Below are 228,488 nucleotides of genomic sequence, written 5' to 3'. Positions count from 1 at the left end.
CCGATATTAACTATCTTAATTTTTTTGAAGTCCGCGTTTTCCTTTTGCATCAGTGCCTTAAGTACAGCTTCCTCTGAGGGGAGCCCCCAGCCGCCGTAGGTTTTTCCTTCGAAATCCTTGGCTGTTTTGATATTGCGCTCCGGGACGGAAGCAAATCCGGAAGTGTTGTGCTGAATAATTGCAGCCAGGGATACAAGCGGCAGGTCGCTCGCCTGGGCGGTAGTGACCTGTTCTTGCTGACTGACCCCAAAGGCAACTTTACCGGTAGCTACCAGCTGTTCGACAGTGCCTTGGCTGGAGGGCGGCACAATCTGGACATCGAGCCCTTGGTCTTTAAAGAATCCTTTATCCTTCGCAACATAAAGCCCGGTGTGGTTGGTATTGGGTGACCAGTCAAGCATGATGGTGACCGGGGTCAGGCTTTGGTTTGAGGGGGCAGGGCCGGTGCTCCCGCACCCTGTCAGCAACAGGACGAACACCACTAAGGCAGTTAATAGCTTTTTCATATTAATTTTACTCCTTTTACTTAAGTAGTTTTTTGTTTAAGTAATTTTTTGTTTATTTTTAACTAAGTAGTCTCAGTTCACTGTGCTGGGTGGTTTTGTTCACTTCTTATCTGAGGTCAGCCAGGGGAGAGCTAACCATGAAAGGGCTGAAATCAAGAGGAAATAAACAAAACTTAACACGGTAATTGTTAAGATGGCGGCAAATACTCTGTCCGTGAGAAAAGAATGGGATGAGTTAGTAAGGTACACTCCGAGGCCGGAACTGGCTCCAAGCCATTCCCCGATTACTGCTCCCATGACGCTGTAAGTTGCGGCTATTTTCAGCCCGGCAAAGAGGGAAGGCAGGGCGTGAGGCCAACGCACCAAGCGCAGTATTTGCCAGCGGCTGGCACCCATTGAGCGGAGGAGTCTTGTGAAGTCCGGGTCACTCGTTTCCAGCCCTTCAAGGAGGCTGATGGTAACGGGAAAATAGCACACGAGAATTACGGTAATTATTTTAGGCAGGAGGCCATAGCCAAGCCAGAGAATCAAGAGGGGGGCGACCGCAATCAGCGGGATGGTCTGGGAAATAATCAGAAAAGGATAAAAGAGACGTTTAACCAGCGGGAAAATCCCCATGATTAAGCCGGTGGCTATTCCGGCCAACACCGCTAGGGCAAAACCGGCGGTGGTTTCCATCACCGTAGTTAAGGCATGCTGCCAGAGCAGTTCTCTTGTTTGCCACAGAGCTTGGCCCACCTGGCTGGGGGCAGGTAACAGCCATAAGGGAACTTTGAGGCCTTTTACGGCCATTTCCCAGACTACGAGGACAATAATGAGCAGAATTAAGGCGGGAATGCTTTGGCGGAGCTTGGGCACAGAAAGTCCTTGGTCACGGTATTTGTCCACCTGTTTACTGCCCCCGGTATTTGTCGATTTTTTCCGCGATGGTGGAGCCGGAAGGAACGTAATCCATCTTAATATTGGTAAGGACGCGGGAAGCCCCGGCTTTTATGCATGCTTCCTGAGCCTGGCGGATTATCTGCCACAGGGTCTCCGGTTCTCCTTCCATGGCGGTTTCCAGGGGGCCTACTTCGTAGTTGACACCGCTCCTTGCTACAACGTCAATGGCAGCATCCACCACCTCATAAATACGGGCTTCTTCAACAAAGGGAATAACTTGAAACGACATTGTGATTCTTGGCATATTTTAGTCTCCTTAATTTCAATTTCTTGAGCCTGAATTCATTAAGAAGAAATTTTAACGGTTCAGCATTTAAAAACTAAAAACCGCACTGTAATGCGGCGCGTTACACCTCCCTACGCTGGCATTACCCAGATCAGGTTTAAGGTCGGACGAATAGGTCGTCCCTCTCAGCCGGCTGTTCCAGCTCCCTTGAGTCTCACTCTTTAATTCTAGCCCTATCCTAGCATACCAAAGAGCTAAATGCAACAGCAATATCCCAGAAGATTCGGACAGCTGGCGGAGTTTTTCGACATCGACTGCTTTGGATAATGTCCAGTACTTGGGTTATACTTCTGGACAAAGGGCTTTAGATTGCTTACTATTAAGCAGAAGGGTAATCACCGGAAAAGAGTTTCGAGGAGAATCAAAATGGATTTTGCAGGAAAAGACAAAGCTACATATGTCCGGGATATGTTTAATACGATTGCCGGACGCTACGATTTAATGAACACTCTGATGAGTTTGGGTATGGACAGGCGCTGGCGTCAGGTTGCCGTGCGTTTTTCCGGAGCCAAGCCGGGGGATAAAATGCTTGATGTGTGCTGTGGCACCGGCCAACTTTCTTATGAATTAGCGAAGACTGTAGGCCCGAAGGGGCAGGTTACAGGCGTTGATTTCTCGGAAAAGATGCTGGCTGAGGCCAGGGTGCTTGTCAAAGATAAACCCTTGGCTCAAAACATAAAATTGCTCCAGGGGGATGCTATGGATTTGCCGTTTGCGGACAACAGCTTCGATGGAGCTACTGTCGGCTGGGGGCTAAGAAATTTGCCTGACTTAAAGAAAGGAATTCAGGAAATGACCAGAGTCGTGAAGCCTAGCTCATGGGTAGTTTCCCTAGATATGGCGAAACCATCCACACCGGTTTTCAAAGAGATGTATTGGCTTTACTTTGAAAAACTTGTGCCTGCGATGGGCAAACTTTGGGCAGGCAAGAGAAGCGCCTACAGCTATCTCCACGATTCAGCCCGCACCTTTCCTGCCCAGGAGAGACTGGCGCGTATATTTAAAGAGTGCGGCCTGACTGAGACGGGCTACCGTAATCTGGCCGGAGGAGTAGTGGCTGTGGTTTACGGGAGAAAACCGGCGGCCAAGCAGGGCAACTAACGGGAGTGCCGGGCGAAGCCGGGGTAAAAAGTTGAGGGACAAATTGCGACATAAGTTCAGCAATAAGTTTAGTATAAGTTCAGGTAAAAGTTCCGGTTAAGGGCTGTGAGTGTGAAGGGGAAAGACATGGGAAAGTAGGTGCGAGATTGCTACAAGCTGAAGCAGCTTTTGTGGCCCTGAGAGAAGATGAACATTTAGGACCGGTGGTGCGTAAGTGGGGAATCTGCCCGCTTATGCCTCATCCAGAGTATTTTCGGGAGCTATGCGAAAGCGTCCTGGCTCAGCAGATTTCCGGCAAAGTAGCCCGCGCTCTGGCTGAACGCCTGCTTGCCCAACTAAACGGGAGGCTTACGCCTGAGGCCTTGGCGAGTTTGAGTACGGAAGAGTTGCGTGCGCTTGGCATCTCGGGACGCAAAGGAGAAACCTTGCTGGAACTTGCGCGCAGTTCCTTAACAGGGGACATTCCCCTTGCTGAACTTGGCGGGCTCGATGATGAGGAGATCAGGGGCATTCTAACTAAAGTCAAAGGAATAGGGGATTGGACAGTTATGATGTTTCTTATTTTTTCCCTTAACCGCCCACGGGTGATTCCGGCCTCGGACTTTGGCATCCGCAAAGCTGTTCAGCGAGTGTACGATTTGTCAGAAATGCCAACGGTGGAGGCGGTTAAAGAGTATTTTGAGGGTTGGGCACCACACGAGACGGTAGCAGCCTGGTACCTATGGCGGAGTCTGGAAAATGACGGGAGGGCGTAAAGAACTATCACCCTGTTAGATGCTTTGTGAAGAATTTTATCAGCTTGATAAAGAGTAAATCGAAGTTATAGGGGCTGTCCCGAAACGTGTTGGGGGACAGCCTTGCTTTATGGGCTAAATATTAGATTGACAAGGAGCGAAGAACTAAAGCAATACCCTACGAACCGCCATTGATTAAATCCATGTTAAATAAGCTTATTCGGTAATTGAGTATTTACTTTTATAAGACTATACTTTGTTCGTTATTGCGCGAGTGCTGTTGAGGTTTGTATATCTTACTTAGATTAAGGCACAAACTAATAAGAAAAACTTCTTACAGATAGGTCATTGATTAGGAGGATAAGGCAAGATGGCTACGTCGAACACGATTTTCTGGCTCAAACTTCGCACCTGGATCTTTGGACACCCCCTTTCGACTCAGAATGCCGAGCACGCTAAGGTGGGAGTTATGGGTGGAGTGCCAATTTTCGGGTCCGATATTATTTCTTCCGAGGGGTATGCTCCAGATGCGATGCTTTATGTGTTGCTAGCTGCCGGGGCGCTTGGCTACAGTTATATCATGAAAGCCTCTTCGTTAATAGTGGTGCTTTTAGTGAGCATCCTACTTGTCTACCGCAAGGCGATCCAGAAATACCCGCAAGGCGGAGGCTCCTATACTATTGCTAAAGCCTATTTGGGAGAAACCTTTGGCTTAATCGCGGGAGCCAGTTTAACTCTCGATTATGTTCTGACTGTATCAGTGAGTGTGAGTTCGGCGATTGAAAACCTAACAGGGGTATTTCCCTGGTTGGTACCCACCGGACATAAGGTACTGGCGGATTGCCTGGTGATACTTTTTGTGGCCTGGATAAATTTGCGCGGGCTCAGAGAATCAGCCCGCTTGTTTGCTTTGCCTGTTTACCTTTACATCTTCACTTTAGGTTTGCTCGTGGTCACAGGGGTGACTGAGATAGTTCTTCACGGTGTAACACCGGTCGGAACGGCTCAACTGACAGCAGGTACTACCGGTGGAATGACATGGTTTTTGTTTGCCCGGGCTGTGGCAGGTGGAACGACCGCCCTCACTGGCTTTGAGGCGGTAAGCAATGGTGTGTCAGCTTTTAAGGCTCCGGCGCAGACAAGAGCCATCCGTACTCTGATTGTGTTAGCGGTAGTAGTCGGTGTAGGTTTAGTGGGACTTACTTATTTAGCCGGGTCCTATCATTTGGTGCCCTCAGAAGACAACACAATTTTGAATCAACTGGGTTTGATTGTGTTTGGTCGGACGATTCCTTATTATTTACTGATGGGAACAGTGGCAGCAATCTTAGTCATCGCTGCCAATACTCCTTTTGCCGGTTTACCGATATTGCTCAGTTTGATGGCCCGCGATGGCTATGTGCCACGTTATTTCAAAAACATGGGAGACCGCTTGGTGTATAATACTGGAATCTGGTTCCTGTTAACAGTTTCTGTGGTACTTATCCTAGTATTTCATGGGGATACTCATACGATGCTTCCTTTATACGCGATCGGAGTATTGCTGTCGTTCGCGTTGACCGGGATCGGGCTGGCCCTTCATACTTGGAAGGAGAAAGAAAAAAGGTGGGTATCCGATTTTAGTATCTTTAGCTTTGGCGGAGCCGTATCGTTTTTGGTCTTCCTCGTCTTTATTATGACGAAGTTCAGGGAAGGGGCCTGGATTGTTCTGGTTGCCCTGCCCTTGCTGGTCCTGGTTTTTCGCACGATTGGCTCGGTTTACCGCAGCGAACTTCAGGACTTAGCGGTTACGCCTGAGGCTTTGGCAGATTACCGCCTGAACCAGGCTAAACTTAAACGGCGGCGGGCTCATATTGATCTGGCGGAATATAAAAACAAAATTGTTGTGCCGGTCTATGACCTTAATCTGATCGTGCTCAAAACGCTTAAATACGCTCATTCGTTAACTCCTCAGGTTACAGCCGTCCATATCGCTTCAGATCCGGAACGTACAAAAAAGCTACTCAGGCACTGGTCGGAACACCAAATTGAAATTCCCCTGGAAATCGTAGATTCCCCTTATCGCGCCACGGTTCACGACTTTTTTAGTTACCTTGACAAGCTTGAAAAGCAAGGACAACACTTTGACACGATTACGGTTGCCATTCCGGAATATGTTCCGTCAAAGATGTGGCACAATATCTTGCACAACCAAACAGGGCAGTTAATCAAGTTAATGCTGTTATTCCGCAAAAATATTCTTGTTACGAGCGTTCCTTATCACCACCCGCCTGAACGGGAGGCTTATCGCACGGCTCCCCATTCGGCTTAGGATATTGGGGGAGCCAACTCGAAAGCGCGACAATTTTTCAAGCTTTTGGGTTCGGTCCCTCTTAATATCGCCCTGTGAAAGGATCCAGCATTGGGTCTGAAGTTTGTTGGTTTGCCTAGCGGGCCGCGTGGTCAGGATAGTGAGGAGGCGGGGTTTCAGCGCGTTCGAAAGTTGAATGCATAGCTTTGAGGGCTTTGTCAACCGTTTCATCCGGGTAGGTGACACAAAAGCGCACATAATTCTTGCCTTCTTCTCCGAAGCCGCTGCCGGGAGCTACCACCACATTTGCTTCTTCCAATAAGAAGTGGGTAAACTCATCTCCATCCATATTCCCAGGTGCCGGAACCCAGAGATAGACTGTGGCTTTTGGCGCTCTAAGCCTCCAACCCCAAGAATTAAAGAAATCCACCAAGCGTTTAAGGCGTTCTGCATAAGCTTTATTGTCCATAACAAAGAAATTGGGCTTTAAGCTTAGACGCATAGCCTCAGCGCCTGCATACTGGATCGGATTAAAAATTCCGGCGTTGACATGGGTTTCAATAATTTTCAGTCCCTGGAGAATCTCCGCATTACCTACTGCCAGTCCCAGCCGCCAGCCCGCCATATGATACGCTTTGGAGAAGGTGAAGAATTCTAGGGAGCGTTCTTTGCTCCCAGGGACCGACAATAAGCTGGGAGCGACATCATGCTCGAACTTAGTCATGGCATATGCATGGTCATTGACCAGGATTAAATCAAACGAGCGTGCAAAGTCCAAGGTTTCTTCCCAAAATTCAGTTGAGACAGTGACAGCTGTCGGGTTATTCGGATAGTTAAGAAACATTAATTTAGCTTTGCGCGCAATGTCCGTGGGTACTTCTCGGAAATCAGGCAAAAAATCCGGGGCCTTAAGCGGCATGGAATATGGCTTGCCGCCCGCTAGTATTACCCCAGTGCGGTAGCTGGGAAAGGCGGGATCAGGAACTAAAGCTAGGTCGCCGGGATCAAGCCAGGCTTGGCAGAAATGCACAATTCCCTCTTTTGAGCCTTGGAGAGGAAGAATTTCATGGTCCGGGTCGAGTTTGACCCCGTATTGGGTCTCATACCAAGCGGCGGTTTGCTCACGCAGGAGTTTAAGCCCGTCAAAATCAGGGTAGTGATGGTTTAAGGGTTCAACGGCCTGCTCACGCAGTATTTCTACGACGTTAGGGTGGGTCGGCCTGTCCGGGTCTGACTTAGAGAGCACGATCAGATCCTGCCCTTGCGCGCTTTTCTCATGAATGAGCTGATCGAGCTGGGCAAATAGATAGGGGGGAAGATGTTTTAATTTTTCTGAGTGTTTCACGTTGCATCCCTCCGATTTGTTGTTAGTTTGTGCATAGGCAGGGATGCTATAAGTGGGATATTTTGGGCGCATTATTTTTGCTTATTAGATCAAACTATGCATGACGATATGTCGTTAAGGAGGAATTCAGATGAAGGTACGGGATATCATGACTTCCCAAGTTAAGTGCGCTAGTCCCAACTCATCCTTGTTGGAGTTGGCTAAAATGATGAAAGAGGAGGATGTTGGTTCTGTGCCCGTATGTGAGCAGCAGCACTTGATGGGAATAGTAACAGACCGGGATATTGTGATACGGGCAGTGGCCTTAGGGCAAGATGTTAATTCGATGAAAGCTTCAGAAGCGATGAGTACGAATGTTACAACGATCGGCCCGGATGCCGATATTCACGAAGCAGCTGATCTGATGTCAAATAAGCAGATTCGCCGCCTCCCGGTCGTAGAGCAGGGGAAAATTATCGGGATCTTAGCTTTGGGAGATTTGGCGGTTGAGCAGATCCATATTGACGAGGCAGGAGAAGCTTTAAGCGACATTTCCCAGGGAGTGCAGCACTAACAGAAAAGCGATGTTGGCAAAGCGGGAAATTAATCTGACCAACGACATTGGCAGCAGCTATTAATACGGAAAGAGCGTTTAGCGTAAATAACGTTGGACGCTTTTTCTTTTTTAGATTATTTTATGCATTCGCGATAAGAATAGATCATGAGATACATCATGAGATACACGTGAGATACGCGATTATTATGTGGTATAATTGATTGTGAGAGGTTCAAGATGAGGAGTGATTATATGGCTGTTCAAATAGGGCAAAAAGGCCGTGCCGAGACAGTGGTCGCGGAACATAATACGGCTAAGGCATTGGGGAGCGGTTTGGTTGAAGTCTTTGCCACCCCGGCCATGGTTGCGCTGATGGAAGAGGCTGCTGTGCAGGCACTTGATCTAGTGCCTGGGGAGTCTAGCGTGGGAACCGCACTTGAGATTAAGCATTTGGCAGCTACTCCCCTTGGCTTAAAGGTCTGGGCTACGGCTGAGTTAATAGAAATCGACCGCCGCCGCCTTGTCTTTAGCGTGGAGGCTTTCGATGAACAGGAAAAGATCGGAGAAGGAAGGCATGAACGCTTTATTATTGATAGCTCCAAGTTCCTGGATAAAGTGAATGCTAAAGGAAAGGAACAAGGGATCTGATGCAGCCGGAGAGCTTTTTCGTAGTCGCGGGGAAAGAAACCTGGGAACAGGTGATCGACAAATCACGCTTTATCGGGATCATAACTCCGGTCACCAATTCCGCAGAAATTGAAGATGCTTTTCAAGCTATTCGTGAGCACTATCCTAATGCCCGCCACTATGTCTATGCTTATCGCCTGAAAGAAGGACAGACAGAGAGAGCTTCAGATGACGGGGAACCCCAAGGAACAGGAGGGAGACCCATCCTCGATGTGCTCCAGCATAAGCACGTCTGGAATGTGTTAGTGGTCGTGGTACGGTATTTTGGCGGAATCCTGCTGGGCACGGGCGGGTTAACCAGAGCGTACAGTTCGACTGCGCGCGAGGTTCTGGAACAGGCGTCACTTAAACTGCTGCAGCCGCACGTTGTTTTTATCCTTCATATTCCCTATTCCTGGTACGATCAGGTCAAATATCATTTTAGTCAGCGCGGGTGGGAGGCAGGCAAGGAAAACTTTACAGAATTCGTTGAAGTTGAGACCTATATTCCGCTGGCCGAAGCTGAAACCTTCGGGAGTTGGCTTACTGAGTATACAGCTGGACAAGCTGCCTGTGAGAAAGGCGCGACAATCTGGCGTCCCGGGAATTAGCAAACACCGCCGAAGCAAGCGGTGTTTTACACATATAAAGAAGGGGATGAGGCCACACTATTAGGGCTTAAGGTGGTGGTCGTCCTGTTCACACTGGCCCATTGGGTGTTTCTGGGATTTATTCTGGTGATAATTGCGACGTTGATCGCACGCAAACAGCCTATATTACCCGGGGCTTTAGGGATTTTGGCTGTCGGTTTGGCGGAACGGTTCAGCTTTCCCGGGGCTCTCGAGATCATGTTCCGGGCGCTCATGCTTTCAATGCAGAATCTCTTAACCATAATTCTCTTAATCGGAATGGTTGTAGCACTCACAAAACTGTTACAGGATACCGGAGCTGATGTTATTATTACCCAGCCTCTGCAAACTCTGCGCAACCCGGTGCTGACTTACTGGGTTTTAGGGGTTGTGATGTGGGGTATGACTTTGTTCTTATGGCCTACTCCCGCCGTAACCCTTCTGGGAGCGGTGCTCGTTCCGACTTTGAGTCGGTCTGGCCTTAATCCGATGGCCATTGCGATGAGCCTGGCTATTTTCGGAGAGGGGCTTGGCCTTTCGGGAGACTTCGTGATTCAAGGAGCTCCTTCTTTATTAAGCAAGGCCACCGGTTTACCGTTAGCAAGTGTGTTAGATGCTCTCTGGCCCGTGGTTTTGGCAAGCGGTTTAGCAGCGGCAGCGGTTGGAGACTGGCAGCAACGCCGTTTAAGCAAACACACGGGCGCAATGACAGCAATTCTGCCACATACTCAGGCAGGCAACCAAGGTAAGAGCAAATTAGCTAGTAAGACAAAAATTGAGAACACAGGGGCTCATCCAAAAAATACGAACCCTGCGGCCCGTATGATCGGATTTCTTGTTCTGTGCGGCTATGCGGTGGCGATTGCAATTTTAATCTTAGGGAAGATAAAAGGGGATGGAGCAAGCGCCATAATCGGGGGAGTTACGCTTATTATCTTAATAACCGGAACCTTGTTAAAAGACAGGGGAAACGCCTTTTCCACTTTTGTAGAGTATGTGCGCCACGGTCTGCGCTTTTCCATCAGTACTTTTACCCCAATAATTATTATGGCGGGATTTTTCTTTATGGGAACGGCGACAGGTACGTTAGCTGTATTCGACCGCCATGAGCCGGGCTTTTTCAGTGATTTCGCCACTTCCCTGGCGCACGTTTTTCCTTTGAACAAATGGATAGCCGGATTGTTTGTGATGTTAACCGCAATGCTAGGTTCTATGGATGGTTCAGGGTTTTCCGGTTTGCCTCTTACCGGAGGCATAGCAGTTGCCCTTAGTGAAGCTGCCGGTTTGCCCCTCGCTCCCTTGGCTGTCTTAGGACAGATCGCTTCAATATGGACCGGCGCAGTGCTCATTCCTTGGGGTTTTGCGGCTGTGACTGCGGCCGTGGCCGGGGTCGAAGCCCAGACTCTGGTTAAGTATAATTTGCCTTCATATCTTACCGCTTTGGCGGTGGCTTACCTCTGGACTATGATGCGGCTATAAGTCACTCAAGTACACTTTGATTGCGACCGGTGTTTTTGGCGCGGTAGAGGGCATTGTCTGCACGGGCGATTAGGGAAGTAACAGTGTCTTCGAGACGCCATAAGGTTGCTCCGATGCTTACGGTAATTGAAACTTCTTCTTCCGTGTCAGGGTTTACTATTCTGGTAAATTGAATGAGATTACGTACTTTTTCACTCACCGTTGTAATCGTTTCATCCGTAGCCTCCGGGACCAGGAGCACAAATTCTTCTCCGCCGTAACGGGCCAGGATATCTTCTTCACGTAAATGAGTTGCCAACACTTTCACTACCGTTTTAAGGACGATATCCCCAAACTGGTGTCCATAGCGGTCATTGAAACTCTTAAAATTATCTACATCAAGGATGAGCAAGCCAAGAGAAGAATGGGGCTGACGCCGTTGGCACAGAGAAATATGCTCGCGCAGCCTTCTCTGGAAATATCTATAATTGTATACTTCCGTCAGACCATCGGTAATAGAATCTCTTTGCACGAGTGCGTAGAGGAGGGCATTGTGCAACGCGGAAGCCGCATAACCTGCAAGTGTTTCTAAAAACTCCATTTGGGACTGGGTAATTTCAGGCTGCCTGATGGAATGGATGTTGATACAGCCGATTTTACGCTGGGCGCTTAGCAAAGGAAGGCAGCAAACTAAACCCCACGGGCCTTCGTCATGCTGTGGGTAATAAACAGTTTTCTCCTCACCCATGATTTTCCGTATAGATGAAAAATCGTAGTTAGGGGGAAATTTGGGATAAGGGGTGGAAGAATCGAATAAGCCAATAACTTCAATGGATTTGCCCAGATCTACGCATAGACATACCGAGGCCTTCTCAACCGCAACTAGGGCTGAGATGGCGCTAATAATGTTGCTTGCGATTACCCGTGTATCAAGAGACGCATTTAAGGCTCTCGCTATTTCAAGAAGGACATGCGTATAAAGATGAACTTCTTCCAAACGGGTTTCAAGAGAACGGATTTCTTCTTGCAATTGCTCGACAATCCTGTCGGATGGCGAATTTCTGTCCGGCATACCAGGCCTCCTTACAAGAAATCCCACTACTGCCTGATGCTATTTATTATTCTCTGTTAAATTTGATATTCCTCTACCTAATTATATTTTTCATTTTTTTGTCTGATAAATATTTCTTCAAATTATACGGCTTTTCTTGTCGCAGGGAGGATATTTACGCAAATAGAAGGAGAAAGCTTGAGATCTGTCGAATAAATCGCATAGAGAGAAAGTAAGGGGGGAGACCTCATTTTAGCCTATGAAGTTGCTGCGGCTGCAGGCAGCCTCCCATTTATAGTGCTCTTGAGCAGGATAGCCCATTGGTTCGGACTTAGGAAAAAGGACGGTCTGTTCATTGGCCTTGTCTTAACTGCAGAGGTTTTGCTTCTCCCTTTTGCACTTCGCTATAACCAGGTATTCTGGTGGGTTGGATTTACAGCCTTAACGGTAATTTTGCCTCCGCTCTGGCTTACTAAGAAGATAGGGACGTCAGAGTCACCAGAGAAAACAGAGTCACCAGAGAAAACAGAGTCACCGGAGAAGACGGGGATGACAGACAGTAATAATAAGGAAGTTTCAGGGATAGCGTCCCAAGAGCTTACGGAAACTGTAGAGGAACAGGAACTTACAAGAGCTTCGGAAACACCAGAGACTCAGGTGTCTATAGAGATCTGGGAAACTACGGAGACCTCGGAAACTGCGGATCTATCGGATGTCCCGCCGCTACAAACGGAGCTTTCACAAGTCGTAGCGCATTTGGATAAAGCTGAGCCGGAGGCTTCGCAAATTGCAGTACAAATGGTGTCCGAAAATCTTCCAGGTGATGGACAGGAGAAAATCCTGAGACAAGAGGTTGTCGAGCCTGAAATAACCTTGGAAGACCTCATTAATTGGGGGTTTGCGGCTAAGAATGCTGGACGCTATCAGTCTGCAGCCGAATGGTTCTCACGTGCTCTGAGCCTGCGCCCAGCTCCGGATTTGGCCTTTTACTTAATCATGGACGCTTGCACTCTGTGGCTGGCGGTTAACAAAAGAGCTTATGCCCAAGAGTTGCTTACGTATTATTGGCAGGAGTATGCCCATCGTTTTGCGCCTGAGCAAAGAACCCAAATGACAGCGTGGCTGAGCAAGGAGAACCTTCTCAGCTAATGAGTATGGATCAACCTTAAACCTAAAATTTTTTAATTAGAGGAGGAAATTCACAGATGAAACCGACCCGGGAGATTATTGGCTTGAGGATTATTAGTGTAGCCGAGGGCACACAAGTAGGGCAGATTAAGGATTATGTTCTAAATCCGCAAGCTGGAACTGTCGACTTTTTTGTTACGGATCAAACTTCAGATTATTTCGGGGCTAAAGTAATTGCTTTTAGCGATGTCGTCGGTCTGGGGGAATTTGCCTTAACCATTCCTGATCCGAAAGTGATCCAAGATGTTGCTCACAATCAGAATGTCCAAGAACTACTGCGCCAGGATGTACGAGTAATTGCGACTAAAGTTCTGACCAAGAAAGGGCAGCTTATTGGGGAAGTGGAAGAGTTCCTGGTTAATGAAGAAACCGCCAAGATTGAGGAATGTATCTTTGTTGACACCGAGGGTAACCGCCATCAGGTTGACTCCGACCAAATCGTAACCTTCGGCAAGGAACTTTTAATTGTGGAAGGAGAACCTGCTTCTGCAAGCGTGTTACCAACTGAAGCAGCCCAAGTGCCTGCGCCAGCCCAGGAAGACAACTACTCCTCTGACGGGGATGACAGTGGTTTTAACTTGTTCGAACAGCGCCAACTTCAGTATTTCATCGGTAAGAGCGTAGATAAAGATATTACTCTGGATAATGGAGAGGTATTGCCTGCAGGCCAGCCTATGACCGAAGATACTATCCGTAAAATCACCGCGCGTACGACTTTGATGGAAATCACCTCCCACTTAAGTAAGAACTAATAATCTGTTGTGAGTTATGAAAAAAGGACATCTGTTAATAGGCCTGCTGGTGCTGCAAGTTCTGGTCACCGTTCTGGTTGGAAGTTCAATTGCTTACGGATTGGAACATGATAAGGCACCCACTGGTTTCCGTGTGTGGGGAAAGGATTTGTCTGGAGCAACTGAAAGCCAGGCTTGGGCTGAGATTGAGGCAGTGATTCCGACCGAAGTCTTATATGATGGCAGTAAGTTTCCCCTTGAGACCACCCGCTCGCGCCAATCTCTAACGAACTGGCTGCATGAACAGTATGTGCCAGCATCAGGACTGGCGGCTCCTTTCCGTTTTCTGGCCGGAAGGCTGAGCTTAGAGCCGCCGGAGATTTTGCTCAAGGACGAAATCATGCCACAACTGGAAAGCCTAAAGACCAAGATAAACCGAGAGCCCCGTGCGGCTTCGATCGTTTACCAGGGGAGCAAGCTGGTAATAAAAGAAGGGCAAACAGGCCTTGAGCTGAACCTTAAGGAATCCTGGAGCCGCTTACTGGATAGTAATAGCGGGTCAGTTACTTTGGCAGTAACAGAAATCCCAGTACATCCTGATAACGCTGAAGTAGATAAGATCCAAAATATCCTCGGAGATTATACGACTTACTTTAATATGAATGACAAAGGACGCACCAACAATGTGCGTTTAGCTGCGGCAGCCTTGGACGGGCGGCTGATTGCACCGGGCGAAGTGTTTTCCTTCAACGGGACTGTGGGGGAGAGGACAGTAGCCTCCGGGTACCTGCCTGCCTATATATTTTCCGCTAATGAAGTTATCAGAGCAGACGGCGGTGGGGTATGCCAGGATTCCACCACACTTTACCAAGCTGCCAGACAAGCTAACCTGGCTATTGAAGAAAGGCACTCACATAGTTTGCCGGTATATTATGTCCCGAAGGGAAATGACGCTACGGTTGCGTATGGGACATTAGATTTTCGTTTTCGCAATGATACATCAGGTTATTTGCTTCTAAGCTCCCGTACTGGTGCCGACTGGCTGAGAATTAGAATTTTTGGTGCCGCAGACGCAAAGCATTTGGCACTCGAGCGTCCGGATGGATACCCAATCCAGCCTAAGGATTGGGTGAATGATCCGAAGTGACAAGAAATACTTCTTGCGGTTCAAAACGAACTTTAGATTATTTATACGGCTCTCTGCCACTCAATAAGGCAGAGAGCTTTTCCATCAGGAACGAGACAAATTGTTAATGCCATATTATGGTGTATAAACTATAACTCCTTGAACAGCAACTTGTTTCTGAAAATTAAATGAAGCGAACTTTAACGAACTTGTGAAGGAGTGATAATAATGGATGGACGCCCTCGTCGTCATCGAAGACATTATTGGCATCATTATCCATGGTGGGCTTTCCCTCCGTATCCGTGGCGCAGGCGCCGCTGGTGGTAAGCTCAAAGCATAAGCTGCAATCGGCAACCAAGATGATCCTATTCCGCGCTAACTAGCGCGGTTTTTTATTGCCTCATGGCCGCTAATTGATTTCCGTGCCGCCTCACTCGATTACACTTATGGAGAATCCTATGTCTAGGAGTAATATCCTGTTAATAAGAATGAAGTAAAACTTGCTGGAGGGGTTAGGTGAAAAAGTGTCTATCTTGACCCTGATTCTTAGCCTTTACATCCTTGTCTTTATGCCAATGACTTTAATACTAACTCCCTAAAACCGATTACGGAGGCTAACCTTAACGGCTATGTCAACGAATGAACGGCATCTTATGGCGACACATATACAGCATTTCGGGAAAAGAATACTGGTTGAAAAAAGCGGATAACCCCCAGGTAGTCAGGATGTCCTTTTTCACAGACGCAACATCCTTTGCGGAAGAACAGTTGCAAGAGATGCATAAAATCCTCGGGTCTATACGTTGGAACTAGACGATGAATAACCTCGTGGTTTTTCAATGTTGGATCCGGAAATAGAGTGCCATCTACTGACGTGTCCATTTAAAGTTCCTCAATTTTTGCTTCATATTGTGCCTTGATGGCATCTTGGACTTTTCGTTCATCTGAGAAAGCTCCGTTAAGGCCCCGAATAGCCTGATCTCTCCAACGAATCAGTTGGGTCGAGGATACCCCATTCTCTGAGGAAAGCTGAGCAAGTGTTTTTTCTTCTTTGAGAATTTCCAGTACAACCTGGGTCTTAAACTCGTCTGTAAACTTTCTTCGAACACCCAATTTGTTGTTTAATCCTCCTCATTTTTTTGTCTAAATTCTTGGGTCCATTATATTTTATGTGTCTAGGAACATCATAAATCTCTAATAAGTTATGTGACGTTGCTCTTTTTAGGTAATTAGTTATTTGAAATATTTGACTTATACCTGCGTTACAGTTATACTTAACAAGCTCGTTAGTATTTGTGGATTTACGAAAACCTTCTCTATTGCCTAAAGCTCTAGGAAGCTATGAATACTTCCCATGTAGCGGGTAATATATTTTGGAGGTTTTTTTATGTTTGAAGACAAAGTTTTATCCTGTAAGGACTGCGGTCGCGAGTTTACCTTCTCCGCTTCCGAACAAGAATTCTACGAGGAAAAGGGATTCACCAATGAACCTGGTCGGTGCCCGGAATGCCGTTCTGCCAGAAAGGCCCAAGTTAGATCCAACAGTGGATACTCTCGTCCACAACGGGAAATGTTTCCTGCAATCTGTGCTACTTGTGGGAAAGAAACCACAGTACCTTTCCAACCCAGCGGTGACAAGCCAGTATATTGCCGTGACTGTTACCAACCACGTACACGAAGCAATTGGTAAACATTTAAAAGAGGCCTTTCTAGGATTTAACACCTGGGAAGGCTTTTTTTTGCCCAAATTTAATTTGAGACATGATATCATCTTTTTGCTGCATTTAAGGCTCCTGGAGAAATATTTCAACAAACCAGCCCCCCAAGTATACCCTTTATCGCTGTTAGGTCGTTATTTAGATCAACGTTGTTGGTATCAACCCAAACACTAAAAGCCAAGTTCTGATCCTTAATAGGAATAAGAGAGTAGATTTCAATCCAAGTCTTTTGGTCTGGAGACGCTGCCGGCATAGACCGTTCCAATAAAGAAAGATTTCCCTTTCCAAGCCCCGAGACAATGTCCTCTGATCTAACAATTGAACTATGGTTTGGAATACCAGATGGCTCGCCATAGTAGCCAACGATTTCAATTAGCCCTACTGATTTTCCTCTTTTTAAGATATGCCCCTTGTTTTCTCCTGAAAGAGGTATTTCCCAGCCGTCTGGCAATTCGCCAGTCAATTTATAATCGCCTACTTTGATGGCTGTTCCAGATGGCACAACGGTAACGCTGGGTTTGTCAACCGCAGAAATGGAAGTGATGGGGGTACCGCAACCCCATAACATCTCTAACACCAGGAGACTACCCACTGCTGCCAAGATCCTTCTCATACCCCCTCGTCCTCTCCATTACCATTAATAACTTAGATGCCGCATAACGTCTTTTTCCCGAAAATGTGTCGTAAAAGTCCCTGTTTACGGGGGGGGATTTACGACACTCTGTCGCTAATCCTTTCCTTTACCTGCCAAGTTAAAATGCTTGATATATCAGTTTAGCCGCCACCAAAAATGACATTGTCACAAAAATGGGCCTTACTAGGGTGGCACCTCGTTTGATCGCCAGCTTTGAGCCAAAATAGGAACCGAGTATCATGAATAGTCCCATGGGGATTCCATAGAGGTAGAGGATCTTCCCATTCCAGGCAAAGAGGAGCAAGGAAGCAAAATTGCTCATGAAGTTTAAGACTTTGGCATTGGCCGAGGCGGTTAAAAAATCAAAGCCTAAGAAAGTGGCAAAGGCGAAGATGAGAAACGAACCTGTGCCAGGGCCGAAGAAACCGTCGTAAAACCCAATCGCGAATGCGAACGAACAGGCCATTACTAGATTGAGGGGGTTTAACCCCTGAAAGCGGTTTTCTATCCCAAATTCCTTATGAATGACGGTATAAATTCCTACGAGTAAAATTAACACCGGCACGGCCATGGACAAGAAAGAGGAGCTTATACGCAGAACTGCGAGCACGCCTAGACTTGCTCCAGCCAGTGTAAAAGGTATCTGCCATTTGAGAATAGGCCAGGATGTTTTGCCAGAGCGGGCAAAAGTAATGGCGCTGCTCATCGAGGCTGCGGTCGCGGCAAATTTGTTCGTGCCTAATGCGAGGTGAGGAGGGATTCCTACCACTAAAAGGGCTGGCAGGCTGATAAGCCCGCCTCCGCCCGCGATAGCATCGACTGCTGCTGCGATAAATCCAAGAATACAGATCGTAATTAATGTAAATAGCATCTATTTTCTTCCTCTGTTACTAGTTTATTAGATATTATCCGCGTAGTGTGCAGGGAGGGGAGTATGTCGGAATTTTGGAGGATGGAGGACAGTATATTCTGACTCCTTTTCAGTATACCTCCTAATCAATAATCTGTCATTATCACGTATCACGCATATCACGCATCAGACCGGCATCGTTCTCCGACAGGCACTTGCGCGTTATTCCTGAAAAGAGAACAACAACAATTACTGAAAACAGGACTGTGAAAGATGGCGAAAATAGTGTAGGATAATCTTAGACGGTTTATTAATGACAAAAGGCTTACTATTAGAATGGAAGCCTAACCGCAGGGATTTCCGTTAAGCCCGTACCAGGCATGCAGAAAATCTGATTTCGGAAATAGTTGGCAGAACGAGGAAGGAGCAAAGCCTAAGTGCGGCAGGTAGGAGTAAATTCACTTAAGATTGGGGACGTCTTGGGCAAGACGATTTACTCCAGCAAAGGCCGGGTGCTGCTCGGCAAAGGAGTAAAGTTAACCCCGCTCTTTATCAGTAAGCTCAAAGATATGGGCATTTCGATCGTCTATATTGAAGATGACAGCTATGATGATGTAGTTATTGAAGATGTTATTGGGGAAGAAGAACGGCGCGAGGCGATGGATGTCATTGAAAAGAGCACCCAAGCGATCCGCCTAGGCAAAGATCCTAATGGTTTCGAACTTAAACGAGTGGTTAATAAAATTGTGGAAAAGATATTGTTTCAGCATGATATCCTCGTGAGCATGATGGATATGCGTAGCCGAGATAACGCTGGTTTTGCGCATTCTGTTAATGTCTGCGTTTTGGCCACCGTTCTGGGCAAGGCCATGCTCTTCGACTACGAAAAGCTAGAGACTCTGGCCATCGGGGGTTTGATGCACGATACAGGGATGGTGCATTTTGACCAACACTTGCTAAAGAACCCTGAAAACTGGAGCGCAGATGATATTGAACGGTTCAAAACCCATACCACTTTAGGTTTTGAGGATTTGCGCAAGAAAAAAGAATTCAGCCTAATTGTGGCCCATATAGCGTTTCAGCATCACGAGGCCATGAACGGAACCGGCTATCCCCGGGGGCTTAAAGAAGGGGAGATACATCCCATGGCCCAAATAGTGGGTTTAGTGGACCTCTATGACCGTTTGACCGCTGACAATTCCGGCTTAAAGCGGGTGATGCCGCACGAAGCCTGTGAGATACTGATGGGTGCAGCAGAGAAAATATTTCCACTTGAATTTGTGCGGGTCTTTCTCAAGAACGTGGCTGCATATCCTACCGGCATAACTGTCAGACTAAATACAGGAGAAATCGGCGTGGTTGTAGACCAGAACTTGAGCATGCCCGCCCGGCCTGTGGTCAGGGTGTTTGGGGATGAAGAACTCGGCACTAGCAAAGGTAAAGAGTATGACATGATAAAAGAGCGAACAATATTTATCACGGAGGTTCTAAGTTAGTGGTATTAACAGAAGGAACTACGCAAAACCATGGATGAGATAGATAAGCAGCGTCTCGGTGCTCATGTTTATGAGATACTGCAAGCGCGTTTTCCCGAGGCTCAGTGCGAGCTTCTGTACGAAAATCCCTTTGAGTTATTGATAGCAACAATCCTTTCAGCCCAGTGTACGGACGACCGGGTAAACATGGTTACCCGGTCGCTCTTTGCAGAGCTTAAAACTCCGGAAGATTATCTTTCATTGGGTCAAGTGGGTTTGGAAGAGAGGATCAAATCGCTGGGGCTTTTCCACAATAAAGCGAAAAATATTTTAGCCATGTGCCGGGTGTTGCTTGACGAATACGAAGGAGAGATCCCGGCAGATCTGGAGGAACTGCAAAAGCTCCCTGGGGTTGGGCGCAAAACGGCGAATGTAGTGGGGAGCAATGCCTTCGGGATACCCGCTTTGGCAGTAGACACCCATGTTTTTAGAGTTGCCAGGAGGCTGGGGCTGGCTCAAGGAAGCACACCGGAAAAGGTTGAAGAAGAATTGAAGCAAGTGTTTGCGCGCGCGCACTGGAGCAAAGCTCACCACCTGCTGATTTTTCACGGGCGAAGGATTTGCGCTGCGCGCAAGCCCCAATGCCGTTTGTGCCCGCTCGCTAGTGAATGCCATGAACACAAGGAGTCGCACTCGAGACTGGAACAAAACACTAAAACCTAGCTCTTATTCCCGGATAAGTGGTAAAATGGCGGAGGGTGAATCAAATGCTGCGCATAGGACATAATCCGAATACCAATATGCTCCCGATGTTCCATTTACTTGATTGGGACAATCCTTTGCTGGAAAGGGTCACGGACGAACCATCTGGGCACAATCGCTTATTGGAGTTAGGTGAAATTGACTTGGCTCCTATCAGCAGTTTCTCCTATGGTGAGCACTGGCAGGAATATGCAGTTTTGCCGAATCTGTCAGTTTCGAACAAGGGGAGAGTGGGGTCAATCTTGCTTTTTGCCAAGGCTCCGCTCGAGGATTTAGCTGGCAGAACGGTTGCCCTCACCGATCTCTCGGCCACTTCAGTCCATCTTGCCAAAATCCTGCTGCACCACTTCTATGAAGTTTTTCCCACCTACCTAACTTTGCCTTCTAATCTGGAGGAAATGTTTAAGCAGGCTGATGCCGCCCTTTTGATCGGTGACCCGGCGATTAAAGCCGAGCGTTCTCGGCCTGGTTGTTACATTTATGATTTGGGTGAGGAATGGCTGCGTTTTACCGGGCATGCGATGACCTTTGCTGTCTGGGCTTTTCCGCAAACATTAATCCGGGAAAAGGCTGGAGAAGTGAGGGCTGTGCACGAACTGCTTTTGACTGCGAAAACGCAAGCGCAGGGCAACTGGGAAGAGATATATGAGGCCTGTGTGGACATGCTGGGTGCTGAGAAGTCATTTTGGCAGGACTATTTTTCCCGCTTTTCTTATGATCTGGGCCCGGATTCAGTCACAGGACTGGAGCAATATTTCGACTTTTGCTATGAGCTTGGTTTTTTGCCAACTCGTCCCAGACTCAATTTCTGGAGCTGACGAGTATGAGGTATTGGGTCTATTTAGCGCGCTGCGGTGATTGCTCTCTCTATGCGGGAGCGACTACAGATCTTGAGCGCCGCCTGCACCAGCATAATAGTTCCCAGGGTGCGAAATACACGGCCAGTCGTTTGCCGGTCAGATTGGCCCAGGCTTGGGAAATCCAGACGTGGAGTGACGCTTTACGCCTTGAAATAGTCCTTAAAAAATGCAGCAAGAAAATGAAAGAAGAACTTCTGCTTGAACCGCAGCGAATCCGTGCGCTAGCTCATAAACATAATCTGGATTTTGGCATAAGTATTTATGTCCGCGAGGAAAGGAGGGAACACGATGCCGATAGTGCAAATTGAGCTATTTGAGGGACGTACTCTTGACCAGAAAAGAGCCTTGGTCGAAAAGGTGACACAAGCTATAGTAGAAACGATTAATACTCCAGCTGAGAATGTGACAATCATTCTGCGCGACATGTCACGCGATAACTTGGCTAAAGCCGGAAAATTAGCCTGTGATAGGTAGAGGCACCAAGCAAAGAGCCCTCCCGTGGTAGAAGAAATTATCTACTAGGGAGGGCTTTCTTTTGGGAAAAAGAAGTAACTAAGACAGTTGATCTTCAAGCTAAGAATTATAGATTCCGCCGCCTAAGAACTCACGCAAAATCGAATTAAACGGGACTTTGGCGGTATCCAGAGGATTAAAGAACGAGAGTAGGCGCAAGAGGTAGGAAGCGGCCTCATAATTAGGGCTTTCCTTGGGAACTGACTGTAACAGCGGTTCGGTATATGGGCGCAGAGCGTTTAATTCATAGAGAAGACTGGAATTAAACATGACATCTGCTTCTTCCTGGTAAGGAAAGATATTGGTATTTTCCCCGCGTCTAACGCTCCACCACTGGCCTAGGGTCTTGTCCGGGCTGATCCCGCGGTATTTTACATCTCTGGTCATTCGGCGAATCAGGCGCACTTCTGTGGTGGGGATCCGGTTATACGAGTCAATGTTAAGCTGAAAGAGAGCGCTGATATAGACCTTGAACAGCTGATCACGCTCAAGCGAAGGAAGCAAACGCGGATTTAGTCCATGGATTCCTTCTATAACCAGAATCTCGTTGGCATCGAGGTGCATGATCTTGCCCTGCGGGCGGCGACGGCCGCTGACAAAGTCATAAATCGGGGTTTCAACCACACCTCCTTTAATCAGGGTCTGGATATGAGAGTCGAGCAAAGGGAGATCTAAGGCTTCGAGTGCTTCAAAGTCATATTGGCCGGAGGAATCGCGCGGAGTTTCCTCGCGCGCGATGAAATAATCATCGAGGGAGAGCGCCACCGGGCGGAGACCGTTTACCCTGAGCTGAGTCGAGAGGCGCTGGGCAAAGGTTGTTTTGCCCGAAGATGAGGGGCCGGATATCAGAATAACCCGCACATGGCGGCGTTGTTCCAGGATTCTATCAGCGATCAAGGAGATTTTCTTTTCGTGCAAGGCTTCGGCCAAACTGATAAGTTCCTCAGAACGGTTGGCAGAGATACTAGCGTTAATATCCCGTACTTGGGAAAGGCGCAAGTTCTCTACCCAGCGCTGAGACTGGGAGAAAGTTGCGGACAGTTTTGCGGGCGGCACATAAATCGGGCAAGAATCAGGCCTGTCATAGTCCGCGTAGAGGAGGATAAATCCGGGTGGGTAGTGGATCAACCGGCAATGCTCAAGCAATCCTGAACGTTCCAGCGCTGGAAAGAGGGATTTGATTTCGAAACCGTCCATGTCACAGGAGAAGTACCCGTCTGAGCCGGGTTTGCAGAGGATCGGGCGGTCTGCCTTAATCCACTCCCCCAGTTTTTGTTCAATCATTCTTACTTCGCGCACAGACAGCAGGGATCCTTGCAGTTCGCAGTAAACCCCATCTAAAATGGAATGCGCAACTTTAAGGCGTTCGTCCGGGAATAAGTCCCGCACAGCAAGGACTAAGCCAAGTATCAGGCTTTGCCGATATTGGCGCAGGGTGTTGTCAATCAAGGGTATCACCTTCCAACTATTTTGTATTTTAGCTTCTGTTAAGTTGCGATTTAGAGGAATTGTCTCTTTAGGCATTTTCAAGAATATTCAACAAGGAAGGAAAGTTTTCCTGCAAACCCCAAGTTGTTAAATGTTGATCGAACCAGAGATACCTGCTGCGGGGGCAGGAATTTGTCAAAGGTTGACGAATACAATAAATCTGTTTATGTTTAAGAAGAGGATTATACGATCAAAACCATTTGCATTTTGGGAGGGAACAATTTGTACGAAAGCACACGGGGAAACCTTTATCAGCAAACAGCGTCCCAGGCTATTGCCTGGGGGATGGTCCCAGGAGGAGGGCTGTTCGTTCCCGAGGTTCTGCCCAAGCTGGATTGGACAGAATTGCGCGGACTTAGTTATCGGCAACTGGCCGAGAGGATAATGTCAATTTTTCTACCGGAGATGCCGCCTGAGGTAATCTCTAACGCTACCCAAGTTTATAGCGGTGACGTTTTTGAGGGAGAAAACCCGGCCCCACTGGTAAATGTCGGGGACTTCGGGGTCTTGGAGCTTTGGCACGGTCCCACGGCGGCTTTCAAAGACATGGCCTTGCAGGTTCTTCCGTATTTATTAGGGGCGAGCGTACAGTCTGTTAAAAAAGGTGCGGAGGTATTGATTTTAACTGCCACTTCCGGAGATACAGGCAAAGCTGCTCTCGAAGGGTTTAAGAATGTAGACCGGACCAGCATCATGGTGTTTTATCCAGATGGGGGAGTCAGCGCGGTTCAGGAAAGGCAAATGACTACCACTGATGGAACGAACACTTATGTGGTTGCGGTAGATGGGAATTTTGACCAATGTCAGAGCGCGGTTAAGGAAATCTTTGCTTCTGAGAAGCTCCGGACTAAGCTTGCCCACAAAAATATGATTTTTTCTTCAGCTAACTCGATTAATTGGGGGCGGCTCTTACCGCAGATTGTTTATTATGTATGGGCATATTTGCAGGCGGTTGAACAGGGAAAGATCGCGCCCGCAGCCCTGCTTAATGTCGTAGTACCCACCGGGAATTTCGGGAATATCCTGGCAGGGTATTACGCCAAAAAGATGGGAATCCCTTTGGGGCAGCTTATTTGCGCCTCCAACAAAAACAAAGTCTTGACCGATTTTTTTAAGAATGGAGTTTACGACAGCAAGAGGGATTTCCATCTTACAATATCCCCATCCATGGACATTCTCATTTCCAGCAACTTTGAACGTTTTCTGTATGAAATGAGCGCGAGGAATCCGGAGAAGATAACGGAATGGTACCGCAGTCTTACTGAAAAAGGGTCGTTCAGCGTAGACCCGGATACCTTGAACAAGAGCCGTCAAGAAATATGGGCAGGCTGGGCTGATGAAAAAGACGTTTTGGCTGCTATAGCCCGCGCATACAGGGAGCACGCTTACGTTTTTGATCCCCATACTGCGGTCGCGGTTAAAGTTTACGAAGATTACGTGCAGGCCAGCGGAGATGAGACTTACACAGTGATTGTCTCCACCGCCAGCCCGTTCAAATTCGCATCTAGTGTCCTTAACGGGATTGTGGGAGAGAAAGGCTCGTACGATGAATGGGAAGCGCTCGAAAGGCTGCAGCAAGAAACAGGCTGGACAATTCCACGTGGTCTGCAAGGCTTAAATGAAAAGCCCGAGCAACCCGTACAGAAATGCCAGCCTCAAGGGATAGAAGATATCCTTCTAAAAACTTTCAATTTATCCGATGGCTAAAATGAGGTTAACTAAGAGGTGTTTTAGCCATGGGGTAAGAACCTAAGACTTTAAGCAACAGTTTTTTATCTTTGAGGATTTGGAGAACTTCCTGCAAGGGTGGGAAGGAAACATGTCCTTCGACATCGATGAAGAAAATGTATTCTCCGAGTTTTTGCTTGGAGGGGCGGGACTCAATTCGGGTCAAATTGAGGCCGTGCTCAGCAAACTCCTGCAGCACCCGAAAAAGTGCGCCAGGAGAGTTTTCCGTTGTTATAATTAAAGATGTTTTATCATTGCCTGAGCGGGGAGGGAGATCTTGGCCTACTAAGACAAAACGGGTAGCATTGGCTGAAACGTCCTGAATTCCTCTGGCCTGGCAGTGAAGGTTATAAAGGTCTGCGGCTCGTCGCGGGCCGATAGCAGCCCAGTTTTTTTGCGCTTGCGCAACTTCACGCGCGGCTTCAGCCGTGCTGGCACGGGGTATCTGTTCGGCATGGGGCAGGTGAGAGGTAAGAAATTCCCGGCATTGCCCGAGAGCCTGCTCATGTGAATAGACGCGGCTTATTTCATCCCAGGGCAAGGGCTGGGAAGTCAGCAGGCATTGCGAGACAGGATGGACAAATTCTCCTACGATTAATAAGTTATCTGCCTGTTTGAGAGTGTCCATGGTCGCTCCTACTTGTCCTTCCAAGGAATTCTCCAGCGGGGCAAACGAGAAAGTTGTTTCCACGCGGGCACAGGCCAGCAAAACCTCTCTGATCGAATTATAGGGGCGAAGTTCCCAAGTCGTGGGATGTGCCTGATCCCTGATTTCGAGAAAATCGAGTAATGCTTCTTCGGAAAAACTTCCTTGAGGCCCGAGATAACCGATGCTTGGCATGGACGTAATACTCCTTTCGGGCAAATGTTATTCGTATGAACATGAAGTTGTACGAGCTTAGCGCGTGTTTGACTTAACGCCCGTAGGCCATGGAGTCCAGCCTGCGGGCTTTGTCCTGCAGCTGGGTTTTGATGGCGTGGTCAAAGATCAGAGCATAGATCTCGCGCACCAGGTCTGCAGGGCATTGCAGTTCGGCTGCTATCCGGCCTAAGCGCTGAATTATTTCCTGTTCACGGTTGTGGTCACGAATGCGGTCAGGGCTTTTTTCACGGGCAACCAGTTTTACCACGTGCATCCGCTCTGCCAGGAGTTCAATAATCCCGCTGTCGATCGAGTCTATCTTCGAGCGCAAGGAATCTAAGCCGGAGCCGGAGCCGGTGCCGGTGCCGGTGCCTACCATGGTTCTGCCAACAGAAGCTGCGACTGTGACTAAATCGGCAGCCAATTGTTGCAGCTCTGTTGGTGTCAAGGACTGGGCACCATCGCTTTTAGCTTCTTCCGGATGGGGATGCATCTCGATCAGGAGGCCATCCGCCCCGACCGCGACTGCAGCTTTAGACAAGGCAGAAACGTAGTCCCTGTGCCCGGCCGCGTGGCTGGGGTCAACTATTACCGGGAGATGGGACATCTTCCTTATCACGGCAATGGCACTAAGATCAAGGGTGTTGCGGGTACTGGTTTCGAAAGTGCGAATCCCACGTTCGCACAAAATTACGTTGGGGTTTTTCTCGGCCAGGATATATTCTGCGGCTGAGAGCCACTCTTCAATCGTAGCCGACAGCCCTCTTTTTAAGATAACCGGTTTTCCTGATTGTCCGGCGAGTTTAAGGAGCTGAAAGTTCTGCATATTGCGGGCACCGATCTGTATGATATCGACATGGTCCAGCACTTCCTCCAGGCTAGCGGGATCTATTACTTCAGTAACTGTCAACAAGTCATGTTCTTTAGCGGCAGCGGTTAAATGGATGAGGCCTTCTCGGCCCAGACCCTGGAAGGCATAGGGGGAAGTACGGGGTTTATAAACTCCACCTCGGAGGACAGTGCCCCCGGCCTGTTTCACGGCTGCGGCGGCTTGGTGCATCTGAGGTTCGGACTCAACGGCGCACGGGCCGGCCATCAGGATAATATCCCGTCCCCCAATATTTGTGTCACTAACGGCAATCTCAGTTCTTTCAGGTTTGTACCCGGCTAATGGTAGATTTTGCATGTGAAGTAACCTCCTTTTATTTTAGCTCAATTAAAAAAGTCCACGGCATTAACATCCCTTTAATGGGACGAAAGCCGTGGACTTCCGCGGTACCACCCAACTTGGCCTCAAATGAGGCCCGCTCGTAAAAAGGTGCGGGAATCTCAGGTCCTGGTAAGCTTGGCGGCGTCGTTCGGCGCTATCTGCTGCGACTTGCCGAACTAGGCTTGGCACTAAGATTAGGCTGAGCGCAAATAAAAAACTTCTCATCCCTGCAGGGACGAGAAGTTACTCGCGTTACCACCCAACTTGGCATAAATGCCCCTTAACCAGGTACGGGACCGAAATCCGATACCCTCTTCCTTCTAACGGGGAAGGGCCGTCCTAGCCTACTTTTGTGTTCAGCCGGAAGCTCCGGAGGGAACTTCAGCGGTTACATCCATAGAAGAGCTTTCAGTCGATGACTCTTCCTCCCTGAAAAGCTGCAAGCCACTTACTTTTCTCCATCATAGCTTTTGAAGATTTAATTATAATGTATTATATTGTATGCAAGACGAAGTGTCAATGTTTTGACAGCCAATCCGAAATATTTTTTGGAAAATATTTTCTGATAGAGTGAATTAAGATTTGAGCAAACTCAATTAGAACTAAACGATAACCACAACTAAACGATAGAACTGCTTGCAAAGGGAAAAAAAATCTAGTAAAATATTTATCGGAAGGTAGGGGAACCTTCCTGGGAGATAGGTGGACGAGGTGGCTGAAACAGGCAGTGGAACGTACGCTGCCTGTTTCACTTTCTTGGCTGTTCAGAAACGGTTGGAGCAATCCAGCCGCCGTTTTTGCTTAATCACCACTCAGGTTCAGTTTCCGACAGCTTAATAAGACATAATGTCTATTCGACTGAAATTTCTTAACAGTCTGATTTCCCTTTTGTACAATATACATAAGATCTCGAATTTATATCAGGCAGAGAAAGTGGAGGGGTTAAGATATGGGGGAAGAAAGATTAGAAGGTTTGTTGGAAGAAAACAGGGTCTTTAAGCCGGGCGCGGAGTTTAAGGCTCAAGCCGTAGTGCGGGAGGAGAAAGTGTATGAGGAAGCGGAAGGTGACCGGCTCGGGTTCTGGGCCCAAGCAGCTGAGCGTTTAAGTTGGTTTCAGCCTTGGGAGCAAGTCCTGGAGTGGGAGCCGCCGTTTGCCCAGTGGTATGTCGGCGGGAAGCTCAATGCCTCTTACAACTGTATCGACCGCCATCTGGCAGGCTGGCGCCGCAACAAAGCAGCCATCATTTTCGAAGGAGAACGCGGAGATAGCAGGGTTCTAACTTACCAGGACCTCTACCGGGAAGTAAATAAATTCTCCAATGTCCTTAAATCTTTGGGAGTGCACAAAGGGGACAGGGTCACCATTTACCTGCCCATGATCCCGGAAGCAGCAATTGCCATGCTGGCCTGTGCCCGCATCGGGGCACCCCACAGCGTAGTCTTCGGCGGCTTTAGTGCGGAAGCTTTAAGAGACCGTATTAACGATGCCAAAGCCAAAGTGCTCATCACCTCAGACGGAAGTTTCCGGCGCGGGAGTGTTGTCCCACTGAAAGAGAATGCCGACACTGCTCTGACAGAAGCAGATTCAATTGAACATGTGGTAGTGGTACAGAGGACCGGAAGTGAAGTGCACATGCAAGAGGGACGTGACCTCTGGTATCATGAGGAAATGCACAAGGCTGCAGTTGAATGTCCGCCGGAAGAGATGGATGCGGAAGACATGCTATTTATCCTCTATACCAGCGGGACAACCGGGAAGCCGAAAGGGGTAGTGCACACTACCGGGGGTTACATGGTAGGAGTTAGCACAACCCATGAGTGGATTTTTGACTTAAAAGAAGAGGATGTGTACTGGTGTACGGCAGACGTCGGCTGGATTACCGGGCACAGCTATATCGTATACGGCCCACTGGCAAATGGGGCCACAGTGGTAATGTATGAAGGGACTCCGGATTATCCGGCCAAAGACCGCTTCTGGGAGATCGTCGAGAAATACCGGGTAACTATCCTTTACACTGCACCCACTGCTATCCGCACCTTCATGAAATGGGGCCCGTCCTATCCTGAGAGCCGGGATCTTTCCAGCTTAAGAGTCTTGGGGTCGGTAGGGGAACCGATCAACCCGGAAGCCTGGATGTGGTATTATAAATACATCGGACAGGAGCGCTGCCCGATCGTGGACACTTGGTGGCAGACAGAAACAGGGATGATTATGATGACTCCCCTGCCCGGGCTTACGGATCTTAAACCGGGCTCGTGCACGGTTCCGTTCCCGGGTGTCAAAGTAGAAGTGGTTGATCATGACGGACGTCCCGTGCCGAAAGGAAGCGGTGGCTATTTGGTAGTGCGCGAGCCGTGGCCGGCGATGCTGAGAACGGTTTACGGGGATAACGACCGCTATGTTAAGACGTATTGGAGCAACTGGCCGGGTATCTACTTTACCGGGGACGGGGCCAAATGGGATCAAGACGGGTATTTCTGGGTGCTGGGTCGGGTAGATGATGTAATCAATGTCTCCGGGCACCGCATCGGAACGGCTGAAGTAGAGAGCGCTCTGGTTGACCACCCGGCAGTAGCGGAAGCAGCCTGTATCGGCAAGAATCATGAAGTTAAGGGCCAGGCTGTGGCAGCCTTTGTCACGCTCAAGGAAGGAGTGGAGGTGAGAGACGGCTTAGTGGATGAACTGAAAGCCCATGTAGCGAAGAAGATCGGCGCGCTGGCACGGCCTGATGACATTTTCTTTACGGCCGAGCTGCCTAAGACGAGAAGCGGCAAGATCATGCGCAGGCTATTGCGGGATATCGCCGAAGGCAGGGCGTTGGGAGATACCACGACTTTGGCTGATGTTTCTGTAGTTCAGACTTTAAGAGATAAATAGTGGGATCAACCACATAATGTTAAAGAGTGACACTGGAAGCAAGCGGTTGCGGAAATTCCCGATAAGACTTGATTTTCAGCTGATAGCCGTCAGCTTAAGTTAATTCACCTGCTTATGCTTGAGGGTTTCTTGGTTCCATTATAAAATAAAAATGTTACGATCATCCAATCATTTCCTCGTGAAGAATCATGGCCTAAGGGGGTCTAGGCGGTGGCTCCTTCTGACCAAGCCGTGCAGTCCATTGAGCGCGCGTTGTTAATACTTGAAACACTGGGCCACTACCCCCGGGGTATCGGAGTGACGGAACTAGGGCACAGCGTGGGTTTACACAAAAGCACTGTGCACCGGCTCCTCAATAGCCTGGGGGTATATGGATATGTTGAACAGGACAAAGATACAGAACGTTACCGTTTGGGAATGAAAATATTATCCCTGGGATTAGAAATGCTTACTAATCTCGATTTTCGGACGGAAGCGCTCCCTTACATGAAGGAGTTAGTAGAAATATCGAGGGAAACTGTGCAGCTGGCAGTTCTCGACTATGGCCAGGTGGTTGTGGTAGAGAGAGACCATTCTCCTGAGACTATAACAGTTAACCTCGGTTTAAGAGCAGACGCCCACTGTACGGCTGAAGGCAAGGTGATCCTGGCCTATTTGCCACAGCAGGAAAGCATGGGCATCCTGAGTAAGCGCCCGATGCGCCGCTATACCCAGCATACCTTTACTGAAGTCAGTGAATTGCTGGCACATTTGGATAAAGTGCGAACTCAAGGATACGCAGTTAATGCGGAAGAATCAGCAGAGGGTTTAAGAGCGGTGGCTGCTCCAGTCTTTGATCATACTGGAAAGGTGATCGCGGCCATAAGTATCACAGGGCCTACTTCCCGCCTAAGCCTTGAACGGATTGCTCGGTTGGTGACTGTGCTTCAGGAAGCCTGTCGTTCCGTCTCAGCCCGTTTAGGTTACAGAACGAATAAAAGCACAGGCTATCGTTGAGTCTGGCAATGATTTTACATCGGGGAGGAGGATTAGGGTGAAGGGGTCTGACGATTGCGGGCAAAAGGATTATCTCGCTGAGTACGAGCAAATCTGCCGTGATTTCCGCTGGTCAGAGGTTGCAGAAGAATTGCATCTGGGTCAGAAGTATAACATCGCTGTCGAAGCGGTGGATCATAGGGCGATAGGCCGCCGTAAGCAAAAAGCGGCATTCAGATTTTACAATGGGAAAACTGAAATAACGGTTTCTTATGAGGAATTAAAAAATTTAACCAATAAATTTGCTAATTTACTGCAAGGACTAAAAGTTCGGACTGGGGAACGGGTGGCTGTTTTTCTGCCCCCGGTACCGGAGTTTTACGTTGCTTTTTTGGGAGCGGTTAAAGCCGGAGCAGTCGCAGTTCCATTGTCAACAGCTCTCATGTCCGATGCCTTGACAGAAGTCCTGGAAGACAGTGAGACATCAGTCGTGATCACTTCCGGAATCCTTAATCACCGCATCAAGAGAGATAAGCTACCTTCCTTGCGCCATGTGATCCTAGTGGACCGAGGATCTCAGGCTGACGCTGGTTCGCAAGCAGAGATTTCCTTCACAGAAACTATAGATTATGACGAAGGTATGGCGGCGGCATCTTCAGCTTATGCAGCCCAGGAGTATGACCCGGAAGACCCGATGATGCTTCTTTATACCTCAGGCTCAACCGGTAAACCAAAAGGTGTAATCCATGTTCACAGTGGAATTTTACATTTCTATCAGACTGGGAAATTAGTGCTGGACCTACAGCCTCAGGATATTTACTGGTGTACTTCTGATCCGGGGTGGGTGCCTGGGATTTCCTACGGGATTTGGGCACCTCTCTTGAATGGGATAACAAGTGTCATTTATGCAGGGGAATTTAATGCGGATAAATGGTATGAGGTTTTAGCCAAGCTGCGGGTTAATATCTGGTATACAACCCCTACCGCCCTCAGGCATCTGATGAACTTTGGCCCGGACAATCCGGCCAAGCGTTATTCCCTAAAATCTTTACGCCACATTCTGACGGTAGGAGAGCCGTTGAATCCCATGGTAATTCGCTGGAGTGCTCAGGCTTTTGGGCTTACAGTACATGATACGTGGTGGATGACGGAGACGGGGGGGCAGATTATCTGTAATTTTCGCTGTCTTCCGCTTAAACCAGGCTCCATGGGGCGAACAATTCCGGGGATCGAAGCAACAGTGATTGATGAGCAAGGGCGGGAGCTCCAGCCTTTGGAAGTGGGGCAGTTGGCGCTGAAAGCCGGGTGGCCGGGCATGATGCGCGGGATCTGGAAAGATGAAGAAAAATACCGGGAGTACTTTCGCTGGGGGACATGGTATGTAACCGGAGATTTAGCCTATCGCGATGCTGAAGGGTATTTCTGGTTCCAAGGGAGAGTTGACGATGTCATTAAGAAAGGGAGTGAACGAATTGGTCCCTTCGAGGTGGAGAACAAGCTTGCCGAACATCCGGCGGTAATGGAGGCCGGAGTGATTGGCAAGCCTGATCCGCTGTGGGGTGAGATAATTAAGGCCTTTGTTGTCTTGCACCCTGGTTTCGCCTGGTCAAAAAACCTGGAAGCAGAACTGCAAGAATTCATTCAAGAACGGCTGGGACCGCACTTGGTTCCGTGGGAGATAGAAGCGCGGGGTGGTTTGCCACGAACCCGCAGTGGCAAGATTATGCGGCGGGCGCTGAAAGCGTTGGAATTAGGCTTGCCATCGGCTAATCTCGGCGAGGAGGAATAGAATATTGTGCTTAAGGTTTAAGCCCGCATCTTTCCGTCAACGGACAGATACGGGCTTTTTATACTTCAGGAAACATATATCCGTGCCAATTTTGGCACGGGCAGCGGAATGAAGTAGTGAAAGGCGCGACGCAGAGGGAACCGATCGCGCCTTTCTTTTGTCCTATCCACAGGCTTGTGAAAAAATGCTGTTCAACCTAAAAATTATGCAATTCGTCTGATAAGTCTTAACATTCAGGCAGATGTCTTATAATATAAAAACAGGGTTTCATAATATGAAACTACGAGGGGGGTTAGATATGGGGGAAGAAAGATTAGAAGGTTTGTTGAAAGAAAACAGGGTCTTTAAGCCGGGCGCGGAGTTTAAGGCTCAAGCCGTAGTGCGGGAGGAGAAAGTGTATGAGGAAGCGGAAGGTGACCGGCTCGGGTTCTGGGCCCAAGCAGCTGAGCGTTTAAGTTGGTTTCAGCCTTGGGAGCAAGTCCTGGAGTGGGAGCCGCCGTTTGCCCAGTGGTATGTCGGCGGGAAGCTCAATGCCTCTTACAACTGTATCGACCGCCATCTGGCAGGCTGGCGCCGCAACAAAGCAGCCATCATTTTCGAAGGAGAACGCGGAGATAGCAGGGTTCTAACTTACCAGGACCTCTACCGGGAAGTAAATAAATTCTCCAATGTCCTTAAATCTTTGGGAGTGCACAAAGGGGACAGGGTCACCATTTACCTGCCCATGATCCCGGAAGCAGCAATTGCCATGCTGGCCTGTGCCCGCATCGGGGCACCCCACAGCGTAGTCTTCGGCGGCTTTAGTGCGGAAGCTTTAAGAGACCGTATTAACGATGCCAAAGCCAAAGTGCTCATCACCTCAGACGGAAGTTTCCGGCGCGGGAGTGTTGTCCCACTGAAAGAGAATGCCGACACTGCTCTGACAGAAGCAGATTCAATTGAACATGTGGTAGTGGTACAGAGGACCGGAAGTGAAGTGCACATGCAAGAGGGACGTGACCTCTGGTATCATGAGGAAATGCACAAGGCTGCAGTTGAATGTCCGCCGGAAGAGATGGATGCGGAAGACATGCTATTTATCCTCTATACCAGCGGGACAACCGGGAAGCCGAAAGGGGTAGTGCACACTACCGGGGGTTACATGGTAGGAGTTAGCACAACCCATGAGTGGATTTTTGACTTAAAAGAAGAGGATGTGTACTGGTGTACGGCAGACGTCGGCTGGATTACCGGGCACAGCTATATCGTATACGGCCCACTGGCAAATGGGGCCACAGTGGTAATGTATGAAGGGACTCCGGATTATCCGGCCAAAGACCGCTTCTGGGAGATCGTCGAGAAATACCGGGTAACTATCCTTTACACTGCACCCACTGCTATCCGCACCTTCATGAAATGGGGCCCGTCCTATCCTGAGAGCCGGGATCTTTCCAGCTTAAGAGTCTTGGGGTCGGTAGGGGAACCGATCAACCCGGAAGCCTGGATGTGGTATTATAAATACATCGGACAGGAGCGCTGCCCGATCGTGGACACTTGGTGGCAGACAGAAACAGGGATGATTATGATGACTCCCCTGCCCGGGCTTACGGATCTTAAACCGGGCTCGTGCACGGTTCCGTTCCCGGGTGTCAAAGTAGAAGTGGTTGATCATGACGGACGTCCCGTGCCGAAAGGAAGCGGTGGCTATTTGGTAGTGCGCGAGCCGTGGCCGGCGATGCTGAGAACGGTTTACGGGGATAACGACCGCTATGTTAAGACGTATTGGAGCAACTGGCCGGGTATCTACTTTACCGGGGACGGGGCCAAATGGGATCAAGACGGGTATTTCTGGGTGCTGGGTCGGGTAGATGATGTAATCAATGTCTCCGGGCACCGCATCGGAACGGCTGAAGTAGAGAGCGCTCTGGTTGACCACCCGGCAGTAGCGGAAGCAGCCTGTATCGGCAAGAATCATGAAGTTAAGGGCCAGGCTGTGGCAGCCTTTGTCACGCTCAAGGAAGGAGTGGAGGTGAGAGACGGCTTAGTGGATGAACTGAAAGCCCATGTAGCGAAGAAGATCGGCGCGCTGGCACGGCCTGATGACATTTTCTTTACGGCCGAGCTGCCTAAGACGAGAAGCGGCAAGATCATGCGCAGGCTATTGCGGGATATCGCCGAAGGCAGGGCTTTGGGGGACACTACGACTTTGGCTGATGCCTCTGTAGTAAATGCCTTGAAGGCGCAGTATCAGGATTAGCAATTAAAGAGTAGAGATTTAACGCCGGTTGAGGCGAAAGCTTGTGGCGTGAACAGGTAACCGAGGAGGTAGGATTATGAAGTGGGAACATATTGCGGAAAGTCAGGAGTTTAAGCATCTAATCTCAATTAAGGGCAAATTTACGATCATTGCTCTGGTATTTTCCTTCGTTTATTATTTCGCTTTGCCATTAAGTGTAGGTTATCTGCCCGGAATCATGAATAAGAAAGTCGCAGGTGCGATAAACATTGCTTACTGGTTCGCGCTCTCTCAATTTTTTGTGGCCTGGATAATTGCAGGGATATACGCGCGGGTGGCTAATCGTCATTTTGACCCCATAGCAGACAAGATCCGCAAAGAGAATGTAGAGGGGGTTGAGGTATGAACTGGCTGGCAATCGGGATGTTTGTGGTATTTGTCGGAATCACTCTGGTAATTACCTACTGGGCGTCTCATCACACCAAAACTACAACGGATTTTTATGCCGCAGGGCGCAGTATTAGCGGAGTACAAAACGGTTTTGCCATCGCCGGGGATTATATGAGCGCCGCTTCTTTTTTGGGAATCGCCGGTTTAATCGCCCTTAACGGCTATGACGGATTTATGTACTCTGTTGGCTGGCTGGTGGCCTATATCGTAGTTTTGATCCTGGTGGCCGAGCCCATGCGCAACAGCGGCAAATTCACGATGGCGGACGTCCTGGCCTACCGCCTGCGGCCGAAGCCGGTGCGCAGCGCCGCTGCTCTCAGTACTTTGGTCATCAGTACGTTCTATATGCTGGCCCAAATGGTGGGTGCCGGCACTTTGATCAAGATGCTCCTGGGAATTCCGTATGAAGCCTCAGTAATTTTTATCGGGATTATGATGATCCTTTATGTCACCTTCGGCGGGATGCTGGGCACAACCTGGGTCCAAATCATCAAAGCCGGGCTGTTGATGTTCGCGGCCACGATGATGAGTCTCTGGGTTCTCTCAAAATTTAATTTTAATTTGGTAACCTTCTTCAACGGGCTGTCGGGTAAATATGGGCAAAAGTTTCTCGAACCCGGGCTTTTATACAAAAACCCGATCGAGTTGGTCTCGTTAGGTATGGCTCTGGTGCTCGGTACGGCAGGGATGCCGCACATTCTGATGCGCTTTTTCACAGTCCCGACGGCGAAAGCGGCCCGTACCTCTGTGCTGTGGGCCATGGGTTTAATCGGAACCTTTTATATCATGACAACGTTTTTGGGTTTTGGGGCAGCGTATTTTGTCGGCAGTGACGCCATCAAGGCTATTGACAAAGGCGGCAATATGGCGGCACCGCTCTTGGCCCAGATGCTCGGAGGAGGCCCGAATACTTTCGGTGGAGAGTTTTTGTTGGCATTTGTAAGCGCGGCAGCCTTTGCCACGATTCTGGCAGTGGTGGCAGGCTTGACCCTGGCTGCTTCCAGCGCTTTTGCCCATGACTTCTACGTCAATGTGTTGCGGGGCGGGAAAGCGGATGAGATGACCCAGGTGAAAGTGGCGAAGCGAACAGGTGTGGTAGTGGGGATCATTGCAATCGTGCTCGGCATCTTGGCCAAGGGGCAAAATGTTGCGTATCTGGTGGCTTTGGCTTTTGCAGTCGCATCCAGCGCCAATATTCCGGTCATTGTTATGGCAATCTTTTGGAAGAGGTTTAATACAACCGGGGCCGTGGCGGGAATCTTGACCGGGTTAGTCGCTTCTGTCGGCTTAATGATGATTGGTCCGAGCGTCATGGGCAAAGCGGCTATCTTTCCCTTGTCTAACCCCGGGATTGTAAGCATTCCAATCGGATTTATCGCTGCGTTCTTAGGTACTGTGCTCGCGCCGCAAAGGATCGAAAGCAACATCAAATATGAAGAACTTTATGTCAGGGCTAATACCGGACTGGGCGCAGAATAAATTATATTAATTGTGCACTAACTTGCATCATGCCCCACTGGCCTTTCAGTGGGGCTATTTTATTTGCTTGCTTGTCACAGAGAAAGGAATGCTGCATAATAGTTCTAACCTATTAGCAGCGGGGGGATAGGAGTGTGTTTGATTATCGCCGGATTCAAGCTATTGCCAATAGCGCTAACTGCGATTCCCAAGAGTCATACGCCGGGCATCGCGCCCAAACTATGAAAAGCATCAAACAAGGAATAAAGGCGTTGGGGCGACAACCTCAAAAGTTGATTGTTTTTGGTGTGGGCAATGCCAATGATCTGGAAATGGAAGAACTGTCTACGCTTGCTCCTGAAGTTTGGTTCGCTGACATAGACGGGGAAACTCTGAATAACACCGTTGAGCGCTATAGGCTTGCGGATAAGGTGCGTATCTGGGTGGGGGATGCCGGGGGAGGAGTAGAGGAGATAAACCGCTTGCGCACGGCTGCCCACGCCTCTCCTCAATCTCTGGAGGGTCTGCTTACAGAATTAGAATTAAATTTACAATTTAATTCTAAGAATAACCTTTTCCCTGAGAAGTTTGACCTTGTGGTCAGCCAATGCCTGCTTTCTCAGATTCAGTGGGCGGTATCCCAAACAGTCTGGGATTGGGCTCAAATTACTTTTGCAGCAGGGCAACGGCTGCTTAAGGATGGTGTACAATCTCCGCCTTTCCTGCAACTGGCTAGGGTTCTTGAGCTGATTACTTTCAATCACGTCAAGTGGCTGGCAGGGATTCTCCGGCGTGGGGGCATGTTAATACTCAATACTGACATAACCTGGCAAGGAATACCGCTCTACGGCACTGATGCATCGAGGATCTGGCAGTATCTCGCAGAAAGACACAATCTTAAAGGGCTGTTGCTAACAATGCATGAGGAAAAGCTCTGGCAATGGGAGTTGGACGAGCGGACCGCAGCTACTGTGAGTTCTACATTGTTTATGAAATCCTTACACTCTCCCTAGATCTCTATGCCGTTTATCTGGACTATCAGAGGATGATAAACGGATGACAAGGAGTTGGATAGCGTGGCAATAGAAATCGAACGTAAATTTCTGGTTAGGGAGAAATTACTCCCTCCCCTTGAGCATGGACAAAGGATTGTCCAGGGATATCTATGCAAACAGCCTCAAATCCGTTTTCGCTTACTGGAAAATAAAATCGTGCTTACACTCAAAAAAGTGCAGCCGGACGGAAGCCGTTTCGAGCTTGAAACGGAGACGGAGACGGCCTCGCCCGAAGAAAGCTCAGCCTTGCTGGACTTGGCTATTTACCCGGTAGTGGAAAAGGTACGATATCGGGTTCTTTCTCAGGATTTAGTTTGGGAATTGGACATTTATGCCCGAGATAACGCAGGTTTAATTACCGTGGATGTAGAACTTCCAGCCTTGGATTATCCGTTGGTCTTTCCGGAATGGGTGGCAAAAGACTTGGAGATTACACATGACCCGCGTTATTTTAACACTAACTTGGGCAAACACCCATACTCTAAGTGGGGAACTGCATCTAAAAGCTAAGATAGCTGCTAACTGAGGAATGACTACTGCTAGACTGGTTGGTCTAGAATACTTGCAAGGGTAAAATTGGTAAAATACCTTGTGCCCGTGTATAATAATTAAGCGAAGAAGCTAGGAGGGATGCGCGTGGAGCAGCATAAGTTAAAAGCAAGGACGGACATATCTGACCAATACAAGTGGAATCTTGAAGACATATTACCCAATGATCAGGCTTGGGACCAAGAGTTTGCCCGAGCGGAAAAGATGATGGAGGAAGCTGAGAATTTTCAAGGGCGCTTAGGGGAATCTCCTGCTTCTTTGGTTGCCTGTTTTGTCTGGATGGATAAGCTCGGCCTCAGTATCGAAGAAATTTATACCTATGCGCGCATGCGCAGAGATGAAGACAATCGGCAGGCCCGTTATCAGGAAATGACGGACAAGGCAGGCGCTTTGTCAGTACGTGCCGGAAGCGCGACCTCATTTGTGGTGCCGGAGCTTTTGGCTTTGCCGGAAGAGCGCTGGCATGAGCTGACCGGTGCCCCGGAACTAAAGCTTTATGCCCATGTCCTCGACAATATCTGGCGTAAGCGCCAGCATGTATTAAGTCAGGCAGAGGAGAAACTGCTAGCAGAAGCCGGGCAGATTGCAGAGGCTCCGGGTACGATTTTTGGCATGGCCAATAATGCTGACTTGAAATTCCCGACGATTCGCGCTGAACAGGGGCAGGAAGTGGAACTTACCAAGGGCAATTTTATCCAGTTTATGGAGAGCCAAGAACGGCGCGTGCGCCAGGATGCTTTTCAGACGTTATATCATACTTATGACAAGCAGAGAAACACCTGGGCAGCTACACTCAATGCCAACGTCAAGGCAGATGTTTTCTATGCCAAGGCCCGCCGCTATCATTCTGCTTTGGAATCTTCTTTGGATGATGACCGGGTGCCGGTTAGGGTATATGATTCTTTGATCGAAACCGTGCATGAATTCCTACCGGTGATGTACCGTTATGTTGACTTGCGCAAGAAAGCCTTAGCCCTTGATGAACTACATATGTACGATGTCTATGTGCCGATAGTGCCTGAAGTAAATATGGTCATTCCGTATGCTAAAGCGAAAGAGATGGTGTTAGCAGGGCTTAAACCTCTCGGAGCTGAATATCTGGAAGTGCTGGAAAAAGGGATGGAGTCAAGCTGGATTGATGTTTATGAGAATGAAGGGAAAACGAGCGGGGCTTATTCCTGGGGCACTTACCGTTCCCACCCGTATGTTCTGCTTAATCATCAGGACACCCTGGATTCAATGTTCACCCTCGCCCATGAGATGGGACACTCATTGCACACATATTTTTCAAATAAAAACCAGACTCACCTTTATGCCGGATATAAGATTTTTGTGGCTGAAGTAGCTTCCACCCTCAATGAAGCTTTGGTGATGGAGCATTTGCTTAAGACCAGTGAGGATAAGAAGCTTACAGCTTACTTGGTCAATCATTATCTGGAGCAGTTCAGGGGTACAGTCTTCCGTCAGACGATGTTTGCCGAATTTGAGAGAAAGATTCACGCTGTCGTTGAAGAAGGCGGGGCCTTGACTGCAGACTCTCTGTCTGAGATCTATCGTGAGTTGAACAGCAAATATTACGGGCCTGAAATGGCAAGTGATCCGGAAATTGCCCTCGAATGGGCGCGGATTCCGCATTTTTACAATGCCTTTTATGTCTATAAGTACGCTACCGGCTTTGCGGCAGCTACAGCCTTGGCGCGCGCCATCTTGGATGATGGGGAATCTGCGGCCACGAGGTATATTGAATTTCTCTCAGCCGGAGGGTCTGATTACCCGATCGAGCTTCTGCGCAAGGCCGGAGTGGACATGGAGACGCCAAAACCTGTGCGGGAAGCTCTCGAGGTATTTGCCGGACTGGTGGAACGGCTAGAGATACTCTTGAATTAATGTTTAACGAGTTCCTGAAAACGGGGGTCACTTTTTACGGGTGCAAAGTCATGTTCCTCGCGGGCAACCTCTTTGACGCCCGGGTTTAGAGTAATGGCCGGTTTAAGGTATTCTATCACTTTTTCGACAGTGCCCTGGCGACCGTAAATGCTGGCAATGCCGTAATAACTCCAGGTATCTTTCTCATCAAGTTCGAGCGCGTGAGTGTATGCTGAGATAGAATCCTGCCAACGCCCGGCAAGCTCGTTCGCCAAGCCAAGGTTAAAATACCCATACACAAAGGAAGGATTTATTTCCAGGGCTTGCTTAATTAAGGCAAGCCCTTTGTCATAATTCCCTTGAAAAGCGAAGCTTGCACCTTTTAATGTCATGGCCGGGTAGCAAGCGGGATCGAGTTCCAAGGCCTGATCGAACTTGGAGATAGCTTTGGCATATTGACGCTGGTCATAAAGATTATGCCCTTCTTCATAAATAGCCAGTGCTTCAGGCTTGAGCTCAGGTGCTTGTTTGTAGTCGCTCTTTGGCAAGTTTTTTGGGGGATTTGGATCTTGTGTGTCAGGACTGGATATTTCTATGGCTGTGCTTTCAGATTTGTTTTCCGGAAGCGCAGGATTCTCCACTGACTTAGAAGTCTGAAAGATCGTTTGCCAGATCATCTGGTCTGTGAGAAACTCGACCGGAGCTTTGTCATCCGTAAAGATGATACCGGCAGCCGGTTGAACCGCTGTAAGTTCCTGAGTGTAATGAAGAGCAAAGGGCTGAAGAGCCAGAGGAAGGTTGGCCGGGATTTCAGCGGCAGAGAGCGGGCGTTCAGTGGCAAGGAGCACGTAGTTGTAGGAATTGGGAACAGGCAGGATATAAGTATAAGCAAAGACTGAGCTCAAGGTCTGTTCAAAGGACTGGAGCAAGGGTGAGGATGGGGAAACCGCATTGACATTCAAAGCGAGAATTCCCCCTGGTTCTAAATGAGTGCGGGCTTGCTGATAAAACTCCTGGGTAGCGAGGTGAAAAGGAATATAAATTTGCTGGGAGTAAGCATCCACGATGATTAGATCTGCCTTGTCTTTGTTGGAAGTGAGGAAAGTGCGGGCATCTGAGTTCACGATTACTCCTTCGTTTCCTATAAGTCCGAAATACTTTGTTCCGAGCGGAATAATTTCCGGATCTATTTCCACCCCGGTAAGGGTAAGCTCAGCAAAAGACGGTCGCACCCAGCGGTCAAAAAGGCCGAGCATGGTACCTCCGGCCGAGCCGAGAATCCAGACATCAGGTTTGGCGGCGGGGCGCAAATAGGGCAGCATGAGATAGTAATTATAGTAATCCTGGGGTGGGAGCGCGTGATTGGGCCGGTAGACAGACTGATAGCCCCCACCCTCGTTATAGACCAGGGCAATACTTCCGTCTTTCTGCTCAACGACCTGAGCGTATTGATAGGGAGTTTCTTTTTCCCACAGTACTTTGCCATTGGCCTTGACAGTATGGGGTGAGAACACAAGTAATAGCAGTGGGATCAAGGCTAACACTGCCGCCCACCAGCGCCGAAGCCCGACAGCGGAAATCGCAAGCAGCACAAAGGCTGACCATAGAATCGTAGCTCTGGTGCCGATATTTGGGATGAGAATCAGGGACGGAATAAAAGTGCCGAGAAGGCTGCCCAGGGTAGAGAAAGCGTACAAGCGCCCGGTTGTTTCCCCGGTTTGTCCGGTGGATCGAACGGAGAGACACAGGACAAAGGGGCTTACCATTGCCAACAGGAAAACCGGAGGGGCAAAAACGAATAAGGTTCCTACGAAAACCAAGAGGGAAATCCGCACCGGAGTGCCTAGGATACCGGCAGTTAAGAACTGAAATACCCATTGGGCAGCGAGTGGAATGATGCTCAGAATTAAGCCTGCTCCTAAAGAGATGCCGAAAAGAACGTTCGGACGGGGAAAACGGTCGGCAATACGACCGCCCGCAACATATCCGGCAGACATGGCTAGCAAGATAATCCCGATAATATTGGCCCAGACGATGAGAGAGGTGCCGAAGTAAGGGGCGATTAGGCGGGAAGCGGACATTTCGACGCTCATCACGGTTGCTCCGGTCAGGAATACGTATAGGTACATGAATTTTGATACCAAAAATAGTCCTCCTTTAGAGATATCTCTAAAAAATTTTAGAATAATTTGCTAGATAATTGGTTCAGCTATATTTATTTGCTATTGGATAACAAAGTTCCTGCCAATGGGAACGAACACTTTTTAGACAACCCGTGTGTAATAATATTCGGGCAAAGCGTAAATACCATGTAAAAGGAAGCTCAAATTATTCTTGTCAGTAACTTACGGATCAGGATATAGACCATAAAAGGATCTAAATAAAATTGAATTTATTAAGGTTAAGAGGTTAACCTTGACAAAAACGAAAGTACGGGCGTAAGATGGTTTTGGTAACCCCTGGGGGGTAAAGATAAAGTAGATTTGGTTAAGGCAATTTACGGAGAAAGAAGGGAGGCACCTCAATGAGTGACTCATGTAGCACTTGTTCGGCGTCAGGAACTTGTACTTCGGAGAGCTGTTCCACTGAGCCCCAGCTTACAGAAGCTCAGAAAGCCAGTGATGTCAAGAAATTAATTGCCGTTATGAGCGGGAAAGGAGGAGTGGGAAAATCCTCTGTAACCGGCATGCTGGCTGCCAGCCTCAAGAAGCAGGGTTATAAAGTTGGGATTCTTGATGCGGACATTACAGGCCCCAGCGTTCCAAAAATTTTTGGGATTACAGAAAAGGCAATGGTAAACCAAGTCGGGGTGACTCCGCCTCAAAGCAAGGGCGGAATTAAAGTCATGTCTTTGAACTTGATGCTGGAAAACGAAGATGATCCCGTGATTTGGCGCGGCTCGATCATCACTCAGCTTGTTCAACAGTTTTGGACTGATGTTGTCTGGGGGGAACTAGATTATTTGCTGGTCGACATGCCGCCGGGAACCGGAGACGTACCTATTACTGTTTTTCAATCATTGCCCGTAAGCGGAATAGTCGTAGTCAGCAGTCCCCAGCAGCTTGCAGGCATGATCGTGCGCAAGGCGATTAATATGGCCAAAAAATATGATGCCCGCATCTATGGTTTAATCGAAAATATGGCTTATGTGGACTGTCCGGACTGTCATACACGCCTGGAGATTTTCGGCAAGCCTCAGGGAGAAGAACAAGCGCAAAAGAGTGAGATTCCATTCTTAGGGCAGCTGCCGCTCGACCCGACCCTCGCTTCACTATCAGATGCCGGACGGATAGAAGAATATCATTCTGAAGGATTTACCAAGATAGCTGCGCGGCTGGCGGATGAAATATCCAAGTAAAATTCTCTCACACTTAGAGACCCTGCATAGGGTCTTTTTTTTGGTTAATCAGTAAGTATAACTTTCCGGGCGCATAAGTGCAACTAAGGTTTCCGCCTGCGCCTTAAGGCTTGGCGCAAGCCAAGTTTTCTTTATATATCAAAAAGATAAGTTAGTGGTGCGATTGACCATTGACTTAAACAAATAGATTTATTATAATGTCATAAAAACAGATGGGAATAGTATGAATTAAAAAGTGGGGGTTCAACCCCTTATATTTTGACACTTATATCATACTAATCACATCGGAATAATGTATTATAAAACATAGAGTGAGTGCCAGCATACGAGGAGTTGGGATACTGTGAGTTTAAGTATTGTGTTCATGGGACTTTTAGTCGGCTTTTTAGTCGGACTGACGGGTGTTGGGGGAGCTGCGCTGTTGACTCCTGTGTTGCTGCTTATTGGTATTCCCCCCACTATCGCCGTAGGAAGCGACCTCGTCTATAACTCCGTTACTAAAATGTTCGGTGTAATTCAGCACTGGCGCCAAAAAACAATCAACTTTGAATTAGTCAAGTATTTTTCGTATGGAAGTCTTCCCAGTGGCATACTCGCCTTTACCATTATCCATAATTTTGATTCCCTTAAACGCGAGGATTTTATCAGACATGCCCTTGGAATTGTTTTAATTCTAGTATCCATAAGCATTATTATCCGGATATTTCTTGATAAAAAACTAAGACCTAATTCCTTGCAATTAAAAACGATTAAAGAAAAACGGGTGCTTACCATCTGCCTTGGCTCATTATTCGGATTTATCGTTGGATTAACCTCAATAGGCTCTGGTTCTTTGTTTGCTCTGGCTATGCTTTATTTTTACCAAGTCTCCGCTGCCGAAATCGTTGGAACAGATATAGCTCACGCCTTTTTATTAGTTACTGTACTTGGATTGCTTAATATAAATTCTGGAAGCGTTAATTATCCGTTAGTAATTAATCTTTTAATTGGTTCAATTCCAGGAGTATTGCTAGGAAGTAATCTCTCGGCCAGAGTACCGGCCAAACCTTTAAAGGCTGTTATGGCACTTGTTATTTTTGTAAGCGGACTTAAACTTCTATAGCTTGAATATGCGTTATCTTTGGAGAATGGACTAGGATAAGTCTAATGGCTCCTAATAATAAAAAAACAAGTTAGAAATTAAGAGAGGCTGGTAGATCAAACGTGAAAATCAGAATCAATGGGAATGAGGTTGTATTGGAAAAGGCTGTTTCGTTAAAAGAATTGTTAGTAATGCAAAATGTACGGATGCCGGAATATGTGACGGTTCAACTCAATGACGAGTTTGTTTCCACGAGCAGCTTTGAAAATACACTCATTAATGACGGTGATGAAATTGAGTTTTTATATTTCATGGGAGGGGGGCAAGCAAATAAATGAAATTCAGTAACGAACAAATGGAAAGATATTCGAGACATATTATCTTAAAAGAGGTTGGAGTCAAAGGGCAAATTAAACTTCTGGAATCAAAGGTTTTAATCATTGGTACAGGCGGGCTTGGGGCACCGGCAGCCATGTATCTGGCAGCGGCGGGTATCGGCACACTCGGGCTTGTTGATGCGGATGTCGTAGACTTGTCTAATTTGCAACGCCAAATTATCCACTCGACCAAAAAAGTGGGAAAACCGAAAGTCATTTCAGGCAAAGAAACGATCAACGACATGAACCCTGATGTCAATGTGGTGACTTATCAGGAATGGGTGAGTTCAGCCAATATAACCGATATCATTAAGGATCAGGACTATGATTTTATTATTGACGGCACAGATAATTTTCCGGCCAAATTTCTAATTAACGATGCCTGTGTGCTTTTGCACAAGCCCTTTTCCCATGCCGGAATCATTAAATTTTCCGGACAAACAATGACCTATGTTCCCGGTCAAGGTCCCTGTTACCGGTGCGTATTCTTAAATCCCCCGCCGCCCAACGCTGTTCCCACCTGTAAAGAGGCCGGTGTTTTAGGGGTTATGGGGGGCATCATTGGGACGATTCAAGCGACAGAGGCCATTAAATACCTGCTCGGAATCGGAGATCTTTTAATCGGAAGGCTTTTGGTCTTTGACGCTTTGGATATGGAATTTAGGACTGTTACACTTGCATCCCGGACGAATTGTGTGGTATGTGGTGAAAATCCTACGCTCAAGGATTTAATAGACTATGAACAACGTGCGTGTGAATTATAAGGACAGAAACAGGTGTGAAGATGATCATTCTTAGTGATGAACATTACCAGGAGATTTTAACTCATTCTTTCAATGCCCTGCCGCTGGAAGCCTGCGGTTTACTGGGTGGGTTTATCGAAGCGGACGTTAAAATTGTGAAAAAGGTATATGGATTGACCAATGTTGATCAGAGCCCGGAACACTTCACGATGGATCCCCGCGAGCAGTTTAACGTGGTAAAGGATGCACGAAAAAACGGGTTGGTCGTGTTAGGCAACTTTCACAGCCACCCGGCTACTCCGGCACGGCCTTCTGCAGAAGATGTACGTTTAGCCTTTGATCCAGAAGCGAGTTATCTTATTTTATCGTTGCTTAATCAAGATACTCCAGTTTTAAAAAGTTATAGAATCAGAGAGGCAGAAGTGGTTGAAGAGGTAATGACAATTCACTCGCAAACTGAAAGTTCTTTGGAGAGAGGTATTACAGAATAATATATTGGACGAAAAGTAGGTGTTAGTGATGGCGAAGGTCGATTATAAAGCATTAAAAGCCGGTGGCTTCATGAGGCAGGTACAGAAGGACTGCTTTTCCATGCGGCTAAGGTCTGTTGGGGGTCAAATCGGGGCGGAACAGTTAAAAAAGATCTATGAGATTGCCCAAGTCTATGGTCAGGGATACGTCCATCTTACTTCAAGGCAAGGAGTAGAGATCCCATTTATCAAACTTAAGGATGTGGAAACCGTTAAAGATGAACTGGCCAAGGCTGGATTAGAGCCAGGGGCTTGCGGACCACGGGTAAGAACGGTGACGGCCTGCCAGGGCAGTGCAATCTGCCCAAGCGGCTTGATTGATACGACAGCATTAGCTCAGGAACTTGACGCCAGATATTTTGCCAAGGAACTGCCGCATAAATTTAAACTCGCCGTAACCGGGTGCCGAAACAATTGTTTGAAAGCAGAAGAAAACGACCTTGGCATCAAGGGGGGCATCCAGCCTGTCTGGAACGAGTCCAGATGCAGTTTTTGCGGCTTATGTGAAGCGGTTTGCCCAGAGAAAGCGATTAAAGTGGCGAAAGAGGATAAAGGGGAAAAGGCGGATGGGAATTTGTTCTTTGAGCAGGAGAAGTGTATTTACTGCGGTAAATGCGTCAAATCGTGCCCGGTAGGGGCTTGGCAAGGGGACGCCGGTTTTCTGATTTATTTTGGGGGAACATTCGGCAATCAGATTGCCGTTGGCAAGCAAGTCTTACCGATCATTTTTTCCAAAGAGAAGCTTTATCGCGTTATCGATGCCACTATGGCCTTTTTCGCCAAGTATGCCAAGCCGGGAGAACGTTTCCGGATCACTTTAGAGAGAGTTGGATGGGAGTTGCTGCAGAAAGAATTACTGAAGACGGTAGTACTGGATAAATTGAACTAAACTTTAGATAGAGTTAAGATTCTACAAGAGCAGGAGGTATTGCCATGCATAAGCGGGATGGCTTTGTTGATATCACCGATGTTGTTTGTCCCATAACGTTTGTCAAGGCTAAGGTAGCCATGGAGGAACTGAAGTCCGGGGAGATTTTAGAAGTAAAAATGAATGACGGGGAACCGATTCAAAATGTGCCGAGAAGCTTTAAAGATGAAGGTCATAAGGTGATTCAAGTGACAAAGAATGAGGATGGAACCTATTCCGTCTTTATTGAAAAGGATGGATTATAATGCGGTTTAACACCCAGCTCCTTCACGGTGCATCCAGTTCTGATGCAAGTACCGGAGCGACAACGGTTCCGATTTATCAATCCTCGGCCTTTACGCACAAAACTGCAGAGGAACTGGAGAGCATTTTCAAGGGCAGTGAATTTGGCTATCTTTACACACGCTTAAATAATCCAACGGTTGAAGCTTTCGAGAAAAGGGTTACCCACCTGGAACAAGGCCTTGGTGCGGTAGCTTGTGCTTCCGGGATGGCCGCCATCACGCTGGCCGTCATGAACATTCTCCAAAGCGGTGAGGAAATTGTTTCCGGAAGCGGAATATTTGGAGGGACATTTTCCTTATTTACTCAGTTGGAGCAGTTCGGGATCAAAACAAGATACGCCCAAGACAACAATGTGCAAAGTTATGCCAACCTGATCAACAATCAGACCCGGGCAATTTATGTTGAAACGATCGGCAATCCCAGACTTGATGTTCCGGATATCGGACAACTCGCCGAATTGGCGCATCAGAAAGGCATTCCGCTCATCGTGGATAATACTGTAACCACACCTTGTCTGGTGCAGCCCCTTACCCTGGGAGCTGATATTGTTATCCATTCAACGTCCAAATACATTAACGGAAGCGGGAATTCAATCGGGGGAATCATCATTGACAGCGGAAAATTTAGCTGGGATTTTGCTAAATTCCCGGTTTTAAAGGAATACAGGAAGTTTGGTCCGTTTGTCTACCTGGCGAAGCTCCGTAAAGGTCTGTTCAAAGATTTTGGAGCCTGTTTGTCCCCGTTTAATGCCTATCTTAACTTGATTGGTCTGGAGACACTAGGGCTGAGGATGGAAAGGGCGTGTTATAATGCCGGTCAACTTGCCGGATATATACAAAACCATGTTAATGTCGGAACTGTAAATTATCCCGGCTTGGCTGACCATCCTGATCATACCAAAGCGAAACAGCAGTTCGCAGGCAGGTACGGAGGAATACTTACTATCCGGATGGGGAGCAAAGAAAATGCTTTCAAACTGATCAATAACCTAAAGTATGCTGCGAATCTGGCAAATATCGGTGATACCCGGACATTGGTCATCCACCCGGCTTCCACCATCAATGCGATGAATTCCGTTGTGGAAAAAGAATCCATGGGTGTCTATGAAGATCTAATCCGTATCAGCGTAGGTATCGAAGATAGTGAGGATCTCATTGAAGATTTTGCTCTGGCTTTAAGCAAAATCTAAAGGGCGACTAAAACCCATTAATTTGATTGGAAAACACAGATTGGAGAGGCTAGGGAAAGTGGGGACATAGGATGGCACTGGAAAATTTTAAGACTGACCAAGTGGATCATAATCATATCTTCTGGCATGAAGGACGGATCTCCAGGCAGGTTAGGGAGCGTATCTTGGGCCAACAAGGTGTCGTGATCTGGTTTACCGGTCTTTCCGGCTCCGGCAAGTCAACTCTGGCGAACGCTGTGGCCGAAAACCTGAATGCGCAGGGCAGGCTCACTTATACCCTGGACGGGGACAACTTGCGGCATGGATTAAACAAAGATCTGGGTTTTAGTGTCGCCGATCGCCAGGAGAATATCCGCAGAACCGGGGAAGTTGCCAGGTTATTGGTAGATGCAGGCTTGATTGTGCTCGCTGCGTTTATCTCCCCTCTGCGTGAAGACCGGGCACAGTTGCGGCAACTGCTGGGAAAGGACTATATTGAAGTTTTTGTTGACTGTGACTTAGCTGTTTGTGAAGCCAGGGATCCTAAAAATTTGTATCGAAAGGCACGGGCTGGAGAAATAAAGGAATTTACGGGGATCAGTTCACCCTATGAAAAGCCGGAAAATCCTGAACTGGTGGTGCATACGGATCAAGAATCTTTAGCGGAATGTGCAAACAGGGTTCTTAATTACCTTGCGCATAATTTGAACAGGGGTAATGCATGATGGTACTGAAGCCGTGTAAAATGACACTTAAACCCGAAGTTCTGGAAACAGATATTCTTATCATCGGCGGGGGTACAGCCGGTTGCTTTAGCGCCATCACCCTTGCGGAAAATTCAAAGGCCAAGGTGCTAATTGCGGAAAAAGCGTATATCAAGCGAAGCGGTTGCTTGGCGGCAGGTGTCAACGCCTTGAATGCTTATATTAATCCGGGAGAAAGTCCGGAATCTTACGTGGACTATGTCAGGAAAGATGCCGAAGGGATTGTCAGGGAAGATCTGGTTTACAGCCTGGCTCAGAAATTGAATCAAGTGACGAACAAGTTAGAAGAGTTTGGGCTCCCAATCCTGAAAGATGATCAGGGTAACTATGTTCCGCGTGGTAAAAGAAGCATTAAAATTAACGGGGAAAATATTAAGCCGCTTTTAGCTCAAGAAGTTCAAAAAAAGAAAAATGTTCAGATTCTAAATCGGGTCAATATTATTGATTACATTGTCCGGGATCAGAGAATTAGGGGAGCCTACGGATTCTCGCTGGAAAAAAACCTTTTCTATGTTATCTATGCCAAGGCTGTTATTTGTACCACCGGGGGAGCAGCCGGACTGTATAAACCGAATAACCCCGGTTTTTCCAGGCATAAAATGTGGTACTCTCCCTTTAACACAGGAGCAGGTTATGCCATGGGCATACGGGCCGGTGCGGAAATGACGAGCTTGGAAATGCGCTTTATTGCACTCCGATGTAAAGATACGATTGCGCCTACCGGCACAATTGCTCAGGGGGTCAAAGCCCGGCAAATCAATAGTCTGGGGCAGGAATATGTAATACAATCTGGTGTTAAAGATGAAGCGAAAGAGCGTGTTGAAGCAAGTACTCCCCTGCGTCTTTATGCCACTGAAATTGAGAACCGAGAGGGAAGGGGGCCCTGTTACCTGCAGACAAAAGGGATCACCGTGGAACAAGAACAAGAACTTTATAAAGCTTATTTGAATATGGCGCCGGCCCAAACTCTGAAATGGGTAGAACAGGGCAGCGGACCAAGAAGTCAGAATGTCGAAATTGAAGGAACGGAACCATATATTGTAGGCGGCCATTCGGCGAGCGGGTATTGGCTTGACGGGCGGCGCATGACGACACTCCAGGGACTTTTTGCGGCGGGTGATGTAGCGGGAGGAAGTCCTAAGAAATATGTGACAGGATGCTTGGCTGAAGGGGAAATCGCTGCTGAGGCTGCACTTTATTATATTGGGACTGATAATAGGACGGTAACGCTTGAACCCAAACAAATACAGGATAAATTGGCTGCGGTCAATCAATTTTTCTGTAATGAACAGGGTCAATTTACCCTTGAAGAAGTCGAAGAAGCGATGCAAAAAGTAATGGATGAATATGCAGGCGGGATATCCGCGGGTTATACAGTAAACCAGGCCAAATTAAAGATTGCGGCTCAGCGGATTGAGGAACTGTTGAAAATCAGTAAAACCTTAAGGGCTGAAAACTTACACGATCTTTTAACAATCCATGAAATCATTAATCGGCTTTATGTGTGTAAAGTCCTGATTGCTCATTTAGAGGCAAGAAAGGAAACCCGCTGGTTATGCTACCACCAAAATGCGGACTTTCCCGCTAAGGATGACTTTCATTGGAGAAAGTACGTTAATTCGCGTTATGAAAACGGAGAAGTGAAGATTCTGGTTCGAGAAATAGTTAAGCGAGATGAGATATATGAGCATTCGCATTGACAAGGATATTTGCGTGAATTGTGGCCGGTGCGCTTTAGTATGTCCCGGAGGTCTGATTGCTCAAAATATGGAGAAAAAAGCTTTTATTAAGTATCCGAAGGACTGCTGGGGCTGTGCCGCTTGTCTCAAAGAGTGTAAAGCCGGAGCGATCAAGTATTTTCTGGGAGCGGATATTGGGGGGAAGGGTGCCTATTTGTACACCAAGGATGAGCAGGATGTTCTCCACTGGTTTATCGTCAATAACGGCATCCAGCACAGAATGACCATCAATAAGCGAGAGTCTAACAAATACTGACACTTGACATGTATCCTCTTGGGACAGGAGTCAGGAGTCAGCATGAGAGAACGGTTTATACCCATAGGGCATAACAATTCTAGCAAAATCATAGATTTCGAGAATTCTTTATCATCTCAAAGTATCCTGAATTCTGACTACTGAATTCTGAATACCTGAATAGCAACTTAAATCATTATGATGGAGGAATATTCGATGGATCACTTAGATCGCTTGGAAGCTTATAGCATTTATATCTTGCGCGAAGCCTACAAAAAGCTCGGCAAGCTGGGAATGTTATGGTCGATTGGTAAAGATTCAACCGTCTTATTATGGTTAACCAAAAAGGCCTTCTTCGGCTATTGCCCGTTCCCCTTAATCCATGTGGACACAACCTATAAAATTCCGCAAATGATCACTTACCGGGATGAGTTTGTTAAGAAATATGGATTTGAGCTTATTGTTCATAAAAATGAGGATGCTTTACTAGAAGGGATGGGGCCGGAAAAAGGGCGCTTAGTCTGCTGTAAAGCGCTCAAAACCGAAGGCTTACACCAGGTTGTCCAAAAACATGAATTTGATGGCTTAATTCTGGGCATCCGGCGGGATGAAGAAGGTTCCCGCTCGAAAGAGAGAGTATTCAGCGAAAGAAACAAGGATTCAGAATGGGACTATACTCATCAACCCCCTGAACTTTGGGATCAGTTTAAGACGGATGTGGCCAAGGGAAACCATGTGCGCGTCCATCCGCTTCTTCACTGGAACGAGATCGATATCTGGGCCTATATCCAGCGGGAAAACATTCCGATCATTGATTTGTATTTTGCCAAGGAAGGCAAAAGATATCGCAGTCTGGGCTGTGCGCCCTGTACCGGGCAAATTCATTCCCAGGCAGCCACCGTTCAAGAAATCATTGCCGAATTGAAAGCTACTAATGTCAGCGAACGGGCGGGCAGAGCTCAGGATCAGGAAGATGCTTACGCGATGCAGAAACTGCGCAAAGAAGGATATATGTAATTCGGCTCAGGAGTCAGTAGCCAGGAGTCAGGAGTCAGGAGTCAGTAGCCAGGAGTCAGGAGTCAGGAGTCAGAATAATTTTGGACACAAATCAACATCGTTTTGGGGGTAAACAGGATGGACAAGGAACGGCAAACTTTAAGAATTGTGGTCGTAGGTCATGTCGATCATGGGAAATCGACATTAATCGGAAGACTCTTATATGACACAAAATCCTTGCCGGAAGGGGCGGTCGCGCGGGTCAAAAGGATTGCCAAGGAAAAGGGGAAACTTTTCGAATATGCCTACCTTTTAGATGCTTTGGAAGAAGAACAAAAACAAGGGATTACGATTGACACAACCCAGATCCAGTTTTTTACCGCAAAAAGGGATTACATCATCATTGATGCGCCGGGGCATAAAGAGTTTCTCAAAAATATGATCTCCGGGGCAGCCAGTGCCGAGGCAGCTCTTTTGATTATTGATGCCAACGAAGGAATCCGGGAACAATCGAAGCGGCATGGCTATATCCTTTCCTTACTGGGTATTCAAAAGGTTTATGTCATTGTCAACAAAATGGACTTAATTCAGTACTCAGAAATTGAATTTAAGAAGATTCAAGATGAGATGAATCAATTCTTAAGCAATCTGCATGTTCACCCCTTAAAATACATTCCGGTCTCAGCGTTCTATGGGGAAAATTTAACGCACTTTTCCGGGAAGATGCCGTGGTACCAAGGGAAAACGGTTCTGGAAGCCCTGGATCTATTGGAGAAAGAGGAGGGGTCTGAGAACAAGCCTCTAAGGCTCCCAATCCAGGATGTCTATAAATTTGATCAGAGAAGGATAATAGCAGGCAGGATTGAAACCGGAAGTTTGAAGGTGGGCGATGAAATCCATATTTCCCCCGGAAACAAAACCACAAAAGTCAAAAGTATCGAATACTGGGCACCGGGTGGTCAGAAAGAAGTTGTAAGCGCAGGCATGTCCATCGGGATAACGGTAGAGGACGAGTTTTTTAATGACAGGGGAGAGGTTATATCCCATGTCTTTAATGGCCCGCAAACCGGAGATATATTTCAAGCGAACATCTTCTGGCTTGGAAAAAAGGCCTTAGAAAAAAAGAGAACCTACAAATTGAAGCTTAACACGCACGAGGTGGAATGTGAGATTAAGGAAGTCCAGCGGGTTATTGACGCCTCAACCCTGGAAACTATTGAGAACGCCCAAGAAGTTAAGCCGAATGATGTGGCGGAAATTACCATTCGCACAAAACATCCTGTTTCCTTTGACAGATTTAAAGATAATCAAAATACAGGGAGATTTGTGCTTGTTGACGGTTTTGAAGTCAGCGGGGGCGGGATCATCACAAACAGTGCAGAAAATTCAACTCTGGCTACAAGGCTCGGGGTATCAGGGGTATCAGGAGTATCAGAAGAAAGCATAGAAAAACTGGCATCCTTGAGAGAACTGCTCAAAGTATTGGGTTCCGTGGTTGTAGCCTATTCAGGGGGAGTTGACAGTGCCTTTTTGCTGAAGGTTGCTACAGATGTTTTAGGGGATAATTGTATAGGAGTCTCTGCCTCGTCCGAAACGTATCCGGAGTCCGAGTTAAAAGCAGCCATAGAGGTGGCTAAAGAGATTGGGGCCAACCACCTGTTGATTCATACCACAGAATTAGCCAATGAGCAATTCGCCTGCAATCCAGTGGACCGCTGTTATTACTGCAAGTCTGAGCTGTTTGCCAAGCTGAACAGGATGGCTGAGGAAAAAGGTTTCAATTATGTTTTAGACGGTGCCAATGCGGACGATGTCCAGGATTATCGCCCTGGAATGCGGGCGGGTAAGGAAATGGGTATACGTAGTCCCTTGCAGGAAGTCTGTTTACACAAGAACGAAATCAGGGAATTGTCCCACTATCTTAATCTCCGCACTTGGGATAAGCCCTCTTTTGCTTGCCTCTCTTCACGCTTCCCTTATGGTCATAGAATTACAGCCGAAAAATTATATCAAGTTGAGAAGGCAGAAAACTTTTTAAGGGAACTGGGGTTAAAAGATTTAAGAGTAAGGCATCATGACCACATCGCCCGGATCGAAGTACCAAGAAAAGATTTCCCATTAATGACCGGGAACATTTTGGACTTAATTGTTGAACAATTAGAGGGCTTAGGGTTTGTCTACGTAACACTCGATCTGAAGGGACTTCGCAGTGGGAGTATGAATGAAGCGCTTAGCCAGTTGAACTGAATCTGAGGGAAGAAGGCCCAAGTTCTTTCGCTTGGGCCTTGACAAACAAATCTAGGGCTTTTAGAATATAAGTATTCCGATGTAAATACTATGAAATGGAGGGTTTTCTGAAGGATTTTTAGTCCGTTCTCAAAGAGAGAATCTTATTTTTTACCTTAGAAATGAGAATGAATATCAAATACTTAGTGTAAGGAGGTGGTTTTAGTGCTTAGTAAGAGAATTAAGTTGTTCTTTGTTGGCATGGTTGTGGTGCTCCTCATGACTGCTATGGCTCCTGTGGCCTTAGCCGGTCAATCCTATGCGCAAGTAGTAGAAGATGTTGACAATTACTTACAACAAGCCCATTCTGCTTATCGGCAAGGGAATGTGGCAGAGGCTAAAAGCTTAGTTGACGAGGCTTATTTTGGTCCTTATGAAAGCGGGCAGATGGAAAAAGCAGTTCGGCTCAATATATCTGCGAAGCGTAATGCTGAAGTGGAGAGCGCATTCCGTAAAATTAAACAAGAGATGACTAAAGGAACTTCTTCTTCGGAAATCAAACAGGCGATGGATAAGCTGGTAGCAGGCTTGAGAGAAGATGCCAAAAATTTAGATGGAAATAGTTCCGGTGCCGGAGTGTTCATTTCCTCCTTTTTAATTATTCTTAGGGAAGGCTTCGAAGCTATCCTGATTATTGGGGCAATTATTGCTTATTTGGTGAAATCCGGATACAAATCAAAAGTTAAAGTAATTTATCAGAGTACTTTGGTAGCTATCTTGGCAAGTTTAATTACAGCTTGGATTTTGCAGGCAGTCCTTAGTATTAGAGGCTCCAGCCGTGAGGTTTTGGAAGGTGTAACCATGTTGATCGCGGTAGCCGTCCTGTTCTCCGTCAGCTACTGGCTGATAAGCAAGTCTGAAGCCAAACGCTGGCAAAACTACATTGAAGGAAAGGTGCAAGGATCTCTCAGCAGAGGGAATAGAATGGCCTTATGGTTTGCCGTCTTTCTGGCGGTATACAGGGAAGGTGCAGAAACGGTATTGTTTTATCAAGCCATGATGACAGGGACGACTGATTTAACAATGATTATTGCAGGTATACTCGCTGGTACAGCAGCCCTTGTTGTCATCTTCCTGATTATCCGTTACGGCAGTATCAAACTTCCGATGAAACCCTTCTTCTTAGGAACGAGTATCCTACTTTACTACTTAGCCTTTGTCTTTGTCGGTCAGGGAGTGGCAGAATTGCAAGCAGCAGGCCTGATCAGTGCTACTCAGGTTAATATTCCTACCATTGCTTGGTTGGGGATATTACCCACCTGGGAAACTTTGAGTCCCCAGTTGTTACTTTTACTAGCGGCGGTGTTTAGCTTCGTTCACCATAATATTAAAGGGAAAGGAAATGACAAGAGAACGCTCCAGAGCTCACATTGTATTTTACTAAAAAATTTTAAGATCAAATGAGAATGAAAACCAAAACCAAATAAAAGCCAAAGAAAGATGAGGGATTAAACATGAAGAGAAGTAAAGTATTTATGCTTAGCGCTGTATTAATGATCGGTGTATTTGCTTTAGCAGGTTGTGGAACCAGTGGGAGTGGAAGCGAGAACAAGACAACTGATAAAACTACTCAGAGTAATGCAGCTCAAAGTGAGAACGCTGACAAGCAAGCGGACAAAGGAAAAGCAGGCGACGCCACTTTCCGGGAATATCCTATTGGGGATGAACAACAAGCTGAAGGGCTTAATATTGCCGCAGTTTACCTGAAGCCTGTCGAAATGGAACCGGTCCAAAAAGCCGGACTTAAGCCGACAGAATCTGATATTCACCTGGAAGCAGATATCTCAGCCTTAGAAAATAATCCGTTAGGATTTGGCGTTGGGGAATTTGTACCTTACTTAACTGTGAAGTATGAATTAAAAAATAAAGATAACGGAAAAACATTATCCGGAAGTTTTATGCCTATGAACGCAGGCGATGGTAGCCATTACGGAGCCAACGTTAAAATGCCGGGGGCCGGTAACTATATCCTCAAGTTCATGATCGAATCTCCTGAAAAACAAGACTTCTTAATTCATACAGATAAAGAAAGCGGCGTACCAGGTAGGTTCTGGACGAAACCGATTGAAACAACTTGGGAATTCTCCTTTGTACCTCGTAAATGGTAGAACTTCTACGCCCGGTCGCGGACAGCGGCCGGGCTCCGGTTCTTAGATGCAGACAAGTTTTTAAGGCAAAGGGGTGAGGTCATGCTCTCGATTTTGGATTATACGCTAAAAAGCAGTTTCGAAGGAGTACTCTTAATTGCTGTTCTTTTTCTCTATTTAACAATACTTAAGCTGCCGGATAAATTAAACTGGCTTAAGTCAGGTGTAATCTTAGCTCTGGGCTGGGCTGTTATTTTGGTTTATGGAATAGATTTTTGGGGGGATCGTGAGTTATTTGAATTTATCTGGCTGGCCGCAACTTTGCCGGCAGTCAGTATGCTGGCTATAACCGGGTATTTAAGCCGACAAATCAAATTACTTCAGAAAGTTATAGGGCCTTTGGTCTTGCTAAATGCAGTTTTACTCATCACGGTGAGTGGCATTGAATTTGTTGCTTTCCCGAGTAAAATTTTTGTGCAGGCGCGCAGTTTCCTTAGTACTGAATTAATCCTTAAAGTCATAGGGGCCTTTGCCGGCATGTTGCTTGCTGCTATCTTCGGCTGGAGCTATATCAAGGCTACTCAGAAGATAAGCAAAAAGTCCGTGGTCTTGACTGCTCTGGTTGTTATGTTAATCATACTTTCGCGTCATTTTATTACTTTGCTGCAGTTAGGTATGACCTTAGGCTATATACCGGTAACTCCAGTCTTAGTCTCGATCGTTGCACCGGTTATTAATATCTATTACCCGCTCTTTTTCTACTCCTTAGTGCTGGTTGTAGCTCTGCAGATGGTACTGGCTCGTATGGGAGCAAAAATGCCGGATTTAGGTGGGCTTGCTAATCCTGCTCTCAAGCGCAAAACGTTAGCCGGTTACCGTAATCATGTCCGTTGGCTGGCCATTACCGGGGTGTTTATTCTGACTACGGGAGCTTTGCTGGGTGTCGGATATGTCCAGGGCAATCAGAAAATCAAATTATCTCCAGCCGTTCCGGTGCAAGCTGTTAACGGAGTTATCAGGGTTCCGGTAAGCCAAGTCAATGATAATAAACTGCACCGCTTTAGCTATCAAACTAAAGATAATATACCCATGCGCTTTATTGTTATTGACAAAGGGAACGGTTTGTTCGGAGTGGGTTTGGATGCCTGCGATATATGCGGACAAGTCGGTTACTACCAGCGCGGAGATGAGGTAGTCTGTATGAATTGTGATGTGGTTATTAATAAAGTCACAATTGGTTTTCCCGGTGGGTGCAATCCCATTCCTTTTCCCAATAAGGCTGAAAACGGTAACATCTCGATTAATACACTGGATTTAGAACAGAAACAGAATGTTTTTGCGGAATAGGTGGTGTCAAGATGTTTTGGCGAATGCTGAAAAAATCCTTTGCCAAGGGTCTCAAAAGCAAGCTGCTGGCCATTGTGACGATCGCCTTTGGGGCAACGCTAGCCAGTTCAATGCTCAATATTTCCTTGGATATTGGGGATAAAGTAAATAGAGAACTTAAAACTTATGGCGCCAATATTATTGTAGAGCCCAGAGTCGACACCATACCCGTAAACATTGGCGGTGTGGAGTATAATCCTCTGCAAAACCGTTCCTATATTGAGGAAGAGGATGCAAGTAAAATCAAGACAATTTTTTGGGCCAATAATATTTTGGCGTTTGCACCCTACCTGGAACAGACGGCTGAGGTAAACGGGAAAAAGGTAACAATGGTTGGCACCTGGTTCAATAAGGAGATCACTACTCCTGCCGGGGAAAAAGTCATTACAGGTACAACCAGCCTGAAATCTTGGTGGCGGATTAATGGGGAATGGGCAAGTGACGATTCTGCCCGGGAGGCAATGGTTGGGGTAAAATTAGCAGAACAGCTTGGGCTTAAACCTGGGGATGAACTGCGCCTTCAGGTAGAGAACTTGACCGGACTTAAGGAAGAAACCCTTAAAGTCAAAGGAATTTTTGACAGTGGCAGTGGCGATGATGACAAGCTCTTTGTGCCTTTGGCTTTTGTCCAAATCCAGCAAGGCTTGCAGGGGAAAGTGGGAAAAGTTGAAGTCAGTGCTTTGACTACGCCGGAAAATGAATTGGCGCGTAAGGCTGAACAAGATCTTAAATCTTTAACCAGTGAAGAATATGAACGCTGGTATTGTACAGCTTACGTTGGCGCCATTACTTACCAGATCGAAGAAATCCTGCCTGGGGTAAGGGCTAAAGCCATCAGGCAGGTAGCAGACTCTGAGGGCCTGATTTTGAGTAAGATCCAATTGCTGATGGTACTCTTGACCGTCGCGGCCCTAGTAAGCGCAGCTTTAGGAATTTCTAGCTTGATGACTACCAAGGTGCTGGAACGAAGCAGGGAAATCGGTTTGCTTAAGGCCTTAGGTGCAGAGAATTGGCAGGTACTCGTACTTTTTCTCAGCGAGACCATGATTAATGCCCTCATTGGAGGCTCAGCGGGCTATCTGTTAGGGCTAGGGTTTGCACAGATTATTGGCCAAGCGGTGTTTAGCTCCGAATTAGCGGTTAAAATGATGGTTTTGCCGATCGTGTTAACCATTTCCCTTGGGGTTGCTCTTGTTGGCAGTTTATCAGCGATCAGGATGTTAGTTAATCTACGTCCAGCCGAAATTTTGCGTGGGAGGTAAGGGGGGAGCTAAATGAGCAAGCGCACAATGTATTGGAGAATGATAAGTGCTGCTTTGAAAAACAGAAAGTCGCGGGTTGGAATCGCCCTCTTGGCCCTGGTGCTTGGCGCAGGAGTAATCTCAGGGTTGCTTAGCGTTTATTATGATATAACCTTGAAGATGAGCAAGGAATTACGCAGTTATGGTGCCAATCTTGTCCTCCTTCCTGCTGAGCAGAAAGAAGGAAGCACTTTTGAACTTGCTAAAGTAGCTCGAGTTTTGGAACAAGTACCGCAGGAAAAAAGGATTGGGTATGCTCCCTATTTGTATGGGATCGTTACAACCGGAAATGAAAGACTGGTAGCAGTAGGGACGGAGTTCGCTGATGTGCAAACGGTTAGTCCGTATTGGCGGGTTAACGGTGCTTGGCCCAGTCAGGCTGATCACGTTTTGCTTGGCACTGCGCTCGCAGAAAAACTGAGCGTCAAAACGGGAGAGAAACTTATCATCAGCGCAGAAGATACAGGTGTTCAAGGCAGCTTTGTTGTAACCGGTACTGTCTCAACCGGAAGTACGGAAGATTATCAAATGTTTTTAGAACTTGATCAAGCTCAGCAGCTTTTTGCGCAAAAGGGTCAGATTCATGCTGCCTATTTAAGCATCATGGGAAATGGGGATGAATTAAACTCGCTTGCCGGTTGGATTGAGCAGCTTGAGCCGAGTATCAAAGCTAATCCTATCCAACAGATCGCCCGTTCGGAAGGGGTCATCCTGGAAAAAATCCGCGTTTTGGTTTATTTGGTCGTAATCATAATTTTGGCGTCTACCTTACTCTGTGTTTCGATTATCATGATGGCCATGGTTGTCGAACGGAGACGGGAAATTGGGTTGCGCAAAGCTCTGGGGGCTCCGGATCGGACCATCGCGGGTGAATTTCTGGGTGAAGGAACAATACTTGGCTTTCTCGGTGGAGCTTTAGGCTCTGTTGTTGGCTGGGGTATTGCTCAAATCATCGGCTTCAGTGTATTTAATTCTTATATTTCCACAAGACCACTGGTGTCGGTTTTAATTATATTTTTATCAATCCTTGTTGCTTGGGCTGCGGTTTTGTTGCCTGTGCGGACGGCAGTCAATATTGAACCGGCTCTGGTGTTAAAGGGTGAATAGAAAGGGGAAGCAGCATGAATATCCTGGAGATGAGGAATGTAACGAAAACCTATGGTACTGTCCATGCTTTGAAAGATTTTACGTTGGATGTGGCTCCTGGTGAGTGGGTTTCCATTATGGGACCCTCCGGTTCAGGTAAAAGTACATTGCTAAACATTATAGGATGTATGGACAAACCTACTGAAGGAAAAGTGCTGATTGACGGGGTTGAAGTGACCAGCCGCTCTAATAAAGAATTAACTGAGGTTCGCCGGGAAAAAATCGGGCTTGTCTTTCAGCAGTTTCACTTGATTCCGCACCTGACGGCCTTAGAAAATGTAATGGTAGCCCAATATTATCACAGCCTCCCTGATGAAAAAGAAGCTTTGGCAGCCCTCAAAAGAGTGGGTTTAGCTTATCGCGCCCAACATTTGCCCAGCCAACTCTCCGGTGGTGAACAACAACGGGTTTGTATTGCCCGGGCTTTGATTAATTACCCGGCGCTTATTCTGGCTGATGAACCCACAGGGAATTTGGATGAGGATAATGAGAAAATTGTCATTGAACTCTTTCGTGAACTTCACCGGGAAGGACATACTATTGTAATGGTCACCCACGACCCGGAAGTCGGGGAACTGGCGCAGCGCCAGGTGAGACTAGAGCACGGGAGAATTGCACACCTGTCATAAAGTTGGCAAATACTAGCTAGCTGCAGTGAACTGTTGGCGAACACCGGAAATACTACAAGGAGGGAAGCAATATGAAGCGAATATTGTTGATTATGGTATTACTCTTGCTTGCTCTTTTATTGGTAAACGGGTGTTCCAGAAACGAAGCACCACAACCAACGCAAACACCGTCTGGTTCTTCTAGCAATGCATTAACCGGAAAAAATACTGCCCAGAGCGATAAGAGCTTAAGAGAATTTACCAGGGAAGAACTAGCAGAATATAATGGCACAAATGGGAAACCGGCTTATATCACTGTACAGGGAGTGGTCTATGACGTTACCAACACTAAGCTCTGGAAATTGGGAACACATATTCCCATGGGTCAACAGCTTGTGGCAGGTCAGGATCTAACGAGCCTGATGGATAAGGCTCCACCGAATCACCAGACACCGGAGTTCTGGGCTAATGTCCCTAAGGTGGGTAATTTAAAGAGTACACAGTAAACTATACAAGCTTTCTAGATTCATGTATCATTAAATACAATTAAATACTAGGGATGAGTGATTCTTTCCTGAGGCGCTGTTTATCGGTCTAATTGAATTGGCCCACATAATTACCTCAAAGCTAGGGCTAAACAGTGGAATTTGGGGATGGAGCAGCAAGCTGAACGCGGTTGTTTTCGATAAGACCGGAACCCTGACCAAAGGGGAACCCTCTGTGACTGACGTGTAATAAGAAATTCATATTATCCCCCGCCGGAAAAATGTTCATGATGATGCTTTATAGTACTGAGAATAGCTTCCAGGAAACCTATGTTATGTAATATTTGAACACCTGCCACAGGGTGTTCTGTTACTTTGTTAAACTCTGACGCGGTCAGTAAAAGTCGACAGCAAGGAATATAAATCAGTTACCGGTATGGGAATGCAGCATATCTGACGCCTGCGGGCAGGGTAATGGTTGCCAGCAGTTTTTGCGAACCGTGTTATTCCCGTAGATTCCATATTGAGGGCGATGTTTTGGTTTGTAATACATGTGGCAATGACATCTAACTATGTGCCTAAATGAGGAGGATTTTTATGCAAGGGCGACGCCTCCGGACCATCGTAAGTGCAGTGGGCGTGACTGCAGTCGTCGTGGTGTACGTTTGGTTTGCTGTTCGGTATGCGTCCGGAATCAACACAGACATCCACCCGACTCTTTGGCTGGCTTTCATCGCTGGGCTGCTTTCTTTTGTTTCCCCGTGTTGTCTGCCACTGTATCCATCGTATATTTCCTATATTTCCGGAATGACTTTTTCGGGGAACGAAAAACATGTCTTGGCTCACCGGTTAAAGGCGTTGACCCACACGCTTTTCTTCGTGATCGGGTTTTCGATTGTCTTTTTAGCGCTTGGGTTATCTGCGACCGTGCTCGGGCAGGTCTTTATCACCCATCGAACTTTGATACGAATTATCGGAGGCGGAATTATCATTCTCATGGGATTGTCCCTGAGCGGATTGCCAACCCCCAAATGGCTGATGATGGAGAAGAAGTGGGAATACCGCCAAACGAGAGTGGGCTATGGCGGTTCCGTTTTGGTTGGTATTAGCTTTGCTGCCGGGTGGACGCCGTGTATAGGGCCCATACTGGCGTCAGTTTTGGTCATGAGTGCCAACCAACCCTCCGCAGGGTTGGCTTTGATTCTGGCCTACATTGCCGGATTTTCTATTCCTTTCTTTGTTTTGGCATTCACGCTGAGTTCAGTGCGGAAATTAGTTCCCTACGGTGCATTGCTTTCCAAAATCGGCGGTTATTTGATGATTGGGTTAGGAATATTGTTGATAACTAATCTGATGACCAGAATCACCGTTGAGTTAATTCGTTTGTACGGAGGGTTTACAGGCTTTTAAGAATACAATTTTCATAAGAAATTCACACTTTCTTCATATAGAAGTCCAATCTTAGTAGTATACTGGCTTTCAAAATCGCAACCTGAATCTCGAAGTTATCTAGATCAAGTCTTAGCCTATCTACAAATTTTAACAACGTCGTGAAAGAGGAGAATATATGTCCAATATGTCCAAACGAATAGTTATGATCGTCCTTGGGATTGTTTTCGTAGTGCTTTTTGCCACGATAGAGCTAAAGAGTAATCTTCCACCATCAGTAAACCAAGCACCAGGACCACAGATAGGATTTAAGGCTCCAGATTTTACGCTAAAAGATCTAAATGGCAATACTGTCAACTTAAGCGACTTTCGAGGCAAACCCGTTTACCTTAATTTTTGGGCTAGCTGGTGTCCGCCGTGTAAAGCGGAAATTCCAGAGATTCAGAAATTCTACCAGCAAAATAAAGATAAAGTTGCAGTCTTGGCGGTGAATATAACTTTTAATGACAAGCTCTCAGACGTAGTTAATATATTGAAAGACAACAATGCCAATTTTCCGGTACTATTAGACACCAACGGTAATTCTTCTGTAGCAGATGCTTACCAGGTGTACGGAATACCGGCGAGCTTTTTTATCGACAAGAACGGAATAATTAGGGAAACGCATGTGGGTGGTATGACATTGAATACGCTCCAAGAAGCATTAAAAAAGGCACTGTAATTTTAATTAACTTGGACTCTTTTCTATAAAGGAGCATTAGATGACTTTATTTAGTCAATGGTACGCTTTCCTAGGACAAGTAAATAATTTTTTGAGTCCTTATTTGTCAGGTCTGTCGTTGCAGCTCCACATTCCGGTGTTATCGGCTCTGCTTTTGGGGTTGCTTGGTTCCACCGCTCCTTGTCAACTATCAACAAACTTTAGTGCTTTGGGTTTATTTACCCAAAAAATTAGCAAAAAGAAGGAGTGTTTATCAGCAGCCTTTTCATTTACCCTAGGAAAAGTAGTTGTGTACACGTTAATAGGTTCACTGACGATCTTGTTGGGAATTAAGCTTAACCAGGAAGCAATTCCTATCGTACAAGTAGTCAGAAAGGCCCTTGGTCCTTTGATGTTAATCGTTGGTCTATATTTGCTTGGATTGTTTAAGACAAAATTATCGCTGTTTACTTCATTAGAACGAAACCTGATAAGACATATACCTAACATCAAAAATATACGGGAGTTCTTCTTAGGTGTAGTTTATTCTTTGGCCTTTTGCCCAACTCTCTTTTGGCTGTTTTTCGGTATTGTTATCCCGTTGGGGGTTTCAACTCAGGGGGGAATTATTTTACCTGGACTGTTCGCTATCGGAACAGTCATACCGTTATTAGTTATTACCTTTTTACTTGCCTATGGTATAGGAACAACAAAATTGTTTACAAGGAATGTACCAAGGATAAATGCAATTCTTCAGAAGGTAGGGGGTGTTATTTTTATTCTAGCAGGTATTAACGATTTTATTGCCTACTGGCTAATTTAGGGAAAAACCTTTTATTTTTCACAAGAAATTCATAACTTCTTCATAATCTTGTAGTATTATTTTTAATGTATAGAGGCTCAACTAAATATCTTTGGATGAGTGATTCTTTTCCGAGGGAAAGAATTGAAAAGGGAAGTCAGTTGAAGCTGACGCGGTGCCCGCCACTGTAAGAGGAAGTTAACTCGCATTATGTCACTGGGATATATCCGGGAAGACGTGAGTTGACGATGAACTTGAGCCAGGAGACCTGCTTATTCCAACATTTCTACAACCTACGGGATGTTAGGGAGGTGTTTTTATTGTGTGCCGTTTTTGTGCAAAACTGCGGCTGGATAATTATCCCTAATTTATAGATTAGGGATTTATTTTTGCCCGTCATTCAGAAAACACTAACAATCAGTTTTGGCCCCTTATTTTTGATTTATTGATCAGTAAATCCCTGAGTAAAGAGTATTGTTCTCTTGGGTCGGTTCCCAATGAGTTAGAAGAACCGTATTTAATTGACTCATTTATTATTTTTGGAGGTAATTGATGATGAATTATGCCAATAAAAATGTGGTTTCACACAAAAAGTTTAATCTTAATTTATCGTTACCGGTACAATTATTGTCTGTTTTAGCTCTGACGGGTTTAGTCCTCTTTACCTTATTATTTAGCACTTACCCGCCCTTACATGATTCAGTGCATGCCCTCCGGCATGCACTAATGATTATTCCTTGTCATTAATTTAAGTATACAATTAGAAAGAGGTGTTAAATCAGTGAATACTCGAATCGCGGTTTATATACGGCCATTATTATTGGCTTTTCTAGTGCTATTTCTTTTTACTCCTTCCCCAACGCATGCTGCTGAGGAAAACGACCTGCAGATTCAACTGCAATCTACTCCGGAGTTTAATGTAATCAAGCCTAATTTTGATTCCCAGTTTTCCATCGTAGTGAAAGATAATAAGGGGCAACCTGTGAAGGATGTAGAACTGGCCTTCACCCTGGAAAGCCCCGCTGCAAAGTTCTTTCCTTCTACTGATGTTCCAAGAGTGGAGGGTCTGACTCTGATGAAGAGCAAGGTTTTTGTTCCCGATGGGAAACTGGACTTTGGATATGTCTTCCCAATCAGAGGAGAATATGCTCTAACGGTTAAAGCTACACCAACCGGAAACCCCAATCATGCGGTAGAAAAAACCCTGCACTTTACGATTAACGAAAACCCAACTAAAGTAAGGAATGTTTCGATTTTTATTTCAGTGCTGTTGCTTTTGGGATTTGCAACGGGATATATATTAACCTCGCGTAGAGTGGCTGGGGAGGTAGTAGAAGTATGAAACTTAAGACTTTTTTAATGATTGGACTCGTAATAGCTTTAAGTATGACAACCGCACCTCTCCTGGCCATGACCATGAATCATCAATCGGCAGATTTCAACCCTATCGTGAAATCTGCGGAAAACGGCCAGGTTAAATTAACTGTTAATGTAAACCCTGGAATGTCGACGGTAGGACACCTGACTAAATTTACCGGACAAATAGTAGATAAAGCCACCGGTCAGCCGGTAACCAATGTTCTAGTAAAAATCAATGCCCATCACATGGAAGAAGATAAAAACGTACTGCATACCGAGTTTGTATCGACTGACGGTGGTTTTGGCTTTGATAACATGTTTGCTGACGGTGCTGAACACCTCCTGACCTTTATGATTGAGCCGACGGCTACTTCTTCGATTAAGTTTACACCTGTAGGAACAGAGTTCCCGGTAGAAGTGATGGGAGTTCAGCCCCCTACCGGTGTTAAAGTTAAGACTATGATCTTTTTGATGGTTGTCATTGCCTTCGGAATGGTTGCAGGAGTTATTACTCCAAAATCCCTCAAGTCTCGTCAATCTAAGAGACTTATAACCGCACCCGATTCGAATACTTAGGATAGGTTAGGTTAAAGATGAATCGTCTACTTTTCTTTTTACTGGATAAAATGCTACTGATCTTGGCTAGTAGAGCACATAGCGGGCAATTGGCTTTGGGGTTGCAGATTTTTGAAAAATACTTTAGCGAGCAACCGGACAGGTTATACGAAGTTTGCCAGGACTACACTGGTAGGAAGCAGTGGTTCTTTCGATTTATTGCTGGAAAATATTTGAGCCGGTTTTACCTTGAAGAACCTGCTAAGGTGATTACGCTTTTGGAAGAACTGGCTGTTGATCCGGTATGGCAGGTGAGAGAAGGAGCTGCCTGGGGTATTGCTGCCCTTTGGGATCTGACGGATAACAGTGTTTTAGACTACTATTCCAGGTGGCTTGGGGATGAACGGGAATATTTGCGAGCTACGGCAGCTCTGTCTTTGGTACCGGTTATTAGGAAAGGAGATTCTACTTTGCTTCCGTTGCTAATACCGTTATTAGACCGACTGGTAGTTGATGAAAGTAAAGCAGTACGTAGACTCATCGGATCGCAGATTATCGGGAAGGTCCTGGCTGAAATTTTTCCGGAAACAGCATATGAATGTCTTAAGCGGTGGGTGCCCCTGCCTAACGCTGTTACTCAGTGGCAGATAGCCCGGGCAGTGTCCGGGCCTCTTGCCGATAGGTTTCCCGGAGAAGTTATGGAAATTTTACTTAGAATACAGTACCAGGACCAACCATTGAGCCGCCAAGCACTGTTTTCTGCGTTAAAACGCTTGTCACATTCAACTAACCCGGAACTAGTCCTGGCGGCTCAAAAATATGCAGAAGAAATAAGGGCCACCACAGCTGAAAATCAGGCTTCTCTTTAGAAGTAAGGAGCATGCAAATGAAGGGCTTTGACTCTACAGCGGAAATTCCGGTTCCCGAGTGTCTGGTAGACCAGGTTATTGGTCAGGAAGAGGCTGTACAAATAATTAAACTTGCTGCCAAGCAAAAACGGTCCGTTCTGCTTTTGGGTGAACCCGGGACCGGCAAAAGCTTACTGGCCTCAGCTATGGCAGAACTATTACCACCTGAAGAATTGAAAGATGTTATCTGTTTACCTAACCGGGAACAGCGGACACAACCCTTAATTCAAATCGTTAACTCAGGAGCGAGTGAAAAGCTGTTGCAAGAGGCTAAGGAGAAGTTCAAGCGACAAGGCTTTTCCTTAAATTTTTTGTTAATCTTTGCAGTAGTTGCTATCTCGTTTGTCAGTTTTTTCTATACTCTTACACGCAACAATTTTTATTACCTTTTAGGTGGACTGTTTCTGGTATTACTCATTTACGGGTTGAAAAAAAGGTATTTAGCCCAGGGTCAAGCACCGAAATTCAAGATACTAATAAACAATTCCGGTAAGAAACATGCTCCGGTTATTGATGCTACCGGTTTCCATGCCGGTGCGTTGTTAGGGGACGTACGGCACGATCCCTTCCAGTCCGGAGGAGTGGAGACCCCTCCCTACCAGCTCATAGAGGCAGGTGCTATCCACCAGGCCCATAAAGGGATATTGTTTATCGATGAAGTTTCCACCCTTAGTATGGAATCCCAACAGAGCTTGTTGACGGCTTTTCAGGAGAAAAAACTGGCCATCACCGGCAGAAGTCTTGGTTCCAGCGGTACCATGGTTCGCAGTGAACCTGTGCCCTGCGATTTCTTACTGGTGTTGGCCGGAAACTTGGAAGACATGGATAAAATGCACCCGGCTCTGCGTTCCCGGATCAGAGGGTATGGTTATGAAATCTATATGAAAGAAGAGATTGAAGACAATGAGCTAAACCGCTATAAATTAGCCCAGTTCATAGCCCAGGAAGTCAACAAAGACGGTAAAATCCCTCATTTCTCCTATGGGGCATACCTAGAACTATTGGTTGAAGCCGGTTTGATGTGCTCGGTCAAAGGGAAGTTAACAACCAAATTCCGGGAATTGGGCGGTTTAATCCGAGCAGCAGGGGACCTCGCCCGGCAAGATAAAGTCAACCTTGTAGAAGGCATTCATGTACAAAACGCCAGGGAACTCGTTTTACCTTTGGAAAAACAACTGGCCCGGAGTCGTGCCCGATCTTTACAAAGCTCTGTCTTTCTTACAGACGGCAGAAGAATCGGCCAAGTCAACGGGGTTGTTTGCGTGGATGGAATTGAACCGGTTATCCAGCCGGTTTGGGCGGTACTATCGGAACGCCCGTTAAGGAAAGAAGATGCTGCCGGGAATCATTCTATCACTGGTGATATCTCTTTATTGGGATTTTCCGCCCCCGCTAACCTCAAAAATGTCTTACACGCTGTTTTAGGCAGAACCCTGACAGGGAAAGAGCTGTACCTTGAAATTGACAGGCACTACCGGAACTTTAGTTGGGAAGAATGTCCTTTAGCGGCAGTGCTGGCCGCCAAGTCGGCCCTGCAGCAAAAAGCAGTAAATCAAGGGACTGCTGTACTAGGGGGTGTGAATATTAAAGGAGAGGTATTACCCACCTCTCTTCTGCAGTATAAGCTAGCAATGTTAGCAACAGCAGGAATCAAACAAGTACTTATCCCTCAGGTAAATGAAGGAGATTTGCCTGGACAAACAACTATGAGAATTTGTCTGGTGGCTACGGTGGAAGAAGCTTGGACCTTGTTGTAAACCGGCTCAGCTTCTAATGGTTGTTATGAGATGAGATATGGCCGAATGGTTGAAAATCTCTTGCCCGGCGGCTAAAAAAATAGAGCCAAAATTATTAGAGTGACGCCCAGGGCTGGTCGCATCAAGCGTATGAATTTATTGGGATGTAAGAAGCGCTGTACCGAAAAAGAAGGAAAAAAATATCTTATGTCGAACATAAAAATACAAAATATATTAAAACAATACAATACCATGGAGGTCTTAACCTTAAGGTTAACTCCATGGTTTTTTGTTTTTGGAAAAAATTAGAGGAAGGTGAACGTAATGGATCATATATCTAGAAAAACAAGTATTACAAATCGCCCGAAATGGCTTCGTTATGGATTGTTAGTGGCCGTGATACATCTTTTGGGACTGATCTTTTTGCTTCCGAAAGTTCGGGAATATCCACAATTGCTGGGATTTGGTTTTCTGAGTTATGCACTGGGCTTACGCCATGCTTTTGATGTTGACCACATTGCTGCTATTGACAACACGGTACGTAAACTGGTACAACAGAAAAGCGATCCGACAGGGATAGGATTTTTCTTCTCTTTGGGCCATTCTTCGGTGGTTTTTATCATGGCCATCATTACGGCCATTTCCATGCATTGGGCTGAGCAAAACATTCCACAATTACAAACTTTCGGCAGTATGATTGGGACCGCTGTTTCAGGAGGTTTTCTGCTCCTCATAGGGCTATTTAATCTTTACATTTGGTTCGATATTTACCGGTTCTTCTCCAAGCTGCGTAAAGGGGAGTACGATGAAGAGAACCTTGAGCAAGTCCTTTTAAACCGGGGCTTCATATCTCGTTTCTTTAGACCGCTTTATAGGTTTATTAACAAGAGTTGGCATGTTTACCCGCTTGGCTTTCTCTTTGGTTTAGGTTTTGATACCGCATCCGAGGTAGCCCTGTTAGGGATTTCTGCGAATGCGGCCACTCAAACAGTTCCTTTCACCGGAATCATAGCACTGCCGGTTCTATTTGCTGCCGGTATGAGCTTAATGGACACCGCGGATGGGATTTTTATGACGACTGCCTACCATTGGGCCTTTTCCACTCCATTACGCAAGATTTATTACAATTTATCGGTTACCGGCCTTTCCGTAATTGCAGCGTTGTTTATCGGTCTAATCGAATTGGCCCAGATAATTACGCCAAGGCTTGGACTAAACAGCGGAATTTGGGGATGGATACAAAACCTGGACTTCGAAGGGATCGGCTATCTGTTGGTGAGCCTTTTTATCTTAACATGGGTTATTTCTTACGGACTCTGGAAGGTTTTACATCTGGAGAAGGCCTGAGGGCAACTGAAAAAATCCTTAAAAATAAACCGCACCGAAATTACTAGCGAAATCAGCCCTGGAACGGAAGGATTTCTTGTATTTGGGGAAGAAATAATACGGGAAGTTTTAGATATGACTTTTGTGGATAAAAAGGAGGTGGCCCGACGTTAGTCGGGAAATAAATGGAATCAACTATTCGTGATCTTAACTTAGCCCCTAGGGGACAGCTAAAGATTGACTGGGCTGGGGCTCACATGCCCGTGCTCAATCATTTGCGCCAAGAGTTCGAACGTGATCTCGCTTTTGCCGGGAAGAAAATTGTTATTTGCCTGCACCTTGAAGCCAAGACCGCATATTTGGCCAAAGTTATTCAGGCCGGAGGAGCGGAAGTCACGGTTGTAGCCAGCAATCCCCTGTCAACTCAAGATGATGTGGTGGCTGCCTTGGTTAAAGGAGGAATACGGGCGCATGCCTGGTACGGTGCCACTGCCGAAGAATACCGTCGGCATTTGAACCTGGCGCTCGATTTTGGACCGGACTATTTAATTGACGATGGCGGGGACCTTGTATCAACCATCCATAAAGAAAGAAGGGAACTGCTGAGTAAAGTTAAAGGCGGAGCGGAAGAAACAACCACTGGCATTTTACGCCTCAAGGCTATGGATCAGAGCGGGGAATTGGGCTTTCCGATGGTAGCGGTCAATGATGCGGAAAGCAAATACCTTTTTGACAATCGCTACGGTACCGGCCAGTCTGTCTGGGACGGAATCATGCGCACGACTAATTTGGTTGTAGCTGGGAAAACAGTTGTGGTAGCAGGATATGGCTGGTGTGGTAAAGGGGTGGCCTTGAGGGCCAAGGGTCTGGGAGCCCGGGTAATTGTATGTGAGGTTAATCCGATGCGGGCGAATGAGGCCTGGATGGACGGCTTCGAAGTGATGCCGATGATTGAAGCTGCCAAACAGGGTGATTTCTTTATCACTGTGACCGGTAACAAAGATGTAATCAGAGGCGGTCATTTTCAAGTCATGAAAGCAGGGGCAATCCTCTGTAATGCCGGGCATTTTGACGTGGAAGTCAACAGGGTAGAATTGGAGGAGGTTGCTGAATTTCAGCGCTTAGTGAGGCCCAACATTGTTGAATATAGGCTTCCGGGCGGGAAAGAAGTTTATCTGCTCGCCGAAGGCCGGTTAGTCAATTTAGCCGCCGGTGATGGACACCCAGTAGAAGTGATGGACATGACATTTGCGTTGCAGGCAATGGCCTTGCACTATTTAGTTAAGAATGAAGATAAACTGGAAAACCGGGTTTACGGTGTACCAAAGGAAATAGATTACAGGGTTGCAAACCTAAGGCTAGAGTCTCTTAATTTAGCAATAGACAGTCTGACAGAAGAGCAGCAAGAATATTTAGCAGCATGGGAGTAGATGTTTAGGTAGTAGTATTTGTTGTAAGGGAGGCACACTGTGAAAGAAGGGCGGGCAATTTATACCCAAACTGTTATGCTGCCGGAAAGGGAACTTTTACTCCAAGGCCCGGTACCTTCCGAGTTGTTGCGGTCGCTGGAACTGGACCCGGGTTTGAGGGCTTTTCGCCCGCCGCTGAGGCAGAAAGAAGCTTTAATTGGTATTAGTGAACTGGACTCCGGGCGCATAATCGCAGCCTATCGTGACCACACTATCTATGGCTATGTGACCTTTCATCCTGCGGACACTTTTGAACGCTGGGCTCACGGCCCGGAGCAAGTCCTGGAACTGGGAGCGATCGAGATCGCGCCCGCAGTGAGGCGTTATGGAGTAGCACGCCACTTGCTGGAAGTAGCCTTCGCCGATCCTGTAATGGAAAACTTCTTGGTTGTTGCCACGGAATATTACTGGCATTGGGATTTAGAAGGGTCTGGTCTGCAGGTGTGGGAATACCGGGAAGTGATGCGTAAGATCATGGCGCATGTGGGCATGGTGGTCAAAGATACGGATGAAGAGGAAATCTCCTCGCACCCCGCTAATATGTTGATGGTTCGCTACGGCAGCCTTGTGCCTAGGGAAGCTGTACTTGAATTTGAAAAAATGCTCTTTCGTAAGCCGGATTCCAACCGGGGCTAAATTAAGGATACGAATCCCTTTTTCCGGACAGAATACTTATAATAGTTGTCTGGAAGGGATGAATAGTATGCGCTGGCTTTGGAGATTTATTCTTTTAGTATTAGTACTTGCTTTGTGGCAGGGAATGGAAAATAATCCTGAGGGGCAGGCTGTTTCGGGCTACATGACCCAAAAAGTCAAGGTAGAAGTTAGGTATTGGCAAAGACAAATCCAGGATTTGCCTGCCAACCTTGAAGCAGAAATCAGGCGCTTGCTCGGCGAGTTTAAGCCCAGCGGGGATGGGGAAGTTGTTTGATAGCTTTTTCACAAAGAAACTTACCATTTGACAACTGTAAGCTAGAGGAAGTATTATAAAAAAAGGCCTAGGGTAACGGGGCTCTGCAGGGTGGGGATATATTGGGCAGCCTGCGAAAATATGCTCGATTGGGCCTTTGGATTATGGGAATAGAAGGAGTGGCGATTCAGGATGGTCGGAATTACCGAAATTGCGGCGGAAAAAGTAAAGGAAGTTTTGGCGAATCAGAATAAAGAGAACGCCTACTTACGCCTTTATGTTGCAGGTTTTGGCTGAGGCGGTCCGAGCTTCGGCATGACTCTGGATGAGTCTAAGAATGATGATGATGTCATCGATGAAGGACATGGAATCAGGATTGTAACCGATAAAAAACTTTCTTCTTACCTTGAAGGTGCAATGGTAGACTATGTCGAGTCCCGTTATGGCGGCGGTTTTGAAATTCGCACCGCCAATTCCGGCGATGGCTGTGGCGACGGTTGCAGTTGCTAATTCGTGCGATGAAATGGAGCCCTGAGGGCTCCATTTTTTGTGCTTTGCTAATATATTTCCCCAGATTAATTATACAGGAAAGTGGCATTTTAAAATATGGATATTGTACAGGGGAAACTAATGTGCTAGGCTAATAGCCATGATACAAAAGAGGGAGGAACAAATTTCATGAGTAATGATAAGTCGAACCGCGGGATCGTTACCGTCCTGGGCAAGGATCAAATCGGGATTATCGCTTGGGTGTCAGGGAAACTGTCTGAAAACAAGGTTAATATCCTGGATATCAGTCAGACGATTTTGCAGGGTTTTTTTACAATGATAATGGTCATCGATCTAAGCACTTCCAGCCTGGAAATGGGCGAATTAGCCGCGACCTTCAAGAGTGAGGGGCAACAGCGGGGGCTTCAGGTTAATGTTCAGCATGAAGACGTCTTTACATACATGCACAGGGTATAAGGGAAGGGGTTAGTTATGACGATTACGTTCGAACCGGAAGAGATCCTGCAAACAATCGAAATGGTAAGAAATGAGAACCTGGATATCCGTACGATTACGATGGGAATCAGTCTCTTGGACTGCGTAGACCAAGACCTGAAACAAATGGAACAGAAAATTTATGATAAAATAACACAATCAGCACAACATTTGGTTACAGTAGGGGACAAGCTTGCTGCCCGCTATGGCATTCCTATTATCAATAAAAGAATTTCCGTTTCTCCCATAGCCATTGTTGCGGCCCATCTGGACCCGGAAGGCATGGTAAGAGTCGCTAAAACCCTGGATAGGGCTGCGCGCGAAGTGGGAGTTAATTTCCTGGGAGGGTTCTCCGCCCTGGTGCAAAAAGGACTGACAACAGGGGACAGGGCACTTATGCAGGCAATTCCGCAGGCACTGGCCGAGACTGAAACCGTGTGTTCTTCCGTTAATGTCGGTTCAACCAAAGCTGGAATCAACATGGATGCTGTAGCTGAGATGGGAGAAATTATTCTCGAGAGCGCTCGCCTTACCGCCGCACAGGACGGAATCGCGGCGGCAAAGTTAGTTGTTTTCTGCAATGCGCCTGAAGACAATCCTTTTATGGCAGGGGCTTTTCATGGGGTCGGGGAACCAGAACGTGTAATTAATGTAGGGGTGAGCGGTCCGGGAGTTGTGGCTCATGTCGTCAAGAGCAACCCTGACGCTAATTTCGGAGAATTAGCAAACCTGATCAAAAGAACAGCTTTCAAAATCACCCGCATGGGAGAGTTAATGGGGAGAGCAGCATCGGCAGAATTAGGAGTGCCCTTTGGGATTGTGGATCTGTCCTTGGCTCCGACCCCGGCAGTAGGGGACAGTGTGGCGGAAATCCTTGAGTTTATGGGGCTTGAGCGGGCTGGAACCCATGGGACAACAGCAGCGCTGGCTCTCTTAAATGATGCCGTAAAAAAAGGAGGAGCCATGGCATCTTCTCATGTAGGGGGATTAAGCGGAGCGTTCATTCCTGTTTCCGAGGATGCCGGAATGGTCAGGGCTGTGGAAGCCGGTGCCTTGACTTTAGACAAGCTTGAAGCCATGACTTGTGTCTGCTCGGTAGGGCTCGACATGATTGCCATCCCTGGGGATGTGAGTCCGGAAACAATCTCCGCCATTATCGCAGATGAAGCGGCTATCGGTATGATAAATAAAAAAACAACCGCCGTCAGGGTCATACCGGCCATTGGCAAGAAAGCAGGGGACAGAGTGGAATTTGGCGGCTTGCTCGGTGGGGCACCGGTTATTAAGGTGCACCCCTTTTCCTCAAGCCAGTTTGTGCGTCGCGGTGGGCGCATTCCTGCGCCTATAACCAGCTTGTCTAATTAATAAAATTCCTAAGGTAATTAGTGCCAACTCAGTCTACTTTTACGGGTTGTTTACTTAGTGATTATAGATGGCAGCGATTTTGGGCGATTAAAGCGTTTTTTGGTCAAAATCAACTTAAAAACAATATTTTATAATTGGCTGGATTCTATTTTGGGGTTAAGCTTAATAATGAATATAACATAAGGTTTTTGCAAAAAACAGTTTGTAGTGTAAAATATGTTTATGTTATTTATCTTCCTTGGGATTATGGAGCGCTATTCTAGTGCACTCTATGACATCTGAAGGCGGGCCTAAGAATCCGCTAAGGGCATACCGATGAAGTTCCTGGTGGTGGCTTTCGACGCCCAGTTGAGGGTTGCTGCTGGGAGTTAAGAATAAGGGGGATCCACAATGGCATGTGGGCGCTACCCTTATTCGTGGAGGCCTAAGTGCGTGGCTTGTAAAAGTTACGGCTTAGGGTATGAACCTGCATTAGGAAGGAACTTAGTGCAGTGTAGCCTGCTTTGAGTGGGGAAGTTGGGAAGGCAAAAGGGATTGAAAAGTGTTGGCCGACACAATTCAATCTGCCGGAAATTCTTGCCTGCAAAAGAGGCTAAGGTGTCAAAAAAGTGTTAAGGAAACTTCTAGAGTGTAAAGCAACAGGGACTGAAGTGCGGACTGAGTGGCGATCAAGTTCTGAGCGTGGCGACACCTCGGGCTGAGGGAAAGGGGAAACCGCCCCGCGGGAAACTGCGGGGAACTCAGTGGGAAAACCTACTTGACCTAAGCCGCAATATTGACTTGTTGTATCCTATCATCCCAGGAGCAACACCTCTCATTTAGGAGAGGTGTTTTAATTTTTTATGGATTTTTTATGTTATTTGACATATTATGTTGCATATACTGCTTTTACTATACCTTTTTCTCAAATTTTACCTTGTTAAGCAAGCAGGATTTTTGTGCTTTGTCTCGAATTCTTATTAGGACAAGAAAAAGCTGAATCCGGATTTATCCGGAGCGGGGGATATTTCCTTGGGGTGAAGCGCGTGTGAGCGCGCCGGGTCTTACACCTTCCTGCCCGAACCCGTCAACTAACCTCGTAAGCTCAGAAGGGTGGACAATTTAGTGTATTCTGGACGAATCTGGCTGGGGAGCGTTGCTCTTTCAGGCGTGCTTCTGTTTGGCAGCATGCCGGGATTAGGCGCTGTTCCTACAGCAGCAGCCCAGCTTGGGCCGGCTTTAAGCTCAACCCCAACTATGATCGGGACACAGGCTCCGGTTGTGAGCAAGCAATTGGAGTTTACAGCCAAGAACGTGGCAACCATAGCGTATAGCAAAGCGGCAGTTAAACTGGAGTCGACTCAGGTACCCATCCCTACCCAAGCTTCAACTCCAACGAAGGCACCCACAGAAGTGAAAAAGGCTGTACCGCAAAGGCCTGTCCAGGTTGCCAAAGCTGAACCTGCCAAACAGGTATCGCGCGGAGGGGGTGCCAATACTTTCGATATTGTCACCACAGCCTTGAGCCTTAAGGGAGTACCGTATGTTTTCGGTGGCACCAGCAGAAGCGGCTTCGATTGCTCCGGATTTACGCAATATGTATACAAGGCGTCTGGGATTTCCATTCCTCGTACTTCTTATACACAGTTTAACAGCGGAAGTTCCGTGAGCAAGCAGGATCTGCAGCCAGGCGATTTGGTGTTCTTCACGACATATTCCAAAGGAGCTTCTCATGTGGGGATATATATTGGGAATGGCACGTTCGTGCATGCTTCTGACAGCGGGGTGCGCACCACGAGCTTAAATGAAAGCTACTATAAAAGCCGTTATCTTGGCGCACGCAGGGTTAAATAATGTGAACCGCACAAAAAAAGGGCGATTTTATCGCCCTTTTTTTGTGCGCCGCAATGCATAATGCTTGCCGCAATGTATGTTTATACACGTAAGTGTGTTTGTAAACGTGAAGTCGGAGAACCCTGCTTACGCTTCGCTGAGCCGTCTTTTGTCCTTATCTTTGTCCTTATCTTTGTCCTTATCTTTGTCCTTATCCTTGTCCTTATCCTGACGCAGCCTGGAAGAATGGGAACCTGCACTGTCGGGCGTAGTACCCGCATCTTCCAGCAAGTGGCTGGACCCAACGAAACGCGCTCCTTGTTCAATCTTTAATTGCTTGGTATAAATATCGCCGTAGAGGCGGGCGCTTGCAGCCAGTTCCAAATTCTCGAAAGCTTTGACATCTCCGCGTACTTCTCCGGCTATGCTGACAGCCTTACCTTCGAGATTGGCCTTAACTTTGGCCCCGGAGCCTATCGTCAGTTCTCCCCCGGCTTTTATCCCTCCTTCTACTTGCCCGTCAATACGGGCATCTCCTTTGATTGTGAGAGTTCCTGTGATTTCACAGCCCTGGGCGATAAATGTTATGTCAGTACTAAGGCGGGAGGAGTTCTTGTTAAACAATACTGATCACTTCTCCTTTGCAAAATCTGTAAAATTAAGGGGATCCGTATTCTCGCCGTTGATAATTACCCCGTAGTGTAGATGTGCGCCGGTACTGCGCCCGGAATTTCCGCTTAGGGCAACCACATCCCCTTTGTTAACCTTTTGCCCATTTTCGACTAAGAGACGGGAATTATGACCGTAAAATGTGACAATCCCATTGCCATGGTCAATATTAACCCTACGTCCGTAGACGTTGTCCCACCCGGCAAAAACCACTGTGCCGCTGGCAGTGGCCCGAACTTCTGTTCCATAATTGCAGGCAATATCAATCCCGCTGTGAAACTCTTTTGTCCATCTGCCAAACGGATTTTTCCTGTATCCGAAAGGAGACGCGATTTCTCCGTCAAGCGGAAGCATGGTGGGAGTGTGGTCGAGCTGGTTCTGCTGTGCCAGTGCCACTGAGTGATACTGCTGGAAACGTTCGAGTTGAGCTTGAACGATATCTGCGTTAAGGTCGATGGAGCGGGAAGGGACATAACTTTGCGCAGCCATGCCAGGAGTGCGCTGTGCACTAAGCTTGGCGGGCTGAATTTTGAGAAGGGAAGATATTTCTTGTTCCAGCGTGTCAATATGGTCGAGGTTTTGCGTGATTTGTACATTTTGTTCAGTCAGGTGCCCTATTTCTTGATCCTTGGCCTTCAACTCCTCATGTAGGCGGTCAATTTGCGCGAACTCCTGGGCGTGCGCTTTTATGTAGTAGCTTTGATAAAGGTCATGAGCAACAAGAGTACTTAGGAGCAAGGCAAGCCCCAGGCTTGTCCCTATGAGCAAGCGTTTGCCGCGCACAGAAAAACGGAACTGGCGCGCAGGCGCATGCCCGTCCGGAATAATCAATACTGTAAACTTACGCACTAATCTTTCTCCTCCATGTGTACGTTATTATCTTTGTGGCAGCCACGGCACCGGGGTATAGTGGGAGCATTCCCCCCCCGGAGCAATGGCGGGGTCAGGCTTAAGGTTTTGAATATAGCTGTCTGATGAGCTGCAGTTGCCGGTACGCTTGAAGTAACATTGACGGCAGATCTCGACGCGGTAGTTAAGAATCATTACGTTCACTCCTGTGAAAATGATCGAACACAGCCTGGGCCGCGTTTAAGGGCAGTCCTGCGCCATGTAGCTCTGCCATTGAGGCTGCCCGAATGTTGTCCAAAGACTGAAAGGAACGCAGGAGAAGCTGGCGGCGGCGGGTACCTATGCCTGGAATTCCGTCTAATTGCGATAACACCATGTTTTTGGCACGCTGCTGCCGGTGGAAAGTTACGGAAAAACGGTGGACTTCTTCCTGAATCCTGGCCAGAAGGTGAAAAGCACTTTCATCTAAAGTAAGCAGCCGCCCTTGGGCGTCAAGGAGCCCGGCTGTGCGGTGGCGGTCATCCTTGACCATACCTGCGACCGGAATATCCAGCTTAAGCGTGGAGAGTGCTTCTCTGGCCGCACTTATTTGTCCTTTCCCTCCGTCCACCAAAATCAAGTTCGGCAAGGGCATGCCCTCAGAGGCCAGGCGAGCATACCTGCGCCCTATAGTCTGGTTCATGGCCGCTGTGTCATCACGTTGTGCCATCTCCTGGATTTTGAACTTACGATAGCCTGAGCGACACGGCTGACCGTGCAGGAACTGAACCATGCCGGCGACTGGGTGTGTGCCGGCGGTATTGGATATGTCGAAAGCCTCAATTACGGCAGGGGCAGATATGTTAAGGCTCTGGCCCAGAGCCCCAAGTGCCTGTTCTGCTTTTTTGTGTGCGAGTCCTGCCAGGGCTTTTTCTTCTTCTAAGGCAGTTTGCGCATTTTTAATTGTCAATTGCACCAGCTCACGTTTTTTCCCTTTGCGTGGCACCGTAACCGGGAACAACTCTTGCAGCAGAGAATTTGTAAGCTCCGGGATCAGGATCTCTTTAGGCCAGACGGTATTCTCTGTGTAAAATTGGGCCAGGAACGAGATGAAAGCTTCTTCAGCCTCTTCATAATAAGGGAAAATAAAACTGTCCCGGGCCAATAATTTTCCCTGGCGCAGATAGAAGATCTGGATGCACATCTGGTCTTCGAGCACGGCATACCCCACGACATCGCGGTCGACGAAGTCTGTTAAGGTGATATTTTGTTTTTCCCCGAGACGCTTTAAATCTTCAATGAGGTCGCGGTATTCCATGGCCCGCTCAAATTGCAGTTCGTCAGAGGCTTTAAGCATTTTGGCTTCAAGCCAGCGGATAACCCTCTCCTGTCCGCCCCGTAGAAAAGAATTGACATCTTTCAGGATCTCCTCGTACTTGGGCGCAGAGACTTCCTGGACACAGGGTCCCAGGCACTGTCCCAGATGGTAATATAGACAGGGTCGCGCCGGAAGCTGGCGGCATTTGCGTAAGGGGAACAGGCGGTTTAAGAGCCGAGCAGCCTCCCTGGCTGAACCGGCGCTAGGATAGGGACCGAAATATTTCCCCTTTTTGTGGTCTATCTTTCTGGTTACGAGCATGCGCGGATGTTTTTCATTAGTGATCATTATATAAGGATAAGTCTTGTCATCGCGCAAGAGGATATTATATTTTGGATTGTGTTTTTTGATTAAGTTGCATTCTAATATGAGGGCTTCTGCTTCAGACTCAGTGATTATATATTCAAAATCTGTAATCAGGCTTACAAGCTTCTGAGTCTTGCCATCGTGGGACCCGGTAAAATAAGAACGGACCCGGTTTTTTAACACCTTGGCTTTCCCAACATAGATGATGTGGCCGTCCGTATTTTTCATTAGGTAAACACCCGGTTTTTCCGGTAACAAGCTGAGTTTTTGACGCAGTATCTCCATATTGTGCACACCCCGCTTGTTCTTTATTCTAGTTGGTTTGGGCCGGGGATGCAAGTTTAGAAACATAACGCGTATAATCTTCTGACAGGGTTTTGTATTTTAGGGTTTGGGGGGGAGAATTATGCCAAACTCCTGGGGGCGTCCGCCCCGCACGGAAATCTGGCAGGATCTGCAGGCGTTGGCTCTGTGGGTGGTAATCATTGCCGTGGCCGGTTACCTGCTGTTTCCGAATTTCTTTAAGGATGTTTATAGCAAAGTGAGTGAACCCACACAAGAGACGAGCAGTCTGGGGGAAGTAACCCTGCCGAGTACTTCCCCTACCGGTGACACCCTTGATTCCCAGCTCTGGAATCTGCCGAGCTTCCCAAGTGTCAGCAACTCGCTGTATGATGGCAAAAGCGAAATTTCAAGCGGGTACTGGGTAATATTTGTCGCGGACGGGGAGTTCCAGCAACTGGCGGTCAACAGTGAATCCTACGCTTTCTTGCTGCGTTTGATTGAAAGTGACAGTAAAGCGACCGTCAAGAATACGGTAATTCTCGCAGCCAATGGACAAATCCGCAAGTACATTGTCAGTGACGAAGTGTATGTGGTTATCACCAATATGAATGTCATCGACAGCCGTGCCCGGGGAGCCTAAATGCAATGGGTTAACGGAACAGTAGTTTGGCACCGGCGGCGAACAGCCCGATCCCGAGGAGCTGCCACAGGCTCCAGTGCAGCCTTTGCACACCGAACCAGCCAAAATGGTCAATCAGGACTGCAGTGCCCACTTGTCCGATAATAATGGCAGTGGTGGCATTGCAGACTCCGATTTTAGGAATGCTGAGGGCTACGAGCCCGACAATGATCACGCTCAAGACCCCGCCCAGGTATAAGTACCAGGGAATACCCTGCCAGAATGAGCCAAAAACGGGGGAGCGCCGCGTGAAGACTGCAGCCAAGGCCACCACGGTCCCGATAATATGAACAATTAAAGTCGCTATCAACAAATTCGTCTTTTGGCTCAAGGCTGAATTAATAGTGCCTTGAATAGCCATAGTGACGCCTGAAATAGCAGCGATTATAAAGGGCAAACTTAGAAATTTTGTCATGTTCAAACCTCCTGCTTATATTTATGACTTTTTCAAAGATTTTACATGGACAAGTTCCCCAACTCAGCTAAGATGTATCAGTATTCCTTTAGCAATTGAAGGGGAAAATTAAACTGTAAGACAAAAAGTTTGAAAGAGGTGGCGTCATGGAAATCGATTACAGCCTAGTTCAACGTGCCCAGATGCTGCTAAGCCTTGACCATTCGCTTACACAGGTAAGGGATATTCTAATGAGGGAAGGATATCCAGATGACCAAGTGAATGAGTTGATCGATGCCACCGAAGAAGTATTAAACTACCTTGTGCCTCCAGAGTATGACGAAAATAAAATCGGGATTGATATTATCCACCCGGGAGAAAAGATTCAGGGAAGAAAGCCTTCAGTTGATATCCTGCTCGATAAAAGAACCGGGAAAATGGATCTCATGACGCCGGAGTTACAAGAAACCTGGCGGGTAGCCAACGAGATTCGCAAAGCCGTAAAAGGCCAACGCCAGTACATGCCAAAATACTTCCACTGAAAAATAATGGGAAAAGGGCTTAACTTAAGAAGTTTTTTAAGTCCTTTCTTTTTTTATGTGCTCCTGGGAGACGCTTCTTTATTCTTTTCTGTACGAACTAAATTTATGTTATAATTAAAAACTGATAATGTTTTGCTGGCAAAAAGAAAGAAGGTAGATCCGGTGATTTCCAAAGGCCTTGAAGAAATTTATGATAAAGTTGCAAGCAAGGAGCGCTTGAGCAGGGAAGACGGGCTTAAGCTTCTGCAAACCGACAATATTTTAGGGTTGGGATATCTGGCCAATGAGCAGCGGCAGCGGGTGGCAGGAGATGAAGTGTATTATAACAATAACGCACATATAAATTACAGCAATGTCTGCAAAGTGCGGTGCGGTTTTTGTGCATTTGGCAAAGATAAGGGGGACAAGGGTTCCTACACCATGAGTGTCCCGGAAGTTGTGGAGAAAGCTAAGCATTTCGGGGCTTTGGGAGCGACCGAAATTCATATTGTCGGGGGAATTCACCCGGACCTGCCTTTCAGTTATTATTTGGATTTGGTAGAAAAAGTGAAAGAAGCAATTCCGGCAGTCAGCATTAAAGCTTTCACCGCCGCCGAGTATGATTACTTCGCCGAAAGCGAAGGAGTCCCAATAGCTAAGATTCTTGATGAGTTTAAGCAAGCAGGCCTTAGTTTTATTCCCGGAGGAGGCGCGGAAAATTTCAGCCCACGTGTGCGTGCCCAAATCTGCCCCGGAAAATTAAGCGGTGAGCGTTGGCTCGAAATTCACCGTACGGCGCACAAACTAGGAATTCCGTCCAATGCTAATATGCTCTATGGGATTATCGAGAGTGATGTAGAGCTTATTGACCACTTGGTGCAGCTGAGACAACTCCAGGATGAAACCGGCGGGTTTTACGCCCTTATTCCCACAGCCTTTCATCCCCGCCATACTCAATTTGAACATATTACCCAGGCCAGTGCCTTACGCACACTTAAAGTCATTGCTACCGCCCGCCTGCTCTTGGATAATTTCCGCTATATCAAGGCTTATTGGGTTTCGTCAGGGCTGGCAACGGCGCAAATGGCACTTACTTTTGGCGCTAATGATTTAGACGGAGTGGTACGGGAAGAGAAGATTTACCATACGGCCGGAGCTACGAGTCCGCAAATGCAGACTGAGGATGAATTAAAACGCTTAATCCGCGAAGCAGGATTAATTCCGGTGGAACGAGACACCTATTATAATGTAATCAGACGCTACGTTTAAAAGGGATGAAGAAGATGAGTTTACTCTTGGCCCAAAAGTTAAAAGCTTTTGCCAAGAAATCCTTTCCTGCGCTCGAACACGCCCCTTTTCGCTGGTTCTGGGGAGGACAGGTCATTTCATTAATCGGCACTTGGACGCAAAATGTAGGCCAGGCTTGGCTTGTCCTGCAATTGACTGATTCCGCTTTTTTGCTGGGGTTGGTCAGCGCTCTTCAGTTTCTCCCGATGCTGCTCTTTTCCCTTCATGCCGGGGTCTGGATTGACCGTTTGCCAAAACGGAGGATCTTGATCCTGACCCAGGTTACCTTGATGATTTTAGCCTTTTTGTTGTCGATTTTGGTCGGGAGCGGCAAGCTAGAGTTCTGGATGCTGGCTCTAATCGCATTTGTGCTCGGGATTGCAAATACTGTTGATGTGCCTGCCCGTCAGTCTTTTGTGATTGAATTAGTGGGGAAGGAACATTTAACGAACGCGATTGCGCTTAACTCGGCGATTTTTAACGGAGCGCGCCTCGCAGGCCCGGCTATCGCCGGGATTATAATGGCCCTGTGGGGAGCTACTTTGTGTTTTGTTATTAATGGAATTAGTTTTATTGGAGTAATCCTGATTTTGGCCTTTTTACCTGCGATTCCGCAAGGGCGGTCAAAGCCAAAGCCTGCGCGCCAGCCTGTGTGGCCTGAAATTAAGGAAGGATTGCTCTATATCAGGAAAACGCCGCCGATTTTTTTTAGTATCCTGATGATAGGGGTCTTAAGCCCTTTGGCCATGAACTTTAATGTGCTCGTGCCGGTGCTGGCGAAAATGGAACTACATCGGGATGTTCTGGGCTACGGCCTGCTCATGAGTGCCATGGGTCTGGGTGCAATGTTGGGCGCTCTTACCGTAGCCACGCTCAGCAAATACGGCCCGAGCGCTCCTTTGCTCTTAGGTGGAGCAGGGGGCCTAGGAGTTTTTTCAATCCTACTGGGGTTGCAAATTAACTTCTGGGCAGCTGCGTTCATGCTGGCGTTGATGGGGTGGTGTATGATCATCTTTGCCGCCTCAGCTAATTCCCTGATTCAGATGACGGTCGCCAACAGGCTGCGGGGACGGGTGATGAGCGTATATTCACTCGTTTTCGGGGGCATGACTCCAATTGGCAGTTTTTTTTCCGGTAGCATGGCTCATTTTTGGGGTGCGAAGAAAACTTTTATGTTCAGCGGGCTGCTTGTACTCGTGTTTCTTGTGCTAATTTTGCCGCGCCAGCGTCAGTTGCAGGTAAGGGCGCGCTAAGGGGAGAAATGTCGTGCGCATTGGGGTACTGTCTGATACTCACATTATGAACGGAAGGGGATTGCCGTCATCAGTATGGGAAACGCTGGCGGAGGTTGATCTTATTCTTCATGCCGGAGATCTGACGTCCGCTGAATTTTTAGCGGATTTGATGACCCTGGCTCCGGTGCGGGCGGTGAAAGGAAACTGTGACGGCTGGGATATCCAGCTTCCTGAGCGGGACATTGTGGTGTGCGACGGAGTAAGGATTGGCCTGATTCACGGTCACGGCGGTGCGCGCGGGAGCACTCCGGAGCGGGCTTATAAGGCTTTTGCCCATGAAAGTGTCCAGGGGATTGTGTTTGGCCACAGCCATTCTCCGTATTTAGCCAGAGAAAATGGGATTCTGCTCTTCAATCCCGGCTCCCCCACGCTTAAGCGCCGGGAACCGCAGTATTCATTCGGCCTGCTCGAGATTGTCAGGGGAGAGATTGAGGCCCGGCATTATTATTTTTGATGGTGGGGAATGGTATGAAATACCGAAAAAATAAAGTAAAACGCGAACACGGGATAATTGAGGATGCTTTGCTCTGGCTGGAGGAACTGGGACGGCACCCGGAGGTCACAGACATCATCCCGGGAGTGATCGAAGTAAGCCGTTCGCCCGAGCGCGGGATGGTTTACAAATACGAGACCCACACCGGGTGTAAGCTTTTGCTCAAGAGCAATGGGTCAGTGCAGGAGGCATTTGTAGTTACGAAGAACCCTGCCGCGGTTAGGGAATGGGTAGAGAGCAACTTTCCTCCCGGACCTAAAGATCCTCGCCCAGATGCCGGGACAAGGGCAAGAAAAACATCAGAGTCTAAACTAGGCACTGAGGGCGAATCGGCTGCTGTCAGTGCCAAAGGTTTTACTACAGATAAGAAAATTGCCAAAGCTTCTAAAGAGTCAGGAGGAAAGAGTCGGAGTCAAAAAAAATTAGGCTCGCATAACTCAAGCTGGAATTTGGATGATAAACATAACTTGCCTGTGACCGATTACGGCCTAACTCTAGGGGATTTGGATTCTCCTAATCTGGGGGAAATGCTCAAGCCCACTACTCGGCAAAAGCTGCGGGCTTTGCAAAAAAATCTCTCATCGAAGAAAAAAATTTAGTACATAAAGTGGAGTAGACGAGTAAAACTAACATTAAAGTCTGATGCGAGGAGAACTACTATGGAAAGCTCGTTTGAAACACTCAATCAAATTCTCATGGGAGAGCATATTGCGATCGAACAGTACCAGGCTTATATCGACGGTCTGCCTGCAAGCCCATTACGTACCCACTTGGTTGCAATCTTGACTGACCATAAGAAACACGCTTCCCGCCTGGCCTATTTTATTCAGACTAACGGCGGACATGTCCGAGAAGGAACGGGACTTAGCGGGACCTTGGCCCGTTGGAAAACTAAACTGCAGCATATGCGGGAGAATGAACCGCTCACCATGCTGGAGACTCTCTATTCCGGAGAGGACCAGGGGTTGGCCAAAGCCGAAGAATTGTCAGGCCATAATCTAAGTGCTTCTGAACAAGAAATTATGGCAGGGATCTTCGAAGATGAGCGCAGTCATCTTAAACAGCTTGAGAGGCTTAAAGAAGATTTGCTGCAGTAAAGTCCCGTCAATCTGGTCTAAGCATTATCTGCTTGCAAATAAGACTAGGATGTAAAAAGCAGCTGTTCAGCCGCTTTTTACATCCTAGTGCTTTTCTAAATCTAGTGCTTTATGCATCCTTTTCCTGTATCTTTTTGGCTAAGCGCCGCCGAGCCAAAATCTCAGCCACTTTGCCACTGTCTCCCAGGACTACTCCGCCGAGCCGCCAATCCCGGAAAGTTTGCCAAAACTGTTGTTCTGAGATGCGTCTGGTGTATCGTTCAGATTCTTCATCATATGGCCAAAAAACGTCTACCCACATAGTGCCTTTGTTGGTAAGAACTAAAACGAAATGTACTAATTCCGGATTAGGAGATTCGACATCACGCATTAGGATGTGTGACCGACCGCTTGGAAAATCTGTCCGCATGTAAACTAGCTTCATCACTATCCCCCTTTTGCGCCCAACCTTGAGGAAGTCTTTTCATTATTTCTAGTATAGCATGAAATGAGGGAAAAAACGAATTGAACTTTTGCTTTGAAAATACGCGGTTGGGCTTATGTAATTATTTTACTGGCAGGAAAGCCTGAAAAAGATATCTTCGCACCATAAATTATGCAATGCGTCAGGTGAGAGTTCCAAGTATGCGCTGTTTATCCCTGGCACATAATAGAAAAGATAAATTATGGATCGTACTATCAAAGCAACCTTTGATAAGCGCGTGCTAATTTTCGGGTAACGCTCCGCCGGTCATCCGGGGCAGCAACCTTAAAAAGAGTGGAGTTCAGGCGATGTACGGGCATAATACCCATTAGGGCGTTAGTCATGAATACTTCCTCAGCCTGAAGGAGTTCTTCGAGGGTAAACTCTCCCTCATGGAGCGCAAGCCCAAGCGTAGAAACTAGGCGCAGGACAATCTCCCTACGGGTTCCGGGAAGGCAGCCGCACTTCAGGTCAGGGGTAAAGAGTTCGCCATTCCTTATAAAGAAAAGATTGCTCATGGTGCCTTCGCTTAAGTAACTTTTACTGTTAAGCCAAAGCCCTTCGTCACATCCCAGGCGGAGGGCTTCTTTTTTGCCCAAATAATTCTCTGAGTAGTTAACTGTTTTGGTTTTAGTTAAAGGAGAATACTCATTTTTGCGCCATGGCAGCAGCTGGAGAGATATTCCGCTCAGGTACTGGTCTGAGGTATAAGGGAGCGCGCGCGTGCCTGTAAACAGGCGTGGCTGTTCCCCGTGCTCGGGCGAGCCCCCACTCAGGGTTAAACGCAGGGCGTAAGGTACGGGTGAATTCCCCTGTTTGCACACAGAGTCGGATATCGCCCCAGCTACTGTTTCATACGGAGGAAGGTCAAGGCTTAGGATTTTGGCTCCGTTTTCAAGCCTTTGCCAGTGTAAATCTAAAAAAGATGGGCCTTTGGGGGTAATGAGCATGGTTTCAAACAGGCCATGCCCGAACAAGAAAAGGCGGTCGGTGGACGCGAGTGTGATTTCAGGCATGAGGCAGAACTCCTTTCAGGACTTTGAAGAGTGCCTGCGCTTTGCTCAGAGTCTCTTCATATTCCAGTTCCGGGATAGAATCGGCGACGATTCCCCCGCCCGCATGCAGGTATGCCTGTCCGTCTTTGAGGATAATGGTGCGGATAACAATGTTCAAATCCCAGGCTCCGTCAAAACCAAGGTACCCGATGCTTCCTGTGTAAATTCCGCGTTTAAATGGCTCAAGCTCATCGATAATTTCCATGGCCCGGATTTTGGGCGCACCTGTAATAGACCCACCAGGGAAAATTGCGTGTAAAATCTCCTTCGGCGTTAGTTCGCTTTGAAGCTGGCCGGTAACAGTGGAAACGAGATGCCAGACAGTCGGATATTTTTCGAGTCGAATTAGGTCGGGTACCCGGACCGTCCCAAAACGGGAAATGCGGCCAAGGTCGTTGCGCTCCAGGTCAATGATCATGGTAAGTTCAGCCCGATCTTTCTGACTGTGCCACAGTTCTTCCGCCAGTGCACGGTCTTCACGGTCTGAACCTCCTCGCGGCCGTGTTCCTTTAATCGGGCGGGTTTCGATTATCCCATCGGGTTCAATTTTAATGAAGCGCTCAGGAGAGCTGGACAGAATCTGAAAGTCGGGGTAGGGAAGAAAGGCTGCAAACGGAGCTGGGTTATAATCATGAAGATCGCGGTAAAGCTGCCAGGGATCACCCGCAAAAGGCAGGGAAAAGCGCTGGGTCAGATTCGCCTGGTAAATGTCCCCCGCATAGATGTACTCGATCACGTGCTTAAGGTCTGACAAGTATTGTTTTTTCTTGACACTTAAGGCAATGGGCCGTGGATGTACCTTCACCTGCTCTGGCTCGGGGGACATTTCTTGTTTGTTAGAACCTTGCTGTTCAATGAATCTTAGAGGCACAGCGGATTTTTCTTGTATAATGGACATATTTTTTGCGAGAGGAAGAAAAGGAAGAAGAATTTCTTTTAGTTTACTTATGCGCTGATACGCCAGGAACTCTGAACATTCCCCTTCCTCAGTTAGGCCGCAAGCGGCAAGGTGGTAGAGCTTATCAAAGTGATCATAGATCAGGATGCCGTCATACCACCCGAAACGCCAGAGCGGCAGGGCAAGGTCGTCCTGTGCCCGCTGCGGAAGTTCTTCCAGCTCATCTTTTAGATCATAGCTGAAATATCCTACAGCCCCTCCGGCGAACGGGAATAACGGTGGGGAAGGAGCGCGAAACTTAGCTGTGAGCGAGTTCAAGATATCTAGGCTCTGGTTTGTGGTGGCGGGGAATATCTCTTCCTGTCCGCGTACGAGCCACTTGATTTCCGTGCGGTCAGGGTAAGCACTGGCGATCACGAACGGATCAGCACCGAGAAAGGAGTAACGCCCCAGCTCGCCGTAGTCTTCCCCGCTGTCGAGAAAGAATGGATAGGGAGTGGAATGCAGGGCGTGAAAAAGCTCGCGGGGAGGAAGGGCAAGAGACAACGCTTCAAGCTTCCACGGGGAAGGAGCTTGGGCCTGCAGCCAAGCGCGGGCGTTCGTCAGCGCGTTCTGGAGCAGCTTGTGTCCGGCTGCAGTCAGAATAGCTTCGGGATGGAACTGCACACCCTCAAGCGGCAAAGTGCGATGACGAATGCCCATGATTTCGCCCTCGTCTGTTTCGGCAGTGATCTCCAGGGCGGCGGGAAAGCTGGAACGTTCAAGTACCAAAGAATGATAACGGGTTACCGTAAGCGGATGGGGTAGATCCTGGAATACCCCCTGGCCATCATGTTTAACCGCGGCTATCTTGCCATGAACAGGGAGGCGGGCCCGCACGACTTGGGCACCGAAAACCTGGCCAATGGCCTGGTGCCCTAAGCATACGCCCAAAATCGGGATGTGCCCGCCGAAAATACGGATTACTTCTAAAGAAAGTAAAGCCTCATTCGGAGTGCAGGGTCCGGGGGATATCACAATCAACTCCGGGTTAAGGGCTGTGATGTAAGCAATGCTACATTCATCGCGGCGCTTGACAACCACATCTTCTCCCAGTTCCCCGAAATACTGGTAGAGGTTAAAGGTAAAAGAGTCGAAGTTGTCGAGAATAAAGACCATTTAGCTGCTCCTTTGTTGCAGGATCTATTCTTTATCAGGCTGTGCTTTGGCAAGCATGTCCAAGAGGTCATTCAAAGCTGAACTGAGGTTGGTATTGGGGATGCCTTGCACAATCAAAGTATCGTTAATCGTTACCAGGCCGAGCCTGGGGCCATCAACTTCGATTTCAAGGGATTTGACGTCCATCTTAACTTCTTGGTCGTCGATCATTAAGAACATTTGTTTGCTTTCCGGAAAATCAGCCCTGAGTACGGTACTATCCTCAGCTTTGGCGGTGGGTGTTGAAGTGGAAAGATCAGCCAGGACAAATGAGGACTCGAGCAAAAGTTTTTGCATCACAGCCATATTGGAATTCCAAGTGAGCTTAAGCGGGTAAACCTGACTCGTACCTGCGGCCGAGTTAAATACGATAGTATATGAATTGTCTTTCGTCAAATATGGTTTAGCAGCACATCCGGTCAGTAGCAGGAAAGACAAAAACAATGTTAATCCCCATAAAACCCATCTGGGCCGGAACAGCAATTTCCGAGGCAAAGAGCAGACCTTCTTTCCCATTGTTTATTAACCCAATCCATATTACTATTCGCTCTCTTCTGCAAAAATCCTGCCCTCGTTGATTCTCCGAGGCAAAATGTGTACAATGACTGCAGGAGAGGGGAGAAGTTTTTGCGCGAGCCTATAGTGGTCTTAGATGTTGAAACAACAGGATTAGACTTTGACCGGGATGAAATCATCGAATTTGCGGCTTGGCGGATTGAAGAGGGAGAGCCTGTAAGCTCTCTTAATTTCCTCGTGCGTCCGCGGCAGGAAGTTCCACCTAAAATACTTAAACTTACAGGGATCACGGCGGCAGAACTTGCCCTGGCTTCCCCTCTGACAGAACATCGGGCTGAGATCCTGGATTTTCTTCAGGGTGTAGTGATTGCCGGACATAATATAGCTTTTGACTTGGCTTTTTTAGAAAGAGCATGCGGACACAATGCGGCAGTGGGAGTATGGGATACCCTGGAACTGGCGCGCATATTTTTTCCCTCCATGCCCAATCACCGCTTAAGCACCTTGGTAGAGAAGCTTTGTTTGAACCGGTCGGCGCAGGAGCGCTGGCACCGGGCCGGTATGGATGCCTGGGCTACCTGGAAACTGTTGCAAGCATGCTGGAATCATGGAGTGCAGCTGGATCAGAGCTTTTATGACCAGGCCGCACCGCTCTTAAGCGGGTGGGAAGGACGCAGTTTTGTGCAGGCTTTGCACAAACACATTGCCCGTACCTTTCCCGACCGTCCGATACGTACCGGCCTGATTTTGGCTGAGTCCCATGCCTGGCCTGATAACAAGCCTAAATCAAGAGTTTCTGCGGACAGAGAATGGGTGATAAACTGTTTTACGCCCGGAGGAATTCTCGAACAAAGCTTGGCCGGATATGAAAGCAGAAGCGGCCAGGTTAAGATGGCCGAGGCCGTGACATCTGCCCTTTCTGCTCCCAGCCATGCCGTGATCGAGGCTGGAACGGGAACAGGAAAATCTTTGGCTTATCTTATTCCCTCCTTGTGGTGGGCAAAGAAGACTGGGAAAAAAGTAGTTGTAGCTACTCACACTATCCCCTTGCAGGAACAACTGTATACAAAAGATTTGCCCCTGTTGGAGCAAGCGCTCCCTTTTTCCTTTCACACCTCCCTCCTTAAGGGCAGGGGAAATTACCTCTGTCTCAAAAAGTGGACAGAGCACCTGGGAGCTGCACCTGAATTCCTCCCTGAAGAAAGGCTGGCGTCTTTAAGTATACTGACCTGGCTGCGGCAAACTGGGAGCGGGGATGTGCAGGAGCTGGCCCGGTTCCGGGGCATTGACAAAATCTGGCCTCGTATCTGCGCTGATACGGAAGGGTGTTATCCAAAGAAATGCCGCTATGCGGGAGTGTGCTTTTTACTGCGCGCCCGTAAGCAAGCTGAAGAAGCGGATGTTATCGTAGTCAACCATTCCTTGCTCTTTTCAGACATGCGGGCAGATTATAAGGTGATACCGGAATATAGGTATCTGGTAGTGGATGAGGCGCATCATTTTCACGAAGTAGCGCTGGAACAGCTGGCTGCAAGGATAAGCCTCGAACAGATTAAACTTATAATGGAAAAGATTTTCCGGCAAGGCGGAGGGGGCTTTTTAGCGCAATTAAAGAACCGCTTGCACAAGCTGGAAGAAATCCTCCCGGAGTTTGACTGGATTCGATTTGGCACGGAAACAGCGGAAATCCCGGATCTCTGCCAAGGAGTGCTCGTACAGGCGCAGGAATTGTTCGAATTTTTGGGGGGGATTGTAGGGAAAGAACAGACCTTGCGTTTGACAGCTTGGCATCGCAGCGAGGGCTGGTGGGGAATATTTGCTGTACAAGCGGAAAACCTGCGTCAGAGGCTGCAGGCAGTAGACGCGAAACTGAAGGTAATATCATCCTTAATTGCTAGGCAAGATGAGGATTTGCTGGAAGAGAATCTTTATGAATTAAGTATGTATTCTTCACACCTAGAAGAGTTTATAGAGGTTTTGTCTCTGATTTTTGAGGAAGAGTCTCCGGAAAGAGTAAATTGGTTGGAAAGTTTCCCAACCCTTAGCTTAAAGTCATCCCCTGTCGAAGTTGCCGGGATTCTTGCTGAAAGAATATTTGCCCGCCTGGAAGCGTCTGTCCTGACTTCTGCTACGATCAGTATAGCGGGTGCTTTTCACCATTTCTTGCGCGAAGTCGGCTTGCCTTTAACAACAAATGCGCTGAAAGTAGAGTCCCCCTTTGATTATGAGCGGCAAATGAGGTTTTTTGTTGTTAATGATCTGCTACAGGAGGCGGCACAGGCAGCCAATTTTATTGCGGGGGTGGCCGAGCTTATGAGAGGAAGAACCATGGTGCTCTTTACTTCCCACAGTTTTTTGCGGGAAACGCACGGGTTCTTGGTTGAATGTCTGCGGCACACCGGTTTGGAAGTGCTAGGACAGGGAATTGACGGCGGGCGCAAATCAGTTTTAGAACAATTTTTGTCGAATCCGCAAAGTGTGCTCCTGGGAGCAAGCAGTTTTTGGGAAGGAATTGATATTCCGGGAGAATCTCTTTCCTGTGTAATTATAGTTAAGCTGCCATTTTGGCCGCCGACGTTGCCGCTGATACAGGCCCGGTCCGAACTCCTGAATTCTCGCGGGCTCAATCCTTTTCGGGATTTTCTCTTGCCTGAGGCAGTCATCCGGTTTAAACAGGGGTTTGGGCGGCTGATCCGTTCTAAAGGTGACCGGGGGATTGTTATCCTGCTCGATTCCCGGGTAATTCAGAAAAGTTATGGCGCGGTTTTCCTGTCCTCTCTGCCACTGCGCAAGCACGTGCGCGCGGAGAGAAGGCAAGTCTTGGCCGGGGTTGAGTCCTGGCTCAGCAATTCCCTGGAAAATGCAGTGCTTTTCTAAATACGTTAAAGATGGTAAACTAGATACAATTAGTATGAGGGGGTCTGTGCCAGGTGAAATTTCCTATTGCTCGTGACAGCTGGCCTTATGTAACGGTTTTAGCTGTTTTGTCCGGAATCACGTACTTGATTTGGCCATGGCTCGCATTAGTTCCTGCTGTTTTATTTTTATTTGTAATTTATTTTTTTCGGAATCCGGAGCGCCGGATTCCGACGGATGAGACAGTTTTGGTGTCCCCTGCCGATGGTGTGGTGATGGACATTGAAAGGGTGCTTGAAGACCGTTTTCTCCAGGGTGAAAGCATTAGGATCCGAATTTTTCTGAGCTTATTTAATGTTCATATTAACCGCGTCCCAATGTCCGGAACCGTAGTCTACCGGGATTACCGCCCTGGGCAGATGCTGCCAGCTTTTAAGAGCCATGCTTCCGAAGTCAATGAAAAAAACTTTGTTGGAATTGAAAACTCACAGTTGCGGATTTTGGTCACCCAGGTAACAGGGTTTGTAGCCCGCCGCATTGTTTGCTGGGTTAAGACTGGAGATCAAGTGGAGCGGGGAGAGCGCTTCGGCCTTATAAAATTTGGTTCATGTACAGAACTTTTCCTGCCGCCGCATGTGGAAGTGGCAGTAAAGCCCGGAGAAAAAGTGGTTGGGGGAGTAACAGTGATGGGGTTGGTGAAAGAAAATGTACGAGAAACCAATTAATGCCCAAATGATCCCGAACATTTTTACTCTGGCGAATTTGGTTTTTGGCTTTTTATCATTAGTGTGGACTTTAGATGGAAAGTTCAAGCTTGCAGCCGGTATGGTGCTCTTGGCAGTGCTCATGGACAGCCTGGACGGCAAAGTCGCGCGTAAGCTTGCCGTCAGTTCGGATTTTGGTAAAGAACTTGACTCTTTGAGTGATTTGGTCTCTTTTGGGGTTGCTCCAGCTATCCTGACTTATCGCTTGTTCTTGCAGGACTTGGGTGGGTGGGGTCTGGTCATAGCGGTTTCGTTTGCAGTTTGCGGCGCGATCAGGCTGGCCCGCTTCAATGTCTTACATATTACCACTCATTTTCTAGGAGTGCCGATTACTTTTGCCGGGGGCTTCACAGCGTTGTTAATCTTATTTCATAGTACAGTGCCTTGGATTGTTTATCCTGTTAGTATGGTGATTCTTTCCGGTCTGATGGTTTCTTCTATTCATGTGCCTAAGCTGGGGAAGTAAGTTAAGAAGTAAGTTAAGAAGTAAGTTAATGGGCTAAAATACTCTAATTTTACGTAGATTGCCCTGGAAAAAGTCCCAAAGCGTTCATAAAACGCACTACAAGGGGACTTTTTTCTTTATGTAAAGCGCTATGCAAGGTTTGAGATCAGCAAAAGAGTAACCCCTGCGTGTCTCGTGGCATATAGTAAGGCACAAACATGTGCATGGGGGGAAGGAAATGGATAACCAACAAGTTAACTGGGCTAATGTTGGAGTTCGTATGGTTCAGGGCTTGACTACGACCATTGATGCTATCCGCCAGTTAGACGTGCAGGAAGCATCCCTAGTGATGAGGTTGCTCGGTAAGACTTGTACCAAAATGATGCAAGACGGAGTTGGACACCAATTCGGAATTGCTATGATTGAGACGAGCGGCCAATTAGCCATGAAGGAGAAATTAGTTCTCGAAGATGTCTTGCGCATAATTACTTCGATCATTGGTCGGCTTTACCTGACTGCCAGTACTGAGGAAGAGCGTCGTCTCGTGGCCCAGCTTGAAGAAGCAGTTAACAATTACCATTTAACTTAACGGACATTCGTAAAGGGGTCAGCATAAAATAGCTGTGTAAGGACTTAAAGGGGGTGCTTGAGATGAAGATCTATTACGTTCGCTTACCAGAATTTATACTTAATGTTTTAAGAAAAGTTTTTGGATAGTGTCATTAATTTGGGGTTTCCCTCCTACAATTAAGTAAGGACAAGTGTCAGAAGACATGAAAATCAGGAGGGAAATCATGCGCCACAGCCGTTATGTTTGGGTCATAGGATTAATTCTCATTGCGTTTTTAGAGATGATGGCTTGGGAAAGCCCTCAGGTCGTCTGGACTACCTTAGCTGACCCAGGGTACAATGATTCAGCCCGTACCACAGTACAGCATTTCTGGAACCTAATGGATGCGCGGCAGCTCGACCTGGCCCAGAATTTGTTCGCGGAAAACTCAGACCAAGCTTTGACTGAGTTCCGGAACTGGCAGGAACATCTAACCACAGATCCTTTTTTGTCAGTCCAGAGATTGGAGTTTGTCTCGACGGACGATCCTCAAAAAATTGTAACCCGTGTTTACTGGAACTCTCTAAATCCGGTAACCTTCCACTTCGCTTTGCAGAAAACGAATGAGAGCTGGCGAATTATCCAGATGCACAGAACTGACGGACTCTCCTTGGTTGGGGGGAACAATTATGGAGAGTTTCTTAGGACTTAGCCTTGACCCGTTGCCAGGAAAGGATGAATCAACGGCTAACCGCTTGCCGTTGCGCTTGTATGCGGGTTTGTTCTATCTGTTGGTAGGAACATGCTTCTATTTTTATTTTAGGTAGAGTTCGTTAAGCCGCTTGCAACTTGTGAAGCGGCTTTTATTTATTCTTTATTTTTGGCAAGTTAACTCCTTTTGCATCCTGTGGCGTGATGAAGTTTTTGGGAATATATTTGCGCTAAAAGGTAAAAACTGTTGGCGAGATGTGCGCAAAATCACACTAGTGGGCGTTTTTATATGATAGACTTGGTGTCAGAGAAAGGAGGAATTTATCATGGCGCAGGAACATTTAGAGCAAGAATGCGAACATTGTGGAACCAGCAGTGAACTTACCCCCGTTATTACTTATATATTTCAGGGAGAAGAGAAACACGTGTGCACCCATTGTTTGCCAATGCTCATTCACGGTTAACAACGGCTTAGGATAATTACAATAAAGTTCAATAGTTAAGGAATTTGTATGCGGATAGGTGATGACATGAGTTTCACACTTGATATGAAACTTAAGGATATTATGGCAACAAACCCTAAGACAGTAGATGCTATGCAAGAAATGGGCTTACACTGTTTGGGCTGCCCTTTTTCAGTTAATGAGACTTTGGCCAATGCTGCTCAGATGCACGGACTTGATGCCAATGACCTTTTAGCAAAAGTTAATTCAGTCGAGCAAGGGGAAATGTCTCCGGAGGCAGCCGCTAATGCTCAGCCACCAGGTGCGATTCTCCAAATGGATAAAAAGACTTATGCCATAGCTCCTCACATTCCTGCAGGGGTAGCAACTCCGGAAATTCTGCGGAAAATTGCTGATGTCGCGGAAAAATATAAAGCTGCGGCAATAAAGGTTACTACCGCGCAGCGGATAGCGATCGTAGGGCTCGACCCGGCAGACGTCCCCAAGGCCTGGGAGGACTTGGGCATGGATCCCGGACACGCAGTCGGGTTGTGTGTACGCAGTATTAAGGTATGTCCGGGCAGTACTTTCTGTAAGCGCGGCTTGCAGGAAACCCTGGAACTCGGGCTGCAACTTGACAAAAACTACCACGGGATGTCCCTTCCTTCCAAATTCAAGATCGCGGTGGCCGGCTGCCCGAACAAGTGCACAGATGCTGCGACCGTCGATTTGGGCCTGATGGGCACAAGCAAAGGGTATCACCTTTATGTCGGAGGAAATGGCGGAGTCAAGCCCCGAATTGCCGAGCTCCTTATCGAAAACTTGCAGCGGGAGCAAATATTGTCGGCAGTCGAAGCTGTAATCCACTATTATAAGGAAAAGGCCAAACCCCAGGAGCGGCTTGGCCGCCTCTTGGACCGGATTGGCAAAGAGGAGCTACATTCAGTGGTAGCACAGGTTATAGCATAACAGTGATTAAGCAGGAAAACAGGGAAAGCGGATGGCACTCCATCCGCTTTTCACTAAGTAGATTACCGGCTAATGAAGGGACTTGTTCACCGGATACTAATTATCACTGACGTGAATTGCACTTACCGGACAACTTTCAGCAGCTTCATTGGCTGATTCTTCAACTTCTGAGGGCACAGGGTTGACATAAGCTGCCGCTAAGCCATCATCGTCCATTTGAAATACCTCGGGACAAATTGACGGGCAGGCCCCACAGCCTATGCAGGTATTCTTATCAACTGCAGCAATCATTATAGAACCTCCTTTTAGTTAGCTGATTAGTATTTTTTCCCGTTCAGGCTGGGATATACACTTAGATAGGAGTGTGGTTTTGCCAGACATGTGCATACGGCTGGCGAAAATGACGACCTCGCTAACCTCAATAAGATTTACAACTGGGCTGTTCTAAACGAGGACCATAATTTATCTATCAGGTGGGAAGAAAGATGGAACAAAACTATGACCAGCGCCAACTCGAAAATTACCTCAATAAGTGTGTCGCCAGCAATGAACCTGCCAGTTTGCTAATTGCGGGTAATCCTCCCACGCTGGCAGAGGGTATAATTGCGACAATTAACAGAGATAGCCAAAGCATGACCTTAAATTCAGGGTTGGAATTAAAATGGGAAAGTATCTTGGGTTTTCCCGAGGAAGGATTATGAAGGCAGCAGTTGTGGCGGCAGGTCATGCGGTCAGGAAGTTTGATAATTATTAACGGTAAGAGCTCTCCCTATTTCGAACTAAGCGAAGAGGAAAGGTTAAAAATCATGCAGGGTTACTTCAATAATTGTTTAATCGCGATTGCAGGCTATGTTTTGCTAAAGCCTGATTCTCCTCTCCCGAATTCGCCTTCTTTCGGATTAAAAGAAACTAGCTTGTGAAAAAAAGCGGAATTTGCGCACTAAATATTTACCAGTATTATCCATGAAGCCTATTGATTGGCGTAAACTACCGAATGGACTGTTATTTTTCGTTACCTAATTTTTTACGATTTCGACATAGAGGCTAACGTATAATATGATCATCGGTCGGAATGAGAAAAAAATAGCTTAAATAAAGTTTCGCCGTCCGGTAAAAACACTTAAGGCGGGATGATGGCAGAATGGGAAAGAAAATCAAAATCGTTGTCGCGGATGACAACCGGAGTTTATGCCAAATGCTTCAGGATTACCTGCAAAGTCAGGATGATCTGCAAGTAATTGGGCTGGCCTACAACGGGGTTGAGGCTTGGGATTTAATTCAGACACACGATCCGGATTTAGTAATAATTGATTTGGTAATGCCCAGCTTAGACGGCTTAGGAGTATTAGAAAGGATCGGATCCCGTACAACCTCACCAAGGCCAAAAGTAATTATGCTAACTGCTTTTGGGCAAGAGTCATTAACTCATCAGGCTATGTTGCTAGGTGTGGATTATTTTATCCTTAAACCATTCGACTTAGAGATTTTGAGTAAGAGAATCAGGGCACTCACGCAAGAAAACGCAATGCCTGTAGGTACTTTTACATCTTCTCCAGCTCCGGTTACTACGGTAGGGAACACAGTCAACTTAGGGGCGGAAGTAACTTCCATGATGCATCAGATTGGAATTCCGGCACATGTCAAAGGGTATCAATACATACGTGATGCAATCCTGATGGTGGTTGAAGATGTTTCCCTCCTGGGTGCAGTTACCAAAGAACTCTACCCCGCAATTGCCAAAAAATATGACACTGCCCCCAGCCGGGTAGAGCGGGGAATCAGGCATGCGATTGAACTTGCTTGGGAAAGAGGCCATACGGAAACATTAAAACGAATTTTTGGGTATTCGATGAATATTGAACGACAAAAACCGACCAATTCTGAGTTTGTGGCTTTGCTTGCAGATAAGCTGCGGGTAATGAGCAAAGTAAGCTAACTCACTTTTAGCGGATAGTTCCCTCCGATGAAAGAAACCTAGGCTTGAGCACGATCCTGCTGCTCATGAATTTCCTGATAATTATGATGGCTCCTCATCCCTAACCCGGAGGGGGGCTGTTTTTTTAGCACTCCGTGCTAGATAAAAGACCGTGCATTAGAGCGCGCGGTTAATTTTCGGCGTCTTTGTCCTGGCAGGGAATACGGAAACAGTTTAAAATAAGAAGATATCGTTGTTCGCCTCTGTCGTACGAGGGAACATAGTAGTATGATTCTAAAATGGATTAAATATTGGATATGAGGAGTGGATAATACGGTGCTCGCAGAAAATATTCGGGATAGGCAAGGGAAAGGAAAATTTATTGTACTGGAAGGGGTTGACGGTTCGGGTTTAAGTACGCAGGCCGACCGCCTCCATGCTTGGCTCGAACAGGAAACCGGCAGCAAAGTGCTGCTTACCAAAGAACCCAGTGCAGGACCGGTCGGAGTTCTGATCCGTCAGGCCTTATGCGGTCGAGTACAAGGTCTGAGAGCTGAAACTCTGGCTCTCCTGTTTGCTGCTGACCGGGTAGACCACCTCACTCACAGTATAATTCCGGCGTTAGAGGAAGGGCATCACGTAATTTGTGATCGTTATCTTCTTTCTTCTTTAGCCTATCAGGGACGGAGTCTCCCCCTTGAATGGCTTCAGCAAATTAACGCTGAAGCGATCGTGCCTGATCTAACCATTTTTATCAGGGTTGATCCTGAAATTACATTAAAGCGCATTGCGGACAAGCGGTTTCAGGTGGATTTATTTGAACGCGAGAGTATTCTGCAAGAAGTATTAAAGAATTATGGCTATCTTGTTCAGGAACTACAGGGGAAGGGGCAGAATATTCTTCAAATCGATGGCAATAGGTCACTGGAAATAGTTACCTCAGAGGTCTTGTCAAAAGTTCAACTAAACTTCAGATGGAGGTAAACTCCACCTGAAGCAAGTTTCCTTTATGATAGACAAGTGATATTTTCCTGATTATCCCCATCTATACCAGGAATGACATTAATGTGCTTTAGCCTGCCCAATATTGAACATATGTCCGAACATTTTTGGATATAGTAAACCTAAGGAGTATGTCTTATATATACCGCAACCGAATTTCCGACAATTTTCTTGTTCGGAAATGTGGAAGAAGTGCTCTTAGGGGGAAGGAGGTGCAGGGTTAGTACTTAATTCCGATTTGGCTTAATTGATTTAAATGGGAGGGGAATCATTAAATGTTGGGAAAAAACAAAAAACTAGTGTGGTCAATTCTGGTTGTAGTTTTATCACTGACAGTGATCCTTTCAGGCTGTGGTCAGCAGGCTCCACAGGGAACTCAAGGTACTGCTGGAGGTGGAGAATTCCGTTTTGGCATGGTCGCCGGTCCTTCATCGTTAGACCCTGCTTTCTTGGAAGAGAACAATGGGATAGAGATTGGCAAAGAGTTGTATGACGGGCTGGTGGCATACAATTTTGAGAGTTCCAAAGTTGAAGGCGCACTGGCCGAGAAATGGAATATTTCGACTGATAACCTGAAGTACACTTTCACTCTGCGCAAAGGAATCAAATTCCATGATGGCTCAGAGATAAAAGCTGATGATGTCCTGGCGAGTTGGAACCGCCTGGCAGCCAAAGACACTAAGGCTACCGTTTCGTTCCCACTCGAGCCTGTGTTAGGATATGAAGAAATGCAGGACGGGTCTGCGAAAGAACTTAAAGGTTTGAAGAAAATTGATGACTATACGGTGGAAGTTACGCTGAAGAAACCCCATGCTCCTTTCCTCCTGTCCCTCACGCACCCGGCTGCTTCTATTTATAAAGTTGCGGCAGCCTCTGCAGCCGGTGAAAATTTTGGGACTCCGTCTACCAAGCCCGAGCAATTGATCGGCGCCGGTCCTTTTAAGTTTGTGGAATGGAAAGCCGATCAAAATGTAACGCTTGCCAAGTTTAACGATTACTACGGTAACAAGGCGAATGTAGACAAAGTTACATACCGCATATTCAAAGATGAATCAACTGCACTGAACGAGTTCCGGGCCGGTAATCTCGAATTTGTCGATTCTCTCCCCCCGGGTCAGCGTCAGGCCTTGATTAAAGAATTCCCGGATCAAACTCCGCGGGTTGTCACTTTGACTACTCAATACGTTGGGTTTAATGTTGATAAGCCTCCGTTCAAAGACAATGTGAACTTGCGCAAAGCTATTTCCTATGCGATTGATCGTAAGGCGATCATTGACACTGTACTTGAAGGGATTTCCTCCGAAGCAGCCGGTCCGCTGCCCAAGAGCATGCCTGGCTTCAACAAAGATTTGAAATATCCGACTTATGACGTTGCCAAAGCCAAGGAATACTTGAAAGCTGCCGGATATCCGGACGGCAAAGGGCTGGCACCGATCGAGCTTAAGTATAATTTCAATCAATTGAATAAGACGACCATGGAAGCGGTGCAAGGTCAGCTCAAGCAGATCGGCATTGAAACTAAACTCATCAACCTAGAATGGGCTGCCTATATTAAAGACCTCCAATCCGGGAACAGCCAGATGTTCCGCTTGGCCTGGGGCGCTGACTATCCGGATCCGGACAACTTCCTTTATGCCTTGTACACCAAGGCTCAGGCAGGGCTTAATAATGACACCTTCTACAGCAACCCGGATGTTGAAAAATTGTTAGCTCAAGGGCGCGTAGAGACTGACCAAGTCAAGAGAAATGCAATTTACCAGCAAGCAGAACAAAAGATCGTTGATGACGCTCCGGCAGCCTGGCTTTTCAACACGACGTATATGCATTTGTTCAGCAAGAATGTTAAAGACCTCTATATCGACCCTCTTGACCAGAAGAACATGAGCCGGGTGAAATTAGTTAAATAATTAAGGAATGTATAGCTTACAACCTAAAGAGTTTAAGCAGCCCTGCGGGGCTGCCTAAACTCTTTTTAGCATGTTTATAGAATAATTTATTACGCCTCATAAACTGGACTAAGGTATTGAACATATCATTACTTCATTGCATCAAGCTAACAAAAAAATTTTATCACCTAAGTTAGCAGGTATTATATTCCTATGTTAGCAATAATTACGGATGCGTTAGTTTCTGTTTCCAAGTATAATTCTAAGAGGGACAACTTTAGAAAAGGAGGGGAATTTGTGACTAGGTACATTATTCGCCGCTTAATCCAACTCATACCTGTGCTTATTGGCATTTCAATTATTACGTTTCTAATGATGAGCCTTGTGCCCGGCGATCCTGTAACACTTATGCTTGGCCAGCATATTACACCGCAAGCTGCAGAAAATATACGCCAGGAATTAGGACTGGATCAGTCGCTGGTTATACGTTATCTCCATTATCTCGGCAATATTGTTCAAGGTGATTTTGGGAGGTCATATATTCAACATCAGGAAGTAGCACAGATGCTTAGAGACAAGATTCCGGTAACCTTCCAATTGACCTTGGTCGCGATAGTTATCGCGGTCATCTTTGGGGTATTGATCGGGATCTTGTCCTCAGTCAAACAGTACAGTTTTTGGGATACCTTTGCCACCTTTTTCGCAATGACTGGAGTTTCCATCCCGACCTTTTGGTTGGGGATGATGCTGCAACTGATTTTTGGTGTGGTTTTGCATATTTTGCCTGTAAGTGGCATCGGGGGCGGCGGATTCCAGTTGCAATACTATATTTTGCCCGGATTTGCGCTCGGGTTTTCTTCGATGGCCATGTATGTGCGCCTGACCCGCTCAAGTATGCTGGAAGTTATCCGCCAGGATTATATCCGAACCGCGCGCGCCAAGGGACTGTCAGGGCGAGTTGTTATTTTCAAACATGCCATGCGCAATGCGCTTATTCCGGTGGCTACTCAGGCGGGGATTGATTTTGCCGGGTTAATGGGGGGCGCGATTTTGACCGAAACCATCTTCTCTTTGCCGGGGATAGGGTCGATGCTCTATTTCTCCATCTCGCGCCGGGATTATCCGGTTGTGCAGGGTGTTACCCTGTTTATGGCTTTGGTTTTCGTTATTATTAATCTTTTGGTTGATATCTCGTACGCAGTGTTAGATCCGCGTATTCGTTACGACTGAGATAGGGGGGATAAGGGTGGCAATTACAGAAAATGAATTATACGTTACTTCTTCCCCAATGCGCGATATCTGGTTGCGCTTAAAACGCAATAAACTTGCTTTATTGGGGTTGTTTCTGGTCGTACTGTTATGTTCAATCGCAATCTTTGCCGGGGTAATTTCCCCGTATGATCCTACCGGCCAAGCCATGAAAGAATCTTTGCGCGCTCCCAGTGCGGGACACTTAATGGGTACGGATGTCCTAGGTCGGGACATCCTGAGCAGGGTTTTCCATGGTGCTAGAGCCTCCTTAATCGTGGGGGTGGTGGCGACCGGGATTTCCCTGGTGATCGGAGTGTTTGTCGGAGCGGTTACTGGTTATTATGGCGGCTGGGTTGATTCTTTGATCATGCGCATTACTGATATTTTCTTTGCTTTTCCGTTCTTTCTCTTGGCGATTGCGATTATGACGTTTTTAGGTCCAAGCTTTATTAACGTCTTCATCGCGCTCGGCTTAATTGGATGGACTAACTTCGCCCGTTTGGTCAGAGGGCAGGTATTAGCGGTCAAAGCCAGTGAGTATGTTGAGGCAGCGCGAGCTGTAGGAGCGAGCAATTCCCGTATCATCTGGAAACACGTTCTGCCTAATACTCTCGCTCCGATTATCGTGTATGCAACGATGAATATTGGGAATGCCATTTTATCGGAAGCAGGCCTGAGCTTTCTTGGCATTGGCGTGCAGCCGCCTAATCCCAGTTGGGGGCTCATGCTTTCCGAAGGAACAACTTATATCTGGAATGCTCCGTGGATGGTTATTTGGCCCGGGGTTGCAATCTTTTTGACCGTGCTCGGATTTAATCTTCTGGGTGACGGTCTGCGCGATGCCTTAGATCCGCGCTTGAAAGAATAGGGGGAAGAGAGATGAGTAATAATTTGCTTCAAGTTAAGGATCTCCGGACCCACTTTTACACGGAAGCAGGCGTGGTTAAGGCTGTAGACGGGGTTAACTTGGAAATTAACAGAGGGGAAACCTTAGGTGTTGTCGGAGAATCCGGTTCAGGGAAAAGTATTACTGCCATGTCGATTATGCGCTTAATTCCTATTCCGCCAGGGAAAATAGTGAGTGGGGAAATTCTGTTTGACGGCAAAGACTTGACCCGACGAACTGAGGGCGAAATGCGGAAAATTAGGGGCAATGATATTGCCATGATATTCCAGGATCCTATGACTTCGCTCAACCCTGTATTAACCGTGGGAGAGCAGATAATGGAGTCCATTATCCTGCACGAAAAAGTCGGACGAGCTGAGGCCAAGAAAAAAGCAGTTCATATGCTAAAAAAGGTGGGGATTCCGGAAGCGGAAAGCAGGGTCAACAACTACCCGCATCAGTTTAGCGGCGGGATGCGCCAGCGGGCTATGATCGCCATGGCTCTGTCTTGCAACCCGAAACTCCTGATCGCGGATGAGCCTACCACTGCACTTGACGTTACGATTCAGGCTCAGATACTGGAACTTATGAATAACTTAAAAAAAGATTTTGGCACCGCGATTATGATGATTACGCATGACTTGGGAGTGGTGGCTGAACTCTGTCAAAAAGTTTTGGTTATGTACGCTGGGAATACGGTGGAGTACACCGATGCCAAAACGTTGTTTGCCGAGCCCAAACACCCTTATACCTGGGGACTTTTAGGGTCATTGCCTAAATTAACGGACACAGAGAAGAAACGCCTTGAACCGATTCAAGGCCAGCCCCCGGATTTGAGGAATTTGCCGCAAGGGTGCAATTTCGCTCCCCGTTGCCGCCATCAACAGGAAAGGTGCCTTAAGGAAAAACCGGTGCTTAGGGAAATCGAGTCTGGCCACCAAGTGAGCTGTTTCCTTTATGATGACCAAGAGGGAGGTGTAGATCATGGGCACACAGGCGGAAGTTCTGCTCAAGGTTGAGAATTTGCGCAAATACTTTCCTATTCGCAAAGGGATCCTTGTCCAGCGCAAGGTCGGAGACGTCAAGGCGGTAGACGGAGTTTCTTTTGAAGTAAAGCAAGGAGAAACCTTGGGCTTAGTCGGAGAGAGCGGCTGCGGCAAGTCTACTACCGGACGCACTTTGCTCAGGCTGATGGAACCGACCGATGGTAAGATCTTTTTTGCAGGCAAAGAAATAAACAATTTACCGCCGTCTCAGATGCGTTCCATGCGCAGCCAGATGCAAATGATTTTCCAGGATCCCTACGCCTCATTGAACCCGCGCATGACGGTCGGGGATATCATCGGGGAGCCGCTCTTAATTCACGGTCTTACAGACAATGTAAAACGTGAACTAAAAGTGCGCAAACTACTTGACGTTGTAGGGCTAAGTCCATATCATGGAGCCCGTTATCCGCATGAATTCTCAGGTGGTCAGCGCCAGCGCATCGGAATTGCCCGGGCGCTCTCAGTTAACCCCAAACTTATCGTGTGTGATGAGCCTGTATCGGCTTTGGACGTCTCGATCCAAGCTCAGGTTGTTAACTTGCTTGAGGATCTGCAAGAAGAGTTTGGGCTGACATATTTGTTTATTGCCCATGATCTGTCCGTGGTCAAGCACATCAGTGACAGAGTGGCAGTTATGTATCTCGGTAAAATTGTGGAACTGGCAAACTATGACGAACTATATAAAAGCCCGCTCCATCCGTATACGATTGCTCTGTTGTCGGCAATTCCGGTTCCAGACCCAAGTGCCCACAAGGAGAGAATAATTCTTAAAGGGGATGTGCCCAGCCCGGTTAATCCTCCCTCCGGCTGCCGTTTCCATACGCGCTGCTCCCGCGCTCAGGAAGTGTGTAAGCAAGCTGATCCGGAGTTCCGGGATGCAGGGAACGGGCATCAGGTAGCTTGTCATTTTGCAGAGTAAAATTAAATGGGATTTGCGATACTCGCAAATCCCTACAAAACAACAAAAATGCTGCAAGTTTCTTGCAACATTTACACCGCTATATAATTGTGGTGCGCCCGGCAGGATTTGAACCTGCGACCTCCGGCCTCGGAAACCGTCACTCTATCCACTGAGCTACGAGCGCCTGTTTAGTAATAAAAAACTGCTATGTTAGTTTACTAAAATAGGTTTGGTTTGTCAAGAAACAAAATTTGTCTCACACACTTCTCTGCGTTATAATCAGAGGAAGAATTACCCGTATTTAACTTTGAATGAGGGATATTAGTGGGCTCGAAACAGATTTTGAAAAAGATTCCCTGGCATTTGCTGCAACATGTGCTCGGTGTCCTTATCGGAGCGGTTACAGTTGCTTTTAGCATCAATTCCTTGATCATTCCCAATCACATAGCCGACGGCGGAGTTACCGGGATTGCCATTATTTTACATTACATATTTACCTGGCCTGTTAGCTTGACCGTTTTTCTCTTGAATGTACCGCTTTTTCTTTTAGGTTTGAAGATGGTTGGACGCGAGTTTTTGCTATTAAGTGTGTTAGGAGTAGTTGCTGTTTCGGTGACCCTGGGATTTACGTCCCAAGTTCCTCCCCTTACCAGTGATTCCTTGCTGGCTGCTATTTTCGGAGGGGTCTTGACCGGTATCGGTATGGGTTTAATCTTTAGGGCGCGCGGATCTTTGGGAGGGACTGATATCCTTGCAGTATACTTAAGCCGGACGACCCCGTTCAGTGTTGGGCAAATTCTCCTTGGAATTGATGCTGTAATTTTTTTAGGGGCTGCGGTGATTTTCCGACCGGAAATGGCGATGTATGCTATGATCTATATGTTTATCGCCACTCAGGTGATCGATCTGGTGCAGGCGGGGATGAATCATTCAAAATCTGTGCTGGTGGTAACAGAGGCACCGCACAAGATTGCCCAGGACATCATGGCTAAGCTGGAACGGGGTGTCACTTTTTTTAACGCTGTCGGGGCTTATTCCGGAGATGCCAAACAGATTGTCTACTGCGTAATTAGACGGACTGAGTTGTCCCAGATCAAAGAGATTATTCATACTCATGATCCACAAGCCTTTGTCGCTATTTCTGAGGTTCCGGAAGTGGTGGGAGAAGGCTTCTCTTCGTGGCGGGGGCACTGACATCGTACATAAAGGCGAAGTATTAAGGTTCAGCTGAGGAATAGTAAAGATGAGAGGGGAATTGGTGTGAGCGCAGCGCGCCTGAGCAAAAACCGGGAAAATGGAAAGCAAAAAAAGCGGAGCAAGCCGAAAATCAAGCCCCGCTTTTATTTAATACTGGCAATAATTCTCATAGGGATTCTGACATCCCCTTTATTATGGCACCTGAGCAAGATAACGCGGGCCCAGTCTGATTTTGACTTTGATTCAGTGGCAACGGAGATTGCCTGGGTAGATCAGCATGCTCCAATTTTGAACAGGTGGGCTTCTTTTAGGGATGCTAAGTTGTGGTTAAGGCTTAATCAGGGTCCCCGGGAAGGGCTTAAACAAGAACTGGCACTTTATCAGGATGACCGTCATCGCTTATGGCTGTTCCAATTTCTTCTGCAAGAAGGAAACAATAAGGAAGCAGAAGGAGTGATGGCTGAGTTCTCCTCAGAAACAACAAAGGCTTTGGCGCAAGGCCTGATGGCATTGGCCATCAGGGATTTCCGTAATGCTCAGGGTCGGCTGCAACCACTCACAGGCTTAAGTGAGAAAGAGGAAACAAGAAGGCATTTAGCTCTGGCACAGGCACATCTGTCTTTACATGAGCCGGAGCAGGCAAAACTTGAGCTGAGGGCAGCCCTGAAGGCAGAACCTCAGAATCCTGCCGCCAGGATGTTGGAGTTTAACCTGTCTCTGGCTCAGGGGGAATGGACAAGAGCCCTTGAACTGAGTGCTGAACTTGATCATGATCTCAGCCCGACCCCTATTTATTTAGTGCAGAAAGGCCTTTTGCAATTGCGTCAGGGTACCCTGGATCAAGATATAATAACTAATTTAGGCTCTTTGCCCCAGGGAAAAAGCTATGCCAATTATCTTGAAGGAATTAAGAGGTTAAACCAGGGCAGGCTGAGCGAAGGGAAGACTTCGCTGGAACTGGCCTTAGCTCTGGGATTGCCTGGACAATTGCGTGCCGATGCCGAGAGCGCGCTCAAACAAACTAACGACCGCCTACGAGCTGAGGACACTCTGAAAGCGCTAGTTAGTGGCAACGGTATCTAGCACATGCCTGTAACGTACCTTAAGCGAGGAGCAATGCTATCTAGGGAATGTTACTTTCAGGCGGCCAGGTGCTGCTGGCTTGCTGCAGAAGTTCCCCAACCGGAACTAAAGAATACCCTCTGGCTTTCAGATTCTGGAGTACCCGTGGCAGAGCCTGGACAGTATCCGGTGCAGAATCGGAAGCATGGAAGAGAATAATGTCCCCGGCTTTAGCACCTCGGCCCGGACGTAAACCGTTTAAGACGTTATTGACTACGGCATCGGAACCTGGACGTTTCCAGTCAAGGGAATCAACACTCCACTGTATCACTTTGTACCCGAGCTTGTTCGAGACTTGGATCAGTTTGTTATCATAAGCCCCGTTAGGGGCACGCAGCAGGCCTACGCTTTTTCCGGAGAGTTTCTCCAAGACTGCTTGAGCTGAAGTGATTTCCTTTTCAATTTCAGACGGTCCTAAGGTGTTTAAGTCAATGTGACGGTTGCCATGTGATCCGATTTCGTGTCCGTCCGCGACCATGCGTTTAACCAAGTCTTCGTGTTTGCCCGCCCAGGGACTGGAAAGGAAAAAGGTAGCTTTAACTCCTTCGTGCTTAAGAATGTCCAGGATCGGTTCAGCAGTCTCCTCACCCCAGCTTATATCAAAACTTAGCCCGATGATGTTGGAGTTGACATTAGCTGAATAAATGGGCTTGAGTTTGGACGAGAAGACTGAGACAACGTTTTCCCGGTAGGCTAAGAGGACGAAAATCAGTATCCCCCATAAAATCAGGTTGCGCCACGAGGGACTCTTGAAGACGATAAAGCGCATAAAGACCCCTCCTCGCCTAAAACATATTAGGAATGTGGGAGAGTTATGCAAAAAATAAAAGCGTCTGGCACAGACGCTTTGTTTAACTTTTTTCGACCTTTTATGTTTTGCCTTACCAACGGTGAAAGTGTGAACCTAAAATAAATCGGTAAAGGTCGAATCTAAATAGGACTTTAAGGAAAAAGTGCAGGACAAGGAAGGCCATAATGACAAAGACTACCACTTTAATTATGGCAAACAGGACTAAAAATAACCAGGAAAAGATCCGACTCAAAATTAAGGCTGACAGGTAAAGTCCGAGCAAGAGCAGTACTACCTTTAGTGCGACTAGCCAATAGTTTGAAGATGAAGATGGCCGGTAAGTATTCATGATCCAACACCTCCTCATACTCAGCTTAACATAATTCGACTTTTCTGTCTAGGTTCCAAGCCTTATAGGTAAATTGCTCGTCTCGTGCCAAAAAAACGCGCCGTGCATATTATGAATACGACACGGAGGGGATAGTATGAACGAGCAAGTTTTGTCTATCTGGCGGAGTTTAATGGAACATGGAACCCGTTGTCTGGGTAAGGAATCCTATGTTGAAGCAGAAAGATATTTTTTACAGAGCGCTTCTTTAGCTGAAGAGCTGCATGTCCCGGAGATTCGGGCTTTTAACCTGCGCTTACTCGGAACAGTGAGGGTTAGGCTGGGAAAACTCGATTTGGCAGAATCGGGTTTTCACGAGGCTTTAGAAATCTGTGAGCAAGTGCAAAATTATAAGGGAATGTCCGAGGCTAAGGCGGGTTTAGCCAGTGTAGCCGTATTACGGGGAGCTTTGGAAGAAGCTAAAGATTGGTATGAGAGTTCTATTTCCGTTTATCCCACTTCATCCCCTCCATTGCGTTTAGGCATGCTGTATTTTGACCTCGGTCAGGTTTATGCAGCTGTTGAAAATTGGAATAAAGCTTATGAGGCTTATGACCAGGCAAGGGATCTGTGCCATCAGAATCAGTATCCCAAAGGAGAAGGGGAATTAAATGTCTTACTGGGGGAAGTATGCTACCGGCGAGGGGAAATGAAACTTGCCCAGTCATTTCTGCGGGAGGCTTGTTGTTTGTTCTTTAACATTAATGAGAATGAGGCTTTGGCTAATGCCTTTCAATACTTGGCATTTTTACATTATGATATGGGCGAAATGGAGCAGGCCCGTGGCTGTCAGCAACGGGCAGTAGTCTTTTGGCTGAGGCTTGGAATTGAGGAAGACATAAGTGAAAGCTGCCATTTTTTAAGCAAAATAGAGCAAAGTCTGGGTTATCAAGAAGAGTCGGAATACCACCTGGACGTCTCAATTAAGTTTTATAAAAAGGAAGATGTTGGGCTGGCTCTCCGTTTTCAAAGTTTAGCCGGATTGGCAGTTCTAAAAATGGATTTTACCCAGGCTGAAGCAATATTTTTGGACGCCCTGCGCATATTTGAATCTTTCGGGGATGATCTTAAGAGCGGGGAAATTTTTGAAGGCCTTGCTTACTTAGCGGAAATCCAGGGCAAAGAAAATGAAGCTTTAGAGTACCGCCGCCAGGCTTTAGCCAAACAGGAGGAAGCCTCCTCTCCAAATCTGGCGGCAATCTTAAGGCTGGGGGAATTTTATGAAAAACGGCGTAACTATTATGATGCCCTGAACTTCTATTGGCAGGCCTTAAAATCAGCTCATGAAGACGGAGCAGAAGAAGAAAAAATTGAACAGATGATCCAGCGAGTATCACGGAGGATTAGAAAGAAAAAGACTAATTGGTATTAAATTTAAACTTAAATTCTGCACAAAATATTCCGAAAATGGGTTTGAATTTTATAATCTTTCGGGTAAAATGAGGATAATCGAACAAGGACAGGATGGGGGAGAACAAGTTGGGACAGGTGAAAGACAAGACCTTGCGCAAAGTTGAGGATTTTTTTGCCCGCGAGACTACTATGCGCGGCAGCCCGGAGATTCAGGTAACGTTAGAGGATTTGCGGCGGGATACTAAGCTCTCCCTGGTGACAATATACAAGGCTTTAGATAACCTTATGGAAAAGGGAACTCTCACAATTGTGGATCAAGGGAGCCGGAGATCCCCCAAGATTTATCGTTATTTCACAGGACTTAGTGTTGAACCAAAGGTTCCGGAATCTTCAGATTTGGTCGGCTTAGCTAAAGCGCTCGAAGATATTGTCCACGAACTTGCAGTGAAGGAAAAAGTAATCGAAGCTTTGCGCGCAAAACTGGCAGTGTTCGAGGCCCAAGAAAGCCAGGTTTTATACCGTCTCCGTGTCTCAGATGATGTGGAAGTGATTGTACGTAAGAAAGCGCAATGATTGAGAAGGAAAGGCTGTGCACATAGTGGATGATCTCTTGCTGGAGTGTCTCGAAGATGTCTATCATTCTCTCGAAAGTGCTTTGCGCAAATTAGGGAACGTCCGCTCAATTCATGTAGCAGAAATGGAAAGGTTAGCAGAGGAACTCAGGAGTCAACGCCGGATTTTCGAGGAGATATCCGGCCCAGCCCGTTTAATCGTGGAGCACTTATTGGAATGTCAGCATAAAAATGCCTTGGTTTCCTTAGAGGCAGAGCAGATAAGCCAACCTTTTGCTACGGTAGGAAAAGTCAGTGTTTCTCCTTTTGGGATGATCAAGCTTAATCTGAGTGACTTGGAGCTGGTCTGGAGGGATGGGAATTATACTTATTATCTGTATCCCGATAAGACAGAATTAAGAACGCGCGATGAAAAATCAGGGATAAAATTGTTTTTCTCTTTGCCTTTTAGCAAACAATTATTTGAAGGATTTACGGAATTGCATGCAGCTAAGAATGTAGCTTATATTCACCCCCAACTGGAAAAATGGATGGACAAGAACTAGAGGACGGTGCAGCATGGCGAATTTAAACCAGGGCCTAATTCAAGTTTATACCGGTAACAGTAAAGGTAAGACCACCGCGGCTTTGGGACTGGCAGTAAGAGCGGCCGGGCATGGTTTTGGAGTATACATCATTCAGTTTATGAAAGGGCGCACAGATTACGGGGAATTAAGCGCAATTCAAAAGTTAGCTCCGGAGTGCCAGCTCGAACATTTTGGGCGTCAAGGCTGGGTTCGTAAAGGAAACCCGGCGGCGGAAGATATCGAAGAGGCAGGGCGGGCCTTGTCCAGGGCACGGGAAGTGATGTTGTCCGGAGATTTCGATATTGTGATTTGCGACGAGATTCTTAACGCTGTTTGGTTTGAATTGGTGCCGGAAGAAGATGTGCTCCAGCTTCTTGAAGCTAAGCCTCCTCAAGTTGAAATCGTTCTGACCGGACGTAACGCAACGGATAGAGTTAAGGCTAAGGCGGATTACGTCACGGAAATGGTGCAAATCAAGCATCCGTATGAGCAAGGGATTGATGCTCGCAAAGGGATAGAGTATTAAATACTATTTTGTTTCTAAAAGATCTTGCATTTATTCAATTCTGTGCTATAATTTATTAGTAAGGTTACGCGGACAAAGATGTCCATACTTCCTGTAGAGGGAAGTTATGGGCATTTTTTTATTTTCTAAGCAAAGGAAGGAGAATAAAAAATGGCTCTTACTAAAGATGATGTTCTAAGAGAGGCCCAGGAAAAAGGAGTAAAATTCATTCGACTTCAGTTTACCGATATTTTAGGGGTACTTAAAAACGTAGCGATTACGATCGATCAGCTGGAAAAGGCGCTTGACGGGGAACTGATGTTTGACGGTTCCTCGATTGAAGGATTTGTGCGCATTGAGGAATCTGACATGTATCTGCGTCCTGATCCCAACACTTTCGTGGTATTTCCGTGGCGACCTAAAGAGGGTGCGGTTGCCCGTCTCATTTGCGATGTTTATAAACCTGACGGCACTCCTTTTGAGGGAGATCCCCGTTATATTTTAAAACAGGTGCTGGCCGAAGCGACAGAGATGGGATATACCTTAAATGTCGGTCCGGAGTTGGAGTTTTTCCTTTTCCATACTGATGCTGAAGGCAGGCCAACCACAATTACGCATGACAAAGCCGGTTATTTTGATTTAACCCCGGTTGATTTAGGGGAAAACGCCCGCCGGGATATGGTGTTAGCTTTAGAATCACTTGGCTATGAAATAGAAGCCTCCCACCATGAAGTAGCCCCAGGACAACACGAGATCGATTTCAAGTATTCTGATGCCTTGGATAGTGCTGATAAAATTGCATCCTTCCGCTTTGTAATACGGACAATTGCCCAGCACCATGGCCTCCATGCCACTTTTATGCCAAAACCTATTTACGGCATCAATGGTTCTGGCATGCATACCAACCAGTCTTTGTTCAAAGACGGCAAGAACGCTTTCTATGCTCCGGATGGTCCGATGCAGCTTTCTCCTGAGGCTTATCATTACATTGCAGGGCTCCTGCAGCACGCCCGGTCTTTTGCGGCGATCACAAATCCGACGGTAAACTCGTACAAGCGTTTGGTTCCGGGATACGAAGCTCCTTGTTATATTGCCTGGTCCGGCCGCAACCGCAGTCCGTTGATCCGGATTCCGGCCAAACGCGGATCTTCAACGAGGATTGAACTGCGCAGCCCTGATCCTTCCTGCAACCCGTATCTTGCACTGGCCGTGCAGCTTAAAGCAGGTTTGGACGGTATTAAGAACAAACTCACTCCTCCTCCGGCAGTCGACCTTAATATTTTCGCCATGACAAACGAAGAAAGGAAATCTTACGGGGTCGATGCCCTGCCTGGAAGTCTGGATGAGGCTCTTGTTGAACTGGGCAGAGATGAGGTCATTAAAGGAGCTTTAGGAGACCATATTTATCATCGTTTTGTCGAAGCCAAAACGAAAGAATGTGATGGCTACCGCCTCGCCGTGCATCAGTGGGAACTTGATAATTATCTCGAGCGCTATTAAGAAGTAATGGATATTGGTATGAAAGGGCCCGCCTAGTCGGGCCTTTTTCAGTTCACGGTAAGTTTCCATTATTCTTTTTAGGCACGAAGATTGCGAATTTTACGGATTTTTCCTCTGGATTTTCTAATGAGTATATGTTAAGATCTAAATAGTTAGCGTAAGAAATCACTTTCACATAGAGGAGGATTAACAAATGTTGGCCGTAAGAAAGGACTCAGATTTTCCGTTTCGCCGCAATCGACTTTTTGAAGTAGGGGACCGGGTTATCACCAATAACTGCCGCTTGGGTACAATCATCCGCGTTGAAAGGGATGAATGGGGCGAGTATTTTGTTATAAGTCTGGACATTTTGCCCGGAGAATTTGCCTACGATGCTGCAGATTTGGAGAAAGCATAGGGTTCTAGCGATTGATTCTACCTGATTTGAACTCGTAATTCGGGAGTAGATTTCCCTTTGCAAATGGACACCCTGGAATGTTAATTCCTAGAGGTGTTTCTTTTTTTGTTTTAAGGTTGGATGTGGACAGAATATGTGATGTCTCATCTCCTAGGAGAGGGCATATACTTAATTATACCCTATACCCTAGACCTGACAAAAAAGAGAGGAAGGAGGGCTATCATGGAAGTTATCCAGTGGCTTAAAGACTATCGTGAAAGTGAGGCTGGCCTTGCCTGGCACGGTACGTTTGCGGATTACTTGCCGATGGTCCTGAAGAATCCCCGCCTGGCCATGCACGCTCATGCGCGCATTTATGAAATGATACTTGATGCCGGAGTGGCAACACGAGGAGGGACGAAAAAGTATCAGTTCTTCAGCCAGGAACTTTTTGGCTTGGATAAAACTCTGGAACGTCTGGTGGAGGAGTATTTTCACTCCGCTGCCAAGCGCCTCGATGTGCGCAAGAGAATCCTGCTCTTGATGGGCCCGGTGAGTGGAGGGAAATCTACCATTGTCAGTATGCTTAAACGGGGATTGGAACAATTCGCCAAAACTGATGATGGGGCAGTCTACGCTATTGACGGATGCCCCATGCATGAAGACCCACTGCATTTGTTGCCAACGGCCTTACGGGAGCGATTCGACCAGGAGTACGGTATTAAGATCGAGGGCAATCTTTGCCCAGTATGCCGTTTGCGCTTGGCCGAGGAGTTTCAAGGTGAAGCAGAACTCGTTCCTGTTAAACGAATAGTGTTCTCAGAGGAAAACCGGATCGGAATTGGAACATTTACTCCATCTGATCCCAAATCTCAAGATATAGCAGATCTGACAGGAAGTATCGACTTTTCTACAATTACAGAGTACGGCTCAGAATCTGACCCGCGGGCTTACCGCTTTGACGGGGAATTAAACAAAGCCAACCGCGGTTTAATGGAATTCCAGGAGATGCTCAAATGTGATGAAAAATTTCTATGGAATCTCTTAAGCCTGTCGCAAGAAGGCAATTTTAAAGCAGGGCGCTTTGCCTTGATTTCAGCTGACGAACTCGTAGTGGCCCACACGAATGAAAGTGAATACAGGGCATTTATAGCGAACAAGAAAAATGAAGCTCTCCAGTCCCGTATTATCGTACTTCCTATTCCGTATAATCTCAAGGTGAGTGAGGAAGTTAAGATTTACGATAAGTTGATCAAACAGAGTGATATGCAAAAAGTCCACCTCGCACCACACTCCCTTTGGACAGCAGCTGTCTTTAGCATCCTTTCGCGCTTAAAAGTATCCAAGAAGCAAGGGATGGATCTTGTTAAGAAAATGCGTCTGTATGATGGGGAAGATGTTGAAGGGTTTAATCAAAAAGATGTTAAAGATTTGATGGTTGAGGGCGAGGAGCAGGGAGAAGGTATGAACGGCGTTGACCCCCGTTATGTCATCAACCGGATTTCCACAGCTTTAATCAGGGATGAGCAGTCCTGTATTAATGCCTTGGATATTCTGCGTGCTATTAAGGACGGATTGTCACAGCATACTTCAATTACTAAGGAAGAAAGGGAAAACTTTATTAATCTCATCGCTCAGGCCCGGCGTGAATATGATGAAGTTGCCAAGAAAGAAGTTCAGAAAGCTTTCGTCTATGCCTATGAGGAATCAGCCAAATCCCTCTTAAATAATTACCTTGATAACATCGAGGCCTATTGCAATTCGAACAAATTGGTTGATCCGTTAACGGGCGAAGAGCTTGACCCGGATGAGCTGTTAATGCGCAGTATTGAGGAACAGATAGGAGTCTCCGAAAATGCGAAGAAGGCTTTCCGGGAAGAAATCTTAATCAGAATATCCATGTTTGCCCGCAAGGGGAAAGCATTTCAATATTCTTCCCACGACCGCCTTAAGGAAGCAATCGAAAAGAAACTGTTCGCTGATCTCAAGGATATTGTAAAGATAACGACTTCTATAAGTCATCCCGACAAAGAACAGTTGCGGCGCATTAATGATGTAACTGACCGGCTTATCCAACAGCATGGATATTGTCCGGTATGTGCCAATGAAATTGTCAAGTATGTCGGATCTCTCCTCAATCGTTAAGCTGGAGGGAAACCTATGAGTGATGATGTGATTGTCAACCGTGAAGATTGGAGCCTTCACCGCAAAGGGTATCTTGACCAGAACAGGCACCGGCAGAAAGTGGACGAGGCGATTAAGCAGCAACTGGGGGACCTGATTGCTGATGAAAGTATCATCTTAAGTGACGGCAAAAAATCCATGAGGATTCCCATGCGTTCTCTGGAGGAATATAGGTTCCGCTTTGATTACAATAAGAAAAACCACACCGGCCAGGGCGGTAAAAAAATGGCTCCGGGTGATGTAATCGGGCGAGAAGCGGCTAAAGGGAAAGGGCAGGGCAGTGGTGCCGGGGAGGAACCGGGCGCTGATGTGTATGAAGTTGATGTGACGTATGAGGACTTAGCGGCAGTATTATTTGAGGAACTGAGGCTGCCCAACCTCGATGACAAAAAACGCCCGTTAATTTCCCATGATAAGCCTGAGTTTAACGATGTGCGCAAAAAAGGGCTCATGGCTAACATCGACAAGAAACGGACCCTGATCGAAAGCATTAAGAGAAAAGCCAGGGCTCAGGATGAAGACAATGATCTGCACATTACTCCGGAGGACCTGCGCTTTAAGACTTGGGAGACCAGACCCAATTTTGAGACCAATGCCGTCATCTTTGCTATGATGGATACCTCGGGTTCCATGGGCCAATTTGAGAAATATATAGCGCGCACCTACTTTTTCTGGATGGTAAGGTTTTTGCGCACCAAATATGAAAATGTCGAAATGCGCTTCCTAGCCCACCACACTGAGGCCAAGGAAGTCACAGAAGAAGAGTTCTTTACCCGGGGAGAAAGCGGAGGCACCCGCTGCTCATCCGTGTATCAGCTTGCGCTTGAGATTATCGAAAAGGACTATCCGCCTCAGCATTACAACATTTATCCAGTGCATTTCACAGATGGGGACAATATCGGTTCAGACAGTGCCAGGGCCTTAGCTTTAATGTCACATTTAGTTGAAATGAGCCAAGTTGTGGGGTATGGGGAGATTTTACGCACGCATTATTCCAGCACCCTCATGTCCACTCTGAAACGGATTACAGATCCTAAACTGCGCTTAGTGACAATTCGGGACCGCAGTGAGGTATACGCGGCGCTGAAGGCGGTTTTTTCCTGAGGGGGAAATTATGGACTATGAAATTAAAGAGTTAAACAAAATAGCCGGTGAAATCGAAACCGTAGCCAGAAACCTGGGGCTGGATTTCTATCCCGTGCATCTTGAGGTCTGTCCAGCTGAAGCAATTTACACGTTCGGGGCGTATGGCATGCCGGTGCGCTTTACGCATTGGAGTTTCGGCAAGGCGTTTTACCGCTTAAAAACCCAGTACGATTTGAACTTGAGCCGGATTTACGAACTTGTGATCAATTCAGACCCTTCCTATGCCTTTTTGCTGGAAGGTAATGACTTGACGCAAAACAAGCTTGTAATCGGGCACGTGTACGCCCATGTGGACTTTTTCAAAAACAACAGGTATTTCTCCCGCACTCCCAGAGATATGATCGAGCGTATGGCCGCCCACTCGCAGCAGATTCGGGAATATGAGCTCAAGTTCGGACTCGAAAAGATAGAGCAAACCCTTGATGCGGTCTTGGCAATTCAGGAGCATGTAGACCCACGCGACCATATAGGCGGGACGCGCTCCGAGAGAAAGCGAAAGAAGGGAGTTCAAGCGAAGAAAATAAGGGTGTCTGCCCCTTACGAAGATTTGCTAGACCTGGACTTGCCCCAGGAGATGGAACACAAACCGGAGAAACCTGAACATGAGGACGTGCTGCTTTATCTTATTCGCTACGCCCCCGGGCTGGAAGAATGGCAAAGAGATATTATCAGCATGGTGCGTGAGGAGTTTCTCTATTTCTATCCTCAGATCGAGACTAAAATTATTAATGAAGGGTGGGCGACTTTCTGGCACAGCCGCATCATGCGCGAATTAGATTTGGCGGAAGGTGAAGTCATAGATTTTGCGCTTATGCACAGTCAAGTCGTACAGCCCTCGCGCGGCGGGCTTAATCCATATTATTTGGGAGTTAAGATATGGGAGTCATTAGGGGAAAGATTTGATACTTCCTACCTGTTCGAACTACGGGAGTCGGAAAACGATGTCTCGTTTATCCGCAACCATCTAACCCGTGATCTGGTGGAAAAGCTCAACCTTTTTAACTTCCGCAAAGTAGGGGCACAATGGCAAGTAACAGATACCAACTGGGAAAAAGTCCGGGATAATCTCGTGCAAAGCCTTGTACACGGAGGGAACCCGACAATTGTTGCAGTTGAAAGAGATTACGAGGAGAAAGGGGAGCTTTTGCTCAGGCATCGGCATGAAGGTTTAGACCTCGATATCGTTTATCTCGAGAAAACATTGAGTTTAGTGCAATACCTCTGGGGGAAATCTGCGCACCTTGAAACGATTCTGGACGGAAAAAAAGTTATTTTTGATTGCCAGCACGGGTCTGTGAGCAGAAGGTACCCAGCTAAGGATGGGGAATAAACCTCACAGGCAGCGATTAGAGGGGCGAGTAATCGCCCCTGCTTATTTGTTCCAGCCTGTTTTCTTTGACTGTATGCTTTATTTCCACATTGCTAAGATTAGGTTTGGCAACACAATCCTGGTATGGTAAAATCACTATGATAATCGTACACAAAGAGGAGGTTCATTTTGGAAGGAATTATTGCCCAGTTGGGCCAGTTTGTGGTTAACCTTATCTCTTCCTTCGGATATTTTGGGGTCTTTATAGCGATGGCTATCGAGAGCGCCGCCATTCCCCTCCCCAGTGAAATTATCCTTCCGTTCACTGGTTATATGGTTTTTCACGGGGATTTTCAGTTAGGGCCTGCAACTGTTGCTGCTACTTTGGGCAACCTATTTGGCGGGATGATAGCTTATTATGTCGGGGTGTGGGGCGGCAGGCCCTTTGTGCAGAAATATGGTCGCTATTTCTTTATTAATCAAAAAGAACTGGCCATGACTGAGCGTTTGTTTGCCAAGCATGGGGAGATCACAGTTTTTATCGGGCGCTTATTGCCCGTGGTGCGAACTTTCATTTCCCTGCCCGCCGGGATTGCCAAAATGAATCCCTGGAAAATGGCTTTTTACACGGTGCTCGGTGCTTTGCCTTGGTGTCTGTTTTTAATTGTCGTGGGACAAAAGATGGGTGAGAACTGGAATTCTCTTAAGCCTTTGTTCCACAGGTTTGATCTCCTGATTGGAGTGGTAATAGTGGCCGGGATACTGTTATTGATCTGGAAACACCGCAGGCGCTAGCCCTTACCCTTTAAGAGTTGATTACTTAAGATTGGATGCGGAAGGCAGGCAGGGGCATGCACACACTCGAAATTTATGTAACCCATATAGTGGAGAATTACGGCTATTACGGACTGTTTTTCCTGCTATCTCTGGGTATGATCGGGATTCCAGTTCCGGATGAGTTTCTGATGACTTTCAGCGGGTTTCAGACTTCCCTGGGGCATATGCACTATGGCAAGACTATTGTGATAGCCGCTTGCGGCAGTTTTCTGGGAATGAATCTAAGTTACTGGATAGGGCGTAAGCTGGGCATACCGTTCTTACATAAAGTGGCCCCTTTTCTCCATTTAAATGAAAAAAGGATCGCCCGTGCTGAACATTGGTTTCAGCGTTTTGGCGACCGTCTTATAGTAATCGGTTACTTTTTCCCCGGCTTTCGGCACTTTACGGCGTATTTTTCCGGGATGAGCGAATTAGCTTATCATCGCTATGCAATCTTAGCAGGTCTGGGGGCACTCCTATGGTCTGTCACTTTTATCACCCTCGGTCGCATGCTGGGCGAGCACTGGCGGCAAATCACCTTTATCCTGCACCGCTATTTGACCAAGGGCGGTATTATTATGGCGTTAGTGGTGGCAGTGATTTATGTATATAGTGTCAAGCGGGGCAAAGCGAGCATAGAGTAAGGCTCAAAGAGAAAATGGACGCCTTTTTAAGTACGGTGCCGTTGGCACTGAGGGCAAAGGCCGAAAATCCGTAACCAATGTTCCTGAATCTGGTAGCCGCTCTGGGATTCAAGCTTAGCCAGGGCAGTGGAGACAGGGCAGTTCGAGAGTTCCTCTGTCTTGCCGCAATGTGAGCACACCAATTGATGTGCATGAGAGTCTTGTTCCCGGTAGAGGCGGAACCTTTCTCCTCCGCTCCCAAATTCCTCTCTTGCTAATAAGTCTAAAGAAGATAAGAGATCCAGAACTCGGTATATAGAAGTAATCCCAATGTGAATATCCTGTTGTTCGAGGATGTGGTGAATATCATAAGCTCCGAGGTAGGTAATATTCGTACATAAAACGTTTACTACGGATTTGCGGGCTGTTGTAAGCCGATACCCGCTTTTTTGTATACCTTGGGTTACTTCTTCATAAGTCATGCTGAAGCTCCTTCGATTGTCTTTATGCTGCAAGTTAGCAGTGAATCCTTTGGCAATTGCAACTTGCATATTTTAATCCTTTGTGGCTCCTTATAGCCCCAGACTGCGTTTTAGTCCCCGCCGCCCGGGGGCGAGCAGAAAGCTGAGCAGGAAGATTGAGGCTGCAGTTAGGGCGATGCTGGCACCGGAGGCGATGTTGAGGTAGTATGACAGATATAGGCCGACTACCGAACTGGTGAGCCCAAAAATTACGGCCAGCACTAGGAGGTATTTAAGGGAATTTGTCCATTGATAGCCTGACGCTGCCGGGATCACGAGGAGAGCGGTGACCAGAATAACTCCGACGGTCTGTGCCGCGATCACAACCGTGATCGCGATCATAATGAGCATCGCGAAGTGAAGTTTGGAGCGGGGAAGACCAGTGACTTCCGCCATTTCCGTATCAAAGGCATAAAAGATAAATTCTTTATAAAAAAGTGCTAAGACTAGAAGAATCAAGACCGTAGCTCCGATGATGATAGCCAGGTCAAAACGGGTTATCGCAAGCACAGATCCGAAAAGATAATCAGTCAGATTGGTGGTATAGACCTTCATCGTACTGATGATTGCGATGCCCAAGGCCATTGAGGTTGAGAATAAAATGCCGATGGCAGTGTCTAAAGTTACTTTGGCTTTCTCATGGAGAAGTCCGATAAAGAGGGCCAGGGATATGGCATAAATGTTACCGCTGATATAGAGATCCCAGTGGAATAAATACCCCAGGGCCAGACCAGCCAGTGACCCGTGGGCCAGGCCTTCTCCGATAAAGGACAAACGGCGTAGAATCACAAAAGTTCCTATTACCGCCGTCAGAATACCTATGAAAATTGTGCCTATTAAAGCTCTCTGCATAAACGAAAACTGGAGTGGGTCAAGTAGATAATGCAAGGCTGCTCCCCCTTAATTTTAACTCAAAGAGAATGTTAATGCGCAGAGGAAAGGTGCACAGGCCAAGGCAGCCCTGAGAATGTCTGGGAGAGAATCTGCGGAATCAGGACTTTCTCAGGCGGTCCGAAGGCAATCACACGGCGGTTAAGGCAGAGAACCTGATCGAAATGATGAAATTCCAGGGCTAAAAGATCATGGGTCGTGGTGACGGTGGTAACCCCACCGCCGTGAAGCTCGTCGAGGAGTTCATAGATACTCTGCTGGGTCGGGATATCCAGACCGGACGCAGGTTCGTCCAAGAGGAGAAGTTTCGATTCCTGAGCTAACGCTCTGGCGATAAAAACCCGCTGCTGCTGGCCGCCAGACAAGTGTCCGATCGGCCGGTCAGCCAGATGGAGCATATTAACCCTTCTTAAACTGTCTTCGACAATGAGCCGGTCTTCTTTCTTGGGAAAACGCAGGTAGCCTATGTGGGCAGTGCGCCCGAGCATCACAACTTCATAGACGGAAATAGGGAAGTTCTTATCTATCGACTTAATTTGCGGCACATATCCCACTTGATGACGGCGGCGCCAAGTCCGTGTAGGAGGATGGCCCTGGACCTGTATTGTACCTGTATTAGGCCGGTTTAGTCCCACAATGCTCTTTAAGAGGGAAGTTTTGCCTGACCCATTAGGTCCGATTATGGCAATACAAGCTCCGGTTGGTATCCCTAAATTTATATTTTCGAGCACGGACAGAGTTCCGTAAGCGAGGGAAAAATCCTGAAATTCAATCGCGTATGACACTAACGCAAAACCTCCACCATCTTGCTGGTATTTTTCTTCATCATCCCGATATAAGAATTCGTCTCCGGGGTATTGCCCAGAGTATCGTCATAGAGATCTTGGGCAAATTTGATTCCGGTGTCATGAGCTAATTGCTGCACGAGTTTGGGGTTAAAACCAGCCTCGCTAAAAACAGCCCGCACTTGTTGTTCTTTAATAAAAGTAAGCATTTTCGCTAAATCCTGAGCGGAAGGTTCCGCTGTACCGCTGTGGAGCAGCGGTTCGACTAAGGTTAAGTCATAGCGCTTGGCAAAGTAAGCCCAGGCATCGTGAAATACGACAATCTTTCGATGTTCCGGAGGAATAGACGAGATCTGAGATTTGATCCAGGCATCGAGATCTTTTAGTTCCTGCAGGTAATGGGCAGAATTTTGCTCAAAATACTGTGTGTCAGCGGGAAAGGCTGCACTTAAGGCGGACTGAATTTTTTCGACGTAAGCTATGGTGTTGTTTACGTCCAGCCACAGATGAGGATTACCAACGCTGTTTTGTTCGCGGCCTAAGATGGTTAGCCCGTCTGAGAGCACAATGGTTGTAAGTTCTTTGTTGCCCGCATTTGAGATGAGTTTTTCCAGATAGAGTTCCTCGCCTACACCGTTGGCGAAAAAGAGTTTAGACTCTGCCAGGTGGCGTACATCTTCAGGTCTGGGTTCATATTCATGTGGATCACTTCCGGCGGGGACTAAGTTCACAACTTCAACTTTGTCCCCGGCCACTTGGCGGATAATGTCCGCCAGCGGTGAGATGCTGGTGGTGACAACGGGCTGGGTGGATAAGGCAGGGGAAGCTCCACACCCGGAAATTATCAAACTAAAAACTATAAGCAAAATACTAAGGGGAAACAGGGGTTTGTGCACTTGTGATATACCTCCTTGGGTGAACAAAGCTTGGATAAAATTCTTATTGATATATTATTTCAATAAGCTGAGTTTATTACTTTTTCGAATATAAGTCAAATGCTGTCAGAGGTGGACTATGCTAGATTTAATGCGTTTGTTTGTTCAGGTAGTGGAAGAACAAAGTTTTACTACGGTTGCCCGTAAGCTCGGAGTAAGCCAGCCGGCAATCTCAAATCAAATGCGGGTCTTGGAGGACAAAGTTGGCTCGAAGCTTGTGGTGCGACGGGGTAAAGGGCTTATGTTGACTCCCCAGGGAGAGTGTGTGTTTGTGCATGCTAAGCGTTTGCTCGAAGAATGGGACGATCTGCGCCGGGAACTGGATGCGCTCGCGGGAGAGATTAGCGGCCGTGTCCATATTGGAGCTTCCCACATTCCGGGAGAATACTTACTTCCCTTGAAACTTGCCCACTTTCAAAAGGAATTTCCGAAGGTTTGTTTTAAGATCACAGTAAGTGACAGCCTTGAAATATCTGAGAAACTGATGCTCCAGGAATTGGATTTTGCAATCGTGGGTTCGGTTTATGACACGGACAAGCTGAGCTCTGAGTTTTGGCTGCGGGATGAATTAAAGCTGGTGCTGTCCTCCGGTCATCCATTGGCTGGCATGGAGACAGTTCGCATCGAGAACCTGAAGTCTTATCCAATGATTATCCGGGAGCATGGTTCAGGGCACCGTAGGGCTTTGGAAACAGCTTTGGAAAATCAGGGAATGCGTTTGGATGATCTGCTTGTCAGTCTGGAAGCGGGGAGTACGGAAGCCGTTAAAAATGCAATCCGCTCAGGATTCGGGTATTCCTTTCTCTCACAATTCGCGCTCGAACCGTATGGAAAAGAAGGATTAAAGGTATCTGAAGTCGAAGAGCTAACTATTGAACGAGGTTTTTACCTGCTCACACTGCGCCACAAGAAATTGACCAGTGCTGCAGCTGCTTGTTATCGTTATTTGCGCCAATTGGCGGATTAGAGCATTTTGGGGTGGAGGAGAAGGAAATGTATATTTCCTGTAGCTCGCGGGAAGAGATTTGGGAAATTCCGCAGTCAGGTGCAGCAAAAATTGCCGGCTATTGGAACCCGGAAGAAACACTCGTATGCAAACCTTCTTTTGTTAAATGGCAGAACGGAAAAGTCTCTGCTTTGGGGTTGTGGGACGATAATTTTCGGGAAGAAGAGTTTTTCCCCTGGCATGATTATTATTTAGTGCCGGGTTGGCTGGATGCCCATGTGCATTTAGCTCTCGATGGTATTGACTTTCAACGGTGTTTTGATCGTTGGCCTGAACAAACGGAAATGGACCAGATCATTAAACAGTTTCTGAAACATTACCTGGAATTAGGAGTTGTCGGGATCAGGGACGGGGGAGATCTTCCGGGTTATGCCTGGAGGGCCAAGGAGAAGATAAACACCTCAGAATGGCTTGGGCCGGAAATACTGTCTGTGCGTGAGGCCGTTTATCGGAGTGGGCATTATGGCCGTTTTCTCGGCCAGGGTGTTAACAACTTAAAAGAGTGGGAAGAAACTAAAGACGTTTTTTTCGAGAAAGGTCTTGACCAACTCAAAGTTATTGTTACAGGACTCATAAGTTTCCATCGTTATGGAGTCGTTGGCCCAGTTCAATGGTCTGTCACAGAACTGCGACAACTCGTACGGGATGCTCACGAGCGCGGATTTAAGGTGATGGGTCATGTTAGCGGCACAGACGGGATTTCCGTAGCCATTCAAGCGGGATTGGACTCAATTGAACACGGGTATTATGTGACTAAAGAACAACTGCAGGAAATTTCCGACAGGGGGATTGCCTGGGTTCCTACTGTGGCTCCTGTCGGGAACCTCTTGACCAGGTCCACGCGCCGCTACACCTTGGAGGAGAAAGAAATTCTGCGCCGTATTTTAAGGGGACATCTTGAGAGCATTTATGAGGCTTATACTCGTAAAGTAAGTCTGGGTATTGGTACAGATGCCGGCGCTTATCATGTTCCTCACGGTGACGGTGTTTTAGATGAAATGACGTGGTTTGCTGAAGCAGGGGTACCTACTCTGGATGTGCGCAAGATCGCCACTTTGGGCAATGCGAAAATATTGGAATGGGAGGGTTTCGGGCGCTTGGAACCGGGAGTATTGATGAATAGGTTGCAACTTAGCGACCAACTCTTTCGCACCAAGACTTTGGACTAAAACGCTAACCGTAACGATCAGGACAAAACAGTCCTGGTCTTTTTTATCTAAAATTCAGATTTACAAACGAAGATTAGAATTGATTGAAAGTTTCTAAAATGTTATTGACGAGTTTTGCAGGCTCATGTTAAAATGCATTAGCCATATGGTGAAGCCTATAGTCCACATTGTGAACTTTCTAGTTTTTATCCCCTCACATCAGCACCATTGGGTATTTAGGTTTATTTAGGAGGTGTCCCATGTCTACAATACCTGAAAAGCCGGCTGAGAAACAGAGTGGAGTTCAATCGTTGCGCCGTGCTCTTGGAATTTTGGATGTCTTTACCTTCGATAAATCCCAGCTAAGCATGGCTGAGATTTGTGCATCAGTCAATCTGCCGCGCCCGACTGTTGCCCGCTTGCTTACGACATTAATCGACGAAGGGTATGTCGTGCGCAATTTCCGTAAATACAGTCTGGGAGTGAAATTGTGCCGTCTGGGCGCGATAGCTCAGCGCTCGCGCGAGCTTAAAGAAGTGGCGTTGCCTGTGCTTAGGGAAATGCGAGACTGTTATGGAGAAACCGTATACATAGATGTGGTTGAAGGTTTAGAGAGACATTGTATTATGTCAATTGAGGGCAATCAAGCAATTCGGATAATTGTTCCGGTTGGGCAGCGTTCTCCGCTTCATGCCGGCGCTGATGGCCGGGTGCTTTTAGCTTATCAGCCAGAAAAAGTTATAGAAGAGTTAATTAAACAAAAATATTTCACAGCCATTACTGATCATACCATTACCGATTTGAAGCTATTGAAGAATGAATTACAAAGGATTCGTGACCAGGGATTTGCTGTTAGTTATGGTGAATGGGTTCAAGGAAGTGTGGCTATATCTGCTCCCATTGTAGATGAGACCGGAGATGTCGTTGCCGGGGTATCTATGTCTGTGCCTGATTATCGAACGCATGAACAGGTGATCGATACATATATCAAGGCTGTACGCGATGCTGCAGTACAGATTTCCAAGGGATTAGGCTTTATGGATTGCCTCTAAGGCTCATATACTGTAAACCAGGTGGGAGGTGAGTAAGAGAGCGAGGGAGGATGGGCCTAACAGGGATCTTAGCAAATTTAGCAAAAGAGGCGATAATATGTCAGATAACCTTTCAGCATTAGAATCTGCATTAAAACAGTTAAAAGAGGCTGGACAAGCAGCAGGAATTGACGATGATGTTCTGACAATGCTTCAGGAACCTCAAAGAGTGTTCATTACTACATTTCCGGTGCGGATGGACAACGGTAAGGTTCGCTTTTTTAAAGGATTCAGAGTACAGCATAGCCATGCGCTTGGGCAAACAGGAGGCGGAACCCGTTTTCATCCGCAGGAAACTTTAGATGATGTTAAAGCATTAGCCTTGTGGATGAGTGTAAAAAATGCCTTGAACGGTATTCCGGCGGGCGGGGGTAAGGGTGGAGTTATCTGTGATCCTTCTGAACTTTCGTGTACTGAAAAAGAACGCGTCTGCCGCGCTTACGTGCGCGCTGTCGCACCCATGCTTGGTACGCGCACGGACTATCCAGGTGCAGATGTGGGTACGGATTCCGAGATGATGAGCTGGATGCTTGATGAATGGGAACAAATTCACGGTTTGAATCATGAGCCGACAGCTATCAGCGGAAAAACGGTGGTCTTAGGTGGTTCGCAGGGAAGACCACAGGCAACCGGTCTGGGCGTGTGCTTGTCTGTGAGGGAAGCGTTAAGGCTTCAAGACCGCTCTCTCGAAGGTGTTAAGGTAGCTGTTCAAGGTTACGGCAAAGTTGGATCATGGGCTGCCCGCCTCCTGCAGGATGAAGGGGCTGTTCTGGTAGCGGCAGGAGATTTTTACGGAAGTATTTATAATCCACAGGGTATTGATGCTTATAAACTGGATGAGTTTGTCCAATCTACAGGAAGTGTCTTGAGCTATCCTCAAACGCAAAAACTCGATTCCTCTACAGATGTTTTGTTTGTAGAATGCGATGTGCTGATACCTGCCGCAATTCAAAGTACGATTACCGCAGATAATCACCATAAAATTCAAGCCAAACTAATCGTCGAGGGAGCAAATGGGCCAGTAACGCCGGCAGCTGAAACAGAACTTTTAAAGCAGGGAGTGATCATCATTCCTGATATTTTAGCTAATGGTGGTGGCACCTCGATAGCATATTTGGAACGCGTACAGGGGGTTCAGAATTATTACTGGACAGAAGATGAAGTTGTAGCTCGCTATGAACAACTGTTTGTCCGCAAGTTTAAAGAGGTCTATGAGACTGCCCAACAGGAAGGCCTTTCCTTGCGCATGGCTGCCTGGGCCAAAGCTCTGAGAACTCTCGCGGAGGCGATAAAAGCACGGGGCTGGGTATAAGTCCCGGGTAAAGGAGGGGTAAAGTGGATCGAGTGCAAAAAGCCTTAAAACCGATTATTTAGGTATTAGCCGTTATACTCTCTCTGTTTGTAATGTATACGGCTATCACAGTTCCCTTGGTCGCAATGCGTCAGCGGGCGGTTGTACTGATGTTTAGTTTGTTCCTTATTTTTCTTATTTACCCATGGCGCAAGAAAAGTAACGGTATAAGCTGGTTGAATCTGATTTGGGCTGGTTTGGGGTTAGCTGTAACCTTTTATGTAATAAGGTGACCCTGAAAATGTTGTTTATAACATATTAAAAACAATTGTTGAGAAAAAAGCTGAAATTGCGAAAGTCCATGAAAAAGGTAACAGTATTGTCTTGGAAAAAGCCTTAGACAGTATCTCGATTCCTTTGCATCCCGGGGCTAAAAAATATTATAAAGAAAAAGGCGTAATTTAATAAGTTAAAGAGAAAAATAATCGTTTTAATGAAGAAGGCGCTACGGGGCCTTTTTCATTAAAGTCGACTGTAAAAGGAGGCAATAGAATGCCGGGAAAACCTAGTGTCAAGATTTCCATCGATAAAAAAAGCTGTAAACGCTGCGGCATCTGTCAGGGCCTGTGCCCGCAAGCAGTGTATAGCCTAGCCAAAGACGGCTCCCCTGAGGTCACGAACCCGGAGCGCTGCACTTACTGCCGCCTGTGCGATTTACGGTGCCCGGATTTTGCCATCACACTGGAGGTGTTAGCGTGAACAGACCGGTCGGAGTACAATTCATGCAGGGCAACGAAGCCTGTGTTTACGCAGCGCTTGATGCCGGGGCCAAGTTTTACGGCGGCTATCCCATCACCCCATCATCCGAGATCGCGGAACTGTCAGCCAAGTTCCTGCCGCAGGTGGACGGAGTTTACCTCCAGATGGAAGACGAAATCGGCAGCATCGCCGCCATCATCGGTGCTTCCGCTGCCGGCCAGAAATCCTATACCGCCACCAGCGGTCCCGGATTTTCCCTCATGCAGGAGAACCTTGGTATGGCTGTGTATGCCGAAGTCCCGCTCGTCTTAATCAACGTCATGCGCAACGGCCCCAGCACCGGACTGGCCACCCGTCCGGCCCAGGGGGATGTCATGCAGGCCCGCTGGGGCACGCACGGGGACCATCCCATCATCGCCTTAAGCCCGGGCTCGGTTCAGGAATGTTATGACCTGACTGTGAGAGCGTTTAACCTCTCAGAAAAATATCGGATCCCGGTCATCCTTTTAGGGGATGAAGTCATCGGGCACATGCGGGAAAGCTTAACCATTCCGGAAGCAGACAAACTGGAAATCATCAACCGCAAGCTGCCCACGGTCCCAGCCCAAGGGTACAAACCCTACCAAACCGATGAAGATGACATTCCGGCCATTCCGCCTTACGGCACCGACTACATCGTCCACATCAGCAGTTCCTGCCATGACGAGAGCGGCTATTCCCACAGTGCCCCTCAGACCGCAGACAAACTCGTACAGAGGCTGCACCGCAAGCTCGAAAAGAACAAAGAGGACATCATCCAAGTGGAATGGTTCGGCCCGGAGCAAGCCGACCTCACCATCATCGCCTATGGCGCAATTTCCCGCGTAGCCAAGCAGGCCGTAGTAAGCGCCCAGGCTCAAGGGCTCTCAGTCAACCTATTAAGGCTCATCACCCTCTGGCCCTTTGCCGATGAAGCAGTTAAACAAGCTTTAGGGAAAGCCAAAGCAGTCTTAGTGCCTGAACTCAACTTAGGGCAGGTCGTCCGTGAAGTCGAGCGTCTTAACACCGTTGGCACTCCTGTTCATTCCCTCTCCAGAATCGACGGGGAAATACTGATCCCGGCCCAGATCATGGAGAAAATCGGGGAGGTGCTCAAATAATGGCCTTAAGCTACAAAGACTACCTGGAACAGAGCCAACTGCCCCACATGTGGTGCCCGGGCTGCGGGGACGGCATCATCCTCAGAGCCTACACGGAAGCCTTGGCTGAATTAGACCTGGCACCCAAAAATGTCGTCACCGTCACCGGCATCGGTTGCTGGGGCAAAGCGGACGACTACCTCTCCACCCAAGCTTTCCACGGCACCCACGGACGGGCGTTAGCCTTTGCCACCGGGATCAAAACCGCCAACCCGGACTTAACCGTCGTAACCCTCATGGGAGACGGAGATGCCGTCACCATCGGGGGCAACCACTTCATCCATGCCGCCCGCCGCAATATCAACCTCACCGCCATCGTCACCAACAACTACAACTACGGCATGACCGGCGGCCAGTACTCCGCCACCACCCCGCTGGAAAGCAAAACCACCACTTCCCCCAATGGAGTCGCTGAACCAGGGTTTGATGTCTGCTTCTTAGCCGAAGCGGCTGGAGCCAATTTCGTCGCCCGGACCACAGTTTACCATGCCGTAGCTCTTAAAAACCTCATTAAAGAGGCTATACTCCATCCCGGCTTTAGCCTGGTCGAAGTCATCAGTCCCTGTCCAACCTATTTCGGGCGCTTCAATGTCCACCCGAGCCCGGTCAACATGATGAACTGGCTTAAAGAGAAAGCCATACCCGTCCGGAAATACCGGGAGCTGCCCCTCGAAGAACAACACGAACACTTCGCTGTCGGCAAGCTTGTCAAGAAAGACCGTCCAGATTTCTACACAACCTACAGACGCATCAATGGCAGCAAGAAAGGTGCAGAGGAGGGTGATACGAATGGGCGCTAAACAGTGGCAAATCGTCTTGGGCGGCACGGGCGGCCAAGGACTCATCCTCGGCGGGGTAAGCTTAGCTAAAGCTGCAGTAGCGGAAGGGAAGAACGCGGTTCAGACCCAGACCTACGGGATTCAGACGCGCGGCGGCTATTCTCAGGCTGAAGTGGTTATCAGCGAAGGGACCGTGTATTTCCCGAAGTGCGATAACCCGGACTTGGTCCTGGCTTTAAGCCAGGCAGCCTATGACCGCTACAAAAACAAGATTTCCGCAGACTGCATCGTCCTCTATGACAGTGATGCCGTCACCAGCAAAGGGCGCGCCCAAGACTTGGGGTATCCCTTCCAGGCCAAAGCGATTGATTTAGGGAATGAGAAAGTAATAAATTCTCTGGCCCTGGGCGCAGTCTTAAAATTGTGCCCGGTGGTGAGCAAGGAAAGCATGGCTAAGGTCTTAGAAGGAGCGCTCCCGGCCAAAGCCTTAAACTTAAATTTACGGGCGATGGAGTTAGGGTATAGCGAGATTATAGAGTAGTGAAAAAGAAACCTCCTAGGAGGTTTCTTTTTTTGTGGGGTCTTTTGAGGAAAATATTAGAAATAGTCTTAAGGACAGGTTGTATAAAAGGAAAGAGTTTGTTACGATAGATTTACTACGACAGTTTTACTACGAATGTTTTATGTACGTAATTTTTATCCTTACTCCCGAGGAAGGAGATAAAAGTTGGATTGGTTTAGCAGTGACTATAATTTGCTTGCCCACAGGGCTGTTGAATCATATAATTGGGCTGCCGCGCCCCAGACTCTGTTAATTTATGGACCTGCCGGGGTGGGCAAGACCAAACTCTTATCCTGGCTGGTCTCCAACATGAGAAAATCCGGCGTCCGCGTCAATTTCCTCAACGCTTTACATTTTTCACGCCAATTTTCCCAGGCAGTCCAGGAAAAAAATCTATCTCCTTTGCGCTCCAAATGGCGCAGCAGTGAGCTTCTGCTCGTGGACGGGCTCGATTTATTACCTGGAAAATCAGCCAGTATTGAGGAACTGTATCATACATATGAACATCTAAGCCAGCGAGGGGGGAAAATGGTTTTCTCCCTGCGTGCTGATTCTCTTCACCTAGAATTCTTGGGTGCCCGGTTTGCTTCCAGGCTTATGAGTGGAGTAGTTGTGGGCATTGATTATCCTAAGTCTTGGGAATTGGAGAGGTTTATTGAAATTGAAGTACGGCGTCTGCGATTGGCGCTTGAGCGTGAGCTTATCCCTGCGTTGGCGCAGCACGTGAAAAATCCTCAAGAAGCTAAAGCAGAGCTTGGAAATTTTATCAGGTTTGCCTCAGCTAAGGAAGATGCCCTAAGCTATCATTGCTTTTCCCAGTATTGGTGTGAACGTACTGCCAGAGAAGAAACTGCCTTGCATCCGGACAATATCGTTCGTTTAGTGGCTGAGACGATGCAGGTGCCTATTCAGGAGATTAAAGGGAACAGTCGAAGGTCTCGTCTTAATGAAGCTCGGCAAATAGCGATATATTTAATACGGACTTATACCGACTTGTCGTACTCCCAGATCGGAGCATATTTTGGGCGTGGTCATACCGCCATGATAGAAGCCTGCCATAGATTAGAGAGTAAAACGAGTGAGGACCCACAACTTGATTCAAAGGTTAAGAGGTTCAGCATGGTGCTTGAAGAAAGGGGAGGCTCAGCCATGCTCGATGGCATCCAAGATTTCCTTGGAGGTGGCCTGTTTCCCAGGAAACCCCGCGGATGACCTACATAAAAGTGGGGAATAATTTTGGACGAAGGAGTGATAATTAACATGCCTGACACTCTTAAAAGTATTGCTGTTCTCACCAGCGGAGGGGACGCGCCGGGGATGAATGCTGCTATTCGCGCCGTTGTGCGTAAGGGGATTTATCATGACTTAAAAGTGTATGGGGTAAAACGCGGATATGAAGGTTTAATCCACGGAGAATTCCGGGAGATGAATCTCGGCTCGGTCGCAGATATTGTGCACAGGGGTGGAACTGTGCTCATGACCGCCCGCTCCCCTGAGATGAAGACTCAGGAAGGGCAGCAAAAAGCAATTGAGCAACTAAGAATGCGCGGGATTGACGGGCTGATAGTTATTGGAGGAGACGGTTCTTTTCGGGGAGCTCAGGCTCTCTCCGCTCAAGGAGTTAAAGTTGTAGGTGTTCCGGGCACGATTGACAATGATATTGCAGGGACAGACCTGACCATCGGGTTTGATACTGCGGTTAACACCGTGGTCGAAGCTGTGAGCAAGATTCGTGATACCGCTACCTCTCATGAACGTACATTTATCGTTGAAGTGATGGGAAGGGATTGTGGCGGTATTGCTCTACAAGCAGGCCTGGCCTGTGGGGCGGAGTCAATTTTAGTGCCTGAGATACCTTTTGATTTGGACGATATAATCACCAAGCTGCGCCGCGGACACAGACGCGGCAAGAATCACAGCATCATTTTGGTGGCTGAAGGTGCTGGCAGTGCATACAAATTGGGAGAAGAACTGCACACTAGATCTGGATTCGACACCCGGGTGACGATCCTGGGACATTTACAGCGGGGCGGCAATCCCAGCGCTCTGGACGGCGTATTGGCTTCAGGCATGGGGGGCAAGGCAGTGGAAATCCTGTTGGCTGGAGAGAGCGACATGATGACAGCGTATGTTAATCAAGAAGTTACAGGTGTACCTTTAAGCATAGCTTTCGGTCCCCGCCGACCCTTTAACCGCGCTCTTTACGATTTAGCCGGAGAACTCGCTATTTAAGTGCACACAACCGGTAGATATTATGTAGTTCGGCACCGAAACTCACGGATTTTCAAGATTCAGGAGGCTTATCAATGTACGGTCGAAGCTCTACAGAGAACTATCTGAGTTTGGATTACACCGGAATGATACAGACCCAGCATAACCCCAAAGGGTTTACCCAGGAATCCCTGGTGCATTTGCAGCCTCTGCTAAGGCAAGCCCGTTCCGCTTTGCTAGTCCAAAGGGAAGAAGGAAGGCTTGATTTTTCCAAACTCCTCCCGCTAATGCAGTCAGAGCTCGCGGATATTATAAAATATGCAGACTGGGCTGCCCAGAACTTTGATAATTTTGTGGTTTTGGGTATCGGCGGCTCAGCCCTCGGACCGATGGCGGTGCAGCAAGCCTTAAACCACTATTATTACAATGAGCTGCCTGCGGTAAAGCGCCATCACCGTCCGCGCCTTTACGTTCTCGATAATGTCGATCCGGTCCGCTTGCGGGATTTGCTGGAAACGATTAACCTCAAACGTACACTGTTTAATATAATATCTAAATCAGGTAACACTTCGGAAACCATGGCTCAGTTTCTGATCGTGCGCGACCTCCTGCAACAGGAGTGTGGGGAGGAGTTTGCCGCTAATATTGTGGTGACTACAGATCCGGAGAAAGGAAACCTCCTGCCGCTGGCACTTAAGGAAAATTACCACCGTTTCGCCATCCCCCCCGGTATCGGCGGGCGCTTCTCAGAATTGACACCGGTAGGTCTGCTTCCGGCAGCGATGTGCGGAATTGATGTGAAGGCCTTCCTCCAAGGGGCTCTGGAAATGGATGCCTGGGTCCAGGAGGAACAAGGGCTTTTTGACAATCCGGCCCAGATACGTGCGGCTTTAAGCTATTTATCCTGGCAGGACGGGAAAAACATCTCGGTATTTATGCCTTACTCAGATGCCCTTAAAACAATGGCAGACTGGTATGCCCAGCTTTGGGCGGAAAGCCTCGGCAAACGCTATAACCGCCAGGGTCAGGAAGTTAAGCTGGGTCAGACTCCGGTCAAGGCTCTGGGAGTGACTGACCAACACTCGCAGATTCAGCTCTATACTGAAGGTCCGGATGACAAAACAATCACCTTTGTGACTGTGGAAGAGTTTGCTGCTGACGTAAATATTCCGGCAGATCCGATTGCTCTACAAGACATTGCTTTTTTAGGTGGGCACACTTTAGGGGAGTTAATGCAGGCCGAACAGCGAGCTACGGAATACGCGCTTACCTTAGTCGGCCGTATGCATCAGAAAATAATCTTGCCAAACGTAAATGCCCGCTTACTAGGGCAGTTGCTTTTGCTCCTAGAATGGGAAACAGCATATATGGGAGAGCTCCTAAATATTAACGCTTTTGATCAACCCGGAGTGGAAGAAGGCAAATTGGGAACATATGCCTTAATGGGGAAGAATGGATATGAACAAAAGAGGAAGGATATCATGGCAGCAGGGGAGAAGCATTTTTGTTTAAGCTATCCAAGGTTGGAGAATTAGGCTCCGGCGCTACCAAGAAATACCTCGTATCACTGATAAAGTGGTACGAGGTATTTCATTTCATTAATAGTTAGCCCTTCAAAGTTTTAAAGGGAGGATTTTTCTTGTTTTTGGTCGAATTGAAACTGTTGAGGTGAAAAACGTGGAACCTTTGTTTGCTTTGGATATTGGTACGCGTACGGTTGTAGGTCTTCTGATGGAAAAAAACGGGGAAGGATATGAGATTTTAGCCAGCGCGCGCACGGAGCACAGGCAACGGGCTATGTACGATGGACAAGTACACGATGTGGAAGAGGTGGCTCAGGCGGTGCGCATCGTCAAAGCGGAGTTAGAGCAAAAATCCGGTTATGCTTTGACGCGAGTCGCGGTTGCGGCTGCCGGACGTGCCTTAAAAACAGAAGTTGCCTCAGCCCTTCGTCAAGAAAGCTTGCCTGTACGCTGGGAAAAAGAACCTGTCTTGGCTTTAGAGATGGAAGCGGTGGAACACGCTTTGCGTCAAATATCCGCGACAGCCGACGAAGCATCCCTAAGCTATCACTGTGTCGGCTATAGTGTTATTGAAAGATGGCTGGAAGGGCAAGAGATTGCCAGCCTCATCGGTCAGAGAGGTAGAGATGCTAAGGTATCGGTAATAGCCACTTTCTTACCCCGGATGGTCATTGATGGCTTGGTAGCAGTGTTAGGCCGGGTGGGGCTGGAAATGGAAAGCCTTACTTTGGAGCCGATAGCCGCCGGGCAAGCTGCGATTCCGGCTAATATGCGCCGTCTCAACTTGGCTTTGGTCGATATCGGTGCGGGTACGGCCGATATTGCGCTGACAAAGAATGGATCCTTTTTCGCGTACGGTATGGTGCCGATGGCCGGGGATGAGATTACAGAGGGGATCTGCGGACATTACCTCCTTGACTTTCAAATCGGAGAGAAAATAAAGCGTGAACTCGCGCATAAAACACAGTTGTCTTTTAAAGATTTTTTCGGGATGAAAATTACCCTAGCTCAGGAAGAAATACTAAATATTATCAGCCCGATAGTTAGGAAATTAGCCGAGCAAATTGCAGGCTCAATTTTGGACTTAAACCGTGGGGTACCCCAGGCAGTGATCCTCATCGGAGGGGGAAGTTTGACCCCGCTCCTGCCTCAGTTGCTGGCGGAAAGGATTGGTTTGCCGCCCGCACGGGTTGGGATTCAAGTGCGGGAAAGGATCTCAGGGGTCTTGGGAGAGAAGGGTGTGAAAGGGCCGGAAGGAATAACTCCGGTGGGCATCGGCATCTCGGCCCTGGAAGAGCAAGGACTTCACTATTATTCCGTCACAGTTAATGATGCTTTAGTGCCGATTTTTGAATTGCAGTTGGCTACGGTAGCTGAGGCTTTGCTCGCTGCCGGAATCCAGCCCCGCTCATTTTTAGGACGCCCGGGGAGAGCCCTGACCTTTGAATTAAACGGAGAGATGAGGATTGTGAAAGGCACCCTGGGGCAGGCGGCGCAGTTGACAGTAAATGGGCGGAGCGCCAGGCTTGAGGAAACCATAAAACCTGGAGATGATGTTAGCTTTATTCCCGGAACTGACGGGGAAGACGCACGAACCAAGATTATAGATATCCTTACTTTTCCTGAGGGCAAAAAAATAAGCTGGAATGGGCAGGAAGAAGAGTTCCTACCTTCAGTACTGGTGGATGGCAACAAGGCCGTGCCCCTAGATGAAATTACAGACGGGAGCAAGTTAACATATCTGGAGAATGAGGACTTAGAAGATCTCCTTCAACAAAAAGGGCTTGCTCTGGGACCGGCTCAGTCCCTGACCATCAAAGTGAACGGGCAGAGCAAAACGCTAACCCCTATGCGGGAAATCAAGGTTAATGGAGAAATTGTTCAGGAAAACTGCGGGCTTAAAAGCGGAGACAGAATTGAGGTAATAGAAAAGCCCATTCCTGTAAAGGAAGCGGGCTTACAAGCGGTTCCGTTGATTTTCCATGTTAACGGTCAGGAGGTTGTTTATCCTCCACAAGGGTTTGATGTGCGCTGGCGGGGCCGGGAGGTTTCCTTGGAGGAGGCAATAGTGGACGGCATGGATTTAAGAGTGGAAGGGTTCAAAACAATGCCTATTTTATCTGAACTATTGCCTTATGTAACGATTCCGGATCATGCGCCTGCCACCAGGCTCGTATTAACGGTGAACGGGCAGGAAGCTGAGTTTACAACGAAGCTGCATCCGGGGGACAGGGTAACCGTCTCCTGGAGTTAGATCGCTTTACCGAGCGCAAGGCTGAAAATCAGAATAATAAAAACCAGGAATGTAAGCACTGCGTAGAGGTAGTCCCTTTCTTTAAGGAAAATGACAGTAGAAGCAGCAACCCTGAAAATTGGGGTGGCTATCAGGAGCAAAAGGCCAAAGCTCATGATAGCTGCGGGCTTAAGTCTCATTAGGCCTTCCCACACACCGGTAACTGTGTAGGGAAAAGTGCGGGCAGGGTAGCCTGAACCATAAATAAAGTAGAGAATAAGGCCAAAGCCTATAAAAGAGGCTGATAGATAAATCCCAAAGCGGAGACTTGAGCTGATGAAAAGCTCGGGATCGAAGCTTTCTTTTTTGGACATTTACACCCACCACCCTTTCCACAGCATTTGTAGGGCTACATACAGCAGGATCGGGATAAATAAACGCCGCAATGTTTTGTTATTAAGCCTTTCCATTATTCTGGTACCGGCCAAGGCACCGATAAGCACTCCTAAGGCTACCGGACCTGCTGTCAGCGGGTTAATGTCCCCTTTAGAAAAATAAACTCCGGCTGAAGCGGCGGCCGTGACTCCGATCATAAAATTGCTGGTGGCCGTAGATACTTTCAGCGGAAGTTTCATGAACATATCCATTCCAAACACTTTGAAAACTCCTCCGCCGATTCCCAACAGGCCTGAAAGAATTCCCGCGCTATACATTATGGCCCAGCCGGGGTAAATACCCGTTACTTTGTACTCAATAACCTGGGACAATCTTTTGTCAAAATAGCTGCCATTAAGCTTGAGACGCTCTGCCAGAGGATGTGCTTCAACCGGGGTATCAGCAGAACCTTCTCTTGATCTAAGCATATTGCCTGCAGAATAAAACATCAGTAAGGAAAATGTAATATAAAGTGCTTTAATACTGATGAGGTTTGCGATAAAAGCTCCGGTAATAGCCCCTAAAGTGGTGGCCGTTTCCAGGAACATCCCTATCCTGATATTGGTTAGTTTATCCCTGACATACGCCATTGCTGCTCCGCTGGAAGTAGCGATTACGGATACGACACTGGCTCCGATTGCTTCATGAATATCCAATCCTAAGACTAGGGTCAATGCTGGAATTATGATAATCCCGCCACCAAGACCGAGCAGGGAGCCAATAAAACCGGCGACAATAGCAAACAGAAAAATCAAAGTAGTGCTAAAGAGCAAAGAGATCATCTCCTCTGCTCAATTTTAGCACTTGCGCGAATGTTCTTCAAACTACCATGCCCTCGGCGAACAAATCCCGGATTGTTAGCAATTGCCGCTATCGACGTTTATATTCTAGTGAATAAAGCAGGGGCTACCTAAAATTTGTTTTTTTAGGTAGCCCAAAGTTGTTAGCTTTAAGTTACTTTAAGTTAATTAGCTTAAGGGTTTAGCTTTATTTAATAACTTCGTACCCTAAGCCAGCCCAGCTCTTCGGCAGGTCTTTATTGCCCATACCGAAGTTTAAGCTTTTGGCAGTAATTCCAACAAGGTTGAATAAAGAGTCGGCTTGACCGGCAGTTTGACCAGTGTAGCAGTAGACAACGAGAGTCTTGCCTTTGCTTTGCTCGATCAGGGAGTCAAGCTTGGTGCCAAGATCTGCACCGTAAGGAACATTGATAGCACCTTTAATGTGGCCGGCATCGAAATCTTTAGCCTGACGGATATCAACAACCAAATATTTGTCAGCATTTTTAGCTAGTTCATCTTTCAAAGCAGGATCATCAATTTTGTAAGAATCAGCAGGCATGTTGTTGAAATAGTCTTTAACAGCTTTGTCAATATCTTTGTTCGGGCTCTCGACAGCAGCAGCTTGAGGCATAGCAGTAGCTTCGGTTACAGTGGGGAATTTCTTGGCTAACCAGCCATAGTTGATGCCATTGCCCATACCGCCGTGGAGTGAGCGGGTTTTAATTCCGGCAACATTGAGGACAGATACTGTTTGGCCGGCAGTTTGCCCGGTGTAGCAAGCGACAATTACAGTTTTGTCTTTACTAGCAGCCCTGATTTTGTCTAGATTGTCAGCGATGTCTTTACCAAAAGGAACATTAACAGCGCCTTGAATATGCCCTTTCGCGTATTCATCAGCTTTGCGGATATCTAACACAAGATAGGCTTTAGCGTTTTGCTCGAGTTCTGATTTGAGTTTATCCTCGCTAATCTTATAGGAGTCGCCAACGGTAGGAATGTTGTTGAAGTAAGACACGACAGCAGTTTTTACAGCTTTGGCAGCGTCTTCCGCCGGAGCGGTCGTGGATGGAGTGGATGTAGAAGATGGAGTCGTAGCAGTAGGAGTCGTGGATTGTCCGCAACCGCTTACGAGCAGGCCGAGGATGACGAGGAGGGATAACAGTGAATACAGTTTTTTGTTACGCATGTGTACCATCCTTTCGTGAACATGATTGTAAGATCTCAAATGTTTGCTAGATCTACTATATAGGTAATTCTCCATTTTTGTGAAAATACCTTTTAGTACAAAGTCTAAGATCCATAATTATTTACGATATGAGCATTAGAATTAACGATATGAATAAAAAGGAATAAAAAAACCCCATCTATGATGGGGGAAGAGGGCCGTTAAGGCCCGGGTGGAAAAGGGTAGAGGAGTGTTTGAATGTAGTATACCCGGCTTTACTTGTTTTGTCAGATAAAAACAGCTCAATAGCATAATATTGAATCTGAATGGCTGTTTTAGCTCGGGGAGCGTAAAATATAAAAGTTTTACTAAGCTTAAAACACTTGACAATATATTTTGAGAATCTAAAATAATAGATGGAGGTGTTATTGAGATGATTTTCACATGGTTAATGGGCTTAATTGCGATCTTAGCATTAGTAGCAGCAGCGTCTGGAGACTATTGGTGCGGCAAGAACAAGCATTCAGTTTATTATCAAACTGTACAAAAACCTCTTGGTAAACAAGATAAGGCGGTAGAGATTCCGATGTTTTCCGAGCATGATGCGTTTTATTCCAAGCTTAATTCACTTTAGGTTTTTTTGATTACGCATAGTAACAAGAATGAAAATTAATTTAAGGTAAGCAGAATGGCTTGATGCACTTGCATTAAGCCGTTTTCTTATTTAAAATGTAAATCAAATGTTAAGGCAGGCGCTGTTGACGTTTGCCGGTAAGGAGAACAATATGCATCAGTATTGGTTTTTTATTGGGGATTTCCCTTTAAGGGCTTATGGTACTTTATTTGCCCTGGCGTTTATTTTGGCGGTCGGGGTAAGTCTTTACTTTGCCAACGCCGAAGGAAAGCCTCACCTCAAGGAGGCGATCTTAGACCTCTCTCCTCTGCTCTTGCTCGGAGGTTTAGTGGGAGCGCGGTTTTGGCAAGTGTTCTTTTTTGACTGGGATTTTTATCGAAATAATCCGCGGGAGATCATTGCTGTCTGGCACGGTGGCCTCTCGATTCAAGGTGGGGTTGTGGGAGCACTTCTGGTTGGGGGAATTTACGTCTGGTGGAAAAAGCTTCCCTTTTGGGAATTGGCTGATTTAATAGCACCGGGACTGATCCTCGCGCAAGCAATCGGTCGCGATGCCAACCTGATGAATGGGGATGCTTTCGGCGGTCCGACCGGAGGGGATTTTGGCATCCTCTATCCTATCGGCACGATCGCCCGTGATAAATTTGGGGATCAACCCTTGTGGCCGGCTGAGGTCTGGGAAGGGCAGTTTGACGTTATCTTATTCGCCCTTCTCGTCATCTTAAAACTGCGCAAGTGGCCTTCGGGCAGCATCTTCTTGATTTATGCGGCCTTATATAATTTCGGGCGCTTTTTCTTGGAACAGCTGCGTGGAGACAGTCCCCGCTTTCTGTTCAACTGGACTGCCGCTCAATGGAGCAGTATGGCGGCTGTATTTTTGGCGGTGATTCTGTTGATCTGGAGGATAGCCAGAGCCCGCCGCCAAAGTGAGTAAGAAAGTCAGAACTATTCGAGTGTTTACCCCGCACACTCCAGGCAGAGAATATCTTCTCCTTTGGTAAGTGAAAACTCAGCTTTTACCGGTTCCTGGCAGCGCGCACATACTGCCCACTGTGTTTCAGCTGCAGTTTGCTTAAGGCTTCCGGGGAATCTCTGTACCGTACAAAAATCTTCCTCGCTGCAGCTAAGAATATACTGAATTACCTCCAAAGATTTGTTTTGTTTTTGGCGAGGGTTGGAATACTCACGGAGCTCAGACATTTTCCCGATTACCTCAGCGCGCACGGCAATACGCAGGATTTCCTCCGTGCCACTGTATTGAAAGTGGTACACATGTTTGCCACGCTCATCCACCTGCAGAGTTCTTTTACCCGTGGTGGCATGGTTAAGAACCTGAAAGGCATCGAGAGCACACGAGGCAGTTTCTGCTTTGACCAGAACTTGAGATTCAGGTGTCGGCCTGATTCCTAAGTCGCGGCTGGCAATTTGCGCAACACGGAAGCCCAAAGCAATACCCGGACAAGTGTGGCCGTGAAAATCTGCAACTTGTTCCCATGGAGTCTTCTCAACACACATATTATGTCACCCCTCTTAATATATCTCTTTCTTTATTCTAGTATCAATGAGGAAAAAAGAAAAGGGCCATGCAGCCCTTGTATTTATTGGTGATACAAATTAGTGTGAGTGTTTCCGCAGTTATGACCAAAAACAGCACTAGACCGATATTAACTTTTTTTATCAGCGTTTGAACAACACACCTATTACCCCACCGACGCCGCCGGAAAGAAAGGCAAATACGGACTTTTCTCCAACCTTAATCCAGGAAGTGCTGTCAGCCAGGATAAATGAGACGAGAATAAGTAGGATGACAAAGCCCAGTCCGGTGGCCAGACCGTAAAATAGTCCTTTCGTGCCTGCCTGATACGAAGTTAGGACAGCGGCAATGAAAATGCTGACACTGAAAATGACGGTAGTACTCAAATCAGATTCCGGGAGAGAAGTGAAGGAGAGTAAGATCCCAAATCCCGCTGAGAGAACAAGGGCAAGGACCGCCGCTATAATGATATCTTTAAATACCAGACTAAAATTAAAGGATTTGGACATGATTTATCCCCTCCTTTTTGCTGTTATCAACCTATGCTTCATCTCGTGGGAGTATGCATCATTGATCTAAACTGTCATGATTTAATGAGATATTCGTGATATAATAAAGGGAAGAAAATTCCGGAAATGGGGAGGAATTCTTAGAAGGGGGGGCATGAGCATGAAAAAATGCGTACCTGACTTCCGGCAGATGAAGAAGAGTAACGAAAAAATTTTAATGTTAACGGCATATGATTATCCCTCAGCCCGTTTGGCTGAACAGGCTGGAATAGAGATGATTTTGGTTGGAGATTCACTGGGTATGGTAGTGTTGGGTTATGATTCCACAGTCCCGGTAACGATGGAAGAAATGCTCCATCATACCAAAGCTGTCCGGCGCGGAGCCCCCGGAACATTTGTGGTTGCAGATCTTCCGTTCATGAGCTATGTCACGGAGGAGAGCGCATTACTTAATGCCGGGAAATTTTTGAAAGAAGGGGGGGCAGATGCAGTTAAGATTGAGGGAGGGGAACACTACGCCCCTACAGTTAATTCCTTGGTTAAAGCTGGGATTCCTGTCGTGGGCCATATTGGGCTTACCCCACAAACAGCAGGACAACTTGGAGGCTTTAAGGTGCAGGGGCGTGATCTTGAGAGTGTAGAGAAACTCCGTAATGATGCTTTAGCTTTACAGGTTGCAGGGGCTTTTGCACTTGTTTTGGAAGCTATTCCGCGTCAGGTTGCCGAAAATATCAGTAAGGAATTAACAATTCCCACGATTGGGATCGGAGCGGGTGCGGAGTGTGACGGTCAAGTTTTGGTTTATCATGACCTCTTAGGCTTATTTGAGAGATTTAAGCCTAAGTTTGTCAAACAGTATGCAAACTTGGGTGTTCAAGCTGTGGAGGGCATACGTGCCTATGCAAAAGAAGTTAAACAAGGTGAATTTCCCGCCCTGGAACATACCTTCTCCCTGGCTGACGAAGTAATCGAGAAACTGTATGGTGATAAGTGAATGGTGCTCTGATTAAAAAATCTCCCTGAGTAGGGAGAAAGGATGAAGAAATTGGGTCTGAGAGATAAAACACAGAAGAAATTTCTTGAATTCTTCTCTAAGATGGTAAAGATTCATGGCAGCAATGAATTTGAATTGGCTTATTCCGATATTCAACGGGAAACAGGTTCGGCCAATGTTACGCTCAAACGCGCTCTCAAAGCACTTACAGAGGATGGTATAATCAAAATAAGTTCTGGCCGTAATTCCCGTTATGGCAAGTTTAACTACCTTTTAGTCGAGAAACCTGAGCCTGAAACACCTGCACCTGAGTCTGTTATGCCTGAACCTGTTATAGCTGAACCCGAGACTGCACCAGCGTATGTCACCCAGGTCAAAGAGCAACAGGGATCAGAGCAACTTAAACAGATCGAAACGCTTACCCTGGATGTCAAAGAATTGACATATTTTGTTGAAAACCTTAGGCGGCGTGTGCGCACGCAGGAAATGACAATTGCTTTGTTGCAGGATCGTTTAGCAGAACTGGAAGACAAACTACATAAACGCTAATTTCCAAAGCTTTACTAGAGAATTTTAGCGCAGAAAGTGCTATAATAACAACAAATCCTGCCTTGTGCGTATAGATTATCTTGGTTTTGATCCTATTATTGAATCGGGAGCTAAATGCTAAGTTAGTACTTCACGCCCTGCGAAGGGAAGTTGGAAAACTTAACCTAGGCACCCACCTGCGAGAGCAGGGTCAGAAAACCTGGAGTCTTACGGCAAGGTGGGGAGGGTAGGGATTTTCCTACCCTTTTTTTAATGGAGGGGAAGAGATTTGACTAAAATAATACTTACCCGGCATGGGGAGACTCTGTGGAATATTGAGGGCCGTGTTCAAGGAATGATGGATTCTCCCTTGACGGAACGGGGTCTGAACCAGGCCAGACGCTTGGCACTCCGCTTAAAGCAAGAAGGAATCCAATACCTATATGCCAGTGACCGGCCCCGGGCTCTGGCTACGGCTGAAGAAATCAAGAGAGAACTCGAGCTCAAAGTTCCTGTGTTGTCAGCACCTCAGTTTAGAGAGTTATCGTTTGGAGAATGGGAAGGGAAGATCTGGTCTGAATTAAGGGAGAATTATGCGGATATTTTTGCGGTGTGGGACAAATCTCCTTACTTGGTGCAGATTCCCGGTGGAGAGATGATGGAAGAGGTTGCGGAGAGGGCTTGGGAGTTTTTGCGGGAATTAATGGGAAAACACGAGGGAGAAACAATTTGTGTTGTCACCCACGGGCTTACCCTCAAGCTTGTAGTCACCAAGGCCTTGGGCTATGATATCAGTGACTGGAAAAGAACTCCCTGGCAGTTTAATACAGCCTTGAACATCCTGGAGTTTGACGGCCAGAATATTGTGCCCGAGATTTTGGGAGACTGCAGCCACTTGGAAGATTTAGAGTAAAAAGTTCTCTGGATAAACAGCGAGCAGGCTTGTTAGCCTGCTCGCTGTTTTAAGATTAAGCTTCAGTTGCGTTTGACCAGTCTTGGACAAACAGTTCCCTTAGTTTAGCCGTAGCCTGGGGAGAAGGCACTGACAGAGAAAATTCATGGTTTATCACAAAGGCCGAATAAGTCCAGCCTGAACTACTAAAGAAGAACGAACTGTCATCGAAAATTCCAAGCCGGATATTTGAACTTTCTTTAAGGTAACGGATGCTTATTCCGACTCCTTTCAACTTAGCGACAATCGGAGCCACATCTTCTTTGTCCGCAAATTCTCTATTGATTAAAAGGCGGATCTCCCGACCTTTTTGTTTGATATCAATCAGGGACTGTACAATATCCGGATCTGTAACTTCAGTCACTTCCAGCCAAATGGAGCCGGAACTGCGGGAAATTAAGGCTTGGAGCTGCTGCTTGACATTGGCGTTAGTGGCTAAAATGATGTTGTCATCGGGGGCTGTCGAGGTTTTAGGCATTTTGAGGGAGAGGGTCGTGGTAAATTCCCAGTCTCGTGCAAAAACTCCCGCGGCTTTCCATGTAGCTTGGCCTGACAGTTCAATAGCAAGATCACGCGCGGACATTCCCTCTTGGGTCCAAGTTGGTCCATACACGAGCGCTTGTTTATGGTCAACTACCAGAAGTTTCACATTGTTGCTCTGACCCTTGCGGGCAGGGTAATACTGGGCTGAGATATCATGACTCTTTAGTTCGTTGAGGGTAGAGGCGTTTGCTTTGCGGAATTGATCCAGAAGGACTTTAACTTCGACCCCGGAGTCTGCCTTTTTGATTATAAGATCAAGCAAACGCGGATCGTCAAAAAGTCCTTGCTCTACATAAATAGCCGTCTGGGCAGAATTTAACATTGCGATAGTTCTATCATAGATTTCATTTCCAGTAAGCAGGAGGGATTCGGCAGGCAGGTTGGAAACAGGGGTTTCTTTCTGCAAAAACCTGGGTGTGGGGATGGAACATCCGCCAGCGAACAACATGACTAAGGTTAAAATCAACGGCAAAAATCGTCTAAACATGAACTATCTCCCAACTCCTGTTATATTCTCATTATATCATAATTGTTCGAGGGCACAAAAAGTCGCTATTAGGCATAGAAACGCAATTTTCTTCATAATGATTGGCAGAGCAGCACACTGTGAGAAAGGCATGATGACCGTGAAGCATGCTATGATTAAAACAGCTCTGCTTACGATCTGTCTTTTGGCGCTTTTAAGCAAACCAGCAGCAGCCGAGACTTCGTTTTCCGCGGAGAAGGCCTATCAGCATGTCCAGACCCTGGTTCAGAAAATTGGGCCCCGCCCCGCCGGCAGCAAAGGAGAAACTAAGGCCGCTCAGTACATTTATTATGTCCTTGAGCAGAACGGGTGGAAAGTAAGTGAACAGCCCTTCAGCAAAGTAATCGTGTCAAACAATCCTCTGGACAGCGCGCAAAAAATAAAGGTTGTCAATAGCCAAAATATTATCGCGGAGCTTCCAGGTACGCACGCAGAAAGCATAATTCTGGGTGCGCATTATGACTCGGCAGGGTTGAACGCCCCCGGTGCGCTTGACAATGCCTCAGGGGTGGCGGTTCTCCTGGAGCTAGCCAGGATCTTGAGCGCAGAGCCGCACGAGGACACTTATCAGTTAGTGTTTTTCGGGGCTGAGGAAATGGGCTTGGTCGGTTCAGCTTATTTTGTTGAACGCGCAGATTTGTCCGCAGTTAAATGGATGTTAAACCTGGATATGATAGGCACGCCCCTTTTGATAGACGGTGCCGGTAAAAAATCTGCGCCGTGGGATCTGCTTAAGCAGGTTACGGCTTTGGCTAAAGAGGAGAAAATACCTTTTCATCTGAGTAGGGATTTTATGATTATGACCAGGGATACCTCCCAGGGGGGAGCGAGCGATTTCAGTTCCTTCCTGGAACAAGGCGTGCCTGCTGTGGGGCTGGGAATCGCCGGTCGTCCAGCCGGGTTCTTTCACCAGCCAGGGGATCAGCTTGAGCGTGTTGCTCTGGCAGACTTAAAAACTATCGGAAACTTTGCTTATCGCTTGGTAAGATCAGTGCAGGTTAAAGAGTCTGGACCTAAGGTTTGGGATGAACTTTATTTAACATTTCAAGCAAAGTCTCATGTACTTATGCTTCCAACGAATGCCCTCAGACTTTTTACCTTGTTAATTTTTGTCCTCACAGCCATGATGTTGGTGAGAGTCTTAAAAACTGGAACGCGCTGGGGCTGGGCCGGTTTTCTTAAATCACTTGGTTTGGCTGCCGTTACAGCTTTCTTAGCAGTTATGTTAAGCGGAAGCGTGGAATTTATATGGCAGTCATTAAAGCAAACAGCCCAAGTATGGTACGCTTACCCGGATTTGTTCCTAGTGGGAAGGGTTATTCTAATAGTAGGTGTCTTACTCTTAATAACTAATATCTGGCCGCATTTTAAGCTGGCGCAAGCTGGCAGGATTTATTGGCTGGGTGCGGTAGTGTGGGTTGCTGTTGCCGGACTGGCCACTGCCTTAGTCAGAGTCGATTTGGCCTTTCCGTTTATTTTTTGGCTGGCACTGCTTTTAATTCAGTATTTCAAGCCTTCCCTGCTGCTAACAGTCTTAGCGCCCTATTTTATATACAAGTTTCACTGGGAATTGTTAAACTCTGAGCAATGGGTAAGTTTTTATGAAACGGTGCACCGCTTTTTCCTGCTCTTTGCAATATTGTACACTCTTTTGCTGATCCCAGTCCTGCTATCTCTACTTCATGTGGTTCGCTCCCGGACTCGCAATTGGAAAGGATTTAGCAATTCTGCGCGGCGACCGGCAGCGCTTGCATTGGTTGTTGTTATCTTGAGCTTTGGTTTGGTACCCGGGTACACGGCTAAGTTTCCGCAGGTGGTAACAGTCCAGGAGGAATGGACTGAGAGTGAGGGACAGCTTAAAATAATTTCAGCAGAAAACTTGCCAGCGCGTATCCACCGCCAGTTTAACAGCAAATCAGGTAAAAGCATAGTGCTGCCGACCTATACCGCTGCTGCCCCTTTGACGGCCGAGGCTTCTGTCAATGAGAGGCAGGGGAATCCCCGTATGCTTGATCTTAATCTAACACTGAATTACGGCTTGGAGCCTTATATTCTCTCGTTCAAAATCGAGAGCCCTGAGTCATTTAAACTTACTCAAAGTGGTGATTTCTTGCCACTTAATAAGTTGCCAAAGAAAATCGACCTTGAAGGAAAAAAAGGAGCGGATGCTAGGTATAGCCTGGTTGTAGAACGCAACCCACCGCAGCGCCATAACATTCAATTTACTTTAGAAGCTGTCGGGAAGATTACGTTTACTGTCGAAGGGGTTTTTCCGGCCCCGGCACCTGCGTTTATGCTGCAAGAACCACGTCTTTCTGTTAATTATCAAACAGTAGCCCGTAAAAGTTTCGAATTCTAAGGCCTACAGCCAAAAATAATTTTGTAGTAGGAGATTCTTTGTATGAATTCCTGTTTTACTCTTGGAAAAATCTCCACAGCATAGGGCGAAAAATCGGGTGCAAACTATGCTTTGAGGAGGTTGATAAAAATGCACAAAAAAATCGCCGTTGAAGACGGGCTAACTCACGTCACTCAAGCACTGCAAGCTGCAGGATTTCAGACCACAGCCCTTGATGATCAGTCCCTTTATAACGTTCAGGCTTTGGTGGTTAAAGGAGACAGTGTTGATATGGCCCCAGAAGGAAATTTGCGGGTACCAGTGATTAATGCGGCCGGCAGAACGGCCGACGAAGTGGTCGATGTAGTACGTGACCGTTTGGAGTAAATCGTGGTTCGATATTAATTCATTGAGTCAGGCGCAACAACTTTAGAAAGTATTTCCATATAATAAAGCAGGAAAACATTCTTTTAATCTAAAATCTAAAACTCGATTAGGAAGGAGAGTCAATCTTATGGCATTTGGGCTTATACCTTTTGGCTTAGGCTTAGGTTTCGGATACGGTCTGGGAGCGCTTACCGCCCCGCGTTATTATCCTTATCCCTATCCGCCCTATCCTTATCCGCAGTATCCTTACCGTTATCCTGTGTGGTAAGAAAGCTATTCTCGCCTCCTGGCCCTCTGTGACAGAGGGCTTTTTGTGTTTATGTGACAATAACGGCAACATATCTTGGAAGGTTTTTGACCAAAGGAATTTGCAAACCATTCTCATTGGCATATAATTGAGTAAAAAAGTTAAAGGGGGCCTTGCCATGGCGGAAGGGCTTTCTGCCTTTGATAATATTTGTAACCGTTTGCGCAATCATTCTTATAAACTAACCCCCCAGCGTCAGACAATTTTGCGCACATTTTTGCAGCATGTGGACGAACATCTTAGTGCCGAAGATGTGTATATGCTGGTGAAACACCAGTACCCGGAAATCGGCTTGGCTACGGTTTATCGAACTCTTGATATCTTGGCAGATATCGGCGTCCTGCAGAAAAATGATTTCGGGGATGGACGCAGCCGGTATGAGTTCACGCGCACAGATGAACACCATCACCATCATTTGATCTGCCTCAGGTGTGGCAGTGTTTCCGAGTTTGACGATGACCTGCTTGAATCGTTAGAAACGATAATTACCAAGAAAACAGGGTTTGAGGTACATGATCATGACCTTAAGTTCTACGGTCATTGCCAAAGTTGTCAAAAAGAGCTTTCGTAGCTGATGCCCAAAACAGAATAGATGGTTCGAACTAAGCAATCGCAACTTACAGATGTTTAGATGTTTAATAGGAATTAATACGAACTTTTTCCTTAGAAGCAGAAATAGAGGTGGTATTCCAAGAAAAGTGCAGCTTTATCCGGGAAAAAACAAACATTTACACGTGATTTGACGTACGATTATCCCTTAAATACGCAGGAAATAAATACCAGCGCGGAGAATAACTAGTAAAAAATGGCAAAGGAGCGAGCGCTGTGTATAATCCTTTGGTCTCACATGAGGAGCACAAAGGGTCCTCCCGTAATGAAACGTCCTGGCTGCGTCAAATCCAGGCTTTGGGGTACATTTTGTTTGGCAAGCCTGAAGAAGGGATCAGGTATGTGGTCCAACTGCTTCAGGAGGATCCTTATAAACTTCACGTGCGCGAAGTTCGGTACTTAATTAAAAACCAGGCGTTTCAAGAAGCGCGCGATTACCTCGAAGATCTGGCTGCTGAGCAAGTGGAAAACAGATCAGAAATCAAATACTTTCTGGCCCAGTGTTATTTAGGACAGGGACTGGTAGGGGAAAGCAGGACTGCGATCCAGGAAGCGTTGGAGATAGATCCGGAACGGGCAGAATATTGGGATCTCTTGGCAGATTGTTTCCTAGAGCAGGGGCAGTGGCAGGATGCCACAGAATGTCTGGACAAATCACTGCGGGCAGCTCCCACCCGGGCAGAGACAGTTTTTCGCTTAGGGACAATCTACTCTTATCACGGAGAACATTTAGAAGCCTTGCGCTGCTTTCAGGGCTGCTGCCAGTTAAAACCGCATAACCCTGTGTACTGGGAAATGAAGGCGGAAACTCATCTTCAACTTGAACAAATCGAGCAGGCTTGTCGCAGTTTTGAGCGGGCCTTGCGTTATTCAGCCAATATTGATGTAGCTGCCCGCCTGGCCTACTGTTATATTCAATTGAACCAGGTTAAAAAAGGAATTAAGTACTATGAGTTAGTGCTAAAACATGAGCCAGATCATTTTGATGCTTTATGCAATCTGGCTGCGGTTTACCAGAACCAAGAGCGTTCCTTAGAAGCTTTAACGCTATTAGAAAGAGCACACAGTGTGCATCCAAACGATTCCATCTTGTTAAACAACTTGGCTTATACACTGGTGCATCTAGGGCGCACCCGCAAGGCCACAGAGTATTACCAGGCAGCCTTGCGCCTGGCCCCGGATCACCCTCTGATTATGTATAATATGAGCGTCTGTTTAGTGAGGAGAGGGAATTGGGAGGAAGCCGTAAAAATCCTTGAAAGACTTTTGGATATTGATCCCGAACATGCCGAAGCATGGGCTCTGCTAGGAAATATTTACGACCAGCTTAACCAATATGATGTCGCCACAGACTGTTTTAACCATTCACTAAAACTTGCGTAGTGCTTTTCACACACAAAAACTTTTTTATTGATGGAGGATACCTGCTTAGGGGTATCCTCCTTTATTGTATGGAACATTTCCTTTTAGAAAAAATAATGGTAAAATACTATGTAAATTGTCAATTGGGAGAGGACTAAATGTTTCAAACGGTCATTCGCTCACATTTCGATGCGGCCCACTACTTGCGCAATTACCAGGGGAAATGCGCGCGCTTGCACGGGCATCGTTGGGATGTAGAAATATGTGTGGAAGGTGAGCGTTTAGATCGCTCAGGTATGCTGGTCGACTTTGGGGAGATGAAACGAGCAGTAAGCTTAGTCCTGGACCAACTCGATCACCAACTGCTTAATGATGTGCCGGAGTTTCAAGGGGAGAAGAATCCCACTGCCGAAAATATCGCCGGGTATTTATATCGGGAAATTAGACAAACACTAGTCCTTCCTTCACTTCCAAGACTGGCCTGGGTAAAGGTGTATGAATCTCCTGATGCGTGGGCTTTATATAAGGAGGACTAATTGTGGCAGGGGTGGTATTACTCTCGGGTGGACTTGATTCCACCGTGGCTATGGCTCTTTTCCTCGAACAGAATACGCTTGATCTTGCCCTTACGTTCGATTACGGGCAGCGGGCCCGGGAGCGTGAACTCCAGGCGGCTGCTTCCTTGGCAGAGTGTTACGGTATTAACCATAAAGTAATAAAACTTCCCTTTTTGGAAGAGGAGACGCACACTGCCTTAGTGGATAGTACGCAATCCTTACCTTCGCTTAAGCCTACAGAGTTGGATGAGGTTCAAGGACGAGCTGCAGTTAGCGCCCACAACGTATGGGTTCCGAACAGGAATGGCTTGTTTATAAATATTGCCGCTGTGTTTGCCGAAAACCTACCTGAGCCCAGTTATATTATTGCCGGGTTCAACAGGGAAGAGGCAGGGACTTTTCCTGACAATTCTCCGGCTTTTATCGAAACTATCAATGCAAGCTTGGCATACTCAACTTCCAAGAATATTATACTCTTTAGCCCTACCTCGCTCTTAGATAAAACGGAAATCGTCAAAGAGGGCTTGCGTTTACATATCCCCTGGCAGTTTTTGTGGAGTTGTTACGCAGGCAGGGAACTTTGGTGTGGAGCGTGTGAAAGCTGCCAAAGGTTAAAAAGAGCCTTAAGCCTTAACGGACAGGAAGATTTAATTGAAAAGTTATTTGCTCAGCAATCCGAACTGGATTAAGAGCTTTTTCGTCAATCACGAAAATTGACAATCACTAAATAGGAGAGCGTTAAATGGAGTACATAATCCTTAAAGAACCACTGAGCTATAACGGCAGCCAGCTTCGTTCCCTCTTTGCTTTTAGGAATTTCGGCCAAATGGGGGACAGTGTGACAGTATTTCGCGGCGCTTGCAGCGTGCAGCAGGATGAGATGGTAGATCTGGAAGATGTGCGGGCTAAAGACTGGATTTTCAGCGAGGACATGCTGCATTTTATTATTGAGCATTTTGAAATGGATTTGGAGAAAACTATTATTAGACAGCGTCTCTTGATTGCATCGATTAAAGAAGAACTGGAGAAAATCGGGATCAAAAGTGTTCACCGCGATGGGGATGATTTATTTGAAGGAAAAAATAAGCTTTCAGTAAGTATCAGCACTTTGTCCCCAGTCTCTTCTTTGATTCACTGCGGCCTTAATGTCTCAAGTCAGAACACTCCGGTCCCAACCGTAAGCCTTGGGGATTTAGGAGTTAGAAATGTTCTTGAATTCGGAGAGGCTGTTGCCAGGCGCTATTGTGATGAGGTGAAATCAATTCGGCTTGCCCGCTGCAAAGTTAGAGGAGTTAATTAACAAATGTCTGCTTTACCAGTAATCGAGCTTTTTTCTTCCATTCAGGGGGAAGGGCCATACGTCGGATATCGTCAACTGTTCTTACGCCTGCCCGGCTGCAACCTTTCCTGCCCGTATTGTGATACTCAGGTAGCGCAAAGCGCTATGTTCAGGCTTGAGACTACTCCGGGTTCACATTTCTTTGAACAAATAAAAAATCCCGTATCCTTGGACCGGCTGGCAATGTTTATACAAAGTTTTGACTTAAAGCTTCACCATTCCCTAAGTATCACAGGCGGGGAACCTCTGCTCTGGGCTCAGGAATTACAAGCCTTTTTACCCAGGGTCAAAGAGCAGGGATTAAAGGTTTACCTCGAAACGAATGGCACTTTGCCAGATAAGCTTGCACTGCTTTTACCGTGGGTGGACATAATAAGTATGGACATCAAACTTCCGTACGATGAGTACGAGTTTTGGCACGAGCACCGCGAGTTTCTAAGGCAAGGACGCACCCGGGAGATTTTCGTTAAGATTGTCGTAGACAGCCGCACAGATCTAGCTGATTTACTGCGAGCCCGGGATTTGTTAGCCTGTGAGAATACGAAGATACCGGTGATTTTACAGCCGCTTTCGCCAGTGAGGGGGTTGCATAAGCCTGAACCCGCGCAGATGCTTAAGTGGCAGGAGTTTATGCTGCAGGAGCTGGAGTCAGTAAGGGTTATCCCTCAAACACATGTATATCTGGGACAACTGTGAATCTCAAGCGGGGATCACATAAATGCAAGTTTTTTAAGGAGGAGAACAACGTTGGAGATGGACTCGGAAAAAATCGAACAAGCTGTACGCATGATTTTAGAAGCGATTGGAGAAGATCCTAGCCGCGAGGGTCTTTTGGATACGCCTAAAAGGGTAGCCCGCATGTATGGCGAGGTTTTTGCAGGGTTACACGAGGATCCCAGTGAACATCTAAAGGTCCAGTTTTCTGAAGAGCATGAAGAAATGGTAATCGTTAAAGATATACCGGTCTATTCAATGTGCGAACATCATCTTGTGCCTTTCTATGGGAAAGCCCATGTAGCTTATATTCCGCGCAAGGGAAAAATAACCGGGCTTTCCAAACTGGCACGGGTTGTGGAGGGGTTTGCCAAACGGCCTCAGCTTCAAGAAAGGCTAACATCTCAAATCGCTGACTCGGTAATGAATATTTTGGAGCCGCGTGGGGTTTTGGTGGTGATTGAAGCTGAACATATGTGCATGACGATGCGCGGTGTAAAGAAACCGGGTTCTAAGACCCTAACCTCAGCCGTCAGGGGCATGTTTAAAACTAGCCAGGCTACGCGGGCGGAAGGTTTTGCCTTAATTCACGGGCATAAAGGGTAGGATAAGGTATGAGTGAACAGAACAATGGCAAGCTGGAACTGATTGCGACCCAAAAAGTCGGTACTAACCCGGAGTTATATAAAATAATTGATTTCTTGAATAAAAACCTTAAAGGGTATAATTTAATGTTTGGGCTTACAAAAAAAGCGGACACGATGATAATTTCAGTGTATGAAGTAGAATGAAATTCGATGTGGAGGGCCAATGCGTATACTCTTAACCAACGATGACGGTTTCTTTGCTCCCGGGCTGCAAACTCTTTATCATACCTTAGCTGCAAATCCTGCATATGAAGTAACCATCGTAGCGCCGGAAGGGCAGCGTTCCGCTGTTGGCCACGCTATAACTTTGTTCGAACCTCTTTTCGCTACCAAACATACCCTAAAATTTGGCGGGGAAGGGTTTGCCGTGCGCGGTACTCCTTCTGACTGCGTTAAACTGGCGCTTCAGGGTGATATTGTATTTAAACCGGATCTACTTATTTCAGGAATTAACTCGGGTCAAAATTTGGGTACGGATGTTTTTTATTCAGGAACCGTCTCAGCTGCTCTTGAAGGAGCGCTCCTGGGAGTACCCGCGTTGGCTGTTTCCCTGGCCAGTTATGAATTTCGCGATTTTCAGCCGGCTGCAGACTTTGTGCTCAAATTATTGCGCAATTTGAACCGCATCTCTGATGGTGGCCTTATTAATGTCAATATACCTGGGTCGCCGACCAAAGATTGGCAAGGGGTAAAATTAACCCGCTTAGGGAAAGCAGTTTATGAAAATATATTTGAAAGTCGTAAGGATCCGCGGGGCAGGATTTACTACTGGCAGAGCGGCACTTTAACTCCTGACAAAGAGGAAGATACCGACCTGCGGGCTGTTCAGGAGGGATATATTTCCATAACCCCTATGCACAGTGATCTTACAGATTATAATCGGCTCAAATCCCTGACAGCTCTTACTGAACATCTTAATCTTACATCTTAAAAAATAAAGAATCAGGAGTACTTTTAATGTACTCCTGATTCTCTTGGGGAAGAAAAGTCAATTAGAGCTCGCTCCCTTTCATGCCTTCCTCAGCACGTCTGATCATGGCTTTAACCATGCTCCCTCCAATACGTCCGCCCACATGACCACATTCCCTTGAAGTCATGTTTTCCCAGCCCTGAGATTGGATTTTTTCGGTTAAACCTAACTCACTGGCAACTTCCCATTTGAATTCATCCAAAACAGACTGGGGCAGGATGCCACTGGTGCGATTGCGATTTCTAGCCATTTACTAAGCATCTCCTTTCAATCTGTTATTGGGACATTCATATTTTTCGTCAATTTTGATGAAATTATATTACTGAAATATTACCCATCATAAGCTATAATGTCAAAAAAGGAAGTTTTTTAATGTTTGTTTGGATTTTCCTTTTTTATTTTAGCCTGTTCCTGCTCATTTTTGCAGGATCTAAGCAAGATTTCAAAAACAAAAAAGGTAAAATTATAAAGATGTTGGTGTTGCCAGCCATTCTTGGATTAATTATTGCCTTTTTATCTGTGCTTAAGTTCTACATAATCTATAAAATAGTTGTTCTGCTATTTTTAATTGTAACTTCCGTCTTAAGTTACTGGCACTTTGGCGATTCCGTCAGGCGGTGGCTTGAGAAGTAGATGATATTTATTTTAGCGGAAGGTATTTCCCGAGCCAGGGAATTCGACGTAAATCAGAGCGGGTAATTGCCCCATTTAATACCAGGATAACGGCATACACAATAAGCCCGGCTGTCAGTTTTTGCAGGGAGGCTGAGTATCCCCAATCTAAAGGACTGAGGAAGCGGAAGGTAATTGCCATGCCAAAGCCGGCCGTGAGAGGCTGGAGCACAAAATGATGAAGGTCTAAGGCCATGCCTGAGTAGCGGATAATAGACAGCATATTCAGAGAAGCCATAGTTACCCAGCCGAGCATATAGGCCCAGGCGCTTCCGCGCAGGCCCCACTGAGGGATGGCCGTCAGGATAAACAGCAAAGGAACACGGACTCCTGCTCCGACTATAGAAATAAGTACGGGAAGGTGTACTTTTCCAAGTCCCTGGAGAATTCCGGTGGTTGTTTGCTGAAGGTAGGCAAAAATTCCGCCTAGAGCTAAGACTCTTAGGATGGGGCCGATATTCGGGCTTTTGAAAAAAGAAGTCAGAGGGTCGGCAAAGTTAAAAAGGATGATTAAACAGGGAAGCCCCAGAATAATTGTTAAGCGGATTGCTTCACTGCTGCGCGAACGGACTGTTTGATACTGCTTGCGCGCTGCTGCCTCCGAAATTGCCGGAACGAGTGAGGTTGCCAGCGCAAACGTGAAAACACTTGGAAAGGTAAGAAGGGTAAAAGCTGAGCCGCCCAGCTGTCCGAAAAGAGTGGTTGCTTCGCTGGCGCTATAACCCGCGACTTGTAAGCGCGTGGGTATGAGCATGGCATCAAGCGCCGATAATCCGGAGGACATCAGTCTGCCCAGGGTTACGGGAGAGGAGAGGCGCCAGAGACGGTGCAGGGTATGCTGCAGTGGAGGGATACTTTCCCCGGAAGTGGGAAGGTTTTTTTTACTCTTTTGATACTGAAAGGTAATGACCATAAGCCCAATAATCTCCCCGGATAACATGCCCAGGGCCAAGCCCGCAGCGCTCCATTCAACTCCGCGGGCAGAAAAGGAGAGCGCGCCTGTAAATCCTATAGTAACACGGGTAATTTGCTCAAAGATTTGGCTTACAGCTGTAGGGATCATATTTTGCAGCCCTTGAAAATACCCACGGAAAGCTGATGAGACTGAAACTACAAAGATCGCAGGGACGCAAATGCGGAAGATGTTTAAGACGCGGGGGTCAGGGAAAATCCTATTAACTAAAACAGGGGTTAGAAGATAAAGAAGGAAAGCCACCACCGTTCCGGAAATAGTTAAGATTCCAAGAGCCAAACGGAAGATGGCCTTGGCCTGGGTTCTATGCCCCAAAGAGATTTCTTCAGATACCAATTTGGCAACCGCCAGGGGGATTCCGGCGGTGGTAAGAACCAGAGCTGTCATGTACACAGGAAAGACCATGTTAAAAAGGCCATAAGCTTCCCCGCCAATGTAAGACATGATCAGGTATTGGTAGATGAAACCAAGAATTCTGTTAAAGAGGTTGGCTGCCAAAAGAATGGCAGCTCCATAGACAAAAGTGCGTTTTGCCATGTGATTCCTCCTGCCGGAAATAACCATGTCTTGTTAAAGGCTCTAATAACTTTATGCGCCCGGCAAAAAGGAGATTCTCTTGGTTTGAATTTAAAGCGGAATTTTTTGAGTGGTTATCATTCTCTAAAAGGATTTTATTAATAAACGGAGAATTTTTAAATAAAGGACAATGCTGCTCATATTAAAAAACCAAGATGTTGAAGGAGGAATAAATAGTTAATATTGGGGTATTCTACCTCGGAAGGGGAGATGCCTTAATGTGGCAGCTTTTAAAAAACGTATCTATATTTTCTCCCGAGCCTAGTGCTGAAACAGATGTTCTCCTGGTTGACTCGAGTATTGCGGCCATGGGCAAGGGTTTAACGCTTCCTTCTTATGCCGAAGGGGAAGTAATTGAAGGACATGGGTATAAACTTGTTCCTGGTTTTATTGACGCTCATGTTCACATCTGTGGCGGCGGTGGGGAAGCCGGTCCCGCTTCGCGTACTCCGGAAATTCAGCTTTCCCAGGTAACGCGCGCGGGGACTACAACCGTTGTTGGCCTTTTAGGTACTGATGCCATTTCCCGCTCCGTGTCAGAGCTCCTAGTTAAGGCGCAGGCTCTGGCAGATGAAGGATTGACCACTTTTATTTACAGCGGCGCTTACCAAGTTCCGACCAGAACGTTATTACCGACTTTGCGCGAGGATTTGGTCTTAATAGACAAAGTGATCGGGGCCGGAGAAATTGCAATTTCCGATCATCGCTCCGGACAACCGCAGCTCGCTGAGCTTGAACACTTGATTGCTGAAGCCAGGGTCGGAGGTATGTTAGGGGGCAAGGCCGGAATAGTCCACTTGCACCTAGGTGAGGGGAAACGCGGCCTTGAGCCAGTGTGGACGATCCTGAACCAAACCGAGATTCCAATCACCCAATTTGTCCCTACCCATATCAACAGAACTTATGCCTTACTGGAACAAGGGGTAGAATTCTTGAAGGCTGGAGGACATATAGATCTGACGGCAGGGTGTGATGATTTTCCGCTTGAATTACAAGTGCCGGCGGTTCTTCGCATGCTGCAGAAGCGCGAACTCTTAAGCCATCAAGTGACTGTATCTTCGGACGGCAATGGCAGCATGCCGATATACAATGACGCTGGAGTGCTGGTGGGCATGGGGGTAGGTTCAGTAGATGTCCTCTGGCGTGATGTGCGTGAGGCCGTAGTGAATTACGGTTTGCCCTTAGAAGCAGGCTTGCGTGTGCTAACGTCTAATGTGGCCACAGTCCTGCGCTTATCCCGCAAAGGAATGATCAAGGTAGGATACGATGCTGATCTGGTTCTTTTGGATGAAGAGCTGCAGGTAAACACTGTATGGGCTAAGGGGAAATTAATGGTCAAAGACAAAGAACCCATAGTTTTTGGCACATTCGAACAGAAAAAAGACATGCTGAACTAAATGCGATAACTAAATACGATAATTACGCTTAACCTTAACTCCAGGATTCGTAACTTCAGACTTAACAATACTCCTATGTTAAATGCGGGAAGCAAAAGGCACCTGTCCTTTTCTTAATAACTTGTTAGGGGGAGATAGTCTTGAAGACCTATGACACGGGGAACCTGCGCAATGTCTGCTTGTTAGGGCACGGGGGGGCTGGAAAAACTTCACTGGCCGAAGCGCTCTTGTTTACGTCCGGAGCACTAAGCCGTATGGGAAAAGTTCCAGAGGGAAATACGGTATCGGATTACCTGCCTGAGGAGATTAAGCACAAAGTGTCTATTAGCACGAGCCTAGTGCCGGTAGAATGGCAAGGAGTTAAGGTTAATCTTTTGGATACTCCCGGTTATTCTGATTTTTTCGGTGAGGTTAAGAGCGCTCTGCGCGTTGCAGAATGCGGAGTCTTGGTTCTTTGCGGGGTGAGCGGACTTGAAGTCCAGGCCGAGATGATCTGGGATCAGTTGGAGGAACAGAAACTGCCCCGTTTGGTATTTATTAACAAACTCGACCGGGAAAACTCAAACTTTAACAAGGTCTTAGACCAGCTCAAGGAAGCTTATCCTCAAGCCCGCTTTGCTCCACTCCAGCTTCCGATCGGAGCTGAAAGCGATTTTAAGGGTGTTGTGGATATAATTGCCCAGAAAGCCTATTACTACGATGTTAACGGTAGCGGGAGCTATACGGCTAAAGAGGTACCTGCTGATTTAGCAGATGATGTGGAGATGATGAGGGATGCCTTAGCAGAAGCCGCCGCCGAAGCTGATGATGAAATACTCATGAAATATTTGGAGGGCGAGGGTTTAAGCAACAAAGAGCTTGTGCAAGTTACGCGTTCAGCCTTGGCTCAGAACTTAATTGTCCCCATTCTCTGCGGCTCTTCCCTTAAAAATATCGGGCCTGCCAATCTCCTTGATTTCATTCAAGAGAACGTACCACAGCCCGAAGTACTGGCACAAAAAGCTGCGCTTGTGTTCAAGACTTTGGCTGATCCGTATGTCGGAAAGATGAGCTTCTTCCGTGTGTACGGGGGGAAATTTTCAGCGGACAGCTTAGTATATAACACTACAAAAAACTCAGAGGAAAAAATGGGCCAACCCTTTTATCTGCGGGGGAAAGTACAAGAAACTACTCCTGCAGTTATTGCAGGCGATATTGCCGTAGTAGCTAAGCTGCAGGAAGTCGCAACCGGAGATACGCTCTGCGGCAAAGACAACTCTGTGGTACTCCCGAGAATTGAATTTCCTGAGCCGAATTTAGCGGTGGCAATTGAGCCCAAGAGCAAGGGAGACGAAGATAAACTAGGCTCTGCAATGGCGCGAATGGCAGAAGAAGATCCAACAATCAGAATTGGCAAGAACACGGAAACTAAAGAACTGATTCTTACTGGGTTGGGGGAAATGCATTTAGAAATCCTGCAAGAAAAACTGACCCGCAAGTTTGGTGTTGCGGTTAACGTGCGGGTGCCGCGGGTTCCATACCGAGAGACTATCCGTAAACCGGTTAAAGTCGAGGGTAAACACAAAAAGCAAAGTGGCGGCCATGGACAGTATGGGCATGTTTGGCTTAACATCGAACCGCTTATAAGCAAGGACTTTGAATTCACGGAAGAAGTTTTCGGTGGTGCTGTGCCCAAGCAATATTTCCCAGCAGTTGAAAAGGGCGTGCGCGAAGCTATGCAGGAAGGTATTATAGCAGGGTATCCGATGACAGATGTGAAGGTTACCCTTTGCGACGGCTCTTATCATAATGTGGATTCCTCCGAGATGGCCTTCAAGCTGGCTGCCATTTTAGCTTTTCGCAAGGGAGCTGAGCAAGCCAAGCCGGTCTTGCTCGAGCCGGTTGTAGAAGTTGAGGTGCACGTACCGGAAGCATTTATGGGAGACGTGATCGGGGATCTCAATGGCAAGCGGGGCCGGGTTATGGGGATGGAGGCGGACGGAAAATACCAAGTAATCCGCGCTCAGGTTCCACAAGCTGAAATGATGCGTTATGCTGTTGACCTTAAAGCCTTGACCCAAGGCAGGGGATATTTCGTGATGAAGTTCCTGCAATATGAAGAAGTCCCTGCCAAGATCAGTGACAGTTTAGTGACCCAACTTAAAGCTTCCCAGAACTAAACATTCATGCCACTGGCAGAGCGAAATAGGGTGTATACAAGCCGAAAAATATCTCAGTTAAATAGTGTTTGCTAGAAAGGCTTTAGGTCAGTCAACAAAACTTACTTAAAGCCCATTTTTTGGAAATATTTCCTTTTTGCCACATAGATTAAGATTGAAGTGAACAAGACTTGGTGGTACAATACAGGCGATAAACTCTAACTTTCTGCTTTTTTCGCTCACCTTTCTATTTCATGGGCTTGGTACTGAGGGACTGATCTTTAGGCCTTAGCACTGAGAGACAGACTTTGACTTCAATTAATACGGCTACATACGGAGGAAGGAAAAATGAGCGTGCTTAATGTTGGCCTCGATGTTGGCTCTACCACCGTCAAAATGGTCATCTTAGACAACAATGCCAATGTGATATACAAGAAATATTTAAGGCACTTCTCAAATATTAAAAGTACGGTTCTCTCCATGCTGGAAGACGCCAAATCGATTCTGCAGGGGCATCTTATGACCTTAATGATAACCGGCTCTGGTGGTGTTAATATTGCGCAAAAACTGGAAGTTCCGTTTATCCAGGAAGTGATCGCCTGCACCCATGCCATTAACAACGTCATCCCCAATACGGATGTAGCGATTGAACTGGGAGGGGAAGACGCTAAAATCACCTACTTAGGGGATGCCATTGAGCAAAGAATGAACGGAACGTGTGCCGGCGGGACCGGAGCGTTCATTGACCAGATGGCCGCCTTGCTGCAAACAGACCCAACAGGCTTAAATGAACTTGCTAAAAAACATACTAATATCTATCCAATAGCTTCGCGCTGTGGGGTTTTTGCGAAGACAGATGTTCAGCCCCTGTTGAACGAAGGGGCAGCGAAAGAAGATATTGCCGCATCTGTTTTGCAAGCGGTCGTAAATCAAACGATAAGCGGCTTGGCCCAAGGCAGGCCGATCAGCGGCAATGTAGCCTTTTTAGGCGGGCCTTTGCATTTTATGTCCGAACTACGTCAACGTTTTATCGAAACATTGATGCTCAGAAACCAAAATGTGCTGTTCCCGGAAGATTCCCAGTATTTTGTAGCTATCGGGGCCGCCTTGTCTTCTCGCGAAGAACAGCCGGTTTCATTCGAGTGTTTATATGAACGCGCTCCGGTAATTTATCACATGAACAACGAGGACGGGGACAAAATGGATCCTTTATTCGCGGATGACGAGGAATACCGCGAGTTTAAGGCAAGACATGAAAAGCATAAGGTTAAAAGGGTACATCTTGACAGCTATCGCGGAAATGCCTATTTAGGGATAGATGCGGGTTCGACCACAACGAAGCTTGCGCTCCTTGATGAAGAAGGGAGCTTGCTCTATTCTTATTATGGCAACAATATGGGCAGCCCGCTGGAGTCAACAGTTGATGCTCTCCAAACCCTATTTGATAAGCTAAACTCTGAGACTAAGATTGTAAACTCGGCAGTTACCGGGTATGGAGAGCATTTAATTAAAGCTGCTCTTAAAGTAGATATCGGGGAAATCGAAACGGTGGCCCACTATAAGGCAGCTGATTTCTTCTTGCCGGGAGTGGATTTCGTTTTAGATATTGGCGGTCAGGATATGAAAAGCCTAGTCATTCATGACGGAGTTATCGACTCCATTATGCTGAATGAAGCCTGTTCTTCAGGATGTGGTTCATTCATCGAGACCTTTGCTACTTCACTCAATATCCCTATCAAAGAATTTGCCGGAGTTGGCCTCCACTCTCAAAATCCGGTGGACTTAGGCACCCGCTGTACGGTTTTTATGAATTCTAAAGTAAAACAGGCGCAGAAAGAAGGGGCTGATGTCTGCGATATTTCCGCCGGGATTTCTATCTCTGTAATCAAAAATGCGTTATTCAAAGTCATCAGATTAAGAAATACCGAGGACCTCGGCCGTAAAATCGTGGTTCAAGGTGGAACTTTCTATAATGAAGCAGTTTTGCGCGCCCTCGAAAAAATTATCGACCGTGAAGTCGTACGGCCAGATATCGCCGGAATTATGGGCGCATTTGGGGCTGCCCTTATTGCCAGAGAGCGCTATCAAAAAGGATATGAGACAGCCCTCTTGCCTGCGCAAGAGTTAAGAAATTTACGCACTGAGACCTCGATGAAGCGCTGCGGGTTATGCGGGAACAATTGCCTGATCACTGTAAAAAAGTTTTCTAATGGAAGGGAATTTATCTCCGGCAACCGCTGTGAACGAGGAGCGGGCAAAGAGAAGGCTAATAATACGCTGCCTAACCTTTTTGATTTCAAATACAAAAGGCTGTTCAGCTACAAACCATTAAGCGAGCAGGAAGCCAAACGAGGCATTATCGGGCTGCCGCGCGTGCTGAACATGTATGAAGATTACCCGTTTTGGTTCACCTTCTTTACGGAAATTGGTTATCGCGTAGTCTTGTCAGGACGTTCTTCCAAACGTGTGTATGAACTCGGCATGGACACAATACCTTCGGAGTCAGCGTGTTACCCGGCCAAGATTGTGCATGGACATATTGTAGATTTAGTGAATAAAGGGATAAAAAAAATTTTTTACCCCTCCATTCCGTATAACATTCCGGAAGATCCTGAGGCCAATAACAAATACAACTGCCCGGTTGTAACGTCCTATCCGGAAACAATCCGCGCCAATATGGATATCCTGAAGGTAAAAGATGTAACCTTCTATCATCCTTTCTTGCCCTTAGATATGCCCAAGCGCATGGCCAAACGGCTGATCCGCGAGCTCGAACCGGAAAAGATCAGCAGGCACGAAATCCTGGAAGCTTTAAGAAAGGCTTACGCCGAACTGGAAAAGTACAAAGAAGATGTGCGCCAACAAGGGGAAGAAGCCCTCGCCTACATCCGTAAGCATGGGATAAAAGGGATAGTCTTGGCCGGGCGTCCTTATCACATTGACCCTGAGATTAACCATGGGATACCGGAAATGATCCAGTCCTATGGTTTTGCGGTCTTGTCCGAAGACGCCTTAAGACATCTGGGTACAGTGGAAAGGCCGCTGCGAATCGTTGACCAATGGGTTTACCATACCCGTTTGTACGCTGCGGCAACCTTTGTCGCTGAACAGAAGGATATCGAACTTATTGAGCTGACATCTTTCGGCTGTGGCCTTGATGCCGTAAGCACCGACCAGGTAAAAGAGATCCTGGATCGTTTCGGCAAAATCTATACCGTGCTTAAAATTGATGAGATCAATAACCTAGGAGCTGCTAGAATCAGGGTGCGTTCTCTCATTGCAGCTATTAATGAAAGGGACAAAAGAAATTTTGTTCCGCAACGGCTGTATGATAGCCCGACCAGGGCTTTGTTCACTGAGGAGATGAAGGCAAAGCACACAATCTTGGCTCCGCAGATGTCTCCGCTTCATTTTCAATTCTTGCAGACCGCCTTTCAAAAAGCAGGGTATAATATTGAAGTCTTGCCTGCCATCGACAAGTCAGCGGTCGATGTCGGCCTTAGATATGTGCATAATGACGCCTGCTATCCCGCTATTATTGTGGTCGGTCAATTAATGAAAGCTCTTAACTCAGGGAAATACGACTTAAACAATACTTCGGTAATTATCACGCAAACAGGTGGAGGGTGCCGAGCAACGAATTACATCGCTTTTATCCGGAAGGCTCTGCACGATGCCGGCATGTCTCAGATCCCTGTAATTTCTTTGGGTACAAGCGGCGGTTTGGAAAAAAACCCTGGGTTTAAGATCACTATGCCGGTGTTTAATGATTTGATGATGGGATTGATTTACGGGGATCTCTTGATGAGAGTCTTGTACCGGGTGCGTCCTTATGAAAAAGTCCCTGGTTCGGCCAACAGGCTGTATGAGAAGTGGGCCGAGGAATGCCGGGAGTCTTTGCGCAGCGGGGAACGCCGGGAATTCAGGGAAAATATTTACCGCATTGTTGAAGACTTTGATAGCATTGAGCTAAATGAGGACATAGTTAAGCCGAGAGTGGGAGTAGTGGGGGAGATCTTAGTCAAATACCATCCTACTGCCAACAATAATATAGTGGAACTCTTGGAGGCCGAGGGAGCAGAAGTAGTGGTTCCTGATTTGACCGACTTTCTGCTCTACGGTGCCTATGACAATAAAGTTAAGTATCTGCTTTTGTCAGGCAGTTTAATGGGGATGATATCAGGCTATCTTTCCATCAGCAAAATAGAATCGTTTCGGAAAGATATGAAAAAGGCCCTGGCAGCCAGCAATCGTTTTGAACCGCCTAAAGCAATCGTGGAAATAGCCGGGTATGCTGAACAGCACCTTTCTTTGGCGAACCAGACAGGGGAAGGATGGTTCTTAACCGGTGAGATGGTTGAACTGATTCACAGCGGGGTCAACAATATCGTCTGTCTCCAGCCTTTTGCCTGCCTGCCAAACCATATTACCGGCAAGGGCATGATCAGGGAACTGAGGCGCTCTTACCCCGCGGCTAATATCGTCCCCATTGACTACGACCCCGGGGCCAGCGAAGTCAACCAGTTAAACCGGATAAAACTTATGCTTTCCGTGGCTGTGAAAAATTTACGTGAAGAGTCTGGAATGCATTCGACTGGGAAATAAGCGTGAACTGTGCATAAGTGCTTAATATTCTTTGCTAGCAAAGGACAGATCCAACATCTTCTTTCTGTTTGCTTATCCTCTTAATCAAGGTTTTCTCCTTGCTGGCTTCCAGCATGCTAGAGTGAACGACCAGGAAGTTGTATTCTCGATCATCCAGTTTTCTTTGTACCGGAAATACCCGATAGCGAGCTGCCTGGTTGGCATTACTACTCGCTAGCATCCCGATTTCCTGCCAATCGTCTTGGTCCCATGCCAACTGTTTTAATTCCCTGGCTAAGCCAAAGGTTTCGGGAAACCTAGAGATAAACTGCACCTCCTGTCCGGCTAAGCGCTTTAAGCCTCCGGTAGAAATCAGGGCACAATCGGCGATAAAGATGACGTCTTTGAATCCTTGCTTGGTGAAAAGCTCATGCATCTTGAGAGCAGCATCCGGATTCCACTCTACGTCAGCTTTATTGCCGGCTAATAATTCACCCATTATGACTAATCCATGTTCCTGAACAGCGGCACCAAGTTTGAACTGCTTCAGATCGGGGCGCAGACCTTACTAAACCCGTGATTAATCTCAAATTCATCATGGGCCTGACCGGTGTACGCCCCCTGGACGGACTTTGATGTCGTATCAAAATGAACAACATTTATGCCAAGGGAGTGTGCCTGGAGTAAGGATAGGGAAACTGTACTGACCAATTGTTCCATCGATACCTCGGCAAGCTTATCCAAGGCGTGGCCATAAGCATCATCATTAAGTTGTTCAACACTGAGTTCAACATCAGCGAATAAACTTGGCAAGTCTTGTTGGGCCCAGAATTGTTCAATCTTCCACAGGGGTTTGCGGCCACAAAGAATACAAATCACCAACCGGGTTTTCTTTATAGCCGTTCTTGCACTAAGAACGGTTCTTTCGTGTGCGTGCATGAACATTATCGCTACAGTGAAAGTTCTTGACGTTTTAGCAATTTAAGAGTATTTTGATAATAGGTAAGCTTGTCTATACAATCTTGTGGCATTCGTGGTGATTGGGAAAGTATGAGAGATGTTTTCGATTAGAAGACTTACAATATGGAGCGGGTGTTTGAACAATGCAGGAAGGCAATTTAATCGATAAGAACTCGGTTATTCCTATATATTATCAGCTGGCTAAATTAATTAGAGAACAAATTCGACGGGGAGAATTTAAACCGGGCGAAGCTCTGCCGACAGAGATTGAGATTGCCAACCGTTACGAAATCAGCCGGATGACGGTACGCAGATCCATTGCGGAACTGGTATCGGAGGGAATGGTGTATGCTCTTCAAGGAAAAGGTACATTTGTCGCCAGCCCCAAATTGGATAATGTTGTCTTTGAATTGAACAATTTTAGCCACGAGATGGTGCAAAGGGGACTCAATTACAAAACGACCCTTCTAGAGGCTAAGATTATTCGGGCCGATGAGGAGTTGAAGGCAAAATTCCTTTTAAAAGAAGGCATCCATAGGATACTGCATTTTCGTACGGTTCTTTCTGCTGAGAATGAGCGCCTGAGTCTGGAGAACAAATACATAATATATACCAAAAGTAAACCCCTCCTGGAGTCGGAACTGAATGATCCGACTCTGCCGGGGTTAATTGCGACTCACAGTGATTATGTACCGGTCAGTGCTAAGAAGGTTCTGAAGGCGGCGGTGGCTACGAATGAAGAGGCATCCATTCTTGGAGTCTCTCCCGGTGCTCCCCTGTTTCTGGTTGAGACGACTGTTTTCGACCCGGATCTTAAGCCGGTTGGCTGGAGCAAGTCCATTTTTCGTGGGGATAGATATAAAATCACAAGCCACGACGGGTGGTTTCAAAAAGAGTAGCAGGGCGAGGAGGTTGCATCTGTGGAAGACAGATTGAAACTAGCGATGGGTGAGCTTGACGAAGAAGAGGTCCTATCTCTGGTTGAAGCGAGAATCCAAGCGGGAGTCAGCCCGACGGAGATCGTTGAGAGTTGCCGCAATGGCGTGGAAATAGTGGGTAAACGCTACAGTGATGGTCAGTATTTCCTCTCTGACCTGATCATGTCTGAAGAGATTTTCCGGGGCGTGATGCACCTCGTTGAGCCGCATATTCCCGTTGGTGAACCCAATAATGGATATTCCGTCGTCATGGGAACGATCGAAGGAGATATTCATGACCTGGGTAAGAACATTATCATTTATCTATTGCGGTCGTCTGGTTTCCGTGTCTATGATTTGGACGTAGACGTCTCACCTGAAAAGTTTGTTCAGGCAGTGAGCGAGACCAAGACCTGTATTTTGGGGATCAGTGTCCTTCTTTCCTTTTGTGTCGGCTCTATCAAGAAAGTCGTCGATCTACTGGAGGAAGCAGATTTGCGGGATAAAGTCAAGGTGGTGGTCGGGGGCTATGCGGTTGGTGAACTGGTCAAAGAGTATACCGGTGTCGACTTTTATGCCAATGATGTATCTCAAGCCCTGCGAATTATTCGAGAAATTGCACAGAAGGACTGCCCTCATTCCCAAAGCTGACTTCCTGGCTCTGAGACTATTTTTGTGGGCCGCTTGATCGAGGGAAGGACCGATCGGAGCAGAGAATTCTAAATAGTTTGCCGAAAGGGTATTGACCCACCCTTCGGCCCATGGTAATATAAGATCAAACAACTTGTATATACAATTATACAATCGTACAAATGCAAATATTCTCAGCGTTTTGGAATCTTCAGATATCCGTAAAAAGGAAATGATCAAAAAATACCCCAATATCGATGAATAAGGAGCATTCCTGTAAAGAAAGAATTGGGGGTTTGAAAAAGTAATGCACCTCCTGGTAACATACGAGGTGTCCAAAGCTAGCAACTGCAAGGATCCTTAAATACCAAACGGAGGTGCACAAATGAATTATACTCAACGGCAAAGGATTCAGCAAATTACAGAAAAAACCTTAATCATCGGCGCAGACATCGCAAAGTCAGAGCATGTAGCCAGAGCTGAAGATTTCAGGGGAATTGAATTAGGTAGGCACTTGATCTTTGAAAACAGACACCAGGGATTTTCCTCGCTGCTAGCATGGATCAAAAAGCTTCAACAAGTCCACAGTAAGACGGGTGTGATACTTGGAATGGAGCCAACCGGTCACTACTGGTTGCCACTGGCTCAGTTCTTGTGTGAAGCAGGAATTAAGGTGGTTGTCGTTAATCCCATGCATCTTAAAAAAAGCAAAGAATTTGATGATAATTCACCTACCAAGAACGATGTCAAGGATGCGAGGGTCATTGCGCAGCTAGTCAAGGACGGACGGTATTCTGAGCCGATTTTGCTTACCAGTGAGTACGCCGAATTGCGGGTTGCCATGGTTCAGCGAGAGCGGCTAAATACCAATCTGATCCACGTCAAAAACCAGGTTCATAACTGGCTGGATCGATATTTCCCAGAATTCTTGACAGTGTTTAAGAAATGCGAAGGAAAGGCCTCTTTGTTAACGCTTAAAAGTCTTCCCTTACCGCAAGATGTTTTGGCCCGAGGAGTTACCGGGATAGTGACTCAGTGGAGAACAGAGGTAAAAAGAGCGGTGGGAATTAAGAGAGCAAGCCTTTTAGTTGACACAGCCAGAACCTCCATAGGACTTACGAATGGCTTAACAATGGCCCGCGAGGAACTAAAGATTCTCCTGGAACAGTATGAACTGTATATGCGCCAGCTAGAGGCATAGAGGCCCATGTCATTGCGATATTAGCTCAGATTCCCGGCGTAGAAGAGATGATGGGAATAAAGGGCATTGGTTGGGTAACTGTTGCTGGATTTCTGGCTGAGATTGGTCAGTTGACTAATTACAAGCATCCTCAACAAATCGTCAAATTGGCGGGGATAAATCTCAAAGAGAATACTTCAGGGAAACACAAAGGAAAGACAGGCATTACGAAGCGTGGGCGCCCACGCCTGCGGGCTCTACTGTTCAGAGCAGCCATGGTACTTGCTGCCAAGAACCCTGAGTTCAAACAGTTGCATCAGTATTATACGACCCGCAAAGAAAATCCCCTGAAGAAAAAGCAGTCCATTGTCGCACTCTGTGCCAAACTCATTCGGATTCTCTTTGCGATAGGAAGCCAGAGAAAACCGTATGATCCCCAAAAGGTGCTGGCAACGAAGCTCAAGTTAGTTGCATAAGAAGGGTATGGGGCCAGCCCCCAAACTCCCGCCCTCGCGGGAGGCAGCAAAACAGTCTGAGCCTGTTCTGAGACCACAGGGTTTTGGTGCGTTAGCCCGTCAAGGGCAAGGACTTCGTCTCGGCTATCGCCGGCACTTGACAGGCGCAAAGTGTCCCGACAAACCGTTATTGGTTTGTTAGAGTTCGATGGGTTTACGCTAAACACTCGTTTTTCAGTTTTTCCTTAATGACAATGAAGCACGGAGTAGCTAGGGTGAAATATTCACCATACGGGCATTAGACCCTGCAAAGGAGCTTTCCTAGCCTCTACCCCTTGAAAGGTTGAACGAAGGAATGTTAGGGCCACATCTGTGGATCCAGTGAGACATGGGAGGGTGAACCACAAGGGACTTTTGTAGAGATCCAATTGTGTTACCATGATGTGGAAAAACGAGCAGACCCTCTGGATTTGCATACCCTTTTCCATGTTGAACACAAATTTCAACGTTCTTAGCTTGTAAGGGGATTTCATTCATTGATGAAAATCTATAAAAAAACGAATTTTAGCGAGTAAACATTAATTTATTGAGGGAGGAAGGACTAATGTCGGAGAAATTAGTAAATCTCATTGCTGATCTTCAAGAAGAGGAGGCTCTGGCAACTGCCAGACAGTTGATTGAAGGGGGAACCGACCCAATGGCCATTCTGGAGCGTTGCAGAGAGGCGACGGAGATTGTCGGTAAACGCTTTGAGCAAGGCCAGTACTTTATTCCTGATTTGCTGATGAGTGGTGAGATTCTTCAAGAGATTTCGGAACTTGCCAAATCCAGGATGAAGAAGGGTATTACGACAGGCTATGCAGGGAAAGTAGTCATTGGGACGGTGGAAGGAGATCTTCATGATATCGGCAAGAACATTGTTGCATTTTTCATGGAAGCTAACGACTTTCAAGTCTTTGATCTTGGTGTAGATGTCACTCCCGAAAAGTTTGTGGAAAAAATAAGGGAAGTACAGCCTGATGTGGTCGGTATGAGCGGTCTCTTAACTGTAGCATTTAAAGCTATGAAGGAAACCGTGGATGCGATCAAGGAAGCTGGATTGAGAGAACAAGTGAAAATCATGATCGGAGGAGCTCCCACAAACGAACAGGTGGCAAACTCAGTGGGTGCTGATGCTTACGCGAAAGATGCGCAGCATGGCATTCAACTTGCCAAGCATTGGGTTACAAGTTGTTAAAGGATTGTGCTTTCATTTCAAAATGTGCTAATTGAGAATAGTTCGGGGAGGATGCTTATCATGACTAAAAATCCTGAGGAATTATACCAAGAGAGATTAAAGAGAGTAGAAGATGCGATTGCTCTACGAGTTCCGGATAGAGTGCCGATTGTAACGTTTTTCTCTTATTTTGCTGCTCGTTACGCGGGAATCACCTATGAAGAATACACGTATGATGCTGAAAAAATGCTAAGTGCGGCCATCAAGGTACACGAAGATTTCGAGCCAGATATGGCGGATATCCCTGGCATCTATTATTTGGGTCCAACCCTCGACGCCTTGGGATTTAAACAACTAAGATGGCCCGGGCGAGGTGTTGGTCCGAACAAACCGTATCAGTTTGTTGAAGGCGAATACATGAAGGCAGAAGAATACGATCACTTTATTGAAGATCCTACCGACTGGATAATCAGAAAATACTATCCGCGAATCTGTAGTGAATTTGAACCTTTCAGTCAAATGGCTCCCTTTAAGTTTAGTTTCACCTATTTTAATATGGGATCTTTGGCACCTTTCGGCACCCCGGCGCTTCAAAAGGCGGTGGATGCATTGAAGAAAGCCGGAGAAGCCTCCATGGACGCACTGACTTACTTGATGAAGTTCGGCCAGGAAATGGCTAAAAGGGGCTTCCCAATCTCACTTGGTGGGCTTACACAAGCACCATATGATACCTTGGGTGACTATTTTCGTGGTACCAAGGGCATCATGCTTGACATCTACCGGCGTCCCGAGAAGCTTCTCAGGGCTCTTGATAAGCTTACGCCCTGGATGATTGAGCTGGGGGTAACTTCGGGAAAGCAGAGTGGAAATCCCTTCATTTTCATTCCTCTGCACAAAGGCTCGGACCAGTTTATGAATCAAGATCAGTTCAAGACTTTTTACTGGCCGAGTTTAAGAAAAGTTATGATGGGTTTGATTGATGCGGGGATGACCCCAGTAGTTTTTGTAGAAGCGGATCACACATCACGGCTCGAAATCATGAGCGATGTACCCCCGGGAAAAGTTGTTTACCACTTGGAAAACACGGATATATTTAAAGCCAAAGAGATCCTTGGAGACAAGGTATGTCTCAAGGGGAATGTCCCGATGCCCATATTATGTTTAGGCACTCCGGATGATGTGAAAGCGTACTGCAAGAAACTAATTGATGTGGTTGGCAAAAACGGCGGCTTCATCATGGATACATCGGTGAGCCTTGAGGACGCCAAAATTGAAAATGCCAGAGCCATGTTTGATTTTACCAAGGACTATGGAGTATATCGGTAGATAGCAAAGTCGCAAATTGGAGGATTTAAAACGATGCTTATTATTGGAGAAAAGTTAAACAGTGCAATTCCGTCCGTGAGGGAAGCTATCCTGAACAAAGATGTCGACTTCATCAAAGAGTTGGCGAAGAAACAGGCTGCCGGCGGGGCGGATTTTCTCGATATCAATACTGCGCAAGGGAACAGCGAAATCGACGACATGGAGTGGGTCGTGCGCGCCGTACAGGAAGTTGTAGATGTACCTCTGTGCATTGACAGTGTGAGCCCGGACGTGATCAGGAAAGGCTTGGAAGTCGCTCAAGGCAAGACAATGCTGAATTCAATCAGCATGGAAACCAGCCGGCTTGAAGGTATGCTGCCTCTGATCAAGGAATTTGATTGCGCTGTCATTGCTTTGACCATGGATGACAACGGAATACCCAAAACTACCGAAGAACGCATCAAAATCGCTGGTCAACTCGTGGACATCCTCAAGAAACAAAATGTTGATTTGGAGAAGGTTTATTTTGACCCTTTGGTGCTGCCCCTAGCTGTAGACAGCAACAACGGTGTAATCTTCTTTGAATGCCTGACCGAAATTAAACGACTGTTCAATGTCAAAACGGTATCAGGTCTGAGCAATGTATCTCATTCTCTGCCGAAACGCAAATTGATTAACCGCAATTTCCTTACCATTTGTATGAGCCATGGGATGGATGCCGCCATCATGGATCCCACTGACACCAAAATTACCAGTGCGCTGATAGCCTCAAATTTACTTCTCAACAAGGATCGCTTTTCCCGCAATTACCTGAAAGCCTTCCGCAACAACAGTTTGGAAGACTAGGTTTCGAACATGCATTTTTTAGCGGCATGGAAAAGGGGAAGTGATAATGGATAAAAGAGTATTGTGGTTCCAGGACCAAAACCAGAAAATATATGTTGGAGGTGCCGGAAGTCAATGGGCAAAGAAGAACTTTTTCAAGAAAGGTTTAATCGCTACACAACTGCCCTCAAAGGAGGAAAACCGGACAAGGTTCCAATCCGTTTGCAGTTAAGTGAATTCATGGCAGCCTATGCAGGCATTACTTTGCAGGATATCTATTATGATTTGGATAAAAATATTGCTGCTGTCGACAAGATCCTTGCTGATTTTGATATGGATGTTATCGGAGGGACTCCCAGCCTCTGGTGGGCCGGACAGCATGATGCCGTCGGAGCCAAATACCTGAAGTTTGCGGGACGCGAACTGGAAGAAAACCGGCAATTTCAGTATGTTGAAGACGAGTATATGCTCGCTGATGACTATGATGCCTTTATTGCTGACCCGACCAAATGGATCTTGGAGTCTTATCTGCCACGGATTCATGAGGAATTTGCCGAACCGGGATCATACCGTGCCAATTTGGCTTTGATTAAGGGAACAGCAGCCATGATGATGAGCACAGGCGCTTCGCAACAGGCTGGAGCCCATTGGGCCAAAGATTTCGGTATGCCTTTGTCAATAGCAGGCTTCAGCAAGGCTCCTTTTGATACTCTGGGTGATACGTTGCGGGGCCTCAAAGGGATCATGATGGATCTCCGCAAGCGCCCGGATAAAGTCCTTGCGGCAACAGAAGTCTTAGTGGCTCACAATATTTTCTACGGAATGGCCACATCCGGTGGGGACACATCTTTGCCCGCTTTCATGCCCTTGCACCGCGGAAGCTATCCGTTCCTCAATCCCAAGCAATGGGATACTTTCTATTGGCCATCACTCAAGGCGGTCATTGAAGGCATGTGGAAGCTGGGAAAACAGACTTTGTTCTACGCCGAGGGCAACTGGACGCCTTACTTGGAGAAGATTGCCGAGCTGCCTGATCACAGTATCGTTTTCCATGTCGATCAGACAGATATGGCTAAAGCCAAGGCCGTACTCGGTGGAAGGTTCTGTTTGAGCGGCAATGTCCCCAATACCCTGTTGGCCTATGGCAAGCCGGGCGAAGTCAAAGAATATGTCAAGCGTCTGCTCAATGACTATGCCGCAGATGGGGCCTTTATCATTGATAGCGCTGGAGTTATGCAAGCGGATGTTAAAGCGGAAAACATTGCAGCCCTTATCGAAGCAGCTAGAGAATTTGGAACTTATTGAACGGGGAGGTAATGATAATGACGGATATGCCGAAAAAAAATGAAACCAAGGGCAACCCTCCAGGAGTTTGTATCCCCTGGGAGCAAAAAGCCAAAGAGTTCGGGCTGATTGCCGGTAACTCAGAGGGCGTTAAAAAGGAATGGGAAAAAATAGACGCTTTTGCTTACGTCTACCTCTGGTACTGGGTTCACCGTTAAAATGCGGTCTGCACAGATATCATCTAAAATTGGGAGGAATAGTTAATATGGCTACACTGGTTGATGAACTAGCGAGCGCGATTGCGGAATTGGAAGACGAGAAGGTGCTGGAACTAGTTACGACTCGCCTGGATTCCGGAATTGCCCCTTTGGCAATTGTGGACAACTTACAGCAAGGAATGACAGAAGTTGGTATGCGTTTTGAATCCGGGGATTATTTCTTAAGTGAATTAGTCATGTGCGGTGAAATCATGAAAGATGCAATGGCTGTACTAGAGCCGCATCTGGCAGGGGCGGATCAACAACATCGTGGCAGTATTGTCATTGGGACGGTCAAGGGGGATGTTCATGACCTTGGCAAGAACATTGTCGTGATGCTGTTAAAAGGCGCCGGATATAATGTGATTGACCTAGGAATTGATGTTCCAGCAGAAAAATTTATTGAGGCTTTAAAGGAGTGGCAGGCTCCCCTGGTTGGGATGAGTGTTCTCTTGACTGCCTGCCAGGAAGGCATGAAAGGGATTATTGAGGAAATCCGGGCAGCAGGCTTAAAAGTTGCTATGATCATTGGTGGCAACTATGTCGACGAAGCTGTCAAGAATTATGTCAAGGCGGATTATTTTGCCCATAATGCGAGTGATGCTGTGAAAATTGCGGATAAAATATTTAAGACTGCCCGCGGTTCTGCGCACTCTGCCTAATGTACCTGAGACCCTTGAGGGATATGGGGAGTTTGTCGGCTGAGGCATCTCCCCATATCGTAATTTGGGGCGAAATAGGGTTTTTTATTTTTTCAATCGATTTATAATAGATTTATAATAGATTTATATTAGCGGCGAGGGGTAGATTAAGCGTCTCTGGGCAGAAAGGAGCAACATCTTGGTTGAGGTAAAATTCTTGCCTTCCAACAAAATGGTCAGTGTACAGGATGGCAGCAACATTCTTCAGGCGGCGATAGCGGCTGAAGTCCAGGTGGAAAGTACCTGCGGAGGCAAAGGAACCTGCGGCAAGTGCAAGGTGCGATTGCAGACAGGGGAGGCGGACAGAGGGGTTAATCTAACGCCTGCGGAAAAGAAGTTTCTCACTCCGGCCGAAATCGAGTCAGGGTGGGTTTTGGCTTGTCAGCACATTCTGTCGGAAGATGCCGTTGTCGTCTTGCAGGAGCAAAAGGATGCTTACGACCGCAAGGCCGGTTTTCATGATTCAGAGAAAATTAGGGCGCACGCGCCTGGTATTCGCAAGCTTGCGCTCGATCTGAAGGAACCGACGGTTGGGGATCAGGGTGCAGACTGGGAACGCGTTGTCAGGGCACTGCCGGTTGAAGATGTTCCGTTCAGCTGTCCGGTGGCGGCCTCCTTACCACAAAAGCTGCGTCAGGGCAAGTTTAAGGTGACGGCGGTGCTGGATGGCGCAAGACTGCTCGCAGTGGAGCCTGGGGATACCCGCGATCGCTCATATGGCCTGGCCATCGATATCGGTACGACGACGGTGGTCGTCTACTTGGTGGATTTTAATCGCGGAACGGTCATTGCGAGCGGGGCAGTGACAAATCCTCAGAATATTTTCGGGGCCGATGTCATTGCCAGGATCACGCATGCTGCCGGAGGTCCGCAGGCGTTGCAAGAATTGCAAGAGAAAGTGGTTGTCGGTATCAACGGGATCATTGCCCAACTGACCGGGAAATGTGAGGTAAGCCCCGAGGAAATTTACCAGGCCGTTGTGGTAGGCAACACGACCATGAGCCACTTGTTTCTGGGCATTGATCCATCCTTTCTCGCTCCGGCCCCTTTTATTCCCGCCTTTCAGCAGGCGGTGGAGATTGAGGCCGGGGAGTTGGGACTAAACATTCTTGCAACCGCCATCGTCACGGTCTTGCCCAACGTGGCTGGCTACGTCGGCTCAGACACCGTTGGGGTCATGCTGGCCGGTGGAGCCGACCGTCTGCAGGGTGTGAATCTCATGGTGGACATCGGGACGAATGGCGAAATCGTCCTGATCGGCAAAGGGAGTATCTTGACCTGCTCCACAGCGGCCGGGCCGGCCTTTGAGGGGGCGGAGATCAAGCACGGTATGCGGGCCGCAGAAGGCGCGATCGAGCGAGTGCATATTTCCTCAGACGTCGAAGTAGGCGTGATCGGTGGGACTAAACCCCGCGGGATTTGCGGTTCCGGTCTGATCGATGCACTTTCTGAAATGGTGCGGGTGGGAGTTGTGGAAAGTTCCGGAAGACTTGCCGCTAAGGAAGCCCAGTTGGAAAATCTCCCCCCTTTGGTGCGCAGGCGCCTGCGCGGCAGTGGTGGGGGAGCGGAGTTTGTCCTGGTCTGGGGCGAGGATTCGGCAACAGGCGAAGACCTCGTGATCAGCCAGAAAGATGTGCGTGAATTGCAACTCGCTAAGGGAGCCATCATGGCCGGGATCAGGGTTCTCTTGAGGGAGCTGGGAGCGGAGGTCCGGGAAATCGATCGTGTTCTCTTGGCAGGAGCTTTTGGCAATTATATCGGGAAGGAAAGTGCTCTGGGTATCGGGCTCTTGCCTCCCGTGCCGCTTGACAGGATTGCCGCTATTGGGAATGCGGCCGGCGATGGGGCCAAAATGGCTCTTCTCTCCGTTGCAGAGAAAGAGCGGGCGCTCAGTCTCGCCCGGCAGGTCAGACACATTGAACTGTCCAGTGATAAGGGCTTTCAAGAGGAATTCATTGATGCCCTGTCTTTTGAGCAAAAGGTTTAGATTTCGCTTCATAAGGCTTTTGAGGCTGGTAAATTTGATGAGTCCCATAAGCGCGACAAGTAGGGGTTTATGCCAAGAGTCTTTGGTTGTCCCTTCGCTGCCTGCCCCGGTTGTGGTCACGTTGGTTTTTCCAGTTATGTTTAGGAATAGGTGTGTGTGAAGTGGCGGATATGGATAAACGCAAGGAAAACAGTCAACGGGAGTGGGTTGCCCGGAGCATTGCGGAGGGCGTGAGGGAGCGAGTTCCCAAGGGGGAGTTGTGTATTGCTGACTCCCTCATTCAAAAGGCTTTAAACTGCCGTGAGGTCGGCTTCCAGGAAAGGCGTGCCTTTGTGGCCGGAATGAATTTGGACATTTTCACACTCTCTCCCATTTATCCTGAGCAGGGAAAACGCCTGCCCGCCTCCGGTGAGACAGTGTGGCCGGCGCTGAAGGAATGGACGACAGAGACTTCCTTGTTTACTTTTGCTCTACTCGACGGAGCATTCGAGTGGGGTCTGCGCACCATGGGCTTTCAGGAATTTCTCCTTCTGCCCCGCTCATCCCCTTTGATTTTCAAAGGCTTTATTCGTTCTGTAGAGGAACTGAACGGATCACTCATCCGGCTTTTGGCCGAAAGTGGAATCGATGGCATCATTCTGGCGGACGACATTGCTTTCAGCAAAGGCCTCATGCTTCAACCGTCCGTGCTAAGGAAATATTTTTTCCCTTCCCTGTCCAGACAGGTTGCGGTAGCTGAGAGGAGTGGCCTGCCTGTCTTTTATCATTCCGATGGCCGCTATTGGGACGTCGTTGAGGATGTCATCGAAGCCGGCTTTGCCGGGTTACACTGTGTGGACCGCGCCTCTGGGATGGATATAAGCAGGTTGCAGGCCAAAGTGGGCAACAGTCTCTGCCTCTGGGGCCATCTTGATGCCGGTGATGCTGAAAAGGCCGGAGATCCGGTTATGCGGCAGGAGCTGCTCCACTCCGCTCAACAACTTGCGCGGGATAAAAGATTTATACTTGGGACGAACAGCGGCCTGTTTGAGGGCATGGACATTGAGGGACTGCGAGCGCTGTACCGCTCACTGGATGCCTCTTGGTGATCCCGAGGCGACTTGGGAGGCCATGGAGTCTATTGGGGCTTTTGGAGGCTGTGGATGGTCAGGGCCCGATCGTTGAACTTTTTTCCGGCCTTTGGCTTCTGGCCTCTGATTTTCTGGATAAGGGGGAGGAACAATGGCGGAACCGGTAATCCGGAATCTACCGCTGCCGGAGGTTGGGGTTGAGGATGTCCTGCGGGCTGAGGGAAATGACGGCCAACACCCTCCCCGGCAGAGTATAGTGGATCTTTATGAGGACGTCTTGGCAGAGTCGACCACTTTAGTGGAACCCAGGGCGATTTGGACTGAAGTAGAGGTGGAGGGCGCCGGCAGGAACGAATTGCGTCTAAAGGGCGGATTACGCCTTACCAGCAGGCTTTTGGTAAAATGCGCCGGATCAGCTGAGAAGCTGCTCATATTCGTCATGACGATAGGCGCGAAAATTGATGAACAGATATCGTTGTACCAGCAGAGTGGGAATATCTCTCGGGCCTATGTTCTGGATTCTGTGGGATCCACGTTCATTGCCCTGGGAAGTTCTATGGCCTTGAGTGGAATGGAAAAAAAATATCTCGAATTGGGCCTGAAAACGTCCATTCCGCTGGGACCCGGACATTCCTACTGGAAGAGACTGGAGGATCAACAGGTTTTGTTCCGTATAGCGCAACCGGAGCGAATCGGGTTGAGTCTCAACGATTCAAACTTAATGCTTCCCCGAAAATCGGTGAGTATGGTGATGGGAGTTGGAAACGACTTGCCTGAGCACAATGGACAGAAGCATTGCGATTTTTGTACTTTGCGAGGAAATTGCCCTATGAACAAAGTCGTCTCCGGGGCGAAGATGGATTAGGATGGTCCTGGACAAGAAGGGGTGTCTTAGACAAGAGTTTGTCCCGTATTGGGCGGATCAGGCAAGGTGGTATCACGATCATGCGACACATTGCCTCGAAGGCAGGTTGTGCCGCGTCGAACGGATTAGCCTGGCTCTTGATATTTTGGTGGAGGGGATAAACGATGAAGGTGGCCAAAGTCAAGGCGGGTATTTGCGGTTTTTACTCGGAAATTTCAGCAAGTTCCCAGAATGGGCGTCAGGTAGATATTATTTTTAAAACGGAATGTCCCAATTTGCAACCGATGGAGAAAGAGCTTAGGATGATGGGGAATAATTACCGAAACAAGCAAGTCTGTCAAAGGCTTGAAACATTGAAACATGAAATATCATAAATCATAAGGACGCATGGCAGCTAAGGGTGGTCAAAAGATTTGATGAACAACGATAAATATGGTCTCAGCAGGGGTCTGCCCCAATTTACGGGAACCCGTAAATTGGGGATAACCTTGGTATTGGGAGCGTTGGCAGCTTTTGCGCCCCTATCCATTGATATGTATTTGCCTTCCCTGCCGTCCATGGCCGGGGATCTTCACACTAGCACATCGCTTGCCCAGCTCAGTCTGACTGCTTCCCTGCTTGGTCTATCCATAGGGCAACTGCTGGCCGGAGCGCAAAGTGACGTTCGTGGCCGCCGTTTTCCCCTTCTGGTGGGACTGGTCGTATATGCGGCATCATCCCTCCTCTGCGCGCTGAGTCCTTCGGTTTGGAGCTTAATTATTCTCCGCTTCGTTCAAGGGCTGGCGGGCTCTGCCGGAATAGTGATTTCCCGGGCTATTGTCCGGGACCTCTACTCCGGTGCGGAAATGACAAAATTCACAGCCCAACTTATGCTGGTCAACGGTGCTGCGCCTATTTTGGCACCCATTATAGGGGGGCAACTGCTGCAATTTACCTCTTGGCGCGGGGTTTTCGCTGTCCTGTTCCTGGTTGGAACCGTGATGTTCCTGAGTGTTCTTTTCAGTTTGCCGGAGACGTTGGCTGTGCAACAACGTTCTCAAGCGGGAATCACGAACACGCTGACCACATTCCGCGTCCTCGTCAGAGATCGCGAGTTTATGGGATATGCTTTGCCCCAGGGGTTTGTCAGTGCTGCCATGTTCGCCTATATTTCAGGCTCACCGTTTGTCATCCAGAACATCTACGGAGTTTCTCCACAGGGGTTCAGCCTAATTTTTGCCACGAATGGCTTAGGCATTATCCTGGCAGGACAAATCACCGGGAGACTGGCAGGCCGGATTCGCTTGACGAAACTCTTTGTCACGGGCCTCGGTCTGGCCGCGACGGGCGGCATCAGTTTGCTGGCCGTGATCTTGCTGGGTGCTGGGCTGCCTGCTATTTTGCCGCCTCTGTTTCTCGTGGTGTCAAGCGTCGGCATTGTAGGAACAGCGGGCTCCTCTTTGGCCATGGAGAACTACGGCCGCGCGGCCGGGAGTGCTTCAGCTATTCTTGGTCTCCTTCCCTTTATCTTCGGAGCCGTTTTGGCTCCCCTCGTGGGCCTGGGGGGCGGCAATACGGCGGTTCCGATGGGTATAGTGATCGCGGCTGTTGAGGCCTGTGCCTTGCTGTTGTATACCATACTTAGAGGACTTAGAAGAATTAATCACGGGGTCTCGTAGAATTCCGAGGATTCCGGCAAGAGCTGAGGGGATGGTGTAGTGAGTTAGCTATAATCGAAAGTTTGCTGCGGCCCAGCGAACAAGTGGTACGAATGTGGGTAGCTGAAGAAATTTCTGTCCAGAGGTAACCAGCAAAACCAAGTCAGCGGAGTCTTCGACAAGAAGGCTTTCCACTAGCTTTTCGCTTTAGACGAGACGATGAAGCTCTGACTGTCGTGAGCTTTCAGCACCAATTGGGTGGATAGGTTGAGTCTATGAAAGGCAAGTAATTTTGCGTCGACGCAAAATTACTTGCCTTTCTGTTTTTGAGGATGGACCCTCAGGGGTTTACGTCGGAGTCAAAAATGCCCGAAGGAATAGGATTTTGGGATATCGAGGAAGCTAAGTGGGATAGGATACCTTGGCACGGTAATTGCTAATAACCTATCCTGAAAATTAAAGACCCTAAAAACAGGCAAAAAACAAGACCATTTAAACCAACTTGCACTTCCTATATATTGGGTGCAACCCGGTTTCTGCTGAATGTTTGATACTTTTCGTTAAGCTACCTCTTCGACCGTGACTTTATATCCTAAAGCTTCAAGTTTTTTAATGGACTGTTTTACTACTGTTTGGCGCTTGCGTTCTTCATAATAGTTTGGACCGAGTTCAATATAATGCTGCTTTCTATTTAAAATGTGATAAGCGATGGTTAAAATACTATGGGCAACGGCCAATGCTGCTCGGTTTGCTCCTCTTCTGGCGGCTATTCGGTGGTATTGGGACGCCAAATATGTGTCTTTCGTGCGGGACGCTGCTCGGGCTGCTTCAACTAAAGCACTTCGTAACTTTTGATTTCCCTTCTTGGATTTACCAGACTTTCGTTTTCCAGCACTTTCGTCATTACCTGGAGCTACCCCGGCCCATGAGCATAAGTGGGCGGCGGAGGGGAACTGATTCATGTCGGTACCTGCTTCGGCTAAGATTTGTTCAGCTTCCCACTCCGGGTATGGTATCCATAACTCCAGGTCCTCTTCAAAAGGGAGCATTCTTGCCTTAACTTCTTCATCCAGTTTAGCTATGATTTCATCCAAAAATTCAATGTGCTTAAGTTGAGTATCCAGCATGATTTTTTGATGTATACCCATTAAACCATGCATGACCCTTTGAAGATCAGCCTTTTTGCTTTTTAGCTTGCCTTTAGCCATTTCAGAAAGGGTTTCCGGATTCTCCTGCCCTTGTATCATGGCCTCAATCATAGCCCGTCCGGATTTGCCTAAGACATCGCGTGCTACAGAAGAAAGTTTTATATTGGACCCTTCCAAAAATTTCCATGAGGTTGTAAATCGGTTTCCAGTAAGAAGCGGTACTTTCCATCGCCACATGAGTACAGCATTTGGTTTTGAGCCAGTCCACTAAAGAAATAAGCTCATCGGTCATGGTTGAAAAGGTGCGAATTTCTTTCCCTTCGGGTGTGAGGGTGCAGGCGACAACGCTCTTTTTATGAACGTCCAACCCGCAACAGTGGGTATACATGACATCCACAAGTATTTCATCCTTTTGGCTGTTTAAGATTGAAGGGCTGGTGCAACAACCACTAACGGATCATTCTATCCTGCGTGCTCTCCAAAGAGGCAACAATTTGTGGTGCACCTGGTCGTTGTGGTCTGTCTATAGAGCGGGCTCGAGGCACCATAGAAACCCGACCTACCTTCGCCAGCCAACAAGGAAATTCGACATGAACCAATTTTCATCCTTCCGATGGTGGCGCGTCAGCGGCATGGGTGTCTATTAAGATTTTACAAGGGAGGAGATATCAGATGACAACACCCATTCGCATCATTCAATGGGGTTTGGGAGCTATGGGGAGTGGGATGGCCCGACTGCTCCAGCTGAAAAGCGGTATTAAGATAGTGGTGGCTTTTGACCAGGACCCGAATAAAATAAGGCAGGATCTCGGAATTTATATGGGAGGAGTTGAAAGTGGAGTTTTAATTCAAGCTCCGCCGCGGGAGACGGAAGGTGTTTCGCAAGGCCTTGCGAAGAGTATGTCGTCAACACAGTAGTTGGCGGGGGAGTGGCCGGAAATGGCCGACCTCGTGATTTTGGCAACCTTGTCCTTCACGCGGGAAGTGGCCCCCCAAATCAAAACAGCGGTCAAACAGGGAATAAATGTGATAAGCATTGCCGAGGAGATGTCTTTCCCCTATGAGGGGGAACCAGCCTCAGGTTCTCCCTCATTTGGAAGACGTGGATACGGGAGACTATATTAGAAATCCTCACCCAAAAGGGTGTGCAGGCCTTTTTTAAGATAGACTTCGACGGCCAAACGCTTTCGTTTGGTCATGAAGAACAGGCACTGGCCAAAGAAGCTTTACGGGATGGCAAGTTCGTCGTCAAGACCAATACTGACTTGCCTGCAGCGGAAGTTGTGCTTTCTTACAAGACTTTGATGAACATCGAGCGAGCCTTTAGGGAAATCAAGAACTTCCTGGAAGTCGGTCCACTTTACCACTGGAATGAAAAGCGGGTTCGCGGTCACATGTTTATTTGCGTCCTGGCCAACTTTTTTGAGCAGGAACTGCAGCTACTGCACAGGCGACAGTGGCAAAAAGAGGCTGAAAAGATCCAACTTATCTCTGATGAGGCTGAACGAAGCCAAAAACAGGAGGAATTAGACAGCCGCTGGTACACAAGAGAGCGAATTGTTGAGGAGTTAGCCCGCTGGCATGTGCTAAAGGGCGAATTTCTGGGCAGAGAGTTTCTGAGTGTACCACCGCCAACACCGCGGGTCCAGCGGATGTTTGCTGATGTGGGAATTCCGCTGCCATTAAAACTTATCCCTTTGACTAAATAAACTGGAGTCGTCCTCTTGCTCTTGACTAGCATAATCTCTTCAACTAACCCCGCGAAATCGCGGGGTTAATTAGCATGTAGTGCAAACTTGCACCCACAAACCCTTGGTATTGCTAGGGTGCTGTCAAACTCGGGCTAAAAACTACAAACCCAACAAAATAAAAAACCCCGCAAAGCCTTGCGGGGTCTGATTTCTCTTGGCAGGGGATGCAGGAGTTGAACCCACACTAACGGTTTTGGAGACCGCTGTTCTACCATTAAACTAATCCCCTGTATTCCCTCCCAAAATAGTGACGAATTGAATTATAACTGAAATCACAGAGCGTGTCAATAATAATTACAAATAATGTATAAATTATTTACGAATTATTTGCTAACCAATATTTGTTTATGAAAGTGTGTTAATCAAGCTGACTTTTCCTCTTAAAAGTATTCGGCTAAGTAAAAGTTGTTCCCCAAAAATTTTAAGCTAAAAGAAGCAACAAGCAGGATTTTATGTCTGAAAGCCAGAATAGCCTAACAATGGTTCAAAATAAAATAAGTTAGTCTAACCCGGCAGAGGGGAGCGCTTTTGGTGAAAATTGATCTGCATGTGCATACTGAGGAATCTGATGGAGTTCATTCCGTAGAAGAAATTGTAAAGCTTGCCCTTGACAATCAAGTAGATGTTCTAGCTGTTACAGACCACGAAACCACGCAGGGAGTCGGGAAAGCGCAAGAACTTGTATCAGCATCTGGCTCAAGCTTAAAAATAATCCCGGGCGTGGAGTTTTTGACTTCGTATAAGGGCCAGGAAATTCATCTTTTGGGATACTTCGCAAGCGTTGAAAATCCTCTTTTACAAAGCCGCTTAAAAGAGCTGCGGGACTTAAGAACGCAATTGGCGTACGACATGGTAAAACTTTTGCAACGGGACGGTTTTACTCTTGAGTGGCAAAAGGTAGAGAAGGAAGCCAGTTTTGAAGGAGCGGTGGGCAAGGCTCACATAATGAGAGTTCTTTATCATATGAATAAAGGGCTCACCGGGCAGGAAATACTTAGCTACTTTCAGCCCGGTGGGCCAGCTTACCTGCCCTTTCTTAAGCACCCTTATGAGGAAGCAGTTGATTTAGTCTACGGGTGCCAAGGGCTGCCTGTTCTTGCTCACCCAGGCCTTATTCATAGACAGGAATTAGTTAAGGAACTGCTGACTGCCCGTACGACCGGACTTGAAGTCTACTACGGATATTGGGAAAATCGGCAAACCTTAATTAATCATTATGAACAACTGGCAAAAGAAAAGGAGCTTCTGGTTACGGGGGGCAGTGACTACCATGGACCCTTCAGTCGGGTGACGATGGGAGATTTGCCTATCCCGGTAGCGGTAGTTCATAACTTAGAGAGATATTTTAAGAACAAGCTCATTTAAGACTTTCAGTAAGTATATTAATTTAGGCTTGCACATATTTAGATGGGATATATGGAGTTAGAGTAATTTCTGAGCTGGATAAAAAATTTCCTCCGGTGAGAAAATAAGCGTACTGGAGGGAGATAAATGCAGAAGCGTTCCGAGAAAGAAATACTTACAGATTTGAAAGAATTAATGCAAACGCATTTTGGAGAAAGCGGAGAGGGAATCCGCTTTGAAGTGCGGGGTGACAGGGTTAACCTGTGGGGCACAGTTGACAGCCTGGCGGAGAAAAATTTTATAGGAGATAGGGTTTCCCGTGTTGATGGGGTTCAGGAGCTTGACAACAGTTTAACAGTCGCATTGGATGGGGAGATAGATGACAAAGATATTGAAGAAGAAATAATCAGGCACTTTGGGCAATCGAGGTATTCAGAAATTCAAAAGCTTGGTTGCCAGGTCAGCCGTGGGATTGTTACTTTACTGGGACATGTGGAAACGCGCAGCACAGAGAGGCTCGCGCAGAGACTAGCTATGCAGGTGCGGGGAGTTAAGGAAATTCGCAGCGAGATTCAGATGTTCGATAAGTATGTGAATGATGCAGCTCTGGTTAACATGGTAGAAGATGTCATGGTCGATTCCCCTTGGGTTAATGCCCAGGAAATAAAAACATCTGCTCGTAAAGGTGTGGTTACATTAATCGGTCTGGTGGACACGCAAGAGGAACTCGAGTGGGCAGTGGAAACTGCTTATCAAGTGCCGGGAGTTAAAGCTGTGGTCAGTGAAATATTCACCCGCCACCGTTCTCAAGGGGAAGATTTGCGCCTGACGGAACAGTTAGTGGCTGAACTTGGTCGGCACGGGCTTAACTCTGCCCAGGTCCGGGCTGTGGTGCAAAATAGGATAGCATTTTTAACTGGAGAAGTGTATTCGGATGAAGACCGGGAGATTGCGGAAACTCTTGTGCAAAACATTCATGGAATCAGCCAAGTTAACAATGCCATTCAGGTGGCTACCCATTGGAGTAAGTAGGCTACTCGTGGCCAACAAAAGTTCTAATACGAAAAGGCATTAAAGCCGTTTTCTCAACGAGAAAGCGGCTTTTCAGGAAAACGATTGGATAAATCCGATCCAGGGGTCTGGACTGCCAGCGTGAGGAAGAATGTGTGTTAGCCGGCAACCTGACGGGACCGGTATTGCATAGTCTTACGCCTGATTCTTTGAATAGCATTATCCAATGACTTAGGAGTCAAGCCGAAGCGCTCAGAAACTTCCCGTTGTTTGTAACCGGCGATAAAGTGATAATGAAAAACTAAACGCTCCAGTTTGGAAAGATCCTGACTTAAGTCCTGGATAAGACCGCGGGCTTCATCAATGGCAATGACTGTTGTTTCCGGGTTCTCCATGTTAGACATCGTATTAAGAAAACTTTCTTCTTGATCATCTGACAGGGAGTTATTGAGTGAGAACGCTTCATTAAAATTAAGGTGCTTTTGTCTGTTATGTGCGCGCAGGCTGTCGATGAGCTTACGTTTAATAACCATGCGCAAGAAGTGGCGAAATGGGATCTTGGAGTCTAGTTTATAAGACAAGACTGCTTTATAGATCGCGATCCGCCCGTCTTGAATAAGGTCGTCATAATCAGCTCTTTGCAAAAAGTATTTACACGCAATTTTACGGATTTCCGGCTCGTAATAACTGATCAATTGGTTAAAAGCTTCTTGATCTCCTGAGTGAGCGGCATGTAGCATAGTTTTTTCTTCCTGGGGTGTCATCATCTGTGCAGTCAATGGCGCTCAGCTCCCTTGTCAAAAAATTAGACACTTGTTCTACTATATGAGTCTAATTGAGAATTATGGCTGTGACAAGGAAAACTTTGTGGACATAAAACCATATAATGGAATATTAGATTTGGTGCAGTAAATTCGCAGTTTCCACAGCCGTTACAGCAGCATCAAATCCTTTGTTGCCCGCCTTCGTTCCGGCTCTTTCAATTGCTTGTTCAATGTTGTCTGTTGTCAGCACTCCAAATATTACCGGAAGCCCTGTCTGTAAAGAGACATTAGCAACACCTTTGCTTACCTCGGCACTGACATAGTCGAAATGAGGGGTAGCTCCCCTAATAACAGCCCCTAGGCAGATCACAGCGTCATAACGGTTAGACTCGGCCAGTTTTTTAGCCAGGAGCGGAATTTCGAAGGCTCCCGGAACCCAGGCTATTTCGATATCTTCATCATTCACTCCGTGACGCCGTAAAGCATCGAGAGCGCCTGCAAGGAGCTTGCTTGTAATAAATTCGTTGAAACGGGCTGCGATAATGCCGAATTTCAGACCGTCACCTACTAAATTCCCTTCATAAACTTTCATTATTTCAGACCTCCTAAGCGCTTAAATTTACCTTGGGGTGGTATTAGTGCCTTGATTTTAGGCTGTTTAATTTTGTTAAACGGTTAACGCACGCCGGTTAAATAATGACCCATCCTAATTTTTTTAGTATTTAGATAGCGGGCATTTTCAGGTTTGGGGGAAATCTCAAGCGGTACCCTTTCCACAACCTCGAGGCCGTATCCTTCCAAACCGACAATTTTGCGCGGATTATTCGTCATGAGGCGGACTTTGGTAATACCCAGGTCAGCCAAGATTTGCGCGCCCACGCCGTAGTCACGCAAGTCCGGTGGGAAACCCAAAGCTAAATTAGCTTCCACAGTGTCTTTTCCTTCTTCTTGCAGCTTATAAGCTTTAAGCTTGTTTAAGAGTCCGATGCCGCGGCCTTCTTGGCGCATATAGAGAAGTACGCCCCGGGTTTCCCGTTCAATCTGATCGAGGGCTGCGCTCAGTTGTTCCCCACAGTCACAGCGCCTGGAGTGAAAAACATCCCCGGTAAGGCATTCAGAATGCACTCTCACTAATACCGGTTCCCCGTCATTAACCGTGCCCTTGACTAATGCCAAGTGCTCTTGGTTGTCCAAGAGGGAGCGGTATCCTACAGCCCGGAAATCTCCGAAATCTGTGGGTAAGTGAATGCTTTCTACCATTTCGACTAATTTCTCGATTTGGCGGCGGTAACGAATAAGGTCTTTAATTGTGATTAGTTTGAGCTCGTGTTTGTCTACGAATTTCAGAAGATCAGGAACCCGGGCCATGCTCCCGTCTTCATTCATGATCTCGCAGATTACGCCTGCGGGCTGCAGACCGGCGAGGCGGGCTAAATCAACTGCTCCTTCTGTATGACCTGCGCGCACCAGGACTCCACCTTCGCGGGCGCGCAGTGGGAAAATATGTCCGGGACGCCGCAAATCTTCGGATTTGCTTTCAGGGTCCATCAGGATCTTCACGGTATTTGCCCTTTCAAAGGCTGAGATTCCGGTAGTGGTGTCGGCACCGTCTACGCTTACAGTGAAAGCGGTCCCGTGAGGGTCGGTATTATGATGTACCATGGGATCGAGTTTGAGAGCTTCAATGCGTTCCCCTGTAAGAGGCACACATATGAGCCCGCGGCCATGCGTGGCCATAAAATTAATGGCTTCCGGGGTAGCTTTCTCTGCGGCCATCAAGAGATCCCCTTCATTTTCGCGGTCTTCGTCATCCACTACGACAATCATGCGGCCAGCCCGAATATCTTCGAGGGCTTCTTCAATCGTATTAAAAGGCATTTTGATCTCACTCCTATCCTTAATAATTAGTCTCCCCTAGAAAATTACCATAATTTGCGTCCCTATAAGAACCCATTCTGGGCCAGAAAATCAAGGGTGAGGCTGTTTTTTTTGTTGTCTTCCGGTTTGGCTAGGAAACGGGCTACGTACTTACCAATTAAGTCAGTTTCAAGATTGACCCTGTCTCCGATTCCTTTTTTGCCTAAAGTTGTTTCACTGAAAGTATGGGGGATAAGTGATACTGAGAAAAATTCCTCAGTAACTTTAACAACGGTTAGGGATATCCCATCAATAGCCACTGAACCTTTGGGAAGAATATAGGGAAGAAGGGAGGGCGGGGAATTGATTTCATAAACTTTGGCAATTCCTACGGAATTAATGCGTGTAATGGTGCCGACCCCGTCCACGTGGCCACTGACTAAATGCCCGCCCAGCCTAGTCTGGAGCTGAAGGGCGCGTTCCAAGTTTACCGGGCTTCCTTGCTTAAGTTCAGCCAGATTAGTCTTATGCACGGTTTCAGCCATCACATCCACGGTGAATTCCCTGGAACTTAGGCGGATTACGGTGAGGCAGACGCCGTTAACTGAGATGCTGTCCCCGATTATAGTCCCTTCTAAAACTTTGCGGGCTTTAATAGTGAGTTCAGCGGATTCAGGCAAGAGCTTAATGTTTTCAACATTTCCGAGTTCTTCCACAATACCTGTAAACATTAATTCACCTCACTTTTCCGGAAATATAGCAGATATCCTCTGATGAGAAGTTCACGGATTGAGATATGCGGAAACGTGTAAATCCCCGGTATCCATGCTTACTTCCAGTCTGTGCAGGGAGGGGGCCTCTGCTAAATGTTCTATATGAAAGCCTGCCAGCGGGGAGGGTCCATGCCCGCCGATTAACTTCGGAGCCAAAAAGAACTCTATTTTGTCGACTAACCCGGCTTTAACTAAGCTTCCAGCCAAAATCCCCCCGCCTTCAAGGAGCACACTGTTCCACCCTCTTTGGTTTAGATCGCGCATAAGAGTTGTCAAGGGAACGTAACGCTCGTCTGGGTATTGCCATACTTCAACACCCAGTCTCTGCCTGAGGGCATTAATTTTTGAGGCCGGGGCCGCTGCGCTGGTAGCTATGATGCACGGAGCAGAACTTGAAACAAGTAGCACTTGAGCATCTTCAGGCAGGCGCAGTTTTCCGTCCACGATTAAACGTACAGGGTCGCGAGCGCCCGATACCCGGCAGGTGAGGGCCGGGTTATCTTTAACTACCGTTTCACTTCCTACCATAACTACATCATAGTAATTGCGCAGACGGTGGACATATGCCCGCGACTGTTTGCTGCTGATCCAGCGGGACTCTCCTGTGGCCGTAGCAATTTTCCCGTCAAGGGAAAAAGCGGCTTTGTACAGTAAGAAAGGAAGTCCCTTCGTAATGGCTTTGATGAATGCTTCATTGAGGCGGGTAGCTTCCTCCGCTAACAGCCCTGTCTGGACGGCAATTCCTGCTTGTTCAAGGCGCTGTATCCCTTTGCCTGCCACCAAGGGATTAGGGTCAACCATGGCCACCACTACCCGGCTTACTTGGGCCCGAACCAAAGCATCAGCACAGGGAGGAGTGCGGCCAAAATGGGAACAGGGCTCAAGGGAAACATAAACAGTCGCGTTTTCAGCCATACTCCCGGCAGCAGCCAAAGCATGAACCTCAGCATGCGGTGTCCCTGCTTGATGATGATAACCTTCCCCGACAATGCGTCCATCCTTGACAATAACACACCCTACCATCGGGTTGGGGCTTGTTCTCCCTCTGGCCAAAGCGGCAAGTTCTAAAGCTCTTTTCATATAGAATTCATCTTGAGAGGAAAATTTTTCTTTCATGCTCAATTCGTCACTTTCTATATATCATTACTCTTAGTGTTAGCAGGCGGGCAGATAAAAACACCCGGATTCCTCCGAGTGTTAGCTAATCTAAAGAGAAGATTGGTCAAGTGTTGAAAAGGTTAGGCAAGCATGAGCACATGCAAATGCTAAAAATTTGCCATGGCTGAACCCTTATCAACAACATCCTCTTCCCATCCAGACTATACTGTCGGCCCCGGAATCACACCGGATCAACCACAAAGGCTCGCGGGCTATACCGCCGGTAAGGATTTGCACCTATCCCCAGAGGATAAACACTTTTTAATTTTGAATTTATCTTACTTCATTTAGAAGTATTTAGCAAGAGCTACTTCTCCATTTACAAGCGCGTCAGATACAAAGGAAGTAATGTTTTTAGCAGTGCAGGATATGGCTTGACTTTTAGCGAATACAGTTTCAGAACTTAACACTAGAACTATATATTAACTCTATATGCAATTGACACAATGGCTGTTTACAAAACAGGGTATTACTAAAAAGAAAGGGGCGGAAACCAGGCAGGGTATGGCAAAGTCATATATCTTGGCTCTGGATCAAGGAACAACAAGTTCGCGTGCCATTCTGTTCGACCGCGAAAGCAGGATTGTTGCGGTCGCGCACCAAGAAATTTCGCAATACTACCCACAGCCGGGCTGGGTGGAACATGATGCTGTGGAGATTTGGCAGACCCAGTATCAAGTGATTGAAGAGGTGCTGGCCCAAAGTGGAGTTCAGCTTTCTGAGATTGCCGCGGTCGGAATTACCAATCAGCGTGAGACTGCTTTGCTCTGGGATAAAAATTCCGGCGAACCCATTTACCATGCGCTTGTGTGGCAGTGCCGGCGCACAACAGAGATAGTAGAAGAATTGAAAGCCAGAGGCTGGTCTGACAAAATTCAGGCGAAGACGGGGCTTATTCCTGATGCCTATTTTTCTGCCACTAAAGTAAAATGGCTCCTTGACCGGGTGCCAGGAGCGCGGGCCAAAGCGGAGTACGGAGAATTGCTGTTTGGCACAGTTGATACCTGGCTTCTGTGGCGGCTGACCGGGGGCAAGGTGCATGCTACAGATTATTCTAATGCCTCCCGCACAATGCTCTATAACATTCATGACCTGTGCTGGGATGAGGAGATATTACAAGCCCTTGACATTCCCGCCGGAATCCTGCCGCAGGTTAAGGCATCGAGTGCAGTGTACGGGGAAACAGAATATGGCATCTTTAAGGGGCTGGGTGTGCCGGTGGCCGGTATCGCCGGTGATCAGCAGGCTGCTTTATTTGGGCAGATGTGTTTTGCTCCCGGCATGGCCAAGAACACTTATGGTACAGGTTGTTTTATGCTGATGCAGACCGGGCAGAAAGCAGTTAAGTCCGGGAACGGCCTCTTGACTACTATAGCCTGGGGAGTGAACGGCAAAGTAGAATATGCCCTTGAGGGAAGTGTCTTTATTGCCGGAGCTGCTGTGCAGTGGCTGCGTGATGGTTTGAAAATAATTAAAACTGCTCCAGATTCTGAAAAGCTTGCTCTGCAGGTTCCGGATTCTGCCGGAGTTTACGTGGTGCCTGCCTTTACGGGGTTGGGCGCGCCCTACTGGAACATGAGAGCCCGAGGCGCTATTTTCGGTCTTACCAGAGGTACGGGCCCAGCTCATTTGGCCCGCGCTACGCTCGAATCTTTAGCTTACCAGACTAAAGACGTCCTTGAAGCTATGCAAGCAGATGCTGGCCTTGAGTTACAGGCTTTGAAGGTGGACGGTGGAGCTGCAGCCAATAACTTCTTGATGCAGTTTCAAGCTGATATCTTGGGGGTGGCGGTGGAACGGCCACAGGTCTTGGAGACGACCGCTTTGGGAGCGGCATATCTGGCAGGACTTGCTGTAGGCTTCTGGCACGATCAAGCTGAATTGGCCATAGCCTGGCAACTTGATCAGAAATTTATACCCCAGATGATCGCACAGCAAAGAGGTAAGCTTTACCGGGGCTGGCAAAAAGCAGTGGTGCGCACCCTGGATTGGGAAGAAGAATAATAGTGTAATGTCAATCCCCTAATGGTTGAGGTTAGGATGGAAGCAACCGGCGTAACAACAATTCACCGGGTCAGGATTTTGGCCGCTGCTTATGGTTTAATGCCCAGATAGATTCAAATTCTTCTTTAAGAAGGCCCATTAGAATTGCATCATGGTACTCTCCCATGACATAACGCGCTCCCCTCTGTCTGCCTTCAATTTTGAACCCTACTTTTTCGTAAGCCTTAATAGCCCTGGTGTTGCCATCCCATGTATCAAGGGAAAGGCGGTGCAGATTCCACTGCGCAAAGAGAAAGTGGGAGAAAGTAAGCAAGGCATCCGTGCCATACCCTTTACCCCAGAAACTCTTGTCCCCGATGGTGATAAAGAGGGTAGCGGAGCGCGCGGGAATATTAAATTCACGAAAACCGATTATGCCGATAAGGTTGTTATCTCCGTTGAGGACGGCAAAGCGCTGCCCATCTGTTGATTCCTGTAAAAATTTTTCTCTTAGCACTTCTTTGTTAAACATGGTGTTTAAGGGCCAAGAACCGCTGGACCACAGATTAACTTCTTGGTCATTATACCATTCATATAGGGTGTCAATATCTTCATCTTCCAGGGGACGAATAACAGTCTTCTTCCCTTTTAGCATAACATCAGTCTTCCTTCCATTTCTACTAGTACGTTAACCTACTACTATTATAGGAAAATAATACAATCTGTAAAATCTCTTTACTTGTTCTTGCAAGAATTAAAACAGCATGCTATTATATTTAAGTGTTCCGGTTCGGACACATGCCGACGTAGCTCAATTGGCAGAGCAGCTGATTTGTAATCAGCAGGTTGCGGGTTCGAGTCCCATCGTCGGCTCCATTTTTTTAAAGAAAAAATCCCCGCGTCCGGGGATTTTTAGCATTACGCAACGTCATATCTTTTTATTAGCTTTTTTCTTTACTTAACAATACGTACACATGCATGTTCTTTCAGTGGGTTGACCTGTTTCTTTAAATCAAAAACGTGTTACCCTGGCGGCTTAGCTGTAAGTAGCTAGGGATAACACGTTTAACTCTTCTTAGAATAACGATGGTCGGGGCGACAGGATTCGAACCTGCGGCCTCTTGGTCCCGAACCAAGCGCGCTACCAAACTGCGCTACGCCCCGTTTCTCTCAGAACGTGTATTATCATAGCAAACTGAATCTGGCCTGTCAAGTAATGTTTTTCATTGGTTGCTCTCTAACAGGGTATAAGGTATACTAAAACAAATTTTATGCTTAATAGACAATTCCTGTACTTAAGTCTTCTATTAGATTTTCCAGTTTTTGTTTTTTCAGAGTTCTTTTTTAAGATTGCATTAGAGCTAAAAATCATATGAGATGGAGGGATAAGAGATTGGGTAAAACCGCTATAGTTATGGATTCTACCGGATACCTGACTCCGGATATCCTTACAGAATTTAATATACAAATAGTACCGCTTACAGTCACTATCGGAGTTGAAACATTTGCGGAGACAGAGTTGGGGAATGAACAGCTTTTAGCTAAGATCCAGGAAACGGGGAACTTTCCATCCACTTCCCAACCACCGATTGGGGCATTTTTGGATACTTACGAACACTTATTTGCGCAAGGTTATGAAGAAATTGTCAGCATTCATATATCTCAGGCCATTAGTGGTACCTTTAGATCTGCCCAAATGGCGCGGGAGATGATGTCAAAAAAAAAAATACATGTTATTGACTCCGGTTCAGCAGCCTTGAGCTTCGGTTTATTAGGGTGGTTTGCCGGAGAAATGGCCCACGCAGGGGCTGGGGCCGAGGAAATTGTACATAAAGTTGAAGAGTTAAAGCCACAGACGGAGTTATACTTTATTGTGGACAGCCTGGAAAACCTTAGACGGGGCGGTAGAATCGGCGGGGCATCCGCTCTCTTAGGCACCTTGCTCCAGATTAAACCAATCCTCTATATCAATACTCAAGGGGAAATTGATGTCTTTGATAAAGTGCGCTCGCGCGCCCGGGCTTGGCAGAGAGCCTTGCAAGAGTTAGAGAGGGCTGTGGCTGACGGCCGACGCTACCGCATCTGTGTCCAACACGTGGCTATCCCCGTGGAAGGAAAAAAGATTCTGGATGAAATAAAAAATAAGTTCCCCGGACATGAAGTCAAGCTTTTTGAAGCCGGAGCGGTCATTGCTACGCATGTCGGCCGCGGTGCCTTTGGGATATCATTTCAACCGTTAGCATGAACGTACGGGGACGCTTTGCTCCTAGCCCCAATCCTGAAGGAGAATTTTCATGTCCCAGCTAAAATGGCTTGATGTTGTGGCTTTAATCATGTACGAAAATGATCTAGTTATTACAGTTGAACATCTAGCGCGCAAAGCTATACGTCTGCACGTTTTCTTGGCTCCGAAGCCAATAGAAGTTTTGACGCCTCATGTTCATGCCCAGGAGAAATGGGTAAAAATCAGCGAGCTTGGTCAACTTCCTCTGGCTCCTGCAGATATAGAAGTGGCGCAGACTCTGCTTGTACGTTGGAGCGAAAGAAACGTATTATCTTGAGAAGTTTTGCGTGTATACTTAAGCGGTTTGCCAGGTATGCTAACAGCGATATCTCAACATGACAGGAGTGAAGCAGGATGTCTGAGATGCCGCCGCGAAAATACCTCTGGCAACTGGCTGATTTCAACAATATGGATCCCAGCTTATTGTGGGAAGAGACAGATGAAGGCTTGAATAGCAAAGCGGACGAGCTAATTCCTCAGGTGGATAGCTCTCTCCTAAACAGTAATATCCTAAGCAACAGTTTTGACCAAACCGGCCCTTCGGAAACAGAATATGAAATTTAAGCTCAGGGGCTACGCTTAGCTTTTTTCTTAAATCTAAAAAATATAAACTTTATTCGGGGATTTTGTTATAGTTTTGTTTATGACCGCAGCCGCTGCTTGTTAACTCTTTAAAACAAGTGGTAACTGCGGTTTTTGCATTTTATATTATTGCTTAGACACCTTAAGGGGTATGTTTTCCGCACTAATAAAAACTGGGCTTTGGGGCAGAATGAGTAGGTGGTAGCAATTTTACCACTTTTTTGCTAATAATCTTAAGTGGTAATTATGCGAAAAATTAAAACTTTCAAGTGTCGAATATACTAATTTTTTAAAAATAAAGCCAATAATATAATTTTATTATTTTAATAAATAACTTAAAAAATAGAATCTTTTTTCACAAAGAAGGATTCATTAGTTTTAACATCGAACATTCAAACAGAAAATAATACAATTCACCCCTAAAAAAATGCTGCTCAACCCGATTAAAAAATTTTCTGAATGTTTGAAGGATTTATTGTATTAATTTAGAATTGTGGTAAAATAAGCTTTGCAATAGTTGCAAAATTTCTTTGAAGTTAAGAAACTGGTTTAATTTGAACTAAACTACGAACTAAAAGGGGTTAATGAGGATGAAAATTGCTGTATCTGGCAAAGGAGGAGTAGGCAAGACCACATTTGCCGCGAATCTGGCGTACTGGCTGGCTGACAAGGGATTAAATGTTCTGGCTGTGGACGCTGACCCTGATGCAAGCCTGGGAACAGTACTTGGAATTTCTGAAGATGTCTTGGCTGATCTAAAACCAATTGTGGATATGAAAGAATTAGTAGAAGAAAGAATGGGTGGAAGCGGAGCTTTTTATCCACTCAATCCCCAAGTGGATGATATTCTCGATGACTATTCCATTCCCCTTGGACCTATCCGTTTCTTTCGGATGGGGAATATCAAAGGGGGTGGATCTTCATGTTATTGCAAGGAAAATAGTTTCCTGCACGCCTTGGTTAATTCCTTAATTCTTGGAGAAGAAGACACTGTTATTCTGGATATGGGTGCAGGGATTGAACAACTGACCCGCGGCACTGCCCAAGGGGTAGATGTGTTAGTGATTGTAACAGAGCCCAGCAAAGTCAGTGCCCAGACTGTAGGCGTAATTCAGAAGCTCGCCTTGGAACTGGGAATTCCCAGGGTTGTGGTAGTTGGCAATAAAGTTCGTACCTCTCAGGAAGAGAGTTTTCTTAGAGACCGCTTTTCCGCAGCAGAGCTTGTGGGGATTGTGCCCTACAGCAACGAACTGTTGGAAATGTCTATCAACACAGGCACTAGTCAGTTGCCTGCGGGGTCTCTAGGTTCACAACTAGATAAAATTTATCAGGAAATTGTGAGGGAAGGGAGATGACGGGTGAAGGATTTTCAGCCAACATCAAAATGTGAGGAAATTCATCTTTAGAAAGAGGAGGTTGTATCATGCCAAGATATCGGGATTTAACACATACTGCTCGGCCTTCCGATGCACCGCGTGTAATTGATCCCAAAAATCCGCTGAGGACCGCTGATCCCGGCGCTGCCCAGATGTTGAAACTGGCGCAGGAAAAGAAGATTGAGACCGCTTTTGACCGCTTTGTTGCTCAACAGCCCCAATGTCAATTTGGTTACAAGGGTGTTTGCTGCCGCATTTGTATTGCCGGCCCCTGCCGGGTTAAAGCGGATGACGGTCCGGCCAGCAAAGGAATATGCGGGGCTACCGCCTATACAATTGTTGCACGCAACTTGGTTCGTTTGATTGCCGGTGGAACCTCGTCCCACTCAGAGCACTCCCGTCATGTATTGCATACGGCTCATGCAATGACTGAGGGCCATGCGCCTGACTATCAAATTAAATCTCCGGAAAAACTTCATAAATTAGCCGAAAAACTCGGCATATCAACCCTTGATAGGGGCGACATGGAAATTCTTTCGGATGTTGTTGAATTGGGTTATGCTGATTTTGGCCGTTATCAAGAACGTCCATTGGCATTTTTAGATAGCTTTCTGACTGAAGGACGACGCAAGAAGTTTGCGCATACGAACATCATGCCAAGAGCTATTGATGGTACAGTCACTGAATTGATAGCGCAAACAGCGATGGGCGTTGACGCCGACCCTGTTAATATTATTTTCGGCGGATTAAAAGCATCGCTTGCAGATTTAGCCGGTGAGTATATCGGTACAACTCTAAGTGATGTTCTTTTCGGAGTGCCGGAACCGATTGTTTCTGAATCCAATTTGGGTGTGATTAATCCCAAGATGGTTAATATTGCAGTTCACGGTCATAATCCAGTTTTAAGTGAAATGGTTGTGGCTGCAGCCAGAAAGATGACGGATGATGCAAAAAAAGTTGGAGCTGAAGGCGTAAATATTGTCGGCATCTGTTGTACAGGAAATGAATTATTAATGCGTGAAGGCGTTTATTTAGCTACCTCGTCAGCTTCACAAGAAATGGCTATTATGACAGGTGCACTAGATGCCATGGTGGTTGACATTCAATGTATTTATCCTGCAGTCCAGCAAGTTGCCGAATGCTTCCATACAAAGATAGTCACAACGGAAAGCATTATGAAAATTCCTGGATCGCAGTATTTGGCTTTTAATGCGAATACTGCGATGGAAGATGCTAAGAAACTTGTTAAGATTGCAATTGAGTCATATAAGAACAGAGATCCCAAAAAGATATCAATTCCAAGCGAAAGACATAAGTTAGTTGCCGGTTTTAGTATAGAGGCTTTGACTGAGATCTTTGCAAAGATTAATCCTGAAAGGCCTATTTCTGTTCTCACTGATGCCATTTTGAGTGGACAAATTAAAGGGGTTGCACTTATGGCTGGTTGCAACAATCTAAAACGTCCGCAAGATGATGGTCATGTTGCGGTGTTGAAGGAATTGGTTAAAAATGATGTATTCGTCATTGCCACCGGCTGTTCGGCGGGTGCCTATGCAAAACTTGGTCTAATGTCACCGTTGGCTGTAGATGCTTATGCTGGATCTGGACTAAAGAGCTTCCTGAAGACGTTGGAAAATGCGAATCCGCAACTTTCTACAGGCTTGCCTTTAGTATTCCATGTAGGAGCTTGCGTTGATAATAGTCGTGGGATGGATTTGGCGATTGCCATGGCGAATGAGTTGGGAGTTGACGTTCCAAAGGTTCCTTTTGTGGCTTCTGCACCGGAAGCGATGCATGAAAAAGCAGTAGCTATTGGCACTTGGTGTGTAACAATGGGCTTGCCAACACATGTTGGTTCAATGCCTCCGGTTGAGGGTAGTGATCTGATTTACGGAATTACCACTCAAATCGCTCATGATGTGTATGGGGGCAATTTCATTTTCGAGATGGATCCCGTGATTGGGGCGCGTAAGCTGCTGGATGCCCTGGAATATCGGAATTGGAAACTGGGTATTCATAAACAAGCTGCTGATAAATTTAATACTTCACTCGCTCAAGGGTGGTAAGGAAAGGAGGAATGGTTTATGTCCATGGAACAAATTTATGAAGGGGCAATTACAGATCCGAGCAAACAAGGAACTAAACTGCTTAAGCGAGTTTATGATGGCACCGTGATTGCCATGACTTATGCGGAAATACTGCTTAATCGCGCTATTAAAATGTATGGCACGGAACAGGAGATCGGTTATCCGGACACGGCCTACCACCTTCCGGTTGTCACCTGTCTCTCCGGTGAAAAAATTACCAAATTAGGGGAGCTAGTTCCCATTCTCAACCGCATGCGCAACCAAGTGAGATCTGAGCGCACCTTCGAGAATGCCCGTCTGTGGGGGGAATCTGTCCTCTATGCAGCAGAAATAATCGAGACCATTCATTATTTGGAAAACGATGAGCCTAAGGTAGAACCTTGGACCGGTTTCCTCGGCGACCCAATTGTCCGTAAACACGGAATCAAAATGGTTGACTGGACGATTCCTGGGGTTGCGGTTATTCTTGGTCGCGCCAAAGATTCTAAATTAGCTAAGAAAATTGTCGATAAACTCATGGGCCAAGGGTTTATGCTCTTTTTAGTTGACGAGATTATCGAACAATTGCTTGAAGAAAATGTCAAAATTGGTTTGGATTATATTGCATTCCCCTTAGGCAACTTCACGCAAATCATTCATGCGGTTAACTACGCTTTCCGTGCGGGTCTGGCATTCGGGGGAATTCCGGCCGGTAAACGCGAAGAACACCGCGACTATCAACGGCGCCGTGTGCGGGCTTTTGTGCTTAACCTCGGCGAACTTGATGATGTTAAACTGGCTGCCAGCATGGGGGCAATCTTCATGGGCTTCCCGGTCTTAACCGACCAAGAGCTGGGAGAAGATATGCAGATTCCTGACTGGTATATCTCTGAGCCTGATTATGACAAAATCGTTCCGCTGGCGCTTGAAGTCCGCGGGATCAAACTCACAAACATCGAAGTTCCGATTCCGGTCAACTTCGGACCTGCGTTCGAAGGGGAGACGATCCGCAAAGGGGATACCTATGTTGAGTTTGGCGGCGGTCGGACGACCGGCTTTGAGCTCGTGAGCATGGTGGGACCTGATGAAGTCACAGACGGCAAGGTTGAAGTGATCGGACCGGAAATCGACAGCGTTCCGGAAGGCACGAAGCTTCCTTTGGGAATCATGATTAGTATTTACGGCCGTAAAATGCAGGCTGACTTCGAGGGCGTGCTTGAACGCCGCATTCACTATTTTGCCAACTATGGTGAAGGGGTTTGGCACGTGGCTCAGCGGGATTTGTGCTGGGTGCGTCTCTCCAAAGATGCCCGCGCTAAAGGACTGCTCCTGAAACACGTCGGGGAACTGCTCTTGGCTAAGTTTAGGCAGGAATTCCCGGCGATTGTCGACCGTATTCAAGTTACGATTTATACAGACCAAGCGTTGGTTGAAGAGAAAATTATCAAGGCCCGTGAGCGCTATCGTGCCCGCGATGCCCGGATGAAGGCTTTAACTGATGAATCGGTTGAGGAGTTTTACTCCTGTTTGCTGTGCCAGTCCTTTGCGCCGAACCACGTCTGCATCGTAACGCCGGAACGGGTTGGATTGTGCGGAGCGGTCAGCTGGCTTGATGCTAAAGCAGCCTTTGAAATCACCCCAACCGGACCGAACCAACCGATTCCCAAAGGCCCGGCTATTGACGAAGTCAAGGGCATGTGGCAGAGCTGTAATGATTACCTCAGACCGGCTTCTAATAATACGCTTGATGAAGTTAACCTTTATACTCTCATGGATAAACCGATGACTTCTTGTGGCTGTTTCGAAGCCATTATGGCTATTGTCCCTGAAGCCAACGGCTTAATGATTACCACACGTGAACACAGCGGCATGACACCTTGCGGTATGACGTTCTCCACCTTGGCCGGAACAGTCGGCGGCGGTCTCCAAACTCCAGGCTTCATGGGCATCGGTCGCACATATCTTGTTAGTAAGAAGTTTATTCCAGCTGACGGCGGGATTGCCCGCATTGTGTGGATGCCGAAAGAGTTGAAAGAATTCTTGCGGGAAGATTTTGTTCAACGTTCAGTTGAAGAAGGATTAGGGGAAGACTTCATCGACAAGATTGCTGATGAATCAATCGGCACTACGGTTGAAGAGATCATGCCTTTCCTCGAAGAGAAAGGACATCCCTGCTTCAATCTTGATCCATTGATGTAGTAACTGCATTTAGCAATTCGTCAGGGACATACTAGTCCCTGACGGACTTATGCCAACATTAATTTAATAAGAAAGGGGTCAGAGTATGGGTTTAACAGGTTTAGAAATCTACAAACAGTTGCCGAAAAAAAACTGTGGAGAATGCGGAACGCCGACATGTTTGGCTTTCGCGATGGCTTTGGCCGCTGGCAAAGGTTCTTTGGACTCTTGCCCGCATGTAACAGATGCTGCGCGCGAAGTATTGGACTCCGCATCTGCTCCTCCAATTAAGGCTATTAAATTCGGTAATGGTTCCATCCTCGGAGATGAGACCGTACTTTTCCGTCATGACAAGACTTTCTATCATCCAACCACGATTTTGATTCAGATTTCCGATGCCATGAGTGATGGGGAAATCGCGGCCAAGGTCAGCGAAATTAACGACCTTGAGTATGACCGCGTGGGTCTGCATTATTCCTTAGACGGAGTGGCTGTCGTTAATGAATCCGGGGATGCCGCCCGTTTTGCTGCCGTTGTTGCCGCTGTGGCTAATGCTACTGAGAAATCACTGCTTATTTTCAGCAGTGATGTAGAAGCCTTAAAAGACGCTGTGCCTCAGGTTGCTGCGCGCAAGCCTCTGATCGGAAGCGCAACTGCTGATAATTATGAAGCGGTTGTCAACTTCGCCAAAGAGCAGGCTGTTCCTGTTATTCTAAAGGCAGACGGTCTCGATGCCTTGAATGACTTGGTGGAGAAAGCTCAGGCTCTTGGGTATAAAGAGTTTGTGCTTGATCCCGGTTCCAGGACTCCGAGCCAAACCCTAGCCAACCTTACGCATTTGCGCCGCTTGGCGATTAAGAAAAAATTCCGTCCTTTTGGCTATCCGGTCGTGGCTTTCACGAGTAAAATTGAGCCACTTGACGAGATTTTGGAAGCCTCTGTTTACGTTAGTAAATACGCCAGTGCTATTGTCTTAAAAACGAGCGTCAAGGCTCATATACTCCCTCTCCTCACTTTAAGACAAAATATTTACACTGACCCGCAAAAACCAATTCAGGTTGAACCTACTCTTCATGTTGTGGGAGATGTTAACGAGGATTCTCCTCTCTACATCACCACGAACTTCTCTCTCACCTATTACAGTGTTGAAGGGGAAGTGGAAGCAAGCAAGATTCCGAGCTATATCCTTCCGATTGATACGGACGGAACGTCCGTGCTGACTGCATATGCAGCCGGTAAATATGAGCCTGACAAGATTGCTGCCGCCATGGAAGCATCCGGAATCGCCGACAAAGTCAAACACCGTAATGTCATCATCCCTGGGTATGTGGCTGTTATTTCCGGTAAGCTGCAAGAACTTACCGGCTGGAAAGTAGTTGTGGGCCCACGGGAGTCGAGCGGTATCGTACCCTTTGCGCGCACCCTGTAAGCTCGCCTAGGATACGTTCCTAAATTAGATAAATAGAGGGTTTAGAGTGAGAGCGAGGGAAGTGACGAAATGCCCCAATACCAAGTTAAATTTATGCCGGAAAACCGTATAGTAGAGGTAGAAAGCGGAACATCCCTGCTCACGGCTGCTTCAAAAGCCGGGATTTACATTAAGTCCAGTTGTGGGGGCAAAGGTAGTTGCGGCGCTTGTAAAGTTTTGGTAATATCCGGAGAACCCCAGGTTGAGGGTACCGGTAACCTGTCTCCCGAGCAGCTTACTCAGGGGGTACGGTTAGCCTGTAAAACTTTTATCCAGAGTGATGTAGCGATCGAGGTTCCTCCCGAATCCCGTCTACAGGAGCATCAAGTCTTGATGGGGGATGTGCAGAAGGGTCTGCTCAAGGAAACTGAAGAAGACTTAATAGAAAAGTTCGGAAATGATCCGCTTGCAGTCAAAGTAAGAGTTCAACTTTCCGAACCCACCTTGACGGAGAACGCCAGTGACTGGTCCCGTCTGAACATGGAGTTAAGGCGAGTTTTACAAGCGGGGACTAAGCCCATCCAAATTCCGCTCACTGTCCTTCAAACATTGCCTGAAGCCCTGCGCCAAGCCAAATGGGATGTTTCTGTGACTCTCACCACTTCAGAATCAGGGTATACGGTAATCAATGTTGACAAGGGCAATGACATCCCTCCGTACGGTCTGGCGATTGACATTGGTACAACTACAGTTGTGGTTTACCTAGTCAATTTGATAACCGGAGAAATAGTGGATAAACAAGGGACTTACAATAAACAAGCTAAGTACGGGGATGACGTCATTTCCCGGATAGTGTATGCGGTCGAAAGCCCAGAAAATTTACGGGAGATTCATCAGGCAGTAATTGATACCGTTAATGATCTGACTGACAAAATTATCTCCAGGCAAAATCTTAATCTCAACGACCTTATGGTCGCCATGACTGCCGGTAATACCACAATGACTCAATTGCTTCTGGGAGTGGATCCTAGATATGTGCGGCTGGAACCCTACATTCCTACCATGAATGATGTACCTTCCGTACCTGCCAGACAAATTGGACTTCATATCCTGCCGGAAGGGTTAGTTCATTCTTTCCCCTCGGTAGCAAGCTATGTTGGAGGGGATATCGTCTCCGGTACCCTTGTAACAGATATGGCTAATGGGGAAGACATTGTCCTCTTTATTGACATCGGCACTAATGGTGAGATTGTGCTCGGTAACCAGGACTGGCTGGTATCCTGTGCTTGTTCCGCAGGTCCTTGTTTCGAAGGCGGCGGGATTGCCTTTGGCATGAGGGCTATGCCTGGGGCAGTTGAGCGTGTAACCATTGATCCTGAAAGCCTGGATGTCAATCTTAAAGTGATTGGAAAAATTCCGCCGGTGGGGATCTGTGGCTCCGGCTTAGTGGATTGTCTCGCCAAACTGCGGGAAGCAGGCATTATCGACAGGGCAGGGAATTTCCAGCTTGAGCATTCTTCCCAATCTGCCCGCCTGCGTGCGACCACTGATGATAAAGAGTTCGTGCTGGCTTGGGCTCATCAGGCCGGCGGAGAAAAAGACATTGTCATTACAGAAAATGATGTTAAAAACTTAATCAGGGCCAAAGGGGCAATTTACGCCGGAATTCGTTCCTTATTGACGATGGTGGCTGTTGATATTGATATGATCAGCCGCATTGTAATCGCGGGAGGTTTCGGCAATTATCTCAATGTCCATGACTCCGTTCAAATCGGGCTGTTGCCAGATTTGCCTGAGGATAAATTCCTATTCATTGGGAATTCTTCTGTAAAAGGAGCCCGGCTTGCGCTTCTTTCTCAAAACGCTTGGAAAGAAGCGGCTGAATTGTCCCGTAAGATGACGTATGTTGAGCTTTCCGTGGGTACCACATTTATGGACGAGTTCGTTTCAGCGCTGTTCTTACCGCATACGGACTTATCCCTATTCCCGTCCGTTGAGGGTTAAAACAGGCATGCAGGAAGGTGGAGGAGGAAATGGCAAAATATGTAGCAGTTGCCGGCAAAGGTGGGGTAGGGAAGACTACTTTCACCGCCTTAATGCTGAGACAAATGATCAAGCAGAAGCAAGGAATCTCCATACTTGCTGTTGATGCTGATCCTAACGCTAACTTAAATGAGGCTCTGGGACTCAAAGTAACGGCGACAATTTCTGATCTCTTGGAGGAGACCAAAAATCCCAAGGCAATTCCCACCGGAATGCCCAAAGATATCTTTGTGGAGTACAAACTACAGCAGTCACTAGTCGAATCTAAGGATATTGACCTCCTGGTAATGGGAGGTCCGCAGGGTCCAGGATGCTATTGCTATCCGAATGACCTTTTGCGCAAATACCTGGAGAATTTGGGCAGTAATTATGATTTTGTGGCTGTTGATACGGAAGCAGGGCTTGAACACATCAGCCGCAGAACGATCCCTCATATTGATGTTATGTTTGTGATCAGTGACTCCTCAGCCCGGGGGATACGTTCGGCCGGTCGGGTTCATGACTTGATCAGGGGGATAAGGGCTGAAGTCGGAGAAGTTTACCTGGTCGTTACGAAAACAGCGGACAACAGCCTGGAATCCCTGGCAGACGAGATCGCCCACACCGATCTTAAAGTGATCGGTGACATCCCTTTAGATCCGCTGGTGGTGGATCAGGATTTAGCCGGAAAGGCCTTGTATGATCTGCCTGATGATGCAGTGTCTGTTCAAGCTGTGGAAAAAATTATAAGTCGTGTAGGGATCTTGAAGTAGAAAGGAGAGAGGTCAATGCCCGTAACTTTAGTTAAGGAAAGGTATGCTAGTAAAGTCGGTCAGGTTGTTCTCGGCGCTACTGCTGAAGAGGGTGGTACGCGTACCTCTGTGATAAGAGTCGGTGGGGACGGAACCCTACCATATCTGCATTTTGAGGGTAAAGTTGAAAACCGCCCGGTAATTGGGATGGAAGTAACCGACATTGTGCCACCGTGGAACGACAATATTAAAAACCAATTTGGAGATGTTCTTGGTGACCCTGTAGCTTGGGCTAAAAAATGCGTGGAAGAATTCGGCGCTGACATGATTTACCTCAAATTAATCGGAGCTGATCCAGAAGGAGCGAACCACAGCCCTGAACAATGTTCCCAGGTGGTAAAGGATGTCTTAGCCGCCGTTGGCGTACCGGTAATTGTGGTAGGATGTGAAGATCCGGAGAAAGACAATGAAGTACTGGCCGCTATTGCTGAAGCAGCAGCTGGGGAGAATCTTTTAATCGGGTTGGCCGAACAGGATAACTATAAGTCCATTGCGGCGGCCGCGATGGTGCATAAGCACAATGTGATTGCCCGTTCTCCGCTCGATATTAACATCTGTAAACAGCTTAACATTTTGATAAACGAAATGGGTCTGCCGTTGAACAAGATCGTTATTGACCCGATGATCGGCGGTCTTGGCTTTGGGATTGAATATGCCTATTCCATTATGGAGCGGGCCCGTTTGGGTGCGCTTGCCGGGGATAAGATGCTGTCCATGCCCATGATTTGTACTGTCGGTTATGAGGCCAACAGGGCGAAAGAAGCTAATGTCGGAGCTGAAGAATTCCCGGGCTGGGGAGAATTGCAAGACCGCGGAATTCTGTGGGAAGCAGTTACTGCTTCCGCCCTGCTCCAAGTCGGTGCCAGCATTTTGTTAATGCGCAACCCTGCTTCTGTACGTTTGGTCCAAAGAAATATCTCCGATTTGATGGAACAGAACGCCTAATCTCTTGGCATTAATAATAAGGCCCGCGGCACCGACTGCGAACGTCTGCGCTGCGGCTGCCTGCCTGGTAAAAATAACTTGAATTTTTTAAAAGGACGTGAGCGGATTTGATTATTATTGGCGAACGTATTAATGGAATGTTTAAAGACATCGGAGAAGCTCTCCGCAGCAAAGATCCCAAACCCTTCCAACATTGGGCTTTAAAGCAACAAGAAGGGGGCGCTCATTATCTCGATGTAAACTCCGGACCGGCAGTGCCTACGGAGGAGCGACCGGAAGCTTATAAATGGATGGTCAACGTAATCCAGGAGGTGTCTGATCTGCCCCTGTGCCTGGACTCAACGAACTACGATGCAATCGAAGGGGGCTTAAAATTATGTAAACGCCCGGCCATGATCAACTCCTGCCCGGCTGAGCGTGCTAAAATTGAACGGGTTTTCCCCATGGCTGTTCAGTACAACGCGTCCTTAATCGGCCTGACCATGGATAAAAAAGGTATTCCCAAAGATGCTGAAAACAGGGTAGCATTTGCGATGGAATTAGTGGCAGCTGCTGATGAATTCGGTATGCCAATGGAAGACCTTTATATTGACCCGCTCATCCTCCCAGTCAATGTTGCGCAGGAACATGCTCCTGAAGTATTAGAAGCTTTGCGTCAGGTCAAGACTCTATCCAACCCGGCTCCTAGGACTGTGCTCGGACTGTCCAATGTCTCGCAAAAGTCTCCTGATCGCCACTTGATTAACAGAACATATTTAGCTATGGCTATGGCTGTAGGCCTTGATGCTGCCATCGTAGACGCGAACGACGATGACCTTGTTGATGTCGCGGCTACTGCACAAATCTTACTCAACAAGAGCATATATGCTGATTCTTACCTAAAAGTGTTTCGCACACGTTAAGCTTGTTCAGGGTAGGTCCCCAGGGAATTCCCTGGGGATCTTGTTTTCGGAAAGAATCACTTATAACCCCTCGCCATATTCAGATAAATGCCAATATTTGGCCTAAATATATGGGTGGAAAATGGGAGTGGTTAAATGAACATCCCTTTGGCGAAACGAGAGGGAGGGTGGGTTTTTTCTGTCCATTCAGAAGTGATCGTAATAGGGGATGGAGTGTTTGCTTTAACTGCAATTAATATGCTTTCTGCTCATCCCGTTATATGGATCGGAGAAAGCGCTCACGCACTTCATTCCAGAGTCACTCCTTTACGTGGTGCCCGGGTGGTAGAAGTGTTAGGGCAACGGGGCAACTTTCGAGTCAGGGTAGAGCAGAAAGAGATGAAGAAAAAAACATGGATTGAAGCTGGAACGATTGTTTTAGCCCTGGCACCAGAGGTCAGGCTTGACCCAAATCTGCCTCAGACTCCGTTGATCATGCCTATTGCCAAAGCTGAGCAAACTCTCGCTGGGCAAAACGTAGCATTTTACCTCAATGATCAGGATAATGAGTATGCCTTTGCTCTCGCTTTGCACCAGGCACTAAGGTTGGCGGCCAAAGGAGCCGTTGTTAATTTTTTTTACTTTAATCTAAGACTGGGGAACTCTAAGTCGGAGGAAACGTATCAGCTTTGCTGTCAGTCTGGAGTGCGTTTTTTACGTTTAAAAGATCCTCTATACATAGTAGCAGAGGATGATAGCTGTCTGCGTCTTCACTACCTTGATCCTTTTCTGGATTTATCATTTGACCTAAAGGCTGAGTTTCTCTATATCAGCGAAATTTACTCTTTTAGTCCAGAATTTGAAGGCTTGGCCTCGCTGCTGAGGATTCATTCTTTCTCCCTTTCTACAAACAGGCCGGGAATCTTTGTCTTAAGTGAGGCGCAGGAGTCAAGTCTGCCGCTTGAACTTGCGGCCGCTGCCATAGCAGGAGAAACTGCTCTCCTGCTTAGTGGAGAGTTAATGGTCGCAGACGGTTTTGCTCAAATTGATTCTGAACGATGTTCCCTGTGCCTTAGCTGCTGCCAGGTTTGTCCGTCCCGTGCAATCGAGGTCGATCGTTTCCATTCTGCGGCTTATATTGACCCCTTAGCGTGTCAGGGCTGTGGAGTGTGTGCAAGTGCCTGTTCCTCTCTGGCAATTTCTTTACCTCTATTTGATAGAAGTCTAATTTACGAACGGATTAAAACAAATTCAAAACATAAGACCGTAATTTTTGCTTGTCAAAATTCCGGGGCTTTAGCTGCGCAAAACGTAAGTTTGCCCTTAAAAATGGCTGCTAAGATTGAATTGGTTACTGTTCCGTGTGGGTGCAATACTGATCAAACCTATATCTTACAAGCTTTGGCCCATGGTGCTGATAATATTATCCTTGGCATCTGCCCGCCAGGAAGTTGCGCCAACCAAAGCGAACCTAAAACTGCAGATATTAAACGCAGATTACAGGGAATGGGACTTAACCCCGAACTTGTTAAAATAGTGGCGGTTGCAGCCAATTCCCCCGCACTTTGGCGGCGAGCGCTCGCCCAGATTCTGCGAGCGGAAATGAATCAGGAAGTGAGTTAGATGATCAGTGCCGAGCGCTATCTAAATAAGGCGGTTATGGAGAGAAGGGCATGAGAGGAAAAGTTTTAGTTATCGGAGCGGGAATTGCCGGTATTACCGCTAGTCTAGGCCTGGCTCAGGCAGGAAATGAAGTCTTCCTCCTCGAACGGGAAAAGGAAGTTGGCGGCAAGGGGAGATTTTATTCATGCAAAGCTGCTGAACTCTGTCAGCAATGCTCAGCCTGCCTCATACCTAAGACTAGGGCAAAGCTCGAACATAATCCTAATATTCATATTCTGCCCTATAGCATGTTAACAGACTTTCATGGCAGCCCTGGACATTATAGGGCTAATATTCGTTTGCTCAATGAAATCCGCTCAGACCTGGGAGCGGAAACATCTCTTGAGGTACAGGCTGTAGTGGCAGCAACCGGGTTTGAAATCCATAATCCTGCTGTCCAGGCAGAATTAAGTTATGAAACTTACAAACAGGTGATCTCAGCGTATGAACTCGAATCAGTCCTGGCTGAGCCCTCTAAACTTAATGAAAAATTGGGTGGCTTGCGCAGGATTGGGATCGTGTTATGCGTCGGCAGCAGGGATGAGCGCGCTCACAGTGCCAATTATTGTTCCCGCTATTGTTGTGCGTACGCACAGCGCTTGGCCTTGCGGCTTAGCTATCTTTTGCCTAATACCCAGCTTAATATTTTTTATATTGATCTCTTAACTGCCAGCTCCAAGGAAATAGAATCTAATCAAATCAAACTCATCCGTAGCACTCCGGCAAAGGTATATGGTTATCCAGCTAAGTCTCTTACCGTGCGTTTTGCCGATTCCTACACCGGTTCTGTGTCTGAAGATGAGTATGACCTCTTAATTCTTGTGCCTGCGCAAAAGCCAACAAACGATTTAAGCCTGCAATTTCCGCAACTTGGACTTAGCTATGATGAAAACGGATTTTATAAAAATAACGATCCTGACACGGATGGGAACACTGGAGTATTTGTCGCGGGTAGTTGCTCTGGCCCCAAAAATATTCCCGAAAGCATTGCCCATGCCAAGGCAACAGTTGCGCGCGTGCTCCAATACTTAGCGCAGGCACACTAAGAAATAATCCACCACCATTCATATCTAATCCTCTGTTTGCATAGCTATCGAACAGGATTATTTCGTGGGGGTGGACAAACATGGAAACGTATTTTTACCAAGATCCCGGAATTCAAGAACATATAGACCAAATCGTTGAGAAACTCTTCGCTACATGCCTGCTTACAGGTCCTGATGCAGATGCTGAGTTTCAGCGCGGGTTAAAAAGTGCCCATAAACTTGTGTCTGCGCTCGCAACAAGTTTAGCTTCCCTTCCTGAAACGGAAATTAATAATGGAGTAAGGCAGATAATAGAACAGCGTCTTCCGGATACGCGTGTGATTGAGAACTTCCCTGTCTTTTATGAAATGATGGAGAGAATGATTAATGAAGCTGTAAGCGCTTCCGTGAGAACACCTTTTGAGCTTAATGACAGCCCCGACTCTGTTGCAGCAGCTGCCGCTTTGATCCAACCTACACAGGCAGCATATAGGGGCAGGGTTAATATAATTGACGGTGGATCCGGCGTGTCAGACAATAGTCAAATAAAAATCAGAGACTACCAAAACCTCTATCGGGAAAGCTTGCAAGCTGGAATTCTGTCTCCAGAGATCGCGACCGTTCAGAACAGTCCGGAGCATTGGGGAAACCGAGAAGATACCGCTAGTCCTGAAAAAGAGAGTTTAATAGATGATGAAGGTGTAAATAAGTCAGGAATGCCTGAATTAACCCTGATAGAAGTAAATACAGTTGAAGATGAGCAAAAGGTAGAGTTAGGGGAAAAGGAAAAGGAAAAGGCAGAAACAGAGATCGTGGCTGAAGCTAAACCAGAGGTAGAGATAGTGGCTGAAGTGAAGCCATTGGCAGCGGTAGAGCCCAAGCAAGAATTCAAGCAAGAGCCCGTTCCCGGGCCGATCAGACGTCAAATACAAGTTCCAGCTGGGGCGGAACGGCTGGCTCTAGTACTAAGACAGGTATTCCCTAAATCACCTGTACGCTGGAACTTAACCCTAGCGGGGTATAACTTTCTGGCCCAGGTAGAAGATATTTTATTGTATATAGATAGTGATCTTAATGGATCTGAATTCGTGCAGAGAATGAAAAAAGAAGGGTGGACCACTATAGTGTGTGCTCAAGATGATTTAGGATTCCCGCGCCGCCTGGAACGGGAAATCAGAAGATCTGTGCAAAGGAAAACCAGCAAAGTAAAGGTGAACTAAGGCTCGTTAGATTTCCTTATAGAATTCGACAAGCCTCTGAAATCAAGAACACTCTGATTCCTGCCCAAGGGGGGATCAGAGTGTTCTTGATTTCAGAGGGAGATAAATTCATTTCACTGTTTTTACAAGTCAAGTAGGAAAAAAGAATTTCGGTGTCGAATAGACTAGAGTATACTCCATATGAAGAGCCTTTCTAAGCAAAGTAAGAGTGAGGGACAGATTTGTGGCAGACCGCTTAGGGGAAATTCTCAAAAATACTCTTAGTTCCATAGAATCCGGCAAAGAAGAAATCTTTTTTATCGCGGAGTCTACCCGCTCTGAAATTCAACGTCTAAGTCAGGAACTGTCTCAATTAAGGACAGAGATTGTTGAGACGATAAAGGACGTTGATCAGCAACAAAAGCTGGAGCGCCGTCTGCGGCAAAGATTGATGGAAGTAAGCCGGGACTATAAGAAATATTCTGAACAAGAGATGATGGAAACCTACTCTCAGGCCACCGAAGCGCAGATGAAGCTGCAGCTTCTTCAAGCAAAAGAAGTGCAGCAACGCACGCGCCGTGATGAGATTGAGCGCTCTCTGCGCCAGATGCAGGCTACTATTGAACGGGCTGAAAATTTAATGTCAAAGGTCAGTGTAGCCATTAACCTGCTGCAGGGGGGCATTGCAGACATCTATCAAGCGCGGGAGGTTGACCAGCGTCAGGAAACTGCCCTGCGAGTTATCAAAGCCCAGGAAGAGGAGCGCCGCCGTGTAGCGCGCGAAATGCATGACGGTCCTGCCCAAACTCTGGCCAACATTGTCCTGCGTTTAGAAATAGCGGAAAAACTCTTGGAACTGGACCCAAGTCGTGTTAAAAGCGAGCTAAAAGATTTGAAGAACTTGGTTCGTTCCAATCTCCACGACATTAGGCGCATTATTTTCGATCTTAGGCCTATGGCCTTAGATGATCTAGGGGTAATTCCAGCCTTAAGAAAATACCTTGATAACTTTCAAGAAACGTATAGCATCAAATGCGAACTGCGAGTAGAAGGGCGGGAAAAACGCCTGCTACCGATAATGGAAGTTGCTCTCTTTCGCTTAATTCAAGAAGGTATGACTAATGTTGCCAAACATTCAAGTTCTGACCGGGTAATGGTGAGCGTAGAATTCCAAGACGAGTGGACTAGCGCCAGTGTCAAGGACTTCGGGCAGGGTTTCGATGTTGAGCATGCTTTGGATTCTTCGACCGAACACTTTGGTTTAGTAGGGATGCGGGAAAGAGTAGAGATGTTCAACGGACATTTCTCTGTTCAATCCTCCTTGGGCAAAGGAACTACTGTGGAATTTTCTATTCCATTCAAGCAAGAGGAGGGAGCAGCAGGGTGATACGCGTTGTGATTGCAGATGACCATCCATTGCTGAGAGAGGGTCTTAGGAGAATTCTAGCCTTCGAAGAAGGAATCGAGGTCATAGAAGAGGTCGGGGATGGCCAGGGTGCTATTAATATTACCCGTAAAACCTCATTTGACATTCTGCTCATGGATTTAAACATGCCGGGCGTGAATGGTCTTGATGCCTGCCGGGTTATTCGACGGGAAAACCCGAATATCGGAATTTTAGTGCTGACCGTGGACGATTCTGATGAGAAAGTATTCGAAGTTCTGCAGCTCGGTGTCGCAGGCTATCTCCTCAAAGATGTTGATCCCAAGACCTTGATTGAGTCGATTCGCAAGGTTTTTAGCGGTGAGCCAATTTTGTCTCCGGCGGTTACAGGAAAACTTTTAGGACAGCTTGCTCACCCGGTTCATTTGAAAGAGACATATGGTTTAAGTGCGCGCGAACTGGACATTTTAACTTATGTCGTACGCGGAGCTTCGAACAAGGAAATCGGGGGAGCATTATATATTAGCGAAAAAACCGTTAAAAATCATCTGTCTAATATTTTCCGCAAACTTGAAGTCGAAGATCGCACGCAAGCAGCCCTTAAAGCTGTTAAGTTAAAACTCGTTGAGCTTAATTAACTTGATTAACTTGATTAACTTGATTAAAGGAGAGAGGAGGGAGAGTCAGCATGAAAATTAGCTTTTTCGGTGCAGCTCAAGTGGTAACTGGTTCATCCTATTTAGTTGAATCCGCTGATTTTCGTCTACTTGTAGATTGTGGCATGTTTCAGGGGTCCAAAGCGCTTAAAGAATTAAATTACGGTGAATTTCCCTTTGATCCGTCTTCAATTAACGCCGTGATTTTGACTCATGCTCATATTGACCATTCAGGCTTACTGCCAAAACTCGTTAAAAAAGGTTTCAAAGGTAAGATTTGGGCTTCACCGGAAACTGTCAAACTCTGTTCGATTATGCTTCCGGACAGTGGCCATATTCAGGAGATGGAGGTTGAGCGCAAGAACCGCAAGCGGGGTCGAGCCGGGATTCCTCCTTTGGAACCTATATATACTGCCGAAGATGGCTTGCGCGCGCTCCCGTTCTTTCAGATCGTAAGCTATCAGGAAAAAGTTGAACTATCCCCATCCCTTGCTTTTCAATTAAGGGATGCGGGGCATATCTTAGGATCTGCGCACGTCCTGCTGGAAGCTAAGGAAGAGAACTTAACCAAAAAAGTAGTTTTCTCTGGAGACATAGGAAATCCGAATCAGCCTTATATTGAGGATCCCAGCATTTTATGCGGGGAAGATGTGATTATAATGGAGACTACTTACGGCAACAGGCTGCACCAAGAGAGTGGCAATCGCTTGAAAGAGCTGGCGGAAATAATTCGCTCAACTTATGATGCCCACGGCAACTTAATTATTCCGGCCTTTGCCATTGAGCGAACTCAGGATTTACTTTTTTACATTAGTCAACTCCAGGCTGCTAAGGAAATACCTATACTCCCAATTTATATAGACAGCCCGTTGGCAATTTCCGCGACGAAGATATTCCAGGAAAACACTGCGCATTTTGATGCTGAAACACGTGAGTTGATCAGGCGTGGAAAAAATCCCCTCACGATGGCTAATGTGCATTTCAGCCTAACAGCCCAGGATTCCATGGCACTTAATAATCTGGAAGGCCCGGCCATCATAATTGCGGCGAGCGGCATGGCAGATGCCGGCCGCATCAAACATCATCTTAAACACAATTTATGGCGGGAAAATGCCACCGTAATCTTTGTAGGTTACCAAGCACAGGGAACACTGGGCCGACAATTGATTGATGGTGCTAAGGAAGTAAAAATACACGGGGAGACAGTGGCAGTTAAAGCGCAAATTAAGATGATTGAAGGAATGTCTGCTCATGCCGATCAGAACGAACTCTTGAACTGGATTTCCTGTGTCGAAACTGAGAATATTATTTTAGTTCACGGGGAGCCTGAAGCTCAGACTGAATTTGCGCAAAAAGTACTTGAAAAGTACAACAAGAATCCAATTATTCCGCAACTCGGAGAAATGATTGAATTCTTGCCTACCGAAACAGTCCGGCATGCACCTGCCAAACCGTGGCTCGTGCGCGAAGCGGAAGCTTTTCCTCGCAAGGAAGTTGCTGTTACTGCTCAAAGCTCCAGGCCGACGATACCCAAACCGATGCCTAGCCTGCCTCAAATTAAAAAACCCAAAGATTCGGAGCGCCGCGTCTCACGCTCCCAAGTCAACCGTGCTTATGTGCGCTTGCGCCACCGCTTAAAGCAATTAATCGATCAAGGGCAACGCGAACGCAATTTGGATCATGTGGTCGATGTAATCGAGAATATTACGCGTTGGTTGGAGGAACAGAAGCGGTAATTAGACCCAGGCATATTCTGCTGTTTGCCTTTTAATTCCAGCTAAAAAGCGTAAGATCTCCTCACGGCGTTTTACGGCCAAACGACGCCCGGCTCTGGTATATACTTTGTTAGGCAGGGCTTCCGCAAATGTCCGTGCTCTTTGAATTGCATCATCCGGGGTCCGGGTTAATTCATCATGCCCGATTAAGCTGAATAAGCGCATTAAACCGATGTTTCCCAAATTATCCAAAATATTGGCATCTCTTAAATAAACTGCTTCATCACTTTTGCCGGGTTCGGAATAATACATGTGCGATTCAATAGCATCTAATACTTTAGGAAGTTTATTAGGAGAAAAGGTTTGGCGCTGGAGGAGGTTGCTGGCAACTCCTTTGGAACGCAAGGGGTGGTCTACATTTGGCAAAGCATATACGGGGTATTTCCCCGTATCATGTAGCATAGCAGCAACGAACAGAACCTCTTCATCAAGGGTTAAATGCTGAGAAAGTTCTTGCGCCACGTAAAAAACCCTTAGACAATGTTTTACCCCCAAAGCGGGATGTGTACAAGCTCTTTCAACCAGGGCAACTAGTTCCTGGTGATCATTCATGTTTAATCCTCCTTTTCGAATTTTATTTGGTGTCTGAAGTTTATACTGTTAAACATTAATACGACATCTAGCCGGGTAAATCCTTCCATTATATGGGAACAACGGAGAAAGATATCGTGCTTTATTTGTTCCTTTTTATTAAATCCGACAGGTTACTTGCATAAGCTGCTTTTATCCACCATTTCTTAGCACGCTTCGCAAGGATAACATAAAAGGATTTAGTATTAGAAATATAGAATATATCAGGAAGATGGTTGCCAGAATTAAGCTATTTGTTTTGGAGTGGGGATTGTGAACAAAGTAAATGTTTACGGGAGCTTTACGCAAGCTCTTTTCTTTTCGGGGATGAGCACTGTTCCCAAATTACTTTTAACTCAATATAGAGAATTAGGGTTGAGCGATCAGGAGTTGATATTGATTATCCAGATCCTCAGTGAATTGAATACAACAGCTTATCCTGCTCCGGAATTACTGGCAGTTAGGATGGGAACTACTCCTGATCAGATCGAAGAAATGCTTGCCCGCTTAGCACAGCGCAAGTTTATGGCAATCGAAAAGAAGTGGAACCCAGAAGCTAAAAGATGGGTAAACGCCTTTAATTTCGTGGGGCTGATTGAAGAATTAGCTGACAGATGGGCGATTGAAAAGATGCTCGAGTTTAAGCGTGATGATGCTGATGCTGAAGCCGCAGCTGCACATGAACCCGGAACATCAAAATCAGCAATGGAACGTTTGGTAACAGTTTTTGAACAAGAATTAGGTCGTCCTTTAACAGGGTTGGAATGTGAACACATAACACATTGGCTTGCTGCTCATTTTTCGGAGGAATTGATTATAGAGGCTTTGCGGCGAGGGGTTAGCGCCGGAATTAGAAACTTCCGCTACCTTGATTCTATTTTGCGCGAATGGGAGAAAAAAGGATTTAGATCGCGGGCTGAAGTAGAAGCTGATGATGCGAATTTTCAGACTCGCCAGGAAAAAAAAGCACAAGGTAAGAGCGGAGGCTCAAGAAAAAGCCTCCATAATCCAGATAAATACGAAAACTTTTATTTATGATATATTTAATGATGAGAAAGGAATCCTTTTCTTATGAGAAACATTCGGGAAATTTTAAGGGAGGGCGTGGATACCAGGTTGGGGGCTGGAAGCGGAGATAAAGAACCCTCAAGCAGGGGAGTAGTTTGCCAGCTGTGCCAGGATCGGGGAATAGTCCTTGAGGGGGAAGTAGCTAAACCCTGCACTTGCATGCAGCAAAAAAAGGTGGAAAACCGCTTTCGCTATGCCCGCATGGCCCGAAGCCTGATGCACTGCCGTTTTGAACAGTTTAACTTTGAATACTATGATTCCGTTGCAAACCCGGCACATCGCGCTAACGCCCACAAAGCTTATGCAGCGGCCCGTGAATTTGTTGAAAACTGTGAAGCACGGGAATCTGCCGGTTTAGGGCTTCTGTTCATAGGTCCGGTAGGTTCAGGCAAGACCTTTCTGGCTGCGTGTATAGCCAATGCCTTGATCGAAAGAGATAAACGGGTTCTGTTTCTGGTTGTCCCGGACTTGTTAGATGAACTCAGGGCAACTTTTAGTAATAAAGGAGAGTTTAGCGAAATTGATCTTCTCGACACTGCCCGTGAAATTCCAATCCTCGTGCTCGACGACTTAGGCGCTCATAATTATACGGAGTGGACGAGAAACCGTTTATATTCAATCATTAATTTCCGGCTTAATCAACAATTACCTACAGTTATTACTAGCAATCTGAGTTTGGAAGATATGGAAAATTATCTTGGGGATAGAACGACGTCCAGGCTGCTCCAGATGTCCAGAGTGTTCCGCTTAACTTGCGACCAGGATATTCGCTTGCGTAAATATCAGGAACGGGAAGGACTAACGAAGTCCTGAGTTCACGTTTTTGCGGGACAGGCTCTGAATTTATCACGCTGCTTTTAAAAGAAATTTTACATTCCTATGCATGTCCGCTCATGGACGTGCATATTTTTTCTTAAGATAAAAATACCAAGAGTTGTGGAGGTGAAATTTTGGCTAGAGTCGTTGCGATTAATCGCAAGTATTTCTCGATCGGTCTGAGTATTTTAGTGATTTTTGTGCTCAGCTTTGCTGCAGTTACTGTATGGCAAACTATTCAGGCCAGTGCAGCCAAAAACAGCGTTGTTCCGGAGCTAAAGATGCTTAGCTTAACGGTCGAACCCTCATCCGTGGTCAAGGATATGACCTACGGAACTGTAACCCTTAAAGGGTCGCAAGTAATTCCGGCTAAATCATTTGATTTGATCGCTACAGTGCAAAACACAACAGCCCAGAAAATGACTAACATACCGATTGAGCTGGACATCTCCTTGATTGGGGATGATAAACAGAAGATCATCAAACCAGGAACCCTTGATGTACTTGAGCCAGGAGCCACCGCCCGCGTATCTTTCCGCCAAATTAAAGCTTTAGGAGATGCCCTGGGCAAAAGTGCGACAGCGGGACAGCACATGATCGTTCTGCGCATAAAAACAAACCCTGCCGGGGGAGTGACTCAAACTACAGAAGCAAGTTTTCGTTTTAACGTGGATTCTACAGTTAAACCTGTCCCCCAAAAACAGTAAAAACTTAATAAAGTGTGGTGCTACATCAGTAGCACTTTTTTGTTTTTAAGATAACGGTTATACTAGGGGCGAGGTGGTTTTATGGAAATACTCGTTGATTTACATACACACACAGTTGCCAGTGGCCATGCCTATAGTACGATTAGTGAGAACGCCATGGCTGCAGCACGCAGGGGCTTAAAGATTTTGGGAATGGCTGATCATGGACCGAGCATGCCGGGAGCCCCTAACCTTTATCATTTTGGCAATTTGCCTGTGATCCCGAATGAGCTCTCGGGGGTGAAAATTCTGACCGGTGTTGAGGCCAATATCACAAGCCACGAAGGAGAACTTGACATACCACTGCGCTATTTGATTCGCATGCAGCTGGTACTGGTGGGGATGCATGTGATTTGCTACCAGGGAGGAACGACAGAGGAAAACACTAAAGCCTATCTTAAAGCTATGGAAAACCCCTTGACAGATATAATGGTGCATCCGGGACGCCCGGATTTTGAGCTGGATTTAGAACGGATTGCCCATGCTTCCTCTTCCTTAGGAGTACCTGTGGAGATAAACAACAGTTCCCTATCTCCTGAGAAAAGGGGGGCGTGGGATAATTGCAGGCGGTTTGCGCAGTCCATGGCTCACTACGGCAGCCCTGTAATCTTAGGAAGTGATGCTCATTTTTGGGACAGGGTAGGGGAGTTTACGTTCGCCTTAGAGTTAGTTCAGGAGGCAGGAATTGCGGAAACACAAATTCTAAATACATCCCCGTCCAGAGTTCTGAATTATTTAGCTGAACGACGCAAACTAAGGCCGCGTTCCTTTTAGCACTTCCAGTGTCTAATACTCAGAAACTGCCACGTGTCAAACACCCCGCTGGTACTTAATCCATATATTACCATGAGGGGGTGTGCTTATGGTCAGCCCGGCTCCTGCGGACAATAACCTAACTGCAATTAATCTGGCCCTCACTATTTCAGCCCCAATAAGTTCTGTGCCTGGAAGCGCTTCGTTTTTCATGCTGCAGCCTATTCTAACAGGCAAAATTATTGGGGCTGCCGGTGTGCTGATCGGAGCTCAGCTTTTCTTAGTCTTGGCAAAATACATCTTTGGCCTGAAGAATATTCCGCTTGCTGATCCTGCAAATCCTGCGCACAAGATTTCTATACCAATTGACGAGCTGCAGGCACTTCTCGGGTCTATTGCTGCTAATACTGTGGAAGCGGAATCATTTCCTCGCTCAACTGCCGGGGGAGGGGAATTTCTTGTTCAGCAAACAGCAGAAATTCCGGTGGTTGTAAGTATTGCTCTTTATGCCCATTACTCACCTAAAGATTTTTATCCCACAACCTATTTAATCGTCCCTGTCTTCACTTTGCCCGGACTGCGCGGTGCTTTACCCATTCTTATTCTTGAAATACTCAGCACAATTTTAGTGCGTGCAGTTGTACCTCCACAAACTACCGGAGCCAAGCCGCTGGCGGGTAGCGAGCAGACTCCGTCTCCACGGCTTTACTTGACGACCGATGAGCTTTTAAAAATGCTGGAAAAGTTCAGCCGGTATTTCAAATAAACCTTTCTAAAAATTATTTAGTCAAAGCAGGAAAAGATCTTAGCAATGACGAATATTCTAATAATTAGTAAGATAAAAATAAATAATGGATCGAGATTGGGGGTGGTTGCAGTGGCGCGCAAAGTGAAGGTAGGAATTATTGGAGCCGGACGGGGAGGCTCTTCAATTTATAAAACCTTGCGCGGAATAGAACATGTAGAAATTGCTGTTGTGTGCGACATATCCGCAAAGGCACCCGCAATTAAAATGGCTGAGGCTGACGGAATTCCTACCTGTAAATCTCTGGCAGAGTTTTGCCAGACAAGCGAATTGGATTTGATAATCGAAGCTACTGGGGTGAAAGAGGTTCAACTGGAGTTGGAACTGCTCAAACAGCCGATTACCTCGGTAATGGAATCCAAAAGTGCCAATCTTATGATGCATGTCATCGAAGAAAAAGAAAAGCTCTCAGAGATGAAACGCTTAAAAGGAGAGCTGGATGCTATTCTTAATTCAGTTCAGGAAGCGATCGAAGTCGCGGGTAATGATGGGACGATTAAATACGTCAACCCTTCTTTTACTCGTGTTACCGGACTTTCCTCAAGCCAGCGAATTGGTCAAAACATCTTCGAGGTGTCGCCTAACGGAGCATTGGCCCGGGTTTTGCGTACACACGGGCAGATTTTTGCTCATCGGTCCCGCGTCGGCGGCAGTGAGGCTGAAGTTGTTTCAAATGCGTCTCCAATAGCTGTTGAAGGCAGAATGGAAGGAGCGGTAGTGGTATTCCAACCTTTAACAGACATTTATAAGCTAATGGAACAACTTCAAGCTTCAAATCAAGTAATTGATGACCTTCAGACCCGGATTAACCAGATATCCACCAGTGCTTACACATTTGATGACATCATCGGTAGTCATCCGGAATTTGAACAGGCGTTGGATCTAGCCCGCAAAGCCTCCAGAAGTAATTCCACCGTTCTTATCACCGGAGAGAGTGGGACCGGAAAAGAGCTTTTTGCGCATGCAATTCACAGTGCCAGCTTGCGCCTGGACAAGCCTTTTATTAAGGTAAACTGCGCCGCAATCCCGGAAACATTGCTGGAAAGTGAGTTTTTTGGTTATGAGAAGGGGGCTTTCACAGGGGCAGGGAAAACGAAGTTAGGCAAAATGGAATTGGCTAATGGCGGAACAATCTTTTTAGATGAAATTGGGGATATGAACCTTTATCTGCAAGCCAAGCTGTTAAGAGTTCTTCAGGATATGGAATTTGAGAGAGTGGGCGGCATGCAAACGATCAAAGTTAATGTACGCGTGATTGCCGCTACCAATAGAAACCTGAGGGAAATGGTAAAAAGAGGGGATTTCCGTGAAGACTTGTACTATCGCTTAAATGTGGTAGAACTTCATTTACCCCCCTTGCGCAAACATAAAGAAGATATTCCGGCTTACGCCCAGTCATTAATCGTTAAATTCAACCGTAAATTTGGCAAGAGGGTAGCGGGACTCTCTCCTCAGGCCGAGCAACTCCTGATGAACTATTATTGGCCCGGAAATGTCCGTGAATTGCAGAATGTTATGGAGCGCGCCATGGTTACAGTGGAAGAGGATATGATTACGCACAGGCATATGCTTAACCTTGTAGAAAGTCCGATTACCAAGGAAGAGCGGGAGTTTGATGAATTAATTCCTCTGGATGAAATGGAAAAGCGCATGATTCGTTTAGCCTTGCAGCGCTTTGGAGATTCAGTCGAGGGTAAGAAGAAGGCTGCTCAGTCCCTTAATATTTCATTAGCCACTCTCTACAATAAGTTGAAGACTTTCAAATAATGGCTAATAAACGCGGTGGCTTCTAATATTTATCAATGTAATATTTAGAAATTAGAATAATAAATCTCTGATTATGTTATTTTTATTAAAGTATCCGCATGTAAATTCGGTGTACCTTCAACTTTCTACTTAAGATTGTAAACATTTGAAAAGGGTACTAAGAGTAGTAATGATGCGTGATAAGAGCTATAGGTGACTTCTAGTCCTGGACATTCCTTCAGCGGGGGGAAATCTAATATTTTTTAGTGTCCAGAACTTGATGAATGGCACTAAAGTTGCATTACCAAACACCAAATGTGCGAGAGGAGAGATAGTTTTGAGTACCAGACAAAGCCCCTATCATTTTTTAATCCGCCGAGTCCATTCCTTGTTTGGACTGCTGCCCATCGGTATTTTCCTAGCGTTTCACATGTTCCTGAACCTATCTGCCCGGGCGGGCGCTGCAACGTATGACAGGGTTATTGAAACGATGCGTAATTTCCCGGGGATTTTTCTGATAGAGATTGTTGTTATATTCATTCCGATAGCTTTTCACGCTATTTATGGTTCTTGGGTAGTGTATACGGGCCAGAGTAATGTTCTGCGTTATCGTTATGCCCGCAACTGGTTCTACATCATCCAAAGAATTTCTGGAATTTATACAGTGATCTTTGTCGTAACCCATGTGTACATTTTGAGGTTTGGAGAGGCTACTTTTGGTGCGTTACAGAATTTCGTGAGTAATCCGATTGGACTCATCTTTTATGCTTTAGGTGTGATATTTGCTATTTTCCATTTTGTTAACGGGTTGTGGGCTTTTGCCATAACTTGGGGGTTGACGGTCGGTCCTCGTTCTCAACAAGTCTGGTCTTATGTTTGTGCCGGGATTTTTGTCGTATTGTCAGTGGTTGGCTTAAGCGATTTGACGGCATTTCTGAAATAGAGAGGAGGAGAGTATCTCATGAGTAAAGTTATCATTGTCGGGGGCGGGCTTGCCGGACTAATGGCTGCGATTAAAATTGCGGAAGCAGGCACCTCGGTTGATTTGTTTTCCCTCGTACCCGTGAAAAGGTCGCACTCTGTGTGCGCGCAAGGTGGGATTAATGGGGCAGTCAATACTAAAGGAGAAGGGGACTCTACCTGGGAACATTTTGATGACAGTGTCTACGGCGGGGATTTTCTAGCTAATCAGCCTCCGGTTAAGGACATGTGTGACGCTGCACCGGGAATCATTCACTTAATGGACCGTATGGGCGTGATGTTTAACCGCACTCCGGAAGGACTTTTAGATTTTCGCCGCTTTGGAGGTACGAAGCGCCACCGCACTGCTTTTGCCGGAGCTACTACCGGTCAACAGTTGCTGTACGCTCTCGATGAACAAGTCCGGCGTTTCGAGGTTGAAGGCTTAGTTACCAAGTACGAAAGCTGGGAACTGCTGTCGGCGGTTATCGATGACGGAGTGTGCCGGGGAATTGTGGCCCAAAATTTGCGTGATATGAGTATTCATTCCTTTCCTGCGGATGCCGTAATTATTGCCACTGGTGGTCCGGGGATGATTTTCGGAAAAAGCACAAACTCAACCATTAACACTGGTTCTGCCGCTGCGGCCGTTTATCAGCAAGGAGCCACATACGCTAACGGGGAATTTATTCAGATCCACCCGACCGCTATTCCCGGAGAGGATAAGCTTAGGCTGATGTCAGAGTCTGCCCGCGGGGAAGGTGGACGTGTTTGGACTTATAAGGATGGAAAACCATGGTATTTCCTTGAAGAGATGTATCCAGCCTATGGCAACTTAGTGCCGCGTGACATCGCGACCCGGGCGATTTATCATGTGGTTTTTGACCTCGGTTTAGGGGTGAACGGGGAGAACATGGTCTATTTGGATCTTTCCCATAAAGACCCGGAGGAACTGCAGATTAAGCTAGGCGGTATTCTCGAGATATATGAGAAATTTGTAGGAGATGACCCCAAGAAAGTCCCCATGCGCATCTTCCCGGCGGTTCACTATTCAATGGGCGGACTGTGGGTGGATTATGATCAAATGACCAATATTCCCGGGCTGTTTGCTGCAGGTGAGTGTGAGTATCAGTATCATGGCGGCAACCGTCTGGGTGCAAACTCTCTCCTGTCAGCGATCTACGGTGGGATGGTAGCCGGTCCTAAATCTCTTGCTTACGTTAAAAATAATAAGATCAAAACTCCAGCGGGTACAGAACCCGCCTTTGCCAAGGAGAAAAAAGTGCAAGAGGAAAAATGGGCTAAAATCCTTAATATGAAGGGATCTGAGAACGCTTACCTTCTGCACCAAGAACTTGGAGACGTCATGACTGAGAACGTGACTGTCATTCGTTATAATGATAAGCTGGCCGCTACGGACAAGAAAATTCAGGAATTAATGAAGCGCTGGGAAAATATCGGGCTTGACGATAATATCGTCTGGAGCTCACAAAACGCCACATTCATCCGTCATCTATGGAACATGATGGAGTTGGCACGGGTTATTACACTTGGAGCCTTGCAGCGCGATGAGAGCCGTGGCGCGCATTACAAACCTGAATTTCCTGAGCGCGATGATGAGAATTGGCTTAAAACTACCTTGGCTGCCTGGACGCCCGATGGTCCGGAGCTCAGTTACGAACCTGTTGATGTTTCCTTGATTCAGCCGCGTGCACGCCGCTATGATGTCGATAAGTAAGGAGGGGGAAGAAATGCCAGACCAGAAAACGATTCGTTTGAAAGTACGCCGCCAAGACGGCCCGGATAAAGCAGTACGTTGGGAAGAATTTGAGGTTCCTTACAGGGCTAAAATGAATATAATCTCTTGTTTAATGGATATTCAGAAAAACCCTGTCACCGCCGACGGCAAACACACCTCTCCGGTGGTATGGGAATGCAACTGTCTGGAGGAAGTGTGCGGTGCCTGTACCATGAATATTAACGGGCAAGCCCGCCAGGCCTGCTCTGCTTTAATCGACCAGTTGGAGCAGCCAATCGTGCTCGAACCGTTAACCAAGTTTCCGCTGATTCGTGACTTGATGGTTGACAGACAGATTATGTTTGATAACCTCAAAAAAGTCAGTGCCTGGATTCCGATTGACGGTACGTATGACTTAGGCCCTGGGCCGCGTATGGCCGAAGTAAAACGGCAGTGGGCTTATGAACTTTCTAAGTGTATGACGTGCGGTTGTTGTATGGAAGCTTGTCCGCAGGTTAATTCCCGGTCTAAGTTTATTGGGCCGGCAGCGATCTCTCAAGTGCGCCTGTTTAATGCCCATCCGACCGGAGAAATGAACAAACATGAACGCCTGGAAGCTTTACTGGATGATGGAGGAATCACGGATTGCGGCAATGCTCAGAACTGCGTACGAGCCTGCCCCAAAGCAATTCCGCTTACCACCAGCATTGCTGATACGAACAGGGAAGTTAACAAGCACGCTGTCGATCGCTGGCTGCGGAAATAGAGGTCAGAGGACAAGGTCGACGGTTGTCGGGAGTGGGAGGTGAGGCTTCGAAGTAATAAGTCTCGAAGTTTTGGGTGCACGTAAGCTCCCAGACTCCAGACTAGAGGTATTTACTAAATACCAAATGGAATACTAGCCTCTTAGGAATAAATTTATGAAAGTTGGGATTGGTGTGGGTACACTTGGCGAAGATTCTTTGGCACTACATCGTGAGCATAAAGGTAAATTAGTGGTCGCCAGCAAAGTTACAGTGAAGAATGCCAGAGATTTATCCTTGGCCTATTCTCCTGGGGTTGCAGAACCATGTAAAGAAATTTACAAAGATAAGGACTTAGCTTATATTTATACAAATAAGGGTAACTTTGTGGCTGTGGTTTCAAATGGCACGGCTGTGTTAGGACTCGGCGACATTGGAGCAGATGCTGCCCTCCCTGTCATGGAAGGGAAATCTGTTCTCTTCAAATCATTTGCCGATGTAGACGCATTTCCGATCTGCTTAAATACAACTAATATCGAGAAGATGGTTGAAACGGTTAAACTATTGGAACCTACTTTTGGTGGGATCAACTTAGAAGATATCGGGGCTCCTGCTTGTTTTGAAATTGAAGAACGCCTCAAAAAAGAAATGAACATTCCTGTATTCCATGATGATCAACACGGTACGGCTATCGTGACAATGGCTGGCTTAATTAATGCGCTAAAGGTAGTGGGCAAAGACCTTAAATCAATCAAAGTTGTAACCAACGGAGCCGGAGCTGCCGGTGTCGCTATTATCAAGCTCTTAATGAGCATGGGTGTCAGTAATGTGATTATGTGTGACAGGCATGGAGCCATCTACGAAGGCAGGCCTGACGGCATGAATAAAGTTAAAGATGAAATAGCTAAAGTGACGAACCGCAGTATGGTTAAAGGCTCGCTCGCTGATGCGATCGCGGGAGCGGATGTTTTTGTTGGGGTATCTGCCGCCAACACGGTTACATCGGAGATGGTTAAGTCCATGGCGAAGGATGCAATTATATTTGCCATGGCTAATCCAGTCCCTGAAATTATGCCTGAGTTGGCCAAAGAAGCTGGGGCCGCTGTGGTCGGGACCGGTCGTTCGGATATGCCTAATCAGGTTAACAATGTCCTTGCGTTCCCCGGTATTTTCCGTGGAGCCTTGGATGTTAAAGCTACTATGATCAATGAGGCTATGAAAATAGCTGCAGCCTATGCAATCGCTAACTTAATCAAGGATGAGGAATTAAACTCAGATTATGTTATTCCAGCAGCATTTGATAAGCGGATTGCTCCAGCAGTGGCGCAAGCAGTGGCCAAGGCTGCTATGGACAGCGGGGTTGCGCGTACCAAGGTAGATCTAGCAGAGATTGCTCAAAGGCTGTCTCACTTAAGTGCAGAGTAAATTACGGCCCCAAATACTGTAGGATTTTTCTAAGGCAATTTATTTTTATAGAATGACGATAGTTTGGTTTTTAAAAGAGGCTTAAGGGGCCTCTTTTTAATATTACAAAAATTGGAATTGGGTTTGTATGAGAGTAACAATTATAGTACAATACTCTTTGTGGTTAAACTAGTACTGCAAAAATCCACACTCAAGCTTCAAACACGTTCAGTTAGAATACAGCAAAGTATGCGGAAAAAATCGATAGAAGGAAGTGTCTCCCTTGATAACACTAAATAAAGGGATTCGTCTCGAACTCCTGGCGGGAAGGGTAATCTACTTTTGCCTTGGTCTTTTAACAATATCGGTTATAAGCCTGCGGCTTATAGACGTTGAGGTCAAGAATATTGAACTCGTTGACCGGGGCCTTTATACTGTGATCACTGAAAAGGGGCCGGTAAATGTTGGACCTGAGGATGTCCTACGTATTGAAAGAACATACACGAAAGCTGCGGTAACAGGGAGTCCGGTAGAATTAGACAAGATTTATACCAAACAAGGGTTTATCTATACGTCGTCCTCAGACCCTTTTTCTAAAAATGCGCAAACACTGATAAATTCGGTAGATTATTTAAATTCGGTAGATTATTATGGTTTGAACGTCTGGCAGCATCCAAACGTTAATCTAAAGTCGATACAGCCTTACGCGTACGCCATTGGTACGCCGAAGCGTTTTGTTCCGCTAGTCTTTTTTCTTTTATCAGTACAAACTTATTGTTTTACTATCGGCGCGATCAGCTTGTTAATCTTGATATTCCCCGTAAGGTTCAAGGTTAAAAAAACTATAGCTGTGAAATCTCGCAGGTTAAACAGCGAGTTTCAAAGTGGAGAAGAAAAATTAGAAGTTCTAGCAAAATAGATTTTAGTATGAGAGTGTGAGGGATATGAGAAGGGCAGTACTGGTTATAGAAAAGAGTTCTATTATTCAAGAGATCCGGCCTGTTCTACCATTGGCAGGGTATGAAACCTTAGCCTTGACTAAAAACGGGATGGATGCTCTGCGGCTTCTTCACCGCTACGAACCAGACTTAATAATTACCGACTGGAGTGTCCAAGGCCTGAAGGCGCAAGATTTTTTAGAAACGGTGCTCGTGCAGCAGTTGTGTCCGGTTATTTTGTCTCTAACAGCGGAAGAATTCCGGATTTTGCCTCAGGCTATGCAGTCTGAGGTCCATCAAATAGTTTTGCACCCGCTACGCGCTCTTGACCTGTTGGCCGGGATTCAGGCTGCGGAACACCGTTTCAGGCGCGAAAAAGAGTTAAACGATCGGATACGAAAGCTTGAAGAAGAATTAAACGCACGCAAGCTTATTTATCAGGCTCAATTACGGTTAATTAGGGAACGAGGCTGTAGTGAAGAAAGTGCGTATGCTGCGCTCAGAAAGCAGGCTATGGGCACGCGTAAAAGTATGGCAGCCACGGCCCGTGATGTAATCAGGGGCGTGTGGCTGCCTGAAAGATGTTCTGATTCAAATTAACGTTCTTCTCCTACATATTTTATCAAGTCCACTACCCGGCAAGAGTAACCCCATTCATTGTCATACCAGGCAATAACCTTAACCATAGTTTTATCCATCACCATGGTTGAAAGACCGTCAATAATCGATGAGGCAGAGTTACCGTTAAAATCGGCTGACACCAGTGGCAGCTCAGTGTAGTCCAAAATTCCATTAAGGGTGGAATTACTGGCAGTAAGCAAAGCGTAGTTAACTTCTTCCTTGTTTGTACTCTTTTCTACCTCTACGACCAGATCTACAACGGACACATTAGGAGTGGGAACTCTCATCGCAAACCCGTTTAGCTTACCTTTTAATTCCGGCAGCACTAAGGCAACTGCTTTGGCTGCGCCGGTTGTTGTAGGAATGATTGACGAACCCGCTGCCCTAGCACGGCGAAAATCGCGGTGAGACTGATCGAGGATTTGCTGGTCATTGGTATAAGAATGCACGGTAGTCATTAACCCTTTTCGTATATGAAAATTTTCATGAATGACTTTTACCACCGGGGCCAGGCAGTTGGTAGTACAAGAGGCATTAGAAATTATGTGATGCTGGGCAGGCTTATAGATATGTTCATTAACCCCCATGACGATTGTTGCATCCTCTTCTTTGGCCGGAGCTGTGATTATAACTTTCTTTGCCCCATTGCCTAAATGTTTGCGCGCTTCATTGCCTTTATTAAATTTGCCGCTGGATTCAACGACTATGTCAACACCTAAGTCTCCCCAGGGTATTTGCGCGGGATCGGTATAAGATACTACCTCTATCTTTTTTCCATCGATAAGCATACCTTCTTCGATCTGCTTAACATCAGCCGGAAAAATTCCATGGACAGAATCGTATTTAAGTAAATGGGGCAAAATTTCACCGGTAGTCCTGTTGTTAATGGCTACAATTTCAATATCCGGGTGTGCGTACGCTGCCCTAAAAACATTGCGCCCGATTCGGCCAAATCCGCTGATTCCCACTTTAATTGCCAATTCTC

Annotated in this window: 228 protein-coding genes, 4 tRNA genes, 1 other RNA gene, 3 pseudogenes, 4 riboswitches and 1 other annotated feature (1 of these 241 running past the window's edge); of the genes and pseudogenes, 185 read left to right on the top strand and 51 right to left on the bottom strand. The window is 47.0% G+C overall.

The features are described 5' to 3' along the window. From ACYQ2N_RS22370 to ACYQ2N_RS22360, 3 genes are all read right to left on the bottom strand, one after another. Window positions 1-506: the 5' portion of an ABC transporter substrate-binding protein gene (locus tag ACYQ2N_RS22370; RefSeq protein WP_460001651.1), read on the bottom strand. 484 nt of this gene lie to the left of the window's left edge; the window shows 506 of its 990 coding nt (coding positions 1-506); the start codon lies at window positions 504-506; its stop codon lies beyond the left edge, outside the window. Window positions 507-605: 99 nt separating this feature from the next. After that, the gene (locus tag ACYQ2N_RS22365) at window positions 606-1,394 is read right to left on the bottom strand and encodes an ABC transporter permease (RefSeq protein WP_460001650.1); all 789 of its coding nucleotides are present in this window, start codon (window positions 1,392-1,394) and stop codon (window positions 606-608) included. Between the two features lie 4 nt (window positions 1,395-1,398). After that, window positions 1,399-1,692 (bottom strand): thiamine-binding protein, encoded by a 294-nt coding sequence (locus ACYQ2N_RS22360; RefSeq protein WP_460001649.1) that lies wholly within the window; start codon window positions 1,690-1,692, stop codon window positions 1,399-1,401. A gap of 92 nt (window positions 1,693-1,784) precedes the next feature. Next, a riboswitch (TPP riboswitch) is annotated at window positions 1,785-1,893 on the bottom strand. A gap of 207 nt (window positions 1,894-2,100) precedes the next feature. Between ACYQ2N_RS22360 and ubiE the strand changes: the two genes are divergently transcribed. From ubiE to ACYQ2N_RS22345, 3 genes are all read left to right on the top strand, one after another. Further along, window positions 2,101-2,835 carry a bifunctional demethylmenaquinone methyltransferase/2-methoxy-6-polyprenyl-1,4-benzoquinol methylase UbiE gene (gene ubiE, locus ACYQ2N_RS22355; protein WP_460001647.1) on the top strand — a complete coding sequence of 245 codons (735 nt, stop codon included), beginning with the start codon at window positions 2,101-2,103 and terminating at the stop codon, window positions 2,833-2,835. Window positions 2,836-2,981: 146 nt separating this feature from the next. Beyond that, window positions 2,982-3,590 carry a DNA-3-methyladenine glycosylase family protein gene (locus tag ACYQ2N_RS22350; protein WP_460001646.1) on the top strand — a complete coding sequence of 203 codons (609 nt, stop codon included), beginning with the start codon at window positions 2,982-2,984 and terminating at the stop codon, window positions 3,588-3,590. A 349-nt stretch (window positions 3,591-3,939) separates the two neighbouring features. Then, a complete protein-coding gene (locus ACYQ2N_RS22345) occupies window positions 3,940-5,880 on the top strand; it encodes an APC family permease (protein ID WP_460001645.1) in 1,941 nt (646 codons plus the stop codon). Between the two features lie 115 nt (window positions 5,881-5,995). Here the strand turns inward: ACYQ2N_RS22345 and ACYQ2N_RS22340 are convergent, their stop codons facing one another. Then, window positions 5,996-7,204: an aminotransferase class I/II-fold pyridoxal phosphate-dependent enzyme gene (locus ACYQ2N_RS22340; RefSeq protein WP_460001644.1), complete on the bottom strand. Its 1,209-nt coding sequence runs from the start codon at window positions 7,202-7,204 to the stop codon at window positions 5,996-5,998. Between the two features lie 130 nt (window positions 7,205-7,334). On the opposite strand from ACYQ2N_RS22340, the gene ACYQ2N_RS22335 reads away from it, so the two are divergent. The 4 genes from ACYQ2N_RS22335 (at window position 7,335) to ACYQ2N_RS22320 (ending at window position 10,513) form a co-directional block, all read left to right on the top strand. After that, window positions 7,335-7,757, top strand: a complete 423-nt coding sequence (locus ACYQ2N_RS22335) for a CBS domain-containing protein (protein ID WP_460001643.1) — start codon at window positions 7,335-7,337, stop codon at window positions 7,755-7,757. A gap of 234 nt (window positions 7,758-7,991) precedes the next feature. After that, window positions 7,992-8,387 carry a thioesterase family protein gene (locus ACYQ2N_RS22330; RefSeq protein ID WP_460001642.1) on the top strand — a complete coding sequence of 132 codons (396 nt, stop codon included), beginning with the start codon at window positions 7,992-7,994 and terminating at the stop codon, window positions 8,385-8,387. Then, window positions 8,387-9,016 carry a YigZ family protein gene (locus ACYQ2N_RS22325; protein ID WP_460001641.1) on the top strand — a complete coding sequence of 210 codons (630 nt, stop codon included), beginning with the start codon at window positions 8,387-8,389 and terminating at the stop codon, window positions 9,014-9,016. The genes ACYQ2N_RS22330 and ACYQ2N_RS22325 overlap by 1 nt, the downstream gene beginning before the upstream one ends. 21 nt (window positions 9,017-9,037) lie before the next feature. Continuing rightward, the gene (locus ACYQ2N_RS22320; protein WP_460001640.1) at window positions 9,038-10,513 is read left to right on the top strand and encodes a citrate transporter; all 1,476 of its coding nucleotides are present in this window, start codon (window positions 9,038-9,040) and stop codon (window positions 10,511-10,513) included. 1 nt (window position 10,514) lies between these two features. Here the strand turns inward: ACYQ2N_RS22320 and ACYQ2N_RS22315 are convergent, their stop codons facing one another. After that, window positions 10,515-11,564, bottom strand: coding sequence for a sensor domain-containing diguanylate cyclase (locus ACYQ2N_RS22315; protein WP_460001639.1), 1,050 nt, complete (start codon window positions 11,562-11,564; stop codon window positions 10,515-10,517). Between the two features lie 528 nt (window positions 11,565-12,092). On the opposite strand from ACYQ2N_RS22315, the gene ACYQ2N_RS22310 reads away from it, so the two are divergent. From ACYQ2N_RS22310 to ACYQ2N_RS22300, 3 genes are read left to right on the top strand one after another with little or no spacing between them, the layout of a single operon-like run. After that, complete coding sequence (locus tag ACYQ2N_RS22310) at window positions 12,093-12,692, top strand: tetratricopeptide repeat protein (protein ID WP_460001637.1); 600 nt, start codon at window positions 12,093-12,095, stop codon at window positions 12,690-12,692. 56 nt (window positions 12,693-12,748) lie between these two features. After that, window positions 12,749-13,483: a PRC-barrel domain-containing protein gene (locus tag ACYQ2N_RS22305; protein WP_460001636.1), complete on the top strand. Its 735-nt coding sequence runs from the start codon at window positions 12,749-12,751 to the stop codon at window positions 13,481-13,483. 49 nt (window positions 13,484-13,532) lie between these two features. Next, the gene (locus ACYQ2N_RS22300; RefSeq protein WP_460001635.1) at window positions 13,533-14,609 is read left to right on the top strand and encodes a VanW family protein; all 1,077 of its coding nucleotides are present in this window, start codon (window positions 13,533-13,535) and stop codon (window positions 14,607-14,609) included. Between the two features lie 861 nt (window positions 14,610-15,470). On the opposite strand, the gene ACYQ2N_RS22295 is transcribed toward ACYQ2N_RS22300, so the two are convergent. Beyond that, the gene (locus ACYQ2N_RS22295) at window positions 15,471-15,701 is read right to left on the bottom strand and encodes a transposase (protein WP_460001634.1); all 231 of its coding nucleotides are present in this window, start codon (window positions 15,699-15,701) and stop codon (window positions 15,471-15,473) included. 274 nt (window positions 15,702-15,975) lie between these two features. On the opposite strand from ACYQ2N_RS22295, the gene ACYQ2N_RS22290 reads away from it, so the two are divergent. Further along, on the top strand, window positions 15,976-16,278 hold the full coding sequence (locus tag ACYQ2N_RS22290; protein WP_460001633.1) for a zinc-ribbon domain containing protein: 303 nt from the start codon (window positions 15,976-15,978) through the stop codon (window positions 16,276-16,278). 116 nt (window positions 16,279-16,394) lie between these two features. On the opposite strand, the gene ACYQ2N_RS22285 is transcribed toward ACYQ2N_RS22290, so the two are convergent. Then, window positions 16,395-16,907, bottom strand: coding sequence for a hypothetical protein (locus ACYQ2N_RS22285; RefSeq protein ID WP_460001632.1), 513 nt, complete (start codon window positions 16,905-16,907; stop codon window positions 16,395-16,397). A 151-nt stretch (window positions 16,908-17,058) separates the two neighbouring features. Next, a complete protein-coding gene (locus tag ACYQ2N_RS22280) occupies window positions 17,059-17,811 on the bottom strand; it encodes a TSUP family transporter (RefSeq protein WP_460001631.1) in 753 nt (250 codons plus the stop codon). A gap of 416 nt (window positions 17,812-18,227) precedes the next feature. On the opposite strand from ACYQ2N_RS22280, the gene ACYQ2N_RS22275 reads away from it, so the two are divergent. From ACYQ2N_RS22275 to ACYQ2N_RS22255, 5 genes are read left to right on the top strand one after another with little or no spacing between them, the layout of a single operon-like run. Next, window positions 18,228-19,286 carry an HD-GYP domain-containing protein gene (locus tag ACYQ2N_RS22275; protein ID WP_460001630.1) on the top strand — a complete coding sequence of 353 codons (1,059 nt, stop codon included), beginning with the start codon at window positions 18,228-18,230 and terminating at the stop codon, window positions 19,284-19,286. Window positions 19,287-19,316: 30 nt separating this feature from the next. Then, the gene (gene nth / locus ACYQ2N_RS22270; protein ID WP_460001629.1) at window positions 19,317-19,988 is read left to right on the top strand and encodes an endonuclease III; all 672 of its coding nucleotides are present in this window, start codon (window positions 19,317-19,319) and stop codon (window positions 19,986-19,988) included. A 44-nt stretch (window positions 19,989-20,032) separates the two neighbouring features. Further along, window positions 20,033-20,845: a menaquinone biosynthetic enzyme MqnA/MqnD family protein gene (locus ACYQ2N_RS22265; protein ID WP_460001628.1), complete on the top strand. Its 813-nt coding sequence runs from the start codon at window positions 20,033-20,035 to the stop codon at window positions 20,843-20,845. A gap of 5 nt (window positions 20,846-20,850) precedes the next feature. After that, window positions 20,851-21,195, top strand: a complete 345-nt coding sequence (locus ACYQ2N_RS22260; RefSeq protein WP_460001627.1) for a GIY-YIG nuclease family protein — start codon at window positions 20,851-20,853, stop codon at window positions 21,193-21,195. After that, window positions 21,176-21,361, top strand: coding sequence for a 4-oxalocrotonate tautomerase (locus tag ACYQ2N_RS22255; RefSeq protein WP_460001626.1), 186 nt, complete (start codon window positions 21,176-21,178; stop codon window positions 21,359-21,361). The genes ACYQ2N_RS22260 and ACYQ2N_RS22255 overlap by 20 nt, the downstream gene beginning before the upstream one ends. 99 nt (window positions 21,362-21,460) lie before the next feature. Here ACYQ2N_RS22255 and ACYQ2N_RS22250 read toward each other — a convergent pair whose 3' ends face one another. Continuing rightward, on the bottom strand, window positions 21,461-22,855 hold the full coding sequence (locus ACYQ2N_RS22250; protein ID WP_460001781.1) for a uridine kinase family protein: 1,395 nt from the start codon (window positions 22,853-22,855) through the stop codon (window positions 21,461-21,463). 255 nt (window positions 22,856-23,110) lie between these two features. Between ACYQ2N_RS22250 and thrC the strand changes: the two genes are divergently transcribed. Next, the gene (gene thrC / locus ACYQ2N_RS22245; RefSeq protein WP_460001625.1) at window positions 23,111-24,595 is read left to right on the top strand and encodes a threonine synthase; all 1,485 of its coding nucleotides are present in this window, start codon (window positions 23,111-23,113) and stop codon (window positions 24,593-24,595) included. A gap of 7 nt (window positions 24,596-24,602) precedes the next feature. Here thrC and pheA read toward each other — a convergent pair whose 3' ends face one another. Continuing rightward, the gene (gene pheA, locus ACYQ2N_RS22240) at window positions 24,603-25,457 is read right to left on the bottom strand and encodes a prephenate dehydratase (RefSeq protein ID WP_460001623.1); all 855 of its coding nucleotides are present in this window, start codon (window positions 25,455-25,457) and stop codon (window positions 24,603-24,605) included. Between the two features lie 73 nt (window positions 25,458-25,530). Then, window positions 25,531-26,664: a 3-deoxy-7-phosphoheptulonate synthase gene (gene aroF, locus ACYQ2N_RS22235; protein WP_460001622.1), complete on the bottom strand. Its 1,134-nt coding sequence runs from the start codon at window positions 26,662-26,664 to the stop codon at window positions 25,531-25,533. Between the two features lie 252 nt (window positions 26,665-26,916). Continuing rightward, window positions 26,917-27,162, bottom strand: a binding site (T-box leader). Between the two features lie 237 nt (window positions 27,163-27,399). Here aroF and ACYQ2N_RS22230 point away from each other — a divergent pair. The 10 genes from ACYQ2N_RS22230 to pepF all read left to right on the top strand — a co-directional run bounded on the left by ACYQ2N_RS22230 (window position 27,400) and on the right by pepF (window position 39,944). Further along, on the top strand, window positions 27,400-27,525 hold the full coding sequence (locus ACYQ2N_RS22230) for a hypothetical protein (RefSeq protein WP_460001621.1): 126 nt from the start codon (window positions 27,400-27,402) through the stop codon (window positions 27,523-27,525). 112 nt (window positions 27,526-27,637) lie between these two features. Further along, window positions 27,638-29,566, top strand: a complete 1,929-nt coding sequence (acs, locus tag ACYQ2N_RS22225; RefSeq protein WP_460001620.1) for an acetate--CoA ligase — start codon at window positions 27,638-27,640, stop codon at window positions 29,564-29,566. Between the two features lie 210 nt (window positions 29,567-29,776). Beyond that, on the top strand, window positions 29,777-30,562 hold the full coding sequence (locus ACYQ2N_RS22220) for an IclR family transcriptional regulator (RefSeq protein ID WP_460001619.1): 786 nt from the start codon (window positions 29,777-29,779) through the stop codon (window positions 30,560-30,562). 37 nt (window positions 30,563-30,599) lie between these two features. Further along, entirely contained in the window at window positions 30,600-32,330 is a 1,731-nt protein-coding gene (gene acsA / locus ACYQ2N_RS22215; RefSeq protein WP_460001618.1) for an acetate--CoA ligase, read from the top strand. A 298-nt stretch (window positions 32,331-32,628) separates the two neighbouring features. Next, a complete protein-coding gene (acs, locus tag ACYQ2N_RS22210) occupies window positions 32,629-34,566 on the top strand; it encodes an acetate--CoA ligase (RefSeq protein ID WP_460001617.1) in 1,938 nt (645 codons plus the stop codon). A 76-nt stretch (window positions 34,567-34,642) separates the two neighbouring features. After that, on the top strand, window positions 34,643-34,951 hold the full coding sequence (locus tag ACYQ2N_RS22205) for a DUF485 domain-containing protein (protein ID WP_460001616.1): 309 nt from the start codon (window positions 34,643-34,645) through the stop codon (window positions 34,949-34,951). Next, window positions 34,948-36,474 carry a solute symporter family protein gene (locus ACYQ2N_RS22200; protein WP_460001615.1) on the top strand — a complete coding sequence of 509 codons (1,527 nt, stop codon included), beginning with the start codon at window positions 34,948-34,950 and terminating at the stop codon, window positions 36,472-36,474. Before ACYQ2N_RS22205 ends, ACYQ2N_RS22200 begins: the two co-directional genes overlap by 4 nt. Before the next feature lie 134 nt (window positions 36,475-36,608). Beyond that, window positions 36,609-37,466 (top strand): hypothetical protein, encoded by an 858-nt coding sequence (locus ACYQ2N_RS22195; RefSeq protein WP_460001614.1) that lies wholly within the window; start codon window positions 36,609-36,611, stop codon window positions 37,464-37,466. Between the two features lie 63 nt (window positions 37,467-37,529). Continuing rightward, on the top strand, window positions 37,530-38,018 hold the full coding sequence (locus tag ACYQ2N_RS22190) for a CYTH domain-containing protein (RefSeq protein ID WP_460001613.1): 489 nt from the start codon (window positions 37,530-37,532) through the stop codon (window positions 38,016-38,018). Between the two features lie 120 nt (window positions 38,019-38,138). Next, window positions 38,139-39,944 carry an oligoendopeptidase F gene (pepF, locus tag ACYQ2N_RS22185; protein ID WP_460001612.1) on the top strand — a complete coding sequence of 602 codons (1,806 nt, stop codon included), beginning with the start codon at window positions 38,139-38,141 and terminating at the stop codon, window positions 39,942-39,944. Here pepF and ACYQ2N_RS22180 read toward each other — a convergent pair. After that, the gene (locus ACYQ2N_RS22180) at window positions 39,941-42,067 is read right to left on the bottom strand and encodes a fused MFS/spermidine synthase (RefSeq protein WP_460001611.1); all 2,127 of its coding nucleotides are present in this window, start codon (window positions 42,065-42,067) and stop codon (window positions 39,941-39,943) included. The two genes, pepF and ACYQ2N_RS22180, sit on opposite strands and share 4 nt — an antisense overlap. Before the next feature lie 380 nt (window positions 42,068-42,447). Here ACYQ2N_RS22180 and ACYQ2N_RS22175 point away from each other — a divergent pair, with 380 nt between their 5' ends. From ACYQ2N_RS22175 to ACYQ2N_RS22080, 20 genes are all read left to right on the top strand, one after another. After that, window positions 42,448-43,281: an Mrp/NBP35 family ATP-binding protein gene (locus tag ACYQ2N_RS22175; protein ID WP_460001610.1), complete on the top strand. Its 834-nt coding sequence runs from the start codon at window positions 42,448-42,450 to the stop codon at window positions 43,279-43,281. Between the two features lie 343 nt (window positions 43,282-43,624). After that, window positions 43,625-44,383 carry a sulfite exporter TauE/SafE family protein gene (locus tag ACYQ2N_RS22170; protein ID WP_460001609.1) on the top strand — a complete coding sequence of 253 codons (759 nt, stop codon included), beginning with the start codon at window positions 43,625-43,627 and terminating at the stop codon, window positions 44,381-44,383. 101 nt (window positions 44,384-44,484) lie between these two features. Then, complete coding sequence (gene thiS / locus ACYQ2N_RS22165) at window positions 44,485-44,700, top strand: sulfur carrier protein ThiS (RefSeq protein WP_460001608.1); 216 nt, start codon at window positions 44,485-44,487, stop codon at window positions 44,698-44,700. Next, window positions 44,697-45,503, top strand: a complete 807-nt coding sequence (gene moeB, locus ACYQ2N_RS22160; protein ID WP_460001607.1) for a molybdopterin-synthase adenylyltransferase MoeB — start codon at window positions 44,697-44,699, stop codon at window positions 45,501-45,503. Before thiS ends, moeB begins: the two co-directional genes overlap by 4 nt. Window positions 45,504-45,523: 20 nt before the next feature. Then, on the top strand, window positions 45,524-45,973 hold the full coding sequence (locus tag ACYQ2N_RS22155; RefSeq protein ID WP_460001780.1) for a M67 family metallopeptidase: 450 nt from the start codon (window positions 45,524-45,526) through the stop codon (window positions 45,971-45,973). 28 nt (window positions 45,974-46,001) lie between these two features. Then, window positions 46,002-46,901, top strand: coding sequence for a 4Fe-4S binding protein (locus tag ACYQ2N_RS22150; protein WP_460001606.1), 900 nt, complete (start codon window positions 46,002-46,004; stop codon window positions 46,899-46,901). A gap of 44 nt (window positions 46,902-46,945) precedes the next feature. Continuing rightward, a complete protein-coding gene (locus ACYQ2N_RS22145; protein WP_460001604.1) occupies window positions 46,946-47,185 on the top strand; it encodes a sulfurtransferase TusA family protein in 240 nt (79 codons plus the stop codon). Beyond that, entirely contained in the window at window positions 47,185-48,414 is a 1,230-nt protein-coding gene (locus ACYQ2N_RS22140; protein ID WP_460001603.1) for an O-acetylhomoserine aminocarboxypropyltransferase/cysteine synthase family protein, read from the top strand. Before ACYQ2N_RS22145 ends, ACYQ2N_RS22140 begins: the two co-directional genes overlap by 1 nt. 71 nt (window positions 48,415-48,485) lie before the next feature. Then, window positions 48,486-49,118 (top strand): adenylyl-sulfate kinase, encoded by a 633-nt coding sequence (gene cysC, locus ACYQ2N_RS22135; protein WP_460001602.1) that lies wholly within the window; start codon window positions 48,486-48,488, stop codon window positions 49,116-49,118. Between the two features lie 20 nt (window positions 49,119-49,138). Next, on the top strand, window positions 49,139-50,857 hold the full coding sequence (locus ACYQ2N_RS22130) for an adenylyl-sulfate reductase subunit alpha (protein ID WP_460001779.1): 1,719 nt from the start codon (window positions 49,139-49,141) through the stop codon (window positions 50,855-50,857). Next, window positions 50,841-51,152 (top strand): 4Fe-4S dicluster domain-containing protein, encoded by a 312-nt coding sequence (locus ACYQ2N_RS22125; RefSeq protein WP_460001601.1) that lies wholly within the window; start codon window positions 50,841-50,843, stop codon window positions 51,150-51,152. Before ACYQ2N_RS22130 ends, ACYQ2N_RS22125 begins: the two co-directional genes overlap by 17 nt. Before the next feature lie 195 nt (window positions 51,153-51,347). After that, complete coding sequence (gene cysD, locus ACYQ2N_RS22120) at window positions 51,348-52,148, top strand: sulfate adenylyltransferase subunit CysD (protein ID WP_460001600.1); 801 nt, start codon at window positions 51,348-51,350, stop codon at window positions 52,146-52,148. A gap of 117 nt (window positions 52,149-52,265) precedes the next feature. Next, complete coding sequence (gene larE, locus ACYQ2N_RS22115; protein WP_460001599.1) at window positions 52,266-54,374, top strand: ATP-dependent sacrificial sulfur transferase LarE; 2,109 nt, start codon at window positions 52,266-52,268, stop codon at window positions 54,372-54,374. 204 nt (window positions 54,375-54,578) lie between these two features. After that, window positions 54,579-55,817, top strand: coding sequence for an FTR1 family protein (locus ACYQ2N_RS22110; protein ID WP_460001598.1), 1,239 nt, complete (start codon window positions 54,579-54,581; stop codon window positions 55,815-55,817). Between the two features lie 50 nt (window positions 55,818-55,867). Next, entirely contained in the window at window positions 55,868-56,521 is a 654-nt protein-coding gene (locus ACYQ2N_RS22105; RefSeq protein ID WP_460001597.1) for an iron transporter, read from the top strand. A gap of 81 nt (window positions 56,522-56,602) precedes the next feature. Continuing rightward, a complete protein-coding gene (locus ACYQ2N_RS22100; protein WP_460001596.1) occupies window positions 56,603-57,847 on the top strand; it encodes a Fe-S-containing protein in 1,245 nt (414 codons plus the stop codon). An 11-nt stretch (window positions 57,848-57,858) separates the two neighbouring features. Beyond that, a complete protein-coding gene (locus ACYQ2N_RS22095; protein ID WP_460001595.1) occupies window positions 57,859-59,148 on the top strand; it encodes an ABC transporter permease in 1,290 nt (429 codons plus the stop codon). Between the two features lie 12 nt (window positions 59,149-59,160). Beyond that, a complete protein-coding gene (locus ACYQ2N_RS22090) occupies window positions 59,161-60,294 on the top strand; it encodes an ABC transporter permease (protein WP_460001594.1) in 1,134 nt (377 codons plus the stop codon). A 14-nt stretch (window positions 60,295-60,308) separates the two neighbouring features. After that, on the top strand, window positions 60,309-60,962 hold the full coding sequence (locus tag ACYQ2N_RS22085) for an ABC transporter ATP-binding protein (RefSeq protein ID WP_460001593.1): 654 nt from the start codon (window positions 60,309-60,311) through the stop codon (window positions 60,960-60,962). A gap of 71 nt (window positions 60,963-61,033) precedes the next feature. Then, window positions 61,034-61,447, top strand: a complete 414-nt coding sequence (locus ACYQ2N_RS22080) for a cytochrome b5 domain-containing protein (protein WP_460001592.1) — start codon at window positions 61,034-61,036, stop codon at window positions 61,445-61,447. Between the two features lie 242 nt (window positions 61,448-61,689). Here ACYQ2N_RS22080 and ACYQ2N_RS22075 read toward each other — a convergent pair whose 3' ends face one another. Further along, entirely contained in the window at window positions 61,690-61,824 is a 135-nt protein-coding gene (locus ACYQ2N_RS22075) for an HD domain-containing phosphohydrolase (protein ID WP_460001778.1), read from the bottom strand. Window positions 61,825-61,849: 25 nt separating this feature from the next. Between ACYQ2N_RS22075 and ACYQ2N_RS22070 the strand changes: the two genes are divergently transcribed. The 17 genes from ACYQ2N_RS22070 (at window position 61,850) to ACYQ2N_RS21990 (ending at window position 76,762) form a co-directional block, all read left to right on the top strand. After that, entirely contained in the window at window positions 61,850-61,996 is a 147-nt protein-coding gene (locus ACYQ2N_RS22070; RefSeq protein ID WP_460001777.1) for a Fe-S-containing protein, read from the top strand. Between the two features lie 27 nt (window positions 61,997-62,023). After that, window positions 62,024-62,836, top strand: coding sequence for a cytochrome c biogenesis CcdA family protein (locus ACYQ2N_RS22065; protein ID WP_460001591.1), 813 nt, complete (start codon window positions 62,024-62,026; stop codon window positions 62,834-62,836). A 166-nt stretch (window positions 62,837-63,002) separates the two neighbouring features. Beyond that, on the top strand, window positions 63,003-63,536 hold the full coding sequence (locus ACYQ2N_RS22060) for a TlpA family protein disulfide reductase (protein ID WP_460001590.1): 534 nt from the start codon (window positions 63,003-63,005) through the stop codon (window positions 63,534-63,536). A 40-nt stretch (window positions 63,537-63,576) separates the two neighbouring features. Then, entirely contained in the window at window positions 63,577-64,338 is a 762-nt protein-coding gene (locus ACYQ2N_RS22055) for a sulfite exporter TauE/SafE family protein (protein ID WP_460001589.1), read from the top strand. An 80-nt stretch (window positions 64,339-64,418) separates the two neighbouring features. After that, window positions 64,419-64,607, top strand: a riboswitch (cobalamin riboswitch). Window positions 64,608-64,869: 262 nt separating this feature from the next. Then, window positions 64,870-65,064, top strand: coding sequence for a CbtB domain-containing protein (locus tag ACYQ2N_RS22050; RefSeq protein ID WP_460001588.1), 195 nt, complete (start codon window positions 64,870-64,872; stop codon window positions 65,062-65,064). Between the two features lie 34 nt (window positions 65,065-65,098). Next, window positions 65,099-65,659 carry a hypothetical protein gene (locus ACYQ2N_RS22045; RefSeq protein WP_460001587.1) on the top strand — a complete coding sequence of 187 codons (561 nt, stop codon included), beginning with the start codon at window positions 65,099-65,101 and terminating at the stop codon, window positions 65,657-65,659. Then, window positions 65,656-66,252, top strand: coding sequence for a hypothetical protein (locus tag ACYQ2N_RS22040; RefSeq protein WP_460001586.1), 597 nt, complete (start codon window positions 65,656-65,658; stop codon window positions 66,250-66,252). Before ACYQ2N_RS22045 ends, ACYQ2N_RS22040 begins: the two co-directional genes overlap by 4 nt. Window positions 66,253-66,269: 17 nt before the next feature. Next, window positions 66,270-67,100, top strand: coding sequence for a DNA alkylation repair protein (locus ACYQ2N_RS22035; protein WP_460001585.1), 831 nt, complete (start codon window positions 66,270-66,272; stop codon window positions 67,098-67,100). Between the two features lie 17 nt (window positions 67,101-67,117). Beyond that, a complete protein-coding gene (lonB, locus tag ACYQ2N_RS22030; protein WP_460001584.1) occupies window positions 67,118-68,896 on the top strand; it encodes an ATP-dependent protease LonB in 1,779 nt (592 codons plus the stop codon). 303 nt (window positions 68,897-69,199) lie between these two features. After that, window positions 69,200-70,222: a HoxN/HupN/NixA family nickel/cobalt transporter gene (locus ACYQ2N_RS22025; protein ID WP_460001583.1), complete on the top strand. Its 1,023-nt coding sequence runs from the start codon at window positions 69,200-69,202 to the stop codon at window positions 70,220-70,222. Between the two features lie 164 nt (window positions 70,223-70,386). Continuing rightward, window positions 70,387-71,631 (top strand): adenosylhomocysteinase, encoded by a 1,245-nt coding sequence (locus tag ACYQ2N_RS22020; RefSeq protein ID WP_460001582.1) that lies wholly within the window; start codon window positions 70,387-70,389, stop codon window positions 71,629-71,631. A 39-nt stretch (window positions 71,632-71,670) separates the two neighbouring features. Next, on the top strand, window positions 71,671-72,306 hold the full coding sequence (locus ACYQ2N_RS22015) for a GNAT family N-acetyltransferase (RefSeq protein ID WP_460001581.1): 636 nt from the start codon (window positions 71,671-71,673) through the stop codon (window positions 72,304-72,306). A 67-nt stretch (window positions 72,307-72,373) separates the two neighbouring features. Continuing rightward, window positions 72,374-72,601, top strand: a complete 228-nt coding sequence (locus ACYQ2N_RS22010) for a hypothetical protein (RefSeq protein ID WP_460001580.1) — start codon at window positions 72,374-72,376, stop codon at window positions 72,599-72,601. 171 nt (window positions 72,602-72,772) lie between these two features. Further along, a complete protein-coding gene (locus ACYQ2N_RS22005; RefSeq protein ID WP_460001579.1) occupies window positions 72,773-73,090 on the top strand; it encodes a HesB/IscA family protein in 318 nt (105 codons plus the stop codon). Window positions 73,091-73,258: 168 nt separating this feature from the next. Continuing rightward, complete coding sequence (locus ACYQ2N_RS22000; protein ID WP_460001578.1) at window positions 73,259-73,546, top strand: ACT domain-containing protein; 288 nt, start codon at window positions 73,259-73,261, stop codon at window positions 73,544-73,546. A gap of 15 nt (window positions 73,547-73,561) precedes the next feature. Next, entirely contained in the window at window positions 73,562-74,929 is a 1,368-nt protein-coding gene (locus ACYQ2N_RS21995; RefSeq protein ID WP_460001577.1) for a PFL family protein, read from the top strand. 963 nt (window positions 74,930-75,892) lie between these two features. Further along, a riboswitch (cyclic di-AMP (ydaO/yuaA leader) is annotated at window positions 75,893-76,029 on the top strand. Between the two features lie 4 nt (window positions 76,030-76,033). Further along, window positions 76,034-76,762, top strand: a complete 729-nt coding sequence (locus ACYQ2N_RS21990) for a C40 family peptidase (RefSeq protein ID WP_460001576.1) — start codon at window positions 76,034-76,036, stop codon at window positions 76,760-76,762. Window positions 76,763-76,888: 126 nt separating this feature from the next. Here the strand turns inward: ACYQ2N_RS21990 and ACYQ2N_RS21985 are convergent, their stop codons facing one another. The 4 genes from ACYQ2N_RS21985 to uvrC are packed head-to-tail and all read right to left on the bottom strand — an operon-like array spanning window position 76,889 to window position 80,261. After that, window positions 76,889-77,365, bottom strand: coding sequence for a bactofilin family protein (locus ACYQ2N_RS21985; RefSeq protein WP_460001575.1), 477 nt, complete (start codon window positions 77,363-77,365; stop codon window positions 76,889-76,891). Between the two features lie 6 nt (window positions 77,366-77,371). Continuing rightward, the gene (locus ACYQ2N_RS21980; protein WP_460001574.1) at window positions 77,372-78,259 is read right to left on the bottom strand and encodes a M23 family metallopeptidase; all 888 of its coding nucleotides are present in this window, start codon (window positions 78,257-78,259) and stop codon (window positions 77,372-77,374) included. Between the two features lie 27 nt (window positions 78,260-78,286). After that, a complete protein-coding gene (locus ACYQ2N_RS21975) occupies window positions 78,287-78,454 on the bottom strand; it encodes a hypothetical protein (protein ID WP_460001573.1) in 168 nt (55 codons plus the stop codon). Further along, the gene (gene uvrC / locus ACYQ2N_RS21970; protein WP_460001776.1) at window positions 78,444-80,261 is read right to left on the bottom strand and encodes an excinuclease ABC subunit UvrC; all 1,818 of its coding nucleotides are present in this window, start codon (window positions 80,259-80,261) and stop codon (window positions 78,444-78,446) included. The genes ACYQ2N_RS21975 and uvrC overlap by 11 nt, the downstream gene beginning before the upstream one ends. A 67-nt stretch (window positions 80,262-80,328) precedes the next feature. On the opposite strand from uvrC, the gene ACYQ2N_RS21965 reads away from it, so the two are divergent. Beyond that, complete coding sequence (locus tag ACYQ2N_RS21965; RefSeq protein ID WP_460001572.1) at window positions 80,329-80,847, top strand: hypothetical protein; 519 nt, start codon at window positions 80,329-80,331, stop codon at window positions 80,845-80,847. A gap of 10 nt (window positions 80,848-80,857) precedes the next feature. Here ACYQ2N_RS21965 and ACYQ2N_RS21960 read toward each other — a convergent pair whose 3' ends face one another. Then, the gene (locus tag ACYQ2N_RS21960) at window positions 80,858-81,301 is read right to left on the bottom strand and encodes a DMT family transporter (protein WP_460001571.1); all 444 of its coding nucleotides are present in this window, start codon (window positions 81,299-81,301) and stop codon (window positions 80,858-80,860) included. Window positions 81,302-81,447: 146 nt separating this feature from the next. On the opposite strand from ACYQ2N_RS21960, the gene ACYQ2N_RS21955 reads away from it, so the two are divergent. The 6 genes from ACYQ2N_RS21955 to ACYQ2N_RS21930 all read left to right on the top strand — a co-directional run bounded on the left by ACYQ2N_RS21955 (window position 81,448) and on the right by ACYQ2N_RS21930 (window position 85,973). After that, window positions 81,448-81,822 (top strand): hypothetical protein, encoded by a 375-nt coding sequence (locus ACYQ2N_RS21955; RefSeq protein ID WP_460001570.1) that lies wholly within the window; start codon window positions 81,448-81,450, stop codon window positions 81,820-81,822. A 162-nt stretch (window positions 81,823-81,984) separates the two neighbouring features. Beyond that, entirely contained in the window at window positions 81,985-83,070 is a 1,086-nt protein-coding gene (mqnE, locus tag ACYQ2N_RS21950) for an aminofutalosine synthase MqnE (protein WP_460001569.1), read from the top strand. 14 nt (window positions 83,071-83,084) lie between these two features. Continuing rightward, window positions 83,085-84,341 (top strand): MFS transporter, encoded by a 1,257-nt coding sequence (locus tag ACYQ2N_RS21945; protein WP_460001568.1) that lies wholly within the window; start codon window positions 83,085-83,087, stop codon window positions 84,339-84,341. Window positions 84,342-84,354: 13 nt separating this feature from the next. Further along, window positions 84,355-84,837 carry a metallophosphoesterase family protein gene (locus tag ACYQ2N_RS21940; protein WP_460001567.1) on the top strand — a complete coding sequence of 161 codons (483 nt, stop codon included), beginning with the start codon at window positions 84,355-84,357 and terminating at the stop codon, window positions 84,835-84,837. 14 nt (window positions 84,838-84,851) lie between these two features. Then, window positions 84,852-85,475: a DUF2103 domain-containing protein gene (locus tag ACYQ2N_RS21935; RefSeq protein ID WP_460001566.1), complete on the top strand. Its 624-nt coding sequence runs from the start codon at window positions 84,852-84,854 to the stop codon at window positions 85,473-85,475. Between the two features lie 60 nt (window positions 85,476-85,535). Next, the gene (locus tag ACYQ2N_RS21930; protein WP_460001565.1) at window positions 85,536-85,973 is read left to right on the top strand and encodes a DUF2383 domain-containing protein; all 438 of its coding nucleotides are present in this window, start codon (window positions 85,536-85,538) and stop codon (window positions 85,971-85,973) included. Between the two features lie 109 nt (window positions 85,974-86,082). Here the strand turns inward: ACYQ2N_RS21930 and ACYQ2N_RS21925 are convergent, their stop codons facing one another. From ACYQ2N_RS21925 to ACYQ2N_RS21910, 4 genes are all read right to left on the bottom strand, one after another. Next, window positions 86,083-86,397, bottom strand: coding sequence for a hypothetical protein (locus tag ACYQ2N_RS21925; protein WP_460001564.1), 315 nt, complete (start codon window positions 86,395-86,397; stop codon window positions 86,083-86,085). Between the two features lie 254 nt (window positions 86,398-86,651). Further along, entirely contained in the window at window positions 86,652-87,452 is an 801-nt protein-coding gene (locus ACYQ2N_RS21920) for an aminotransferase class IV (protein WP_460001563.1), read from the bottom strand. Further along, window positions 87,445-89,547, bottom strand: a complete 2,103-nt coding sequence (gene pabB / locus ACYQ2N_RS21915; protein WP_460001562.1) for an aminodeoxychorismate synthase component I — start codon at window positions 89,545-89,547, stop codon at window positions 87,445-87,447. Before pabB ends, ACYQ2N_RS21920 begins: the two co-directional genes overlap by 8 nt. A gap of 24 nt (window positions 89,548-89,571) precedes the next feature. Further along, window positions 89,572-90,030: a hypothetical protein gene (locus ACYQ2N_RS21910; RefSeq protein WP_460001561.1), complete on the bottom strand. Its 459-nt coding sequence runs from the start codon at window positions 90,028-90,030 to the stop codon at window positions 89,572-89,574. Between the two features lie 183 nt (window positions 90,031-90,213). Between ACYQ2N_RS21910 and ACYQ2N_RS21905 the strand changes: the two genes are divergently transcribed. The 8 genes from ACYQ2N_RS21905 (at window position 90,214) to ACYQ2N_RS21870 (ending at window position 96,840) form a co-directional block, all read left to right on the top strand. After that, window positions 90,214-92,979 carry a helicase C-terminal domain-containing protein gene (locus tag ACYQ2N_RS21905; protein WP_460001560.1) on the top strand — a complete coding sequence of 922 codons (2,766 nt, stop codon included), beginning with the start codon at window positions 90,214-90,216 and terminating at the stop codon, window positions 92,977-92,979. 53 nt (window positions 92,980-93,032) lie between these two features. Next, window positions 93,033-93,683 (top strand): phosphatidylserine decarboxylase family protein, encoded by a 651-nt coding sequence (locus ACYQ2N_RS21900; RefSeq protein WP_460001559.1) that lies wholly within the window; start codon window positions 93,033-93,035, stop codon window positions 93,681-93,683. Then, window positions 93,664-94,188, top strand: a complete 525-nt coding sequence (gene pssA / locus ACYQ2N_RS21895) for a CDP-diacylglycerol--serine O-phosphatidyltransferase (protein WP_460001558.1) — start codon at window positions 93,664-93,666, stop codon at window positions 94,186-94,188. Before ACYQ2N_RS21900 ends, pssA begins: the two co-directional genes overlap by 20 nt. Before the next feature lie 217 nt (window positions 94,189-94,405). Further along, window positions 94,406-94,756 (top strand): recombinase, encoded by a 351-nt coding sequence (locus ACYQ2N_RS21890; protein ID WP_460001557.1) that lies wholly within the window; start codon window positions 94,406-94,408, stop codon window positions 94,754-94,756. Window positions 94,757-94,961: 205 nt separating this feature from the next. Next, a complete protein-coding gene (locus ACYQ2N_RS21885; RefSeq protein WP_460001556.1) occupies window positions 94,962-95,429 on the top strand; it encodes a hypothetical protein in 468 nt (155 codons plus the stop codon). Beyond that, a complete protein-coding gene (locus ACYQ2N_RS21880) occupies window positions 95,407-95,544 on the top strand; it encodes a hypothetical protein (RefSeq protein WP_460001555.1) in 138 nt (45 codons plus the stop codon). Before ACYQ2N_RS21885 ends, ACYQ2N_RS21880 begins: the two co-directional genes overlap by 23 nt. Before the next feature lie 210 nt (window positions 95,545-95,754). Then, window positions 95,755-95,892 (top strand): hypothetical protein, encoded by a 138-nt coding sequence (locus ACYQ2N_RS21875; protein ID WP_460001554.1) that lies wholly within the window; start codon window positions 95,755-95,757, stop codon window positions 95,890-95,892. 66 nt (window positions 95,893-95,958) lie between these two features. Beyond that, window positions 95,959-96,840, top strand: a complete 882-nt coding sequence (locus ACYQ2N_RS21870) for a DUF1858 domain-containing protein (protein ID WP_460001553.1) — start codon at window positions 95,959-95,961, stop codon at window positions 96,838-96,840. A gap of 96 nt (window positions 96,841-96,936) precedes the next feature. On the opposite strand, the gene ACYQ2N_RS21865 is transcribed toward ACYQ2N_RS21870, so the two are convergent. After that, window positions 96,937-97,131, bottom strand: coding sequence for a ferredoxin (locus ACYQ2N_RS21865; protein ID WP_460001552.1), 195 nt, complete (start codon window positions 97,129-97,131; stop codon window positions 96,937-96,939). 194 nt (window positions 97,132-97,325) lie between these two features. On the opposite strand from ACYQ2N_RS21865, the gene ACYQ2N_RS21860 reads away from it, so the two are divergent. The 8 genes from ACYQ2N_RS21860 to ACYQ2N_RS21825 all read left to right on the top strand — a co-directional run bounded on the left by ACYQ2N_RS21860 (window position 97,326) and on the right by ACYQ2N_RS21825 (window position 105,745). After that, window positions 97,326-97,541 (top strand): hypothetical protein, encoded by a 216-nt coding sequence (locus tag ACYQ2N_RS21860; RefSeq protein ID WP_460001551.1) that lies wholly within the window; start codon window positions 97,326-97,328, stop codon window positions 97,539-97,541. A gap of 440 nt (window positions 97,542-97,981) precedes the next feature. Further along, the gene (gene spo0A, locus ACYQ2N_RS21855; RefSeq protein ID WP_460001550.1) at window positions 97,982-98,776 is read left to right on the top strand and encodes a sporulation transcription factor Spo0A; all 795 of its coding nucleotides are present in this window, start codon (window positions 97,982-97,984) and stop codon (window positions 98,774-98,776) included. A gap of 315 nt (window positions 98,777-99,091) precedes the next feature. Further along, window positions 99,092-99,739, top strand: coding sequence for a dTMP kinase (gene tmk, locus ACYQ2N_RS21850; RefSeq protein WP_460001549.1), 648 nt, complete (start codon window positions 99,092-99,094; stop codon window positions 99,737-99,739). Between the two features lie 293 nt (window positions 99,740-100,032). Beyond that, on the top strand, window positions 100,033-101,664 hold the full coding sequence (locus ACYQ2N_RS21845; RefSeq protein ID WP_460001548.1) for an ABC transporter substrate-binding protein: 1,632 nt from the start codon (window positions 100,033-100,035) through the stop codon (window positions 101,662-101,664). 276 nt (window positions 101,665-101,940) lie between these two features. Further along, the gene (locus ACYQ2N_RS21840) at window positions 101,941-102,873 is read left to right on the top strand and encodes an ABC transporter permease (RefSeq protein WP_460001547.1); all 933 of its coding nucleotides are present in this window, start codon (window positions 101,941-101,943) and stop codon (window positions 102,871-102,873) included. 16 nt (window positions 102,874-102,889) lie between these two features. Then, window positions 102,890-103,762 (top strand): nickel transporter permease, encoded by an 873-nt coding sequence (gene nikC, locus ACYQ2N_RS21835; protein ID WP_460001546.1) that lies wholly within the window; start codon window positions 102,890-102,892, stop codon window positions 103,760-103,762. An 11-nt stretch (window positions 103,763-103,773) separates the two neighbouring features. After that, window positions 103,774-104,799: an ABC transporter ATP-binding protein gene (locus ACYQ2N_RS21830; protein WP_460001545.1), complete on the top strand. Its 1,026-nt coding sequence runs from the start codon at window positions 103,774-103,776 to the stop codon at window positions 104,797-104,799. Continuing rightward, on the top strand, window positions 104,765-105,745 hold the full coding sequence (locus ACYQ2N_RS21825) for an ABC transporter ATP-binding protein (RefSeq protein WP_460001544.1): 981 nt from the start codon (window positions 104,765-104,767) through the stop codon (window positions 105,743-105,745). Before ACYQ2N_RS21830 ends, ACYQ2N_RS21825 begins: the two co-directional genes overlap by 35 nt. 90 nt (window positions 105,746-105,835) lie before the next feature. Here ACYQ2N_RS21825 and ACYQ2N_RS21820 read toward each other — a convergent pair. After that, window positions 105,836-105,911 (bottom strand) — tRNA-Arg (locus tag ACYQ2N_RS21820). A gap of 155 nt (window positions 105,912-106,066) precedes the next feature. On the opposite strand from ACYQ2N_RS21820, the gene ACYQ2N_RS21815 reads away from it, so the two are divergent. Both ACYQ2N_RS21815 and ACYQ2N_RS21810 read left to right on the top strand, forming a co-directional pair. Further along, a complete protein-coding gene (locus tag ACYQ2N_RS21815; protein ID WP_460001775.1) occupies window positions 106,067-106,921 on the top strand; it encodes a YitT family protein in 855 nt (284 codons plus the stop codon). 66 nt (window positions 106,922-106,987) lie between these two features. Continuing rightward, entirely contained in the window at window positions 106,988-108,007 is a 1,020-nt protein-coding gene (locus ACYQ2N_RS21810; RefSeq protein ID WP_460001543.1) for a hypothetical protein, read from the top strand. A gap of 40 nt (window positions 108,008-108,047) precedes the next feature. On the opposite strand, the gene ACYQ2N_RS21805 is transcribed toward ACYQ2N_RS21810, so the two are convergent. Both ACYQ2N_RS21805 and ACYQ2N_RS21800 read right to left on the bottom strand, forming a co-directional pair. Further along, the gene (locus ACYQ2N_RS21805) at window positions 108,048-108,815 is read right to left on the bottom strand and encodes a polysaccharide deacetylase family protein (RefSeq protein ID WP_460001542.1); all 768 of its coding nucleotides are present in this window, start codon (window positions 108,813-108,815) and stop codon (window positions 108,048-108,050) included. Between the two features lie 112 nt (window positions 108,816-108,927). Next, a complete protein-coding gene (locus ACYQ2N_RS21800; protein WP_460001541.1) occupies window positions 108,928-109,185 on the bottom strand; it encodes a hypothetical protein in 258 nt (85 codons plus the stop codon). A gap of 136 nt (window positions 109,186-109,321) precedes the next feature. Between ACYQ2N_RS21800 and ACYQ2N_RS21795 the strand changes: the two genes are divergently transcribed. The 11 genes from ACYQ2N_RS21795 (at window position 109,322) to ACYQ2N_RS21745 (ending at window position 120,198) form a co-directional block, all read left to right on the top strand. Further along, on the top strand, window positions 109,322-110,596 hold the full coding sequence (locus ACYQ2N_RS21795) for a tetratricopeptide repeat protein (protein WP_460001540.1): 1,275 nt from the start codon (window positions 109,322-109,324) through the stop codon (window positions 110,594-110,596). A gap of 107 nt (window positions 110,597-110,703) precedes the next feature. Continuing rightward, complete coding sequence (locus ACYQ2N_RS21790; protein ID WP_460001539.1) at window positions 110,704-111,150, top strand: hypothetical protein; 447 nt, start codon at window positions 110,704-110,706, stop codon at window positions 111,148-111,150. A 16-nt stretch (window positions 111,151-111,166) separates the two neighbouring features. Beyond that, window positions 111,167-111,694, top strand: a complete 528-nt coding sequence (locus tag ACYQ2N_RS21785; protein WP_460001537.1) for a hypothetical protein — start codon at window positions 111,167-111,169, stop codon at window positions 111,692-111,694. A 13-nt stretch (window positions 111,695-111,707) separates the two neighbouring features. Then, window positions 111,708-112,241 (top strand): cob(I)yrinic acid a,c-diamide adenosyltransferase, encoded by a 534-nt coding sequence (gene cobO, locus ACYQ2N_RS21780; RefSeq protein WP_460001536.1) that lies wholly within the window; start codon window positions 111,708-111,710, stop codon window positions 112,239-112,241. Between the two features lie 150 nt (window positions 112,242-112,391). After that, complete coding sequence (gene glnA, locus ACYQ2N_RS21775) at window positions 112,392-113,720, top strand: type I glutamate--ammonia ligase (RefSeq protein WP_460001535.1); 1,329 nt, start codon at window positions 112,392-112,394, stop codon at window positions 113,718-113,720. A 193-nt stretch (window positions 113,721-113,913) separates the two neighbouring features. Further along, on the top strand, window positions 113,914-114,117 hold the full coding sequence (locus ACYQ2N_RS21770) for a hypothetical protein (RefSeq protein WP_460001534.1): 204 nt from the start codon (window positions 113,914-113,916) through the stop codon (window positions 114,115-114,117). 222 nt (window positions 114,118-114,339) lie between these two features. Continuing rightward, complete coding sequence (locus tag ACYQ2N_RS21765) at window positions 114,340-116,241, top strand: PrkA family serine protein kinase (RefSeq protein WP_460001533.1); 1,902 nt, start codon at window positions 114,340-114,342, stop codon at window positions 116,239-116,241. Between the two features lie 15 nt (window positions 116,242-116,256). Then, the gene (gene yhbH, locus ACYQ2N_RS21760; protein WP_460001532.1) at window positions 116,257-117,384 is read left to right on the top strand and encodes a sporulation protein YhbH; all 1,128 of its coding nucleotides are present in this window, start codon (window positions 116,257-116,259) and stop codon (window positions 117,382-117,384) included. Between the two features lie 10 nt (window positions 117,385-117,394). Then, window positions 117,395-118,756: a SpoVR family protein gene (locus ACYQ2N_RS21755; protein ID WP_460001531.1), complete on the top strand. Its 1,362-nt coding sequence runs from the start codon at window positions 117,395-117,397 to the stop codon at window positions 118,754-118,756. 168 nt (window positions 118,757-118,924) lie between these two features. Next, window positions 118,925-119,530: a DedA family protein gene (locus tag ACYQ2N_RS21750; protein ID WP_460001530.1), complete on the top strand. Its 606-nt coding sequence runs from the start codon at window positions 118,925-118,927 to the stop codon at window positions 119,528-119,530. 56 nt (window positions 119,531-119,586) lie between these two features. Then, window positions 119,587-120,198, top strand: a complete 612-nt coding sequence (locus tag ACYQ2N_RS21745) for a DedA family protein (protein ID WP_460001529.1) — start codon at window positions 119,587-119,589, stop codon at window positions 120,196-120,198. A gap of 26 nt (window positions 120,199-120,224) precedes the next feature. On the opposite strand, the gene ACYQ2N_RS21740 is transcribed toward ACYQ2N_RS21745, so the two are convergent. The 4 genes from ACYQ2N_RS21740 to ACYQ2N_RS21725 form a co-directional block, all read right to left on the bottom strand. After that, on the bottom strand, window positions 120,225-120,659 hold the full coding sequence (locus tag ACYQ2N_RS21740) for a Fur family transcriptional regulator (RefSeq protein WP_460001528.1): 435 nt from the start codon (window positions 120,657-120,659) through the stop codon (window positions 120,225-120,227). 90 nt (window positions 120,660-120,749) lie between these two features. Continuing rightward, window positions 120,750-121,586, bottom strand: a complete 837-nt coding sequence (locus ACYQ2N_RS21735; protein WP_460001527.1) for a metal ABC transporter permease — start codon at window positions 121,584-121,586, stop codon at window positions 120,750-120,752. Window positions 121,587-121,621: 35 nt separating this feature from the next. After that, window positions 121,622-122,374 (bottom strand): metal ABC transporter ATP-binding protein, encoded by a 753-nt coding sequence (locus ACYQ2N_RS21730; protein ID WP_460001526.1) that lies wholly within the window; start codon window positions 122,372-122,374, stop codon window positions 121,622-121,624. Then, window positions 122,374-123,270: a metal ABC transporter substrate-binding protein gene (locus ACYQ2N_RS21725; RefSeq protein WP_460001525.1), complete on the bottom strand. Its 897-nt coding sequence runs from the start codon at window positions 123,268-123,270 to the stop codon at window positions 122,374-122,376. The genes ACYQ2N_RS21730 and ACYQ2N_RS21725 overlap by 1 nt, the downstream gene beginning before the upstream one ends. A 118-nt stretch (window positions 123,271-123,388) precedes the next feature. On the opposite strand from ACYQ2N_RS21725, the gene ACYQ2N_RS21720 reads away from it, so the two are divergent. From ACYQ2N_RS21720 to ACYQ2N_RS21660, 13 genes and pseudogenes are all read left to right on the top strand, one after another. Further along, on the top strand, window positions 123,389-124,276 hold the full coding sequence (locus tag ACYQ2N_RS21720) for a selenium metabolism-associated LysR family transcriptional regulator (protein ID WP_460001524.1): 888 nt from the start codon (window positions 123,389-123,391) through the stop codon (window positions 124,274-124,276). Window positions 124,277-124,302: 26 nt separating this feature from the next. After that, entirely contained in the window at window positions 124,303-125,484 is a 1,182-nt protein-coding gene (locus ACYQ2N_RS21715) for an amidohydrolase family protein (protein ID WP_460001523.1), read from the top strand. 239 nt (window positions 125,485-125,723) lie between these two features. Beyond that, on the top strand, window positions 125,724-126,515 hold the full coding sequence (locus ACYQ2N_RS21710; RefSeq protein ID WP_460001521.1) for an IclR family transcriptional regulator: 792 nt from the start codon (window positions 125,724-125,726) through the stop codon (window positions 126,513-126,515). A 97-nt stretch (window positions 126,516-126,612) separates the two neighbouring features. Next, window positions 126,613-127,866 (top strand): Glu/Leu/Phe/Val family dehydrogenase, encoded by a 1,254-nt coding sequence (locus ACYQ2N_RS21705; protein WP_460001519.1) that lies wholly within the window; start codon window positions 126,613-126,615, stop codon window positions 127,864-127,866. A gap of 285 nt (window positions 127,867-128,151) precedes the next feature. After that, window positions 128,152-128,310: pseudogene (locus ACYQ2N_RS21700) on the top strand (TAXI family TRAP transporter solute-binding subunit); the annotation flags it as partial. Window positions 128,311-128,397: 87 nt separating this feature from the next. Next, window positions 128,398-128,604, top strand: coding sequence for a 4Fe-4S dicluster domain-containing protein (locus tag ACYQ2N_RS21695; protein WP_460001518.1), 207 nt, complete (start codon window positions 128,398-128,400; stop codon window positions 128,602-128,604). Continuing rightward, window positions 128,601-129,743 carry a 2-oxoacid:acceptor oxidoreductase subunit alpha gene (locus ACYQ2N_RS21690; protein ID WP_459998368.1) on the top strand — a complete coding sequence of 381 codons (1,143 nt, stop codon included), beginning with the start codon at window positions 128,601-128,603 and terminating at the stop codon, window positions 129,741-129,743. Before ACYQ2N_RS21695 ends, ACYQ2N_RS21690 begins: the two co-directional genes overlap by 4 nt. Continuing rightward, complete coding sequence (locus tag ACYQ2N_RS21685; RefSeq protein ID WP_459998366.1) at window positions 129,743-130,582, top strand: 2-oxoacid:ferredoxin oxidoreductase subunit beta; 840 nt, start codon at window positions 129,743-129,745, stop codon at window positions 130,580-130,582. Before ACYQ2N_RS21690 ends, ACYQ2N_RS21685 begins: the two co-directional genes overlap by 1 nt. After that, window positions 130,572-131,102, top strand: a complete 531-nt coding sequence (locus ACYQ2N_RS21680; protein ID WP_460001517.1) for a 2-oxoacid:acceptor oxidoreductase family protein — start codon at window positions 130,572-130,574, stop codon at window positions 131,100-131,102. The genes ACYQ2N_RS21685 and ACYQ2N_RS21680 overlap by 11 nt, the downstream gene beginning before the upstream one ends. Window positions 131,103-131,288: 186 nt before the next feature. Further along, window positions 131,289-132,335, top strand: coding sequence for a helix-turn-helix domain-containing protein (locus ACYQ2N_RS21675; protein ID WP_460001516.1), 1,047 nt, complete (start codon window positions 131,289-131,291; stop codon window positions 132,333-132,335). Between the two features lie 48 nt (window positions 132,336-132,383). Further along, window positions 132,384-133,355 (top strand): 6-phosphofructokinase, encoded by a 972-nt coding sequence (pfkA, locus tag ACYQ2N_RS21670; protein ID WP_460001515.1) that lies wholly within the window; start codon window positions 132,384-132,386, stop codon window positions 133,353-133,355. A 74-nt stretch (window positions 133,356-133,429) separates the two neighbouring features. Continuing rightward, window positions 133,430-134,869, top strand: coding sequence for a glucose-6-phosphate isomerase (locus tag ACYQ2N_RS21665; protein ID WP_460001514.1), 1,440 nt, complete (start codon window positions 133,430-133,432; stop codon window positions 134,867-134,869). Between the two features lie 142 nt (window positions 134,870-135,011). Then, a complete protein-coding gene (locus ACYQ2N_RS21660; RefSeq protein ID WP_460001513.1) occupies window positions 135,012-137,111 on the top strand; it encodes a cell division FtsA domain-containing protein in 2,100 nt (699 codons plus the stop codon). Here the strand turns inward: ACYQ2N_RS21660 and ACYQ2N_RS21655 are convergent. From ACYQ2N_RS21655 to ACYQ2N_RS21645, 3 genes are all read right to left on the bottom strand, one after another. Beyond that, entirely contained in the window at window positions 137,108-137,464 is a 357-nt protein-coding gene (locus ACYQ2N_RS21655) for a DUF1634 domain-containing protein (RefSeq protein ID WP_460001512.1), read from the bottom strand. The two genes, ACYQ2N_RS21660 and ACYQ2N_RS21655, sit on opposite strands and share 4 nt — an antisense overlap. Continuing rightward, window positions 137,465-138,307, bottom strand: coding sequence for a sulfite exporter TauE/SafE family protein (locus tag ACYQ2N_RS21650; RefSeq protein ID WP_460001511.1), 843 nt, complete (start codon window positions 138,305-138,307; stop codon window positions 137,465-137,467). 205 nt (window positions 138,308-138,512) lie between these two features. Next, window positions 138,513-139,493 (bottom strand): rhodanese-like domain-containing protein, encoded by a 981-nt coding sequence (locus ACYQ2N_RS21645; protein WP_460001509.1) that lies wholly within the window; start codon window positions 139,491-139,493, stop codon window positions 138,513-138,515. Between the two features lie 412 nt (window positions 139,494-139,905). On the opposite strand from ACYQ2N_RS21645, the gene ACYQ2N_RS21640 reads away from it, so the two are divergent. Both ACYQ2N_RS21640 and lgt read left to right on the top strand, forming a co-directional pair. Then, window positions 139,906-140,106 (top strand): hypothetical protein, encoded by a 201-nt coding sequence (locus ACYQ2N_RS21640; protein ID WP_460001508.1) that lies wholly within the window; start codon window positions 139,906-139,908, stop codon window positions 140,104-140,106. A gap of 151 nt (window positions 140,107-140,257) precedes the next feature. Further along, window positions 140,258-141,040, top strand: coding sequence for a prolipoprotein diacylglyceryl transferase (gene lgt / locus ACYQ2N_RS21635; RefSeq protein WP_460001507.1), 783 nt, complete (start codon window positions 140,258-140,260; stop codon window positions 141,038-141,040). A gap of 23 nt (window positions 141,041-141,063) precedes the next feature. Here the strand turns inward: lgt and ACYQ2N_RS21630 are convergent, their stop codons facing one another. Both ACYQ2N_RS21630 and ACYQ2N_RS21625 read right to left on the bottom strand, forming a co-directional pair. Beyond that, the gene (locus ACYQ2N_RS21630; RefSeq protein WP_460001506.1) at window positions 141,064-141,621 is read right to left on the bottom strand and encodes an FmdE family protein; all 558 of its coding nucleotides are present in this window, start codon (window positions 141,619-141,621) and stop codon (window positions 141,064-141,066) included. A 162-nt stretch (window positions 141,622-141,783) separates the two neighbouring features. After that, window positions 141,784-142,149 (bottom strand): TIGR04086 family membrane protein, encoded by a 366-nt coding sequence (locus ACYQ2N_RS21625; protein ID WP_460001505.1) that lies wholly within the window; start codon window positions 142,147-142,149, stop codon window positions 141,784-141,786. A 160-nt stretch (window positions 142,150-142,309) separates the two neighbouring features. On the opposite strand from ACYQ2N_RS21625, the gene panB reads away from it, so the two are divergent. The 4 genes from panB (at window position 142,310) to ACYQ2N_RS21605 (ending at window position 144,584) form a co-directional block, all read left to right on the top strand. Then, window positions 142,310-143,143 (top strand): 3-methyl-2-oxobutanoate hydroxymethyltransferase, encoded by an 834-nt coding sequence (gene panB / locus ACYQ2N_RS21620; protein WP_460001504.1) that lies wholly within the window; start codon window positions 142,310-142,312, stop codon window positions 143,141-143,143. A 42-nt stretch (window positions 143,144-143,185) separates the two neighbouring features. Beyond that, complete coding sequence (locus tag ACYQ2N_RS21615; protein WP_460001503.1) at window positions 143,186-143,692, top strand: IclR family transcriptional regulator; 507 nt, start codon at window positions 143,186-143,188, stop codon at window positions 143,690-143,692. A gap of 51 nt (window positions 143,693-143,743) precedes the next feature. Continuing rightward, window positions 143,744-143,920: non-coding RNA, 6S RNA (gene ssrS, locus ACYQ2N_RS21610), on the top strand. 40 nt (window positions 143,921-143,960) lie between these two features. Further along, window positions 143,961-144,584, top strand: a complete 624-nt coding sequence (locus ACYQ2N_RS21605; protein ID WP_460001502.1) for a histidine phosphatase family protein — start codon at window positions 143,961-143,963, stop codon at window positions 144,582-144,584. Window positions 144,585-144,639: 55 nt separating this feature from the next. Here the strand turns inward: ACYQ2N_RS21605 and ACYQ2N_RS21600 are convergent, their stop codons facing one another. Next, window positions 144,640-145,653: a phospholipase D-like domain-containing protein gene (locus ACYQ2N_RS21600; protein ID WP_460001501.1), complete on the bottom strand. Its 1,014-nt coding sequence runs from the start codon at window positions 145,651-145,653 to the stop codon at window positions 144,640-144,642. 133 nt (window positions 145,654-145,786) lie between these two features. Here ACYQ2N_RS21600 and ACYQ2N_RS21595 point away from each other — a divergent pair, with 133 nt between their 5' ends. The 12 genes from ACYQ2N_RS21595 to surE all read left to right on the top strand — a co-directional run bounded on the left by ACYQ2N_RS21595 (window position 145,787) and on the right by surE (window position 154,883). Beyond that, the gene (locus ACYQ2N_RS21595) at window positions 145,787-148,051 is read left to right on the top strand and encodes a M28 family metallopeptidase (RefSeq protein WP_460001500.1); all 2,265 of its coding nucleotides are present in this window, start codon (window positions 145,787-145,789) and stop codon (window positions 148,049-148,051) included. 129 nt (window positions 148,052-148,180) lie between these two features. After that, on the top strand, window positions 148,181-148,417 hold the full coding sequence (locus ACYQ2N_RS21590) for a YkuS family protein (protein ID WP_460001499.1): 237 nt from the start codon (window positions 148,181-148,183) through the stop codon (window positions 148,415-148,417). A 127-nt stretch (window positions 148,418-148,544) separates the two neighbouring features. Then, window positions 148,545-148,685 (top strand): hypothetical protein, encoded by a 141-nt coding sequence (locus tag ACYQ2N_RS21585; protein ID WP_460001498.1) that lies wholly within the window; start codon window positions 148,545-148,547, stop codon window positions 148,683-148,685. Between the two features lie 157 nt (window positions 148,686-148,842). Further along, a complete protein-coding gene (locus ACYQ2N_RS21580; protein WP_460001497.1) occupies window positions 148,843-149,295 on the top strand; it encodes a Fur family transcriptional regulator in 453 nt (150 codons plus the stop codon). Window positions 149,296-149,549: 254 nt separating this feature from the next. Beyond that, window positions 149,550-150,716 (top strand): tetratricopeptide repeat protein, encoded by a 1,167-nt coding sequence (locus ACYQ2N_RS21575; RefSeq protein ID WP_460001496.1) that lies wholly within the window; start codon window positions 149,550-149,552, stop codon window positions 150,714-150,716. Window positions 150,717-150,853: 137 nt separating this feature from the next. After that, complete coding sequence (gene queD, locus ACYQ2N_RS21570; RefSeq protein ID WP_460001494.1) at window positions 150,854-151,231, top strand: 6-carboxytetrahydropterin synthase QueD; 378 nt, start codon at window positions 150,854-150,856, stop codon at window positions 151,229-151,231. Window positions 151,232-151,233: 2 nt separating this feature from the next. Beyond that, window positions 151,234-151,941 (top strand): 7-cyano-7-deazaguanine synthase QueC, encoded by a 708-nt coding sequence (queC, locus tag ACYQ2N_RS21565; protein WP_460001493.1) that lies wholly within the window; start codon window positions 151,234-151,236, stop codon window positions 151,939-151,941. Window positions 151,942-151,994: 53 nt separating this feature from the next. Next, window positions 151,995-152,552, top strand: a complete 558-nt coding sequence (locus ACYQ2N_RS21560) for a DUF366 family protein (protein ID WP_460001492.1) — start codon at window positions 151,995-151,997, stop codon at window positions 152,550-152,552. Between the two features lie 3 nt (window positions 152,553-152,555). Beyond that, window positions 152,556-153,287 (top strand): 7-carboxy-7-deazaguanine synthase QueE, encoded by a 732-nt coding sequence (locus ACYQ2N_RS21555; RefSeq protein WP_460001490.1) that lies wholly within the window; start codon window positions 152,556-152,558, stop codon window positions 153,285-153,287. A 57-nt stretch (window positions 153,288-153,344) separates the two neighbouring features. Continuing rightward, window positions 153,345-153,911, top strand: a complete 567-nt coding sequence (gene folE, locus ACYQ2N_RS21550) for a GTP cyclohydrolase I FolE (protein ID WP_460001774.1) — start codon at window positions 153,345-153,347, stop codon at window positions 153,909-153,911. An 8-nt stretch (window positions 153,912-153,919) separates the two neighbouring features. Next, a complete protein-coding gene (locus ACYQ2N_RS21545; protein ID WP_460001489.1) occupies window positions 153,920-154,096 on the top strand; it encodes a YpmA family protein in 177 nt (58 codons plus the stop codon). A 19-nt stretch (window positions 154,097-154,115) separates the two neighbouring features. Continuing rightward, window positions 154,116-154,883 carry a 5'/3'-nucleotidase SurE gene (gene surE / locus ACYQ2N_RS21540; protein WP_460001488.1) on the top strand — a complete coding sequence of 256 codons (768 nt, stop codon included), beginning with the start codon at window positions 154,116-154,118 and terminating at the stop codon, window positions 154,881-154,883. 61 nt (window positions 154,884-154,944) lie between these two features. Here the strand turns inward: surE and ACYQ2N_RS21535 are convergent, their stop codons facing one another. After that, entirely contained in the window at window positions 154,945-155,172 is a 228-nt protein-coding gene (locus ACYQ2N_RS21535; protein WP_460001487.1) for an alpha/beta-type small acid-soluble spore protein, read from the bottom strand. A 122-nt stretch (window positions 155,173-155,294) separates the two neighbouring features. Here ACYQ2N_RS21535 and ACYQ2N_RS21530 point away from each other — a divergent pair, with 122 nt between their 5' ends. Beyond that, a complete protein-coding gene (locus ACYQ2N_RS21530; protein WP_460001486.1) occupies window positions 155,295-155,555 on the top strand; it encodes a hypothetical protein in 261 nt (86 codons plus the stop codon). 7 nt (window positions 155,556-155,562) lie between these two features. Here ACYQ2N_RS21530 and ACYQ2N_RS21525 read toward each other — a convergent pair whose 3' ends face one another. Beyond that, window positions 155,563-157,104, bottom strand: a complete 1,542-nt coding sequence (locus ACYQ2N_RS21525; RefSeq protein ID WP_460001485.1) for a putative polysaccharide biosynthesis protein — start codon at window positions 157,102-157,104, stop codon at window positions 155,563-155,565. Window positions 157,105-157,361: 257 nt separating this feature from the next. Between ACYQ2N_RS21525 and iadA the strand changes: the two genes are divergently transcribed. From iadA to ACYQ2N_RS21510, 3 genes are all read left to right on the top strand, one after another. Next, window positions 157,362-158,540 carry a beta-aspartyl-peptidase gene (gene iadA / locus ACYQ2N_RS21520; protein ID WP_460001484.1) on the top strand — a complete coding sequence of 393 codons (1,179 nt, stop codon included), beginning with the start codon at window positions 157,362-157,364 and terminating at the stop codon, window positions 158,538-158,540. 140 nt (window positions 158,541-158,680) lie between these two features. After that, the gene (gene fusA, locus ACYQ2N_RS21515; RefSeq protein WP_460001483.1) at window positions 158,681-160,699 is read left to right on the top strand and encodes an elongation factor G; all 2,019 of its coding nucleotides are present in this window, start codon (window positions 158,681-158,683) and stop codon (window positions 160,697-160,699) included. A gap of 327 nt (window positions 160,700-161,026) precedes the next feature. Then, complete coding sequence (locus tag ACYQ2N_RS21510; protein WP_460001482.1) at window positions 161,027-165,283, top strand: acyl-CoA dehydratase activase-related protein; 4,257 nt, start codon at window positions 161,027-161,029, stop codon at window positions 165,281-165,283. Window positions 165,284-165,317: 34 nt separating this feature from the next. Here ACYQ2N_RS21510 and ACYQ2N_RS21505 read toward each other — a convergent pair whose 3' ends face one another. Both ACYQ2N_RS21505 and ACYQ2N_RS21500 read right to left on the bottom strand, forming a co-directional pair. Then, the gene (locus ACYQ2N_RS21505; protein WP_460001481.1) at window positions 165,318-165,761 is read right to left on the bottom strand and encodes a hypothetical protein; all 444 of its coding nucleotides are present in this window, start codon (window positions 165,759-165,761) and stop codon (window positions 165,318-165,320) included. Between the two features lie 47 nt (window positions 165,762-165,808). Then, entirely contained in the window at window positions 165,809-166,201 is a 393-nt protein-coding gene (locus ACYQ2N_RS21500) for a DUF4277 domain-containing protein (RefSeq protein ID WP_460001480.1), read from the bottom strand. A 164-nt stretch (window positions 166,202-166,365) separates the two neighbouring features. Here ACYQ2N_RS21500 and ACYQ2N_RS21495 point away from each other — a divergent pair, with 164 nt between their 5' ends. From ACYQ2N_RS21495 to ACYQ2N_RS21430, 14 genes and pseudogenes are all read left to right on the top strand, one after another. Beyond that, on the top strand, window positions 166,366-167,121 hold the full coding sequence (locus ACYQ2N_RS21495; RefSeq protein WP_206810551.1) for a GntR family transcriptional regulator: 756 nt from the start codon (window positions 166,366-166,368) through the stop codon (window positions 167,119-167,121). Window positions 167,122-167,142: 21 nt separating this feature from the next. Beyond that, entirely contained in the window at window positions 167,143-167,790 is a 648-nt protein-coding gene (locus ACYQ2N_RS21490; protein ID WP_460001479.1) for a cobalamin B12-binding domain-containing protein, read from the top strand. A gap of 364 nt (window positions 167,791-168,154) precedes the next feature. Continuing rightward, a pseudogene (locus ACYQ2N_RS21485) lies at window positions 168,155-169,425 on the top strand (IS110 family RNA-guided transposase). Window positions 169,426-170,008: 583 nt separating this feature from the next. After that, entirely contained in the window at window positions 170,009-170,641 is a 633-nt protein-coding gene (locus ACYQ2N_RS21480; protein ID WP_460001478.1) for a cobalamin B12-binding domain-containing protein, read from the top strand. A 60-nt stretch (window positions 170,642-170,701) separates the two neighbouring features. Next, entirely contained in the window at window positions 170,702-171,946 is a 1,245-nt protein-coding gene (locus ACYQ2N_RS21475; protein ID WP_460001477.1) for a uroporphyrinogen decarboxylase family protein, read from the top strand. Window positions 171,947-171,979: 33 nt separating this feature from the next. Next, window positions 171,980-172,771, top strand: coding sequence for a dihydropteroate synthase (locus ACYQ2N_RS21470; protein ID WP_460001476.1), 792 nt, complete (start codon window positions 171,980-171,982; stop codon window positions 172,769-172,771). A 114-nt stretch (window positions 172,772-172,885) separates the two neighbouring features. After that, the gene (locus tag ACYQ2N_RS21465) at window positions 172,886-174,055 is read left to right on the top strand and encodes a uroporphyrinogen decarboxylase family protein (RefSeq protein ID WP_206810530.1); all 1,170 of its coding nucleotides are present in this window, start codon (window positions 172,886-172,888) and stop codon (window positions 174,053-174,055) included. Between the two features lie 17 nt (window positions 174,056-174,072). Continuing rightward, window positions 174,073-174,252, top strand: a complete 180-nt coding sequence (locus ACYQ2N_RS21460) for a hypothetical protein (protein ID WP_460001475.1) — start codon at window positions 174,073-174,075, stop codon at window positions 174,250-174,252. Window positions 174,253-174,299: 47 nt separating this feature from the next. Further along, on the top strand, window positions 174,300-174,953 hold the full coding sequence (locus tag ACYQ2N_RS21455) for a cobalamin B12-binding domain-containing protein (RefSeq protein WP_460001474.1): 654 nt from the start codon (window positions 174,300-174,302) through the stop codon (window positions 174,951-174,953). Between the two features lie 178 nt (window positions 174,954-175,131). Next, the gene (locus ACYQ2N_RS21450) at window positions 175,132-176,979 is read left to right on the top strand and encodes an ASKHA domain-containing protein (RefSeq protein WP_460001473.1); all 1,848 of its coding nucleotides are present in this window, start codon (window positions 175,132-175,134) and stop codon (window positions 176,977-176,979) included. Window positions 176,980-177,149: 170 nt separating this feature from the next. Continuing rightward, window positions 177,150-178,067 (top strand): uroporphyrinogen decarboxylase family protein, encoded by a 918-nt coding sequence (locus ACYQ2N_RS21445; RefSeq protein WP_460001773.1) that lies wholly within the window; start codon window positions 177,150-177,152, stop codon window positions 178,065-178,067. Window positions 178,068-178,200: 133 nt separating this feature from the next. After that, window positions 178,201-178,914 (top strand): Vitamin B12 dependent methionine synthase activation subunit, encoded by a 714-nt coding sequence (locus tag ACYQ2N_RS21440; protein WP_460001471.1) that lies wholly within the window; start codon window positions 178,201-178,203, stop codon window positions 178,912-178,914. Between the two features lie 164 nt (window positions 178,915-179,078). Further along, on the top strand, window positions 179,079-179,288 hold the full coding sequence (locus ACYQ2N_RS21435; protein ID WP_460001470.1) for a DUF6951 family protein: 210 nt from the start codon (window positions 179,079-179,081) through the stop codon (window positions 179,286-179,288). 42 nt (window positions 179,289-179,330) lie between these two features. After that, window positions 179,331-180,572, top strand: a complete 1,242-nt coding sequence (locus ACYQ2N_RS21430; RefSeq protein ID WP_460001469.1) for a multidrug effflux MFS transporter — start codon at window positions 179,331-179,333, stop codon at window positions 180,570-180,572. A 539-nt stretch (window positions 180,573-181,111) separates the two neighbouring features. On the opposite strand, the pseudogene ACYQ2N_RS21425 reads toward ACYQ2N_RS21430, so the two are convergent. Further along, a pseudogene (locus ACYQ2N_RS21425) lies at window positions 181,112-182,096 on the bottom strand (transposase). A gap of 275 nt (window positions 182,097-182,371) precedes the next feature. Between ACYQ2N_RS21425 and ACYQ2N_RS21420 the strand changes: the two are divergent. Genes ACYQ2N_RS21420 through ACYQ2N_RS21410 form a run of 3 tightly spaced genes read left to right on the top strand, consistent with a single transcriptional unit; the run spans window position 182,372 to window position 183,408 of the window. Next, window positions 182,372-182,617 (top strand): hypothetical protein, encoded by a 246-nt coding sequence (locus tag ACYQ2N_RS21420; protein WP_460001468.1) that lies wholly within the window; start codon window positions 182,372-182,374, stop codon window positions 182,615-182,617. Between the two features lie 21 nt (window positions 182,618-182,638). Beyond that, window positions 182,639-182,824: a hypothetical protein gene (locus ACYQ2N_RS21415; protein ID WP_460001467.1), complete on the top strand. Its 186-nt coding sequence runs from the start codon at window positions 182,639-182,641 to the stop codon at window positions 182,822-182,824. A gap of 20 nt (window positions 182,825-182,844) precedes the next feature. Further along, entirely contained in the window at window positions 182,845-183,408 is a 564-nt protein-coding gene (locus ACYQ2N_RS21410; protein WP_460001466.1) for an IS1634 family transposase, read from the top strand. A gap of 197 nt (window positions 183,409-183,605) precedes the next feature. On the opposite strand, the gene ACYQ2N_RS21405 is transcribed toward ACYQ2N_RS21410, so the two are convergent. Next, window positions 183,606-183,679 (bottom strand) — tRNA-Trp (locus ACYQ2N_RS21405). A 302-nt stretch (window positions 183,680-183,981) separates the two neighbouring features. On the opposite strand from ACYQ2N_RS21405, the gene ACYQ2N_RS21400 reads away from it, so the two are divergent. Both ACYQ2N_RS21400 and ACYQ2N_RS21395 read left to right on the top strand, forming a co-directional pair. After that, complete coding sequence (locus ACYQ2N_RS21400) at window positions 183,982-184,815, top strand: PHP domain-containing protein (RefSeq protein ID WP_460001465.1); 834 nt, start codon at window positions 183,982-183,984, stop codon at window positions 184,813-184,815. 126 nt (window positions 184,816-184,941) lie between these two features. Beyond that, the gene (locus tag ACYQ2N_RS21395) at window positions 184,942-185,826 is read left to right on the top strand and encodes a BON domain-containing protein (protein WP_460001464.1); all 885 of its coding nucleotides are present in this window, start codon (window positions 184,942-184,944) and stop codon (window positions 185,824-185,826) included. A gap of 137 nt (window positions 185,827-185,963) precedes the next feature. On the opposite strand, the gene ACYQ2N_RS21390 is transcribed toward ACYQ2N_RS21395, so the two are convergent. From ACYQ2N_RS21390 to ribD, 5 genes are all read right to left on the bottom strand, one after another. Further along, window positions 185,964-186,572 (bottom strand): sigma-70 family RNA polymerase sigma factor, encoded by a 609-nt coding sequence (locus ACYQ2N_RS21390; RefSeq protein ID WP_460001772.1) that lies wholly within the window; start codon window positions 186,570-186,572, stop codon window positions 185,964-185,966. A 127-nt stretch (window positions 186,573-186,699) separates the two neighbouring features. After that, entirely contained in the window at window positions 186,700-187,161 is a 462-nt protein-coding gene (gene ribH / locus ACYQ2N_RS21385; protein WP_460001463.1) for a 6,7-dimethyl-8-ribityllumazine synthase, read from the bottom strand. 83 nt (window positions 187,162-187,244) lie between these two features. After that, window positions 187,245-188,447 (bottom strand): bifunctional 3,4-dihydroxy-2-butanone-4-phosphate synthase/GTP cyclohydrolase II, encoded by a 1,203-nt coding sequence (locus tag ACYQ2N_RS21380; RefSeq protein ID WP_460001462.1) that lies wholly within the window; start codon window positions 188,445-188,447, stop codon window positions 187,245-187,247. 62 nt (window positions 188,448-188,509) lie between these two features. Then, on the bottom strand, window positions 188,510-189,157 hold the full coding sequence (locus ACYQ2N_RS21375) for a riboflavin synthase (protein WP_460001461.1): 648 nt from the start codon (window positions 189,155-189,157) through the stop codon (window positions 188,510-188,512). A 51-nt stretch (window positions 189,158-189,208) separates the two neighbouring features. Beyond that, window positions 189,209-190,315: a bifunctional diaminohydroxyphosphoribosylaminopyrimidine deaminase/5-amino-6-(5-phosphoribosylamino)uracil reductase RibD gene (ribD, locus tag ACYQ2N_RS21370; protein ID WP_460001460.1), complete on the bottom strand. Its 1,107-nt coding sequence runs from the start codon at window positions 190,313-190,315 to the stop codon at window positions 189,209-189,211. A 182-nt stretch (window positions 190,316-190,497) separates the two neighbouring features. Further along, window positions 190,498-190,612, bottom strand: a riboswitch (FMN riboswitch). Between the two features lie 249 nt (window positions 190,613-190,861). On the opposite strand from ribD, the gene glpK reads away from it, so the two are divergent. Then, window positions 190,862-192,361, top strand: a complete 1,500-nt coding sequence (gene glpK, locus ACYQ2N_RS21365; protein ID WP_460001459.1) for a glycerol kinase GlpK — start codon at window positions 190,862-190,864, stop codon at window positions 192,359-192,361. 70 nt (window positions 192,362-192,431) lie between these two features. Here glpK and ACYQ2N_RS21360 read toward each other — a convergent pair whose 3' ends face one another. Continuing rightward, a complete protein-coding gene (locus ACYQ2N_RS21360; protein ID WP_460001458.1) occupies window positions 192,432-192,995 on the bottom strand; it encodes a GNAT family N-acetyltransferase in 564 nt (187 codons plus the stop codon). A gap of 145 nt (window positions 192,996-193,140) precedes the next feature. Here ACYQ2N_RS21360 and ACYQ2N_RS21355 point away from each other — a divergent pair. After that, window positions 193,141-193,216 (top strand) — tRNA-Thr (locus tag ACYQ2N_RS21355). 211 nt (window positions 193,217-193,427) lie between these two features. On the opposite strand, the gene ACYQ2N_RS21350 is transcribed toward ACYQ2N_RS21355, so the two are convergent. Continuing rightward, a tRNA-Pro gene (locus ACYQ2N_RS21350) sits at window positions 193,428-193,504 on the bottom strand. A 229-nt stretch (window positions 193,505-193,733) separates the two neighbouring features. On the opposite strand from ACYQ2N_RS21350, the gene ACYQ2N_RS21345 reads away from it, so the two are divergent. The 17 genes from ACYQ2N_RS21345 to ACYQ2N_RS21265 all read left to right on the top strand — a co-directional run bounded on the left by ACYQ2N_RS21345 (window position 193,734) and on the right by ACYQ2N_RS21265 (window position 214,556). Beyond that, window positions 193,734-194,585 (top strand): DegV family protein, encoded by an 852-nt coding sequence (locus ACYQ2N_RS21345; protein WP_460001457.1) that lies wholly within the window; start codon window positions 193,734-193,736, stop codon window positions 194,583-194,585. A gap of 49 nt (window positions 194,586-194,634) precedes the next feature. Beyond that, window positions 194,635-194,901: an NUDIX hydrolase gene (locus ACYQ2N_RS21340; protein ID WP_460001456.1), complete on the top strand. Its 267-nt coding sequence runs from the start codon at window positions 194,635-194,637 to the stop codon at window positions 194,899-194,901. Between the two features lie 77 nt (window positions 194,902-194,978). Continuing rightward, window positions 194,979-195,188, top strand: a complete 210-nt coding sequence (locus tag ACYQ2N_RS21335; protein ID WP_460001455.1) for a hypothetical protein — start codon at window positions 194,979-194,981, stop codon at window positions 195,186-195,188. 608 nt (window positions 195,189-195,796) lie between these two features. Then, window positions 195,797-196,561, top strand: coding sequence for an ATP-binding protein (locus ACYQ2N_RS21330; RefSeq protein WP_460001454.1), 765 nt, complete (start codon window positions 195,797-195,799; stop codon window positions 196,559-196,561). Between the two features lie 68 nt (window positions 196,562-196,629). Continuing rightward, window positions 196,630-198,648, top strand: a complete 2,019-nt coding sequence (gene cooS, locus ACYQ2N_RS21325; protein WP_460001453.1) for an anaerobic carbon-monoxide dehydrogenase catalytic subunit — start codon at window positions 196,630-196,632, stop codon at window positions 198,646-198,648. 18 nt (window positions 198,649-198,666) lie between these two features. Continuing rightward, window positions 198,667-200,847: an acetyl-CoA decarbonylase/synthase complex subunit alpha/beta gene (gene acsB, locus ACYQ2N_RS21320; RefSeq protein WP_460001452.1), complete on the top strand. Its 2,181-nt coding sequence runs from the start codon at window positions 198,667-198,669 to the stop codon at window positions 200,845-200,847. An 85-nt stretch (window positions 200,848-200,932) separates the two neighbouring features. Continuing rightward, entirely contained in the window at window positions 200,933-202,255 is a 1,323-nt protein-coding gene (gene acsC, locus ACYQ2N_RS21315; RefSeq protein ID WP_460001451.1) for an acetyl-CoA decarbonylase/synthase complex subunit gamma, read from the top strand. Window positions 202,256-202,324: 69 nt separating this feature from the next. Continuing rightward, complete coding sequence (locus ACYQ2N_RS21310) at window positions 202,325-204,238, top strand: ASKHA domain-containing protein (protein ID WP_460001450.1); 1,914 nt, start codon at window positions 202,325-202,327, stop codon at window positions 204,236-204,238. 29 nt (window positions 204,239-204,267) lie between these two features. After that, window positions 204,268-205,029 (top strand): ATP-binding protein, encoded by a 762-nt coding sequence (locus ACYQ2N_RS21305; RefSeq protein WP_460001449.1) that lies wholly within the window; start codon window positions 204,268-204,270, stop codon window positions 205,027-205,029. A 15-nt stretch (window positions 205,030-205,044) separates the two neighbouring features. Continuing rightward, on the top strand, window positions 205,045-206,013 hold the full coding sequence (locus ACYQ2N_RS21300; RefSeq protein ID WP_460001448.1) for an acetyl-CoA decarbonylase/synthase complex subunit delta: 969 nt from the start codon (window positions 205,045-205,047) through the stop codon (window positions 206,011-206,013). Between the two features lie 107 nt (window positions 206,014-206,120). Further along, window positions 206,121-206,915 (top strand): methyltetrahydrofolate cobalamin methyltransferase, encoded by a 795-nt coding sequence (locus ACYQ2N_RS21295; RefSeq protein WP_460001447.1) that lies wholly within the window; start codon window positions 206,121-206,123, stop codon window positions 206,913-206,915. A 135-nt stretch (window positions 206,916-207,050) separates the two neighbouring features. Further along, window positions 207,051-208,517 (top strand): hydrogenase iron-sulfur subunit, encoded by a 1,467-nt coding sequence (locus ACYQ2N_RS21290; protein ID WP_460001446.1) that lies wholly within the window; start codon window positions 207,051-207,053, stop codon window positions 208,515-208,517. A gap of 50 nt (window positions 208,518-208,567) precedes the next feature. After that, entirely contained in the window at window positions 208,568-209,602 is a 1,035-nt protein-coding gene (locus ACYQ2N_RS21285; RefSeq protein WP_460001445.1) for an FAD-dependent oxidoreductase, read from the top strand. 80 nt (window positions 209,603-209,682) lie between these two features. Beyond that, window positions 209,683-210,801, top strand: coding sequence for a hypothetical protein (locus ACYQ2N_RS21280; protein ID WP_460001444.1), 1,119 nt, complete (start codon window positions 209,683-209,685; stop codon window positions 210,799-210,801). 223 nt (window positions 210,802-211,024) lie between these two features. Continuing rightward, window positions 211,025-212,167, top strand: coding sequence for a sensor histidine kinase (locus ACYQ2N_RS21275; RefSeq protein ID WP_460001443.1), 1,143 nt, complete (start codon window positions 211,025-211,027; stop codon window positions 212,165-212,167). Continuing rightward, on the top strand, window positions 212,164-212,802 hold the full coding sequence (locus ACYQ2N_RS21270) for a response regulator (protein WP_460001442.1): 639 nt from the start codon (window positions 212,164-212,166) through the stop codon (window positions 212,800-212,802). Before ACYQ2N_RS21275 ends, ACYQ2N_RS21270 begins: the two co-directional genes overlap by 4 nt. Before the next feature lie 50 nt (window positions 212,803-212,852). Beyond that, window positions 212,853-214,556 carry an MBL fold metallo-hydrolase RNA specificity domain-containing protein gene (locus tag ACYQ2N_RS21265; protein ID WP_460001441.1) on the top strand — a complete coding sequence of 568 codons (1,704 nt, stop codon included), beginning with the start codon at window positions 212,853-212,855 and terminating at the stop codon, window positions 214,554-214,556. Here the strand turns inward: ACYQ2N_RS21265 and ACYQ2N_RS21260 are convergent, their stop codons facing one another. After that, window positions 214,557-215,147, bottom strand: coding sequence for an HD domain-containing protein (locus ACYQ2N_RS21260; RefSeq protein WP_460001440.1), 591 nt, complete (start codon window positions 215,145-215,147; stop codon window positions 214,557-214,559). A 291-nt stretch (window positions 215,148-215,438) separates the two neighbouring features. Between ACYQ2N_RS21260 and ACYQ2N_RS21255 the strand changes: the two genes are divergently transcribed. From ACYQ2N_RS21255 to ACYQ2N_RS21200, 12 genes are all read left to right on the top strand, one after another. Further along, a complete protein-coding gene (locus tag ACYQ2N_RS21255) occupies window positions 215,439-216,203 on the top strand; it encodes a DnaD domain-containing protein (protein WP_460001439.1) in 765 nt (254 codons plus the stop codon). A 33-nt stretch (window positions 216,204-216,236) separates the two neighbouring features. Next, window positions 216,237-217,046 (top strand): ATP-binding protein, encoded by an 810-nt coding sequence (locus tag ACYQ2N_RS21250; RefSeq protein ID WP_460001438.1) that lies wholly within the window; start codon window positions 216,237-216,239, stop codon window positions 217,044-217,046. Between the two features lie 137 nt (window positions 217,047-217,183). Beyond that, complete coding sequence (locus tag ACYQ2N_RS21245) at window positions 217,184-217,756, top strand: hypothetical protein (RefSeq protein ID WP_460001437.1); 573 nt, start codon at window positions 217,184-217,186, stop codon at window positions 217,754-217,756. An 81-nt stretch (window positions 217,757-217,837) separates the two neighbouring features. Next, entirely contained in the window at window positions 217,838-218,569 is a 732-nt protein-coding gene (locus ACYQ2N_RS21240) for a phosphatase (RefSeq protein WP_460001436.1), read from the top strand. Window positions 218,570-218,657: 88 nt separating this feature from the next. Continuing rightward, window positions 218,658-219,314 (top strand): hypothetical protein, encoded by a 657-nt coding sequence (locus ACYQ2N_RS21235; protein ID WP_460001435.1) that lies wholly within the window; start codon window positions 218,658-218,660, stop codon window positions 219,312-219,314. Window positions 219,315-219,425: 111 nt separating this feature from the next. Continuing rightward, window positions 219,426-221,120, top strand: coding sequence for a sigma-54 interaction domain-containing protein (locus ACYQ2N_RS21230; protein WP_460001434.1), 1,695 nt, complete (start codon window positions 219,426-219,428; stop codon window positions 221,118-221,120). A 316-nt stretch (window positions 221,121-221,436) separates the two neighbouring features. Continuing rightward, complete coding sequence (locus ACYQ2N_RS21225; protein WP_460001433.1) at window positions 221,437-222,042, top strand: succinate dehydrogenase cytochrome b558 subunit; 606 nt, start codon at window positions 221,437-221,439, stop codon at window positions 222,040-222,042. Window positions 222,043-222,060: 18 nt separating this feature from the next. After that, window positions 222,061-223,797, top strand: a complete 1,737-nt coding sequence (gene sdhA, locus ACYQ2N_RS21220; protein WP_460001432.1) for a succinate dehydrogenase flavoprotein subunit — start codon at window positions 222,061-222,063, stop codon at window positions 223,795-223,797. Between the two features lie 13 nt (window positions 223,798-223,810). Further along, window positions 223,811-224,563, top strand: a complete 753-nt coding sequence (gene sdhB / locus ACYQ2N_RS21215) for a succinate dehydrogenase iron-sulfur subunit (RefSeq protein ID WP_460001431.1) — start codon at window positions 223,811-223,813, stop codon at window positions 224,561-224,563. 154 nt (window positions 224,564-224,717) lie between these two features. After that, window positions 224,718-225,965: an NADP-dependent malic enzyme gene (ystJ, locus tag ACYQ2N_RS21210; RefSeq protein WP_460001429.1), complete on the top strand. Its 1,248-nt coding sequence runs from the start codon at window positions 224,718-224,720 to the stop codon at window positions 225,963-225,965. 262 nt (window positions 225,966-226,227) lie between these two features. Continuing rightward, window positions 226,228-226,863 (top strand): hypothetical protein, encoded by a 636-nt coding sequence (locus ACYQ2N_RS21205; RefSeq protein ID WP_460001427.1) that lies wholly within the window; start codon window positions 226,228-226,230, stop codon window positions 226,861-226,863. 25 nt (window positions 226,864-226,888) lie between these two features. After that, window positions 226,889-227,482 (top strand): ANTAR domain-containing response regulator, encoded by a 594-nt coding sequence (locus ACYQ2N_RS21200; protein WP_460001426.1) that lies wholly within the window; start codon window positions 226,889-226,891, stop codon window positions 227,480-227,482. Here ACYQ2N_RS21200 and gap read toward each other — a convergent pair. Further along, window positions 227,479-228,483, bottom strand: a complete 1,005-nt coding sequence (gap, locus tag ACYQ2N_RS21195) for a type I glyceraldehyde-3-phosphate dehydrogenase (protein ID WP_460001425.1) — start codon at window positions 228,481-228,483, stop codon at window positions 227,479-227,481. The two genes, ACYQ2N_RS21200 and gap, sit on opposite strands and share 4 nt — an antisense overlap. Window positions 228,484-228,488 lie beyond the last annotated feature (5 nt).

It is taken from the genome of Paradesulfitobacterium aromaticivorans (assembly GCF_054657415.1).
This window is presented reverse-complemented; position numbering and strand designations above follow the sequence as displayed.

Excerpts from the sequence above, each read along its gene's own strand:
- ACYQ2N_RS21460 (WP_460001475.1), top strand. The coding sequence starts at position 174,073 with ATGACGGATATGCCGAAAAAAAATGAAACCAAGGGCAACCCTCCAGGA.
- ACYQ2N_RS21830 (WP_460001545.1), top strand. The coding sequence starts at position 103,774 with ATGAGTAATAATTTGCTTCAAGTTAAGGATCTCCGGACCCACTTTTAC.
- surE (WP_460001488.1), top strand. The coding sequence starts at position 154,116 with ATGCGTATACTCTTAACCAACGATGACGGTTTCTTTGCTCCCGGGCTG.
- sdhB (WP_460001431.1), top strand. The coding sequence starts at position 223,811 with ATGCCAGACCAGAAAACGATTCGTTTGAAAGTACGCCGCCAAGACGGC.
- ACYQ2N_RS21650 (WP_460001511.1), bottom strand. The coding sequence starts at position 138,307 with ATGATCTCTTTGCTCTTTAGCACTACTTTGATTTTTCTGTTTGCTATT.
- ACYQ2N_RS21495 (WP_206810551.1), top strand. The coding sequence starts at position 166,366 with ATGCAGGAAGGCAATTTAATCGATAAGAACTCGGTTATTCCTATATAT.
- ACYQ2N_RS21680 (WP_460001517.1), top strand. The coding sequence starts at position 130,572 with ATGGGCGCTAAACAGTGGCAAATCGTCTTGGGCGGCACGGGCGGCCAA.
- ribH (WP_460001463.1), bottom strand. The coding sequence starts at position 187,161 with ATGAAAGTTTATGAAGGGAATTTAGTAGGTGACGGTCTGAAATTCGGC.
- ACYQ2N_RS22200 (WP_460001615.1), top strand. The coding sequence starts at position 34,948 with ATGAACTGGCTGGCAATCGGGATGTTTGTGGTATTTGTCGGAATCACT.
- ACYQ2N_RS21530 (WP_460001486.1), top strand. The coding sequence starts at position 155,295 with ATGTTTGTTTGGATTTTCCTTTTTTATTTTAGCCTGTTCCTGCTCATT.
- ACYQ2N_RS22335 (WP_460001643.1), top strand. The coding sequence starts at position 7,335 with ATGAAGGTACGGGATATCATGACTTCCCAAGTTAAGTGCGCTAGTCCC.
- ACYQ2N_RS21300 (WP_460001448.1), top strand. The coding sequence starts at position 205,045 with ATGCCCGTAACTTTAGTTAAGGAAAGGTATGCTAGTAAAGTCGGTCAG.
- ACYQ2N_RS21525 (WP_460001485.1), bottom strand. The coding sequence starts at position 157,104 with ATGGCAAAACGCACTTTTGTCTATGGAGCTGCCATTCTTTTGGCAGCC.
- acs (WP_460001620.1), top strand. The coding sequence starts at position 27,638 with ATGGGGGAAGAAAGATTAGAAGGTTTGTTGGAAGAAAACAGGGTCTTT.
- ACYQ2N_RS21935 (WP_460001566.1), top strand. The coding sequence starts at position 84,852 with ATGAAATACCGAAAAAATAAAGTAAAACGCGAACACGGGATAATTGAG.
- ACYQ2N_RS21280 (WP_460001444.1), top strand. The coding sequence starts at position 209,683 with ATGGAAACGTATTTTTACCAAGATCCCGGAATTCAAGAACATATAGAC.
- ACYQ2N_RS22095 (WP_460001595.1), top strand. The coding sequence starts at position 57,859 with ATGTTTTGGCGAATGCTGAAAAAATCCTTTGCCAAGGGTCTCAAAAGC.
- acs (WP_460001617.1), top strand. The coding sequence starts at position 32,629 with ATGGGGGAAGAAAGATTAGAAGGTTTGTTGAAAGAAAACAGGGTCTTT.
- ACYQ2N_RS21260 (WP_460001440.1), bottom strand. The coding sequence starts at position 215,147 with ATGAATGATCACCAGGAACTAGTTGCCCTGGTTGAAAGAGCTTGTACA.
- ACYQ2N_RS22310 (WP_460001637.1), top strand. The coding sequence starts at position 12,093 with ATGACAGACAGTAATAATAAGGAAGTTTCAGGGATAGCGTCCCAAGAG.
- ACYQ2N_RS21465 (WP_206810530.1), top strand. The coding sequence starts at position 172,886 with ATGGGCAAAGAAGAACTTTTTCAAGAAAGGTTTAATCGCTACACAACT.
- ACYQ2N_RS21380 (WP_460001462.1), bottom strand. The coding sequence starts at position 188,447 with ATGCCTTTTAATACGATTGAAGAAGCCCTCGAAGATATTCGGGCTGGC.
- ACYQ2N_RS21265 (WP_460001441.1), top strand. The coding sequence starts at position 212,853 with ATGAAAATTAGCTTTTTCGGTGCAGCTCAAGTGGTAACTGGTTCATCC.
- ACYQ2N_RS21305 (WP_460001449.1), top strand. The coding sequence starts at position 204,268 with ATGGCAAAATATGTAGCAGTTGCCGGCAAAGGTGGGGTAGGGAAGACT.
- ACYQ2N_RS21955 (WP_460001570.1), top strand. The coding sequence starts at position 81,448 with ATGGAAATCGATTACAGCCTAGTTCAACGTGCCCAGATGCTGCTAAGC.
- yhbH (WP_460001532.1), top strand. The coding sequence starts at position 116,257 with ATGAGTGATGATGTGATTGTCAACCGTGAAGATTGGAGCCTTCACCGC.
- ACYQ2N_RS21445 (WP_460001773.1), top strand. The coding sequence starts at position 177,150 with ATGGATAAACGCAAGGAAAACAGTCAACGGGAGTGGGTTGCCCGGAGC.
- ACYQ2N_RS22360 (WP_460001649.1), bottom strand. The coding sequence starts at position 1,692 with ATGCCAAGAATCACAATGTCGTTTCAAGTTATTCCCTTTGTTGAAGAA.
- ACYQ2N_RS21655 (WP_460001512.1), bottom strand. The coding sequence starts at position 137,464 with ATGTCCAAAAAAGAAAGCTTCGATCCCGAGCTTTTCATCAGCTCAAGT.
- ACYQ2N_RS22330 (WP_460001642.1), top strand. The coding sequence starts at position 7,992 with ATGGCTGTTCAAATAGGGCAAAAAGGCCGTGCCGAGACAGTGGTCGCG.
- ACYQ2N_RS21665 (WP_460001514.1), top strand. The coding sequence starts at position 133,430 with ATGTACGGTCGAAGCTCTACAGAGAACTATCTGAGTTTGGATTACACC.
- ACYQ2N_RS21705 (WP_460001519.1), top strand. The coding sequence starts at position 126,613 with ATGTCAGATAACCTTTCAGCATTAGAATCTGCATTAAAACAGTTAAAA.
- ACYQ2N_RS22010 (WP_460001580.1), top strand. The coding sequence starts at position 72,374 with ATGCGCTGGCTTTGGAGATTTATTCTTTTAGTATTAGTACTTGCTTTG.
- ACYQ2N_RS21630 (WP_460001506.1), bottom strand. The coding sequence starts at position 141,621 with ATGTGTGTTGAGAAGACTCCATGGGAACAAGTTGCAGATTTTCACGGC.
- folE (WP_460001774.1), top strand. The coding sequence starts at position 153,345 with ATGGACTCGGAAAAAATCGAACAAGCTGTACGCATGATTTTAGAAGCG.
- ACYQ2N_RS21800 (WP_460001541.1), bottom strand. The coding sequence starts at position 109,185 with ATGAATACTTACCGGCCATCTTCATCTTCAAACTATTGGCTAGTCGCA.
- ACYQ2N_RS21360 (WP_460001458.1), bottom strand. The coding sequence starts at position 192,995 with ATGCTAAAAGGGAAGAAGACTGTTATTCGTCCCCTGGAAGATGAAGAT.
- ACYQ2N_RS22035 (WP_460001585.1), top strand. The coding sequence starts at position 66,270 with ATGAATCGTCTACTTTTCTTTTTACTGGATAAAATGCTACTGATCTTG.
- ACYQ2N_RS22125 (WP_460001601.1), top strand. The coding sequence starts at position 50,841 with ATGAGCATTCGCATTGACAAGGATATTTGCGTGAATTGTGGCCGGTGC.
- ACYQ2N_RS21770 (WP_460001534.1), top strand. The coding sequence starts at position 113,914 with ATGTTGGCCGTAAGAAAGGACTCAGATTTTCCGTTTCGCCGCAATCGA.
- lonB (WP_460001584.1), top strand. The coding sequence starts at position 67,118 with ATGAAGGGCTTTGACTCTACAGCGGAAATTCCGGTTCCCGAGTGTCTG.
- ACYQ2N_RS21560 (WP_460001492.1), top strand. The coding sequence starts at position 151,995 with ATGGAGTACATAATCCTTAAAGAACCACTGAGCTATAACGGCAGCCAG.
- ubiE (WP_460001647.1), top strand. The coding sequence starts at position 2,101 with ATGGATTTTGCAGGAAAAGACAAAGCTACATATGTCCGGGATATGTTT.
- ACYQ2N_RS21695 (WP_460001518.1), top strand. The coding sequence starts at position 128,398 with ATGCCGGGAAAACCTAGTGTCAAGATTTCCATCGATAAAAAAAGCTGT.
- ACYQ2N_RS22060 (WP_460001590.1), top strand. The coding sequence starts at position 63,003 with ATGTCCAAACGAATAGTTATGATCGTCCTTGGGATTGTTTTCGTAGTG.
- ACYQ2N_RS21415 (WP_460001467.1), top strand. The coding sequence starts at position 182,639 with ATGGCCGACCTCGTGATTTTGGCAACCTTGTCCTTCACGCGGGAAGTG.
- iadA (WP_460001484.1), top strand. The coding sequence starts at position 157,362 with ATGTGGCAGCTTTTAAAAAACGTATCTATATTTTCTCCCGAGCCTAGT.
- ACYQ2N_RS22265 (WP_460001628.1), top strand. The coding sequence starts at position 20,033 with ATGCTGCGCATAGGACATAATCCGAATACCAATATGCTCCCGATGTTC.
- ACYQ2N_RS22155 (WP_460001780.1), top strand. The coding sequence starts at position 45,524 with ATGATCATTCTTAGTGATGAACATTACCAGGAGATTTTAACTCATTCT.
- ACYQ2N_RS21875 (WP_460001554.1), top strand. The coding sequence starts at position 95,755 with ATGGCGCAGGAACATTTAGAGCAAGAATGCGAACATTGTGGAACCAGC.
- ACYQ2N_RS21925 (WP_460001564.1), bottom strand. The coding sequence starts at position 86,397 with ATGAAGCTAGTTTACATGCGGACAGATTTTCCAAGCGGTCGGTCACAC.
- ACYQ2N_RS21685 (WP_459998366.1), top strand. The coding sequence starts at position 129,743 with ATGGCCTTAAGCTACAAAGACTACCTGGAACAGAGCCAACTGCCCCAC.
- ACYQ2N_RS21740 (WP_460001528.1), bottom strand. The coding sequence starts at position 120,659 with ATGACTTATGAAGAAGTAACCCAAGGTATACAAAAAAGCGGGTATCGG.
- ACYQ2N_RS21720 (WP_460001524.1), top strand. The coding sequence starts at position 123,389 with ATGCTAGATTTAATGCGTTTGTTTGTTCAGGTAGTGGAAGAACAAAGT.
- ACYQ2N_RS22065 (WP_460001591.1), top strand. The coding sequence starts at position 62,024 with ATGCAAGGGCGACGCCTCCGGACCATCGTAAGTGCAGTGGGCGTGACT.
- lgt (WP_460001507.1), top strand. The coding sequence starts at position 140,258 with ATGCATCAGTATTGGTTTTTTATTGGGGATTTCCCTTTAAGGGCTTAT.
- acsC (WP_460001451.1), top strand. The coding sequence starts at position 200,933 with ATGGGTTTAACAGGTTTAGAAATCTACAAACAGTTGCCGAAAAAAAAC.
- ACYQ2N_RS22145 (WP_460001604.1), top strand. The coding sequence starts at position 46,946 with ATGCATAAGCGGGATGGCTTTGTTGATATCACCGATGTTGTTTGTCCC.
- ACYQ2N_RS21930 (WP_460001565.1), top strand. The coding sequence starts at position 85,536 with ATGGAAAGCTCGTTTGAAACACTCAATCAAATTCTCATGGGAGAGCAT.
- sdhA (WP_460001432.1), top strand. The coding sequence starts at position 222,061 with ATGAGTAAAGTTATCATTGTCGGGGGCGGGCTTGCCGGACTAATGGCT.
- ACYQ2N_RS21390 (WP_460001772.1), bottom strand. The coding sequence starts at position 186,572 with ATGATGACACCCCAGGAAGAAAAAACTATGCTACATGCCGCTCACTCA.
- ACYQ2N_RS21505 (WP_460001481.1), bottom strand. The coding sequence starts at position 165,761 with ATGGGTGAATTATTAGCCGGCAATAAAGCTGACGTAGAGTGGAATCCG.
- ACYQ2N_RS21395 (WP_460001464.1), top strand. The coding sequence starts at position 184,942 with ATGCAGAAGCGTTCCGAGAAAGAAATACTTACAGATTTGAAAGAATTA.
- ACYQ2N_RS21865 (WP_460001552.1), bottom strand. The coding sequence starts at position 97,131 with ATGATTGCTGCAGTTGATAAGAATACCTGCATAGGCTGTGGGGCCTGC.
- ACYQ2N_RS22150 (WP_460001606.1), top strand. The coding sequence starts at position 46,002 with ATGGCGAAGGTCGATTATAAAGCATTAAAAGCCGGTGGCTTCATGAGG.
- ACYQ2N_RS21435 (WP_460001470.1), top strand. The coding sequence starts at position 179,079 with ATGAAGGTGGCCAAAGTCAAGGCGGGTATTTGCGGTTTTTACTCGGAA.
- ACYQ2N_RS21765 (WP_460001533.1), top strand. The coding sequence starts at position 114,340 with ATGGAAGTTATCCAGTGGCTTAAAGACTATCGTGAAAGTGAGGCTGGC.
- ACYQ2N_RS21805 (WP_460001542.1), bottom strand. The coding sequence starts at position 108,815 with ATGCGCTTTATCGTCTTCAAGAGTCCCTCGTGGCGCAACCTGATTTTA.
- ACYQ2N_RS22205 (WP_460001616.1), top strand. The coding sequence starts at position 34,643 with ATGAAGTGGGAACATATTGCGGAAAGTCAGGAGTTTAAGCATCTAATC.
- ACYQ2N_RS21870 (WP_460001553.1), top strand. The coding sequence starts at position 95,959 with ATGAGTTTCACACTTGATATGAAACTTAAGGATATTATGGCAACAAAC.
- ACYQ2N_RS21965 (WP_460001572.1), top strand. The coding sequence starts at position 80,329 with ATGCCAAACTCCTGGGGGCGTCCGCCCCGCACGGAAATCTGGCAGGAT.
- ACYQ2N_RS22000 (WP_460001578.1), top strand. The coding sequence starts at position 73,259 with ATGAGTAATGATAAGTCGAACCGCGGGATCGTTACCGTCCTGGGCAAG.
- nth (WP_460001629.1), top strand. The coding sequence starts at position 19,317 with ATGGATGAGATAGATAAGCAGCGTCTCGGTGCTCATGTTTATGAGATA.
- ACYQ2N_RS21470 (WP_460001476.1), top strand. The coding sequence starts at position 171,980 with ATGCTTATTATTGGAGAAAAGTTAAACAGTGCAATTCCGTCCGTGAGG.
- ACYQ2N_RS22080 (WP_460001592.1), top strand. The coding sequence starts at position 61,034 with ATGAAGCGAATATTGTTGATTATGGTATTACTCTTGCTTGCTCTTTTA.
- ACYQ2N_RS21375 (WP_460001461.1), bottom strand. The coding sequence starts at position 189,157 with ATGTTTACAGGTATTGTGGAAGAACTCGGAAATGTTGAAAACATTAAG.
- ACYQ2N_RS22260 (WP_460001627.1), top strand. The coding sequence starts at position 20,851 with ATGAGGTATTGGGTCTATTTAGCGCGCTGCGGTGATTGCTCTCTCTAT.
- acsB (WP_460001452.1), top strand. The coding sequence starts at position 198,667 with ATGTCCATGGAACAAATTTATGAAGGGGCAATTACAGATCCGAGCAAA.
- pssA (WP_460001558.1), top strand. The coding sequence starts at position 93,664 with ATGTACGAGAAACCAATTAATGCCCAAATGATCCCGAACATTTTTACT.
- ACYQ2N_RS21310 (WP_460001450.1), top strand. The coding sequence starts at position 202,325 with ATGCCCCAATACCAAGTTAAATTTATGCCGGAAAACCGTATAGTAGAG.
- ACYQ2N_RS21920 (WP_460001563.1), bottom strand. The coding sequence starts at position 87,452 with ATGCCTGAAATCACACTCGCGTCCACCGACCGCCTTTTCTTGTTCGGG.
- ACYQ2N_RS21580 (WP_460001497.1), top strand. The coding sequence starts at position 148,843 with ATGGCGGAAGGGCTTTCTGCCTTTGATAATATTTGTAACCGTTTGCGC.
- spo0A (WP_460001550.1), top strand. The coding sequence starts at position 97,982 with ATGGGAAAGAAAATCAAAATCGTTGTCGCGGATGACAACCGGAGTTTA.
- ACYQ2N_RS21795 (WP_460001540.1), top strand. The coding sequence starts at position 109,322 with ATGAACGAGCAAGTTTTGTCTATCTGGCGGAGTTTAATGGAACATGGA.
- ACYQ2N_RS22040 (WP_460001586.1), top strand. The coding sequence starts at position 65,656 with ATGAAACTTAAGACTTTTTTAATGATTGGACTCGTAATAGCTTTAAGT.
- ACYQ2N_RS21960 (WP_460001571.1), bottom strand. The coding sequence starts at position 81,301 with ATGACAAAATTTCTAAGTTTGCCCTTTATAATCGCTGCTATTTCAGGC.
- ACYQ2N_RS22020 (WP_460001582.1), top strand. The coding sequence starts at position 70,387 with ATGGAATCAACTATTCGTGATCTTAACTTAGCCCCTAGGGGACAGCTA.
- ACYQ2N_RS21330 (WP_460001454.1), top strand. The coding sequence starts at position 195,797 with ATGAAAATTGCTGTATCTGGCAAAGGAGGAGTAGGCAAGACCACATTT.
- ACYQ2N_RS21510 (WP_460001482.1), top strand. The coding sequence starts at position 161,027 with ATGAGCGTGCTTAATGTTGGCCTCGATGTTGGCTCTACCACCGTCAAA.
- ACYQ2N_RS22055 (WP_460001589.1), top strand. The coding sequence starts at position 63,577 with ATGACTTTATTTAGTCAATGGTACGCTTTCCTAGGACAAGTAAATAAT.
- ACYQ2N_RS22085 (WP_460001593.1), top strand. The coding sequence starts at position 60,309 with ATGAATATCCTGGAGATGAGGAATGTAACGAAAACCTATGGTACTGTC.
- panB (WP_460001504.1), top strand. The coding sequence starts at position 142,310 with ATGAAAAAATGCGTACCTGACTTCCGGCAGATGAAGAAGAGTAACGAA.
- cysD (WP_460001600.1), top strand. The coding sequence starts at position 51,348 with ATGGATCACTTAGATCGCTTGGAAGCTTATAGCATTTATATCTTGCGC.
- ACYQ2N_RS21585 (WP_460001498.1), top strand. The coding sequence starts at position 148,545 with ATGGCATTTGGGCTTATACCTTTTGGCTTAGGCTTAGGTTTCGGATAC.
- ACYQ2N_RS21615 (WP_460001503.1), top strand. The coding sequence starts at position 143,186 with ATGAAGAAATTGGGTCTGAGAGATAAAACACAGAAGAAATTTCTTGAA.
- ACYQ2N_RS22090 (WP_460001594.1), top strand. The coding sequence starts at position 59,161 with ATGAGCAAGCGCACAATGTATTGGAGAATGATAAGTGCTGCTTTGAAA.
- ACYQ2N_RS21340 (WP_460001456.1), top strand. The coding sequence starts at position 194,635 with ATGTCCCAGCTAAAATGGCTTGATGTTGTGGCTTTAATCATGTACGAA.
- cooS (WP_460001453.1), top strand. The coding sequence starts at position 196,630 with ATGCCAAGATATCGGGATTTAACACATACTGCTCGGCCTTCCGATGCA.
- ACYQ2N_RS22315 (WP_460001639.1), bottom strand. The coding sequence starts at position 11,564 with ATGCCGGACAGAAATTCGCCATCCGACAGGATTGTCGAGCAATTGCAA.
- ACYQ2N_RS22105 (WP_460001597.1), top strand. The coding sequence starts at position 55,868 with ATGAAGAGAAGTAAAGTATTTATGCTTAGCGCTGTATTAATGATCGGT.
- ACYQ2N_RS21430 (WP_460001469.1), top strand. The coding sequence starts at position 179,331 with ATGAACAACGATAAATATGGTCTCAGCAGGGGTCTGCCCCAATTTACG.
- ACYQ2N_RS21420 (WP_460001468.1), top strand. The coding sequence starts at position 182,372 with ATGACAACACCCATTCGCATCATTCAATGGGGTTTGGGAGCTATGGGG.
- ACYQ2N_RS21710 (WP_460001521.1), top strand. The coding sequence starts at position 125,724 with ATGTCTACAATACCTGAAAAGCCGGCTGAGAAACAGAGTGGAGTTCAA.
- ACYQ2N_RS21200 (WP_460001426.1), top strand. The coding sequence starts at position 226,889 with ATGAGAAGGGCAGTACTGGTTATAGAAAAGAGTTCTATTATTCAAGAG.
- ACYQ2N_RS21945 (WP_460001568.1), top strand. The coding sequence starts at position 83,085 with ATGAGTTTACTCTTGGCCCAAAAGTTAAAAGCTTTTGCCAAGAAATCC.
- ACYQ2N_RS22130 (WP_460001779.1), top strand. The coding sequence starts at position 49,139 with ATGACACTTAAACCCGAAGTTCTGGAAACAGATATTCTTATCATCGGC.
- ACYQ2N_RS21545 (WP_460001489.1), top strand. The coding sequence starts at position 153,920 with ATGAGTGAACAGAACAATGGCAAGCTGGAACTGATTGCGACCCAAAAA.
- ACYQ2N_RS22175 (WP_460001610.1), top strand. The coding sequence starts at position 42,448 with ATGAGTGACTCATGTAGCACTTGTTCGGCGTCAGGAACTTGTACTTCG.
- ACYQ2N_RS22025 (WP_460001583.1), top strand. The coding sequence starts at position 69,200 with ATGGATCATATATCTAGAAAAACAAGTATTACAAATCGCCCGAAATGG.
- ACYQ2N_RS22100 (WP_460001596.1), top strand. The coding sequence starts at position 56,603 with ATGCTCTCGATTTTGGATTATACGCTAAAAAGCAGTTTCGAAGGAGTA.
- ACYQ2N_RS21250 (WP_460001438.1), top strand. The coding sequence starts at position 216,237 with ATGAGAAACATTCGGGAAATTTTAAGGGAGGGCGTGGATACCAGGTTG.
- pheA (WP_460001623.1), bottom strand. The coding sequence starts at position 25,457 with ATGCCAAGCATCGGTTATCTCGGGCCTCAAGGAAGTTTTTCCGAAGAA.
- glpK (WP_460001459.1), top strand. The coding sequence starts at position 190,862 with ATGGCAAAGTCATATATCTTGGCTCTGGATCAAGGAACAACAAGTTCG.
- glnA (WP_460001535.1), top strand. The coding sequence starts at position 112,392 with ATGGCTCTTACTAAAGATGATGTTCTAAGAGAGGCCCAGGAAAAAGGA.
- ACYQ2N_RS21755 (WP_460001531.1), top strand. The coding sequence starts at position 117,395 with ATGGACTATGAAATTAAAGAGTTAAACAAAATAGCCGGTGAAATCGAA.
- ACYQ2N_RS21335 (WP_460001455.1), top strand. The coding sequence starts at position 194,979 with ATGTCTGAGATGCCGCCGCGAAAATACCTCTGGCAACTGGCTGATTTC.
- ACYQ2N_RS21535 (WP_460001487.1), bottom strand. The coding sequence starts at position 155,172 with ATGGCTAGAAATCGCAATCGCACCAGTGGCATCCTGCCCCAGTCTGTT.
- ACYQ2N_RS21475 (WP_460001477.1), top strand. The coding sequence starts at position 170,702 with ATGACTAAAAATCCTGAGGAATTATACCAAGAGAGATTAAAGAGAGTA.
- pabB (WP_460001562.1), bottom strand. The coding sequence starts at position 89,547 with ATGGTCTTTATTCTCGACAACTTCGACTCTTTTACCTTTAACCTCTAC.
- ACYQ2N_RS22280 (WP_460001631.1), bottom strand. The coding sequence starts at position 17,811 with ATGCTATTTACATTAATTACGATCTGTATTCTTGGATTTATCGCAGCA.
- ribD (WP_460001460.1), bottom strand. The coding sequence starts at position 190,315 with ATGAAAGAAAAATTTTCCTCTCAAGATGAATTCTATATGAAAAGAGCT.
- ACYQ2N_RS21235 (WP_460001435.1), top strand. The coding sequence starts at position 218,658 with ATGGTCAGCCCGGCTCCTGCGGACAATAACCTAACTGCAATTAATCTG.
- ACYQ2N_RS21745 (WP_460001529.1), top strand. The coding sequence starts at position 119,587 with ATGCACACACTCGAAATTTATGTAACCCATATAGTGGAGAATTACGGC.
- ystJ (WP_460001429.1), top strand. The coding sequence starts at position 224,718 with ATGAAAGTTGGGATTGGTGTGGGTACACTTGGCGAAGATTCTTTGGCA.
- ACYQ2N_RS21600 (WP_460001501.1), bottom strand. The coding sequence starts at position 145,653 with ATGTTTAGACGATTTTTGCCGTTGATTTTAACCTTAGTCATGTTGTTC.
- ACYQ2N_RS21860 (WP_460001551.1), top strand. The coding sequence starts at position 97,326 with ATGGAACAAAACTATGACCAGCGCCAACTCGAAAATTACCTCAATAAG.
- ACYQ2N_RS22290 (WP_460001633.1), top strand. The coding sequence starts at position 15,976 with ATGTTTGAAGACAAAGTTTTATCCTGTAAGGACTGCGGTCGCGAGTTT.
- moeB (WP_460001607.1), top strand. The coding sequence starts at position 44,697 with ATGAAATTCAGTAACGAACAAATGGAAAGATATTCGAGACATATTATC.
- ACYQ2N_RS21885 (WP_460001556.1), top strand. The coding sequence starts at position 94,962 with ATGCGCCACAGCCGTTATGTTTGGGTCATAGGATTAATTCTCATTGCG.
- ACYQ2N_RS22325 (WP_460001641.1), top strand. The coding sequence starts at position 8,387 with ATGCAGCCGGAGAGCTTTTTCGTAGTCGCGGGGAAAGAAACCTGGGAA.
- ACYQ2N_RS21995 (WP_460001577.1), top strand. The coding sequence starts at position 73,562 with ATGACGATTACGTTCGAACCGGAAGAGATCCTGCAAACAATCGAAATG.
- cobO (WP_460001536.1), top strand. The coding sequence starts at position 111,708 with ATGGCGAATTTAAACCAGGGCCTAATTCAAGTTTATACCGGTAACAGT.
- ACYQ2N_RS21500 (WP_460001480.1), bottom strand. The coding sequence starts at position 166,201 with ATGCACGCACACGAAAGAACCGTTCTTAGTGCAAGAACGGCTATAAAG.
- ACYQ2N_RS21595 (WP_460001500.1), top strand. The coding sequence starts at position 145,787 with ATGACCGTGAAGCATGCTATGATTAAAACAGCTCTGCTTACGATCTGT.
- ACYQ2N_RS21555 (WP_460001490.1), top strand. The coding sequence starts at position 152,556 with ATGTCTGCTTTACCAGTAATCGAGCTTTTTTCTTCCATTCAGGGGGAA.
- ACYQ2N_RS21240 (WP_460001436.1), top strand. The coding sequence starts at position 217,838 with ATGGAAATACTCGTTGATTTACATACACACACAGTTGCCAGTGGCCAT.
- ACYQ2N_RS21440 (WP_460001471.1), top strand. The coding sequence starts at position 178,201 with ATGGCGGAACCGGTAATCCGGAATCTACCGCTGCCGGAGGTTGGGGTT.
- ACYQ2N_RS21590 (WP_460001499.1), top strand. The coding sequence starts at position 148,181 with ATGCACAAAAAAATCGCCGTTGAAGACGGGCTAACTCACGTCACTCAA.
- ACYQ2N_RS22050 (WP_460001588.1), top strand. The coding sequence starts at position 64,870 with ATGATGAATTATGCCAATAAAAATGTGGTTTCACACAAAAAGTTTAAT.
- ACYQ2N_RS21645 (WP_460001509.1), bottom strand. The coding sequence starts at position 139,493 with ATGCGTAACAAAAAACTGTATTCACTGTTATCCCTCCTCGTCATCCTC.
- pfkA (WP_460001515.1), top strand. The coding sequence starts at position 132,384 with ATGCCTGACACTCTTAAAAGTATTGCTGTTCTCACCAGCGGAGGGGAC.
- aroF (WP_460001622.1), bottom strand. The coding sequence starts at position 26,664 with ATGCAAAATCTACCATTAGCCGGGTACAAACCTGAAAGAACTGAGATT.
- ACYQ2N_RS21825 (WP_460001544.1), top strand. The coding sequence starts at position 104,765 with ATGGGCACACAGGCGGAAGTTCTGCTCAAGGTTGAGAATTTGCGCAAA.
- ACYQ2N_RS21975 (WP_460001573.1), bottom strand. The coding sequence starts at position 78,454 with ATGATTCTTAACTACCGCGTCGAGATCTGCCGTCAATGTTACTTCAAG.
- pepF (WP_460001612.1), top strand. The coding sequence starts at position 38,139 with ATGCGCGTGGAGCAGCATAAGTTAAAAGCAAGGACGGACATATCTGAC.
- ACYQ2N_RS21285 (WP_460001445.1), top strand. The coding sequence starts at position 208,568 with ATGAGAGGAAAAGTTTTAGTTATCGGAGCGGGAATTGCCGGTATTACC.
- ACYQ2N_RS21640 (WP_460001508.1), top strand. The coding sequence starts at position 139,906 with ATGATTTTCACATGGTTAATGGGCTTAATTGCGATCTTAGCATTAGTA.
- ACYQ2N_RS21290 (WP_460001446.1), top strand. The coding sequence starts at position 207,051 with ATGAACATCCCTTTGGCGAAACGAGAGGGAGGGTGGGTTTTTTCTGTC.
- ACYQ2N_RS21480 (WP_460001478.1), top strand. The coding sequence starts at position 170,009 with ATGTCGGAGAAATTAGTAAATCTCATTGCTGATCTTCAAGAAGAGGAG.
- ACYQ2N_RS22345 (WP_460001645.1), top strand. The coding sequence starts at position 3,940 with ATGGCTACGTCGAACACGATTTTCTGGCTCAAACTTCGCACCTGGATC.
- larE (WP_460001599.1), top strand. The coding sequence starts at position 52,266 with ATGGACAAGGAACGGCAAACTTTAAGAATTGTGGTCGTAGGTCATGTC.
- cysC (WP_460001602.1), top strand. The coding sequence starts at position 48,486 with ATGGCACTGGAAAATTTTAAGACTGACCAAGTGGATCATAATCATATC.
- ACYQ2N_RS22140 (WP_460001603.1), top strand. The coding sequence starts at position 47,185 with ATGCGGTTTAACACCCAGCTCCTTCACGGTGCATCCAGTTCTGATGCA.
- queD (WP_460001494.1), top strand. The coding sequence starts at position 150,854 with ATGTTTCAAACGGTCATTCGCTCACATTTCGATGCGGCCCACTACTTG.
- ACYQ2N_RS21845 (WP_460001548.1), top strand. The coding sequence starts at position 100,033 with ATGTTGGGAAAAAACAAAAAACTAGTGTGGTCAATTCTGGTTGTAGTT.
- ACYQ2N_RS22255 (WP_460001626.1), top strand. The coding sequence starts at position 21,176 with ATGCCGATAGTGCAAATTGAGCTATTTGAGGGACGTACTCTTGACCAG.
- ACYQ2N_RS22305 (WP_460001636.1), top strand. The coding sequence starts at position 12,749 with ATGAAACCGACCCGGGAGATTATTGGCTTGAGGATTATTAGTGTAGCC.
- ACYQ2N_RS21880 (WP_460001555.1), top strand. The coding sequence starts at position 95,407 with ATGGAGAGTTTCTTAGGACTTAGCCTTGACCCGTTGCCAGGAAAGGAT.
- ACYQ2N_RS21455 (WP_460001474.1), top strand. The coding sequence starts at position 174,300 with ATGGCTACACTGGTTGATGAACTAGCGAGCGCGATTGCGGAATTGGAA.
- ACYQ2N_RS21625 (WP_460001505.1), bottom strand. The coding sequence starts at position 142,149 with ATGTCCAAATCCTTTAATTTTAGTCTGGTATTTAAAGATATCATTATA.
- ACYQ2N_RS21890 (WP_460001557.1), top strand. The coding sequence starts at position 94,406 with ATGGATAACCAACAAGTTAACTGGGCTAATGTTGGAGTTCGTATGGTT.
- ACYQ2N_RS21715 (WP_460001523.1), top strand. The coding sequence starts at position 124,303 with ATGTATATTTCCTGTAGCTCGCGGGAAGAGATTTGGGAAATTCCGCAG.